The organism is Exiguobacterium acetylicum (assembly GCF_022170825.1).
In the GTDB taxonomy this organism is placed as follows: Bacteria; Bacillota; Bacilli; order Exiguobacteriales; family Exiguobacteriaceae; genus Exiguobacterium_A; species Exiguobacterium_A acetylicum_B.
This window is the reverse complement of record NZ_CP081878.1, coordinates 553,701-784,386: the sequence shown is the minus strand read 5'-3', so window position 1 is coordinate 784,386 and position 230,686 is coordinate 553,701. Positions and strand designations below refer to the sequence as shown.

Annotated in this window: 221 protein-coding genes, 18 tRNA genes, 3 rRNA genes, 1 pseudogene, 1 riboswitch and 1 other annotated feature (2 of these 245 only partly in view); of the genes and pseudogenes, 88 read left to right on the top strand and 155 right to left on the bottom strand. The window is 45.6% G+C overall.

What is annotated here, in order from left to right:
* From K6T22_RS04060 to addB, 4 genes are all read right to left on the bottom strand, one after another.
* A protein-coding gene (locus K6T22_RS04060; RefSeq protein ID WP_238239030.1) for a HAMP domain-containing sensor histidine kinase crosses the window boundary here: on the bottom strand, positions 1 to 206 show its beginning. The gene continues 2,338 nt to the left of window position 1, outside the view; only the first 206 of its 2,544 coding nucleotides appear in the window; it begins with the start codon at positions 204 to 206; its stop codon lies off the left edge, out of view.
* Positions 187 to 564, bottom strand: coding sequence for a response regulator (locus K6T22_RS04055; protein WP_023467390.1), 378 nt, complete (start codon positions 562 to 564; stop codon positions 187 to 189). Before K6T22_RS04055 ends, K6T22_RS04060 begins: the two co-directional genes overlap by 20 nt.
* A gap of 206 nt (positions 565 to 770) precedes the next feature.
* On the bottom strand, positions 771 to 4,322 hold the full coding sequence (gene addA, locus K6T22_RS04050) for a helicase-exonuclease AddAB subunit AddA (protein WP_238239029.1): 3,552 nt from the start codon (positions 4,320 to 4,322) through the stop codon (positions 771 to 773).
* Positions 4,319 to 7,750, bottom strand: coding sequence for a helicase-exonuclease AddAB subunit AddB (gene addB, locus K6T22_RS04045; protein WP_238239028.1), 3,432 nt, complete (start codon positions 7,748 to 7,750; stop codon positions 4,319 to 4,321). Before addB ends, addA begins: the two co-directional genes overlap by 4 nt.
* A gap of 136 nt (positions 7,751 to 7,886) precedes the next feature.
* Between addB and K6T22_RS04040 the strand changes: the two genes are divergently transcribed.
* Positions 7,887 to 8,264: a truncated hemoglobin gene (locus K6T22_RS04040; RefSeq protein ID WP_238239027.1), complete on the top strand. Its 378-nt coding sequence runs from the start codon at positions 7,887 to 7,889 to the stop codon at positions 8,262 to 8,264.
* Between the two features lie 60 nt (positions 8,265 to 8,324).
* Positions 8,325 to 8,666, top strand: a complete 342-nt coding sequence (locus K6T22_RS04035) for a hypothetical protein (RefSeq protein ID WP_053452671.1) — start codon at positions 8,325 to 8,327, stop codon at positions 8,664 to 8,666.
* A 43-nt stretch (positions 8,667 to 8,709) separates the two neighbouring features.
* Here the strand turns inward: K6T22_RS04035 and K6T22_RS04030 are convergent, their stop codons facing one another.
* From K6T22_RS04030 to K6T22_RS03965, 14 genes are all read right to left on the bottom strand, one after another.
* Positions 8,710 to 9,117 (bottom strand): hypothetical protein, encoded by a 408-nt coding sequence (locus K6T22_RS04030; RefSeq protein WP_238239026.1) that lies wholly within the window; start codon positions 9,115 to 9,117, stop codon positions 8,710 to 8,712.
* Positions 9,118 to 9,214: 97 nt separating this feature from the next.
* Positions 9,215 to 9,688 (bottom strand): competence protein ComK, encoded by a 474-nt coding sequence (locus K6T22_RS04025; RefSeq protein ID WP_238239025.1) that lies wholly within the window; start codon positions 9,686 to 9,688, stop codon positions 9,215 to 9,217.
* A gap of 110 nt (positions 9,689 to 9,798) precedes the next feature.
* Positions 9,799 to 11,181 carry a HAMP domain-containing sensor histidine kinase gene (locus tag K6T22_RS04020; RefSeq protein WP_238239024.1) on the bottom strand — a complete coding sequence of 461 codons (1,383 nt, stop codon included), beginning with the start codon at positions 11,179 to 11,181 and terminating at the stop codon, positions 9,799 to 9,801.
* Entirely contained in the window at positions 11,178 to 11,840 is a 663-nt protein-coding gene (locus tag K6T22_RS04015; protein ID WP_023467381.1) for a response regulator transcription factor, read from the bottom strand. The genes K6T22_RS04020 and K6T22_RS04015 overlap by 4 nt, the downstream gene beginning before the upstream one ends.
* 135 nt (positions 11,841 to 11,975) lie before the next feature.
* Positions 11,976 to 12,131, bottom strand: a complete 156-nt coding sequence (locus K6T22_RS04010; protein ID WP_023467380.1) for a hypothetical protein — start codon at positions 12,129 to 12,131, stop codon at positions 11,976 to 11,978.
* Positions 12,132 to 12,227: 96 nt separating this feature from the next.
* Positions 12,228 to 12,662: a methylglyoxal synthase gene (gene mgsA, locus K6T22_RS04005; protein WP_053452667.1), complete on the bottom strand. Its 435-nt coding sequence runs from the start codon at positions 12,660 to 12,662 to the stop codon at positions 12,228 to 12,230.
* A 66-nt stretch (positions 12,663 to 12,728) separates the two neighbouring features.
* Positions 12,729 to 14,276: a fatty acid--CoA ligase family protein gene (locus K6T22_RS04000; protein ID WP_238239023.1), complete on the bottom strand. Its 1,548-nt coding sequence runs from the start codon at positions 14,274 to 14,276 to the stop codon at positions 12,729 to 12,731.
* 124 nt (positions 14,277 to 14,400) lie between these two features.
* Positions 14,401 to 15,288: an SDR family oxidoreductase gene (locus K6T22_RS03995; RefSeq protein ID WP_238239022.1), complete on the bottom strand. Its 888-nt coding sequence runs from the start codon at positions 15,286 to 15,288 to the stop codon at positions 14,401 to 14,403.
* A 50-nt stretch (positions 15,289 to 15,338) separates the two neighbouring features.
* A complete protein-coding gene (locus tag K6T22_RS03990) occupies positions 15,339 to 16,328 on the bottom strand; it encodes a lipoate--protein ligase (RefSeq protein WP_238239020.1) in 990 nt (329 codons plus the stop codon).
* A gap of 39 nt (positions 16,329 to 16,367) precedes the next feature.
* Positions 16,368 to 17,048 carry a DsbA family oxidoreductase gene (locus K6T22_RS03985; RefSeq protein WP_238239019.1) on the bottom strand — a complete coding sequence of 227 codons (681 nt, stop codon included), beginning with the start codon at positions 17,046 to 17,048 and terminating at the stop codon, positions 16,368 to 16,370.
* 145 nt (positions 17,049 to 17,193) lie between these two features.
* A complete protein-coding gene (locus K6T22_RS03980) occupies positions 17,194 to 18,849 on the bottom strand; it encodes a glycerol-3-phosphate dehydrogenase/oxidase (RefSeq protein WP_238239017.1) in 1,656 nt (551 codons plus the stop codon).
* Between the two features lie 133 nt (positions 18,850 to 18,982).
* A complete protein-coding gene (glpK, locus tag K6T22_RS03975) occupies positions 18,983 to 20,473 on the bottom strand; it encodes a glycerol kinase GlpK (protein ID WP_238239016.1) in 1,491 nt (496 codons plus the stop codon).
* A gap of 30 nt (positions 20,474 to 20,503) precedes the next feature.
* Positions 20,504 to 21,328 carry an MIP/aquaporin family protein gene (locus K6T22_RS03970; protein ID WP_238239014.1) on the bottom strand — a complete coding sequence of 275 codons (825 nt, stop codon included), beginning with the start codon at positions 21,326 to 21,328 and terminating at the stop codon, positions 20,504 to 20,506.
* A 196-nt stretch (positions 21,329 to 21,524) separates the two neighbouring features.
* Entirely contained in the window at positions 21,525 to 22,088 is a 564-nt protein-coding gene (locus K6T22_RS03965; RefSeq protein WP_023467370.1) for a glycerol-3-phosphate responsive antiterminator, read from the bottom strand.
* 239 nt (positions 22,089 to 22,327) lie between these two features.
* Here K6T22_RS03965 and K6T22_RS03960 point away from each other — a divergent pair, with 239 nt between their 5' ends.
* Positions 22,328 to 22,900, top strand: coding sequence for a YczE/YyaS/YitT family protein (locus tag K6T22_RS03960; RefSeq protein WP_238239012.1), 573 nt, complete (start codon positions 22,328 to 22,330; stop codon positions 22,898 to 22,900).
* A gap of 59 nt (positions 22,901 to 22,959) precedes the next feature.
* On the opposite strand, the gene K6T22_RS03955 is transcribed toward K6T22_RS03960, so the two are convergent.
* Positions 22,960 to 23,703: a DUF2705 family protein gene (locus K6T22_RS03955; protein ID WP_238239010.1), complete on the bottom strand. Its 744-nt coding sequence runs from the start codon at positions 23,701 to 23,703 to the stop codon at positions 22,960 to 22,962.
* Positions 23,681 to 24,598 carry an ABC transporter ATP-binding protein gene (locus K6T22_RS03950; RefSeq protein ID WP_238239008.1) on the bottom strand — a complete coding sequence of 306 codons (918 nt, stop codon included), beginning with the start codon at positions 24,596 to 24,598 and terminating at the stop codon, positions 23,681 to 23,683. Before K6T22_RS03950 ends, K6T22_RS03955 begins: the two co-directional genes overlap by 23 nt.
* A gap of 150 nt (positions 24,599 to 24,748) precedes the next feature.
* Here K6T22_RS03950 and K6T22_RS03945 point away from each other — a divergent pair, with 150 nt between their 5' ends.
* The 3 genes from K6T22_RS03945 (at position 24,749) to K6T22_RS03935 (ending at position 28,379) form a co-directional block, all read left to right on the top strand.
* A complete protein-coding gene (locus tag K6T22_RS03945; protein WP_238239006.1) occupies positions 24,749 to 25,213 on the top strand; it encodes a GNAT family N-acetyltransferase in 465 nt (154 codons plus the stop codon).
* A 29-nt stretch (positions 25,214 to 25,242) separates the two neighbouring features.
* Positions 25,243 to 26,826: a sensor domain-containing diguanylate cyclase gene (locus tag K6T22_RS03940; protein WP_238239005.1), complete on the top strand. Its 1,584-nt coding sequence runs from the start codon at positions 25,243 to 25,245 to the stop codon at positions 26,824 to 26,826.
* A gap of 86 nt (positions 26,827 to 26,912) precedes the next feature.
* Positions 26,913 to 28,379 carry a glycoside hydrolase family 32 protein gene (locus K6T22_RS03935; RefSeq protein WP_238239004.1) on the top strand — a complete coding sequence of 489 codons (1,467 nt, stop codon included), beginning with the start codon at positions 26,913 to 26,915 and terminating at the stop codon, positions 28,377 to 28,379.
* A 26-nt stretch (positions 28,380 to 28,405) separates the two neighbouring features.
* On the opposite strand, the gene K6T22_RS03930 is transcribed toward K6T22_RS03935, so the two are convergent.
* On the bottom strand, positions 28,406 to 28,894 hold the full coding sequence (locus K6T22_RS03930) for a GNAT family N-acetyltransferase (RefSeq protein ID WP_238239003.1): 489 nt from the start codon (positions 28,892 to 28,894) through the stop codon (positions 28,406 to 28,408).
* A 248-nt stretch (positions 28,895 to 29,142) separates the two neighbouring features.
* On the opposite strand from K6T22_RS03930, the gene K6T22_RS03925 reads away from it, so the two are divergent.
* Positions 29,143 to 31,305: an ATP-dependent helicase gene (locus K6T22_RS03925; protein WP_238239002.1), complete on the top strand. Its 2,163-nt coding sequence runs from the start codon at positions 29,143 to 29,145 to the stop codon at positions 31,303 to 31,305.
* Positions 31,306 to 31,360: 55 nt separating this feature from the next.
* On the opposite strand, the gene mscL is transcribed toward K6T22_RS03925, so the two are convergent.
* The 7 genes from mscL to K6T22_RS03890 all read right to left on the bottom strand — a co-directional run bounded on the left by mscL (position 31,361) and on the right by K6T22_RS03890 (position 38,132).
* Positions 31,361 to 31,753, bottom strand: coding sequence for a large-conductance mechanosensitive channel protein MscL (gene mscL, locus K6T22_RS03920; protein ID WP_238239001.1), 393 nt, complete (start codon positions 31,751 to 31,753; stop codon positions 31,361 to 31,363).
* 12 nt (positions 31,754 to 31,765) lie between these two features.
* A complete protein-coding gene (locus K6T22_RS03915) occupies positions 31,766 to 32,647 on the bottom strand; it encodes a Cof-type HAD-IIB family hydrolase (RefSeq protein ID WP_238239000.1) in 882 nt (293 codons plus the stop codon).
* Positions 32,648 to 32,722: 75 nt separating this feature from the next.
* The gene (gene cls, locus K6T22_RS03910) at positions 32,723 to 34,171 is read right to left on the bottom strand and encodes a cardiolipin synthase (protein ID WP_425293151.1); all 1,449 of its coding nucleotides are present in this window, start codon (positions 34,169 to 34,171) and stop codon (positions 32,723 to 32,725) included.
* Positions 34,172 to 34,311: 140 nt separating this feature from the next.
* Positions 34,312 to 35,721, bottom strand: coding sequence for a protoporphyrinogen oxidase (hemG, locus tag K6T22_RS03905; protein ID WP_238238998.1), 1,410 nt, complete (start codon positions 35,719 to 35,721; stop codon positions 34,312 to 34,314).
* Positions 35,711 to 36,643 (bottom strand): ferrochelatase, encoded by a 933-nt coding sequence (gene hemH / locus K6T22_RS03900; RefSeq protein ID WP_023467355.1) that lies wholly within the window; start codon positions 36,641 to 36,643, stop codon positions 35,711 to 35,713. The genes hemG and hemH overlap by 11 nt, the downstream gene beginning before the upstream one ends.
* Positions 36,640 to 37,686: a uroporphyrinogen decarboxylase gene (gene hemE / locus K6T22_RS03895; RefSeq protein ID WP_053452647.1), complete on the bottom strand. Its 1,047-nt coding sequence runs from the start codon at positions 37,684 to 37,686 to the stop codon at positions 36,640 to 36,642. Before hemE ends, hemH begins: the two co-directional genes overlap by 4 nt.
* A 143-nt stretch (positions 37,687 to 37,829) precedes the next feature.
* Positions 37,830 to 38,132, bottom strand: a complete 303-nt coding sequence (locus K6T22_RS03890) for a MerR family transcriptional regulator (RefSeq protein WP_023467353.1) — start codon at positions 38,130 to 38,132, stop codon at positions 37,830 to 37,832.
* Between the two features lie 117 nt (positions 38,133 to 38,249).
* Here K6T22_RS03890 and K6T22_RS03885 point away from each other — a divergent pair, with 117 nt between their 5' ends.
* The gene (locus tag K6T22_RS03885; protein ID WP_238238997.1) at positions 38,250 to 39,548 is read left to right on the top strand and encodes an ammonium transporter; all 1,299 of its coding nucleotides are present in this window, start codon (positions 38,250 to 38,252) and stop codon (positions 39,546 to 39,548) included.
* 65 nt (positions 39,549 to 39,613) lie between these two features.
* On the opposite strand, the gene K6T22_RS03880 is transcribed toward K6T22_RS03885, so the two are convergent.
* Both K6T22_RS03880 and K6T22_RS03875 read right to left on the bottom strand, forming a co-directional pair.
* On the bottom strand, positions 39,614 to 40,750 hold the full coding sequence (locus K6T22_RS03880) for an ABC transporter permease (RefSeq protein ID WP_238238996.1): 1,137 nt from the start codon (positions 40,748 to 40,750) through the stop codon (positions 39,614 to 39,616).
* Positions 40,747 to 41,481: an ABC transporter ATP-binding protein gene (locus K6T22_RS03875; RefSeq protein ID WP_238238995.1), complete on the bottom strand. Its 735-nt coding sequence runs from the start codon at positions 41,479 to 41,481 to the stop codon at positions 40,747 to 40,749. The genes K6T22_RS03880 and K6T22_RS03875 overlap by 4 nt, the downstream gene beginning before the upstream one ends.
* A 317-nt stretch (positions 41,482 to 41,798) precedes the next feature.
* Between K6T22_RS03875 and K6T22_RS03870 the strand changes: the two genes are divergently transcribed.
* Together K6T22_RS03870 and K6T22_RS03865 are read left to right on the top strand one after the other, a co-directional pair.
* A complete protein-coding gene (locus K6T22_RS03870; protein ID WP_023467349.1) occupies positions 41,799 to 42,047 on the top strand; it encodes a GlsB/YeaQ/YmgE family stress response membrane protein in 249 nt (82 codons plus the stop codon).
* 33 nt (positions 42,048 to 42,080) lie between these two features.
* Positions 42,081 to 42,332, top strand: coding sequence for a GlsB/YeaQ/YmgE family stress response membrane protein (locus K6T22_RS03865; RefSeq protein ID WP_029340936.1), 252 nt, complete (start codon positions 42,081 to 42,083; stop codon positions 42,330 to 42,332).
* Positions 42,333 to 42,373: 41 nt separating this feature from the next.
* On the opposite strand, the gene K6T22_RS03860 is transcribed toward K6T22_RS03865, so the two are convergent.
* Positions 42,374 to 43,426, bottom strand: a complete 1,053-nt coding sequence (locus tag K6T22_RS03860; RefSeq protein WP_238238994.1) for a hypothetical protein — start codon at positions 43,424 to 43,426, stop codon at positions 42,374 to 42,376.
* Between the two features lie 129 nt (positions 43,427 to 43,555).
* Between K6T22_RS03860 and K6T22_RS03855 the strand changes: the two genes are divergently transcribed.
* The 4 genes from K6T22_RS03855 (at position 43,556) to K6T22_RS03840 (ending at position 46,267) form a co-directional block, all read left to right on the top strand.
* Complete coding sequence (locus tag K6T22_RS03855) at positions 43,556 to 43,981, top strand: HIT family protein (protein ID WP_238238993.1); 426 nt, start codon at positions 43,556 to 43,558, stop codon at positions 43,979 to 43,981.
* Positions 43,982 to 44,095: 114 nt separating this feature from the next.
* On the top strand, positions 44,096 to 44,437 hold the full coding sequence (locus K6T22_RS03850; RefSeq protein ID WP_238238992.1) for a hypothetical protein: 342 nt from the start codon (positions 44,096 to 44,098) through the stop codon (positions 44,435 to 44,437).
* Between the two features lie 83 nt (positions 44,438 to 44,520).
* The gene (locus tag K6T22_RS03845) at positions 44,521 to 45,090 is read left to right on the top strand and encodes an HTH-type transcriptional regulator Hpr (protein ID WP_023467344.1); all 570 of its coding nucleotides are present in this window, start codon (positions 44,521 to 44,523) and stop codon (positions 45,088 to 45,090) included.
* 259 nt (positions 45,091 to 45,349) lie between these two features.
* The gene (locus tag K6T22_RS03840; protein WP_238238991.1) at positions 45,350 to 46,267 is read left to right on the top strand and encodes a peptidylprolyl isomerase; all 918 of its coding nucleotides are present in this window, start codon (positions 45,350 to 45,352) and stop codon (positions 46,265 to 46,267) included.
* A gap of 56 nt (positions 46,268 to 46,323) precedes the next feature.
* On the opposite strand, the gene namA is transcribed toward K6T22_RS03840, so the two are convergent.
* Positions 46,324 to 47,355, bottom strand: coding sequence for an NADPH dehydrogenase NamA (gene namA / locus K6T22_RS03835; protein WP_238238990.1), 1,032 nt, complete (start codon positions 47,353 to 47,355; stop codon positions 46,324 to 46,326).
* A 12-nt stretch (positions 47,356 to 47,367) separates the two neighbouring features.
* Positions 47,368 to 48,288 (bottom strand): HD domain-containing protein, encoded by a 921-nt coding sequence (locus K6T22_RS03830; protein ID WP_053452637.1) that lies wholly within the window; start codon positions 48,286 to 48,288, stop codon positions 47,368 to 47,370.
* A 104-nt stretch (positions 48,289 to 48,392) separates the two neighbouring features.
* Here K6T22_RS03830 and K6T22_RS03825 point away from each other — a divergent pair, with 104 nt between their 5' ends.
* The 3 genes from K6T22_RS03825 to K6T22_RS03815 all read left to right on the top strand — a co-directional run bounded on the left by K6T22_RS03825 (position 48,393) and on the right by K6T22_RS03815 (position 50,712).
* Positions 48,393 to 49,298: a magnesium transporter CorA family protein gene (locus tag K6T22_RS03825; RefSeq protein ID WP_238238989.1), complete on the top strand. Its 906-nt coding sequence runs from the start codon at positions 48,393 to 48,395 to the stop codon at positions 49,296 to 49,298.
* Positions 49,299 to 49,361: 63 nt separating this feature from the next.
* A complete protein-coding gene (gene dinB / locus K6T22_RS03820) occupies positions 49,362 to 50,441 on the top strand; it encodes a DNA polymerase IV (protein WP_238238988.1) in 1,080 nt (359 codons plus the stop codon).
* Positions 50,442 to 50,499: 58 nt separating this feature from the next.
* Positions 50,500 to 50,712 carry a YhzD family protein gene (locus K6T22_RS03815; protein ID WP_238238986.1) on the top strand — a complete coding sequence of 71 codons (213 nt, stop codon included), beginning with the start codon at positions 50,500 to 50,502 and terminating at the stop codon, positions 50,710 to 50,712.
* Positions 50,713 to 50,767: 55 nt separating this feature from the next.
* Here the strand turns inward: K6T22_RS03815 and K6T22_RS03810 are convergent, their stop codons facing one another.
* Both K6T22_RS03810 and K6T22_RS03805 read right to left on the bottom strand, forming a co-directional pair.
* Complete coding sequence (locus K6T22_RS03810; protein ID WP_023467337.1) at positions 50,768 to 51,142, bottom strand: YlbF/YmcA family competence regulator; 375 nt, start codon at positions 51,140 to 51,142, stop codon at positions 50,768 to 50,770.
* Between the two features lie 20 nt (positions 51,143 to 51,162).
* Positions 51,163 to 52,299, bottom strand: coding sequence for a DUF445 domain-containing protein (locus tag K6T22_RS03805; protein ID WP_238238984.1), 1,137 nt, complete (start codon positions 52,297 to 52,299; stop codon positions 51,163 to 51,165).
* Between the two features lie 74 nt (positions 52,300 to 52,373).
* Between K6T22_RS03805 and K6T22_RS03800 the strand changes: the two genes are divergently transcribed.
* From K6T22_RS03800 to K6T22_RS03780, 5 genes are all read left to right on the top strand, one after another.
* Positions 52,374 to 53,207, top strand: coding sequence for a PucR family transcriptional regulator (locus K6T22_RS03800; RefSeq protein ID WP_238238983.1), 834 nt, complete (start codon positions 52,374 to 52,376; stop codon positions 53,205 to 53,207).
* A 118-nt stretch (positions 53,208 to 53,325) separates the two neighbouring features.
* The gene (locus K6T22_RS03795) at positions 53,326 to 54,432 is read left to right on the top strand and encodes an ABC transporter ATP-binding protein (protein ID WP_023467334.1); all 1,107 of its coding nucleotides are present in this window, start codon (positions 53,326 to 53,328) and stop codon (positions 54,430 to 54,432) included.
* A 163-nt stretch (positions 54,433 to 54,595) separates the two neighbouring features.
* On the top strand, positions 54,596 to 55,363 hold the full coding sequence (locus K6T22_RS03790; RefSeq protein WP_238238982.1) for a transporter substrate-binding domain-containing protein: 768 nt from the start codon (positions 54,596 to 54,598) through the stop codon (positions 55,361 to 55,363).
* The gene (locus K6T22_RS03785) at positions 55,360 to 56,010 is read left to right on the top strand and encodes an amino acid ABC transporter permease (protein WP_238238981.1); all 651 of its coding nucleotides are present in this window, start codon (positions 55,360 to 55,362) and stop codon (positions 56,008 to 56,010) included. The genes K6T22_RS03790 and K6T22_RS03785 overlap by 4 nt, the downstream gene beginning before the upstream one ends.
* A 142-nt stretch (positions 56,011 to 56,152) precedes the next feature.
* On the top strand, positions 56,153 to 56,341 hold the full coding sequence (locus tag K6T22_RS03780) for a hypothetical protein (protein ID WP_053452628.1): 189 nt from the start codon (positions 56,153 to 56,155) through the stop codon (positions 56,339 to 56,341).
* A 187-nt stretch (positions 56,342 to 56,528) separates the two neighbouring features.
* On the opposite strand, the gene K6T22_RS03775 is transcribed toward K6T22_RS03780, so the two are convergent.
* Together K6T22_RS03775 and K6T22_RS03770 are read right to left on the bottom strand one after the other, a co-directional pair.
* Entirely contained in the window at positions 56,529 to 57,425 is an 897-nt protein-coding gene (locus K6T22_RS03775) for an aldo/keto reductase (protein WP_058703675.1), read from the bottom strand.
* 137 nt (positions 57,426 to 57,562) lie between these two features.
* Complete coding sequence (locus K6T22_RS03770; RefSeq protein ID WP_238238980.1) at positions 57,563 to 59,299, bottom strand: phospho-sugar mutase; 1,737 nt, start codon at positions 59,297 to 59,299, stop codon at positions 57,563 to 57,565.
* A 92-nt stretch (positions 59,300 to 59,391) separates the two neighbouring features.
* Here K6T22_RS03770 and K6T22_RS03765 point away from each other — a divergent pair, with 92 nt between their 5' ends.
* Positions 59,392 to 60,210, top strand: coding sequence for a sulfurtransferase (locus K6T22_RS03765; RefSeq protein ID WP_238238979.1), 819 nt, complete (start codon positions 59,392 to 59,394; stop codon positions 60,208 to 60,210).
* 42 nt (positions 60,211 to 60,252) lie between these two features.
* Here the strand turns inward: K6T22_RS03765 and K6T22_RS03760 are convergent, their stop codons facing one another.
* From K6T22_RS03760 to K6T22_RS03745, 4 genes are read right to left on the bottom strand one after another with little or no spacing between them, the layout of a single operon-like run.
* Positions 60,253 to 62,676 (bottom strand): glycogen/starch/alpha-glucan phosphorylase, encoded by a 2,424-nt coding sequence (locus tag K6T22_RS03760; RefSeq protein WP_238238978.1) that lies wholly within the window; start codon positions 62,674 to 62,676, stop codon positions 60,253 to 60,255.
* 28 nt (positions 62,677 to 62,704) lie between these two features.
* On the bottom strand, positions 62,705 to 64,156 hold the full coding sequence (gene glgA, locus K6T22_RS03755) for a glycogen synthase GlgA (protein WP_238238977.1): 1,452 nt from the start codon (positions 64,154 to 64,156) through the stop codon (positions 62,705 to 62,707).
* A gap of 14 nt (positions 64,157 to 64,170) precedes the next feature.
* Positions 64,171 to 65,271: a glucose-1-phosphate adenylyltransferase subunit GlgD gene (glgD, locus tag K6T22_RS03750; RefSeq protein ID WP_238238976.1), complete on the bottom strand. Its 1,101-nt coding sequence runs from the start codon at positions 65,269 to 65,271 to the stop codon at positions 64,171 to 64,173.
* 13 nt (positions 65,272 to 65,284) lie between these two features.
* Positions 65,285 to 66,445: a glucose-1-phosphate adenylyltransferase gene (locus K6T22_RS03745; RefSeq protein ID WP_238238975.1), complete on the bottom strand. Its 1,161-nt coding sequence runs from the start codon at positions 66,443 to 66,445 to the stop codon at positions 65,285 to 65,287.
* Positions 66,446 to 66,651: 206 nt separating this feature from the next.
* On the opposite strand from K6T22_RS03745, the gene K6T22_RS03740 reads away from it, so the two are divergent.
* The gene (locus K6T22_RS03740; protein ID WP_238238973.1) at positions 66,652 to 68,427 is read left to right on the top strand and encodes a transglycosylase domain-containing protein; all 1,776 of its coding nucleotides are present in this window, start codon (positions 66,652 to 66,654) and stop codon (positions 68,425 to 68,427) included.
* Position 68,428: 1 nt separating this feature from the next.
* On the opposite strand, the gene K6T22_RS03735 is transcribed toward K6T22_RS03740, so the two are convergent.
* The 24 genes from K6T22_RS03735 to K6T22_RS03620 all read right to left on the bottom strand — a co-directional run bounded on the left by K6T22_RS03735 (position 68,429) and on the right by K6T22_RS03620 (position 80,207).
* Positions 68,429 to 68,995: a DUF5366 family protein gene (locus tag K6T22_RS03735; RefSeq protein WP_238238972.1), complete on the bottom strand. Its 567-nt coding sequence runs from the start codon at positions 68,993 to 68,995 to the stop codon at positions 68,429 to 68,431.
* Between the two features lie 242 nt (positions 68,996 to 69,237).
* Complete coding sequence (trmL, locus tag K6T22_RS03730) at positions 69,238 to 69,711, bottom strand: tRNA (uridine(34)/cytosine(34)/5-carboxymethylaminomethyluridine(34)-2'-O)-methyltransferase TrmL (RefSeq protein WP_238238971.1); 474 nt, start codon at positions 69,709 to 69,711, stop codon at positions 69,238 to 69,240.
* 3 nt (positions 69,712 to 69,714) lie between these two features.
* Entirely contained in the window at positions 69,715 to 70,194 is a 480-nt protein-coding gene (locus tag K6T22_RS17295; protein WP_283205699.1) for a methylated-DNA--[protein]-cysteine S-methyltransferase, read from the bottom strand.
* Complete coding sequence (gene queG / locus K6T22_RS03720) at positions 70,169 to 71,329, bottom strand: tRNA epoxyqueuosine(34) reductase QueG (protein WP_238238970.1); 1,161 nt, start codon at positions 71,327 to 71,329, stop codon at positions 70,169 to 70,171. Before queG ends, K6T22_RS17295 begins: the two co-directional genes overlap by 26 nt.
* Positions 71,330 to 71,418: 89 nt before the next feature.
* A tRNA-Gly gene (locus K6T22_RS03715) sits at positions 71,419 to 71,489 on the bottom strand.
* Between the two features lie 38 nt (positions 71,490 to 71,527).
* Positions 71,528 to 71,598: transfer RNA gene (locus K6T22_RS03710), tRNA-Gly, on the bottom strand.
* Positions 71,599 to 71,602: 4 nt separating this feature from the next.
* Positions 71,603 to 71,683: transfer RNA gene (locus K6T22_RS03705), tRNA-Leu, on the bottom strand.
* A 36-nt stretch (positions 71,684 to 71,719) separates the two neighbouring features.
* Positions 71,720 to 71,793 (bottom strand) — tRNA-Cys (locus tag K6T22_RS03700).
* A 6-nt stretch (positions 71,794 to 71,799) separates the two neighbouring features.
* A tRNA-Gly gene (locus tag K6T22_RS03695) sits at positions 71,800 to 71,874 on the bottom strand.
* An 8-nt stretch (positions 71,875 to 71,882) separates the two neighbouring features.
* Positions 71,883 to 71,954 (bottom strand) — tRNA-Gln (locus tag K6T22_RS03690).
* 10 nt (positions 71,955 to 71,964) lie between these two features.
* Positions 71,965 to 72,037, bottom strand: a tRNA-His gene (locus tag K6T22_RS03685).
* A gap of 9 nt (positions 72,038 to 72,046) precedes the next feature.
* Positions 72,047 to 72,117 (bottom strand) — tRNA-Trp (locus K6T22_RS03680).
* Between the two features lie 4 nt (positions 72,118 to 72,121).
* A tRNA-Tyr gene (locus K6T22_RS03675) sits at positions 72,122 to 72,205 on the bottom strand.
* A 31-nt stretch (positions 72,206 to 72,236) separates the two neighbouring features.
* Positions 72,237 to 72,312 (bottom strand) — tRNA-Phe (locus K6T22_RS03670).
* A gap of 7 nt (positions 72,313 to 72,319) precedes the next feature.
* Positions 72,320 to 72,395, bottom strand: a tRNA-Asp gene (locus K6T22_RS03665).
* A gap of 8 nt (positions 72,396 to 72,403) precedes the next feature.
* Positions 72,404 to 72,477: transfer RNA gene (locus tag K6T22_RS03660), tRNA-Met, on the bottom strand.
* A 10-nt stretch (positions 72,478 to 72,487) separates the two neighbouring features.
* Positions 72,488 to 72,562 (bottom strand) — tRNA-Glu (locus K6T22_RS03655).
* Between the two features lie 21 nt (positions 72,563 to 72,583).
* A tRNA-Ser gene (locus K6T22_RS03650) sits at positions 72,584 to 72,674 on the bottom strand.
* 26 nt (positions 72,675 to 72,700) lie between these two features.
* Positions 72,701 to 72,775 (bottom strand) — tRNA-Asn (locus K6T22_RS03645).
* A gap of 6 nt (positions 72,776 to 72,781) precedes the next feature.
* Positions 72,782 to 72,897 (bottom strand): 5S ribosomal RNA (gene rrf / locus K6T22_RS03640).
* Between the two features lie 101 nt (positions 72,898 to 72,998).
* A 23S ribosomal RNA gene (locus tag K6T22_RS03635) occupies positions 72,999 to 75,912 on the bottom strand.
* 168 nt (positions 75,913 to 76,080) lie between these two features.
* Positions 76,081 to 77,642, bottom strand: a 16S ribosomal RNA gene (locus K6T22_RS03630).
* The 16S, 23S and 5S rRNA genes sit together here with 15 tRNA genes alongside, the layout of an rRNA operon.
* A gap of 383 nt (positions 77,643 to 78,025) precedes the next feature.
* Positions 78,026 to 79,198: an IS200/IS605 family element RNA-guided endonuclease TnpB gene (gene tnpB, locus K6T22_RS03625; protein ID WP_238238969.1), complete on the bottom strand. Its 1,173-nt coding sequence runs from the start codon at positions 79,196 to 79,198 to the stop codon at positions 78,026 to 78,028.
* A gap of 139 nt (positions 79,199 to 79,337) precedes the next feature.
* Positions 79,338 to 80,207 (bottom strand): nucleotidyltransferase-like protein, encoded by an 870-nt coding sequence (locus K6T22_RS03620; RefSeq protein ID WP_238238968.1) that lies wholly within the window; start codon positions 80,205 to 80,207, stop codon positions 79,338 to 79,340.
* Positions 80,208 to 80,321: 114 nt separating this feature from the next.
* On the opposite strand from K6T22_RS03620, the gene K6T22_RS03615 reads away from it, so the two are divergent.
* Positions 80,322 to 80,684 (top strand): DUF2614 family zinc ribbon-containing protein, encoded by a 363-nt coding sequence (locus K6T22_RS03615; protein ID WP_029340912.1) that lies wholly within the window; start codon positions 80,322 to 80,324, stop codon positions 80,682 to 80,684.
* A 14-nt stretch (positions 80,685 to 80,698) separates the two neighbouring features.
* Here the strand turns inward: K6T22_RS03615 and perR are convergent, their stop codons facing one another.
* Entirely contained in the window at positions 80,699 to 81,121 is a 423-nt protein-coding gene (perR, locus tag K6T22_RS03610; RefSeq protein WP_369792039.1) for a peroxide-responsive transcriptional repressor PerR, read from the bottom strand.
* Positions 81,122 to 81,296: 175 nt separating this feature from the next.
* On the opposite strand from perR, the gene K6T22_RS03605 reads away from it, so the two are divergent.
* Positions 81,297 to 82,595: a glutamate-1-semialdehyde 2,1-aminomutase gene (locus K6T22_RS03605; protein WP_238238967.1), complete on the top strand. Its 1,299-nt coding sequence runs from the start codon at positions 81,297 to 81,299 to the stop codon at positions 82,593 to 82,595.
* A 44-nt stretch (positions 82,596 to 82,639) separates the two neighbouring features.
* On the opposite strand, the gene K6T22_RS03600 is transcribed toward K6T22_RS03605, so the two are convergent.
* From K6T22_RS03600 to mutY, 4 genes are all read right to left on the bottom strand, one after another.
* A complete protein-coding gene (locus tag K6T22_RS03600) occupies positions 82,640 to 84,373 on the bottom strand; it encodes an ABC transporter ATP-binding protein (RefSeq protein WP_238240011.1) in 1,734 nt (577 codons plus the stop codon).
* A gap of 90 nt (positions 84,374 to 84,463) precedes the next feature.
* A complete protein-coding gene (gene ntdP / locus K6T22_RS03595) occupies positions 84,464 to 85,006 on the bottom strand; it encodes a nucleoside tri-diphosphate phosphatase (RefSeq protein WP_023467311.1) in 543 nt (180 codons plus the stop codon).
* Positions 85,007 to 85,122: 116 nt separating this feature from the next.
* Entirely contained in the window at positions 85,123 to 85,548 is a 426-nt protein-coding gene (locus K6T22_RS03590) for an SRPBCC family protein (protein WP_238238966.1), read from the bottom strand.
* A complete protein-coding gene (mutY, locus tag K6T22_RS03585) occupies positions 85,548 to 86,564 on the bottom strand; it encodes an A/G-specific adenine glycosylase (protein WP_238238965.1) in 1,017 nt (338 codons plus the stop codon). Before mutY ends, K6T22_RS03590 begins: the two co-directional genes overlap by 1 nt.
* Before the next feature lie 105 nt (positions 86,565 to 86,669).
* Between mutY and K6T22_RS03580 the strand changes: the two genes are divergently transcribed.
* On the top strand, positions 86,670 to 87,653 hold the full coding sequence (locus K6T22_RS03580; RefSeq protein ID WP_238238963.1) for a metal-dependent hydrolase: 984 nt from the start codon (positions 86,670 to 86,672) through the stop codon (positions 87,651 to 87,653).
* Positions 87,654 to 87,697: 44 nt separating this feature from the next.
* On the opposite strand, the gene K6T22_RS03575 is transcribed toward K6T22_RS03580, so the two are convergent.
* The 5 genes from K6T22_RS03575 to K6T22_RS03555 all read right to left on the bottom strand — a co-directional run bounded on the left by K6T22_RS03575 (position 87,698) and on the right by K6T22_RS03555 (position 93,286).
* Positions 87,698 to 87,970, bottom strand: coding sequence for a YfhJ family protein (locus tag K6T22_RS03575; RefSeq protein ID WP_238238962.1), 273 nt, complete (start codon positions 87,968 to 87,970; stop codon positions 87,698 to 87,700).
* Positions 87,967 to 88,287, bottom strand: coding sequence for a DUF1811 family protein (locus K6T22_RS03570; RefSeq protein WP_238238960.1), 321 nt, complete (start codon positions 88,285 to 88,287; stop codon positions 87,967 to 87,969). Before K6T22_RS03570 ends, K6T22_RS03575 begins: the two co-directional genes overlap by 4 nt.
* Positions 88,288 to 88,346: 59 nt before the next feature.
* The gene (locus tag K6T22_RS03565) at positions 88,347 to 90,407 is read right to left on the bottom strand and encodes an ABC transporter ATP-binding protein (protein ID WP_238238958.1); all 2,061 of its coding nucleotides are present in this window, start codon (positions 90,405 to 90,407) and stop codon (positions 88,347 to 88,349) included.
* A gap of 14 nt (positions 90,408 to 90,421) precedes the next feature.
* Positions 90,422 to 92,149 carry an ABC transporter ATP-binding protein gene (locus tag K6T22_RS03560; RefSeq protein WP_238238957.1) on the bottom strand — a complete coding sequence of 576 codons (1,728 nt, stop codon included), beginning with the start codon at positions 92,147 to 92,149 and terminating at the stop codon, positions 90,422 to 90,424.
* 321 nt (positions 92,150 to 92,470) lie between these two features.
* Positions 92,471 to 93,286 carry a RecX family transcriptional regulator gene (locus tag K6T22_RS03555; protein ID WP_238238955.1) on the bottom strand — a complete coding sequence of 272 codons (816 nt, stop codon included), beginning with the start codon at positions 93,284 to 93,286 and terminating at the stop codon, positions 92,471 to 92,473.
* Between the two features lie 134 nt (positions 93,287 to 93,420).
* Here K6T22_RS03555 and K6T22_RS03550 point away from each other — a divergent pair, with 134 nt between their 5' ends.
* The 7 genes from K6T22_RS03550 (at position 93,421) to K6T22_RS03520 (ending at position 99,954) form a co-directional block, all read left to right on the top strand.
* Positions 93,421 to 94,329, top strand: coding sequence for a TIGR01777 family oxidoreductase (locus tag K6T22_RS03550; RefSeq protein ID WP_238238954.1), 909 nt, complete (start codon positions 93,421 to 93,423; stop codon positions 94,327 to 94,329).
* A gap of 18 nt (positions 94,330 to 94,347) precedes the next feature.
* Complete coding sequence (locus tag K6T22_RS03545) at positions 94,348 to 95,487, top strand: amidohydrolase (RefSeq protein WP_238238953.1); 1,140 nt, start codon at positions 94,348 to 94,350, stop codon at positions 95,485 to 95,487.
* 231 nt (positions 95,488 to 95,718) lie between these two features.
* A complete protein-coding gene (locus K6T22_RS03540) occupies positions 95,719 to 96,279 on the top strand; it encodes a GNAT family N-acetyltransferase (protein WP_238238951.1) in 561 nt (186 codons plus the stop codon).
* 127 nt (positions 96,280 to 96,406) lie between these two features.
* Positions 96,407 to 97,090, top strand: coding sequence for a response regulator transcription factor (locus tag K6T22_RS03535; protein ID WP_023467299.1), 684 nt, complete (start codon positions 96,407 to 96,409; stop codon positions 97,088 to 97,090).
* On the top strand, positions 97,087 to 98,481 hold the full coding sequence (locus K6T22_RS03530) for a sensor histidine kinase (protein WP_023467298.1): 1,395 nt from the start codon (positions 97,087 to 97,089) through the stop codon (positions 98,479 to 98,481). The genes K6T22_RS03535 and K6T22_RS03530 overlap by 4 nt, the downstream gene beginning before the upstream one ends.
* The gene (locus K6T22_RS03525) at positions 98,478 to 99,044 is read left to right on the top strand and encodes a TVP38/TMEM64 family protein (RefSeq protein WP_238238950.1); all 567 of its coding nucleotides are present in this window, start codon (positions 98,478 to 98,480) and stop codon (positions 99,042 to 99,044) included. Before K6T22_RS03530 ends, K6T22_RS03525 begins: the two co-directional genes overlap by 4 nt.
* Positions 99,045 to 99,075: 31 nt before the next feature.
* Entirely contained in the window at positions 99,076 to 99,954 is an 879-nt protein-coding gene (locus K6T22_RS03520) for an aldo/keto reductase (RefSeq protein WP_238238949.1), read from the top strand.
* Positions 99,955 to 100,019: 65 nt separating this feature from the next.
* Here K6T22_RS03520 and rlmD read toward each other — a convergent pair whose 3' ends face one another.
* Together rlmD and K6T22_RS03510 are read right to left on the bottom strand one after the other, a co-directional pair.
* Complete coding sequence (rlmD, locus tag K6T22_RS03515) at positions 100,020 to 101,405, bottom strand: 23S rRNA (uracil(1939)-C(5))-methyltransferase RlmD (RefSeq protein WP_035398768.1); 1,386 nt, start codon at positions 101,403 to 101,405, stop codon at positions 100,020 to 100,022.
* 40 nt (positions 101,406 to 101,445) lie between these two features.
* Positions 101,446 to 101,658, bottom strand: a complete 213-nt coding sequence (locus K6T22_RS03510; RefSeq protein ID WP_023467294.1) for an SE1561 family protein — start codon at positions 101,656 to 101,658, stop codon at positions 101,446 to 101,448.
* Positions 101,659 to 101,742: 84 nt separating this feature from the next.
* On the opposite strand from K6T22_RS03510, the gene yfkAB reads away from it, so the two are divergent.
* From yfkAB to K6T22_RS03495, 3 genes and pseudogenes are all read left to right on the top strand, one after another.
* Complete coding sequence (gene yfkAB, locus K6T22_RS03505) at positions 101,743 to 102,855, top strand: radical SAM/CxCxxxxC motif protein YfkAB (protein WP_238238948.1); 1,113 nt, start codon at positions 101,743 to 101,745, stop codon at positions 102,853 to 102,855.
* An 87-nt stretch (positions 102,856 to 102,942) separates the two neighbouring features.
* The gene (locus K6T22_RS03500) at positions 102,943 to 103,125 is read left to right on the top strand and encodes a hypothetical protein (RefSeq protein ID WP_029340894.1); all 183 of its coding nucleotides are present in this window, start codon (positions 102,943 to 102,945) and stop codon (positions 103,123 to 103,125) included.
* A gap of 71 nt (positions 103,126 to 103,196) precedes the next feature.
* Positions 103,197 to 104,348 (top strand): annotated as a pseudogene (locus K6T22_RS03495) (MFS transporter); the annotation flags it as partial.
* 37 nt (positions 104,349 to 104,385) lie between these two features.
* Here K6T22_RS03495 and K6T22_RS03490 read toward each other — a convergent pair.
* Positions 104,386 to 104,673, bottom strand: coding sequence for a hypothetical protein (locus K6T22_RS03490; protein WP_023467290.1), 288 nt, complete (start codon positions 104,671 to 104,673; stop codon positions 104,386 to 104,388).
* A gap of 163 nt (positions 104,674 to 104,836) precedes the next feature.
* Positions 104,837 to 105,766, bottom strand: a complete 930-nt coding sequence (locus K6T22_RS03485) for a DMT family transporter (protein WP_238238946.1) — start codon at positions 105,764 to 105,766, stop codon at positions 104,837 to 104,839.
* 185 nt (positions 105,767 to 105,951) lie between these two features.
* Here K6T22_RS03485 and K6T22_RS03480 point away from each other — a divergent pair, with 185 nt between their 5' ends.
* A complete protein-coding gene (locus K6T22_RS03480) occupies positions 105,952 to 107,901 on the top strand; it encodes a heavy metal translocating P-type ATPase (RefSeq protein WP_238238945.1) in 1,950 nt (649 codons plus the stop codon).
* 51 nt (positions 107,902 to 107,952) lie between these two features.
* Here the strand turns inward: K6T22_RS03480 and K6T22_RS03475 are convergent, their stop codons facing one another.
* The 4 genes from K6T22_RS03475 to K6T22_RS03460 all read right to left on the bottom strand — a co-directional run bounded on the left by K6T22_RS03475 (position 107,953) and on the right by K6T22_RS03460 (position 111,383).
* The gene (locus tag K6T22_RS03475) at positions 107,953 to 108,861 is read right to left on the bottom strand and encodes a YihY/virulence factor BrkB family protein (protein WP_238238944.1); all 909 of its coding nucleotides are present in this window, start codon (positions 108,859 to 108,861) and stop codon (positions 107,953 to 107,955) included.
* Between the two features lie 86 nt (positions 108,862 to 108,947).
* Complete coding sequence (locus K6T22_RS03470) at positions 108,948 to 109,376, bottom strand: NUDIX hydrolase (RefSeq protein WP_238238943.1); 429 nt, start codon at positions 109,374 to 109,376, stop codon at positions 108,948 to 108,950.
* Positions 109,377 to 109,402: 26 nt separating this feature from the next.
* The gene (locus tag K6T22_RS03465) at positions 109,403 to 110,314 is read right to left on the bottom strand and encodes a guanosine-inosine kinase (RefSeq protein WP_238238942.1); all 912 of its coding nucleotides are present in this window, start codon (positions 110,312 to 110,314) and stop codon (positions 109,403 to 109,405) included.
* 175 nt (positions 110,315 to 110,489) lie between these two features.
* Positions 110,490 to 111,383 (bottom strand): 1,4-dihydroxy-2-naphthoate polyprenyltransferase, encoded by an 894-nt coding sequence (locus K6T22_RS03460; RefSeq protein ID WP_238238940.1) that lies wholly within the window; start codon positions 111,381 to 111,383, stop codon positions 110,490 to 110,492.
* Between the two features lie 159 nt (positions 111,384 to 111,542).
* Here K6T22_RS03460 and K6T22_RS03455 point away from each other — a divergent pair, with 159 nt between their 5' ends.
* The 6 genes from K6T22_RS03455 (at position 111,543) to menC (ending at position 118,689) form a co-directional block, all read left to right on the top strand.
* The gene (locus tag K6T22_RS03455) at positions 111,543 to 112,928 is read left to right on the top strand and encodes an isochorismate synthase (protein ID WP_238238939.1); all 1,386 of its coding nucleotides are present in this window, start codon (positions 111,543 to 111,545) and stop codon (positions 112,926 to 112,928) included.
* A complete protein-coding gene (gene menD, locus K6T22_RS03450) occupies positions 112,918 to 114,561 on the top strand; it encodes a 2-succinyl-5-enolpyruvyl-6-hydroxy-3-cyclohexene-1-carboxylic-acid synthase (protein WP_238238938.1) in 1,644 nt (547 codons plus the stop codon). The genes K6T22_RS03455 and menD overlap by 11 nt, the downstream gene beginning before the upstream one ends.
* A 23-nt stretch (positions 114,562 to 114,584) precedes the next feature.
* A complete protein-coding gene (menH, locus tag K6T22_RS03445) occupies positions 114,585 to 115,334 on the top strand; it encodes a 2-succinyl-6-hydroxy-2,4-cyclohexadiene-1-carboxylate synthase (RefSeq protein ID WP_238238937.1) in 750 nt (249 codons plus the stop codon).
* Positions 115,335 to 115,352: 18 nt separating this feature from the next.
* Positions 115,353 to 116,177 carry a 1,4-dihydroxy-2-naphthoyl-CoA synthase gene (gene menB / locus K6T22_RS03440; RefSeq protein WP_023469886.1) on the top strand — a complete coding sequence of 275 codons (825 nt, stop codon included), beginning with the start codon at positions 115,353 to 115,355 and terminating at the stop codon, positions 116,175 to 116,177.
* A 71-nt stretch (positions 116,178 to 116,248) separates the two neighbouring features.
* Positions 116,249 to 117,622, top strand: coding sequence for an o-succinylbenzoate--CoA ligase (menE, locus tag K6T22_RS03435; RefSeq protein ID WP_238238936.1), 1,374 nt, complete (start codon positions 116,249 to 116,251; stop codon positions 117,620 to 117,622).
* Positions 117,619 to 118,689, top strand: a complete 1,071-nt coding sequence (menC, locus tag K6T22_RS03430; protein WP_238238935.1) for an o-succinylbenzoate synthase — start codon at positions 117,619 to 117,621, stop codon at positions 118,687 to 118,689. Before menE ends, menC begins: the two co-directional genes overlap by 4 nt.
* A 75-nt stretch (positions 118,690 to 118,764) precedes the next feature.
* Here the strand turns inward: menC and map are convergent, their stop codons facing one another.
* From map to K6T22_RS03405, 5 genes are all read right to left on the bottom strand, one after another.
* Positions 118,765 to 119,526, bottom strand: a complete 762-nt coding sequence (gene map, locus K6T22_RS03425) for a type I methionyl aminopeptidase (RefSeq protein ID WP_425293145.1) — start codon at positions 119,524 to 119,526, stop codon at positions 118,765 to 118,767.
* A gap of 13 nt (positions 119,527 to 119,539) precedes the next feature.
* Positions 119,540 to 120,730 (bottom strand): EAL-associated domain-containing protein, encoded by a 1,191-nt coding sequence (locus K6T22_RS03420; RefSeq protein ID WP_238238934.1) that lies wholly within the window; start codon positions 120,728 to 120,730, stop codon positions 119,540 to 119,542.
* A gap of 72 nt (positions 120,731 to 120,802) precedes the next feature.
* A complete protein-coding gene (locus K6T22_RS03415) occupies positions 120,803 to 121,069 on the bottom strand; it encodes a hypothetical protein (protein ID WP_023467277.1) in 267 nt (88 codons plus the stop codon).
* A 106-nt stretch (positions 121,070 to 121,175) separates the two neighbouring features.
* Positions 121,176 to 122,738: a degradosome RNA helicase CshA gene (locus tag K6T22_RS03410; protein WP_238238933.1), complete on the bottom strand. Its 1,563-nt coding sequence runs from the start codon at positions 122,736 to 122,738 to the stop codon at positions 121,176 to 121,178.
* Positions 122,739 to 123,071: 333 nt separating this feature from the next.
* Positions 123,072 to 123,926, bottom strand: coding sequence for a CvfB family protein (locus K6T22_RS03405; protein WP_238238932.1), 855 nt, complete (start codon positions 123,924 to 123,926; stop codon positions 123,072 to 123,074).
* Between the two features lie 233 nt (positions 123,927 to 124,159).
* Here K6T22_RS03405 and K6T22_RS03400 point away from each other — a divergent pair, with 233 nt between their 5' ends.
* From K6T22_RS03400 to K6T22_RS03370, 7 genes are all read left to right on the top strand, one after another.
* Positions 124,160 to 124,327, top strand: a complete 168-nt coding sequence (locus K6T22_RS03400; RefSeq protein WP_023467274.1) for a hypothetical protein — start codon at positions 124,160 to 124,162, stop codon at positions 124,325 to 124,327.
* A 127-nt stretch (positions 124,328 to 124,454) separates the two neighbouring features.
* Positions 124,455 to 124,760, top strand: a complete 306-nt coding sequence (locus K6T22_RS03395; protein WP_238238930.1) for a hypothetical protein — start codon at positions 124,455 to 124,457, stop codon at positions 124,758 to 124,760.
* Between the two features lie 38 nt (positions 124,761 to 124,798).
* The gene (locus K6T22_RS03390; RefSeq protein ID WP_023467272.1) at positions 124,799 to 125,056 is read left to right on the top strand and encodes a hypothetical protein; all 258 of its coding nucleotides are present in this window, start codon (positions 124,799 to 124,801) and stop codon (positions 125,054 to 125,056) included.
* Positions 125,057 to 125,135: 79 nt separating this feature from the next.
* A complete protein-coding gene (locus K6T22_RS03385; RefSeq protein ID WP_238238929.1) occupies positions 125,136 to 125,834 on the top strand; it encodes a lysophospholipid acyltransferase family protein in 699 nt (232 codons plus the stop codon).
* Between the two features lies 1 nt (position 125,835).
* Positions 125,836 to 127,734 carry an ABC-F family ATP-binding cassette domain-containing protein gene (locus K6T22_RS03380; RefSeq protein WP_238238927.1) on the top strand — a complete coding sequence of 633 codons (1,899 nt, stop codon included), beginning with the start codon at positions 125,836 to 125,838 and terminating at the stop codon, positions 127,732 to 127,734.
* 205 nt (positions 127,735 to 127,939) lie between these two features.
* Positions 127,940 to 129,781, top strand: coding sequence for a GGDEF domain-containing protein (locus tag K6T22_RS03375; RefSeq protein WP_238238926.1), 1,842 nt, complete (start codon positions 127,940 to 127,942; stop codon positions 129,779 to 129,781).
* A gap of 10 nt (positions 129,782 to 129,791) precedes the next feature.
* A complete protein-coding gene (locus K6T22_RS03370) occupies positions 129,792 to 131,579 on the top strand; it encodes a GGDEF domain-containing protein (RefSeq protein ID WP_238238925.1) in 1,788 nt (595 codons plus the stop codon).
* Positions 131,580 to 131,636: 57 nt separating this feature from the next.
* Here the strand turns inward: K6T22_RS03370 and K6T22_RS03365 are convergent, their stop codons facing one another.
* From K6T22_RS03365 to K6T22_RS03355, 3 genes are read right to left on the bottom strand one after another with little or no spacing between them, the layout of a single operon-like run.
* Positions 131,637 to 132,281, bottom strand: coding sequence for a hypothetical protein (locus K6T22_RS03365; protein WP_238238924.1), 645 nt, complete (start codon positions 132,279 to 132,281; stop codon positions 131,637 to 131,639).
* Positions 132,278 to 133,450 (bottom strand): DEAD/DEAH box helicase, encoded by a 1,173-nt coding sequence (locus K6T22_RS03360; RefSeq protein ID WP_035412637.1) that lies wholly within the window; start codon positions 133,448 to 133,450, stop codon positions 132,278 to 132,280. The genes K6T22_RS03365 and K6T22_RS03360 overlap by 4 nt, the downstream gene beginning before the upstream one ends.
* A 28-nt stretch (positions 133,451 to 133,478) precedes the next feature.
* On the bottom strand, positions 133,479 to 133,907 hold the full coding sequence (locus K6T22_RS03355) for a hypothetical protein (RefSeq protein WP_238238923.1): 429 nt from the start codon (positions 133,905 to 133,907) through the stop codon (positions 133,479 to 133,481).
* A gap of 338 nt (positions 133,908 to 134,245) precedes the next feature.
* Between K6T22_RS03355 and pflB the strand changes: the two genes are divergently transcribed.
* The 3 genes from pflB (at position 134,246) to abc-f (ending at position 139,218) form a co-directional block, all read left to right on the top strand.
* Positions 134,246 to 136,495: a formate C-acetyltransferase gene (gene pflB / locus K6T22_RS03350; RefSeq protein ID WP_238238922.1), complete on the top strand. Its 2,250-nt coding sequence runs from the start codon at positions 134,246 to 134,248 to the stop codon at positions 136,493 to 136,495.
* Between the two features lie 31 nt (positions 136,496 to 136,526).
* Positions 136,527 to 137,246, top strand: coding sequence for a pyruvate formate-lyase-activating protein (gene pflA / locus K6T22_RS03345; protein WP_238238921.1), 720 nt, complete (start codon positions 136,527 to 136,529; stop codon positions 137,244 to 137,246).
* Positions 137,247 to 137,517: 271 nt separating this feature from the next.
* Positions 137,518 to 139,218, top strand: coding sequence for a ribosomal protection-like ABC-F family protein (abc-f, locus tag K6T22_RS03340; RefSeq protein ID WP_238238920.1), 1,701 nt, complete (start codon positions 137,518 to 137,520; stop codon positions 139,216 to 139,218).
* Between the two features lie 70 nt (positions 139,219 to 139,288).
* Here the strand turns inward: abc-f and rsgA are convergent, their stop codons facing one another.
* Complete coding sequence (gene rsgA, locus K6T22_RS03335; RefSeq protein ID WP_238238919.1) at positions 139,289 to 140,338, bottom strand: ribosome small subunit-dependent GTPase A; 1,050 nt, start codon at positions 140,336 to 140,338, stop codon at positions 139,289 to 139,291.
* Between the two features lie 273 nt (positions 140,339 to 140,611).
* Between rsgA and K6T22_RS03330 the strand changes: the two genes are divergently transcribed.
* From K6T22_RS03330 to K6T22_RS03310, 5 genes are read left to right on the top strand one after another with little or no spacing between them, the layout of a single operon-like run.
* Positions 140,612 to 140,989, top strand: a complete 378-nt coding sequence (locus K6T22_RS03330; protein ID WP_238238918.1) for a lmo0954 family membrane protein — start codon at positions 140,612 to 140,614, stop codon at positions 140,987 to 140,989.
* 49 nt (positions 140,990 to 141,038) lie between these two features.
* Positions 141,039 to 141,656, top strand: a complete 618-nt coding sequence (locus tag K6T22_RS03325) for a PspA/IM30 family protein (RefSeq protein WP_238238917.1) — start codon at positions 141,039 to 141,041, stop codon at positions 141,654 to 141,656.
* 59 nt (positions 141,657 to 141,715) lie between these two features.
* Entirely contained in the window at positions 141,716 to 142,435 is a 720-nt protein-coding gene (liaF, locus tag K6T22_RS03320) for a cell wall-active antibiotics response protein LiaF (RefSeq protein WP_029340864.1), read from the top strand.
* Positions 142,432 to 143,457, top strand: coding sequence for a sensor histidine kinase (locus K6T22_RS03315; protein WP_238238916.1), 1,026 nt, complete (start codon positions 142,432 to 142,434; stop codon positions 143,455 to 143,457). Before liaF ends, K6T22_RS03315 begins: the two co-directional genes overlap by 4 nt.
* Positions 143,454 to 144,083, top strand: coding sequence for a response regulator (locus K6T22_RS03310; RefSeq protein ID WP_023467256.1), 630 nt, complete (start codon positions 143,454 to 143,456; stop codon positions 144,081 to 144,083). The genes K6T22_RS03315 and K6T22_RS03310 overlap by 4 nt, the downstream gene beginning before the upstream one ends.
* Before the next feature lie 101 nt (positions 144,084 to 144,184).
* On the opposite strand, the gene K6T22_RS03305 is transcribed toward K6T22_RS03310, so the two are convergent.
* From K6T22_RS03305 to K6T22_RS03255, 11 genes are all read right to left on the bottom strand, one after another.
* On the bottom strand, positions 144,185 to 145,876 hold the full coding sequence (locus tag K6T22_RS03305; protein ID WP_238238915.1) for a b(o/a)3-type cytochrome-c oxidase subunit 1: 1,692 nt from the start codon (positions 145,874 to 145,876) through the stop codon (positions 144,185 to 144,187).
* A gap of 1 nt (position 145,877) precedes the next feature.
* Positions 145,878 to 146,348: a cytochrome c oxidase subunit II gene (locus tag K6T22_RS03300; protein ID WP_238238914.1), complete on the bottom strand. Its 471-nt coding sequence runs from the start codon at positions 146,346 to 146,348 to the stop codon at positions 145,878 to 145,880.
* Positions 146,349 to 146,360: 12 nt separating this feature from the next.
* The gene (locus K6T22_RS03295) at positions 146,361 to 146,474 is read right to left on the bottom strand and encodes a hypothetical protein (protein WP_023467253.1); all 114 of its coding nucleotides are present in this window, start codon (positions 146,472 to 146,474) and stop codon (positions 146,361 to 146,363) included.
* 222 nt (positions 146,475 to 146,696) lie between these two features.
* On the bottom strand, positions 146,697 to 147,410 hold the full coding sequence (locus tag K6T22_RS03290; protein ID WP_238238913.1) for a Crp/Fnr family transcriptional regulator: 714 nt from the start codon (positions 147,408 to 147,410) through the stop codon (positions 146,697 to 146,699).
* A 161-nt stretch (positions 147,411 to 147,571) separates the two neighbouring features.
* Positions 147,572 to 148,723: a CDP-glycerol glycerophosphotransferase family protein gene (locus K6T22_RS03285; protein WP_238238912.1), complete on the bottom strand. Its 1,152-nt coding sequence runs from the start codon at positions 148,721 to 148,723 to the stop codon at positions 147,572 to 147,574.
* A gap of 53 nt (positions 148,724 to 148,776) precedes the next feature.
* Complete coding sequence (gene tagD / locus K6T22_RS03280; RefSeq protein WP_050678243.1) at positions 148,777 to 149,166, bottom strand: glycerol-3-phosphate cytidylyltransferase; 390 nt, start codon at positions 149,164 to 149,166, stop codon at positions 148,777 to 148,779.
* A gap of 16 nt (positions 149,167 to 149,182) precedes the next feature.
* Complete coding sequence (locus K6T22_RS03275) at positions 149,183 to 150,376, bottom strand: CDP-glycerol glycerophosphotransferase family protein (protein ID WP_425293144.1); 1,194 nt, start codon at positions 150,374 to 150,376, stop codon at positions 149,183 to 149,185.
* 38 nt (positions 150,377 to 150,414) lie between these two features.
* Positions 150,415 to 151,797, bottom strand: coding sequence for an aldehyde dehydrogenase (locus tag K6T22_RS03270; RefSeq protein WP_238238911.1), 1,383 nt, complete (start codon positions 151,795 to 151,797; stop codon positions 150,415 to 150,417).
* 100 nt (positions 151,798 to 151,897) lie between these two features.
* Positions 151,898 to 152,605, bottom strand: coding sequence for a purine-nucleoside phosphorylase (gene deoD / locus K6T22_RS03265; RefSeq protein WP_023467244.1), 708 nt, complete (start codon positions 152,603 to 152,605; stop codon positions 151,898 to 151,900).
* Between the two features lie 24 nt (positions 152,606 to 152,629).
* Entirely contained in the window at positions 152,630 to 153,334 is a 705-nt protein-coding gene (locus K6T22_RS03260) for a response regulator transcription factor (RefSeq protein WP_238238910.1), read from the bottom strand.
* Positions 153,331 to 155,094 (bottom strand): sensor histidine kinase, encoded by a 1,764-nt coding sequence (locus tag K6T22_RS03255; RefSeq protein WP_238238909.1) that lies wholly within the window; start codon positions 155,092 to 155,094, stop codon positions 153,331 to 153,333. Before K6T22_RS03255 ends, K6T22_RS03260 begins: the two co-directional genes overlap by 4 nt.
* A gap of 197 nt (positions 155,095 to 155,291) precedes the next feature.
* Here K6T22_RS03255 and K6T22_RS03250 point away from each other — a divergent pair, with 197 nt between their 5' ends.
* A complete protein-coding gene (locus tag K6T22_RS03250; RefSeq protein WP_238238907.1) occupies positions 155,292 to 156,581 on the top strand; it encodes an NCS2 family permease in 1,290 nt (429 codons plus the stop codon).
* A gap of 59 nt (positions 156,582 to 156,640) precedes the next feature.
* Here K6T22_RS03250 and K6T22_RS03245 read toward each other — a convergent pair whose 3' ends face one another.
* On the bottom strand, positions 156,641 to 157,921 hold the full coding sequence (locus K6T22_RS03245; protein WP_238238906.1) for an ABC transporter substrate-binding protein: 1,281 nt from the start codon (positions 157,919 to 157,921) through the stop codon (positions 156,641 to 156,643).
* Between the two features lie 189 nt (positions 157,922 to 158,110).
* Here K6T22_RS03245 and K6T22_RS03240 point away from each other — a divergent pair, with 189 nt between their 5' ends.
* Positions 158,111 to 159,571, top strand: coding sequence for a potassium/proton antiporter (locus tag K6T22_RS03240; RefSeq protein WP_238238904.1), 1,461 nt, complete (start codon positions 158,111 to 158,113; stop codon positions 159,569 to 159,571).
* Between the two features lie 62 nt (positions 159,572 to 159,633).
* On the opposite strand, the gene K6T22_RS03235 is transcribed toward K6T22_RS03240, so the two are convergent.
* The 5 genes from K6T22_RS03235 to K6T22_RS03215 form a co-directional block, all read right to left on the bottom strand.
* Entirely contained in the window at positions 159,634 to 160,266 is a 633-nt protein-coding gene (locus K6T22_RS03235; protein WP_238238903.1) for a DedA family protein, read from the bottom strand.
* Between the two features lie 16 nt (positions 160,267 to 160,282).
* A complete protein-coding gene (locus tag K6T22_RS03230; RefSeq protein ID WP_238238902.1) occupies positions 160,283 to 160,420 on the bottom strand; it encodes a hypothetical protein in 138 nt (45 codons plus the stop codon).
* Positions 160,421 to 160,674: 254 nt separating this feature from the next.
* Positions 160,675 to 161,649, bottom strand: coding sequence for an aspartate--ammonia ligase (gene asnA / locus K6T22_RS03225; protein WP_238238900.1), 975 nt, complete (start codon positions 161,647 to 161,649; stop codon positions 160,675 to 160,677).
* Positions 161,650 to 161,715: 66 nt separating this feature from the next.
* Positions 161,716 to 161,963: a binding site (T-box leader), on the bottom strand.
* A 143-nt stretch (positions 161,964 to 162,106) separates the two neighbouring features.
* Positions 162,107 to 162,994, bottom strand: coding sequence for a carbohydrate ABC transporter permease (locus tag K6T22_RS03220; protein ID WP_023467233.1), 888 nt, complete (start codon positions 162,992 to 162,994; stop codon positions 162,107 to 162,109).
* On the bottom strand, positions 162,991 to 163,878 hold the full coding sequence (locus K6T22_RS03215; protein WP_023467232.1) for a carbohydrate ABC transporter permease: 888 nt from the start codon (positions 163,876 to 163,878) through the stop codon (positions 162,991 to 162,993). Before K6T22_RS03215 ends, K6T22_RS03220 begins: the two co-directional genes overlap by 4 nt.
* A 166-nt stretch (positions 163,879 to 164,044) precedes the next feature.
* Here K6T22_RS03215 and K6T22_RS03210 point away from each other — a divergent pair, with 166 nt between their 5' ends.
* Positions 164,045 to 165,724, top strand: a complete 1,680-nt coding sequence (locus K6T22_RS03210; protein WP_238238898.1) for a formate--tetrahydrofolate ligase — start codon at positions 164,045 to 164,047, stop codon at positions 165,722 to 165,724.
* A gap of 16 nt (positions 165,725 to 165,740) precedes the next feature.
* On the top strand, positions 165,741 to 166,697 hold the full coding sequence (locus tag K6T22_RS03205; RefSeq protein ID WP_238238896.1) for an alpha/beta fold hydrolase: 957 nt from the start codon (positions 165,741 to 165,743) through the stop codon (positions 166,695 to 166,697).
* 74 nt (positions 166,698 to 166,771) lie between these two features.
* Here K6T22_RS03205 and K6T22_RS03200 read toward each other — a convergent pair whose 3' ends face one another.
* Together K6T22_RS03200 and K6T22_RS03195 are read right to left on the bottom strand one after the other, a co-directional pair.
* Positions 166,772 to 167,191, bottom strand: a complete 420-nt coding sequence (locus K6T22_RS03200; RefSeq protein WP_023467229.1) for a hypothetical protein — start codon at positions 167,189 to 167,191, stop codon at positions 166,772 to 166,774.
* Positions 167,188 to 167,733 (bottom strand): imm11 family protein, encoded by a 546-nt coding sequence (locus K6T22_RS03195; RefSeq protein WP_238238894.1) that lies wholly within the window; start codon positions 167,731 to 167,733, stop codon positions 167,188 to 167,190. The genes K6T22_RS03200 and K6T22_RS03195 overlap by 4 nt, the downstream gene beginning before the upstream one ends.
* A 169-nt stretch (positions 167,734 to 167,902) precedes the next feature.
* On the opposite strand from K6T22_RS03195, the gene K6T22_RS03190 reads away from it, so the two are divergent.
* A tRNA-Gly gene (locus K6T22_RS03190) sits at positions 167,903 to 167,976 on the top strand.
* A gap of 152 nt (positions 167,977 to 168,128) precedes the next feature.
* A complete protein-coding gene (locus K6T22_RS03185) occupies positions 168,129 to 168,938 on the top strand; it encodes an MBL fold metallo-hydrolase (RefSeq protein ID WP_238238892.1) in 810 nt (269 codons plus the stop codon).
* Positions 168,939 to 169,007: 69 nt separating this feature from the next.
* On the opposite strand, the gene argF is transcribed toward K6T22_RS03185, so the two are convergent.
* The 7 genes from argF to argC are packed head-to-tail and all read right to left on the bottom strand — an operon-like array spanning position 169,008 to position 178,171.
* On the bottom strand, positions 169,008 to 169,937 hold the full coding sequence (gene argF / locus K6T22_RS03180; RefSeq protein WP_238238890.1) for an ornithine carbamoyltransferase: 930 nt from the start codon (positions 169,935 to 169,937) through the stop codon (positions 169,008 to 169,010).
* Positions 169,934 to 172,966 (bottom strand): carbamoyl-phosphate synthase (glutamine-hydrolyzing) large subunit, encoded by a 3,033-nt coding sequence (gene carB, locus K6T22_RS03175; RefSeq protein WP_238238889.1) that lies wholly within the window; start codon positions 172,964 to 172,966, stop codon positions 169,934 to 169,936. The genes argF and carB overlap by 4 nt, the downstream gene beginning before the upstream one ends.
* Positions 172,956 to 174,014, bottom strand: a complete 1,059-nt coding sequence (locus tag K6T22_RS03170; RefSeq protein WP_238238887.1) for a carbamoyl phosphate synthase small subunit — start codon at positions 174,012 to 174,014, stop codon at positions 172,956 to 172,958. Before K6T22_RS03170 ends, carB begins: the two co-directional genes overlap by 11 nt.
* Positions 174,011 to 175,156 (bottom strand): acetylornithine transaminase, encoded by a 1,146-nt coding sequence (locus K6T22_RS03165; protein ID WP_238238886.1) that lies wholly within the window; start codon positions 175,154 to 175,156, stop codon positions 174,011 to 174,013. Before K6T22_RS03165 ends, K6T22_RS03170 begins: the two co-directional genes overlap by 4 nt.
* Entirely contained in the window at positions 175,122 to 175,895 is a 774-nt protein-coding gene (gene argB, locus K6T22_RS03160) for an acetylglutamate kinase (protein ID WP_238238884.1), read from the bottom strand. Before argB ends, K6T22_RS03165 begins: the two co-directional genes overlap by 35 nt.
* Positions 175,892 to 177,109: a bifunctional glutamate N-acetyltransferase/amino-acid acetyltransferase ArgJ gene (argJ, locus tag K6T22_RS03155; protein ID WP_238238882.1), complete on the bottom strand. Its 1,218-nt coding sequence runs from the start codon at positions 177,107 to 177,109 to the stop codon at positions 175,892 to 175,894. Before argJ ends, argB begins: the two co-directional genes overlap by 4 nt.
* Positions 177,110 to 177,139: 30 nt before the next feature.
* Complete coding sequence (gene argC, locus K6T22_RS03150; protein ID WP_238238880.1) at positions 177,140 to 178,171, bottom strand: N-acetyl-gamma-glutamyl-phosphate reductase; 1,032 nt, start codon at positions 178,169 to 178,171, stop codon at positions 177,140 to 177,142.
* 513 nt (positions 178,172 to 178,684) lie between these two features.
* On the opposite strand from argC, the gene nhaC reads away from it, so the two are divergent.
* Entirely contained in the window at positions 178,685 to 180,061 is a 1,377-nt protein-coding gene (gene nhaC / locus K6T22_RS03145; RefSeq protein WP_238238878.1) for a Na+/H+ antiporter NhaC, read from the top strand.
* Positions 180,062 to 180,320: 259 nt separating this feature from the next.
* Positions 180,321 to 180,530, top strand: coding sequence for a DUF3006 domain-containing protein (locus K6T22_RS03140; protein WP_023467214.1), 210 nt, complete (start codon positions 180,321 to 180,323; stop codon positions 180,528 to 180,530).
* Between the two features lie 91 nt (positions 180,531 to 180,621).
* Here the strand turns inward: K6T22_RS03140 and K6T22_RS03135 are convergent, their stop codons facing one another.
* From K6T22_RS03135 to nfsA, 5 genes are all read right to left on the bottom strand, one after another.
* On the bottom strand, positions 180,622 to 181,074 hold the full coding sequence (locus K6T22_RS03135) for a hypothetical protein (RefSeq protein WP_238238877.1): 453 nt from the start codon (positions 181,072 to 181,074) through the stop codon (positions 180,622 to 180,624).
* Positions 181,075 to 181,076: 2 nt separating this feature from the next.
* Entirely contained in the window at positions 181,077 to 181,622 is a 546-nt protein-coding gene (locus K6T22_RS03130) for a TlpA family protein disulfide reductase (RefSeq protein WP_238238876.1), read from the bottom strand.
* A gap of 146 nt (positions 181,623 to 181,768) precedes the next feature.
* On the bottom strand, positions 181,769 to 182,479 hold the full coding sequence (locus K6T22_RS03125) for an NAD(P)H-binding protein (protein ID WP_023467211.1): 711 nt from the start codon (positions 182,477 to 182,479) through the stop codon (positions 181,769 to 181,771).
* A 155-nt stretch (positions 182,480 to 182,634) separates the two neighbouring features.
* Positions 182,635 to 183,876: an LCP family protein gene (locus K6T22_RS03120; RefSeq protein ID WP_238238874.1), complete on the bottom strand. Its 1,242-nt coding sequence runs from the start codon at positions 183,874 to 183,876 to the stop codon at positions 182,635 to 182,637.
* 15 nt (positions 183,877 to 183,891) lie between these two features.
* Positions 183,892 to 184,638 (bottom strand): oxygen-insensitive NADPH nitroreductase, encoded by a 747-nt coding sequence (nfsA, locus tag K6T22_RS03115; protein ID WP_238238873.1) that lies wholly within the window; start codon positions 184,636 to 184,638, stop codon positions 183,892 to 183,894.
* Positions 184,639 to 184,782: 144 nt separating this feature from the next.
* On the opposite strand from nfsA, the gene K6T22_RS03110 reads away from it, so the two are divergent.
* A complete protein-coding gene (locus K6T22_RS03110; RefSeq protein ID WP_238238871.1) occupies positions 184,783 to 185,694 on the top strand; it encodes a hypothetical protein in 912 nt (303 codons plus the stop codon).
* Between the two features lie 103 nt (positions 185,695 to 185,797).
* Here K6T22_RS03110 and K6T22_RS03105 read toward each other — a convergent pair whose 3' ends face one another.
* Positions 185,798 to 186,061: a hypothetical protein gene (locus tag K6T22_RS03105; RefSeq protein WP_238238869.1), complete on the bottom strand. Its 264-nt coding sequence runs from the start codon at positions 186,059 to 186,061 to the stop codon at positions 185,798 to 185,800.
* 140 nt (positions 186,062 to 186,201) lie between these two features.
* Here K6T22_RS03105 and K6T22_RS03100 point away from each other — a divergent pair, with 140 nt between their 5' ends.
* Positions 186,202 to 187,041: a GNAT family N-acetyltransferase gene (locus K6T22_RS03100; protein WP_238238868.1), complete on the top strand. Its 840-nt coding sequence runs from the start codon at positions 186,202 to 186,204 to the stop codon at positions 187,039 to 187,041.
* On the opposite strand, the gene K6T22_RS03095 is transcribed toward K6T22_RS03100, so the two are convergent.
* The 4 genes from K6T22_RS03095 to K6T22_RS03080 form a co-directional block, all read right to left on the bottom strand.
* Entirely contained in the window at positions 187,030 to 187,965 is a 936-nt protein-coding gene (locus K6T22_RS03095; protein ID WP_238238866.1) for a hypothetical protein, read from the bottom strand. The two genes, K6T22_RS03100 and K6T22_RS03095, sit on opposite strands and share 12 nt — an antisense overlap.
* 112 nt (positions 187,966 to 188,077) lie before the next feature.
* Positions 188,078 to 188,437 (bottom strand): hypothetical protein, encoded by a 360-nt coding sequence (locus K6T22_RS03090; protein WP_238238865.1) that lies wholly within the window; start codon positions 188,435 to 188,437, stop codon positions 188,078 to 188,080.
* A gap of 29 nt (positions 188,438 to 188,466) precedes the next feature.
* Positions 188,467 to 188,952: a GNAT family N-acetyltransferase gene (locus tag K6T22_RS03085; protein ID WP_238238863.1), complete on the bottom strand. Its 486-nt coding sequence runs from the start codon at positions 188,950 to 188,952 to the stop codon at positions 188,467 to 188,469.
* A gap of 14 nt (positions 188,953 to 188,966) precedes the next feature.
* On the bottom strand, positions 188,967 to 189,482 hold the full coding sequence (locus K6T22_RS03080; protein WP_238238861.1) for a GNAT family N-acetyltransferase: 516 nt from the start codon (positions 189,480 to 189,482) through the stop codon (positions 188,967 to 188,969).
* 248 nt (positions 189,483 to 189,730) lie between these two features.
* Between K6T22_RS03080 and murB the strand changes: the two genes are divergently transcribed.
* Positions 189,731 to 190,642 carry a UDP-N-acetylmuramate dehydrogenase gene (murB, locus tag K6T22_RS03075; protein ID WP_238238859.1) on the top strand — a complete coding sequence of 304 codons (912 nt, stop codon included), beginning with the start codon at positions 189,731 to 189,733 and terminating at the stop codon, positions 190,640 to 190,642.
* Positions 190,643 to 190,697: 55 nt separating this feature from the next.
* Here the strand turns inward: murB and K6T22_RS03070 are convergent, their stop codons facing one another.
* Complete coding sequence (locus K6T22_RS03070) at positions 190,698 to 191,921, bottom strand: aminopeptidase (protein ID WP_238238858.1); 1,224 nt, start codon at positions 191,919 to 191,921, stop codon at positions 190,698 to 190,700.
* 98 nt (positions 191,922 to 192,019) lie between these two features.
* On the opposite strand from K6T22_RS03070, the gene K6T22_RS03065 reads away from it, so the two are divergent.
* Positions 192,020 to 192,439, top strand: coding sequence for a YkvA family protein (locus tag K6T22_RS03065; RefSeq protein WP_053452266.1), 420 nt, complete (start codon positions 192,020 to 192,022; stop codon positions 192,437 to 192,439).
* A gap of 35 nt (positions 192,440 to 192,474) precedes the next feature.
* Here the strand turns inward: K6T22_RS03065 and K6T22_RS03060 are convergent, their stop codons facing one another.
* Both K6T22_RS03060 and K6T22_RS03055 read right to left on the bottom strand, forming a co-directional pair.
* On the bottom strand, positions 192,475 to 193,311 hold the full coding sequence (locus K6T22_RS03060; RefSeq protein ID WP_238238857.1) for a formate/nitrite transporter family protein: 837 nt from the start codon (positions 193,309 to 193,311) through the stop codon (positions 192,475 to 192,477).
* 183 nt (positions 193,312 to 193,494) lie between these two features.
* Complete coding sequence (locus K6T22_RS03055) at positions 193,495 to 194,097, bottom strand: hypothetical protein (RefSeq protein ID WP_238238856.1); 603 nt, start codon at positions 194,095 to 194,097, stop codon at positions 193,495 to 193,497.
* A gap of 136 nt (positions 194,098 to 194,233) precedes the next feature.
* Between K6T22_RS03055 and K6T22_RS03050 the strand changes: the two genes are divergently transcribed.
* The gene (locus tag K6T22_RS03050; RefSeq protein ID WP_238238855.1) at positions 194,234 to 195,103 is read left to right on the top strand and encodes a YitT family protein; all 870 of its coding nucleotides are present in this window, start codon (positions 194,234 to 194,236) and stop codon (positions 195,101 to 195,103) included.
* Positions 195,104 to 195,301: 198 nt separating this feature from the next.
* The gene (locus K6T22_RS03045; protein ID WP_238238854.1) at positions 195,302 to 195,940 is read left to right on the top strand and encodes a CHASE3 domain-containing protein; all 639 of its coding nucleotides are present in this window, start codon (positions 195,302 to 195,304) and stop codon (positions 195,938 to 195,940) included.
* A gap of 43 nt (positions 195,941 to 195,983) precedes the next feature.
* Here the strand turns inward: K6T22_RS03045 and K6T22_RS03040 are convergent, their stop codons facing one another.
* From K6T22_RS03040 to K6T22_RS03010, 7 genes are all read right to left on the bottom strand, one after another.
* Positions 195,984 to 196,352, bottom strand: a complete 369-nt coding sequence (locus K6T22_RS03040) for an ArsR/SmtB family transcription factor (RefSeq protein ID WP_238238853.1) — start codon at positions 196,350 to 196,352, stop codon at positions 195,984 to 195,986.
* Positions 196,353 to 196,407: 55 nt separating this feature from the next.
* Complete coding sequence (locus K6T22_RS03035) at positions 196,408 to 196,842, bottom strand: hypothetical protein (RefSeq protein ID WP_238238852.1); 435 nt, start codon at positions 196,840 to 196,842, stop codon at positions 196,408 to 196,410.
* Positions 196,843 to 196,862: 20 nt separating this feature from the next.
* Entirely contained in the window at positions 196,863 to 197,501 is a 639-nt protein-coding gene (gene thiE, locus K6T22_RS03030) for a thiamine phosphate synthase (RefSeq protein WP_238238851.1), read from the bottom strand.
* The gene (gene thiM, locus K6T22_RS03025) at positions 197,491 to 198,258 is read right to left on the bottom strand and encodes a hydroxyethylthiazole kinase (protein ID WP_238238850.1); all 768 of its coding nucleotides are present in this window, start codon (positions 198,256 to 198,258) and stop codon (positions 197,491 to 197,493) included. The genes thiE and thiM overlap by 11 nt, the downstream gene beginning before the upstream one ends.
* Positions 198,239 to 199,042, bottom strand: a complete 804-nt coding sequence (thiD, locus tag K6T22_RS03020; protein WP_238238848.1) for a bifunctional hydroxymethylpyrimidine kinase/phosphomethylpyrimidine kinase — start codon at positions 199,040 to 199,042, stop codon at positions 198,239 to 198,241. The genes thiM and thiD overlap by 20 nt, the downstream gene beginning before the upstream one ends.
* A gap of 114 nt (positions 199,043 to 199,156) precedes the next feature.
* Positions 199,157 to 199,267, bottom strand: a riboswitch (TPP riboswitch).
* A 64-nt stretch (positions 199,268 to 199,331) separates the two neighbouring features.
* Positions 199,332 to 200,609, bottom strand: coding sequence for a murein hydrolase activator EnvC family protein (locus K6T22_RS03015; RefSeq protein WP_238238847.1), 1,278 nt, complete (start codon positions 200,607 to 200,609; stop codon positions 199,332 to 199,334).
* Between the two features lie 202 nt (positions 200,610 to 200,811).
* Positions 200,812 to 202,257, bottom strand: coding sequence for a murein hydrolase activator EnvC family protein (locus tag K6T22_RS03010; RefSeq protein WP_238238845.1), 1,446 nt, complete (start codon positions 202,255 to 202,257; stop codon positions 200,812 to 200,814).
* Between the two features lie 264 nt (positions 202,258 to 202,521).
* Between K6T22_RS03010 and K6T22_RS03005 the strand changes: the two genes are divergently transcribed.
* Entirely contained in the window at positions 202,522 to 202,932 is a 411-nt protein-coding gene (locus tag K6T22_RS03005) for a VOC family protein (protein ID WP_238238843.1), read from the top strand.
* Positions 202,933 to 202,979: 47 nt separating this feature from the next.
* Here the strand turns inward: K6T22_RS03005 and K6T22_RS03000 are convergent, their stop codons facing one another.
* From K6T22_RS03000 to K6T22_RS02975, 6 genes are all read right to left on the bottom strand, one after another.
* Positions 202,980 to 203,492, bottom strand: a complete 513-nt coding sequence (locus tag K6T22_RS03000; protein WP_238238842.1) for a type 1 glutamine amidotransferase domain-containing protein — start codon at positions 203,490 to 203,492, stop codon at positions 202,980 to 202,982.
* A 26-nt stretch (positions 203,493 to 203,518) separates the two neighbouring features.
* Positions 203,519 to 203,692, bottom strand: coding sequence for a hypothetical protein (locus tag K6T22_RS02995; protein WP_238238840.1), 174 nt, complete (start codon positions 203,690 to 203,692; stop codon positions 203,519 to 203,521).
* Positions 203,693 to 203,718: 26 nt separating this feature from the next.
* A complete protein-coding gene (locus K6T22_RS02990; protein ID WP_023467178.1) occupies positions 203,719 to 204,153 on the bottom strand; it encodes an organic hydroperoxide resistance protein in 435 nt (144 codons plus the stop codon).
* A gap of 167 nt (positions 204,154 to 204,320) precedes the next feature.
* A complete protein-coding gene (locus K6T22_RS02985) occupies positions 204,321 to 205,658 on the bottom strand; it encodes a hemolysin family protein (protein WP_238238839.1) in 1,338 nt (445 codons plus the stop codon).
* Between the two features lie 192 nt (positions 205,659 to 205,850).
* A complete protein-coding gene (locus tag K6T22_RS02980) occupies positions 205,851 to 206,333 on the bottom strand; it encodes a DUF456 domain-containing protein (protein WP_238238838.1) in 483 nt (160 codons plus the stop codon).
* Between the two features lie 39 nt (positions 206,334 to 206,372).
* Positions 206,373 to 207,602, bottom strand: coding sequence for a DUF2254 domain-containing protein (locus tag K6T22_RS02975; protein ID WP_238238837.1), 1,230 nt, complete (start codon positions 207,600 to 207,602; stop codon positions 206,373 to 206,375).
* Positions 207,603 to 207,783: 181 nt separating this feature from the next.
* On the opposite strand from K6T22_RS02975, the gene K6T22_RS02970 reads away from it, so the two are divergent.
* Both K6T22_RS02970 and K6T22_RS02965 read left to right on the top strand, forming a co-directional pair.
* Complete coding sequence (locus tag K6T22_RS02970; RefSeq protein WP_082318485.1) at positions 207,784 to 209,268, top strand: aldehyde dehydrogenase family protein; 1,485 nt, start codon at positions 207,784 to 207,786, stop codon at positions 209,266 to 209,268.
* 55 nt (positions 209,269 to 209,323) lie between these two features.
* Positions 209,324 to 209,713, top strand: a complete 390-nt coding sequence (locus K6T22_RS02965) for a tautomerase family protein (RefSeq protein ID WP_238238836.1) — start codon at positions 209,324 to 209,326, stop codon at positions 209,711 to 209,713.
* A 100-nt stretch (positions 209,714 to 209,813) separates the two neighbouring features.
* Here K6T22_RS02965 and yidD read toward each other — a convergent pair whose 3' ends face one another.
* Positions 209,814 to 210,098: a membrane protein insertion efficiency factor YidD gene (gene yidD, locus K6T22_RS02960; RefSeq protein ID WP_238238835.1), complete on the bottom strand. Its 285-nt coding sequence runs from the start codon at positions 210,096 to 210,098 to the stop codon at positions 209,814 to 209,816.
* A gap of 104 nt (positions 210,099 to 210,202) precedes the next feature.
* On the opposite strand from yidD, the gene K6T22_RS02955 reads away from it, so the two are divergent.
* The 3 genes from K6T22_RS02955 to K6T22_RS02945 all read left to right on the top strand — a co-directional run bounded on the left by K6T22_RS02955 (position 210,203) and on the right by K6T22_RS02945 (position 214,181).
* Positions 210,203 to 211,168, top strand: a complete 966-nt coding sequence (locus K6T22_RS02955; protein WP_238238834.1) for a quinone oxidoreductase family protein — start codon at positions 210,203 to 210,205, stop codon at positions 211,166 to 211,168.
* Between the two features lie 153 nt (positions 211,169 to 211,321).
* Positions 211,322 to 213,640 carry a YhgE/Pip domain-containing protein gene (locus K6T22_RS02950; protein ID WP_238238833.1) on the top strand — a complete coding sequence of 773 codons (2,319 nt, stop codon included), beginning with the start codon at positions 211,322 to 211,324 and terminating at the stop codon, positions 213,638 to 213,640.
* A complete protein-coding gene (locus K6T22_RS02945; RefSeq protein ID WP_029340803.1) occupies positions 213,627 to 214,181 on the top strand; it encodes a TetR/AcrR family transcriptional regulator in 555 nt (184 codons plus the stop codon). The genes K6T22_RS02950 and K6T22_RS02945 overlap by 14 nt, the downstream gene beginning before the upstream one ends.
* A gap of 17 nt (positions 214,182 to 214,198) precedes the next feature.
* On the opposite strand, the gene K6T22_RS02940 is transcribed toward K6T22_RS02945, so the two are convergent.
* Positions 214,199 to 214,834 carry a sterol desaturase family protein gene (locus K6T22_RS02940; protein ID WP_238238832.1) on the bottom strand — a complete coding sequence of 212 codons (636 nt, stop codon included), beginning with the start codon at positions 214,832 to 214,834 and terminating at the stop codon, positions 214,199 to 214,201.
* Between the two features lie 124 nt (positions 214,835 to 214,958).
* Between K6T22_RS02940 and K6T22_RS02935 the strand changes: the two genes are divergently transcribed.
* Entirely contained in the window at positions 214,959 to 215,237 is a 279-nt protein-coding gene (locus K6T22_RS02935; RefSeq protein WP_238238831.1) for a hypothetical protein, read from the top strand.
* Between the two features lie 35 nt (positions 215,238 to 215,272).
* Here the strand turns inward: K6T22_RS02935 and K6T22_RS02930 are convergent, their stop codons facing one another.
* Complete coding sequence (locus K6T22_RS02930; RefSeq protein WP_238238829.1) at positions 215,273 to 216,007, bottom strand: metallophosphoesterase family protein; 735 nt, start codon at positions 216,005 to 216,007, stop codon at positions 215,273 to 215,275.
* Between the two features lie 359 nt (positions 216,008 to 216,366).
* Here K6T22_RS02930 and K6T22_RS02925 point away from each other — a divergent pair, with 359 nt between their 5' ends.
* Positions 216,367 to 217,389, top strand: coding sequence for a PTS sugar transporter subunit IIC (locus K6T22_RS02925; RefSeq protein WP_238238827.1), 1,023 nt, complete (start codon positions 216,367 to 216,369; stop codon positions 217,387 to 217,389).
* Positions 217,390 to 217,485: 96 nt separating this feature from the next.
* Here the strand turns inward: K6T22_RS02925 and K6T22_RS02920 are convergent.
* Positions 217,486 to 217,558, bottom strand: a tRNA-Val gene (locus K6T22_RS02920).
* Positions 217,559 to 217,743: 185 nt separating this feature from the next.
* Here K6T22_RS02920 and K6T22_RS02915 point away from each other — a divergent pair.
* Positions 217,744 to 220,884 carry an efflux RND transporter permease subunit gene (locus K6T22_RS02915; RefSeq protein WP_238238826.1) on the top strand — a complete coding sequence of 1,047 codons (3,141 nt, stop codon included), beginning with the start codon at positions 217,744 to 217,746 and terminating at the stop codon, positions 220,882 to 220,884.
* 60 nt (positions 220,885 to 220,944) lie between these two features.
* Here K6T22_RS02915 and K6T22_RS02910 read toward each other — a convergent pair whose 3' ends face one another.
* Both K6T22_RS02910 and K6T22_RS02905 read right to left on the bottom strand, forming a co-directional pair.
* On the bottom strand, positions 220,945 to 221,421 hold the full coding sequence (locus K6T22_RS02910; protein ID WP_053452290.1) for a hypothetical protein: 477 nt from the start codon (positions 221,419 to 221,421) through the stop codon (positions 220,945 to 220,947).
* 65 nt (positions 221,422 to 221,486) lie between these two features.
* Positions 221,487 to 222,314: a M15 family metallopeptidase gene (locus K6T22_RS02905; protein ID WP_238238824.1), complete on the bottom strand. Its 828-nt coding sequence runs from the start codon at positions 222,312 to 222,314 to the stop codon at positions 221,487 to 221,489.
* Between the two features lie 216 nt (positions 222,315 to 222,530).
* Between K6T22_RS02905 and K6T22_RS02900 the strand changes: the two genes are divergently transcribed.
* Both K6T22_RS02900 and K6T22_RS02895 read left to right on the top strand, forming a co-directional pair.
* Positions 222,531 to 223,076 carry a methyltransferase family protein gene (locus K6T22_RS02900; RefSeq protein ID WP_238238823.1) on the top strand — a complete coding sequence of 182 codons (546 nt, stop codon included), beginning with the start codon at positions 222,531 to 222,533 and terminating at the stop codon, positions 223,074 to 223,076.
* A 16-nt stretch (positions 223,077 to 223,092) separates the two neighbouring features.
* Positions 223,093 to 224,580, top strand: coding sequence for a phytoene desaturase family protein (locus K6T22_RS02895; RefSeq protein WP_238238822.1), 1,488 nt, complete (start codon positions 223,093 to 223,095; stop codon positions 224,578 to 224,580).
* A 58-nt stretch (positions 224,581 to 224,638) separates the two neighbouring features.
* Here K6T22_RS02895 and K6T22_RS02890 read toward each other — a convergent pair whose 3' ends face one another.
* From K6T22_RS02890 to K6T22_RS02880, 3 genes are read right to left on the bottom strand one after another with little or no spacing between them, the layout of a single operon-like run.
* Complete coding sequence (locus K6T22_RS02890; RefSeq protein ID WP_238238821.1) at positions 224,639 to 225,205, bottom strand: histidine phosphatase family protein; 567 nt, start codon at positions 225,203 to 225,205, stop codon at positions 224,639 to 224,641.
* A gap of 16 nt (positions 225,206 to 225,221) precedes the next feature.
* Positions 225,222 to 225,872, bottom strand: coding sequence for a response regulator transcription factor (locus K6T22_RS02885; RefSeq protein ID WP_238238820.1), 651 nt, complete (start codon positions 225,870 to 225,872; stop codon positions 225,222 to 225,224).
* Position 225,873: 1 nt separating this feature from the next.
* Positions 225,874 to 227,223, bottom strand: a complete 1,350-nt coding sequence (locus tag K6T22_RS02880) for a HAMP domain-containing sensor histidine kinase (protein ID WP_238238819.1) — start codon at positions 227,221 to 227,223, stop codon at positions 225,874 to 225,876.
* A 147-nt stretch (positions 227,224 to 227,370) separates the two neighbouring features.
* Here K6T22_RS02880 and K6T22_RS02875 point away from each other — a divergent pair, with 147 nt between their 5' ends.
* The gene (locus tag K6T22_RS02875; protein ID WP_238238818.1) at positions 227,371 to 227,922 is read left to right on the top strand and encodes a YdhK family protein; all 552 of its coding nucleotides are present in this window, start codon (positions 227,371 to 227,373) and stop codon (positions 227,920 to 227,922) included.
* A 45-nt stretch (positions 227,923 to 227,967) separates the two neighbouring features.
* Here the strand turns inward: K6T22_RS02875 and K6T22_RS02870 are convergent.
* Positions 227,968 to 228,040 (bottom strand) — tRNA-Val (locus tag K6T22_RS02870).
* 140 nt (positions 228,041 to 228,180) lie between these two features.
* Complete coding sequence (locus K6T22_RS02865; RefSeq protein WP_238238817.1) at positions 228,181 to 228,807, bottom strand: nitroreductase family protein; 627 nt, start codon at positions 228,805 to 228,807, stop codon at positions 228,181 to 228,183.
* A 184-nt stretch (positions 228,808 to 228,991) separates the two neighbouring features.
* Between K6T22_RS02865 and yhfH the strand changes: the two genes are divergently transcribed.
* The 3 genes from yhfH to K6T22_RS02850 all read left to right on the top strand — a co-directional run.
* Entirely contained in the window at positions 228,992 to 229,138 is a 147-nt protein-coding gene (gene yhfH, locus K6T22_RS02860) for a protein YhfH (protein ID WP_238238816.1), read from the top strand.
* 192 nt (positions 229,139 to 229,330) lie between these two features.
* Positions 229,331 to 230,176, top strand: coding sequence for a polysaccharide deacetylase family protein (locus K6T22_RS02855; RefSeq protein ID WP_238238815.1), 846 nt, complete (start codon positions 229,331 to 229,333; stop codon positions 230,174 to 230,176).
* Between the two features lie 15 nt (positions 230,177 to 230,191).
* Positions 230,192 to 230,686, top strand: the 5' portion of a protein-coding gene (locus K6T22_RS02850; RefSeq protein ID WP_238238814.1) for a YkyA family protein. The gene runs 147 nt beyond the window's last position; only the first 495 of its 642 coding nucleotides appear in the window; it begins with the start codon at positions 230,192 to 230,194; the stop codon falls past the right edge of the window.

Sequence of the window (230,686 nt, the reverse complement as noted above, 5' to 3'; positions counted from 1 at the left end):
AACTGGACATCCTGCCATTCTTCCCATAAAGCACCGGCACGTGCACTTCGATCACGAATATCTTCTAATTTCGCTCGTGTCGCCTGCAATTTCGTATCGGTATAGTTGTAGACGATCAATGATGAAATCATCAATGTAGCTAATACGACATAAAAGGATGCCATGAGTTGGCGTCCGATTTTTCGATTAATCCACTTGGTGATCACTCAGTATTCCTCCCACGACATCAATCAGTTCTAGAGGACTAAATGGCTTTGAGAAGAAATAGTTCGCACCAATTTCTTCTGCCCGTTCTCGATCTGATTGTTGGCTCTTAGCCGTCAGCATCATGATTTTCAAATGTTGCTTATCCGGATGTTGTCGCACTTTCTCGATGACTTCAATTCCTGTCATCCCAGGCATCATATAATCGAGCAAAACGAGGTCGTACTCTGCGTTCATGATCTTTTGATACGCCTCGTCTCCGTCAGTCGCTTCATCAATCGTATATCCTTCATCTTCTAGTGTATCGAGTACCAACATTCGTAAGACATCTTCGTCTTCCGCTAATAAAATGCGTGCCATCTATTAAAACCTCCCAAAATTATCCACCATCAAAGTGACATATCTTCTTTATTTTACACAGTTCCTTCACAATAAGAAACGGAAATCACTCTATAAACTGATTTTACCTCCTTATTCCTCATCCCTCTTTCGACCTATACTAAAACCTCCTTCGTCTCTACCTTAAGTAGGAAGACGAAGGAGGTCTCGATAGTAGCAATGATAAATCAAAATAAATCGATCGTTTCGTTTAAAGCAAACGCATAGATGACTTTACGTGAAATTTGAATATGCAGAATCGCTTCTAATGCTTCTTGATACAGATTCAACTGAGTCGCATACCGTTCCCGTAACATGTCAGCAGGTGTCTGTCCAATTTCCGTCGTAACGATTTGATCTGATTTATAGTCTAGTAGAATATACGATTCTCCATCCTGAATCAAACAATCGACGATCCCCTGCATGACGGCATCATCCGACGGTCCCGTCCAGTCTTTCCGAAAACGTGACGCTTCGATTTTATACGTAAACGGCAACTCTCGATAGACTTGGTTCGTCCGCAATCGTTCACAGAACAGTTGCCCGATTTCTGAATCGAGGAATCCTTGTAATTGCGCTGTTGCTTCCCGCATCGTCGTCGCTTCGATTGGTGTAATCCGCTCAGTCGCTTCCCATTGATCAATTTGTTGCGCAATCGCTTCGTCCGGTTCATACAATTGCATCGCTAAGTGTAAGACCGTTCCTCGTTCCGCCCCACTGAGAACAGGTCCGAGGAATTGTGGCGTTCGATAATACGTCGTCTGGCGATATGTCGTTTCAAACGCTGCACGCTCGAGCTGTTCCGCACGCTTGAGTTCCGTAACAGTCTGCTTCGCTGCCGTTTCCGTCGCAAGTAGGTGTGGATACTGATACGCAAATGCCGATTCGACAAATTCCTTCACTTGAGAATTGACTGGTACATCAATTTTTTCAAGCTGTTGGACATGCTCAAGCTGCTCCACAAGTGTTGAAATTTCTTGATACGGTGCTAATTCTTCTAACGACATCACACGAATGGACCAATCCGTCTCATCCGGGCGCAATAAGCTACTGCGTAAAACTGCCGGAACAACCCATTCCGCATAACTTTTCGCTTGGCGTCGGTCATTTTCAGGTAGCAAAACTTCATCCGGCGGCGTCATCTGCCAATTAGCCATTTGATCTTCTAGATCCTTGACAGTCCCGACAAGAATTAATTTTTCCTTCGCTCGCGTCATCGCCACATACAAGACGCGCATCTCTTCAGCCTTCATCTCTCGATCCATTTCCCGGCGAATGACTTCTTTTAGGAGTGTCCCAGATCGCAAACGACGAATCGGATCAATCGCATCCAGCGCAATACCATACGTCTTATGCAACTGAATCGCCTGTAGTTGATCCTGTTTGTTAAATTGCTTCGTCAATTGGCTGACGATCGTCACTGGGAACTCGAGTCCTTTTGATTGGTGGATTGTCATGATTCGAACGACGTCCTCATCTTCTCCGAGTGAGCGTGCCTCTGCAAAATCTTCTCCTCGTTCAATCAATCGATTGATCAAACGAAGAAAACGATACAGTCCACGATAACCGGACGTCTCATACTGCTTTGCTCGCTCGTACAGGGCACTTAAGTTCGCTTGTCGACTTCTCCCTCCGGCAAGGCAACCGACGTATTCAAAATATCCAGTTTGATCAAAGAGCGACCGAATGAAGGCAGGAAGTGCACTTCCCCGTGCTTCTGTTCGCCATGCTTGGATTTGACGGATGATTTCATCCATCCGGATACCGAGCGCTGACTCTTCTGTCGCCATTGCTAACGCAGCCTCGTAAAAGCTGCCTTCTTTTTGTTTAGCTCGAATCCGACCTAGATCGCGATCTGCCACACCGAAAATCGGAGATCGGAGCAGACTCGCGAACGGGATGTCTTGGAGTGGATTATCGATTGTTTTGAGTAATGCCATCATGATTTGAATTTCCGTCGCTTGGAAATATCCACCCGTCGTATCCGCATAGACAGGAATCTCATACTGTTCGAGTACTTCAACGAGTGCCTGAACGCGCTTGCCGCGAGAACGTGCCAAGACGACGATGTCACGATATTCACAGGTCCGGAATCGGTTTGCTTTCGCATCATAGATGAGATGTGGGTGCTTTGAATCAACGAGTTCTAGAATTCGCGTCGCAATCGCTCGTGCTTCCACCTCTTCCTTTTCACTATCAAGCGGATCAATCAATAACAACTCCGGCGCCACTTGCTCCGATTCTAGATAACTCAGATTCCCGAGTCGAAGGTGTGCCGCTTCATCGTAATCAATTTCGCCAACCGTCTCATCCATGACTTGGCGGAAGATTTGATTCGTTCCATCCAGCACCTCAAGACGACTTCGGAAGTTTTTGGTTAGATCAATGCGTGTTCCAACGTCGGTCTGCTGGAATCGTTTGAACTTCTCAAGGAACAATCCCGGTTCGGCATGACGAAATTTATAAATCGATTGTTTGACATCACCAACCATGAATAAATTCCCTGTCGCCTCATCTGTTTTCGAGACCAATTGAATGATCCGTTCCTGGACTTCGTTCGTATCTTGATATTCATCGACGAGAACCTCAACGAATCGTTCTTTGAGAAGCTTAGCCACATCGGACGGTTGATCTTCTTCCGTCAAAATCTCTAGTGCAAAATGTTCCAAATCCGAAAAATCGACGATCCCACGTTGTTGTTTCGCTTCGAGATAATCGCTTGCGAATTGACGGACAAGTGTGACGATCGTTTCCACATGTCGGAGCTGAGACCGTAAGTCCTCCAAATAATCGACGCCTGTTTTTTGAACGAATAGTTCTTTCATTTTCTTAAACTCTGCTACAAGTCGTGTCCGCTCGGTTTGAAACGGTTTAATTCCTTCATCTCCGCGCGGACTCTTCCAGCGACCAAATTCTAATGCTTGAAAAGCAAACGCCACCATTGACCATTGACGTGCTGACGTCTCAAGTAAAGTAAAGGGAGCGATGTCCTGTCGCATCATGTTTCCCATTTCCGCGTAGCCAGATTGCTCCAGCTCAAACGCCAGTTCTCGGTAACGCCCTAATAAATTCGAGAGGCTTTCCCATTCTAATTCGACCAGTCGCTGCATCAGTGGAGAATCATCCGGGTCAATCGGCTGATCGTACTGACTGATTAAATGTGCATAAAAGGCTTCCGGGTCCGGTAAGGAACGAGAAAAGCGATAGAGATTCGAAATCAGTGACAGCATCGCTTGATCATCCCGATCCGACGTATAACTATCGATCAAATCATAGAACCCTGGATCCTCAGAGGCATAAAAGGACTCGAAGACTGCTTCTAAGACATCGTCTTGTAATAATAGTAGTTCGGATTCATCAGCAATTCGAAACGCCGGATCCAGACCAATTCGATAATAGTTCTCGCGTAGAATCGATAAACAGAACGAATGAATCGTCGTGATTTGTGCCCGGTTCATCAATTGACGTTGCTTTTTTAAATACAAATCGTCCGGTGCCTCTTTGATACGTTGGTCCATGACCTCGATGACCCGCGTCTTCATCTCACGTGCTGCTGCATTCGTAAAGGTAGCAACAAGAATCCGGTCTGCCGATAACTCATCTTCAGGATCAATCAATCGTTGCGTCAGTCGCTCGACCAGGACGGCTGTCTTCCCTGACCCTGCTGCCGCTGAGACTAAGATATGTCCACCTCTTGCTGAAATGGCTTGTTGTTGTTCTTCCGTCCAACGTACACTCATTCTTCTTCCTCCTTCAGCCGTTCCAGTACTTCTTTTTCAGACATCGGTTTTAATGGGCGATAGTGATTACCGAGTGATTCATCGAATTGACACACTGAGCGATACTCACAAAAACTACATGGTGTCCGCTCCTGATAATCAAATGGATTGATCGCAATATCTCCGTCATAAATATCCTGACTGCTCTCTTTTAGCGCTTCCCACGCATGATTCATCAATGCCGATAAATCTTCCTCTTGGACGACACCTTTCGTTTGTGTCTTATGGAGTCCATTTTTCGTAAACGTCACTTTGACGAGCGGTGATTTTTTTCGTTCGTCGTACGCAATGTGATCCATCGCTCGTAGTACTTCGTCATTCTCTAGGATGACGCCTTGCATTTGATAGGACTCGAGTAACAGTCGATTGCGCTCTTCTTCGTCAGCAGATAAATCGCCCCGTAACATCGGATTCTTGACGTGGAAATACAATGCACCAGCTGGTTTTGCCTGCTGTTGATAAAGTAATTCTGACTGTTCTACGACTGTCTTCAAATAAAGCAACATTTGAATGGCGAGTCCATAATAGATTTCCGCGAAGTCCAGGCCTCGGGCACTTGACTTGTAGTCGATGATTCGAACGTATAACTGATCACCGATCGTTGCCTGATCAATCCGGTCGATCCGACCTGTGAATTCAATTTCCGTTCCGTCCGGTAACGTAAAGCGTAATGGTGGGAACGTTGCATTACCAAAACTGATTTCGAATAAGTCAGGTTCAAAATCGGTTCGTTTTGCTTGTTCAACGAGCATTTTCGCTGTTTGCTCCACAACATCCGTCAATTTTTTCTTGATATATCCGAACCGACTCGAACTCATTAAAATCGCGTTCTGAATTTCCGGTGTCACCTTCTCGACAGCTTCCTTTGCAAGTGTTCCACACGTCTCACCGTCGAGCTCTCGCCATTGTCGTCCAGAAGCCTTAATGCTGAGTGAAAGATCATTTAGTGCACCATGGAACAAATTCCCGATGTCCGGTGCTTCGAATTTATACAGCTTCCGCTCGCGTAAACGAAGACCATACCGCGCAAAATGCTTATACGAGCAGGCATTATACGTTTCAAAACGTGAAACACTCGCTTGTAGCGAATCACCGTATAAACGATGCGCTAACCCTTCTGGTAAGGCTTCTGCTTGATTTTGATAGAACAATGCACTCGAGAATAGTCCCATCCGTTCACGACCCTGACCGTTCTCAAGAAGCGTATTGTATACTTCGAACCAAATCGGCTGAATCGGATAACGGCGTTGAAGACGGCGGAGTTCGATTGCTGTCGCTGCAGCCGCGCGATCTGGACTCGTCACGAAATCGAGTTGTTCTTGCGGTGCATGTTCGCCTGCCTCTGCAAAATGTGTCTTAATCGGACGATCAAGCAACAGTTGTCGCTTTAATTGTTTCGTGATGGCTGCAGGCTGAAGCGCCTTTCCTTCTTCGTCGACAAGTGCATAACTGACATACAATGCTTCGCTTGGAGCCATCATCCCTTGATAAAGATAAAACAGCTCATCATCAAACACGTCGAGGGACGCTTTTCCAACCGGAATGCCATGTTCGTGTAAAAAGTCATGATCATTTTCAGACAGTAACTTCGATTGATCTTGAACAAATGGAATCAATCCATCGTTTGCGCCAAGTAAAAAGACGACTTTCACCCGTTGGAGCCGTCCGCGGACATAGTCTGTCGCGATGACTTGATCGAGCGATGGAGGAACAAGCGCAAAACGAAGGCTTTCAAGTCCTGTCTCGACCATTTGAACGAACAGATCTGTCGGTAGCGTATGCTCTGGTGCAGCAGCTTCCAACTGTTCAAATAGGTGAAGCATCGCTTCATATACTTGATCATGCTCTCGAGCAGCAAGAAGCAGATCTTGCTCTAGTGCTTGCTTACGCCACTCCATCAAACGTTCTGCAATTTTTTGTTCTTCAAGGAATTGATAGAGACCTTTCGTATAGGCGCTCATCGTCTTCGCCTGCTTTAATCGACGGTGCAATGGTTCAATCACATCGACTACGAACGTTCGTAACCGGTTCAACTCTTCTTCTTGTGCGAGTTCCTCTTCCGTCAAGCGAACTTCTTCTGCTAAGCGCCGCTTTAATTGCCATGGTTGTTGCCACATCGATCCTTTAATTCCTCGTTCAAGCACGAACGTCTCGAAACGATCGAGCGCTAGACGAGCATCTTCTGCTGGAATTGATAATAGCTCCGTTTTAAGCAAACGAAATACCGTCTCCTCTCGGTATCCTGACGTTACGATGTCTAACGCAGATTGAATCAGATCAACGAGCGGATGGTGTACCATCGACTCACGTTGATCTAAGAAATACGGGATATCATACATTTGAAAAGCTCGTTCCAAATGATCCGCATAAGGCTCGAGATGCCGCACGACAAATGCCATTTCATGGAATCGATATCCTTTTTTCCGAACGAGTTGAATGGCCTTTCGAACAGCTGCCTCTGCTTCGACTTGACGATTGACCGCAGCTGTCATTTGAAAGCCATCGACGTCGTGATCGACAGATGGATATCCTGGCTTTAACAATGCCTGCTCCAAATGCCGTAGACCGTCAGAGCGGAACTTGACCGGCTGATCATACAATACTTCTTCGTATGGAATCGATTGTTCTTGCATTTGACCAACCAATTGCATGTAGCACCGCTGAGAAACGCCAAAAGAGGTTTGCTTCGCATACGGATCCGTTGCGTCCATCGTAAAACTGATGTGCATCTCACTTACTTGTTGCATTAAGGCAAGCAATACTTGCTGTTCCTGAAGCGAAAACTCGTAAAATCCATCAACGATGATCGTCGCTTGATGCAGTCGTGCTTTAGGAAGTAGCGTCAGTAACGTCGTGTAGTAGTCGTCTGCATGGAGTGCTTTATTCATAATTCGATCCGTGAAACGTTCATAAATCAAAGCGAGATCGTTCAATTTTGGTGATCGTTCGAGAGAGCGATCACTTACTTGACGCAACATATCTGGTTCAATTAACGAACGTTTAAATGATGCGATCAGTTCATCGAGTCCTTGGAAAAATCCCGGCATATTTTTTGTTCGTTTAAAGATTTTCAGTTCGTCTTCTGATTCCTCGACGACCTGTCGGAGTAACAACTGCGTTCCCGTCTCATCAAGAAAGGGAATGGCTTGATTTCCGTAATCGCGTAAAATATGAAACGCAAACCGACGTAAACTCATGACCTCAAGACGAACAAGACCGGCAATCCGTTCGTCCGTCGCAATCCGACGCTCCATTTCAAATGACATCTGATCGGGAACGATAAAATACATCTTCTCACCGAGTGGTCGTTGCTCGAGTTCTTGTACGACGCGCTCGATCAACTGTGTCGTTTTTCCGCTACCGGCACGCCCAATGTGCATATGGTTCATCAAGAAAACCTCCTCTTCGTTTTATCTACATCTAGTATCGCACAAACAGGAACAAATGTACTGTTTTCGATGAATGTCTTTTCCATCTACATTTGCTATAATCAGGACAAATCTTATGTAAAGTTGGCGATGATTCATGTCACTCTATGAAACGCTTGGAGGCGAGCAAGTCCTCGCATCCTTGATTCATTCGTTCTATCATCAAGTCTACCACGATTCATTGTTGCGTCCGTTGTTCCCTGATGATCGACACCGTGTCGAACAAGCACAACTCTCTTTTTTGACCCAGTTGACGGGTGGTCCCCGCAATCCGAATCAAGAACCAACGAGTTTAGCAATGATTCATCGTCTATTACCGATTCATGAAGAGCACGCCATTCGCTGGTTAGAACTGATGGAAGTCGCTTCCGTCGAGGCGATTCCAAATGAAGAGGCACGAGGACAACTCATGGAGCGACTACGGATTGGCGCGATGAATGTGTTGCGCGTTTGTGAAGCACACCAGATGGATTGAGGGATTTTCCTTTCTCATCTGTCCAATTCCATGTAAAATAATAAATGGAGGCGATAAAACATGACGGAAGAACAAGAACAACGACCGGAACTCGTAAAGAATGCGATCGAGCAAGCAGAAGCATCGACGAACCAGGACGATACACTCGAAGAAGAACAAACGGAGGAACAAAAAAAGTTAGACCATATCAAAGGTCTCGTCACACTTGAACGTGGATCTGATTACTATCGTGTCGTTTTTTATGACGATCACAAACATCTGATCTTCAAGGAACTTGATTACGATCGTGTAGACTTCGTAGGTCGTTTCTATAATGATAGCTTTGATCCGACGAACTTGACGGAACTAGAAGAAATCGCAGAAAAAGCACTCTCGACTTCTTTACGAAAACGATTCCTTTAATGCATAGAAGAAGCCGCACTCCTAAGGGAGAACGGCTTCTTTTTTATTGCTCGGATTGCTTTTTCTTGCGACGAAGGACGTAAGCCAACACACCACCAGCAACAGCGATCCCTGTTGCTGCCAAGATTGGGAATAAGACTTTTTTATTCGATGCGAGTTTTTGTTTGACTTGTTCGAGACGCGACTTATTCGTCTCTTTCAAAGCGATTGATGTCCGACGATTCATCGTGACGTGTTTCGCAGCATCTGTCACGACGATCCGTTTCGTGACCCAACGACGATTGCCAGCATCATCAACGACCAGTTGTCGCGCTCGCTTAATTCCTTTAATTCGTTTACCCGGTGTATTTTCCGGACGCACGATGCGGGAACTGATAAAGCGTCTGCCTCCAGTCGCACCAAATCCAGGCTGTAATTTCCGGCGATTTAACCATTCGTATGATTCATTCATCGTGTCGCGGTAAAAGTTACCGCTTCACCTCCCTATGATTTCTCTCTCTACTGTTTCTCCTTACGTAAGTAAGATTCCTGTTATGTGTTTCCACTTTTCATCGATTCTTAAACTCAGGTACCTGAAAACGACGTTGCATTTCATACGCCAACTCGAGTGTTTTAATGCGTTGTCGTTCGATGCTGTACGCAGAGGCATCCGTGTCAATGCATTGACCAGTCTGGAATTCCACCTGTACTTTACCGGATTTCTTCTGAACAGTCTTCATCTGTTTAAAATTAATCCAAATGCACTCCGCTTTTTCTTTTGCCGTCGTCGGAAAGAAAATCGTTTGCGCCTGCCAATCTACTAAAACAGGTGTTTTTCGATTCGGACCAAGAATATGCCGTGCTGCTTCGATTCTTCCACGCATCGACGACCCAAAATACAAGCAGGACTCTTCGATCAACTTAATTGGATGTCCCTCTAAAATACTTTCAGAATGCTCCTTGATGACAAGTGTCTGTGGCTCACCGTACTGACCATATTGCGGGATCAAGGCTAACGTTTCTTCCGTGATCGGGTAAGACATATCCTTCACTCCCTTCCTGAATTATATTCGTTATATCAAATTGAAGTTTATTCTGCATGGTGCTCTCCATTATTTCCTAATGAAAAAAACGAGATCCTAAGATCCCGTTTTTAAAATTCTTCCGTCTTTTTTTCCTCTTGATCAATGAAATGACGCGGGAAATTAAAAATCACACAAACTTTCCCGACTCCATTTCCCGCAGACCGATTCTCAATCGCTACCGTTCCGTCATGACGTTCGACGATCCGTTTGACGATATAGAGACCGAGCCCAAACTTCCCTTCCTTGCCCCGTGAAAATTGATGGAACAGTGGTGAAGAGGCATCAAGCGGCGGACCATCATTTTCAATTTCGATGTGAACGTGATCTGCTGTTCCAGACAATCGGATATCAATCCGTGTTTCGGCATAACGAATCGCATTATCCATGACATTTTCAAGCGCAACACGTAATTGTTCGCCTTCCCCAAGAACGATCCCAGCTTCTCCACTGACATGCCATTCGAGTGACCTCGTTCCAGAAAATCGATTTTGCAACAGATGGATCATTCGATCAATATCGACGTTGTCCCACGTCGAACGATCGAGTTCAAAATAGTCGAGCTTCGTGACGTAAAGAAGTGCCGCGACTTTTTTCTCTAATCGTTCCGCCTCCTCATCGATGACTGATACGGATCCGGTTAAATCACCGTCAGGATAAATACCGTCTGAGATGGACTGAGCATAACTTCGGATGACCATGATTGGTGTCTTTAAATCGTGCGAAATGTTTTGAAGTAATGATTTTTGGGCCTTATCTTGTTTTTCAAGATCCATCCGCATCGCATCGACGGATCGTGCCAGTCGACCAATCTCATCCCCACGATCGAGCGGTAGTGGTGTATCCCACTTTTGAGCCGCGATTTTTCCGACTGCTCTCTCGATTTCGACGAGCGGATGCGTCAGACGACGCGCTAACCAGAAGGCAATGAATAACGTAAAAATACTACCAATGATGACGACGAAGCCGATTTTTGAAAACAGTTGTGTAATCAGTTCTTGTCGATACGCGTCCCAGACGTAAGAGACACGATAGTAGGTTTCGCCGCTTTCTTCCATTTTACGAATACTATAATAGACATCTTCTTTATCAAGACGTGTCGTATATTTCGCCGTGATCGTTTTTTGATCAATCGCGTCACGATACATCTGATTGATCAGTTGTTGTGGTGCCCCACCGTAATACAGTTTTCCGTTTTTTGAAAGGAGAAGAATATTAACGGAACGGGATTCTTGTTTCCGACGATCGAATTCAATCGGGTTATCTTGTAGCATCTCGATGACAGAGGCATCCTTCGAGAAGAAGACCTCACTATTCTCGAGCGTCGCATAGACTTGTTCATCGATGAAATTTCCGATCGATGAGCGGATGACAAGGAGAATGACTGCAGATAATGTGACGATGACGAGCAGAAACATCGCCCAAATCTGAAATCCGAGACTGCGATTTTTCATGCAGACACCAGGCGATAGCCGATGCCGTAAATCGTTTCGAGTTCCAGTTTCGATAATTTTTTGCGGACACGACGGACAAGATCATCGACGACGCGGTCCGAACCAAAATAATCGTCACCCCAGACACTGACGAGAATCTGCTCGCGAGACATCGGCGTTCCGATCTGTGTCGCAAATAAAATCAACAAATCGTACTCTTTCGATGTTAGATCGATTTCTTGACCATTTTCCTCGATGATGCGTTTCTCAGGGTAAATCATATAATCCCCGTATTGAATGACACCACTTTTCGGTGTCGCATACGTACGTGCCAAGATTTTTTTGACACGAATGACGAGTTCACGGGGAAGAAAAGGCTTCGCGATATAATCGTCTGAACCCATTTCGAGACCGATAATCTTATCGATATCTTCATCACGAGCCGAGATGAAAATGACAGGTGTCGTTTCATCATGCGCTTTGATTCGTTTAATCAATTGAAAACCATCCATATCCGGTAGCATGATATCTAAAATCCATAAATCCGGCTTCTCTACGATGGCAGAGGCTGCTGCCTCACCAGACGTAAACGATTTAACTTGCCATCCTTCTTGCTCCAAGTACTTCACGAGTACACGATTCAAGTTCACTTCATCATCAACCAAATAGATTGTATGCATGGCTCTCACTCCTCGACTAATGTGCTTTGTTTCAGTGTATCAAAGGAATTCCGCAAAATTATGGGAGAGTGGATAATAATTTAAAAAAAACCTTTCTTTTCAAAAGAAAAGAAAGGCGAAGTCATAAATTTTCTATTATTTGACGAGACGGAGCGCTGGATACGCTACTTGCTCGTTCTTTGAAGTCACAGGTGTTGCCTGTTGACGCCGTTCCATTTTTACGACGTGCGTCAAAAATCCAACGCCGCCTCCTAACAATACCGTTACACCCGTCATTAATAGAATCTCCATTTTCTTCGCCACCTTTTCCATCGCAATTGATAATCAGTATCATCCTCAAACTGACTATAGCATGCTCAAACGAAAATGAGAAGCGTTCTCACAAAATTAATCGTCTAAAAACTTTTTTTGTTCCAGTTCATGACGTTTTCGAATAATTTCCTTCCAATCGAATTGTCCTTGTTCGAGCCCATTAATTAAAATTTCAGCTGTCCCGACATTCGTTGCGAGCGGTAGGTCATACACATCGCATAACCGAATCAACGCCGAGACATCCGGTTCATGGGGTTGCGCTGTCAGCGGATCACGTAAAAAAATCACGATATCGATCTTTCCTTGTGCTACAAGTGCTCCGATTTCCTGATCGCCGCCAAGTGGACCTGATTTACAGCGATGGACATGCAGATCTGTTGCTTCCATGATTCGTTGTCCGGTCGTTCCCGTCGCATACAATGTATTTTTCTTGAAAAACTCTGCATAAGCTCGAGTAAAGCCCATCATCTCATCTTTTTTTTCATCATGCGCAATCAAAGCGATGTTCATCTGCATCTCCTCCTTCTTGTCTATGCACAGAAAAAGAACTTCAGAAACCTGAAGTTCTTTAGACACTTATGAATTCGTCGGTTGCTTTTTCAACACGGTGCGTAAAATCTTACCCGTCGTATTACGAGGTAATTGTTCGATGAACTCAATCTGTGTCGGACATTTATACTTGGCAAGTGATGTGGCACAGAACGTCTGTGCCTCCTCTTCCGTCATCGTCTCACGAGCGACGACGAACGCTTTGACGGCCTCTCCCATCTCTTCGTCCGGTATGCCGATGACCGCTGCTTCGATGACGTTCGGATGCTGATAGAGCACTTCTTCGACTTCACGTGGGTAGACGTTATAACCACCAACGATGATCATATCTTTTTTCCGATCTACGATATAAAAATAGCCATCCTCATCTCGACGTGCTAAATCACCCGTATACAACCAGCCATCGCGTAGCGTCGCTTGCGATTCTTCAGGCATCTTGTAATAACCCGTCATGACGTTCGGACCACGAACGATCAATTCTCCGACCTGACCATCCGGTAATTCTTGTCCGAGTTCGTCGACGACTTTATTTTCGACATCAACGATCGACGTTCCGATCGAGCCTGGCTTCTGGACACCATTGACCGGGTTAAAGCAAGTAACAGGTGACGCTTCCGACAGACCGTATCCTTCAAGGATATGACACTGGAATGTCCGGTCGAATGCTTCAAGAAGCGGAACCGGAAGACTTGCTCCCCCTGAGACGAACAAACGCGTCGACTCAAAGTAAGTCGCATATTCCGGATGAGCTTTTACGGTTTGCAGCAAGAAATTATACATCGTCGGCACGCCTGCAAAAATTGTGACATGTTCTTTTTTCGCTAACTCGAACGTCTCTTGTGGTGAGAAACGAGACGCAATGATGATCGATGCCCCATGTGCAAGTGAAGCATTAACGACGACCGTCAAACAAAAGACATGGAACATCGGTAACACAGCAAGTGTTCGATCGCTACTCGATACATGTAGATAATCTCCGATTGAACGCGCATTTGATGTCAGGTTTCGATGCGACAACATCGCGCCTTTTGGTTTCCCCGTCGTTCCACTCGTATAGAGAATGACGGCGATGTCGTCCAGTTCATTTGTTACTTCTGTCAATGGATGCTCGATTTCGAGCCAACGATCAAGTGTAATGAACGTCACTTGTTGATGCGTCTCATTTGGTCCTTCCTGACCTGCGTAAGGAACTGATACGACGATCTTAAGGTTTGGTAAATGAACAAGACGATCTTTTGCTGCTTCGACGAGTGGCGCAATTCCTAAAATCCCTTTTACATCACCATTCATCAGGATATACCCGATTTCATCTGGCGTGTATGTAGGGTTGATTGGAATCGCAATAGCTCCTTGTTTCATGATCGCGTAATATGCCACTAGGAATGCTGGGCTATTCCCTAAAATTAGCGCGACATGATCGCCTTTTCGAATTCCGTTCGCTTCGAGCGCGCCGGCTGCCCGGTGAAACTTCTCGACGAACTCACGATAGCTGACTTGCGTGTCCTCAAACACATACGCCGTTGAGTCCGGATGTGTTCGAGCTGTTTCCTCAACGGATTGAATCAATCCAAGCATGAGCAAAATTCCCCTTTCGAATGAATGACTATTCATTTTTTACGTAAAAAAAATCCATACGTAGTCAAAAGCGACCGTATGGATAGTGTAACACTTTTTGGAAACGTTTTCACCGAGTTTCTTTTTAACCGTTGACGATGACGCCACCGTTTAAGTGAAGAACTTGCCCTGTCATATAACTCGAATCATTACATGCGAGGAAAACATAAGCAGATGCCATCTCAGCCGGCTGACCTGGACGATCCATCGGTGTGTTTTTTCCGAATGTCTTGACTGATTCATCCGGGAACGTCTCTGTGATGAGTGGTGTCCAGATCGGACCTGGCGCGACGGCGTTGACACGAATGCCCTCTTTTGCCAGATTCATTGAAAGACTCCGCGTGAAGCTAACGATGGCTCCTTTAGTAGCAGAGTAATCGATTAGTAATGCGTTCCCCTCGTATGCCGTCGAAGATGTCGTATTGATGATGGCAGAGCCTAGTGAAAGGTGCGGTAAAGCAGCACGTGCAAGACGCATCATGCCAAAGATGTTCGTCTTAAATGTCTTCTCCATCGATTCATCCGTGATGTCCTTCAGACTATCTTCTGGTTTTTGCATACTTGCATTGTTGACGATGATATCTAAGCGACCAAAACGGTCGATCGTTTTTTGGACGAGTGTTTCACAATAATCCGCATCTCCGATATCCCCTTTAGAAAGTAGGACTTCGCCTCCTAATTCTTCAAGGCGTGCTTTTGTTTCTTCCGCCCCCTCTTGATCGCCATAAAAAGCAATCACGACCTTTGCCCCTTCTCGGACATAAGCAATTGAGACAGCGCGTCCAATCCCAGAATTACCTCCTGTGACGATCGCGACCTTACCTTCTAATTTTCCTGCCGCCTTATAATCATCACGTTCATAATATGGTAGTGGCTGTTCGTCCTCTGTCTTCGGTAATCCTTCAGAAATGCGTTCAAAATCAATAAAGTCCGTTAACGAACCTTCTAAAAAGTTATCTTTATTGTAGCCCATGAAAAAAACTCCCCCTATGCAGTTGATAGAAGGAGTTTTCCCATAAAGACTTATGCTAAAACGTCTAGCACTTCATCTAGTTCGACAGCGCCGAAATATTTTTTCAATTCATAACGACCAAGAACTTCACGTAGTGAAGCGCGATCATAACGCGAACCTTCTAGCGCCCGTGCAATTTCTTCCGCATCCTCGACCCCGAAGAAGTCGCCATAAATCTTCGCATCTTCGATGATGCCTTTTTTGACATTCAATCGGAAGTCTATCGTCCCGATCGGGAAACGTTTCTTATGGATGACGTCGAATTTCGGTGATTTCCCGAAGTTCCATTCCCAGTTGCCATAACGTTCTGCTGAGATGGCGCGTACTTTATCCCAGTCTTCTTCCGTTAAGATATACCGTTCAATTTCTTTGCCTTCGTAGATTGAGGCAAGGAGATGGTCGACGAATTGTTCCATCGTCAACGGTTCTGTTAGAAATTCCGAGATATTCGCAACGCGGCTCCGAACTGATTTTATACCTTTTGAACGCATTTTCTCTTCGCTAACGACAAGCGCATTGACGACTTCTTCGATGTTCGAATCGAGCATCAATGTGCCATGGCTAAACATCCGTCCTTTTGTCGTGAACTGAGCGTTACCACTGATTTTACGGCTTCCGACATGGATATCATTGCGACCAGAAAGCTCTGCTTCGACACCGAGCTTATGCAATGCTTGTACGACCGGTTCCGTGAATTTTTTATAGTTGTTGAAAGAATCGCCATCATCTTTCGTCAGGAAACTGAAGTTCAAGTTTCCTTCGTCATGGTAAACAGCGCCACCGCCGGAAAGGCGACGAACGACGTGGATGCCGTTTTCTTCGACATACTTCAAATTGACTTCTTCATTCGTGTTTTGATTTTTTCCAACAATGATTGACGGACCATTGATATAAAACAAGAAATAGTCTTCTTCATTGACGTTCAAGTTGTTCAAGATGAATTCTTCGACAGCGAGATTGATTCGCGCATCGCGAATCTCAGGGTGGAAGATAAATTTCATAAGGGTTTCGTGCTCCTTTGTGATGGAATCAAAATACGATCAGTTACAGCCGTCAACACCACAAGCATCGCCTTCCGCGATGACCTCAAGTGTTTGTTCTTGACGCATCTTCGCGAAAACTTGTTCAAATGCTTCCACTGGTTGGGCACCAGAAATGGCATATTTCCGGTCAAAGACGAAGAATGGAACACCGCGGACACCCAGTTGTTGCGCCATTGCTTCTTCTTCCCGAACATCTGCCGCTAGTTCTTCTGACGCGAGGAATGCTTTGACGTCTGCTTCAGCGAGTCCTGCCTCTACTGCGATCCGTGTCAGAATGGATGGGTCATTCAAATCTTCTCCATTCATGAAATAAGCAGTGAACAGTGCTTCTGATACTTCATTCATTTTACCATGTTTCTTAGCGAATTGAGTCAGGCGATGAGCCTCAAATGTATTGGCTGGAATGACACGATCCATCTCGTAGTGCAATCCTTCTTCGCGTGCCGTATCAACGACACCTTGCGACATATTCCGTGCTTGTTCGAGAGTCGTTCCATATTTTGAAGCTAGAATTTCGTATAACCCTTGCGTCGGCACTGCCGGTGCATTTGGATCAAGTTCAAAACTTTTAAATTCGACCTCGACATCTAAGTTTTCATTCGCAATCGCTTGTTCTAAACGACGCTTTCCAATATAACAAAACGGACACGCGTAATCCGACCATACTTCTACTTTCATCTGTGTTCTCTCCTTTTTGTGCAGTATCATACATTAAGCATAGTCGCCTCTAGGCAGAGTTGCAATCTTTCCGCCCAAAGCACTCTTAATCCGTACAAAAAGAGCCAAGATCGTTTTGATCTTGGCTCTTTAACTACTTATCGTTTTATTCTGTCACGATTGCATGTGCTGCATCTTCGATTTCGATATCGAGTTCTTTCGTGTAAGCAGCTGTTTGATCTGCTGTCCAGTTCAGAACAGATTTCATCTCTTCAATGACCGCGTCTTTATGAGCACGAGCCCATGCGATATCAAAGAAGACGGCACCTGTACGACGAATGAAGAAGTCGATCGGACGAGCGACCATTTCCTGTTCGATACCGTAGTGTAATTGTGCGTAGACCGAACGTGGAAGAGCTGTCGTAGCTGCATCATATGCTGCTGCATATTCGAGTACTTTCGGAAGGTTCGAACCGTAGCGTTTCGCTAGGAATTGAACTTCCTCAGTTGAGAGACCATTCGTAGCTGTTTGAGCTTTTAGGAATTCAGCAAATCCTTTTGCTCCACCGACATGTCCACCAGACATTGGCATATTTTTCGTCGAGCAACGTGCATACGCAACGTTCTCTTCTTTTTTCAAGAGTTTAGCGACGAGATCAACGACGTGCTCGCCCATTTTACGGTATCCAGTCAATTTCCCACCAGCGATCGTGATGAGACCTGACTCAGATTGCCATACTTCATCTTTACGCGAAATTTCAGAAGGATCTTTTCCTTGTTCATAGATCAACGGACGTACACCAGCCCAGCTTGATTCCACGTCTTCCGCTGTTACTTTGACGTCTGGGAACATATAGTGAATCGCATCTAAGACATAGTCTTGGTCTTCGACTGTGAACTTCGGATGTGCTGTATCTTTATCGAAGAACGTATCTGTTGTACCGACGTATGCTTTTCCATCACGTGGAATCGCAAAGATCATCCGACCGTCCGGTGTATCAAAGTAGACTGCTTGTTTGAGCGGGAATTTCGATTGGTCGATAACAACGTGGACACCTTTTGTCAGGCGAAGTTGTTTTCCGACTTTCGAGCCATCTTTTTCGCGTAATTCATCGACCCATGGACCTGTTGCGTTGACGACTTTTTTCGCACGGATCTCATGTACATCACCAGTCAAGAGATCTGTCACACGCATCCCGACGACTTTTCCAGCATCGTAAATGAGTTCTTCTGCTTTTGTATAGTTGACGACGCGTGCGCCGTGTTCGACCGCTTCTTTCATGACTTCAATCGTAAGACGAGCGTCATCTGTACGGTACTCGACGTAGTAGCCGCCACCTTTAAGACCTTGTTGTTTGACGAGTGGTTCTTTTGCTAATGTTTCTTTCGCAGATAACATCGAACGCCATTCAGAACGTTTAACACCTGCTAAGAAGTCATAGACACGAAGACCGATTGATGTACTGAACGGTCCGAACGTACCGCCTTTATGCATCGGAAGCAACATCCACTCTGGTGTCGTGACGTGTGGTCCGTTTTCGTAAACGATCGCACGTTCTTTACCAACTTCAGCGACCATTTGAATTTCGAATTGTTTTAAATAACGTAGACCACCATGGACTAATTTCGTTGAACGACTAGACGTACCGGACGCGAAATCCTGCATTTCGACGAGGCCAATCTTCATACCGCGTGACGCTGCATCGAGGGCGATCCCCGCACCTGTGATCCCGCCACCTACGACGAGTAGATCGAGTTCTTCACGTGTTAATCGATTGTAGACATCTGCGCGGTTTTTGCTTGAAAATGGTTGGTTAGCCATGAATAGTTCCTCCTGTTTAGGTTCGAAAAAAAAGAGACCACAACAAACACGCTGACTATGTCAACTGCTGCTGTGGTCTCTCCATATTCTCCGACCGATTTATTAACTTGACCTTACTATAACATAGATCACATCATTTGAACAACATCGTAGCTTGAACAGCTTTTTGCCATCCACCGTAAAGGGCATCCGTCTCTTCTTTTGCCATGTTTGGCTCAAAACGACGTTCTTTTTTCCATTGCGTCGCAATCTGTTCGCGGTTCTCAAAGAACCCGACAGCTAGTCCTGCTAGATATGCTGCACCTAACGCTGTCGTCTCATTGATTTCCGGACGTTCGACTGGTGCTTGAATGATGTCACCTTGGAACTGCATCAAGAAGTTATTCTTAACCGCTCCACCGTCAACACGAAGTGTCTTCATCTCGATTCCTGAATCCTGCTCCATTGCAGATAGGACATCACGCGTTTGATAAGCTAGTGATTCAAGTGTTGCACGGATGAAGTGTTCTTTTTCCGTTCCACGCGTTAAACCAAAGACCGCTCCACGGACGTCAGAATCCCAGTAAGGTGTCCCAAGACCAACGAATGCCGGCACGACATAGACGCCGTCTGAAGACGTGACACGTGTCGCATACCCTTCTGATTCTTTAGCATCATCAATGAGACGTAATCCGTCACGTAACCATTGAATCGCAGAACCTGCGACGAAGATACTTCCTTCTAAAGCATATTCGACTTTTCCATCGACACCCCACGCAATCGTCGTGAGCAATCCATGGTCTGATTTCACGGCTTCTTCACCTGTATTCATCAACATGAAGCAACCTGTCCCGTACGTGTTCTTCGCCATTCCTGTATCGAAACACGCCTGACCAAATAATGCTGCTTGCTGATCGCCCGCTGCTCCTGCAATCGGAACCGCCTCACCAAAGAAGTGGTATCCTGCTGTTTCAGCATAGATTTCTGAAGAAGGACGAACCTCTGGAAGCATCGCTTTAGGGACGTCTAAGATTTCAAGTAATTCATCATCCCATTTTAATTCGTGGATGTTATACATTAACGTACGACTTGCATTCGAATAGTCGGTCACATGTGCTTTTCCGCCGGATAATTTCCAGATGAGCCACGTATCAATCGTACCGAACAAGAGTTCACCACGTTCAGCACGTTCCCGTGCTCCTTCGACATGATCTAAAATCCATTTGACTTTCGTACCAGAGAAATAAGCGTCAATCAATAGACCTGTCTTCTCACGGAAGAGCTCGGCATGACCGGCTGCTCGAAGGGCTTCACAAATTTCTGCCGTTTGTCTCGATTGCCACACGACTGCGTTGTGAATCGGTTTCCCTGTTTCTTTTTCCCAGACGACAGCTGTTTCACGTTGGTTCGTGATCCCAATACCAGCAATCTGCGATGGCTTTACGTTCGCCTCCGTCAGACAAGTCGCCACGACAGCAAGGACACTTCCCCAAATCTCGTTTGCGTTGTGTTCGACCCAACCTGGTTTCGGAAAATACTGCGTGAATTCCTGTTGCGCTGAATGTACGATCTCACCGGCACGGTTAAACAGGATCGCACGTGTACTCGTCGTACCTTGATCCAATGACAAAATGTAGTTCTCCATCTCTTCCCCATCCTTTTGTATCTAAATAAGTTAAGCTGACTTTGACTCCACTGACGTTGTTTTGTTCGGACGAACACCGAATCTATAGCATAAGCCTAATATGATGATTGTCACAAGTCCTACAATCCAAAAAGCTGGTGTGTCTTTTCCTGTGAAGACTGAACGATAAAACAATCCGCCAAGACTTCCACCAAGAACTGGTCCGAGAACCGGAATCCAAGAGTAAGCCCAATTTGAAGATCCTTTCCCATGAATCGGCAAGATGAAATGGGCGATACGTGGACCAAGGTCCCGCGCCGGATTCATCGCATATCCTGTTGTTCCTCCGAATGACATACCGAGACTGACGATCAAGAATCCGACAATCAAAGGATTCAGACCATCTGAGAATTTATTCGCTCCGATTGATAACAACCCAATGACGAGTAAGAACGTCGCAATCATTTCACTCATTAGATTAGCAAATGTATGTGGAATTGCTGGTGACGTCGCAAAAACACCAAGCTTCGTTGCTGGATCCTTCGTCTCTGCCCAGTGTGGTAAGTAATGCACGAAAACGAGACTCGCACCAAGTATCCCACCAGCGATTTGAGCGACGATATAGCCTGGTACATCCGCCCATGCAAATGAACCATCAAAGGCTAAACCAAGCGTCACTGCTGGGTTAAGATGAGCGCCACTGAACTGACCAACGGCATATGCTGCAATCGCTACGGCAAAGCCCCAGGCAAACGTAATGACAATCCAACCTGCATCCTTCGCAAACGATTTCGTTAAACTTACGCCTGCACCAACACCATTTCCAAGTGCGACAAGTAGGGCTGTGCCTAAAAATTCAGCTAAAATGGGTGACATATGTGTTCCTCCTTTTGGTTTATGTGAAAAAAGCAACATAAAAAGGAGATCCACGTCAGCTCATACTTGAAGTTTCTTCAAGTAGAACTCACACGTGAATCTCCCTTTTCTCCGTCACTTTGTATCAACTTGATATTACTATAACAATCAGTGAAAACGCTGTCAAACATTCCGAATGATTTTTCTCACACTCCGATTAGGAGCGTGGTTCAAAATGACGCCACAAGTCCTTATTCGATGTTGTGATACTTGAGGCACCTGCTTCAATCGCTTGTTCAACTTCCTCGACCGTATCGATGAGTCCACCGGCGAATACGAGACGTCCGGTCTTTTCTTTCACTTCTTGAATGTACTTTGGCATCAATCCCGGAAGCACTTCAATGTAATCAGGTTGTGTTCGTTCCATGAGTTGATAACTTTTTTCGAGTGAACTCGAATCGAGTAGAAACATGCGTTGCATCGTCTTGACCTTTTTCTGACGTGCCTTCAAGATGACGCTCGCTTTCGTCGAAATGACGCCGTAAGGTTTCAGCTCTTGGCAGACGTACTCCGTCGCATACTCATCATTTTTTAAGCCTTGAACGAGATCCATATGCAAAAACATTTTTTTGTCGTAACGATGCGCCATTTCATAGACCGCTTTCAAGCGCGAGACGTGCATCTCTAACAAGACGCCATATTCATACGGGCTCTTGAGCATTTTTTCGAAGTCTTCTAATTTTCTAACGGAAGGTAGGATCTTCTGTCCAAAATATGTCATACATTCTCCCCCTGACTCGTAATGTGTCCTAAGTATGTCGTGAAACCTAAGGATTAGGCAATGCTCTTTTCATGAAAATAAGTGAAAAGAGCGCTACGATTAGGGTATAGCTTAACGAAACGATTTCTTTTCAGGAGGTGAACGCGCAGTCCTACCGTCTGTGCACGTCAATGAGTCAGCAAAAACGAATCATCATTTATTTATTTTCGATTCTTATCAATGCCTTAGGAAACAGCTTCATGGTAACCGCCTCAATCGGCAGTGCACCTTGGACTTCCGCGAGTGAAGCCGTTGCGGCCATCTCACCGTTAACCGTCGGACTAGCAATTATTGTCTTACATGTGCTTGCTTTGATTGCAGCACTTTCTCTTGGGAGCCGCTTCAGTTGGTGGACGATCGTCCTTAGTTTTGCACTCGTCGTCCTCTTCGGCGCCGCGATTGATTTCTTCTTATCGATTCATCAATTGATTTATACACCACAAGGACTATGGATGCGTGCCGTGTACATGTTGATCGGTATGCCATTAATTTCACTCGGACTCGCCCTCTATCTCCAAATCGGATTCGTGTTAATGCCACCGGATTACTTGATGAAGTCACTGATCAGTCGCTTTAAAAGCACATCGCTCGGAGCAACGATCAGCCTCGGTATTCCTTTTGTAATTGCTTGCCTTTTTTCACTGATCGAACGCGAACTGATCGGTATCGGAGTCGGAACTTTCATTTTCCTATTATTGAACGGTCCACTGATCGAATGGTTTCAACGACTCTTTCCCATCACGGCACGTCCGCCAAAACGAACAAGTTCTTAAATACTGCAAAAGAGCTGCTACTGATAGATGAATTCTTCTGTCAGTAGCAGCTCTTTCATTTACGTATATGATTTTCTTTGGAAGACAAGAATCGACGCACCTAATAAGACGATGATATGAGCCAGTACGAACAAGACGGAGAATGTCAAAGATGTTCCCATCGCTTCACTCGTACCATAGGTCATAGAATCCTTGAAATACATTGACCAGTCTAAATGCATGAATATGATCCACTTAGCGATTGCTGGTTTGAAACCAATCAGTAAGTTACCCGCAATGCTCGTAAAGAACTGCGCTAGAACGGTGAAGCCGATGATCATTCCAACAGAACGGAATAACAATGAGAAGAATAACGTCATAAATATTGTAAAAATCGGACTGACAACTTCGACGATCGTATCACGGAACAGAATTGGATCTCCTGCCTCGGAAAACGCAAATGAGCCTGCGTAGACGACCGCAGCGATGAACACGAATTGGAGTAACATAATCAAAATCGAGAAAATCAGCTTCGAGAAGTAAATCGTCATTCGTGAATACGGACTCATTAATAAGTGTTTCATCGTGTCGTAACGTACTTCATTCCCGATGGCTTCTGCCGTGAAGACAATCGTTATGATTCCTAATAGAGATGTCAGTAAAAGGAACGTTAATGAATAATAATCATAACGTGTGAACTCAAAATCATTCGTCTTTGCAATGATTATAATACCAACTGCAATAACGACATATAGCGCTAAGACGATCTTCGCTTTTTTAGTCGTCCACCATTTCATCCATTCATTTTGTATGAGCGAAAGCATGTGAATCCCCCTCTTTCTTTGTTACTTGTAAGAATTGTTCTTCGAGCGTCAATCGTTTGACCGTCAGTTCATGTAGATCAGCAATCGGCACGACGAGTCGCGCAATCGCTGGACATTCGCTTTCTGGTGCCGTGATGATGATTTGCTCATCTAACACTTCTGACGGATAGTTTGCGACGCGAAGGGCATCGAGGACATCTGTCGTTGCTTCCTTGTTGACGCGAAGTGCAATTTTAGCACCTGTCTCGTTTCGAACGGACTCGACTGACTTGATGACACCTTGATCGATGATCGCGTAACGGTCGCTGATTTGTTCCATCTCACTTAACATATGACTCGAAATTAAAATCGCGATATCTTGCTCACGCGCCATTTGTCGTAAATATTCACGGAGCTCCGCAATCCCTGACGGATCCAGACCATTCGTCGGTTCATCTAGAATCAAGACGCGTGGGTTATGTAACAAGGCACGAGCAATTCCGAGTCGTTGCTTCATCCCGAGCGAGTACTCTCCAACTTTTTTTGAAAGTTTTCCTTCAAGACCAACAAGACGCGCTAATGCATCATAATCCACTTGATCGAGTCCTGGGATTAAGTTTTTCGCATGAATCAAGTTTTGTTTTCCTGTCAGATAAGGATAAAACGCTGGATTTTCGACGATTGCTCCGATTTGCGTCAACGCTTTCGAACGCTCTTCGACGACATCAAATCCATTAACCGTGACTTTCCCTGCATCCTGCTCGAGTAGACCCGTGATGATACGAATCGTCGTCGTTTTCCCTGCCCCGTTTGGTCCAAGGAAACCGAATACTTCGCCTGGGGATACCTCAAAACTGACGTCTTTTAAAATTTGCTCTTTTCCAAGACGCTTTGAGATATTTTCAATCTTTAACATCTGCTCTTCCTCCTCATTCATATTTTGTCTATGCTATTAGTGTACGTGATTTTAACAAGAAAAGTTCCATTCCTTACAAATATGTAATCCGATTCCAAATGAAATACTGTAAAAACAGAAACTTTATATCAGAAGGAAAGGAATGTTCAGATGATTCTTTTTAAAGAAGTGACACGCGAACACTTTCCGGTCATTCAATCCTTGTATCGAAGTGTTCCCGAATATGCACTTATGGAAGAACGTACGCTTCCGCTCTCTGATTCGACCTTACAGGAAGAGTTCTTAAATCCCGATACGGTATCGCTGATCGGATATCTCGACGGAGAACCCGTCTTACTGATTGACTACCTACCGAAGCATCCGAAAGATGGAACACCTTGGATTGGTTTATTCTTACTCGATGCTTCTCAGCACGGTACAGGAACGAGTAGTCGATTATTTTCCGCGTTTTGTGATCAATTCCTGAGTCAGGAACCTCACATTCATCTCGCGGTTTTACCTGATAATTTAAGAGCTCGTCGTTTTTGGGAAAAACACGGATTCTGCTACGTGCGAACGAGCATCTCGAACCGAAAACAACAAGTAGACGTGTATCTGTATGATTCGAAAAAATAAATGAAAACGTATGAATGGAGTATCCTACAATGTCCAGACCCTCACTTCGCTTTGATATCCTGTTAGCAGGATTGATTTCCTTATTATTTTTCAGCATGACGCTCGGATTAACTTTCTTCATTAGTCAACACGCGACAAATCGACTCCAATCGGAAGTCGGGATGAATCTATCAACGACGGCTCACCAACTATCCGACAAGCTCGATCATTATATGTGGTCACGTTACGCAGAAGTGAAGTTGCTTGGTTCCTTACCGACGATTCAACAAACAGATCAAAAAGTAGAAACACGTCAGACACTCGAAGAATTACAACGGCAGATCCCTGACTTTTCTTGGATTGGTCGCTTAGATGCTAAAGGAACAGTCATTGCGTCAACGAATCAGGTTCTTGAAGGGACGTCAATCAAAGAACGACCTGTCTTTCAACAAGCCTTATCACAGCCCTTCATTGGTGATGTCCATGAGGCCGTTCTACTCGCAAAACTACTGCCAAACCCAAGTGGTGAACCACTCCAATTCGTCGATATCAGTACACCTTTATATGAAAAGGGACGATTTTCCGGTGTCCTCGCAACTCATCTTAGCTTCGAATGGGCAAAAGCAATCGAACAAAGTTTCCAGAGTGCCACGTCTTCTCTTCAGCAAGTGGATGTCTTCATCGTTAGTCAAGATCGAAAAACGATTTTACTTGGACCGAACGGATGGAGCGGTCAGACATTACCCAGTAATGTCACACTGTCTGCGAACGCTTCTATGACCGCTTCCTGGAAAGGAACAGAATTTGTCTCTGGTCAAAGCACAAGCCGTGGTTATAAGGACTATGATGGACTCGGTTGGACGGTTCTCGTGCGTCAGCCAACTTCAGTTGCATTCGCTGATGCTGATGCCTTACGTCAAACAATTTTCATCGCTGGATTGATTGCTTCTCTCATCACAGCGGTACTCGGCTGGATGTTAGCAAAACTGTTGACACGACCGTTATTAAAAATCACACATGCTGCACAACAAATGCAGGATGATCCATCAAAATCACTTCCGAATCATCGCGGAATTAGAGAAATCGAAACGCTAACAGATGCCTTACAACAACTGATTCATCGGTTACTGCATACCGAACAAGAAAAATTGACATTCGAACGACTGTCACAACGCGATAGCCTGACTGGACTTGCGAACCGAAATGGTCTTGCGCAATACATCGAGCAATTGCCTACAGAAACGCATTCTATCTACCTCTGTCTTGATTTAGATGGTTTTAAATCCGTCAACGATACATATGGTCACGCACTTGGTGATCTCCTCCTGATCGAAGTCGGTCAACGGCTAGAACAGTTGCTTCCCCCTGGTGGCTTCGTGGCTCGTCTTGGTGGTGATGAGTTCATCATCGTCTTAACGACACAATCGTTAGTAGAAGCCCAATACTTAGGAGAGCAATGGATTGCTCATGTCTCGATGCCCTATCATTTAGAAGAACAGACCGTCCACATCGGGATGAGCATCGGACTCGCTGAACAAGTAACAGGAGAATCACTCGAACAGGTCATGCATCGGGCAGATTTAGCACTCTATCGTTCGAAGCAAAACGGTAGAGGATGTATGTCGGTTCATTGACCATTCGGAACGGAGGATTGACAAGTGTTGCTCTCCTCCGTAAGGTGAACGAGAAGCGTATAAATTTTCAACAAGGAGCTGTCAGCATGAATCAATGGACACGTGAAGCACGATATCGTCCCCTCTCGGATGTCGATCCGAGCGTTTACCAAGCGATGAAGGAAGAAGTTCGAACGTCTCCTTGGCGATTTTCCTATCATATTCAACCACCAACCGGGCTCTTAAATGACCCGAATGGTTTCGTCTATCATGACGGTCTCTATCATTTATTCTATCAATGGTTCCCGCTCGGACCTGTTCATGGGCTGAAGTACTGGTATCATATGACATCAAAAGATCTAGTACATTGGTTTGATGAAGGAGCTGCCTTGATCCCAAATGACGATCCCGATTCGCATGGTGCTTATTCCGGCAGTGGATTCATTAAAGATGACCAAGTCCACATCATGTATACCGGTAACAAGCGGGATGCCGATTGGAATCGTCATACGAGTCAAATCGTCGGACATCTTCGCTCGGATGGGCGAATCGAAAAACACTTACCACCCGCTATTCCAACCGTTCCTGAAGGATATACAGAACATTTTCGTGACCCTAAAGTCTTCCAAGATGCATCAGGAATTTGGTACTGCATCATTGGTGCACAGCGGAGTAATTTAACGGGTTGTACTGTCATTTATCAATCACAAGATGCCGAGCACTGGACATTCCTCGGTGAACTACAGACGAACTATCCGACGTTCGGCTATATGTGGGAATGCCCTGATTATTTCGAACTCGATGGAAACGGTGTCCTTTTATTTAGTCCACAAGGGATCGAGCCAGATGGTGCAAACTATCAAAATATTTTCCAATCTGGTTATTTCATCGGTGAACCGTTAACTTTACCCGACTTAACATTCACACATGAGCCGTTCCAAGAACTCGATTTTGGATTTGACTTCTATGCGCCACAAACAACAGAGGCAGCAGACGGTCGACGAATTCTCGTCGGTTGGATGGGCTTACCAGACATTAGCTATCCTTCTGATATCTACAACTGGGCTCATGCTTTGACATTACCTCGTGAACTATCGATTGAACACGGACAACTTCGTCAACGCCCCGTCCGCGAACTAACTCAACTACGAAAAGAGACGCTGTTTGACGAAACAATTCTTTTCGAACAGGATGTGACGATTGCGGAAGCGGAGATTTTCGAACTCGTCCTTTCAGATCTGAAACTGACGTCTGATTCATTCCGCTTCTCTGTTCGTCAAGAGGCAACAGAAGAGACGGTATTCCACTACGATGCTACGTCTCGTCAATTTACGATTGATCGAAGCCGTTCAGGCGCTGAAGTGCCTGCTGAATCATTTGGTACTTTGCGTTCGACTGTTCTTGCGAAGGACTTGCATACGTTACGCTTGTTCGTAGATCGTTCTTCATTCGAACTTTTCCTTAATGATGGAGAAGCCGTTGCAAGTGGACGGATTTTCCCGAAAGGATCGAGCCGTGGTATTGAATTCTCAGGTGAGGCCGCTGCTCATCTCTCACTCTATGATTTATCATGAACAAAAAAGCATTTTCCTGAATATGTTCAGGAAAATGCTTTTTCTAAATCAAACGCAAGAATGTGTTGCTCTCCAATCGGCCCCATGACGGACTGTAGCGTATCGACATACCCCGTCTTGAAATAGAGCGATTTTGCAGCGATATTCTTTTTATTGACCGCAAGTGTAATCGCTGTAACTTCCGGGAAATGATGATGAACGAACTCCGGTAACTGCATCATCGCTTCTTTTGCATATCCTTGGTGTTGATGGCGCGCATCAATGGAAAAGGCACGTAACAAGACACTTTGTTCATGTGTCCGATGTGTTTTAGGGGGATTGAGATGGAGGATAAAAAATCCGACGACCAGTTCTTCTTTTTTTATGACAACCGGGAATTTATCTGGATGGGCAACCGCATCTGTGACGACATCCGTCGGAAAAGAAGTAAATTGGACTTGTTCTTCTGGAAGAATGAACGCATCACATTGTTCATAATGTTCATTCGTATACATGTGTAATTTTACTACAGACATTCTCATTCCGCCTTCCCTCTTTGTACAAGACAAGAGAGTGATCTCTTACATCTATTCCCATTTTAATGTGTTTACATCCATTTGCCTAGTCTTTTAGAGGCACTCCTTTTACATTACATACAGTAGTCTCTTGTCTCTTTATTCCACGGTTCGTCTTTCCGTAATCCATTACCGCCATTAAAAATGATACACTAGGGAGAGTTCGTTTTAATGAACGCGAAATAAACACGCTTGAGGTGAACTGTATCATGCATGAAGATTTTTTCGGACAGATGGAGCAATTGACTGGTATTCAACTGAATCCTGTCCAACAACAGGCAATTGAACATGACCATGGTCCGTTGCTGTTACTCGCCTCACCCGGCTCAGGAAAAACAACGACCCTTAATTTTAAGATTGCCTATTTGATTTTACAAAAAAAAATTGAACCACATCGTATTCTAGGACTGACCTTCAGTAAGGCAGCAGCGCGTGAGATGGCGGATCGGTTTTATCATCTATTTCACGAATTAATTGGAACAACAGCAGCTTTTTCAACGATTCATAGTTTTGCTTTTCAAGTCGTTCGGGATCATACGTCACAGCAACGTCTCTCGTATACGATCATTGAGGGACCGATGGATCAACAACATCCGAATGCACCACATAAAAGGATGCTACTCCGACGTATTTTCCAAGAAATCAATCGAAGTGTCGTCACTGATGATCAAATGGATGAGTTATTACGAATGATTTCCTTCGTCAAAAACCGCCTCCTTTCTTTAAAAGAAATCAAGGCAGTTCCGACGACAATCAAACATTTCCCTGACATCTATGTCGCATATGAACAATTCAAATCGCGTGATCCATTACATCCCTTACTCGACTTTGATGATATGTTGACATATGCGAATACGATTCTTGAGCAAGACCGTCGTTTATTGCAACATTATCAACGTCGCTTTGACTATATCTTGACGGATGAGAGTCAGGATACGTCACTTGTCCAGCACCAATTAGTCGAAAAATTAGCCTTACCACACAACCGCCTTTGTGTTGTTGCAGATGATGATCAGACGCTATACAGTTGGCGCGGCGCAGACGCTTCTAAAATTTTGCACTTCAAGGACACGTATCCAAATGCGACAGTCCTATACATGGAACAAAATTATCGATCGTCTCAAGACATTGTCTCGGTCGCTAACCAATTCATTCAGCGTAATAAAGCACGCTATCCAAAACAGATGTTTACGGAAAACGCCTCTGTTCGTCCGATTATCTTAGAAACGCTATCGACTTACGAGGACCAGACCCGCTATCTGTTGAATCAGTTACGGACAGAGACGAATTACCGTGAAGTAGCCATCTTATACCGCAACAACGCTTCATCGATCAATGTGATGAATGCTTTGGATCAAGCAAACATTCCGTTCTATATTAAGGATGTCGACCATAAATTCTTCAGTCATTGGATTTTGAAGGATATTTTAAATTTCATGACATTCGCACAAGATCCGACAAATATCGAGGTTTTAGCAACTATCCATACGAAGTTCGCAGGATACATCTCGAAAGCTCAACTTGCCCAACTACAACAGTTCGGTACGAGTGAGTCTTTGTTTGATCTACTCATCAATAAAATCGATATGAAATTTTACCAAAAGAAACAACTTCAACAAATGAAGCGCACGTTCGCCTCGATTCAGACTGTTCGACCGTCTGCCGCACTCTCCCTCATTCGTCATGAACTAGGCTATGAAAAGAATTTGCGGAAAATGAGTGAGAGTCTCGGTTTTAGCCTCGATCATCTGCTCGAGACACTGAATACGATTGATAATATCGCGAGCGATGTACCAACGTTACTCGCCTTTCGCGAACGAATTACGCATCTTGAACAACTAATGCGTAACGCCAAACAAAATAAAAACCAAAATGCAGTCACTCTCTCGACGTTCCACAGCGCAAAGGGACTCGAATTTGATCGTGTCTTCATGATTGATTTAGTCGCTGGTATTCTTCCATCCGCCGATACGATCAAGGCTTATAAAAATGGACAACTCGATGATATGGAAGAAGCAGCACGACTGTTTTATGTTGGGATGACACGAGCCCGACACGAGCTACATCTCCTGTCCTATCGATTTAAATCGAAATCGTTCGATGTCTCACCATTCGTCGAAGATGTTCATCGCCTCGTCACACCGGATGATGCCAAGCGAAAAGAAGAACGCCAGCGTCCTGCTGTTGCAGCAAGAGCTAGTGTTCCTCCATTACCGATTATCGAGAACATGCGTGTTTCCCATACAGCATTCGGACCAGGAACAGTCTTGCACCTGGTCGATGACGTCTTAGAAATTTCGTTTGACCAAGGAATGAAAAAACAGCTCTCGCTACAAGTCTGTTCCGAAAATGGTTTACTTGAAATTCTATGATTTACAAAGAGCCTGTCCCCACACGAAGATGTGAGACAGGCTCTTTTCTAAAGCATCAGTATTTCGTTGACGACTCGTTTTGACGAACTAAGGCATCCCGAATTTCTGTCAGTAATTTTTCTTCTGTCGTTGGCACTGCCTCTTCTTCGACGACTTCTTCCTTCTTCCGGAACGAAGTGATACCTTTGACGAAGATGAACAAAGCAAAGGCGATCAATAAGAATTCAATACTCGCTTGAAGAAATTGACCGTACTGTAACTCCGCATTTCCGACCATGACCGATAATCCTTTGACATCAACACCACCGATAATGATCCCGATCAACGGCATGAAGACACTATCGACGAGCGACTTGATGATCCCGCTAAAAGCGGCACCAAGTATGACCCCGACCGCTAAGTCGATCACGTTCCCGCGAAATGCGAACTCCTTAAATGCCTTAAACATGAAACGTCCCCCTTACCAAGCGCGGGACGCCAACTGCTGAATCGCATATCCGACGCCGTGCTCATCGTTTGTTTTCGTCACGTAATGGGCGATCTCTTTTGCTTCATCGTGACCATTCCCCATCGCAATCGCCTTGCCAGCAACTTTGAACATCGGAAGATCGTTCAAGTTGTCTCCGATGACAGCGACCTGTTCGATTGGTACACCGAGATGGTCGGCAAGAATTTTGACCGCTGTTCCTTTATCAGCACCGACTGCCATGACTTCGATGTTATCATGTCCTGACGACGTAACATACACACCGTCGACCTTCTGTTCAATTTCCTGCCAGATTTTTTTCATTAGTTCTTGATCAAACGAGAACGAGATGAACTTGAACACTTGCCCCGCTTGATTGCGGATATACGAACGGAAGCCATCGATCATCTTGACATCTTCATGGACATAATAGCGATCGTGGAAGAAATCGAGCACTTGTTTTGCCCGATCACTCTCTTCACTGAGCTCTTTCAGTGAATCGTAGGCTGCATCGATTGTCGCTCCTTGCGCTGTCACGAGTCCTTGATCACAGAACATCTCGAAGAAGACTTCATATTGGCTGATGATGCCGTAAATTTGTTGCGCTTGCTCCGTCGTTAACGTCGTCGCACTCAATTCTTCTCCATCGACCGTCATGACGCGCGCTCCGTTTGACGCGATGATTGGACAATGAATACCTGCTGCATCCGTTAATTCCTTTGCATTTAAGTAGTTACGTCCTGTTGCAATTGCAAATTCGACACCTTGCTCGCGTGCTGCTTCAATTGCCTGAATCGTCTCTGGTTCAATTCGTTGCTTACCCGAAAGAACGGTACCATCCATGTCTGATACGAGTAGTTTGATTGGATTTGTCATCGTCTTCACTCTCCTCTTTTTCTCTTTCCATACCACTATACCATCTTTCACATTTTGGCTGGTCCTAAACACCGTTTACAAGATTGGTGACAACAAACGTGAAATACTTTCCTTGAATTTAATCATTCTTGAGCGATCCGCATAGGACTCGACCGTCATGAGCTTCGAGACGTCACAATCAGCTAGGAAAAGCCGTTCCAGTTCAGTCGCGATATCTTGATCATAAACAATCGTATTCATCTCAAAATTCAAACGAAAACTTCGTGCATCAATATTCGTCGTTCCGACTGAAGCGATTTCGCCATCGACGACGATTGTTTTCGCATGCAAAAAGCCAGGTTCATACGTATAGACTTTAGCCCCGTAAGACAGTAGCTCTCCTACAGCGGCAGTCGTTGCCCAATAAACAAATGGATGATCCGGCTTGTTCGGGATCATGATGCGTACTTCGACCCCAGATAATAAGGCAGCCTTACACGCATCTAAATAACTCGTATCTGGAATGAAATAAGGTGATTGGATATAAATCGTTCGTTTCGCTTCGTTGATCATTTTAATCAAAGCAAGCTTCAGATATTCTGACCGAGAGTCCGGTCCTGATGTGACGATTTGCATCGGTAATATATCATGAATCGTGTGTGTTCCGTAGTAAAACAATGATTTTTCCGTATAGATGTCACTTGCTTGGTTCCAGTCGAGAATAAAGCGGTCGAGTTGATCGTGAACGACGTCACCTTCCAAGCGAAAATGCGTATCCCGCCAGTAACCGAACTTTTCATCGATTCCAAGATATTCCGTACCGACGTTAAATCCACCGATATAGCCAATACGACCATCGATGATGCAGGATTTACGATGATTACGGTTATTTAATCGAAAATTGACGAACCCAATCGTTGACGGGAAGAAGGCAAACACTTCCCCACCATGTGCCAGTAACTCCTTAAAATCCGTTCGTTTGAGGCTACGTGAACCGACAGCATCGTATAACAGTCGAATTTTGATCCCGCGACGGGCGCAGTCGATTAATGTATCAATCAACGCTAATCCGAGGCGGTCCTTTTGAATGATGTAGTACTGAATATTCACTTCATGCTCCGCCTGTCGAATATCTTGAATCATCCGATTGAATTTCTGTTCCCCATCCGAAAGAATCTGCAGTTGATTCGAGAGACTAAGCAAAGAACCGTTCGACATCAAATTCATTCGAATCATATCGCGATGCTTTTGAATCATCGGGTGCCTTCCCATCGTGGTCAATTCTTTCTTCTGTAAAGTAATTCGTCTCTCTTGTTCTAGCTGTTCTTCATCCGTGACACGGTAAAAATTCGTTTTTTTCAATAGTCTACCGAAAAAGAGATAGACGAGAAATCCGACGAGCGGAACAAAATACAAGATGAATACCCATGCCCACGTCGCCCCAATATCACGCCGTTCAAGAAAAATAACCGTCAAAACAGCCAAGATATTCATGATGAGCAATCCGTAAACGATGATGATCGTAAATGTACTCCATACTTCCATCATACAATTCCCTCCCGTTTCGACGGTATCGTTTGATTTTTGATTCCTCTGTCTCTTATTCCCGTTTCCTGCCTCATCATTCTTCTGAAGACAAAAAAACCTTTTTGAAGCACTCGTGGCTTCAAAAAGGTTTCAATCCATCATGACTCTCGGCACGGTTCCGGTTGTTGTAACGCCATTTGTTCAAGTGTCGTCTTGACACCCGCAACACAGTCTGGCAGTCCAACACCATCATATGCAAGTCCTGCTAAATGAATGTGTGGATAATGAGACGAAACGGCATCCCGTACTGCTTGAATCCGCTCCGCATGTCCAACCGTATAGGCAGGTAATCCGTCTAGTAATCGACTGATGACAACGCGTTCCGGTTGTAGTGCACGTCCACAAATTTTTTCTAGATCTTCTAAGACGACGCGCTCAATCACTTCGTCTGATTCCCGAACAAGAGCGTCTTTTCCTGGCCGTCCAATGAAAGCACGAAGTACCGTATGGTTCGGTGCTGCATGATTCCATTTTTGATCAATCGCCGTGCACGCTGTAATCGAATACGGTGCTCGCCGGTTGACGATGAATCCTGTTCCATCAATCGGTAATGCTGTTTCCTTGTCGAAAATTAACGTGACGGTCGCAGTCGAGTGTGTCGAAAGGTTCGCGAGTCCCGGTAGTGTTACTTCTGGTAACAAGGACACGACTTGGCGATGTGGAATCGTCAATAAAATATCATCAGCGAACTCCGGTCCATGATCTGTTTCAAGACGATACCGTCCGTCGTCTTCCCGTTCGATTGATCGAAGCGGTGTTTCAAGGCGAATTTCTGTCCGTTCGAGCACCTCTTCTAATCGTTCGACGAGCGATTCGAGTCCGGTCGCAAGCGACAAGAATTGACCTGTCGCTTTGAGCGTCGGACCTTGTTGCTGATCAAGCGGACGCATGAGGCGCATCCCCTCAAACAAGCTTCCTGCTTTTTGCTCATTCGCAACGAATTGCGGATAGGTCGCAAACGTACTCATCCGATCAATATCCCCCGCATAGATGCCTGAAAGAAGCGGTTCGATCAACTTCTCAACGAGTGCATCCCCTAGGCGTGGACGTAGGTATTCTCCTAGTGGAATGTCACGTTCTGGTATCGTTAAATCAGCAGGAGGGTGAAGCAAACGCTCCGTCACTTCTGCTTTTTCTTCTTCCGTCAATAGAGAGGTCTGTGCAAACAACTCTAAATCTGTCGGAATTCCCATGACGGCACCTTTTGGAATCGGATGAAGACCACGTGCATCCAAGATATAGGCTTGCGACGTATTATTCCGGACGAGCTGATCGCCTAACCCAATCTCTTCGATGAGATCCGTCAGCACGTGTTTTCGTGCAACATACGAATCCGGACCACGTTCGATCGTTAATCCTTCATCTCGAAATGTCGCCACCTTCCCACCGAGACGACCTTCTGCTTCGAGTAAGGTGATGTTCATTTCCGGAAACTGTTTCTCTGCATAATAGGCAGCTGCAAGTCCTGAAATACCGCCGCCTACGATGACGAGACGTTTACTGGACATAACTACCCACCTGTTTCGCAACGGCTTCCGTGACAGCTTTCATGAAAGCTGGATCCGCGTTTGGCATGACAGGTCGAGCATAATGGATTCCGAGTTCGTCGCAAACGACTTTACATTCGTAATCATTATCGAATAATACTTCTAAATGATCGGCAACGAAACCAACTGGTACGTAAACGAATGCTTCGTACCCTTTTTCTTCGTAGACGTCACGCGTAAGATCCTGAACATCTGGTCCAAGCCAAGGTTCTGGCGTTTGTCCAGCTGATTGCCAACCTGTGATCATATGCGGTACACCAGCACGTTGGGCGATTAATTCTGCTGTTTCTTTCAATTGCTCTGGGTACGGATCACCGTTTGCAATGATTTTCTCAGGCAGACTGTGTGCTGAAACGACGAGGACGGCTTTTTCTTCAGGTACTGGTAAAGCGTCGAACGTCTTACGGATTTCTTTTCCCCACCAATCAAGGAACGCTTCTTCTTTATACCAGGATTCAACAGATGCGAGGCGAATACCATGTTGATCCGCGACTTCCTTCGCACGACCATTATACGAACGAATACTGAACGTCGAATAGTGTGGCGCTAGAACGACCGTGACCGCTTCCGTGATGCCGTCTTTTGCCATTTGCTCGACAGCATCTTCAACGAACGGTTCGATGTGTTTGAGACCAAGGTAGAGTTTGAACTCGATCTCGCCCGCATATTTCTCAGACAATTGACGGTGTAACTCTTCTGCCTGATCAATCGTAACTTGCGCGAGTGGCGATACGCCACCGATGGCTTCGTAGCGCTCCGTCAACTCTGCCAATGCTTCTGGAGACGGTTTGCGCCCACGTCGAATGTGCGTGTAATAACGCTCGATATCTTCAGGTTTATACGGCGTACCATACGCCATGACAAGTAATCCTAACGTTTTCATTTTCCTACCTCCATTTTTTCTTTCGAATAATCATGGATAAATGCAGTCAAACGTTTCAAGACTTCTGGATCGACTTCCGGGAAAATACCGTGACCAAGATTAAAAATGAACCCTGGTTGTTTCATTCCCATGTCAAGAATCTCTTTCGCTTTCGCTTCAAGGATATCCCATGGTGCCAACAGATATGAAGGGTCAAGGTTTCCTTGGACAGGTTTCGTCAGCCCACGCTCACGTGCTTCATCAATCGACAAACGCCAATCGAGTCCAACGACGTCTAGTGGTAAGCTGTGCCATTCTTCTGCCAAGTGACTCGCTCCTACACCGAACATGATCATTGGTACACCTGTGTCTTTTAATTCCGTGAAAATGCGTTCCATCGTTGGTTTGATGTAACGGACATAATCTTTCCGGCTTGTCGTGCCGACCCACGAATCAAAGATTTGGAACGCTTGGATCCCTGCATCTACTTGTGATTTGATGTAATCGATGACCATGTCACCTAGTTTCTCCATTAAGGCATGCCATACCTCAGGTTGTCCATACATCAATGCTTTCGTTTTATGGTATCCCTTTGAAGGGCCGCCTTCAATCATATAGCTCGCAAGCGTAAATGGTGCCCCGGAAAAACCGATCAACGGTACTTCGAGCCGTTCACGCAACAAGCGAATCGTCTCATAGATGTACGGGATATCTTCGCGATTGAATGGTTGCAGTGCTTCGACATCCTCCATCGTGCGAATCGGGTTCGCAATGACTGGACCGATCCCACTCTTGATTTCGACATCGACGCCCATCGATGGAAGTGGTGTCATGATATCTTTATACAGAATTGCTGCATCGACCCCTAATTGTTTTACAGGTAGTTCTGTCACATATGCGCCTAGTTCCGAGTCATGTGTGATCTCGAAAAGCGTCCGTGTCTTCTTGATTTCACGATATTCCGCTTGATAACGACCTGCTTGTCGCATGTACCAGACGGGAACGTGATCAATCTGCTCGCCACGGATCGCCCGCAAAAACGTATCATTGAATTTCTTCATCATAACTACCCCTTTATACTCGTTCTAACGCCCCAAAAAAACGTACGATAAGTTTGTGAACACAGAAACATTATATCTGAAATTAAGAAGTCTGTGCCAATAAATCGTTTACAAAATGACAGTTCTGTTACCAGTTCATGAAATGTTCACTGTTTCTTGTAAAGACCGAATGCAGCGTTTAATTGACCACGGATTAAGTCAGAACGTTGCTGTTCCGTTACCTTCCGTTCTTTTTCACGTATTTCATGTGTCCGCCAGCCATCTTCAATTTTTTCCGCGACTTCGACGAGTCGCTCGACATCCGTAAATGAATATTTTCGTGTCTTTCCGTTCGTCCGTTCTGGAAAGATTAGTTTTCGTTCTTCATAGTAACGAATCTGACGTTCCGATAATCCGGTCAATTCACAGACGATTCCAATCGACATCACCTTTTTCTCACGGTAGTTCATATTCGTCACTCCTTTCCACAAAAATACCATGTCAGATTTTCTGACACAACACGTTTCTTTGAAAGTATTTCCGTCTAAAGTAAACACATACTTTAAATGGATAAAGGAGGAACGACAATGAAACTGGAACAACTCGCTATCTCAGTCGATACGTTTTATGTCTTATTCGCAGCACTGCTCGTCTTTACGATGCAAATCGGATTCTTACTTTTAGAAACAGGAATGTTACGGGCAAAGAACGCAGGGCACGTCGCTGTCAAACAGATCATCAGCTTCTCAGTTGCCGCCCTCGCCTTTTGGGCCATCGGATTCGGATTGACGTTCGGTGATGGTAATTCCATTATCGGAACAGAAGGGTTTTTCTTAAATGGAGGATTCAGTAGTCTCGATTGGTCGAACATCACGATTGATGTGAAATTCCTCTTCCAACTCTCATTCGTCGCTGTCTCCCTTGCAATTGCTTGGGGCGGATTCGCAGAGCGTGCTAAATTATCAGTCTATCTATTATTCGGAACGTTTTTCGTTGCTATCATCTATCCGATCATTGCACGTTCCGTTTGGGCAGGTGGATTCCTCGGTTCGCTCGGAATGCAAGACTTCGCCGGATCAACAGTCGTTCACTTACAGGGCGGGATCGCCGCACTCGTTGCTGCTTTACTGCTCAAAAAACGAATCGGTGCTGAAAAAACACCGTTGCTTGGACATAATGTTATCTACTCTGTCGTTGGTGCTTTCATTCTTTGGTTATGTTGGTTCGGATTCAACGCTGGTTCGACATTAACGATTGCCGACGGATTCTTTAGTTATGTTGCCTTGACGACATTACTTGCTACTGCAGCAGGTGCACTCGGCGCACTCGCCATCTCATTCTGGCACCGCCGTGTTGCAGATATCCCGTCGATCATCAACGGTGTCTTAGCTGCACTCGTTGCGATCACAGCAGCCTGTGCTTTCGTTGAACCATGGGCAGCCGTCGTTATCGGATTCCTTGCTGGTGTAATCACGTATGGTACGAGCATTCTTCTCGCAAGTCGCGTTGATGATCCTCTTTGTGCCTTCTCCGTCCACGGTGTCGCTGGTATCTGGGGTACACTCGCAACTGGATTCTTCGCCTCACCACGTCTCGTTGAAATCACAGGTATCGGACAAGCCGGTCTCTTCTACGGTGGAGGTTTTACGCAACTCGGTGTTCAAGCACTCGGTGTCGTTTTCGCCGTCGTCATCGTTAGCGTCTTGAGTTACGCCTTCTTAAAGGCTCTCGATCTTACGATTGGTCTTCGAATCACACGGGAAGATGAACTCCGTGGACTCGATGTCGCTGAACATGGTCAAGCTTCTTACGATCTCCCTGCCCCGGTCAGCAAGGAATTACGGATGGTCGAAGAAGAAGATCTATCAAACGAACGCGTCAATTAATAAGGGATAACGAACAAGAGCCTACACGATTAACTCTCATCGTGTAGGCTCTTTCTAATTGTCTATCATTTGCGTGCGTAGTATTCACCGATCATAAGTGCCAAGACCGCTCCACCAACGACATAAATGGACCCGCTTAAAAAGAATCCAATCAGTGTCAGTACGATGCACTGACTGATTGCTGCAAAGCGAATGATTTTCCGTTTAGCATGAACGGAATTCCCATACGGTAATAGACGGGTCAACAGGTGCTGATCGACTGCTTTTGTAAATGGTGCCAACTGGAAACTCGTTAATCCGCCGAACGCTGGAATCGCAAGAGCGACGAACCACTCGTTGCCGCTTGCCAACCACATGAAGACAACTCCAATTAACGTCAAACGAACAATCAATCCGATACCGTCTCCACTTCGAATGAACTGTTTGACGTACAGGTAATCAAATGTCGTTTGCGCTCGATACGGAATTCGCTCGACCATGTTGCTTAGCAGACGACGTCGTTTGTACGTTGCTGACAAATGTGGAACATCGACGAACCAATTCGCTAATCGATAAAATCGATCGCGCGATTCCTGCTCAAGCGCAATCCATTCGCGAAGCGGAAGGTGGTCTTGACGCTTCAAATGGAGTACGACCATTAAGAGAAGCGCGACGACGATCGCCATCCACGCCATATCGATGATGACGAGAAGTGCCGCTCCGAACGCATATAACAGCACCGTCCGATGTGCAATTCCTTCAAGTTTTGATAAGTTCGCTGCCGCTCCGAACAAAGCAAGTGCTACTCCAATTAAAACAAGTTCAAGTGGTGTCGTCTGTTCCGTTCGAACATAGAGAACAACGACAGCTAAAAACGGAATCACGGCACGGATGATACCAAAGACTGCATTGTACGCTCGTACTTGTTGCATAAACCCTGATAACTTCGCTAATACCGGTAACAAAAACACTTGATCCGCCTCAACGAGAAACGTCCGACTCGTCCGGTAGAGCGGTAAAATCAGAAACAAGGCTGCCATGACGAACCGACCAGGAAACGACGGATCGAGTTGGTCGAGGAAACGACCGTATACGACTAAACCGTACAAAATAACGAAGTACACGGTAAATAATAGTCCACCATTCGCCATATACCTTGTGTATTTCACCGTCTCGGTCATCGCCGCCTGATACCGTTCCTTCCATAAGGACTGGCTGTTCATCGTTCCGCCTCCTCGATCGCAGCGACGTACAGATCATCGAGTGTTCCATCTTGTAGTCCATATCGTGCACGTAAAGCAGCTGTCGTTCCTTCCGCTGCAATGTGACCCTCATGTAAGAGTACGAAGCGATTACAATGCCGTTCTGCTGTCTCAAGGATATGCGTCGACATTAAAATACCTTTACCGTCCTGCTTGAGTTCACTAAAAATTTGTAGTAACTCGCGAATCGCGAGCGGGTCTAGTCCAACGAACGGTTCATCGACGATCAACAGCTCGCTGCCTGTGACGAGTGCACACAAGATCATCGCTTTTTGTTTCATCCCTTTTGAGAAGACACTTGGAAACCATTCGAGTTGCTTCGTCATTCGAAGTCGTTCAGCGTAATGTTGCGCGCGTTCTGTCGCGATTGCTTCTTCGACGTCATATCCTTGCGCCATCAGACGAAGGTGCTCCCGTAACGTCAGTTGTTCATATAACATCGGTTGTTCTGGAATGTATGCGACCTGACGACGATACTCGGTTTCGTTAGTTTCTAAATCCATTCCGTTGATTCGAACTGATCCCGTCTTGACTGGTAAAAGACCAAGGATGTGCTTGATCGTCGTCGATTTCCCCGCACCATTTAAACCGATCAAACCGACGAGTTCACCCTGATCGACTTCGATATTGATGTCATGCAGAACGGTTTTTGACCCGTATCCTCCTGACAAACCTTTGATATCTAACAACATATTTGCCACTCCTTTTAGGCTCATCGTAAAGTAGATCCTATTAAATTTTCTAGCTTAACGCCTAGTTTTTTAAAATATAATGTTTTAATACTTGTTTTTTCGGCAATTACTCTAAGTGTAATCGTTACATCAATATATGAAAACGATTTACATGTAAATTGAAAGTGAAATCAATGAATCGTTCATTCATTCTTTATTAAGTGGTCTAATCATCTAGTCCTTTTATCGAACGAACGATTTCAGATTTTTTCATTTTCGCACGTGTTTATATTTGCCTGAAAACAGGTAAAACTAATATGTAGAGGGGATGTTTAAAAATGGGATTCTTATGGGCGTTAATTATTGGTGGTCTGATCGGTTGGATCGCAAGCCTTATCATCGGGAAAGACGTACCAGGTGGCATCATCGGTAACATCATTGCTGGTTTCATCGGTTCAATGATCGGTCAAGCTATCTTCGGTTCAATGGGTCCAAAAATCGCTGGTTTTGCAGTCATTCCGGCTATTCTCGGAGCAGTCATCTTAATCTTTATCGTTTCACTTATTCTCCGGGCAGTACGCAAGTAATCATATATTTTAAATTGAAAAGGAGTGTTTTAAATGGGATTCTTATGGGCATTAATCGTTGGTGGTATTATTGGATGGTTAGCAAGTCTTATTCTAGGTAAAGATGTGCCAGGCGGTATTATCGGTAACATCATCGCTGGTTTCGTCGGTGCATTGATCGGTCAAGCATTATTCGGAGATTGGGGTCCAATGGTTGCCGGATTCGCAATCGTACCTGCTTTACTCGGAGCTATCATTCTTATCCTCATCGTATCGTTCATTCTCCGTGCGGTGAATAAACGATAAACAAAAAAAATCCCCCGGACATGATGTTCGGGGGATTTTTGTTAGTCTTTTAATTGTAACCACATGCCGTCTTCTCGCTCGACGACTCGTTTTTCTGCTCGTAAGTTCAACCATTCGAACACCCCTTCAAGAAAACTAGACGGATACTCCCAAATCGTACCGACTTGTTCTCGCTTCTTTCCTTCTGGTTTTCCAGCGATGGCTTCAAGTTCTTCCGGCGTCTTATTCAAGCGAATTAATAACTCATCGACTTGACCTGACTGATAGGTCACTTCATACCCATCGTATCGTGCTCGATTGGCGACCGTCGAATCAGGCGTTCCGAACATGTTCTCAAACGAGTCACGTGAACGTCCAAGGTATCCGGTCATCGTATCGATACTTTTCCCGGTCCGCGCTTTCACTTCTGTCTCTAGTAACGTTTTGATATCGACCGCATATTCATTCGACACCGTCGTGTTGAACTGATCGGCTAATTTAAAATCAACAGTCGCGTTCGGTTCATCTCCGAGTTGTACGGTCTTCGACTCCTGGACCGTCTGTCCTGGCTGCTCCGCACTCACCTGAACATCGTATTCACCCGGAGATCGCTTGATTTCAATTGATTTCTGATCAATCGTTCCGATCTCTTCTCCATCGAGTGAAACTTCTGTCTTAGGCACATCACTCGAAACAGTCATCCTTTGAAGATTCACATCAAGAGAATACTGTTCATACCAAAGCCATCCATCCTCTTCTTTTAATGTAAACACGTGTGTTTTTACCTGTTTACCTGCGTCTTGATCCTGTTTGACTTGTCCGATGACTCGTTGCGTTCGCTCTGAATCAGCCGTCAGCCAATTAACAAGTCGTGTCGCTTCACTCATCGGCAATGACTTACCATTCATGGTGACTAGCTTTTGGAATCCACGCTGATCCTTTTCCTTCAGTAAACTGGCAAGTCGCTCATCGGTTCGTTCAAGCTTCGATGCTTCTTGCATGTTACGTCCGAACCAAAAGGCAAATAATAAAAAAAGACTGACTATGATGATGCTGCCGATAAGCAGACGCTGTTTTCGTTTTTTTTGTGCCGTCGAGGCTACTCGTGATGCCATGCAGTTCGCTCCTTTTCTTCATTAGCTGTATGTTTCTAAGTGTATCGACTTCAAATTGACTGTCAATCGTGCGGAAGTCGGAAACTTTCCGTATACTAATATTATCTTACCTAAAGGAGTGAACGTCCCATGCAAAAAGAGTCATGCATCTTCTGTAAAATCGCTCGAAAAGAAGTCCCAGGTCATATCGTATTCGAGAACAAACAAGTTCTAGCTTTCCTCGACTTATCACAAGTGACGAAAGGACATACGCTCATCATTCCTAAACAGCATGCAGATAACATGTACGATCTCTCTCCTGAACAAGCACAAGACGTATTTGCGACGATTCCGCAAATCAGCCGTGCGCTGCAACAAGAAACTAGTGCAGCCGGAATGAATCTTTTATCGAATACAGGAAAAGTAGCCGGTCAATCGGTATCCCACTTCCATCTCCATCTCATTCCGCGTCATGATAAACAAGACGGCTTTGGTGCAAAGTGGGAAGTTCATAACGATGAATACACGACGGAAGAGTTAGCTGAACTCGCTAATTCGATCGCCTCGCGTATCTAAGTTTGTTCTTTTTCTTCTATTATTAGAAAAATATTGCCGAAATAGGTTTCTTCCATTCAATTTTCGGTAAAATAATATGAAACAAATATTTTAATATTAAAAAGGAGGTTCAATATGTCGAAGCGTCCCCCCCGTAATTGGGTCGCTTTTGGTGCTACGCTAACACTTGTGACTTTTTACGGTCTGAAGGCGCTTCGCCAAGGTACGAAAAGCGACTCTTCGAACGGTCATCAACGTCGAAATTCTTATTCTACAATCGTAACGAATGTGCAGGATTTGACCCTGGAGGGCAAGAACTTAGTAGAGACAGCAAAAGCGTCTGGTATGCACTTCAAAGATGAAGTCATGCAGAGCGTCTCGGAATACCAAACGGAAGTCCAAGCATCGCTCACGAAGATCCAGTCTCTCGCTGATGAAGCGAAACAGGAAGCAGACCAACTTTCTCCACAAAAGTAAGATCCGTTGCTTCGATTTGTTTTTGTATAGTTTGCATTTTGCGCGTTTGAGCCATTGTCACCTTTCGAAAGGATGAGTCAGATATGGAACACGAAAAGTTATATCCTGGACAAGAAGCATTGTTGTATAGCCACAAGATTGTCCAGTTAAGCAAAGCACTATGGAAAACGGTAGAAAAAGATTGGCAAAACTGGATCAAGCCTTTTGATCTGAACATTAACGAGCATCATATCTTATGGATTTCGCATGCACTAGGTGGTGCATCGATTTCTGAAATTGCAAAGTATGGTGTCATGCACGTCTCGACGGCATTTAACTTCTCGAAGAAGTTAGAGGACCGCGGACTGTTGACGTTCTCGAAAAAGGAAACCGATAAACGAAATACCTACGTCCAGTTGACTCCAGAGGGTGAATCGCTCTTGCTTGAGACGATTCAAGCATTCCGTCCTGAAGAAAACGGCGTCTTCCGTGCCTCACTTCCTCTTCAGGAACTGTACGGGAAATTCCCAGAATTAACGGACATCTCCGCGATTGTACGTCGCCTGTATGGCGATAGCTTCATGGACATATTCGCTGAAACATCAAAGATGATCACGGAAGAAGCAGATCGTCGTCCGCAAGATCCAGTCATGGACTCGATTAAAAAAGCATAACATCATCAAAAGCGTTTTAGCCTCTAGCTAGAATGCTTTTTTTAGGTCTTTTTTCCTCATGACAAGGACATTACTACTATGTCTCAAGAGCATTATTTCCCTCACAATTTCCCATAAAAATTATCCTCAACCGGCTACTTGGATGTGATAGCATGGAAAAGAGCAAGTATCTCTTGGCATGACAAGATACAGCTGTCAACCAGACGAGAATATGATATGATAAAACGGTTGAAATAAATGGTAAATTAGGGGTGTATGTATGAAAAAGAAATTGTTAGGCGCAGCAGCAGTCGCAAGTGTATTTACGTTAGCAGCATGTGGATCAAATGACGAAGCCGTCATCAATTACAAAGGTGGCGAAGTCAACAAGGCTGACGTCCAAGAAGAAGCATACGAAAAAGCTGGTGCTCAAATCGCCTTCCAGCAAACGATGAACAAATTGCTTGAGAAAAAGTACGGCAAGGAAGTCACGGATAAAGAAGTCGAAGCAGAAGTCAAGAAAACTAAAGACCAGTTCCCAGATAAAGAGCAGTTCAATACAACATTGAAATCTGCCGGAATCAAGAACGAAAAAGAATTCGAGACAGTTCTTCGCACACAAATGCTCTTAACGGAAGCAAAATCTGCGAAATCAAAAGTAACAGATAAAGAAATCCAAGAGCGTTTTGACCAAGAGAAAGTCGAAGTCAAAGCAAGCCATATCCTCGTTGCAAAAGAGTCTGAAGCAAAAGACATCAAAAAGCAATTGGATGACGGTGCGGACTTCGCGAAACTCGCAAAAGAGAAATCAACAGATACAGGTAGCGGTACAAAAGGTGGAGATCTTGGATACTTCACAAAAGGTAAAATGGTCAAGGAATTCGAAGATTATGCGTTCAAGGATGGCGTTGAAGGTAAAATCTCCGATCCGATCAAAACACAGTTCGGTTACCACATCATCAAAGTAGTCGATCGTAAAGAAAAGAAAGACTTTACGCTTGATAAAGAAAAATCACGCATCAAAAAAGCACTCGCTGAAGAAAAAGCAGCACAAGTTAACCCGAACGATATCTACCGTTCACTCATGAAAGAATACGATGTCAAAATCGAAAATAAAGACTTCAAAGATGCTTTCGATCTAGATAAACAAGAACAACAACAAATGCAACAACAAATGATGCAACAACAACAGCAGTAATCAAAAAGGAAGCCTTCGCGGCTTCCTTTTTTGTCGTCTTTCTCAAGACAAACTATTTAGCGAACGGTCCGAATCGGCGCCCGCTCATATTGTTTCGGCAAAACGACCGTATCCCCTAGTTCGGCTGCTGCATGATAGACCCAGTAAGGCTGGCGCAGCAACTCACGTGCGAGCAGGACGATATCGGCTCGACCGTTACGGACGATTTCTTCTGCATGGGCTGCGGTCGTGATCAATCCAACCGCTCCCGTTGCAATACCCGTCTCTCGTTTTAACTCTTCCGCGTAGGCTACTTGGTAACCCGGGTACACTTCCGGCACTGCATTCGCTACGACAGCACCCGAACTACAATCGAGTAGATCGATGTTACGTGTTGCTAGTTCTTTCGCAAGTGGAATATAATCCGTTGCCGTCATTCCCCCTGTTGCGTGATCTGCTGCTGAGATCCGGACCCAAATCGAGAGCTTTGAGACTGCCTGGATGCCATCAATGACCTCTAACAACAAGCGCATCCGATTTTCCGTCGATCCACCGTACTGGTCCTCACGCACATTCGATAACGGAGAGAGGAATGTGTTCAATAAGTAACCATGAGCACCATGAATTTCGATGAAATCAAATCCTGCTTTTTCCGCACGCAGTGCTGCATCGATGAACTGTTGCTTGATCGTTGCGATTTCCTCAAGCGTCAATGCTCGCGGATGTGTATACGTATCATCAAATGGTAAGTCACTTGGTGCAACTGGCGGTTCTGCCGTTGTGCTTTTACGCCCAGCGTGAGCCAGTTGAATACCTGCTTTAGCGCCCGCTGCTTTGACTTGCTCTGCGATCCGTTGTAAGCCTTCAATATGTGCATCTGACCAGATTCCGAGATCACCAGCTGAAATTCGACCGTCTGGCGTGACGGCACTTGCTTCTAAAATAACGCCACCGACTCCACCCATTGCACGGGTTGCATAGTGCGTGACATGCCAATCCGTAACGAGTCCATCTTCTTTTGCACTGTACATGCACATCGGTGCCATGATGACCCGATTGCGGAATGTCAGTGTTCCGAGTTGAACCGTATCAAACAACTTCGTCTTCATCTTTCTTCCCCCTTATAGCTTCGGACGGTAAAAAGCACGATTGTCCAAGGCAAATGATCGTTCCGAGAACTGTCCTGGTTCGACATATTCAAGGAGACGATCCATCATCGTCATCCGTGCATCGAGATTATCGATCAAGAATAAGACTTCTGCTTCACGCATTTGTGGTGCAACGGCAGAACCCCATTCTGGTCGTCCATGATGACTTAAGACGAGATGTTGCAAGACCGTCAGTACTTCTGCGTCGATTTGTAATTCTGCTCCGACTTTTTCAAGTTCCGCTACCATCATCGTAATATGGCCGACAAGCTTGCCAGGTAACGTATATTCCGGTGCAACCGGATCGGATAACTCCTTGATTTTCGCATAATCGTGCAGAATGATGCCACTGATTAGCACATCGCGGTTGAGCGTCGGGTAGAGTTGAGCGATTTGGTCCGCTAGACGTAACATTGAAAGGACGTGGTAAGACAGTCCAGAATAAAAGGCATGATGGTTCTTGACTGCTGCCGGATGTGTGAAGTAAGCGTCAAATCGTGAAGTAATCAAATGTTTGACGAGCTTTTTCATATCACTGTTTTGAATCGATTCTACGAACGCGAGTACTTCCGTCTCGATCTGTTCTCGTGGAATCGGTGCAGATTGGACATAATCCTCGACATTCGTCTCCTCAAGGACAGTGATTTGCTTGAGCTTGAGCTGCGTCCGTCCCCGATAGTCCATCACTTCTCCAGCGGCATGGACGATCGACTTCGGTGCATATTTCTCAAGATCACTCGTATCCCACATCTTCGTCTCGATTTCACCTGTCTTATCCGTCAAGATAATCGTCAAATACGGCTTGCCGTTTGCCGCAATTCCTTTGACCGCCTGCTTGATCATCGCTCGCTGATCGAGCGTTTCTCCAATCGCTAACTTACCGATTCCTTTCATACTTGAAACACGTCCTTTATCTGTAAAATAGGTGTCTTTTTTATACTCCATTAACTACACTTAAGGCATATACTATTTCATTCTACTATATGGGAGTCATGAACATGGAACTGGAACCTCAATTTAATTGGTCCCGCTATCTCGATTTAGCTGACTATGAACAAACACTTCCGACAACTGCTGTCGACCAATCTGAAATGGATTGGGTCACGCAACTACGATCGAAAGATATGAACTTCACTCGCTCGGAAAAAGGAGTCCTTTACGGAGCTGTCGTGACGTGGCAAAATCCAGTCGACAAAAGCGATCGTCGCTCGATTTGTTTTTACGTGACAAAAGAAAAACTGATCACGATCGGACTGTCTGAATCAATCGTCACACTTGTCGCCCCTTACTCGCCCGCGCATCCGTTCGCTGCCTTTTATACGATTCTTGCTTTGCAGTTGAATACGTATTTTGCTGGGATTGACCTATTTGAAACAGAACTGTTTTCAAGGCAGGATGAACTGCGTGGTAGCATCAATGAAGATTCGCTCGATAGCATCTTCGCACTGCGCGATACGATCGAGAACTGGTCCGATTTGATCGTTCCATTTCAAGAACTCGTCATGGCCGGAGAGGAATCGTTTCTCGAGGAAGAGTCGTATCTTGAGGACCTTTCCTTGAAACTAGCTACGAAACGTGTCCGCCGTCTGTTGATGCTCATTGAACACTATCAAAAAGACATCGAGGTTCTCCTGGATTTATCAACGACCGTCTCGAATTTCCGTGGAAACGAGATCATGAAGGCATTAACGATTTTTACTGCCGTCGCAACACCGACGATGGCACTCGGCGCGATTTGGGGAATGAACTTTAAAATAATGCCCGAGCTAGAATGGAAATACGGCTATGCGTTATCCCTCAGTCTAATTTTTTTATCGACTGGTGGCATCTTTTACTGGATGCGCTGGCGTGGTTGGTTAGGTGCACTTGTCCGTATGCCAAAGAATAGTCGACCAAAAAAATAGATATCAGAACATAAGTTCGTTATACTAATTGTATCATATCTGTCGAAAGGAGACGCTTGTCCGATGGAACGAAAAATCATTCATATTGATATGGACGCCTTTTATGCTTCCGTCGAGCAACGCGACCGTCCTCGATTAAAGGGTGTCCCTGTCGTTGTTGGTGGACCACCTCATGCCCGTGGTGTCGTAGCGACCTGTTCCTATGAAGCACGTAAATACGGCATCTATAGCGCGATGCCTTCAAGACGCGCATTTCAGCTTTGCCCTCGTGCCGTCTTCATTCGGCCCCGCTTTGACGTCTATCGTGCCGTCAGTGCGCAAATCATGGAACTCTTTCGAGAAGTGACGCCGCTCGTCGAACCGCTCTCACTGGATGAGGCGTACTTAGACGTCACGGAAAATTATTTTGATCAAAAAAGTGCGACCTATATCGCACAGTACGTCTTACAGCAAATTAAAGAACGGACCGGTCTGACTGCTTCTGCTGGTGTCTCTAACTCAAAGCTCGTTGCGAAGGTCGCTTCCGGTTATGAGAAACCGAATGGGCTGACGGTCGTTCCACCAGAGGATGTCCTCAGTTTCTTATCGCCCTTAAAAATCGGTGACTTGCATGGCGTCGGAAAAGTTACGGAACAAACGTTACGGAAACAAGGGATTGAGACAGTTTCTGATGTCCAACAGATGCCCGTCGAACAATTACGGGCATTGCTCGGACGCGATCGTGGCACAGAACTGCATGCGATGGCACATGGGATCGATGAGCGACCGGTTCGACCGGAACGTGAGCGAAAATCGATTGGTTCTGAGACGACTTTCGAAGAGGACACAGAGGATATCGATACGATATTTGAGACGTTGATCCGAGAATCAAAATCGGTCATTGCGAGCTTGCAGAAAAAAGAACTCGTGTGTCGGACAATCACGATCAAGTGGAAGACTGACACATTCCAGTCACGTTCGAAACGTCATACCTTTTTAGAAGAAACAGCAAACGAAGAGCGTTTACTTGAGGAAACAACTAAACTATTTAATGGTATTACCTTTGACGGTCCGATTCGCTTGATTGGTATGACAGTCAGCCACCTCACTACGCCTCCCGCTGCGAGACAGTTGACATGGCAAGATCTAGACTTACGCTTGTAAAATGAATGGTAATTCATTATACTGAGGACAAGAACGAGCGAACAAGGGAGGAACAGGTATGCAATATACGATTACAGTGTTTTCAGATCGTGGGGAAACGTTGCTCGATGACGTCTTTGAAGCAGAGTCGGATGGACAGGCACGGGAAGAAGGCATTCGTCGCCTGAGCGCGAGTGAGTATGCTCATCATGCCGCTCGTGTCACGCGTTCCGGTCGGTTGATTCATTTCGAGCGGGCTTACCTGCCAAGGATTGTTCCTGCTTCATCTTGAGCGATACATGAAAAAAGGAAGACACGCCATATTGGCACGTCTTCCTTTTGCTTACTTATTGCACGTCGTCTTGTTGCTCCATCATTGGTGCATAGAGTTCTTCTAACGGCTTCATGATGATTTGTGTAACTTCCGTCAGCATCGTGTGCATCCGTTGCTCTTCTTGCATCAACTGGCTGATCAATGGGTTGTTTTGTACTTCAAGCATTTTCGTTTGTGCCGATGCCATATCGTCTGGTGTAATTTCTTCACCTTGCATCTGTTTTTGTTGTAATTCGAGTTGGATGTTGCGGAACGATGCGAACAATTCGTTTGATTCTGGATCTGCGTTGACTTGTGTATACAAATCTTTTAATGTCGTATACTCCGAAGTTTCGCGTAAAGCGCGCTCCAGTGTGTACGCGTGATCGTATAAGTTTGTTTCTGCCATGAATAAAACCTCCAATTTATTTAGACGAGATAAAGCCCCGCCTGTATCAATCCAATTAAACCACCTAACAACCCTCCAAGCCAAGTGATAGCCCGGAATTCTCGCTTAGAAATCGATAAGACGATTTCCTCTAAATATGCTGTATCCAGTAAATCAACTTCTTCTCGAACGATTGTTTCGAGATCGAGCGTCTGTAAGATTTGCCCGATTTGGTTCGTCGTCCGCTCGAATAGATGATCGATGACGACAGGAACATGCTGCTCGAGTACTTGTGACTCAAGTGGACTTAACCAGACACGTAATGGTGTAGCAAGCATTGATTCAATCGGCAAACGCGCCATGATTTGTTCTTTGACAGTCTGTCGAATGCGCGACTCTGACTCTTCCGTCAGATAAGACGAAAGCGGGCGATCCAGTCCCTTTTGCCATTCCTGACGTAATAAGGCAAGGATGAATTGAGACGTCGACTCTGATTGAAGTACCCGTTTCAGCTCCGGCTGAATCATATCAACGACATTGACGTTCGCGAGCAACATCCCGAACATTCCCCCACCGAGTCGTTGTTGAATGAAACGAGCAACGGTTTCTTCGAGTTGTACGCGTCCTTCAGGTCCGTCAAAATATTCTTCTGCTTGATGCAATACGGATGTGACAAGTCGCGGCATGACCTCTTCGATTTTTTGTTCCCCAGCTTCTCCAATCAGTTCGCGTACGGACTGCTCGCGCCACTTGCTCATTAAGTTCGAAAACTCCTGCTCCAAGTGATAACTGATTTTCCCTTGAATCCGTTGTTTCGGTTCATCAATGAAACGACTGATCCACGCTTCCGTCGTCTCTTCGGAACGTGTCCATTTCATGACTTCTTGTTCGACGAGACGTGTAACAGCCCCTCGGACAGCTGGTGATGCGAGACGCTTTCCGATTCCTTCTGGCGTCAAGAGATGCTTGACGACCGTCCGTCCGAGATTTGCTGCTAGTTCATCCCGTCGTTTAGGAATCAGACCCGGCGTAAATGGTACGCGAAACTTTCCGATATATTTCGGCTCAAGTGGTCGAAATAACATCCGAATCGCTAGATGATTCGTAATTGCACCAATCAGGGCACCAATGACGATGATTCCGACAAGCTTCAACACAAGTAAAAATGTATCTGACATAAGTTATCATTCCTTCCGATTTTCGACTTATGGTAAAGTCGAGATAGTTATGTACGATTTAGGAGTGATGCCGTGTGTTACGACAACTGATGACTTTATTCAATGACCAGCTTACGACCGACCCGAATCTGTATTGCCAGGAACAGTATAGCGTATATCGTCTTGCAGATGGGCTTTGTTTTGGAATCAAAACGACCGCCATCTCCGACCGCGAACAACAACTACTTGATGTATTTGCTGAACGCATCATCACGACAACTCGGTCAGATACCGATACGTGGCGAGAGCGTCTCCAATCTGCTCATGCGCAGGAAGACCAACCCTTTCGACTCGTCCATTTTTTGTTCAATCCGACGGATGAACGAACAAGCGAAGAAATTCAACAATTGCTCTCCTCTTTCTTTTCGCAGACGAGTACTCTTATTCCTTTTAGTACACACCGCTTTACGGTCGTCGAACGTGAAGAGTTTGTCATCGAATCAGAACTATCCGATTTATTTTTAGCATTACAATCTGATTTTGTACTCGACGGTAAGGTATTACTTGGTCAACAACGTGCTGCAGGCGATATCGCGGTTCAGTTTCAATTAGAACAAGCAGCGCTAGCATCCGTTCCTTCGATGCAAATCGAGCGCTTCTTACCTGCTATGACTCGTCTCGCAAGTCTAGATGATCGGTACCGCACAACACTTATCGATCAGTTCATCCTTTCACTCGAGCCAGAATCTCGTGAGACGATCCTCGCCTTTTGTCGCGCCAATTTAAACGTTTCTCTGACAGCAAAACATCTATTCTTACATCGTAACAGTCTCCAGTATCGACTCGATCGATTGACGGAACAGACCGAAATCGACGTCCGTTCATTTGAAGGGGCTACTTTTCTCTATACCTTACTTCTTGTAGCATGATGCCTAATTGAAAACGTTTGCATTTAGTCAGGTTGTCCATAGGCAGACTACCTGACTTCTTTTATACTAATCCTTGTAAGCGTTATTATTTCATCATTTACATTAGGGGGAACTACACATGGCTGAAATTCGTCTTGAACATATCGATAAAATTTACTCAGGTGATGCAAAAGCGGTTGATGATTTCAACCTTCATATTAAAGATAAAGAATTCATCGTCTTCGTCGGACCATCAGGTTGCGGTAAATCAACGACGCTCCGGATGATCGCCGGTCTTGAAGAAATTTCGGGTGGAGATTTCATCATCGACGGTAAACGCATGAACGATGTAGCACCAAAAGATCGCGATATCGCGATGGTCTTCCAAAACTATGCGTTGTATCCACACATGAACGTCTTCGATAACATGGCATTCGGATTGAAGCTTCGTAAGTTCCCGAAAGATGAAATCAAGCAACGCGTTGATAACGCAGCCCGTATCCTCGGTCTTGAAGAGTACCTCGAGCGGAAACCAAAAGCTCTTTCTGGTGGTCAGCGCCAACGGGTAGCAATCGGACGTGCCATCGTTCGTGATGCGAAAGTTTTCTTGATGGATGAGCCACTCTCAAACTTAGATGCTAAATTACGTGTGCAAATGCGTAAGGAGATCATTCAGTTACACAAACGTCTCGAGACGACGACGATTTACGTCACGCACGATCAGACGGAAGCAATGACGCTCGCGACACGAATCGTCATCATGAAAGCCGGTATCATTCAACAAGTCGGTACACCAAAAGAAGTCTATGATCACCCAGATAACATGTTCGTTGCTGGATTCATCGGTTCACCATCGATGAACTTCTTGACAGGTAAACTGGCGGAAGACGGTCTCTTCCATGTTTCCGGAACAGAAGAGAAGTTCGAAGTACCAGAAGGAAAAATGAAAGTTCTCCGTGATCGCGGTTACACGAACAAGGATCTCGTCCTCGGAATTCGTCCGGAAGACATCCATGCAGAATTGATCTACCAAGACACTAAAACAGCACACCGTTTCCCAGCGCATATCGAAGTATCCGAATTGATGGGTGCAGAGTCTTACCTCTACTCAAAAGTCGGACAACAAGCGTTCACAGCTCGTGTCGATTCACGTTCACATGTCGAAATGGGATCGCAGCTTGATCTCTTCTTCGATATGACAAAAGCACACTTCTTCGACTCTGCGACGGAAGCAACGATCCGTTAATCGCATCATCGATCAGTTACGATGTTTCAGACTGTCCTTTTAAGGGCAGTCTTTTTTATTGACAGACGTTCCTGTAACTTTGTATGATACTGCTTGTAGCTTAAAATTAATCCTATTCGAAAACTAGGAATTGAAATCATTCATTTATAAAGGAGAGAGCGCTATGAAACACGGTTTGAAATTAGCTGTAGCAGCATTATCGACAGCGGGGGTGCTTGCAGCATGCGGCGCTTCGAACGACAACGCAGGTTCTGATAAAGAGTCAAAAGTCATTACAGTCGGTACAGAAGCAACGTACCCACCTTTTACGTATAAAGAAAAAGGAAAATTAACAGGTTATGACGTCGACGTCATGAACGAAGTCGCAAAACGTGCTGGCTATAAAGTCGACTACAAAGCAATGGATTTCAAAGGACTCATCCCAGCACTCGATTCAAAACGAATCGATGTCATCGCGAACCAAATGGGAATCACGCCTGAGCGTCAAGAAAAGTACGCTTTCTCTGATGCGTATACGGTCTCTGGTTCAACGATCATCGTCAATAACAAAACGAACGACATTAAGACACTCGACGACTTAAAAGGTAAGACAGTCGGTTCGACACAAGGTTCACTCTATGCAAAGACAGCTGAAGAAGCTGGCGCAAAAGTGAAATACTATAAAGGTGCGAACCAAGTCTTGAAAGACCTTGAAGCAGGTCGTGTTGACGCAGCCATGAACGATCGTCTTTTCGTCTTGACGGAGCTCAAGAAAGCTGGCTACAAAGTCAAAGCGGTCGGTGAAACATTCGACAAGAACGAATCAGGTTTCATGATGGCAAAAAACAGTAAGTATACAGAAGACTTCAATAAAGCACTCGCTGACATGCAAGAAGACGGCACTCTTGCAGAAATCGGTAAGAAGTACTTCAACGAGGATATCAGTAAGTGAGTGACTTATTAACGATCGTCCAGGATAACTCGGACGTCTACGCAAAGGCGATTGGTACGACCCTTCTAGCAAGTGGTCTCGCCATCGTCTTTGCGCTTATTCTCGGGTTGATTCTTGCCGTCATGCGTGACAGCCGCCTTGCCGTCTTTAGCGGTTTTGCACGTTTATATGTCTCGTTCTTCCGAGGAACGCCGTTGCTATTACAAATTCTGATTTTATACAATGGTCTCGTTGTCCTTCAATTGACTGGATTCCAAGCTCTCGCTTTCGGTTTATCGCTTCACTTTTCTGCGTATATCTCTGAATCATTCCGAGCTGCCATCTCTTCCGTCGATCGTGGACAATGGGAAGCCGCTGACTCGCTCGGCATTCCGCGACGTAAGACATTCAAGGATGTCATCTTGCCGCAAGCATTATCTCGAGCGATTCCACCGCTTTCGAACTCAGTCATCGATATCATCAAGTCGACTTCACTCGGTACGATCGTTGCGGTTGAGGAATTGACGTATGTATCTGACCAGATTTCAGCAACAACGTATCTTGTCATGCCATTGCTCTTGTTCTCGGCTGCAATTTACTGGATTATGTCGACACTCATTCAAAGTGTTCAACATCGCTTAGAAGCACGCTTCAGTATTCCAGAATGATCTTTCCCACACTTGGAACCGTATGGATTTCAAGTGTGTTTTTTTAGATTTTTTTAGGTTTAGCACTAGGCAATCCGGGAATAATCAAGTATACTAATAAAAATCAGAATTATCTGACAACTTACAAAGGAGCGTGGCCGAGATGAAACAAGTAATTGAAGCTTTCCGTAGACAAGATGCAGAGCAGCGAATTCCAGTGCTACGTCTCGAAATCGATTATGAGCTCAGTACGCTCTTCGATGCGATTCAAGTCAATGACCAAGCTGCCGTTTCAGCAAGTAAAGATCGTCTAGATAAATACCGTCAGGAGATGCTTCGTTTAGAAGCTTAACCTCATAGATCCCCCATCTCTCCTCCCCCTTGAGATGGGGCTTTTTTTGTTTATTTTTAAATGAGAAGAACACTCTATTCGTAAACGAAAGAGAGGATCGCTTCCGGATGATATATCGGAAACGATCCTCACACTTTTTTTATTAATGGAACATGTACGAATCGATTCGTTTCTATCTTAAAACCAATTAATCGACGTCACGACCACGTGATGCTTTCAAAATCTCAAACCATTGCTCGCGTGTCAACGACAATTTCGTCGAACGCACAGCAGACTCGATACGTTCAATCTTACCAGAACCAACAATCGGCATGATTCGCGCTGGATGTTTGAGCAACCATGCGTACGCCACCTCATCGATTTCTTCTGCTCCGATCGTCTCTGCGATTTCAGCTAGTTTCTCGCGTAGTGGTGCATATTGCTCGTCCTTGAAAAGACGACCTCCCGCAAGTGGACTCCATGCCATCAACGGCATCTCATTTTCGTGACACAAATCAACCGATCCATCTTCGAAGTGTTTCAATTCTGAAACCGACAACTCGAGTTGGTTCGTCACAAGCATGAACGGTAAACGTGATTGAATCAGACTTTGTTGCGTAGGTGTATGGTTCGAGAGACCGAATGTCCGTACCTTACCTGCGTCCTTCAATTCAACGAACGCTTCTGCAATCTCATTTGGATCCATCAATGGATCAGGACGATGAATCAATAATGTATCGACGTACTCGACACCGAGTTCTTGCAGTGAACGGTTCACTTGTTTGATGATATGCTCTTTCGTCGTATCATAAAACGATAACGACTGATCCGAGAAATGATTGCCCTTCATCTTGATGCCTGTTTTCGTAACAATCTCCATCCGATCACGTAGCTCCGGTTTTAAAGCAAGCGCTTCTCCGAATAATCGTTCATTCGTATAGTCACCATAGATATCGGCGTGATCAAACGTCGTAATTCCTAAAGCAAGACATGCTTCGATCAATTCGAGACGTTCTTCCTTCGTCATCTCCCATTCATTCAATCGCCATAAACCATGAATGATTCGTGAGAATGATAAATCTTCTGTTAACTGAATCCGTTCCATGTGTCCTTCACTCCCCTATTGTATAAACTCTATCTCGTTTACTGTACCTCAAAATGGTATCGGTTGCACGAATTTCACTTTTGGATGATCCAAGACAAAAAACAGGACCCCGTCGATGACGGGATCCTGTATAAGACTTATTGAATTTGTTCGACTTCTTGCATGACTTCATCTTCGATTTGCTGACGTTTTCGTGTCGTCTCAGCAGCATCCGGTGATGTAACACTGAAGTAGAACTTGATCTTCGGTTCCGTACCAGATGGACGGAGGCAGAACCACGATCCATCGCTGAGCGTGAACTTCAGAACGTTTGATTTTGGGAGGTTGATTGGTGACGGTTGATGTGTCTTCAAATCATGCGCGATGCTCGCATCGTAATCTTCGAACAAGACAACTTGTTCCCCAGCTACTTGTTTTGGTGGATTCTCACGGAACGTATCCATGATCCGACCGATTTGTGCCACACCGTCTTTCCCTTTTAGCGTCAGAGAGCGAAGCGACTCTTCGAAGTAACCAAACTGCTCGTAAATCGCTTGTAACGCCTCATAGAGCGTCCGTCCCTCGTTTTTATGATACGCAGCCATCTCAGCAGCAAGCAAGCACGCTTGGACCGCATCCTTATCACGACAGAAGTCACCGATGAGGTAACCATAGCTCTCTTCATATCCGAAGAGATACTCATATTGACCGGATGCATTGTATTGTTTGATTTTCTCACCAATGAACTTAAATCCTGTCAACGTATTCTCGACGTGGAGATCATAGTGACGTGCAATCAACGCACCTAGTTCCGAAGTAACGATCGTTTTTGCGACGAAACCGTTCGCTGGTAGTGTGCCCTGCGCCGCTTTTTGTGAAAGGATGTAGTCGAGCAATAACGCGCCTGTCTGATTGCCTGTCAGGACTGTCCATTCGCCGTCTGCATCACGTGTCGCAACGCCGACACGGTCAGCATCTGGATCCGTCGCAATCAAGATGTCGGCATCCGCTCGGTCACCATATTCGATGGCAAGTTTAAAGGCAGCATGTTCTTCCGGATTCGGTGACGTTACAGTCGGGAATGCGCCGTCCGGCTCCGCTTGCTCCTGAACGACTGTTACATGTTCGAATCCGTAACGCTTCAAACCCTCTGTTACCGGAACAAGACCAGTTCCGTGAAGTGGTGTGAAGACAATTTTTAGTGGATCTGCTAATTCCGATTGAATCGAAGGTAAGACACGAATCGTTTGCAGCTTTTCTTGGTACGCTTCGTCGAGTTCTTCTCCAACGCGGACAATCAGTCCGTTCGCACGAAGGACTTCTTCTGACTCAAGTTCGATCGATAGCTCATCTTCAATCTGACTGACGTACGAAACGAGCTCATCTGCTTCTTTTGGTGGGAGTTGTCCACCGTCATCGCCGTAGACCTTATAGCCATTATATTCTGGTGGGTTGTGACTCGCCGTGATGACGATCCCTCCCGCTGCTTTTAAAGAACGAACAGCAAACGAAAGTTCTGGTGTCGGACGTAGACCGTCAAACAAATAAGCTTTAATCCCATTACTTGCAAGTGTCCGTGCTGCTTCAAGCGCAAACTCCGGTGAGAAGTGGCGTGAATCATGCGCGATGACGATTCCTTTTTCTGCTGCTTCTTCTCCCGATGCTTTGATGAACGCTGCAAACCCTTGTGATGCTTTTCGTACTGTATACACGTTCATCCGGTTCGTCCCGACGCCGATTTCTCCGCGCATACCACCTGTTCCGAATTCGAGCTCTTTGTAGAATGCTTCTTCGGCTGCTTTATCATCTGTTGCTAGCGTGACGAGTTCTTCTTTTAATGTACGATCTAAATCAGCGAACTGATCCCATTTTTGATAGGTTTCTTTCCATGACATGGTAAATCGACTCCTTTTTTTATGAGGGTAAGACTTGCGATGATGCGATACCTTTCATATGATTAACACTAGAAAGGGTAAGGTGATGAGGCATGTTTCCTACGATTCAAATGGCAGACCTTCAACAGCTCGTCCGAACGGATCAGATTCGCTGGTTTGACTGCCGATATGACTTACAACAACCTGAATATGGACGAAGTGCTTTCTTAGAACAACACGTCGAAGGAGCGCAGCACCTGGATTTAATGACTGACCTATCCGGTCCACTAGATAAGATCGGCGGTCGGCATCCGCTTCCTTCAAAAGAAGCGTGGCAACACACTCTTGAACAGCATGGTGTGACACCAGAAGACTTCGTCGTCTTGTATGATGACGGTTTTCCGTATGCGGCTCGTGCCTGGTGGTTATTCAAATGGATCGGACATGAGCGCGTCGTTGTCCTTGAAGGTGGATTCTCCTCTTACCTAGCGTTCGATCTTCCGGTCACGGATGACGTTCCTACTTATGCACCTTCTCATTACACTCCTCGTTTTCAAGATGAGATGCTCGTCTCATTCGAAGAGCTGAAGAATCAACTGACCGAGAGCGTAGTCATCGATTCTCGTGCGCCCGATCGATATCGCGGAGAGATTGAACCACTCGACCGCGTCGCTGGACATATTCCGGGTGCCGTGAATTGTTACTTTGAACAAGCACTCTCACCAGACGGTCGCTTGCGGGATGCAGAGGATTTAAAAGAACTATACGCCGATATCCTACCAGTCACAGCACCCATCCTCTATTGCGGAAGCGGTGTGACGGCGTGCGTCAATGTCATCGCTCTTCATTCGCTCGGAAAAACCGATGTCCGGCTTTACGCCGGCTCTTATAGTGATTGGGTGAGTCGTGGCGAAAACGTCTCCCGTTCGTAAACGTAAGACACTGACAAAAACATCTGTCGGTGTCTTTTTGGTTTACAGTTGAATCGGCTTAATGTTCCAGATCGCATTCGCATACTCTTTAATCGTTCGATCACTCGAGAATACACCTGATCGAGCAATATTGAGAATGACTCGTTTATACCACTCTTCTGGTTGCTGATACATCCGATCGATTCGTTCTTGTGCCTGTTGATAAGACAAGAAGTCTTTCAAGATCAGATACTCATCATTATACGTCAATAATGAATCATAAATCGCTTGGAATTCACCAGGAGCGAACAACGTTCCATCAACAAGACTATCAATGATCCGTCGTAACTCGGGTTGTGCACTGTATTGATCATAGGCACTATAACCGCCGTATTGTTTATAATTCATGACTTCTTGCGGTGTTAAACCGAAGATGAAAATATTCGCATCCCCGACTTCGTCTCGAATTTCAATGTTCGCTCCGTCGAGTGTTCCGATCGTCAAGGCGCCATTCATCATGAATTTCATGTTTCCAGTTCCAGAGGCTTCATAACTTGCCGTCGAAATCTGTTCACTGACGTCACTTGCCGGGAAGATTTTCTCTGCAAGCGATACACGATAGTTTTCTAAGAAGACGACTTTCAAGTACGGGCTGACTTCTGGATCATCGTTAATCAAGCGTGCCAATGCATTGATATAACGAATGACTTCTTTTGCATAATGGTAGCCAGGCGCTGCTTTTGCACCAAAGATGAACGTTCGTGGTGTCATCGTGAACGAACGATCTTCTTTCAAGCGATAGTAGAGCGAATGAATGTGTAACGCATTCAAGAGTTGTCGTTTATACGCATGTAATCGCTTGACTTGAACATCAAAAATCGAAGTCGGATCAACGACGATACCTGTTTCTTTTTCAATGAGCAACGCTAATTCTTCTTTTCGTTTGAGTTTAATCTCAGCGATGTCCTTCTGTAATGCTGAATCCTCTGCCCATTTCGTCAACTTTTGTAAATCGGATGGATGCTGAATCCAGCTATCTCCGATCGCTTCTGTGACGCGATTTGCCAGTGCCGGATTCGACGAAAGGAACCAGCGACGATGCGTAATCCCATTCGTCTTATTATTAAAACGAAGCGGGAACATCTCATAAAATAGTCGCATCTCACGTTGTTTTAGAATTTCAGTGTGAATCTGAGCGACACCATTCGTCGAATGCGTACCGACGACAGCAAGATTCGCCATGTTGATCCGGTCATCCGCAATGATGGCGATGTCTCGCATATGCGCTTCCATGTGCGGATAATTCGCGAGTACATCCTTACAGAAGCGTCGATTGATCTCCTCGATGATGAGGTAAATACGCGGCAACAAGCGACGGAATAAATCAATCGGCCAGCGTTCGAGTGCTTCTGACAACAACGTATGATTCGTAAACGACATGACACTCTTCGTGATTCGCCATGCTTCTTCCCATCCAAATCCTTCTTCATCAACAAGAATCCGCATCAACTCCGGAATTGCAACGACTGGGTGCGTATCATTGATATGAATGGCAATATGATTCCCGAGTTGCTTCAATGAATGATTTCGCTTTTTAAAGGATGTCAAAATACTTCGTAATCCGGCAGAGACGAAGAAATACTGTTGCTTCAGACGCAATTCTTTTCCTTCGTACGTCGTATCATCCGGATACAAAAATTCTGAAATCGTCTGAATCGATTGTTTATGTGCCAGTAAATCTTTATAATTCCCACGGTATTGGCTAAGTAGTTCATCATCATCAAGCGGAGATTCAGCACTCCAGAGTCGAAGATTATTCACGACCCCATTTTGATAGCCGACGATTGGCATATCATACGGAACAGCGCGAACGATTTCAGCTGGTTCATGATGGACACGATACCCATCACCGACTTCTTCAAGCCAGACATGTCCACCGAACGGAACGTCGACCGCTTTATCCGAACGTCTAATTTCCCACATGTTCCCGTTCTTCAACCAGTTATCCGGTAACTCGACTTGATAACCATCAATGATTTTTTGTTTGAACAGACCATACTGGTATCGGATACCGTTCCCATGTCCAGGAAGACTAAGAGCGGCCAAGGAATCAAGGAAACATGCCGCAAGACGACCGAGCCCTCCGTTTCCGAGGCCTGGTTCTGGCTCTTCTTCTGTCAACTCACTGAGCTGATATCCGAGTTCACCAAGTCCCCGCTCCACATCCTTTAAGACATCAAGACTTAACAAATTATTATGCAGGAAACGTCCAAGTAAAAACTCGAGTGAAAAGTAATAGACTTGCTTACTTTTTTTATGAGTATACGTTTCTTTCGTTCGCAACCAATCGGTCGTGACCGTCTCTCGTACCATATAGGCAAGCGTTTGATAAATATCGTTTTCTGTTGCTTCCGTTATGGCTTTACCATGCATCGAAACGAATCGTTCCGTAAACCTCTCCTTGAACTTCTCTTTATCTTTAAACATGATGTAACCCCTTTTCCCAGTGACACGATCAAGTGGCGGACGGTGCAATCAAACGATACAATGCCAAGTATTCATCCGCTGAGCGTAACCAACTAAAGTCTTCATTCATCGCTGTCTCAATCAGATGTTCGAAGACAGGCTGATCATGATAGACTTCGATCGTACGCTTAATCGCTTCTAAAAACTCATGTGCATTATAATTCGCGAACGAGAATCCATTTCCTTCTAACGTAAACTGATTGAACGGTTTGACCGTATCACGCAGTCCACCTGTTTCCCGGACAACCGGTAAACAGCCATACTTCATCGAAATCAACTGACTGAGTCCACACGGTTCAAAACGTGATGGCATCAAGAAAGCATCACTCCCCGCATAGATCCGTTGCGCAAGACCAACGTCAAACCCGATATAAGAAGCGATTTTGTCTGGACGAATCGACGTCGCATGATGGAATAACCCTTCGTACTCTGCTTCACCTGATCCGAGAATAATGAACTGGGCATCGAGTTCGAATAAATCAGGTAAGATATGTGCCAGTAAATCGATTCCCTTTTGATCGACAAGACGGGAGACGAAACCAAACAGCGGCACATCCGGATTAATCGGAAGACCAAGTTCTTCCTGTAAAGCAGCCTTATTCTTCGCTTTTCCTTCTTTCACTGTATCGACCGAGTAGGTTTCAACGAGATGTGTATCATGCGCTGGATCGAACTGACGATAATCAATTCCATTCAAGATTCCACGCACGTCAACGGCACGATGTTGCAAGACAGGTTCAAGCGTCTCACCGTAATACGGATCCATGATCTCATCACGATAGGATGGACTGACTGTCGTGATTTGATTCGAATGCACAAGCCCTGCTTTCATGTAATTGACGAGACCATTATGGGCGATACCGTCTGCTGTAAAGTGTTCTTGTCCGAGACCAAGTAAGTCACCGAGCACTTCCTCTGGGAAGACCCCTTGATACTGTAGATTATGGATCGTAAAGACCGTCTTAATGTCTTGATATCGCTCGAGATGCTGGTAATGGATGCGTAAGAAAGCTGGAATCACACCTGTTTGCCAGTCATGACAATGGATGACATCCGGTACTTCTTTTCGATCCAGATGTTGAATCATTTCAAGCACGGCACGCGAGAAATAAGCAAATCGTTCTGCGTCGTCATAATGTCCATAAATGACGCCATCCCGCTTAAAGTAATATTCATTATCGATGAAATAGAACGTCACCCCATCTTGTTTCAGACGGAGGACCGCACCGAATTGCTGGCGCCAACCGACTGGTACGATGAAGTCGAATAAAAACTCCATCTCTGATTTATACTGTTCCTTGATTTGACCATAATTAGGTAAAACGACCGAAACGTCTGCACCTTCCTCAGCAAGCGCTAAAGGGAGCGAGCCGACGACGTCAGCTAGCCCCCCTGTCTTGATGAAGGGTGTCGCTTCCGTGGCAGCAAACCATACCTTCATGAGTGACATCTCCTTTAAACGATTGTTTGTTTTTTGATGACAATTGGTTCTTCTGCCGTACCGCGGATGACTTGACCACGTTTGACGGTGACTTCTTTGTCGAGAATCGCATACTCAACGACTGCGCCCTCTTCAATGACCGATTTTTGCATGATGATCGAGTTTTTAACGCGAGCGTGTTTTCCGACTTTGACACCACGGAACAGGATGCTGTCCGTCGTTGTTCCTTCTAATTTACAGCCGTTTGCAACAAGTGAGTTCTTGATGTCAGAACCCGGAAGATAGCGTGTCGGTGGCTCATGTTTGATTTTCGTGTAGACGTGCTGGAAATCATTGATTGCTCCCCATTGCTCAAGCAACAGCATGCTTTCACGATAGTACGAACGAAGCGAGTGAATGACTTGTGATGTACCACTGTACTCATAACCATGCACATGTAGACGGTTCAACTGTGAACGAATGATACTCTGAAGTAAATCGTACTCACCACGAGCGATCGCCTCATCAACTAAACGAACGAAGAGATTTTTCGATAGAACGACCGTCTCCATGTAGAACGTCTCATCCGTCGGCTGGAATCCGCGTGATCCGATGGCTGTCACGCGATTTTGTTCACCAAAACGGATCGGACGGCAGTATTTACAAGGTAGTTCACGCTTAGTATAGACGACCGTGATATCCGCATTCGATTCTTTATGTTCACGTAGTACGTCACGATAATCTACCGCTGATAAAATGTTCGAACCAGAGACGACGACGTAATTTTCCTTACTACGAAGGAAAAAGTCACGGTGGAGATGGAAGTTCGATAAATCTCCGCGGAACTCGTTCGCATCTTGTGATAGTGCAGGTGGGAAAATGTACAGTCCACCGTTTGAACGGTCAAGATCCCACTCTTTTCCTGATCCAAGGTGATCCATCATTCCGCGATATTTCTCGAGCGTGAAAATCCCGATGTTCGCGATATCGTTTTGTACCATGTTCGTTAATGTAAAATCAATCAATCGATAACGACCGGCAAATGGAACTGCCGCTAAGTTACGATGCTCCGTCAATTCCTTGAAAAATCCTTCTTCGCCACTCAGATTGATGACACCTAATAAATCGACCTTCATTCGAATATCCCCCTTATTGAATCGCTTCTTTGATGACTTCGTTTTTCTTAACGATACTGTCTGCTTCAATGACGAAGACTTCTCCGTCCGGAGACCCAATCGTCGCACCATCTTCAACGATCACGCCATCTGCTAAGATCGCCCGGTGAATCGTGACGTCGCGTCCAATTTTGACGTTCGGGAAAATGACTGAGTCCTTGACGAGTGACCCTTCTGCTACATCGACACCATAGAAGAGAACTGAATGATTGATTTCTCCTTCGATATGGCATCCTTCGTTGATGATTGATGTATCAACTGTCGCAGCGTTTCCAATATATTGCGGTTGCTGATTCGGGTTGACCGAATGTACTTTCCACGACGGTTCATATAAATCGAATTCAGGCTCTGCCGTCAACAGGTCCATGTTCGCTTCCCAAAGGGATTGAATTGTCCCAACGTCTTTCCAGTATCCTTTGAATTTGTAAGCGCGAATATTGAGGTTTTCAAAGAGCATGTTTGGAATGATGTTCTTACCAAAGTCAAAGCTCGATTCCGCATCGCCGGCATCTTGAATCAAGTGACGTTTCAGTACATCCCAGTTAAAGACGTAGATTCCCATCGATGCAAGATTCGATTTCGGATTTTCCGGTTTTTCTTCGAATTCATTGATCCGTAAATCGTCGTCTGTATTGAGAATTCCGAATCGTGGTGCTTCTTCCCATGGTACTTCGCGAACAGAAATCGTGACGTCCGCACCTGTCACACGGTGTTCCTCGATCATTTTTTCATAGTCCATTTTATAGATGTGATCGCCTGATAAGACGAGTACATAGTCAGGATCAAATTGATTGATGTAACTCATATTACGGTAAATAGCATTCGCCGTTCCTTCATACCAGTTTTTCCCATTCTGTGCTTGGTATGGTGGAAGAATCGTCAATCCGCCATTACGACGATCCAGATCCCATGGGCTTCCGATGCCAAGGTATCGATTTAACTCTAATGGTTCGTATTGTGTTAACACGCCAACTGTATCGATTCCTGAGTTCGTACAGTTCGAAAGTGGGAAATCAATGATCCGGTACTTTCCTCCAAATGCAACAGCTGGTTTTGCAGTATGTTTCGTTAAAGCTCCTAGACGTTTCCCTTCTCCGCCTGCAAGTAACATCGCAACGACATTCTTCTTAGCCATTTCGTCCCCTCCATTTATGCTCTTTTTTTTCAGACAAATCGCGTTCTAAAATCCACAGATACTTCTATATACCCAATCTTTTCTCTTTTTAATATAACATTCCTGCAAAATAGGTTTATTAAAATACAAAAATCGAAAAAAAATCTATTGATTTCTCCATAAAAGACCGATAATAGGAATGAAATGGCTTTTTGAAAGGAGTTCTCATGCGAATTACGACAGGATATCTCGTCTTACTTGGTCTTGCGACGCTGCTTCTGTTTTCCTTATTTTCAATTAAAGATGAGTTAAAAACAGCACGCACATTCTTTTTCTGGGCCGATGAACAGACGACACGACATCCATTGACCTCCTACCAACCAATCACTGTAACCTATGAAAACAAACGGGTCGAGCTCTATGACGGACTGCGACGGGATGACTTAACCCCTCGAACATTACCGAAAAAAGTCGAGCAAGCGTTTGTTGCTATCGAAGATCAACGTTTTTATCAACATGACGGTTATGACATCACAGGAATCTTACGCGCGTTCACGAAAAATCAGTCTGATTCCAAATCTCAAGGTGGTAGTACGATCACCCAGCAATTAGCAAGAATGACGTATCTATCAAACGAAAAAACATATACTAGGAAAATAAAAGAGTTACTTATTGCTGTCTCTTTAGAACGAAAATACTCTAAAAAAGAACTCATGACGGCATATGTCAATCAAGCGTATTTTGCCAATAATATCTACGGAATTGAACTTGCCGCAAAATCATATTTTAATAAACCAGCACGCGAGTTGAATTGGTCTGAAATCAGTTTTCTGACAGCGATTCCGAACAATCCTTCTCTCTATGATCCGCTGCGCTTTCCTGAAAACACAAAAAAGCGCCAGCAACGAATCGTTCAAGCATTAGTGCGCGATCGTGTGCTGACGAAGGATTTTACTGTTTCTCGGGTGTCGCCTCGCTCCTATAAACCAAGTGTTCCTTATCCGGACTATATCGATGCAACCGTTCAAGCTGCTGTTCGGATGACGGCTCAAAAACACGGTTGGAGTAACAAATACGCTTTAGAATATTTGCATCAACAAGGCGCTGTCATCTCGACATACCTTGACTCAACAGAGCAACGACGTGCTAAAGAGTCCCTTCGTAATCTTCCAAACGCGATTGAGGGTGCTTATGTTGGCATTGACGGACAAACGCACGGTGTCACGGCTCTTGTCGGCTATAAATCCAATTTGACGGGGCAGTTCAATCGGGCTGTTCAGTCTTACCGACAACCCGGCTCAGCCATTAAACCGTTACTTGTTTATGGTCCGTATCTCGAGAAGACAAAAGCGCGTTTGTCGAGTACGTTAGACGGCAGTCCGGTTTGTATCGACGGGTATTGCCCATCGAATAGTGGGAATCGAATACTTGGACAGGTGACGATCGCTGATGCAATCGCCTATTCTTATAACACACCAGCGATTCGGGCATTCGCTGTCTCGTTTCGAGAAGGTTTGAAATCGATTCGTCCGTTCCAGTTCAGTCAATGGACACGTGAGGATGATGCCTTTACGAGTGCTCTAGGTGGTTTACAATATGGTATCAGTCCGTATGAACTGACAAATGCTTATACTGTATTCGTTAATGATGGAATTTACCGACCGGCATCGATGATTAAAAGTATTACGCTCAAGAATGGTAAGGTCGAACGACCAGAAGAAAAGGAACAACGGATTTGGTCAAGTCAGACGAACCGAGAACTACGTGCCGGTTTAAAGAATGTCATGACGTATGGAACGGGGCGCAAAGGATACGATCCCTCTGCTAACTACATCGGAGGAAAAACAGGAACAACGAATGATAATAAGGATATGTGGTTCGTCGGTATCAAGAATCAGCACATCGGCGGCATTTGGTTAGGCGCTGACCGCCCGCGTCCATTCCCTGTCGAAGCCAATGCAACATTACAGGTCAAAACGTGGGCGACGATTTTACGCCCTTGATTCAGCTTGGAAATAAAATCGCTTCCCCAAATGAATTGAATAAAGTCAGACCGACCCATGATAGACCAGCGAGTAGAACTCCCCATGCCAAGAAAGAAAAGATGATCAAGCCGACGGCTCCTGCTGCACTCGTCATTTTACTGATTTGGACCGTGTAAAAAATAAAATAGATGAAAAAGGATACAAGCAACACGATACCCACGTGTAAAAAGGACGTCATAAAGGCGAAGCTAACACATCCTCCAACAAGTAGAAGGATACTTCCCGGACGCAGCATGCTGAGTGTCGTTCCCTCTTGTTCCTTGATAAAAAAGGCGAAACCGAGTTGATTGATCGTGTCTGATAATAGCTTAAGCGAACTAAAGATCATGAAATAGACGATTAGGAAGCCCATCCAAACAACGAGTTTCGTATCGCGTGCCGTCAGGAGTTGAAGTAACTCATCATATACGCCGACTTGATCAAGCCAACGCAATGCGAGTTCGGTCGTTGCGATCGCAAGAGACGTACTAAATAATAAAATACTAATCAGCGGGGCATAACTTAATAGGTAAACATTCGTACGCATGTGGAGTCTCCATTCATAGAAAATTCATATGTAGCACACAATTTCACTTACAGGTATACTATAATAGATTATATCGGTTCAAGAGACTGAAGGGGGAAACAAAAATGGCATTTATCTTAATGGTCGGCGTAAGTCTTGCGTTTTTGACAGCAATCTTCACTGCAGGCTACAACAAAAAACCTGAAGGTAACGAATAACTCATAAAAGCTCCATCCTGAATCAGGATGGAGCTTTTGCTTATCTTACAGAAGTCCTGCGTAACCTTGCTGACGCAATGCTTCATAGACGATGATTGCTGCCGTGTTCGAGACGTTCAGTGAACGAACAAGATTTGATTGGGGTAGACGGATACAACGCTCTGCGTTCGCATCGATGACTTCAAGCGGTAACCCTTTCGTTTCCCGACCAAAGACGAAGAAGTAGTCTTGCTCAACGTCTGATAAATCAATCTGACTCGGATACTGTTCCCCATATTTCGTAATATAGTAGAAAATACCTTCCGGGTGCTTCTCCCACAACTCTTCCAAAGAATCATGATAACGGACGTCGACGAATTCCCAGTAATCAAGCCCTGCACGTTTTAAATGCTTATCGTCCGTTGAAAAACCGAGTGGTCGAATCAAATGAAGGACGGAATGTGTCGCCGCACATGTGCGTGAAATATTTCCTGTGTTTTGAGGAATCTCCGGTTGATACATAACGACATGAATAGCCATGGTTTAGTTCTCTCCTATCTCATGCGCTAAAAGCGCTTCTTTATGGGCAATTCCGCTTGCAAACCCGGTCATTTTACCGGTTGCCCCAATGACACGGTGACAAGGGTAAATCAATGCGATCGGATTCCGATTCAAGGCACCACCGACAGCTCGTGCTGCTTTTGGTTTCCCAATCATTCGAGCCAGTTCACCGTAACTGATCGTCTGACCAAACGGAACGTTGCGCAAAGCTTGCAGTACCGTCTCAGCAAATGGTGTAACACGTAACTGACAAGGAAGCGTATCAAGTGCTTGTACGTCTCCTTGTGCGTAACGATCAAATGCCGAGCGCCAAGCTTTCGGTAATTGCTCTTCATCTGTCTCTTCTGCTAGATACGTCCGAGCTCGCTCTACATTCAGTCCAAAGTCGAGGTAAACGATCTGTTCTCTCTCCCAAGCGACAAGCAATGTACCGAACTCATAAGTGAGCTGCTGAAATGGCATCTGCTTCCCCCCACTCTTCAAGTAATCGCTGACCTTCTGTTTGCACATCTACCGCAATGTCTGTTGCAAGACGTGATTCAATATATGACTTTTCTTCAATTCCACCAATTCGACCAACTGCCCAGAGTGCAAGGGCACGCATATCTTCACGGGCATCACTTTCTGTCATCAATCGTAGCGCGTCCATCGCACTCTTGTCTCGATAATGGACAAGCGCACAAATCGCATTACGCTGAATTGGCTTCTTACCACGCCATGCGCCAGACAACGTTCCAAAGCGACTCTTGAACTCACGGTTACTCATCGATAAAAGTGGGACTAAGAGCGGTTTGACTTGTTCCGGATTTGGTTGTAGCTCAGCATGATGTGTCGCGTTCTTCTTCCGGTTATACGGACATACTTGCTGACACGTATCACAACCGTACAGTCGGTTACCGAGCGCCATTCGGAATGGTTCTGGCAGTAACGTTTTGGTCTGTGTTAAAAACGAAATACAGCGTTTTGCGTCAATGACGCCTGGTTCAACAAGTGCATCGGTCGGGCAAGCATCGATACACTTATTGCACGTTCCACATAATTCTTCGACCGGTTGATCGGGCGGCAACACGAGATCCGTAATCAACTCACCGAGATAGAGATACGATCCGTGCTCCTCACTGATGATGGAACAGTTTTTCCCACTGAATCCGATACCAGCTCGTTCCGCTACTGCACGATCCACGAGTTCTCCTGTATCAACCATCGAACGTGTTCGTGCGCCTGGACTCAATTCTTGAATTTTTTCTTCAAGCAACATCAAACGTTGTCGTAGCGCCTGATGATAATCAAGTCCCCAAGACGATCGACAAAAGATACCGCGCCGCTCTCCTTCTTTACCGCGTGGAGCATTTTTGAGTGTACTTGGATAGGCGACTGCAATGGCAATGATTGAAGCAGCATCTTCTACAAGTAGAGACGGTGTCGTTCGAAGATCGAGATCTGGCTCTTCAAAACCAGAAGCGAATCCTTTTTCTTGTTGCGCTTGCAGACGACGCTTTAAGACAAGAAACGGATCAGCCGTTGTTATCTTCAGCTCATCGATTCCAATCTCTGCTGCGTACTCTTGTAAAGCCAATTTCAGTTGTAAACCATCCATCACAATCCACTCCTTTCCTCGTTAAGATTCCATTCCTAAACAAAAAGAGCAAGGTGTCAGCGAAAACGACACATTGCTCTTTTTTGGTAAGCGGGTGAAGGGAATCGAACCCTCGTCATCAGCTTGGAAGGCTGAGGTTTTACCATTAAACTACACCCGCATAATCAGGTGAAACATCAGATTGTGTAAAAAGTATAAAGCGGGTGAAGGGAATCGAACCCTCGTCATCAGCTTGGAAGGCTGAGGTTTTACCATTAAACTACACCCGCAAGATACCGGTGGTCGGAATCGAACCGACACTCCAAAGGAACACGATTTTGAGTCGTGCGCGTCTACCAGTTCCGCCACACCGGCACAATCTCTTGCAAAACTATTTAATTGAGAAATAGTTGGAGGCGCCAGTCAGAATCGAACTGACGATAAAGGAGTTGCAGTCCTCTGCCTTACCACTTGGCTATGGCGCCACTCATTGGAGCGGAAGACGGGATTCGAACCCGCGACCCCGACCTTGGCAAGGTCGTATTCTACCACTGAACTACTTCCGCTTGAAAAGCTGGGCTGGAAGGGATCGAACCTTCGCGTGCTGGAATCAAAATCCAGTGCCTTACCACTTGGCTACAGCCCAATAATAAGAGGGCGACTGATGGGAATTGAACCCACGAATGCCGGAATCACAATCCGGTGCGTTAACCACTTCGCCACAATCGCCATGGTAAACAGGGGCAGCAGGAATCGAACCCGCGCTGACGGTTTTGGAGACCGTAGTTCTACCGCTAAACTATGCCCCTATGGTGGTGGGGGGGGGCGGATTCGAACCGCCGAACCCGAGGGAGCGGATTTACAGTCCGCCGCGTTTAGCCACTTCGCTACCCCCCCACAATTGGGAAAATCATGTTGTTTTTAAAGATGGTGGCTTTGGACGGAATCGAACCGCCGACACAAGGATTTTCAGTCCTTTGCTCTACCAACTGAGCTACAAAGCCTTAACAATGGCGGTCCTGACGGGATTCGAACCCGCGATCTCCTGCGTGACAGGCAGGCATGTTAACCGCTACACCACAGGACCGTATGTAATTGCGGGGGCCGGATTTGAACCGACGACCTTTGGGTTATGAGCCCAACGAGCTACCAGACTGCTCCACCCCGCGACGCTATAAATGGTGACCCGTACGGGATTCGAACCCGTGTTACCGCCGTGAAAGGGCGGTGTCTTAACCGCTTGACCAACGGGCCATTATGAATTGAAAATGATGATGGCGGAGAGCAAGGGATTCGAACCCTTGAGACGCTTTTGACGCCTACACGATTTCCAATCGTGCTCCTTCGGCCACTCGGACAGCTCTCCATTGTACGTGGTGAAGAAGTAATAAATGGCTCCGCAAGTAGGATTTGAACCTACGACCTACCGGTTAACAGCCGGTTGCTCTACCACTGAGCTATTGCGGAACGATCGCCTGGCAGCGTCCTATCCTCACAGGGGGAAGCCCCCAACTACTTTCGGCGTTCAAGTGCTTAACTTCCGTGTTCGGCATGGGAACGGGTGTGACCACTTGGCTATCGCCACCAGACATTTATTATCTTAACATTATGTTCGCATAACGTCAAGACTTTTTTTCGTTTTTTTGAAAGGCTCGCGCCCTCAAAACTGAAGTCATCAACAAGCATCTGCTAGAACAAGGCCTCGACCGATTAGTATCACTCAGCTCCACATGTCGCCATGCTTCCACCCGTGACCTATCTACCTCATCGTCTCTGAGGGGTCTTTCTTGATTACTCAAAGGGAAATCTCATCTTGGAGGGGGCTTCATGCTTAGATGCTTTCAGCATTTATCCCGTCCGCACGTAGCTACCCAGCGATGCTCCTGGCGGAACAACTGGTACACCAGCGGTGCGTCCATCCCGGTCCTCTCGTACTAAGGACAGCTCTCCTCAAATTTCCTGCGCCCACGACGGATAGGGACCGAACTGTCTCACGACGTTCTGAACCCAGCTCGCGTACCGCTTTAATGGGCGAACAGCCCAACCCTTGGGACCTACTCCAGCCCCAGGATGCGATGAGCCGACATCGAGGTGCCAAACCTCCCCGTCGATGTGGACTCTTGGGGGAGATCAGCCTGTTATCCCCAGGGTAGCTTTTATCCGTTGAGCGATGGCCCTTCCATGCGGAACCACCGGATCACTAAGCCCGACTTTCGTCCCTGCTCGACTTGTAGGTCTCGCAGTCAAGCTCCCTTCTGCCTTTGCGCTCTACGAATGATTTCCAACCATTCTGAGGGAACCTTTGGGCGCCTCCGTTACTGTTTAGGAGGCGACCGCCCCAGTCAAACTACCCGCCTGACACGGTCCTCCAGCCGGATTACGGCTGCGAGTTAGAGACTCTATGCATGAAGGGCGGTATCCCAAGGGTGACTCCTCCGAAGCTGGCGCTCCGGGCTCGACGTCTCCCGCCTATCCTGTACATCATGCACAAAGCCTCAATATCAGGCTGTAGTAAAGCTCCATGGGGTCTTTCCGTCCTGTCGCGGGTAACCTGCATCTTCACAGGTACTATGATTTCACCGGGTCTCTCGTTGAGACAGTGCCCAAATCGTTACGCCTTTCGTGCGGGTCGGAACTTACCCGACAAGGAATTTCGCTACCTTAGGACCGTTATAGTTACGGCCGCCGTTTACTGGGGCTTCGGTTCAAAGCTTCGCTTGCGCTAACCCATCCCCTTAACCTTCCAGCACCGGGCAGGCGTCAGCCCCTATACGTCATCTTGCGATTTAGCAGAGACCTGTGTTTTTGCTAAACAGTCGTTTGGGCCTATTCACTGCGGCTCTACTCATGTAGAGCGTCCCTTCTCCCGAAGTTACGGGACCATTTTGCCGAGTTCCTTAACGAGAGTTATCCCGCGCGTCTTAGAATTCTCATCTCGCCTACCTGTGTCGGTTTACGGTACTGGCGCCTTCCCCCTCACTAGAGGCTTTTCTTGGCAGTGTGAAATCGTGACCTACGTCCCTACGGGACTCCGCATCGTTCCTTGACTTTGATGCCTGACGGATTTGCCAATCAGACGGTCTTGAAACTTGCACATGCACTTCCATCCGCATGCGTCACTATCCTCCTGCGTCCCCCCATTGTTCAAACGGTGGATCGGCGGTACAGGAATATCAACCTGTTATCCATCGCCTACGCCTTTCGGCCTCGGCTTAGGTCCAGACTAACCCTGAGCGGACGAGCCTTCCTCAGGAAACCTTGGGCTTTCGACGGAGGGGATTCTCACCCCTCTTTTCGCTACTCACACCGGCATTCTCACTTCCAAACGCTCCACTGCTCCTTCCGGTACAGCTTCACAGCGGTTTGGAACGCTCCCCTACCATTCCTTACGGAATCCGCAGCTTCGGTGGTATGTTTAGCCCCGTTACATTTTCGGCGCGGCGCCACTCGACTAGTGAGCTATTACGCACTCTTTGAATGGTGGCTGCTTCTAAGCCAACATCCTAGCTGTCTAGGCAGCGCCACATCCTTTTCCACTTAACATACACTTTGGGACCTTAGCTGGCGGTCTGGGCTGTTTCCCTCTTGACTACGGATCTTATCACTCGCAGTCTGACTCCCGAGTATAAGTTGCTGGCATTCGGAGTTTAACTGAATTCGGTAACCCTGTGGGGGCCCCTAGTCCAATCAGTGCTCTACCTCCAGAACTCTCAACCTCGAGGCTAGCCCTAAAGCTATTTCGGGGAGAACCAGCTATCTCCAGGTTCGATTGGCATTTCACCGCTACCCACACCTCATCCCCGCACTTTTCAACGTGCGTGGGTTCGGACCTCCAGTCAGTGTTACCTGACCTTCATCCTGGACATGGGTAGATCACCTGGTTTCGGGTCTACGACAACGCACTGAACGCCCTGTTCAGACTCGCTTTCGCTACGGCTCCGCCTCATCGGCTTAACCTCGCGCGTTATCGTAACTCGCCGGTTCATTCTACAAAAGGCACGCCATCACCCGTTAACGGGCTCTGACTACTTGTAGGCATACGGTTTCAGGATCTATTTCACTCCCCTTCCGGGGTGCTTTTCACCTTTCCCTCACGGTACTGGTTCACTATCGGTCACTAGGGAGTATTTAGCCTTGGGAGATGGTCCTCCCGGATTCCGACGGGGTTTCACGTGTCCCGCCGTACTCAGGATCCACTCTGGAGGGAAAACAGTTTCAGCTACAGGGCTGTCACCTTCTTCGGCCGACCTTTCCAGGTCCTTCACCTACTGTCTTCCTTTTTGACTCCGTATAGAGTGTCCTACAACCCCGAAGAGCATGCTCTCCGGTTTGGGCTGTTCCCGTTTCGCTCGCCGCTACTCAGGGAATCGCATTTGCTTTCTCTTCCTCCGGGTACTTAGATGTTTCAGTTCCCCGGGTCTGCCTCACGCTACGCTATGTATTCACGTAACATGTCCCATCCCATTACAGATGGTGGGTTCCCCCATTCGGAAATCTTCGGATCAAAGCATACTTACTGCTCCCCGAAGCATATCGCTGTTCGTCGCGTCCTTCATCGGCTCCTAGTGCCAAGGCATCCACCGTACGCCCTTCATACCTTGATCTAGCGTTGGTATTCTAAGAACACACGTCTTAAATGACATGGTTAATTAAAAGTTTGATGTCTTGTTGATGTCTTCAGTTTTCAAGGTGCGAGTGTCTCTTTCGAGACGTGAGAGACGAGCTCTCAAAACTGAACGATGGGCATGTCCCGTAAGGGACGTTTTCCTTAGAAAGGAGGTGATCCAGCCGCACCTTCCGATACGGCTACCTTGTTACGACTTCACCCCAATCATCTACCCCACCTTCGACGGCTGGCTCCTTGCGGTTACCTCACCGGCTTCGGGTGTTGCAAACTCTCGTGGTGTGACGGGCGGTGTGTACAAGACCCGGGAACGTATTCACCGCAGTATGCTGACCTGCGATTACTAGCGATTCCGACTTCATGCAGGCGAGTTGCAGCCTGCAATCCGAACTGGGAACGGCTTTATGGGATTGGCTCCACCTCGCGGTCTCGCTGCCCTTTGTACCGTCCATTGTAGCACGTGTGTAGCCCAACTCATAAGGGGCATGATGATTTGACGTCATCCCCACCTTCCTCCGGTTTGTCACCGGCAGTCTCCCTAGAGTGCCCAACTAAATGCTGGCAACTAAGGATAGGGGTTGCGCTCGTTGCGGGACTTAACCCAACATCTCACGACACGAGCTGACGACAACCATGCACCACCTGTCACCATTGTCCCCGAAGGGAAAACTTGATCTCTCAAGCGGTCAATGGGATGTCAAGAGTTGGTAAGGTTCTTCGCGTTGCTTCGAATTAAACCACATGCTCCACCGCTTGTGCGGGTCCCCGTCAATTCCTTTGAGTTTCAGCCTTGCGGCCGTACTCCCCAGGCGGAGTGCTTAATGCGTTAGCTTCAGCACTGAGGGGCGGAAACCCCCCAACACCTAGCACTCATCGTTTACGGCGTGGACTACCAGGGTATCTAATCCTGTTTGCTCCCCACGCTTTCGCGCCTCAGCGTCAGTTACAGACCAAAGAGTCGCCTTCGCCACTGGTGTTCCTCCACATCTCTACGCATTTCACCGCTACACGTGGAATTCCACTCTTCTCTTCTGTACTCAAGCCTTCCAGTTTCCAATGGCCCTCCCCGGTTGAGCCGGGGGCTTTCACATCAGACTTAAAAGGCCGCCTGCGCGCGCTTTACGCCCAATAATTCCGGACAACGCTTGCCACCTACGTATTACCGCGGCTGCTGGCACGTAGTTAGCCGTGGCTTTCTCGTAAGGTACCGTCAAGGTACGAGCATTACCTCTCGTACGTGTTCTTCCCTTACAACAGAGTTTTACGATCCGAAAACCTTCATCACTCACGCGGCGTTGCTCCATCAGACTTTCGTCCATTGTGGAAGATTCCCTACTGCTGCCTCCCGTAGGAGTCTGGGCCGTGTCTCAGTCCCAGTGTGGCCGATCACCCTCTCAGGTCGGCTATGCATCGTCGCCTTGGTGGGCCGTTACCCCACCAACTAGCTAATGCACCGCAAGGCCATCTCAAGGTGACGCCGGAGCGCCTTTCATCAGCGGACCATGCGGTCCGTTGAACTATCCGGTATTAGCTCCGATTTCTCGGAGTTATCCCAATCCTTGAGGCAGGTTCCTTACGTGTTACTCACCCGTCCGCCGCTCATTCCACTGCCTTCCCTCCGAAGAGTTCCGTCAGTTTCCTGCGCTCGACTTGCATGTATTAGGCACGCCGCCAGCGTTCGTCCTGAGCCAGGATCAAACTCTCCATGAAGTGTTTGACTTGCTCGTTGTTGTGACCGAAGTCACGATTGACGAAGCTTGCGCTTCATTCGTTTTTGTATTCCGTAGAATACGATTTTTGCCTCATCGTTCAGTTTTCAAAGTTCGTCGTGTCGTTTTCAGCGACTTTAATAAGATATCACGGAATAACTTAAGCGTCAATCCCTTTTTGAAATCTTTTTTCTTTCTCGTCGCCGTCCAGTGCGTGTTGCCCTGTCGACATGTATTAATATACTATCTCGATATAACACCGTCAATAGTTTTACTAAAAAAACTTTTAAAATCTTTTTCCTTCTATATTTGAACTACCTCCACCTACGTTCCGCTTAGATATGAAGGATTCCTGAGTGATCCGATCTAACGGTCGAAACCTGATCAGGCTAACCCCGTCGTCCTGCCGGTTAAAGAAGCTAAGATACGTTCTGCTTCTTGTTTGAGATTCAGTCCTGCATTCACATCACGGTCGTGATGGATTCCGCAATTCGGACATGTCCACTCACGCAAGCCAAGATGTTTCACGTCTTTGTGTTGATGACCGCAACCGGAGCATAGTTGGCTAGAAGCGAAAGTCTTCCCAACCTTTACGATGCTCTTCCCGTACCATCCTGCCTTGTACTCCAGCATGCGGAAGAACGATGACCAACTGACCTCGGAGATGGACTTACTCAGCTTGCGGTTCTTCTGCATGTTTTTCACCTGCAAGGTCTCGATGCCGATGACGTCGTGGTTTTTGACGATCTCGGTCGACACCTTGTGCAGGAAGTCGGTACGTTTGTTGGCAATCTTTTCTTGGATGCGGGCAACCTTCCGCTTTTGCTTCTGGTAGTTCCTCGCCTCGGACAGCTTGACTTTCTTATCCAAGGCCATGCACTGACGTCGAGAGAGCTTGCGTTGCTCACGTGCCAGCTTTTTCTCGAGCGTTCGGAAGTAACGGTCGTTTTGGTATACCGTGCCGTCCGACAGGACGGCAAAGTGCTTCAGCCCGACGTCGATGCCTACGGACATATCCGTCTTCGGCAGTTCGTGGATTTCGTGCTCGACAAGCAGGGAGACGAAGTATTTTCCTGAAGCGTTACGTCGGATTGTGGCGTTCAAGATTCGTCCTACTACCTGCCTGGAGTTGGCAAAACGCACCCACTTCAGCCTAGGTAGTTTAAGTCTGTTGCCGACGATTGATACTTCGGGAAGTTGGTTCTTCTTCTCGATATTGGTTTTGTAGGATTGGACGGGATTACGCTTCGATTTGAATCGAGGCCGTTGGTTCTGCTTCTTGAAGAAGCGAGCATATGCATCGGTCAGGTGCTTGACACTCGATTGAAGCGAATGGCTATCGACTTCTTTCAGCCAGTCAAACTCTTGCTTCAGCATCAGGATTTCTTTTGAACAAGTACCGTAAGACAGTCCTTTACCTGTTGCTTTATACGTCTCATCCCACTTCGCTAAGAAGTAGTTGAAGATGAAGCGCGAGCAACCAATGGTCTTCGCAATCAGGATTTCCTGCTCTTTTGTCGGGTATATCCTGAATTTGTATGCCTTATGCTTCCACATGATGTTCACCTCCTAGAAAGGTTTATACCCGAAAGGGAGGGGAACGATTCACCTCCCACTTTCACTTCGTTTAAAAGTGGGAGTACTCTCGCCTAATTTAGATAGCAAAAACAATCATTGAATAAAATAAAGCCGATCGTCATACGACCGGCTCATACGTTACGAGTTCGACACCTGCCCCTTTAGTCGTTTGATACGAAATCCGGATCAAACCTTTTCGCATGAAGAAATCAATCAGACTACTTAAGTCCACTTTGACTTCTTGTAGTCGCTCTTCTTCCATCAATTCGTACATCGTCCAAGGGACGGTACGTTCCCGCATGATTTCGAATAAATAGCGACCTCCCGATAAGACTTTCGACTGTAGTAGATGTTCAAGCCCAATCAAAGCGAGGTGAATACGCTGATCTAACGTCTCTTCACTCATCAATAATTGTTCATATAATTTATAGACATCCGGATCATCAAGTCGCGCCTGTTCCCAAACGACTGTCTCAGGATGTTTTCCTTTTTCGAGAACAGATAATCGTGCAAGATGATGCAACGCATGATGAACGTGTGTATAGGCATCATAGTGATGCCCGCGACTGAACAAGTTTCTTCCGTCTTGGAAACGACGTAAGAGTTTAGCAAACGAAATCGTCATCTGTAAATGTCGTTCCTCATCAGGAAAGTTTAACAGTTGTCGCTTCAAATCAACTAAGTAATCGTTCCGTTCGAAAACGATTGTTCCTTCTGCAATCCAATGAATTGCTCGTCGATTGGCATTCAACAAAATCCAGCGTGACAATACATCCTCATGCACGAGATGTAAGGATACTTTTATTGTATTTAATCGGTAATGTTTGATTGTCCACTCAACTTCCGGATCTCTCGTGATGACGACAAGAAGTGTATCAAATTGATCCGTTAAGGAATCTCGTGGTTGCCGTTTCTCTACAGCAATGATCCCTTGTGTTTCACGGTAAGCTGCGTATTCCGAATAAATCGTTCGTGTTGCTTGTTCCATGTACTTCTCACCCTTCTATACGAACTCGTCGTTACCATTTTCGACAAAAAAACAAGCTTTCCTTCTTCAGGCATTCACACTTCTTATGCTAGACTGACAACAGGGGGAATTCACTTGAAAAAACAACGTAAAAATAAAATAAACCGTGCGCGAAACCTTGCTATGTTTCTTGTATTCGGTGGTATGCTCGTCATGTACGGCGGTCTATTACTCAAACAATTTGAAATCATCATGGTCTTACTCATGCTTCTCGGCTTCGTCATGGTCCTCGCCAGTACGGCACTCTACTTCTTGATTGGTCTCACATCAACAAAAGCAGCTGTCGTCACTTGTCCGAACTGCGGAAAAGAAACAAAAGTACTCGGACGTGTCGATTTATGTATGCATTGTGACGAACCACTTACGATGGATCCGTCTCTCGAAGGAAAAGAATTCGATGAAAAATATAATAAACACAATAAACGAGCTCCCCGCTAAGGCAGCTCGTTTTTTTATTGGACATTCGATTGACAGTCCGGACAAGTACCGTACACTTCTAATCGGTGACGATCGACTTTGAAGCCCGTTAAGTGAGCCGCAACCGTTTCGACATCGTCAAGCACAGGATAGTTGAAATCAACGATCTTTCCGCAGTTTTCACAGATCATGTGGTAATGGCGCGTCGTAACGAAATCGAAGCGACTTGAAGCGTCTCCGTAATTCATTTCTTCAACAATTCCCTTTTCTCGAAAAACGCGTAAGTTATTATATACAGTCGCCACACTCATATTCGGAAATCGATGTTCAAGAGCACGATAAATCTCATCCGCTGTCGGATGCGTGTGTCCAGTCGTTAGATATTCCAAAATCGCGTGACGTTGTGGTGTCATTCGAACGCCTGATTCCCGAAGTGACTTCACGGCGTCATCCAGCATTTCGTTAGCCACGTCCATCCCCTCATTTCTATCTTTCATTGATTATCAGATTGTAATCTTTATAATTAGTCTACCTACAAATACCCATTCCGTCAACGGCTCTGCACCGGATTTGACGTCCATGATACAATCATATCGTGATATTTTTCACGAATCATCGATTGGAGGAATCCTCATGTCTACCCACACTACACGTCCTACTTCAGAGGCGTTATATGAAATCGCGCAAGAGTGTATCGTTGGTGGCGTTAACAGCCCATCCCGTTCATTCAAAGCCGTCGGCGGCGGCGCACCTGTCTATATGGAACGCGGAGAAGGTGCTTATTTTTATGATGTCGATGGCAATCGCTATATCGATTACTTAGCAGCTTACGGTCCAATTATCACAGGACACGGTCATCCCCATATTACGGAAGCAATCACGCATGCTGCCCAAAATGGTCTTCTCTACGGAACACCACACCGTTTAGAAATCGACTTTGCACATAAACTACAAAAAGCGATTCCATCGCTTGAAAAGGTTCGTTTTACGAACTCAGGAACAGAAGCCGTCATGACGACGATTCGTGTCGCTCGTGCTTATACAGGACGGGAACTTGTTGTTAAATTCAGTGGTTGCTACCACGGTCATTCGGATCTGATGCTGATCGCAGCAGGCAGTGGACCGGCGACACTTGGTTCTCCTGATTCAGCTGGTGTCACGAAAGCGACAGCAAAAGAAGTCATTACGACGCCTTTCAATGACATCGAGTCATACCGTCAAATCATGGAACAATGGGGCGACCAAATCGCTTGTGTACTCGTCGAACCAATCGTCGGAAACTTCGGTATCGTCGAACCACAACCTGGTTTCCTTGCTGCAGTCAACGAAATTACACACGCTCATGGCGCACTCGTCATCTATGATGAAGTCATCACGGCGTTCCGCTTCACGTACGGCAGTGCACAAGAATTACTCGATATCCGTCCCGATATGACGGCACTCGGAAAAATCATCGGTGGCGGTTTACCAATCGGTGCGTACGGTGGTCGAAAAGAAATCATGGAGCATGTCGCGCCACTCGGCCCTGCTTATCAAGCGGGAACAATGGCGGGTAACCCGGCATCGATGGCTGCAGGAATCGCCTGTCTTGAATTGCTCGAGCAGCCTGGCGTCTATGAACAACTCGATCATCTTGGCGCCTTACTCGAACAAGGTGTTCTTGAAGCAGCGAAACGTCATGACGTTACGATTACGATCAACCGTCTGAAAGGTGCCATGACCGTCTACTTCACGGATGAAACAGTCATTGATTATGATGGTGCAGAACGTGCTGACAGTGAAATGTTTGGTCGCTTCTTCAAATTAATGCTTGAAGAAGGCATTAACCTCGCACCGTCAAAATACGAAGCGTGGTTCTTGACGACAGAACATACGGAAGCCGACATCACGGAGACGATTGCAGCAGTCAATCGTGCCTTTGCTCGACTTTAATCAAATAAAAAGCAGCGACCCTCGCAAGGATCGCTGCTTTTTTGTCATTCAACAAGCTCCAAATTTTGAATCGCATACAATTCGAAATAAGCGCCCCGTTTTTGCATGAGGACTTCATGTGTTCCAATTTCCGTAATTTGACCATTTTCAATGACGACAATCTTATCGGCATCGGTAATCGTTGATAATCGGTGTGCGACAGTGAACGTCGTCCGTCCTTTCGCAAGACGTGCCAGCGAATCTTGAATCATCGCTTCGCTTTCTAAATCAAGCGCACTCGTTGCTTCATCCAAGATCAAAATCGGTGGATTCTTCAAGAAGACCCGTGCAATCGCAAGACGTTGCTTTTGACCACCGGATAATTTGACGCCTCGTTCCCCAACCGGCGTATGATAGCCGTTCGGTAACCGTTCGATGAATTCATGCGCATTCGCTGCTTTTGCTGCTGCGATGACTTCCTCGTCCGTCGCCTCCGGATTCCCCATCTTAATGTTCATCTGTACCGACTCACTGAAGAGAATCGACTCTTGCATGACCATCCCGATCTGATCACGAAGACCTCGTAACTTCAAGTCACGAATATCAACGCCGTCGAGCGTGATCCGTCCAGCTGAGACATCATAAAAGCGTGGAATCAAACTGACAAGCGTTGATTTCCCGCCACCCGACATCCCGACGAAGGCAATTCGTTCTCCTGCCTGGACGTCAAGCGTCAAACGATCAATCGCAAGCTCGCCACCTTCTTCATAAGCAAAGCTGATGTTTTCGAACTGAACATTCCCGCGAACATCTTTTGGATTGCGTGCATTCGATTTTTCCGTGATATCATACGGCTCATCTAAAAACTCAAACATCCGGTCCATCGAAGCAATCGATTGCGTCAATGTCGTTGACGAGTTGACGAGCCGACCGAGCGGAGCATACAGGCGATCGATGTAACCAATGAACGCGACCATCGTCCCAAGTGTCACTTGTCCGTTCAAGACGAAGAAGGCTGCTGTCCCGAAAATGAGAATCGGTGCGAAGTCTGTAATCGTTGAGACGACGACGTACGTCCGCGCATTCCAGTTCGTTTGGCGAAGTGCTGCTTTTAAGAAACCATCATTTTGATGTTTGAACGCTTTGTTTTCGTGCGGTTCTAGCGCAAAACTACGAATGACTGCCATTCCGTTCACTCGTTCCGTCAAATGACCTTGTAGTTCCGCAAGTGCTGCCGAGCGTTCCCGTGTCAATCCACGTAAGCGACCGTAAAAGAATTTGACCGCAAGTGCATAAAACGGCAATGGAATGATCGCGACGAGCGTCAATTTCGGATCAATCGTCCACATGATTGCAATGGCGATGAAAATCGTAATCATATCAAGCCACAGGTTCATTAATCCCGTGACGACGAAGTCTTTCGTCTGCTCAACATCATTGATGATTCGTGAGATGACCTCACCCGTTTTCGTATTCGAATAAAAACGAAGCGATAATTTCTGAACATGATCAAACAATCGATTTCGAACGTCAAATAGAATCTTCGACGCCGACCATTGCGCGAGATACTGGCGGACGTATTCAAGCGGTGGCTTGACGATCAAGAAGATGAAGACACCTCCTCCGATCAAATACGCTAATTGCTTACTTTTTTCTGCCATCGGCATCGTATTCCCAGTCAAGATGTTATCGATGATGTACTTATACAACAACGGAAGTCCGAGCGGGATCGAGAACTTGATGATTCCAACGAAGACCGTCAGGAGAATCTGTTTTTGATACGGCTTGACGAACGCCATATAACGGCGGATTGAGCCTTGTTTCTTACGTTTTGCTTGTGTTGCCACGTGTTTCACTTCCTTCAATTAAAAAAAGACGATGGCGAACCATCATCTCCGATATCTTGTTTCATATTCACGATACCACATATCCACGAAAGCCGGGTTAAACGGACCCTTCCGACTACGAATCCACTGAATCAGGATTTGGACATTGTCTTTCAATATACGATCGATCGCCTTCGGATAATTCATTTCTCGGCGATGTTTCTCGTATTCGTCCTCATCGAGGATCATGTAGGACATGTCTGGATACACCTTGATATCTAAATCATAATCAATGTACTTGACTGCTCGATCTTTCTCATCGAACGTAGAAGGCGATCCGAGGTTGCAATAATAATAAATGCCATCCTCCCGAATCATACAAATGACATTGAACCAGAGTTCTGTTGAAAAATAACAGATTGCAGGCTCTCGCGTTCGCCACTGACGACCATCCGATTCGCTGACCATGATGCGGTCATTGAACCCAATCAATTCTTCTTCCGTCGATTTCAGCACGAGCGTTTCTTCCCAAACTCTGTGTAAGCTCCCGTTATGTTTGAAACTTTGAATCTCAATCTTGCTACTTTCTTTTGGGAATCGACTCATGTGCTACTCCTTTCTAAAGCGTTTTTCTTCCATTCTGTTATACTCTCGTGCTTATTATACCCATTTTCAGAACGCATGAAAAACGAAAGGGTATTTTTTCAGAAAAATGACGGAATTCAACCTTGAAAGTGATTTAAAATCGCATTTTTTCGTTGAGTGAACATTGGTTTTAAGATGAACGCTTCAATGAACAAGGCTGGAAGGAATGACGCATAGGTCACTTCATCTACGAAATAGACACCAGATCCACGTTCTTCGACCCGGTGTACATGGCACCACGCTCGAAACGGATATGGAACTTTCGTGCCGACATCAACGAAGACATATTCTTCTACGAAAGGAATCCAGGATGTCCAGGAGACAAATAGTGGTGGAAACCCAACACGCAGACGAATCGTATTTCCTGCTCGTGTTCGTGTGTCGCCCGATGTTTTTACTTGCGGAAATACAGTCAATCGACTTAATGCTTTGGCATCACTTAAAAAGTCCCACGCTTGCTCCTTTGATGTATCGACACGTGTCTCAAAACGAAAAGTATGCATTAAATTTCCCCCTTCAATAATCGATCGATCTTCATTTGTGCGACGGATATCGGATGCGTCGCATAGGTTTCCTGATCGACGAGCACTGTCTCGTCCGGCTGTTCCGTTACGCGATAGACAGCAATTTCCCAAATCCGGTGCGAAAAGATATGTCGGACGTGTCCGACAAGCGTTCCGTTTCGATCTTCTTCCGCTTCCCGTAGTGGATATTGCCACATGCCAGCGAGTAACCCGGTCTCAGCTCGTTGTTCGATTGCGATTTTTCCGTCTGCTTCATAGACAAGAGCATCATAAGGAATAATTTGCGTCTTCCCTTTCTTCGTCTTCACAGGCAATTCTTCCTGTGCATTTCGATCATATGCGAAACAAACGTCTTGAACAGGACAAAGTCCACACATCGGTGACTTCGGGGTACAGACCATTGCCCCGAGTTCCATCAGCCCTTGATTAAAACTCGATGGGTCAGCCGGATCAATCAATTGGTGAACTGCCGCCTCAAACAACTTCCGTGTCTTCGGAGCTGCAATATCCTCATAAATTCCAAGGACACGCGAAAGAACGCGCATCACGTTCCCATCTACTGCAGGTTCTGCTTGTCCATAAGCAATCGACAGAACTGCTCCGGTCGTGTACGGACCGACTCCTTTCAACTGACTGAATAACTCTTTCTCATCCGGAACGATCCCATCATATTTTTCAACAACTTCCTGAACTGCGATTTGAAGATTCTTGACACGGGAATAGTACCCTAAGCCTTCCCAATGCTTCAGAACCTCACTTTGTTCCGCTTGCGCTAAATCATGCGGTGTCGGAAAACGTTTCGTGAAGCGCTCATAATACGGAATCACAGTATCGACGCGCGTTTGTTGAAGCATGATTTCGCTGATCCAGATATGGTACGGATTTTTAGTTCTCCGCCAAGGCAGATCTCGCTGTTCACGCAAGAACCAAGCAATCAGTTCTGTGGTAAATTGTGTTTTATTAAAGTTTGTGAAATATTCTTGAACGACAGTCAAAAGGTTACCTCTTTTCTCTTAGATACGATATATTAAATAAAAATTGCACGAACGACCACAATGGCACTTAGCCATTATGATTTTTATAGAAGGAGCGAATTCGCATTGGATACTGGGACGCATATCGGCATGGGACTTTGTCTCGCCGCCATCTCAACGCTACACCCTGACGTCGCAGCGAGCACGACGATGTTTGCTGCCGTGACGACGACGGCGCTCGTTGGCTCACATGCACCGGACTTCGACACCGTCTTCAAATTTAAAGGAAACAGCGCCTACTTGCGCCAACACCGCGGAAAATCGCACGGCTTGATCGCTTTGATTGCCTGGCCCTTACTGCTTTCGATCGTCATCGGTACGTTATTCGGCGTACCTCCGACTTCATTATGGCTGATGGCACAGATTGCTGTCGCCCTTCATGTCTTCGTCGATCTGTTTAACGCATACGGGACACAAGCCTTACACCCATTCAAACAATCCTGGATTGGTTGGGGTGTCATTAACACATTTGATCCGTATCTATTCACGATGTATTATGCTGCGTTCGGGATTTGGTTATTAACGAGAGCGACAATCGTCATCTTCCCGATACTGATCGCTATCGTCATCATCTACTACGCCGTTCAGTTCAAGTTGCGAAATGATGCCCTGGCAACCGCAGCCCGTTATTATCGCGGAGCGCATAAGCTCTTCATCTCGCCCGGCATGAAATGGGACGAGTGGCATGTCGCGGCACGTTTACGTGACGAGTACTCTGTCGTCAAGATCAACAGTGGAACTGTCGTTGAATGTGGCAACTTCCGCATCAAGGACGAACCACATGGGGACGCTTTATATGAAATCGTCAAACAAAATGCTGACTTGCAAGCGTTTCTTGAATTCTCGAAGATCCATACGTATACGGTCTCACGTAAGGACGGTATTGTCGAATACCGCTTTACGAACTTGCGTTACTTCACGAAGGAAGTTTATCCGTTCGTTGCCGTCGTAAGAATCGACGCAGCGACGAAGGAAATCGTCAGTTCCTACACCGGTTGGGTATTCAGCGAACGGACCTTGCAGAAAAAGCTGTTCATCCCTGCATTATAAAGACAAAGCTCCGCGCAACGGTAATCCCGATGTGCGGAGCTTTTTCATTCGACGTTTCGACCTGTCATCAAATGTTTGAACTTTTCATTCGTCGTATTAAACCGGTGCAACATCGCCCCGTGCTGCTTAATCTGCTGTTCGACGAAATGAATAGCGACGGCTTCACCTTGATATTTTTCACCAGCACGCGCGAGTGTCGCTTCAAAATCTTCCCATAAAACTTCGACCCATGTCAGAGCCTCGTCGGGCGTCAGTACGTCGTTCACCTGTAATAATTCTTCAGCCAGTTGCTGAAGTGCTTGTTCTCGATTCGTCATATCTGTTCTCCCTCTCCTGTAAATAATGCGAGTGGAATCGCGACTTCTTGAGCCGTTCCTTCAAAATGTCCCCAACCCATGACCCCATTGACGAAGTGTAATTCAAATCGTGCCTCTTCTCCTTCGATCCGGTAATAAGCACCCCGTTCAAATCGTTCCGGGTCGACTAAATAACTTTTCGCAATGGCGATCTTACGCGTCACGACCTCCACTTCACTGACGTTACCGTGTTGTTCGGCTTTTCGTTTCTGTTCACTTAATTTCGTGATCAGCATTTCAAGCTCGTATTTTGATAATTGACTCATCCGTGTCTCCATAAAAAAACTCCCCCTCTTCGTTTTTCAGTATAAACGAAAAGGAGGAGAAACTGGATCGATTAGCTTGATTTCAATTCAAGATTACGTTTGCTTTGCAATGCGTACATTTTCGCATAAATACCAGACGTTGCAAGGAGTTCATCATGCGGTCCACGCTCTACGATTCGACCATGATCGAGAACAAGAATCTCATCCGCGTCCTTGATCGTCGACAAGCGGTGCGCAATGATGAACGTCGTCCGTCCTTTCGTTAACGTCAGCAAGGCATCTTGAATGACTGCTTCCGTTTCCGAGTCGACACTTGCTGTCGCTTCATCAAGAACAAGAATCGCTGGATCAAATGCCAACGCACGGGCAAAGCTGATTAACTGGCGTTCCCCAGCTGATAACGTAGCGCCTTTTTCAATGACTGGTTCGTCGAGTCCATTCGGTAAGCGATCGATGAATCGATCGGCACCGACGGCTTCGATTGCTTGACGAACGCGCGCTTCCGATATATCAGGATTGCCGAGCGTGATATTCGACCGAATCGTTCCCGTGAAGAGGAACGGATCCTGTAAGACGATCCCCATATGCTCACGGACTGCTTGTTTCGGTAAGTTTGTCACGTCTTGTCCGTCAATCAACAATTGTCCTTTTGATGGATCATAAAACCGCATCAGCAAGTTCATGATCGAGCTCTTCCCACTGCCGGTATGACCAACGAGGGCAATCGTTGCACCAGGGCGAGCGTCAATTTGAATCTCACGCAATACGGGATTGCCTGCCTCATAACTGAATTCGACGTCTTTGAAGGACACCGCACCTTTAAAACGCGGAACACGTCCTTGTTCGACCGGCTCGCCTTCTTCATCGAGCAACTGGAACATCCGGTCCGCTGAGACGAGTGCTTGTTGTAGTGGTGATAGCTGATTCATGATTTGAGTGACCGGTTCGAACAAACGGGACACATAATCGATATACGCGTATAAAATACCGAGCGATAAAAACGACCCGTTTGTCAGACTTTTTCCACCGACGACCCAAATCAACAGGGCAAGCGTCAGGTTTTTCAAAAAGTAAGATAAGTTATGCGACATCAAAGCATCGAGTCGCAACAGCTTTGCCCGTGTCTGGTAATTCTCTTCGTTTTTTTGCTCAAATTCGGCAAGGACTTCCTTCTCGCGCGCATAGGCTTGGATGATCGGCATCGTCTGAATGTTTTCATTCAGTTGACCATTCATGTCAGCAACGAGCGAGCGAACCTTGAAGTTATTCTTCGTCGCAAGTTTCTGGAACAGTTGAATCCAGAAATAGACGATCGGAATGATGATCAACGAGACAAGACCTAATCGATAATCGAGGAAGAACATCGCGACGAGAATTCCTGCCATCGTGATGATTCCCGAAAAGACCCGTGCGAGCACACCGAGATAAAGATCACGAATCGTCTCCGTATCGTTCGTGACCCGACTGACGATTTTCCCGATTGGCGTCTGATCAAAGTAGCGAACCGGTAACCGTTGCAGGTGCGTAAAGACATCGAGTCGCATCCGTTTGATGATTTTATGGGCAGACCGCTGGAGTAAAATTTGCTGCACCCAGTTCAATCCAGCTGCTACTAGTAACAAGATGACGTAGATCAACGATAGCCAGCCGATCGCTTTTAAGTCGTTCGAATAAAAATCATAGACCTGTCCTTGTGTCAGTTTTTGAATATTGTCATACGTGTAGACGTCGTCACCACGCGTAACGGTCATCGTATTTCCACTGATGTTCCGTTCCCCACCACTGACGACTTGTTTGGGTACGAAATAGTAGCCTTTTGCTGTTTGAACGATCGAGACGGATCGAATGATTTCATTTTTAGAGACATCTTGTGCTTTGGCGAATTGACGACCATCATACGTGACCGCCCCATCCGTTTTAACTTCAACCCAGTCCTTTTCAATCGCTACGATATGTTCATCGATGATGACTTTAGCGATATACGGGCCAGTCAGTTCTGCTCCGACTGCTAGTACGAGTAGAAACAGCCCTAAAAAGATTGCTTGTTTCTCGTGCATCGCATAGCGGATCAACGAACGGATCGTCGTCTTCCGCCGTGCCGGATCGAGTTGATATAATTCCAGTTCATTCATGTAGAGGCACCTCCTTACATCTCTTCACTTTGTCGCTCGAATTGTTGAGCGTACCAGCCATTTTGTGCCATTAGGCTGTCGTGTGTTCCCCGTTCTGAAATCACCCCGTCTTGCAAGACGATGATTTCGTCCGCATGCGCCACTGCCGATAAGCGATGGGCAACGATTAATGTCGTTGATTGATGACGATTCGAGCGAATCGAATCGATGATATGTGATTCAGTTTTCGCATCTACTGCCGACAGTGAATCATCCAGCAGTAGCAATTCTGGTTTTTTCAACATTGCACGTGCGATCGACAGACGTTGCTTTTGTCCACCTGATAATGTGACACCTCGTTCGCCGACCATCGTCTCAAGTCCTTGCTCGAGCGTCTCGATGTCTTTTTCAAAGGATGCGAGACGAATCGCTTCCTGTAATTCTTCTTCCGTCGCTTCACCTACACCGAACAAGATATTGTCGCGGACGGATTTCGAGAACAGTAAATGTTCTTGTGAGACGTAACCTGTCCATCCACGCACCGTTTCAAGCGCGATATCTTCATACGGCACACCGTTGATCGTCAGCATGTCTCGACCGATCGGATACTCACGCAGGAATTGACGCAAGAACGTTGTTTTCCCGGAACCGGTTGGTCCAACGATTCCAATCGTTGCTCCTTGTTCGATCGTCATGTTCAAATCTTGTAATACTGGATGCGCCGTTTCTGGGTACGTAAATGTCAAATTCGTCATCTCAATCCGCTCCGGACGCTCGACGTGCTCCCGCGGCGTCGAGGCAATCAACGGTTTCACACGCATCGTCGCTTCTAAGCGGTCAAGACTCGCTGTTCCCCGCTGAATGACGTTGATCAATTCACCAAAGGCATACATCGGCCAGATCAGCATTCCGAGATAGATATTAAAGGCGACCAATTGTCCAAGCGTGATATCGTTCGTAAAGACGAGATATGTCCCGAACGACAAGCCGATCAAATAACTGAATCCGACGAGTAGTTTAATGATCGGTTCAAACAAGACATCGATTTTTGCGACGTGCATATTTTTCTCAAAGACATCCGTCGTCACATCGTCGAACCGTTTGACATCGACTGGTTCTTGTACGAATGAACGGATGACACGCAGTCCAGAAATCGACTCGACGACCTGATCGTTCATCGTTCCGAACGAGTCCTGGGCAGTAATGAAACGACCATGAATTTGACTCCCCAGCTTATTCATCGCATAGGCGAGAAGTGGCATCGGTAATAATGCAGCGAGCGTCAACTTCCAGTCGATCGCGACACCCATAACGACGAGTGTGATGGCTGTCATATTCAGCGAATCAACGAGCGTCAAGACACCAAACCCAGCTGTCCGTTCGACGGCTTTTAAGTCGTTCGTTGCGAGTGCCATCAAATCACCCGTCCGATTCTTTTGATAGAACGTTGGTGTCAATTTCAATAAGTGCGTAAAGAACCGACTCCGCAGTGTCCGCTCTAGTAAAAATGCCGTTCCGAATAATTTCGCTAACCACTGATACGTCAAAATGAAGGAGATGATGGAAATGACCGTTAATCCACCGACATACTGTAAGAGTGTCGTTCGATCCATCGAACCTGAGCGTAAACCGTCGATCACTTTTCCAATCAACCACGGCGGCGTCAAATCGATGAAGCCCGTGATGATCAGTAAGACGACTGCTACGAGGTAAGATGATTTGTGTTCTTTTAGAAACCAACTCAATTGCCGAAATAAACGCATGAGGGTCCCCCCTTTACTGTGAAATGAAGTGTTTTTTCCGAGCACGCAAAAAGGCATACGGATTTCCGGATGCAGTCCGAGAATCCGTATGCCTTGAAATAGACATACTGTTTTCTTGTTCGTCTGCGCGCTCGGGAGACGAATCCCCTTGCTCGCACATGAAATGAATTACTTATACGTGCTCAAGAGTCTCCGTCGTATTCAGCTGTTGGATGTGTGTGAAACCAATTGGCTTTTTCATAGGACGGTTCCTCCTTTTCTTAGTCTGTGCGTAGAATAACACAATTGTCGGATAATTGTCAATTTTTCGTCTTGCTTTCGTTATTCTGCCTCTTCTTCTTTAACTTGTTCAAGAACTTGAGCCGCTAGTCCATACGGAAATCCCTTTCGGACAAGTGCCTGTTTTACCTTTTGTTCGCGTTCAAACGGTTCGAGTTGCCGGTACTTTGGATAATACTTGCGTGCTTGATAGAGTGCTGCTTGTTCTTCTTCGTCACCTTCTTCAGCTAAGAATACCTCTTCGATGCCCGCCTTAATTAAATCGGACGAAAATCCACGCTGCATCAACGTCATCTGTAGTTTTTGTGTCAATTCGCGTACGGAACGTCGTTGCAACTCTTTTTGTTTTTGTCGTAAAAACTTAAGTATTTTTTCGTATGCTTCTTCATCCGTAAACGTCATGATTGCCTCATCAATCGCTGTCTTCGGTATCTTCAACGCCTCAAGATCGCGGCGAATCTTGCCTGGTCCTTGCGGTGTCGTTGCTTTTTTCGTCGACGTATACGCAAGAGCGAACTGTTGATCATCAAGATAGCGTTGCTCGGTCAATCGTTCGATCGCATGTTTGATCGCATGTTCCGGTGTCTCTTTTTCCGTCAGATACGTGACGACCTCACTCGTTGCCCGCATCCGGTATGATAGGTGATTCAATGAGAGACGATATGCTTTCTGCTGTTCTTCAGCCGTTAGTACTTCCTTGACGAAGTCGTCATCGAGTTCCTTATCGCGTTGCAGATTGTATTTGATTAAGATATCGACGTCTACGGCAAATGCATATTCTTCTTTACCATCACGTTCGACATAGATATTGAATCGTTCGCTGTTCTTTTTCTGGGTCGAGATCCGTTTGATCTTCATTTCGTTCCCTCCTCTAACCTGATTTGATAGTTCTACGATAGCATGAACAGGCAGGTCTATGTTTGACTGAAACTAAGGAACGGGAACAAATGGTAAGAACCTTATTTTGATGGATTTCAGGGAGGATGGATTATATGAAGATTGCAATCACGGGTGGAACTGGAATGATTGGTCAAGCTTTAACGAAGCGTTTGCTTGAGCAAGGACATCATATTTTTATCTTAACGCGTCATCCGAAAGCGAATGATGCGCATGTCACATATATCAAGTGGATGACAGAAGATGCAAAACCGGAACAACATCTAGAAGGAGTCGATGCTTTTATTCATCTCGCCGGCGCTTCAATCAATGATGGTCGTTGGACGGATGAACGAAAACGCGTCATCCTCGATAGTCGTGTCAGTACGACAAAAGAACTGGTACGAATCGTCGAAGCACTTGATCAAAAACCAAACGTCGTCTTATCTGCTTCGGCAGTTGGAATTTACGGACAAGATCGGCATCAGACGTTCTCAGAAGACCAACCACTCCCACCAACCGCTGACTTTTTGAGTCATGTCTGTGTCGCATGGGAAGATCTCGCTCGTCCGATTGCTGACGCTGGCATTCGACTCGTTCATCCACGAATCGGTGTCGTCTTGACGAAAGCCGGCGGTGCTTATCCACTCATGCGTTTACCGTACGTCTTGTTTGGTGGCGGTACGATGGGCGACGGAAAACAATGGGTATCTTGGATCCATATCGATGATTTAGTCGATTTATTCATCTTCGCCCTTGAGACCCCGACAGTCGAGGGACCGCTGAACATTACCGCCCCTCATCCGGAGACGATGCGTCGCTTTGGTCAGACGATTGGGAAAGTCTTGCACCGTCCACACTGGCTCCCTGCTCCACGCTTCGCGTTAGAACTCGCACTGGGTGAAAAGAGTACGATCGTACTCGAAGGAGCGCGTGTCGTTCCGAAAAAAGCGCTCGAAAACGGATACAAGTTTCGGTATGCTGAACTAAAGGATGCGTTACGAGCAATCGAGCATTCAAACTAGTACAGGGGTGGACGATACTTGGATATCTTAATTCGAAATGCACATATCTATCCGATTACTTCGGACAGTTTTTACGGGGACATCCGCATTCGTGATGGGAAAATCATTGAAATCGGTGAATTACTGGATCACTTAGAAAACGATCAAGTCATTGAAGCAGAAGGTCACTTTTTATTACCCGGTTTCATCGATGCCCATACACATCTCGGATTATATGACGAAGGTACCGGAACCGTCGGAAATGATGCGAATGAGACGATTTTTGCGATGACCCCTCATCTGCGTGCCATTGATGGCGTGTACCCACTTGATGAAGGATTTAAGGAAGCCGTCGAACACGGGATCACGACCGTTCAAGTCATGCCCGGTAGCATGAACATCATCGGTGGTGTCACGAGTGTCATCAAGACGCACGGACGGTTCATCGATGATATGATTCTTCGAAAGTACGCGGGTCTGAAGGTTGCGCTCGGTGAAAACCCAAAGCGTGTCCATAGTGCTGGTCGCGCCGGTGAACTGACACGGATGGGCATCATGGGGATGTTGCGCGAAGCCTTTCTTGAAGTTCGGACACAACGAGTTTCCGAAACGTTCGCTCACCAGATGATCAAACGGGTCCTTGATCATAAAATGCCGCTTCGTGTACATGCGCACCGAGCAGATGATATTCTGTCCGCCATTCGTTTTGCGGAAGAGTTCGATCTTGATTTGCGTATCGAGCATTGTACGGAAGGTCATCTCGTCGCAAAAGAGATGGAGCAGTTGCCGATCGAAAAAGTGACCGTCGGACCGACCTTTACACGTAAGTCTAAAATCGAACTGAAGAACAAAACGTGGGAAACGTACCGGATACTACACGAGCATGGTCTTGAGATTTCGATTACGACCGATCATCCGTACACCCCTGTCCAGTATTTGAATCTCTGTGCTGGCCTCGCTGCACGAGAAGGTCTACCTGTCGACGTCGCCTTACGGGCGATCACGATTCATCCCGCTCGCTCGCTTGGTGTAGATGATCGTGTCGGATCGATTGAACCCGGAAAAGATGCCGATCTCGTTCTCTGGAGCCACTTCCCGCTTGACTATTTAGCGAAGCCACTCATGACGATGATCGACGGAAAAATCATTTTTGAACACGCTCAACTGAACCTGACTTAACCCCGCCCCCGCCAGGTGTTTATAACGCCTTTCGGGGGTTTTGAACGCTTCTGAAAAACATCTTGTTTTTGTATCTTTTTTCAAAAAAATTATTTTCTTGCAATTTTAAAAAAAGAAGGTAATATTATCTTATCCGACAACTGAAGAAGGCATACCATGCGCGGTTCAAACGAGTCAGACAGGTAGCTTTCGACAATCATTCTTGCGGTCCTAAAAAGGAGGAATGGAAGTATGCTCAAGCAACGGGAGCTGAGCGACTGCGCTGATTTGTTCGAACTGATGCAGCATCAAGACGTATATCCGTACGTCCGCCAAAAAACACGGTACTTTGATGAATTTCTGTTTACTACAAAGCAGGCAATCGAAGAGGAAGAACGTGGTGAAATCGTATCACGTACCATCCTAGATGAGTTCGATCAACCGATTGGTACGATTAGTTTACTCGATATCGAAGGACAATATGGGTTTCTCGGTACATGGTTAGGTAAACCGTATCATGGTAAAGGATACAATCATTTAGCGAAAGAAGCCTTTTTCTCTGAGCTGTTCTTCGAGCTCGGATACGAGAGCGTCTTCATGAAAATTCGTAAAAGCAACGTCCGTTCACAAAAAGCAGCTGAAAAATTGCCTTACGCATTCTGTGCTGATGAGTTGCGCCCAGCGCTCCTTGAGCAACTGAATACCGGCGAGACACAATTCACGCTGTATGAAGTCTCAAAGTCTAGTTTCCACATGTATATTCATGGTCGGGAGCTCGAAACACTATACGATCACCAACAACTCGAAGCATGAGAGCCTTGTCTCTCGTGCTTTTTTGTGTCCACGCATGCGTTTCTAAAGTTTGAAATGGTATGATAAATAAGAAAACTCATCTTTATGGAAGAAACACTTTCTTCTACAGGAAATGGAGCGAAGACTAATGCCAGAATCGTTTAACATTCTCGTAGTAGATGATGAAGCACAAATGCGTGACCTTCTCGTCTCGAATCTTGAAAAAGAACATTACACGACGATGACAGCTTCTAATGGACAAGAAGCGATCCATCTCATTCAACAAAATACATTCCACCTCGTCCTACTCGATGTCATGATGCCGGAAATGGACGGCTTGACGGCATGCATGCGGATTCGTGAATTCTCAAACGTTCCGATCATCATGCTGACGGCACGTTCGGACGAACTCGATCGCATCCACGGATTGAAAATCGGAGCTGATGACTATATTACAAAACCATTCAGCCCACGAGAACTGCTCGCTCGTATCGAAGCGACGCTTCGTCGTTCTCATCGCTTTACAGTTGATCAATCGGCTACTTTAACGCTCGGCATGCTTGAACTCGATACGGAAAGTCGGAGTGTCCACGTCAATGGCAAGCCGGTCAGCCTGACGCGTAAGGAATTTGATTTGTTGCACCTGTTCGCCCAAAACAATGATAAGGTCTTTTCCCGGGAACAGTTACTCGATCAAATCTGGGGTGCGGATTATATTGGTAACTTACGGACGGTCGATACACACATCAAAACACTTCGCTTAAAGCTAGGGGAAGCTGGTGGCTCGATTCAAACGGTCTGGGGCATCGGTTATAAATTCGAGGAAGTATGATTAAACGTTATACGATCCGACGTCGGATTTGGATCACGATTTGGTTTACGAGTGTTTTTTCTGCCATCTTATTCGTATTGTTGACATTCTATCTCTACGATCGGTTTTATCTTCAGACGCAGGAAGATATTTTATTGAACCGAGGCGAAAAGCTGATTAACATTTATGAATCCGAAGGGTTATCCGGTGCTTTTTACGATGGAATGACTTATACGAATGAACTGACGGAATCCAAAGTCTTCTTCATCGATTTTCTAAAGAAAAATCCAGCTGGACTGCGCTTTTTGACGAATGCGGATATCGAAGAACTTCGAAATGGTGAAACCGTCGTCTCGAGTCGAACCCATCCAATTGAAGGGACGGACATTTTGATGACCGGTTTTCCGATCATCGAAAACAATCGACTCGTTGGTACGTTAATCTTGTACTTGGAACTTGGTCAAATCAGTGAACCGTTCCGCCCGCTCCGGCTGATGATTTTCTTCATGATCGGACTGATCGTCCTGAATCTCGTCATCTTCGGACGACAAATCATCGATACGATCATCCGTCCGTTGATCGACATGAAGCGTGCCTCGACTGTTTATGCGCAAGGTGACTTTGATTACCGGATTCCGATTCAATCGGACGATGAGATCGGGGAACTCGCAGAAACGTTAAACAAGATGGCGGAATCGCTCGGTGAGGTCGATGAGCAGCGTAAAGAATTCCTCGCGAACGTCAGTCACGAACTACGGACACCGCTCTCCTACATCCGTGGTTATACGGAGATGATGCAGGATGATTCGCTTGAGGAAGAAAAACGTGCTCAGTACTATCAAATCATCGAACGGGAAACCGAACGTTTGCAACGTCTTGTCAATGATCTGCTCGATCTCGCTCAACTCGAGCGCGACTCTTATCCGATGTCGAAACAACCACTTGTCTTCAGTCAAGTGCTTGAAGATGTCATCTACCGGATGGAACCGATCGCTCAATCAAAAGGGGTTACATTCGTCATGAATCTCGACCCGGATCAAATCGTCTTAGGTGATACGGACCGTCTCGAGCAAGTCTTCGGTAATTTGCTCGATAATGCTTTACGGTACACACCGCCTGGCAAACAGATTTTCTTGTCGACCGAAACGATCGGCGACCGGACGCATTGTCTTATCCGAGATGAAGGAGAAGGCATTCCGGAAGAACATCTCGATCGACTGACGAAACGTTTTTATCGTGTCGATAAATCACGAACACGTAAAGATGGCGGAACTGGTCTTGGTCTTGCGATCACAAAACATATCATTGATCGGCATGATGGAACGATCCGGTTCGACTCCGTCCTTGGAGAAGGAACGACTGTCCACATCGAGTTGCCGCTTCTTCCGGATGAAGAGGATGGATTTGAATGATGGAACAGCAAGTCGTGCAAGTCTTCGAACTCTTCGGTCCGTTTGCACCATTCGTGAGTGCCTTGGTCGGCATCGTCGTCAGTGTAGTGGGTGTTCTACCGAGTACGTTCGTCACCGCTGCGAATCTCGTCTATTTCGGACTATGGATGGGCACGTTGCTCTCCTTCGTTGGTGAAGTCCTCGGTGCAGGGTGTGCCTTCCTTCTCTACCGGAAAGGACTGCGGTATGCCCTTCGTCGCCCACTTCCGGATCGATTCGCTCGTCTGCAGCAAAAGCTACAAGCGCAAAAAGGACGCGAAGCGTTTCTAACGATTCTCTTGTTACGGCTGTTACCGTTCGTGCCGTCTGGCATCGTCAATATCGTTAGTGCGGCGAGTGGTGTTTCTATCTTGCTTTTCCTAACTGCAAGTACGCTCGGAAAAATTCCAGCTATGTTACTCGAAGTACTCGCCGTCCATCAATTCATGCAATCCTCGACGATGATGCAATGGTCGATTGCAGGCATCGCACTTGCCGGTTATCTGATCTATCGCGTATATCAAAAACGAACATCATCGATTTAAATTACAAGCTAGCTGAAAGGAATTGTCGTTCATGGAATTAAGAAGTTTTGGAACATCCGACTTACTTGTTTCCCCGCTTGGTTTTGGAGCCGGTCATATTGGCTCAGAACAGATGACGGATCGCGAAGCGGTATATTTACTGGAACAAGCACGGGATCTTGGTATTAATCTGATCGATACAGCACGTGGCTATGGTTTATCGGAGCAACGTGTCGGACAATTTCTAAAGAGTCGTCGTCACGATATCATTCTGTCGACGAAAGTCGGATATGATGTTCCGGGTGCACAGGACTGGACGTTTGAAGCTGTCCGTGGTGGTATCGATCAAGCCTTACGGACGATGCAAACGGATCATCTTGATATCGTACACTTGCATTCCTGCAGCCGAGAAATTCTTGCTCAAGGCGACGTCATCGAGGCACTCGAACAAGCAAAACAAGCAGGAAAAGTCCGGGTCATCGCTTATTCTGGTGACCGGGAAGACTTGCAGTATGCGATCGAAACGAAACGCTTCGATAGTTTCCAGACATCCTTCAATCTGTTTGATCAACGCGTCGATCAAGTCTTACCTACACTTTTGAATCACGGGGTCATCGCCAAACGTCCAATTGGTAATGCACCATGGCGTTTCACGGAGCGTCCGGTCGGACAATATGTCGAACCTTACTGGGAACGAGCGCAACAACTCGCTTATCCACTCGAGGAATCGAGCTGGCTTGAGACGGCATTACGTTTTACAGTCTTCGAACCAGGGATTACGACAGCCATCATCGGCACGTCTCGACCAGAACACCTCGCTTTGAATCAGCAACTGATTGAACGTGGTCCACTCCCAACTGATCGTGTCGCTCAGTTGAAGGAACGGTTTACCGAATGTGACGCCACGTTCGATTATGTTTCGCAAACGTAAGTGAGCAGTCACAGAAAAAAAGCCCGTATGTTCACTCGCTCAAGGAGTGCATACGGGCTTGTTACTTAGAACTTTTTCTTTTTCTTCTTTTCGAGCACGACGATCGCTTCAACGTGCGCCGTTTGTGGGAACATATCATACGGTTGAATGTACGATACCTTATATCCCGCTTTCATTAAGTGATCGCAATCACGTGCAAGCGTCTGCGGGTTACACGAGACATAGATGATTTTTTTCGCCTTAGACGAAATCATTGCGTTCAATAACTGCGTATCGCAACCTGAACGGGGTGGATCGACGATGAAGACATCTGGAATCCAACCTTCCTTGACCCAACGTGGAATCCATGCTTCTGCCTTACCGACGACATAATGCGCATGATCAAAGCCATATTGCTTCATGTGCGCATTCGCATCTTCAACTGCTTCTTCAATGATTTCCATCCCGCGGACTTCTTTTGCCCCCTTAGCAATCCAGAGTCCAATTGAACCGACACCTGCATAAGCATCCACGACACGTTCTTCGCCTGTCAAAGCAGCAGCACGGGCAATTTCCTCATACATCCGTTCTGCCTGTTCCGGGTTCAACTGGAAGAAAGCGCGCGGCGACAGTTGATACGTGAACTCGCCCATTTCTTCTTCGATCCGCTCGACACCACGCAAGACTTCCGTCTCTTCCCCGAAGACACGTGACGTCAACTTATCATTGATGTTCAGTGCAACAGAGACGACACCTGGAATGTCCATGATATCGCGCGATAAGCCCTCTAGATCACGGAAGCCATCTTTAAAGGCAACGAGCACGACTTGAATTTCGCCCGTTTTGATTCCTGTCCGGACGACGATATGGCGCATGACACCGTCTTGTTTTGACGCATGGTAAACGGGTACTTTATAGTCATTGAGTAATTTCGTAACAGCTTGGTTGACGCGAAGCGTATCCTTATTTTGGACGACACAATCATCGATTGCGACCAGACGATTCGAATTCGCAGAATAGAGACCACTGACGATTTCATTGCCTTGTTTCCCGACAACGAATTGTGACTTGTTGCGGTATCCCCACTCCTTCGAACCAATCGTCGGACGGATATCGGCTTTCTCAACATTCAGTTTCGTTGATTTCAAGAAAGCGTTGCGAAGCATTTCTTCCTTATAACGCAATTGTCCATCGTAACTCATATGTTGTAATTGACAGCCGCCACAGACACTATAGACCGGGCAAAGTGGTGTCACGCGATCCGGTGAACGATCGTCACGCTTTAAGATCTTTGCATTCGCATAGTTCGCATGAATTTCTGTGATCTCGATTTGCGCCGTCTCACCTACAAGCAATCCTGGGATGAAGACGATCTGTCGCTCGAGCGTCGCGATCCCTTCACCGTTGATGCCCATCCGTAGACAAGTGACCGAACGAACCTCACCTGTCTGTAATTTGATTTTTGTTGCCATTGATTTCATCCTTTCCATTTGCACAAATGAAAAAGCGGTCTCAATCTACCGCTTTTTTCGTTTCTTCTTGTTCTTTCATATCCTTCGCATATCGAACGACTTTCGCCTTGAGTTGATCTAATGATACGATCAGTCGTTCCAAATCTTCGATATCTGATGATTCATCGAGTGAATCGATTGTATGACAGAGAAGCTGCATTCTTGATTTTAGCACATTCATTTGACCAAGTTTATCAGTTCTTGCTTTTCCCATTATTCAGACTTCCTTTCTTCCGCTGGATTCCGACGTTATTTTAGCATACGATACGAGGTGGAGCACTAAAAAGGAGGAGTATCTATGTCACATTCATCACCCATCACGATCGCGAACGATCCGTGGGAAGCTTATCGCGACATTGAACAATACGGCACGGTCCGTTTGACGAACATTGAAGTCACGACAACAAAACTGTGTAACATGCGCTGCGAACATTGCGCCGTCGGTTACATGTTATCTAGTAGCGAGTCACCCGAGATTCCAATCGAGCTACTTATTCAACGTCTGGATGAAATCGAGCATCTGCGTGCCTTCTCAATCACCGGCGGCGAACCGATGCTTTCAATGAAGTCCATCAAGGAGTACGTTGTCCCTTTACTTAAGTATGCCCACGAACGTGGTGCTAAAACCCAAATCAACTCAAATTTAACACTTCCGTTATCTCGCTACGAATTAATCATTCCTTATTTAGATGTCTTGCACATCTCACATAACTGGGGAACAGTCGACGATTTTATCGATGGTGGCTTTGCGATGATGGAACGAAAACCGTCACGCGAAGCACGGACGAAACTATTTGAAACGATGAAAGAGAATGCCCGCGTTCTAAATGCACGTGGTGTCATCGTTTCTGCAGAGACGATGATCAACAAACGGACATTACCACACCTTGAAGCGATCCATAAAGAAATCGTTGATATGGGCTGTGTCCGTCACGAAGTCCATCCAATGTACCCCGCTGACTTCGCGTCGATGATCGAAGCCGCTAGCTTACCCGAAATTCGCGACGGGATCCATCGTTTGCTTGACGTTCGGGATCCGAACGTCTGGATGTTGTTCGGAACGCTTCCCTTCTACGCTTGCTCGATGGAAGAGGCGGATTTAGAACTTCATCGTCGCTTGCGTCAAGAGAAAAACGTATCTGTCCGCAATGATCCTGATGGGCGTTCCCGTCTCAACGTCAACATCTTTGACGGCGAAATCATCGTAACGGATTTCGGTGACGAACTTGCTTCGCTTGGTACGATTCATGAGACATCCTTCAATGATGCTTATGCCGAGTGGCAAGAAACGGAACTGAATAAAAGCTTGTCGTGTCACTGCCCTGCGGTGCAATGCCTTGGACCGAACGCGCTTGTGAAGAACGCATACTACCCTGAGATTGATTTCACAAAACAGTCGAGCCGGCTTTAAAATCGAAAAAAAGGTTTTGAACGACGGCGTCCCGGGAAAAATGTCACAAAGTAGACACATTCTGTTTTTCTAAAAGGAGTGACCGGGATGGAATGGCTCGTAGGTATTGTCGCAATCATCGGTACGTTCAGCATGGTCTTGTTCGTAATGATGGTTGGTATTCGTACTTCACACAGCATCGAACATGATGAAGTGTTCGATCAGACAGATTGGGATGAACATCTTCTGCATATGCCGCGTCCGACACGTTTTGAACAAGAAAATAAATGAAGTACGCCCCGGTCTCCCATTTCAGAGACCGGGGCGTGTTATGCTAAAAAGAAAAAGAAAGGTCGTCGTTACTTGTGTCACGTCGTTTTGCTCTTATCTTATCGATCGTCTTCATTTCCGGATTCACGCAAGGTCTGTTGATTCCACTGTTATCCATTTTACTTGAACGTCAAGGAACACCGGCTTTCATCAACGGTCTCAGCGCCGCCGTTCTTTATGTTGGTGTCATCGTCGCTGCTCCTTTAATGGAAGGACCACTGCGACGACGTGGTTATATTCCCGTCATCTCGTTCGGTCTTGCTCTAGTTGCTGTCGCTGTATTCTTATTCCCACTCCTTCCAAGCGTCATTGCTTGGATGATTTTACGTTTCCTCGTTGGGTTTGGTGATCAAACGTTACATTATGGATCACAAGTGTGGGTCACGTCCATTACCCCAAATGAACGGTTAGGACGAACGATGTCACTATACGGGATGGCATTCGGTCTCGGTTTCGCTCTCGGACCTCTCGCTGCACCACTCGTTGACGTCATTGATTGGCTACCTTTTGTCTTAACTGGAACATTGGCTGTCATTGTCCTGATTTTGTTATCACGTATGCCGAATGAAAAACCATCGTCCGTCATGCCCGAGGAATTGCAAAGTGCAGCCTCACGCTATCGACTTGTCTTATCGACGGCTTGGTTCACGCTACTCCCTGGCTTTACATACGGTTTTCTCGAAGCTACACTCAATGCTAGTTTTCCTGTGTTTGCCACGCGTAATGGATATGGATTATCAGAGACGAGTACCTTGATTACGACGTTTGTCGTCAGCTCATTAATCATGCAGTTACCACTTGGACGGCTCGCTGACCACTTCGGGAAACGTCGGACATTAGTGACCGTACTCTCGATTGGATCCGTCGCTTTTCTCATTGCTTGCTTCGCCTTCGAACGATACGGTTGGCTGTTTGCAATCTTTGCAATTAGCGGGATGGCGCTCGGCTCGACGTATTCGCTTGGCGTCGCCTATATGACGGAACAATTACCACGTCATCTCCTACCGACCGGTAATTTACTTGCCGGAATCGCTTTTAGTCTCGGTTCGATTCTCGGACCGATTGCTGGCAGCCTGTTCGTGCTGCTACCAGCTATGCTGTATTTTAGTTTATTCGTTCTTGTCCTTACGACACTTGCGTTTCTCTTACGATATGCAAAACGTCACGAGACACCTCGAATCTAAAAAGGATCTTGCGCTACTGATGCGCAAGATCCTTTTTTTATTTCACGATTCCTTCTTGCCGAAAACTCCGCCAGAGCTTATCGTCGATCGCATATGGTTGTTCCTTTGCACGCTTTAACTCTTCTGTCTCAAGCAATACGACGACCTCTCGACCGTTGATTGACCACACTGAATCGTAACCTCTCTCCGCTTCAATGATTTCCACATCCACATCTCCATGGGTTTCCTTCAATTGCTGACTGACGCACGTCACGACGAACCGGGCAAACTCATCACGTGGACGACGAGTGGCAATGATCTTTCGAACGATCTCATTCCGTTCCATCCGTTTTCATCTCCTTCCGTTTTATAGTCGCACTAGCCTTTCAGACAAGGCCGAATCGGTCTTTAGATGACCGTACAGAAAAAAGCCGAACGGGTCGGCTTAAGCAACGAACGATTGGGAGTTACTTTAATTGAAACTATTTTTGCACGATTCTGAATCTTCGTCAACCTCGCTTTTGAAACCAGACAGGCAAGTACGTCGAAACTAGAATACCACCTACGACGAACAAGAGACCGAACAACGCTTGCGGTGGAATCGTCTCGCCAAGAATCAAGGCAGATAAACTGACTCCATAGATCGGTACGAAGAACATAAATAACGACACCTTACTGACAGGATTATATTTCATCAGTAAATTCCATAGCGTAAATCCAGTCGCCGATAAAAAGGCGAGATATACGAGCATCCACGCACTTGTCGTTGAAAATGCGAACGGTGCAACGCGACCGTCGAGTATGACGCCCGCAATGAAGAGACCAATTGATCCAATGACCATCGCCCATCCTGTCATCGGCGCAACCGGATAACGTGCCGAGTATTCTTTTGCGATCAAATTACCGAATGCTCCGGAAATCATTGCTGCAATCAACAATCCTTCTCCAAGACCAAACGAGACACCTTGTCCACCTTGCGGCCAGTTTGCCAAAATGACACCTGTAAATCCGAGGAATAGAGCGATTCCTTTAAATCGATTCAGTCGATCGTCTTCATATCGAAAATGAGCCAGTAACATCTGGAAGAACGAAGTCGATCCCGCAATGATTGATCCTTGCACGCCGGTTGATAAAGATAAACCGATATAAAAGAAGACATACTGCAAGAATGTCAAAAAGAAGCCGAGTCGGCTATAGGCATAGGTCCGCTCCTTCAGCGTAATCGTCTGCTTGAAGACGAAGACACTGACTAGAAGTAACAGCACTCCGGCTAAAAAGAAACGATAGCTCGCAAACAGTAGTTGCTCTCCGTATTCCGAAGACGTGATTTGTAATAATTCATAACTTTTTTTTATGAAGGGAAACGCACTTCCCCACAAAAAAGTCGTCAATAACGCAAAGACGACGAGTCCAATCCGATGGGTTAAAAATTTTTGCATCTTTCTGGTTCCTTTCCTGTTCCTTTTCACTGAAGCATGGTATAGTAATTCTACAGATAATAATAATTATAATCTAGAGACAATGAAACTCATTATCAATCAGTTAAACTCATTGATATATCACATTCTCATTCTCTTTCTATAATGATTTCATTTCTCATTTACATTTTGAAAGGAGTTTTAATATGACGACTTCCACTACTACCGATGTTCAACAGCGTTCCGTATTCCGTCATGCTTGGGATGAGCATCACGAATTGATTCTAGCATTGTTTAGCGGAATATTGATTTTAGTTGCTTACGGACTTGAAAAATTCAATGCGGCGTCTGCCGTTTATGTCACATTGTACTTATCTGCATATGTGATCGGAGGATATGCGAAAGCGAAGGAAGGCTTGACGGAGACGTATCAAGAAAAGACGTTGAATGTTGAACTGCTAATGATTTTAGCAGCCATCGGTGCTGCTGCCATCGGATACTGGATGGAAGGTGCGATCCTGATCTTCATCTTCGCATTATCCGGTGCCCTTGAAACATATACGATGAATAAAAACGAGCGTGCCCTACAAAGTTTGATGTCTTTACAACCAGAAGAAGCGACACGCCTGAACGCAAACGGACAACTCGAAGTCGTCGGAATCGAACAATTAGCAATCGGTAACCTCGTCTATGTCCGTCCCGGTGAACGAATCCCGGTTGATGGTGTCATCATTCGTGGTCAGGCGGCGATTGAAGAAGCGTCGATTACTGGTGAATCAATCCCCGTTGAAAAACAGACCGGTGATACTGTCTATAACTCGACCGTTAATATGAATGGTGTCTTGACGATCGAGATGACGAAAGCTGCAGATGAATCCTTGTTCCAAAAGATCATTCATATGGTTCAAAACGCACAAAGCGAGCAATCTCCATCTGCTCAGTTCATCGAACGGTTTGAAAGCCGGTATGTCAAAATCGTATTGCTTGTCGTCGCACTTATGATGGTCCTTCCTCCTTACATCGTTGGTTGGACGTTTGAGACAAGTATTTACCGCGCGATGATTCTACTTGTTGTCGCCTCTCCGTGTGCCCTGGTTGCATCGATTACACCTGCTGCTTTGTCTGCAATTGCCGCCTCTGCGAAAAATGGTGTTCTCTTTAAAGGAGGCGCACACATTGAAACGCTCGGACAAGTCGACACGATCGTCTTCGATAAAACAGGTACTCTGACGACAGGTAAACCAGTCGTTACAGAAAGTCGTTACGCGGACGGATTGGATGTTCAAGCTGTTCAACAAGCCGTCGCTTCGATTGAATCGCAGTCGAATCACCCACTCGCACAAGCGATCGTCGACCACTTAAAAGCTGATGTTCGTGAGCCGTCAACGTTTAAAGACGTGACAGGATACGGAATTGAGGCAACCGTCAATGGTGTCACGTATCGCATCGGTAAACGGGCATTCCATGATGGTCTAGACGATCCATTCGTCGCGATTGAACAATCACTTAAAGAACAAGGACATACAATCGTTTATGTCAGTAATGGATCGCAAATCGTAGCACTTTATGCACTACGTGATACGATTCGTCCGGAAGCCAAAACAGCGATTGCTGCTTTGAATGATCTCGGAATCGCAACGATCATGTTGACAGGCGATAATCCGGTCACAGCAGCCGCTATTTCGCGGGAAGCGGGATTAACGGATTTCGTCGCTGAATGTCTACCTGAAGATAAAGTCCGGTATATCAAGCAATACCAAACAGAAGGTCGGACCGTTGCGATGGTCGGTGACGGTATTAACGATGCCCCAGCGCTTGCACTAGCGCATGTCGGAATCGCTATGGGTGAAGGAACAGATGCAGCGCTTGAGACCGCTGACGTCGTTTTGATGAAAAACGATTTAGGTCGCCTTGCCTATGCCGTGCATAAAGCACGAAAGATGAACCGAATCGTCAAACAAAACATCACGCTTGCGATCGGTGTCATTCTCCTATTGATCGCATCGAACTTGTCACAGTTCTTGATTATGCCGTTCGCTGTCGTCGGACACGAAGGATCGACGATTCTTGTCATCTTAAATGGTTTACGCCTCCTCCAACAGGACGCTTTACCACGCCTTACACCACGTCCTTCTGAAAAACAATTAGCTGCTTAATCATCAAAAAACGTCTGACTGCCGCGTGGCAGTCAGACGTTTTTCGTATCTTCATCCGAACGTATTCGTCGGAATTGCATCGAGTTCCGCCTGTTCCTTCAAGCGCTTCTCTTCCATCTTCTTCGGATCCGCTTTTTTCATGAATCGTTCCCATGATGCGTTCAATTCAGAACCGAGTAAAATGATCAAACCAGTGAAGTAGAGCCAAAGTAACAAGATGACGACACTACCGAGCGAACCGTACGTTTGATTGTAATTGGAGAAGTTTGAGACGTAGAAACCAAATCCAACCGATAACAATTGCCAGACGATGACACCGAATACAGCTCCTGGAATCGCTTCTTTAAACGTAATCGGACGCTTTGGTGCGACGCGGTAAAAGATTGACAGAATACCAATTAATAGAACCGTCGACACGACGTACCGCAAGACCGTCAACAAGACTTTTTGCCCCATATCGATCGGGAGGACGAAATTCGCAAGGTAAGTAATAATCGGACCACCGAGAACATTCAAGACGATCAACAATAACATCCCGATTCCGAGCACGATCGTCAGTAACAAGGCAATCCCTCGTGCTGCGACAAAACCACGGGGTGAGAAGTCACCATACGCATGGTTTGCTGTCGTAATCAAACGATCGACCCCTTTTGAAGCCGACCAGACAGCAAGAATCGCACCGATTGATAACAGTCCACCTTGTGGTTCCTTGATGGCTTGGAAAATCGTATCTGTAAACGTATTGACGGCTCCGCCTGGCGCTAGGTCTCGAATTTGTGACTCGAGCGTCTGCCGATCGATATCAAAGAACGATAAGACGGAAATGACGAAAATGATACCTGGGAAAATGGATAAAAACCAGTAATAAGCGAGCGTCCCTGCATAATCCGTGATGTTATGATCGGACATTCGCTGCTTTAAGTTCAGGGCAAGCCCTTTTGGGTCGCGTGAATGCGCCATCGTCATCTCTCCTTCATGAAAAAGAGGCAGTCAACGACCACCTCATTGTTTTAATATACTTTTCCCATTTTATTTCAACTAAAACCTCATTCGTTCTCAGAAAGGATTAATTCATAGAACGGTTCTGTCATTTCTGCCAACTGTTTCGCAAGTGACGGCGGACGAATCGGCAATGAAGGTAACTCCGAACGTTTAATCCAAACTGGCGTATAACCCGATCCTTCTTCTTCGAATTCTTCACCTGTTCCCGTTCCAAAACGACCACCAATTGTTTTTGCCCAAAAATAAGGGTTATCGAATCCGTTAAAACGGACGATAGCGGCGACGCCGGTCAACTCCACGTCGATACCAAGTTCTTCATGTGCTTCACGAATCGCTGTCTCTTCTAACGATTCCCCATCATCTTTCCCACCGCCTGGAAAGACATAATACGTTTCGTTCGGTTTATCCCTACGGATTAACGCAATTTCATCCTGTTCGTTTCGTAAAATGATCGCACTTCGTTGAATCGGCATGACGCCACCCCCTCTTCAAATTCTACTTATTGAATCGCATCCAGCATTTCAGGAACAAGTCCATTCTCTGTCGAAGCGATGACTTCTGCTGCTACCCTCATGCCAAGCTTCAGTGCCTCTTCTGCCGACTTTTCTTGTGTCAGTTCAGACAAGACAGCGGAGAAGAAGGAATCGCCTGCTCCAGTCGAATCGACGACTTTTACTTTTTTCGTTCCGACGTGACCTGATGTCGCCGTGCGACGATCGACATAGACCGCACCGAGTTCGCTCATCGTGACGACCGTGAACGGAGCGCCTTTTTTTGCTAACTCGTTTGCTACATGAATCGCATCTTCTACCGTCACGATCGATAGATCAGACAAAATTTCTGCTTCTTCTCGACTACAAATGAATCCAGTGAATCCTTGTAACAGGTGACGATTTCGTTCGATGACGCTCAAGTGACCGCAAACACCAAACAATGGTAACTCCATTTTACGACATAAATGAATCAAGCGTTCGAGCACAGTAACAGACAAATCAAGATCGATTGCCACGGCATCGACTCCATCAAGTGCATAGATCGATTGACGTAAGATCGCTTCTTCGAGCAGTTTGGCATCTGGCTGTTTCGAGATTGAGGTTTGCAAATCACCTTCGTTATCCATGACAGCTAGCCACATACCCATTCCATGATCTTCTAACATTTCGACATGATCCACATTCGCACCGTAAGATTTCAACTCATCGAGCACTCCTACGCCAATCTGGTCATTCGTAACCGTCGAGATAAAGCGAACTTCATTCCCGAGGACGGCTAGGTTTTGTGCTACGTTGCGTCCTGTTCCTCCATTCGAAAACGTGATGTCTCCTACGTTTTTCGCATCCTTGTGTAAGGGAGCGAACGAAGTTCCTTTTATGTCGACGAATACTTTTCCGATTACCGCGATTTTATTCATTCCAGTTCCACCTCTAACCATATTTCCTGATTTCCGACCTTGAATTGATCTTTCAGGCACATTGCTTCAATTATAGTAAAATTTTAAATCAGTGACAACCGAAGCACTTTTTTTCTAACTGTTCTCTCTTCGCATGAAAAAGCAGCAAGCGAATCGCCTGCTGCTTTAGTTGAATTCAAATATTCGCGATGACGAGACTAATTGCGAGTAAGAGTCCAAAAATCGTGTTTACCTTACCAGTCTGTGCCATTCCAGGCATTAGCTTTTCCGGTGGTAGGTCTTCCCAGAAGAGACGAACGGCTTTAATCATGAGTGGAATACTTAACAATGCAAGTAGTGCAAACCACGAGACCTCGAATGCAAGTACAGCAATGACAAGAGAGAGAACTGCGGCTGCAAAAAATCCAATCAATACGTATACAGCACGGCGATGTCCAACGAGACAAGCAATTGTTTTACGTCCATTGACTTTATCGTTATCCAAGTCACGAATATTGTTCGCAAGCAGAATCGAGCCGATCAAGATAGCAACAGGTACTGAAATTGCAACGGCTTCTGTCGGTACATAGCCGATTTGCAAGTACGCAGAAATCGCAATGATAATGTAACCCATGAAAAAGCCGGCAACGACTTCTCCGAACGGCGTATAGGCAATCGGGAGTGGTCCCCCCGTATAGATATATCCGACGAACATCGAGATGAGTCCTACGACAAGCAACCACCACGATGTCTCGATACACAGATACACACCGAGCACTGCTGAGATGCCATATAACGTCAGTGCGAACGCTAAAATCGTACCCGGCTTGAATCCGTCACGAACGATCGATCCACCAATTCCGACCGATTCCTCCGTATCTAAACCACGTTTGTAATCGTAGTATTCATTGAACAGATTCGTTGCGATTTGAATCAGCATCGATGCGATCAACATCGCCACGAACAAATCCAAGCGTAACGATTCCACGCGTGGTGCGACAACTGCCGTACCGACGACGACCGGAACAAAACTTGCCGTTAAGGTATGCGGTCGTGTCATTCGCCAATAGACAGCGATTGATTTATTCATATAATAACCCCTTTCCTGTCTAAGTGTATCGGGTTTCGTTTTTTGCTGTCAATGTTCAATCCGAGATAGCTTATTCCTTCTTTTTTGTCCGTAAAAAGTTTACACTTATATTAAGTGAAACATATCACAGTATCTACAGACTAGGGGGCAATGAGCGGTATGGCTTACGCTCAACAAGAGCTAAAACAGTGTATCGAACAGGCCGTCAGTCAGGCAAACGCCTCACAACGACCTATACTCGCTTCGTATTCATGGGAAATCGAAGCAACTGACATGCGTTCCCTCGAACAGGGTATCGAGGAACGATTTTATTTCGCGACACCTGATCGCTCGATGCGGGCCATCGGGTTTGGCATCGTACAACAACTTCAGGCTTCAGGAACGGATCGTTTTTTACGAATTCAATCACAATGGGCAAACTTAAATCGCGATCACGTCGGTCATGATTTGTTTGCGTTTAGTGGATTTTCTTTTGCTGAACTCAAGCAACCAGACTATCGCTGGTCTTCATTCGGAGATGCCTCGATGACGATTCCGAAGTTTTTATTTTTAGAGCAGGACGGACAGACACGCGTGACGATTTTTGCTCGTGTCGAACCGATGGATCAAGTCGATTCAATATTAAATCAACTCGCACTCGATTTCGCCAAAGTGAATCAACCGCAAGCACTGACTTCGTCAGGCGTCACGCGTCTACGGCTGTCACGAGATGGAAATGAGGCGTTTGAAGCATCATTCCACCAAGCCATGCATTACTTGGAGACAACACTTGAAAAAATCGTTTTGGCACGGGAAGTCGTCTATGAACTGGATCGCCCACTCGACGTAGCCGCTGTCGTCGCTGAACTAGAAGACACGCAGCCTGGTAGTTACGTCTTCTGTTTCCAACCGAATCCAGAAGAAGCCTTCATCGGTGCGACACCGGAACGACTCGTTCAAAAACGCGGACGTCGCCTTGAGACGGCAGCAGTGGCTGGTTCCGCACCACGCCACGAGATCGATGAGATGGACGAAGCACTTGGTCAGTCACTCTTACAAGACCAAAAGAATCGGATGGAGCACGGTATCGTTGCAGATTCGATTGAACGGACGTTATCTGTATTTTCGGAGGAGCTAGATTGTCCGGACACACCGATTCTCTTAAAGAATCGCCATATCCAACATCTTTATACACCAATCACAGCACGTCTAAAAGCAGACGTGACGTTGTTTCAATTGATTGAAAAACTGCACCCGACACCTGCGCTTGGTGGTGAACCCAAACAGTTGGCGGTCGATGCCATCCAAGAAATCGAGACGTTCGAACGGGGTTGGTACGGTTCACCCGTCGGTTGGATGAATGGACAGGATGACGGGGAATTCATCGTTGCCATCCGCTCCGGACTGTTTACGGAACGGGCAGTCATTCTTTATGCTGGTTGCGGTCTTGTTGAAGGTTCTCATCTCGATAGTGAGCTGGCGGAGACGGAAACTAAACTATCACCGATGTTACAAGCACTGTCACATGTCGGTTCGATTGAAAAGGATGATATTTATGTTGACTAAGTGGATGCATACGTTAATCGATACGCTCGTCGCTTCTGGTGTCCGGGACTTCGTCATCAGTCCCGGTTCCCGGTCGACACCACTGGCTATTGCTGCATTCCTGCATCCGTCTAGCCGTACCCACGTCCTTGTTGACGAACGGTCGGCTAGTTTTTTTGCATTAGGTTTGACGCGGACGGAAGATCACGTTCGTCCTGTTGCCTTAATTTGTACAAGTGGTACCGCTGCGACAAACTATTATTCGGCAGTGACCGAAGCCAATATTTTCGAACTTCCACTAATCGTCTTGACGGCCGATCGACCACATGAGTTACGTAATGTCGGTGCCCCACAAGCGATTGATCAAGTCGGATTGTACGGAAAACAAGTCCGACATGCGTTTGATCTACCTTTAGCGGAAGAAGCGAGTCTTCCTTATGTCGCTCATGTCGCACAACGGGCAGCCTTACTCTCCCTGACGGAACCAGCAGGACCGGTTCAAATCAACGTCCCGTTACGAGAACCACTTGTTCCGGAACTCGATCTCTTACGAACAGGTCGTCCTGTCGGCGAATTACCTGCCCCGACACCGGGAGTAAATAACGCTTTAACGGTTGCGCTTCAAGAAGAGCGTCTTCTTTTTGTGCTTGGACCTCAACTCACTGCGACGGACAGTCAGGTTGTCATTTCATATGCGAAACAAGCAGGTATTCCGGTCTTAGCAGATCCACTCAGTCAAGGACGGCAATCGCAGGAAAATCATGTTTTTGCCTATTATGATACATGGCTAAAACATCCGGCTACTGCTCAGCACGTCCGACCGGATCGCATCATTCGTTTTGGTGCCATGCCAACGTCAAAACCTTACCTGCTCTGGTCTCGAGATATCCCGACGACGGTCGTTGGTCACCCAGGCAATTGGCGCGATCCACAGCTTCATTCGGATTTCGTGATTGGTCATGCGCGACAACTCGAGCATCAGGAACTCATTTTGCATGACCCTACGTATCTCAATCTGTTACAACAGGCCGAGCGACAAGTCGCGAATGCCTTTACGACGATTAATCAAGAAGAGATGACGGAATATAACGTCGTTCGTGCCTTGACGACGTTACAGGAAGGAAGTCTCTTCGTTTCAAACAGCATGCCGATTCGAGACGTCGACACGTTCCTGCCGACAGGAACACCCCTTCGCCTGCTCGCGAACCGTGGAGCAAATGGGATTGACGGGATTCTCTCGAGTGCTCTCGGAGCAACGTTTGATGCCAAACGCCGCTATTTACTCGTTGGCGACTTGGCATTCATTCACGATATCAACGGGCTAATGACAGCACGCACGCTTCCGTTAACGATTATTCTCGTCAACAATGCGGGTGGTGGCATCTTTAGCTTTTTACCGCAACAGCAACTCGAGCAAGAGGTGTTCGAGCCGCTCTTTGGTACACCACAACATCTTGACTTCGCTTCCCTCGCTTCTGGGTATGGCGTGACCTATCAGGCGATTGATTCAATTGCTGCGTTACGTCAAGCGCTTGCGGAAGAGACCAACGTGACACGGATTCTTGAAGTCAAGACGACACGAATCGAGAACGTACAGATGCATCGTGCGATTTGGGACGTGACGAATCCAACGTTGACCGAGGTGTTCCGATGATTTTACGGGGGCATCTCTATCATGTGAAAATTGAGGGTTCTGGTCCGCCACTCCTATTGCTCCATGGTTTTACAGGATCCCTCTCGACGTGGGATATACTAAGTGAGCATTTATCCACTCACTTCACTGTCTACCGTCTTGATTTAATGGGACACGGAAAGACGGCACCAGCGTCCGATCAACGAATGCGTTTGACGCAACAAGTCAAGGATCTCGAGACGCTGCTCGCTACGCGATCCGAGCAATGGGTCGTCCTCGGTTATTCGATGGGTGGACGAATTGCTTTAATGCTGAGTGTCGTCTCGGAGCGAGTCGCTCGAACGATCGGCGTCAGTACAACACCAGGAATTAAGACGGCATCTGAACGAAAAGCACGTCGGGCATCCGATCGAGTATTAGCTGATCGTCTTGAAAAAGATGGACTTGAAGCTTTTATCGATTACTGGGAGACACTTGGACTGTTTAAACCACAAGCCCTTCTCCCGGAACCTCAACGTCAGCTTCTGCGTCAGGAACGCATGTCACAAACGATTAAAGGTCTAAGCGCCTCGCTTCGTTCACAAGGTACGGGAAGTATGCCTTCGCTTTGGTCATGCCTTCCGCAAGAGATTGATTGGATTGTCGGGGAAGAGGATGAAAAATTCCGAACGATAGCTTCGCATGCCGCATCATCTGAAAAAATTCACGTGATTTCGCATGCTTCGCACGCCCCACATATCGACCAACCGCAAAAGTTTGTTACAATGGTAGAGAATCTACTTATTCATCACTAACATATTGGGGGAATTCAAATGAAATACGCTCCGGAATGGGTATCAGCCCGTAGCTATGAAGACATCAAATATGAACAATGGAACGGCATCGCGAAAATCACGATCAACCGTCCAGAAGTTCGCAACGCGTTCCGACCACACACGGTCCACGAACTCATCGACGCATTTTCACGCGCACGTGACGATCAAAACGTTGGCGTCATCATCTTAACAGGTGAAGGCGATCTCGCATTCTGTTCTGGTGGAGACCAAAAGGTACGTGGACATGGTGGATATGTCGGCGACGACGAAATTCCACGCTTGAACGTCCTTGATCTTCAACGTTTGATTCGTGTCATCCCGAAACCAGTCATCGCAATGGTTGCAGGTTATGCAATCGGCGGCGGACACGTCCTTCACCTCGTGTGTGACTTGACGATCGCTGCAGACAACGCCCGCTTCGGGCAAACAGGTCCAAAAGTCGGTTCATTCGATGCTGGATATGGCTCTGGTTACCTCGCACGCGTCGTTGGACACAAGAAAGCGCGTGAAATCTGGTACCTCTGCCGTCAATATGACGCGCAGCAAGCACTCGATATGGGACTCGTCAACACGGTCGTTCCACTTGCAGATCTCGAGCAAGAAACGATTCAATGGTGTGCTGAAATTCTTCAACATTCACCAACTGCTCTTCGTTTCCTCAAAGCGGCATTCAATGCTGATTCAGACGGTCTTGCAGGGATCCAGCAACTCGCAGGAGATGCAACATTGCTGTACTATACAACAGACGAAGCAAAAGAAGGACGCGATGCGTTCAAAGAAAAACGCAATCCTGACTTCGGACAGTTTCCACGTTTCCCATAATGAAAAGAAGGTTCAATCGTCTTATGACGTTGAACCTTTTTCGTATATTCATCACAAAGGAAGTGATTATTTTGTATCCTTGGATCTATACACGGGCAAAAGAACAACCAGATGATCTTGCGCTCATTACGGAGACCGAGCGCTGGTCGTGGTCCGAACTCTATGCCCGCGCGCATCGCTTAGCGAGTACTTGGGCGACAATCGTAACACGCGGAGATCGGATCGCCCTTTATGGTCCCTCGAGTGCGCGTTACATCGTCGCACTTCACGCGGCTCAATTGCTCGAATTGACCGTCGTCCCAATCAATACGCGTTTGACGCAGACAGAAGTTCTACGCCAATTCGAACAAGCAGATGTACGACTCGTCGTGACGGACCGGGCACTCGATACAGCGATTCCGTGTCGCTCTTTTTCCTATGAAAAGGAAGCCCCCGACCTATTAATACGCCATATGCCCAAGCAATACGTCCAATCCATGCTCTTTACGAGTGGTACGACCGGACATCCAAAAGCGGTCGAACAAACGATGTTGAATCATTTCTCGAGTGCGACGAATGCTGCGCGTCACATTGGATCACTTCCGGAAGATCGTTTTTTGATCGTCACACCGCTGTTCCATATGAGCGGGCTAGCCGTTGTCTATCGAGCAGTTATCTACGGGGTACCAATCATTCTTGAGCCACATTTTTCACCAGAACGTGCTTTACACTGGATTACGACGGAACGGGTCACACATGTCTCACTCGTCTCCATCATGCTTGACCGATTGCTCGAAGCTGGACTTCGTCGGCATTCACTCCGCGTCGTATTAACCGGAGGCGGACCTGTCCCTTTACCAATTCTGACGCGAGCCCTAGATCGAAATATCCCTGTCATGCAGACGTATGGTATGACGGAAACGGCTTCTCAAATCGCAACTCTCTTGCCTGAGGATGCCTTGCGAAAAATCGGATCGGCCGGACAAGCCATTCATCCGACACAAATTCGTATTACGCGTCATCAAGAAATCGAAGTCAAAGGACCAACGATCATGAAAGGCTATTTTCATGATGAAGAGAAAACGGTAAATGCCTTTACGGCAGACGGATTTTTCAAGACTGGTGACTTAGGTCGTCTCGACGCCGATGGATACCTCTATGTGCTCGATCGTCGCAGTGATCTCATCATCTCAGGTGGTGAGAATATCTATCCGGCTGAGGTCGAATCAGCGCTCCTCTCAATCAATGGTATTCAAGAAGCAGGTGTCGTCGGACGGTTTGACGCAACATGGGGACAGGTGCCGGTCGCCTTCATCGTCAGTAGTCTTGACGAGACAACCGTCCGAACCGAGATCAGTCAATTGCTCGCTAAATATAAATGTCCGGTCGATTACATTTATCACAGCGCTTTACCACGCAATGCGAACGGTAAGTTGCTTCGTAAGCAACTGAAAGAGTCGTTATGAGTATCACGCTACGTTCCGCTGAATTGTTTGATGTTCCACTCGTCTTTCGTCGTCCGATGCAAACCGCCCTCTCAACATTGACGGTTCGCCGCACGACGATTCTACGCCTAACCGATTCAGAAGGACGAATTGGTTACGGGGAAGGTGTCGCGTTCGATACACCATGGTATACATCTGAAACACAACATTCCCTCCAAGGAATCGCACAGTTACTTTATGAGTTGCTCGAACCACCACTCCATCATCCAGCTGACGTCACGGATCGCTTCCGTATCGTGCAAGGTAACCCGATGGCAAAGGCGATGTTCGAAGGGGCAGTCTATGAGTTATTTGCAGCAGCTGCCGGGCAATCGCTTGCTACGTACCTCGGAGGTGACGAGTCAGCCCTCGTTCCTTGTGGGAAAGCACTCGGACGGGCATCAGCAAAACAAACGATCGAGGCTGTCGGTCAAGCCGTTGCCTCCGGATATGGACGGATCAAGCTGAAGCTCGCCCCGACAGACACGGCAGTGCTCGAACAGGTTCGCTCTGCTTTTCCTGATGCGCCTTTAATGTTTGATGCAAATGGCAGCTTCACTGAGGCAGACTTCCCTCTCTTACAACACTGGGATTCATTCGGTTTAGTGATGATGGAACAACCGCTCGCAGCATCTGATTGGTCCGGACATCAACGTCTCGCAACACTTTTGAAGACACCGATTTGTCTTGATGAATCCATCGTTGCTCCAGCAGATGCTGATTTGATGAAGATGACGCAGGCTGGTCAGATTTTAAACATCAAACCGGCACGTGTCGGTGGACTAACGAATGCTTTATCGCTTCGAACGAAGGCTCCCTACTGGCTCGGTGGGATGTTTGAGAGCGGCATCGGACGTCGTCAAACACTTGCCTTCGCGACACTTCCCGGTCTCGCTTATCCGATTGATATGGCAAGTACTGCTGATTATTTTGAAGAAGATTTGCTCGAGATCCCTTACCATGTTGAACATGGACACATTCGCTATACAGCCTCGGCTGTATCTGAAACACAGTTAACCAAACTGGCAACGTCCCAGATTTTTTTGTAAAAAAGAATTCACAGCGAAGAAGAGGCAACGGATCGGTGTCCATTGCCTCTTCTCGTGTTTTACTAAGAGCTTCTCTTAGAAAGATTCTTTTCCTTCAACCTTCGTCAAAATCTCATAACCATCTTTTAAGACGACAACGGTATGTTCGAATTGTGAGACAAGACTCCGGTTTGGTGTGTATAACGTCCAACCATCCCGCTCATCTTCGATACAGAACTCGTCTCCTGTCGAAATGAATGTCTCGACAGCGATGACTTGTCCTTCCTTCAACAGATCGTTCTCTTCACGATTGAAGTAGTTTGAAATCGATTCCGGCTCACCATGAAGTGTCTTCCCAAGACCATGCCCTGCTAAGTTACGAATGACAGTAAAACCACTCTTACGTGTTTCAGCATAAATCGCTTTTCCGATTTGATTGACCTTCGTTCCGGCTTTGACTTTCTCGAGTCCTTTTTCGAGCGCCGTCAAAGATACTTCAACGAGTCGGACATCTTCCGGACGTTTTGCTTCTCCTGCAATGACCGTCTTTCCTGTATCTGAGTAATAGCCATTTTTCACAGCTGAGACATCAACATTGACGATATCTCCTTCTTGAATGACGTATTTACCAGGAATACCGTGTGCCGCGATATCATTGACACTGATACATGTCGCTCCTGGGAAATCGTACATGACGATCGGAGCAGACTCTGCACCCTGTTCTTTCAGGATACGTGCACCGATTTCGTCAAGTTCTTTTGTCGTGATTCCTGGTTTGACAGCGTCTGCCATCTCATCGCGCGCCATGGCGACGATTCGTCCAATTTCTCGTAATGCTTCATAATCATAATCTAACACTTTCATTTCCTCCTCATTCACTCAATCGTTCTTGATATAGATAATCTGCGGAAATATCCGCAAATAAGAACATTCCATTACTGAGCGGCATACTAAATGTCCGCGTTTGTTCACTCGAACTGAAGTCGACGTACCGTTCCGACAAATACCCGCTGTGACGTCGTTCCATCGCTACGGTCGTCCGAATGAAGTAAGGACGGAAACTCCAGTTGTATCCTTTGTAGAAGGAATACAGTCTCCATTCTCCACTCTTTTTACTGACGTTCGAGGATTGTTGGAATCCATTTGCATCCGTAATGTAAAAACGAATGAACTCTGGTTCCATCTTCCGCGCAAGCATCATCAACCATTCATCGAGATCCTGTTCTGATTTTAATGATTGGCAGTATTCGTTAAAACGAACTGTCCAGTCTTGCTCTAGTTGGAACAATCGATTCATTTGTTCACGATCGTATTTATAGAACATCGGAACTTCATGGATCAAAATCTCCATCCCTGGACAAGTCATGACCCAATCAGGTGATGCTTCCCCAAGTAAATTCCCCATATAGTAACGTCCTCCGTGTTGCCACGCATACCGAAGTTGTCCTAAATGACTAATGTTCTTATACAAAAGTGGTGCTCCAAGTTGGTCACAGAGATGCTCCATCGTTTGTAAGAGATGCGGATACGTCGCTGAGACGGTCTTCTTCTCAATCATTGAGGATAAATCGACGATCAACATATCCGGTGACATCGAAAAGACCCGTTCGAGACTCGTTGCTTCGGCACGGTCCAGCGCTACCTTCAGTCCAGAGTTCTGGTAGTAGGCAACGATCCGACCTAGGCGATCAAAGTCATCGACTTGGACATCCGTCAAAGTAACGTACATCCGCTCTTTTGGAAACGACGAGTCGACCGTCCGCAAGACATGCAAGAAATCCTCACCGCCGTTTTCAAACAGCCAGGCTGGACGACAACGGATCAGGATGAATGCTTGTGCATCGGAGGGTACTTTTTGGAATGCTTGACGGACGACATGTCCCATCACTTCGAGTTGATACTCGATCGGAACATCATCTTCCTGAAAAAATGGTTTTAACGGTTCTCCACGAAAATGGGACTGGATTTCATACCCTTCCACCTTAAAAGGGGCAGCGCCTACGATCGGTTGAAACCACGCCTCTATCTCTTCGGGATGAACGATGACATCTAATGCATCCATTCTATTCCCCCCTTGTACTCTTGTTCTATCTTAACAAAAAAAGGGTCTCTCTGTAACGAGAGAGCCCCTGTTTTACGATAACGTCGTATCTTTCCGCAATGCGATATACAAGTACACACCGAATGTCGCCGTCAAATAGATGATACTCAAGACACCATATTGAATTCCGACGGCTCCTCCCTTACCGATGGCGAGCACAAGAAAAATGATGCCGCCAAATAATAAGGTCGCTAACGGAATATAACGAAAATGTCCTTTTGTCGTCCGCTCACAAATCTTTTTCGTTGCGACGATCAGTGCAACGAGACAGACGGATGCTGCTACATAAATGGTATACACGAATGATTCAGCCCTCTCCCTATCGTTCATGGCTCATTTTATCATGACCGCTTAGATAAATCATAAAAAAGAACCGACTTGTCTGTGACAAATCGGTTCGAATCGTTTACTTTTCAAAACGTGGTTTGCGTCCGCCACGGTTACGATCGCTTTCGCTACGGTTGCTACGTCCAGCATAACCGCCTTCACGACGATCTGATGAAGAAGATGGACGACCACCTTCACGACGTTCGCCACCGCTACGTGGGTTGTTTCCACGGTATCCGCCACTGCGGTTGCCGCTTCCACTTCCACCTTTGTTTCCGTAAGGACGACGGTTTCCACCACCGTTGCTACCGAAACGTTTTACGCGGATTGGTTCGATCGAGGAGATTTGGACTGGTGTTGCATCCGGCTCTTTCGTCAATCCTTTAAGTGCTGCTGAAAGAAGTTCCACTGCTTCGTACTCTTCTAAGAGTTCTTGTGCAAGTGTCGTATATTCTTGTGAATTTTTTGCTTCAACGCGTTTGATGAGTTCTTGTGCAGCAAGCTTCAAGTTGCCTTCTAAGATTTCGTCAAGTGTTGGCGCATGACGACGTGACATTTTTTTGTTCGTGACACGTTCGATTGTCTTGATTTGACCGAATTCACGTGGTGTAACGAACGTGACAGCCGATCCTGTTTTACCAGCGCGTCCCGTACGACCGATACGGTGAACGTAGCTTTCTGGATCTTGTGGGACGTCGAAGTTGTAGACGTGCGTGACACCAGAGATGTCAAGACCACGTGCTGCAACGTCTGTTGCGACGAGGATATCGATCGTTCCTTTTTTGAAACGACGGATGACTTGGTCACGTTTTGCTTGTGTTAAGTCACCGTGTAAACCGTCAGCTGTGTATCCACGTTGGATCAAGCCTTCAGTCATCTCATCAACACGTTTTTTCGTACGACCGAAGATGATTGAGAGTTCCGGAGAATCCGTGTCGATCAAACGGCAAAGAACGTCGAATTTTTGGCTTTCTTTTAATTCGATGAATGACTGGTCGATGTTTTCAACTGTCATTTCTTTCGCTTTGACTTTGATGTGTGTCGGAGTCGTCATGAAACGATCTGCGATTTTACGAATTTGTGGTGGCATCGTTGCTGAGAATAAGAGTGTTTGACGCGTTTCAGGAAGTGCACCGAGGATTTTCTCGATATCTTCGACGAATCCCATGTTCAACATCTCATCTGCTTCATCAAGGATGACCGTTTGAACGTGATCGAGGTTCAACGTTTTACGGTTCATGTGGTCCATCAAACGCCCTGGTGTTGCAACGACGATTTGTGGATTTTTGCGAAGTGCGCGGATCTGACGATCGATTTGCTGACCACCGTAAACAGGAAGTGCATGAACACGTTTTACTTCACCGATCCGGTTCAATTCTTCTGCTACTTGGATTGCAAGTTCACGTGTTGGAGCAAGAATCAACGCTTGGATGTGGCGTGATTTCGCGTCAAGACGCTCGATTGTTGGGATACCGAATGCTGCTGTTTTACCTGTACCTGTTTGTGCTTGACCGATTAAGTCAACGCCGCTGAGTCCGACAGGAATAGTTTCCGCCTGGATTGGTGTTGCTTCTTCAAAGCCCATTTTTAGGACACCTTTGATAAGTGCCTCACTAAGATTTAATTCACGAAATGTTGTCAATGCTAAATACTCTCCTTTGTCATATGAAAAGCGTCTGCCACTAAACAGACGCTACCGTAACGAATACAATCGACTACCTATTATAACAGAATCTATCACATAAAGATAGAGTGGTTTCTTTTATAATAATGTTTAGGGAAGTCACCATCATAATCGTTGCCATAAGGGCGAGGGAAAGGCGAAAAGCCCGGACCGTGCGATGAAACGTCATCGCGTGCCCCCACTAGTGATGGGGTATATTCAGTAAATGGTCGCCGGTAATCAAACCAGCCGCAACCACCAAAATGATGAATTCCTTACTATCTATTCGAAACGCAGGCTTACTCGGCTTGATTATTTCGTCAACCGAATACCCGTTTCATTTTTTTCTATTTTTTTATCTTTCAACAGGCGACCGAGCGCTCGTTTGAATGCTGCCTTACTGAGACCGAATACTTCGTCTATCGTCTCGGGAGCTGTCTTATCACCATACGGCATCTGACCATCATGTTCAAGTAGATGGTTCAAAATCAACTCCGCGTCTGTATCAATGGCTTCAAAGGCACGTGGTCGTGCTGAAAGTAATACTGTACCATCTGGTTTTACATTTGTCACTCGTAATTTCAAGACTTCTCCAAGACGCGGCCAACGTTCCATCTCGCGTTCATGCAAGAATCCGATCGACTGATCGTTGACCCAGACATTAACGCCTGGTTCGCGTTGTGAGAAGACGAGACCTTCTACGTCCATGTTATTCCACTCTTCTGGTGCCGGCTTTGCACGTAAGTTGAAGTAAGCATATGGTGCAGGATCTCCGAGTAACCGAAGCTTCTGGTCATGTTTTAGACGAATGAAGAGTTGATCGCCTTCTTCTGGCCAGAACATCCGTCGTTGCGGTAAATCGTCAAGTGAGACGAGTACGTCTTTTTGAATGCCGATATTTGCGAATACTCCTGTGTTATAGCGTGTCCCATTGATCGTCGTCTTGACGTAATCTTCAAATGAAGCTTCTGGAATCGTCATCGATGATGCTAGACGCCCTTCATTGTCTTGATACAAGAAGACTTCTACTTCATCATCAAGAGTTACTTTCTGTGTTTGTTCATTGTTATGCAACAACACATCTTCGTTCCCATCTGTCAAAAACACTCCGAACTCTGCTTCGCGTTCTACTTTTAATGTGACAACCTGTCCTGCGCGTAATCCCATTTCGGGTCATCTCCTCTCTGTGTTTGAATCGATTCAAGTCACCTCGAATCGTTCTGCTGTTCTTTCCCTACCATACTATACTCTTTTTTCGTTCACCTCTGATATCGACCACATAGTGCCAGATGTGACATATTTGTGAACGGAACACATTTGCGTGATTTTTTTGAAAAAAAGATATATGATTAAATAACAGGAAAAAGAAGGTTTAGTTTAGGTAAATATGGGGGATAAAAATGTTTCATAACATTCAATCGCGTTCGTTCGCACGACGCTTCACGAAAACATTGGTTTTTGCATTTTTTGCGTTCCTTGCTACGATTGGAATCGTCTTTGCAGAAGGATCAAACAGTACGGATATGACACCGAAGACACCAGCGCTTCAGCAAATTGATCGCCCTTAAAATCTACACCTTCCGTGTGGATTTTTTTATTTTTTCCGAACATTTACAGGACGATAAAGGAAAATCATGACTTACCTCGAATTGTAATGAACATACCATTATTTTAATTTTCGAGGAGGAAACGGACGTGCTCTTCTACTTATTCACGACGATTGCGGGTCTCATCACTACATATTTAAGCTTTGTCACCGGCTATTACACAAGTTCGATTGGTGTGTTTGTCTTTACGTTAGCGATTTGCCTATCGTTATCATCGATCCGTCAGTTGATTCGCACTTCCTATCTCACTTATATTGAATATATCCAACACCGTCGTGTCAAAAAACAGTACGAACGGATGAAAAAACGCGAACTTTCTTATCAAGTCTCGTATCCTCATCAAGATTCCAGCACACCACTTGCATTCTCCGCGACAGACCAGCATGATAAGTAAAGAACACGATTTCATCATCTAGGAGGAACAGATTCATTATGAACGAAATCCCTTTATCAAACGGTTGGACACTTCGCTACTCACCTGTCATCGATTTATGGTTGAAGGAAGATGGCGTACTGCTCGTAGATCACGAAGATAAGGTCCGCTTGACTCTCATTTTGGATGAGGAGACGATGGAGATCAAACAGATCGACAATACGAACGCTACGTTCTCCGTTGATCCAACAACACGTCGCCTTACTTTCGAACTAGGAGAAAGCGAAGAGGAATCTGAGCCTCGTTACTGGGAATAATCACGCAGACTGGGTGCGACACCCGGTCTTTTTTTGTACAATAACATCAGCAACGAAAAAAAGGAGCTGTTACTTCACCATGATACGTACTGTCATTTGGTTCATTTATTTTGGACTTGTCTTACCCTGTACCTTACCGTTTTTACCTGGTGCAAAACGTCGAACTCACCTCGCACGCTATGCATTCGTCCAGCGCGTAGCAAGCGCATGGGCAAACTCTCTCCTCCGACTCGCTGGTGTCCGTGTCAATGTGACGGGTCGTGAACACATACCGGCAAATGAGCCTGTCGTTTTCATCTCGAATCACCAAGGGAACTTTGACGTCCCGATTCTACTTGGAAAAATCGACAAACCTAAAGCATTCATCTCAAAAATCGAAGTGAATAAAATCCCGATCGTCAATGTTTGGATGAATTTGATGGGGTGTGTCATGATTGACCGAAAAGACCGACGTCAATCCCTAAAAGCGATTCGTTCTGGTGTCGACACGATCAAGGATGGACAATCAATGATCATCTTCCCTGAAGGAACACGTTCAAAAGGTGGGCCGATGGCAGAATTCAAAGCGGGCAGTTTTACGCTCGCGACCTCAAGTGGTGCTCGTGTCGTACCAGTCGCAATCTCAGGTAGTTATCGTGTCATGGAAGAGACGGGTAAGATTCGTCCCGCTACAGTCGAAGTCACGATTTTACCGTCGATTGATCCAAGCACGATGACACAGAAAGAACTCGTCCAAACGGTCGAACATCAAATCAAACAGATTGTAGAAGGTGTCTAATATGTTAATGAAAGTAGAAAATTTAAAAAAAGAATTTGCTGATAAAGTCGTCTTCGAAGATGTCACATTTTCCGTCTCGCCTGGTGATCGAATCGGTATCATTGGTGTCAACGGTACTGGTAAGTCGACACTCCTGCATATATTGGCAGGTAAAGAGACATCTGACACCGGTACGATCCATCACCCGAATGATTATCGTATCCGTTTGCTGTCGCAAACGACGGATTATCCGGAAGATCAAACGGTCATGGAAGTCTTGCTATCAGGTGACACACCAACGATCAACGCATTACGACACTATGAAACGGCGCGGCTAGCACTCGAACAGGATCCAACGAGCGAGACGTTGCTTAACCGCTTCATCACCGCTCAAACTGAAGTCGATGCTGCGCAAGCTTGGGACACGGAATCGCGCTTAAAAATGATTTTAAACAAACTCGGTATTCTCGACTTGAACGCGTTGATTGGTTCTCTTTCCGGAGGACAACGGAAACGTGTCGGACTCGCGGAAGCGTTGCTCGACGAAGCCGATCTCCTGTTACTTGATGAGCCGACGAACGAACTCGATGCTGAGACGATCAGCTGGCTTGAGACACAAATCAAGGAATACCGTGGCGCTATCTTACTGATTACCCACGACCGCTATTTCTTGAATCGCGTGACGAACCATATGATGGAAATTGCAAACGGTACGGCATACTTCTACGTCGGAAACTATGAATCGTTTCTTGAAAAACGTGCCGAACGTCGCGAACGAACTGCTTCTATGGAAGAAAAGCGTCAAAATATCCTACGTCGTGAACTCGCTTGGTTACGCCGCGGAGCAAAAGCACGGACGACGAAACAAAAAGCTCGGATCCAGCGCGTTGATGCCTTGCAGGATCTCTCGTACGAGGAAGAAGAGTCGACACTTGAAGTACAAGTTGGGTCGACCCGCCTTGGTAAGAAAGTCATTGAAGCGCATGACGTCTCGCATCGATTTGGCGAACGAACGCTGTTTGAGTCGTTCAATGCTCTGATTGGACGGAAAGAACGATATGGCATCGTTGGACGGAACGGCAGCGGGAAATCAACGCTCCTTTCCATCCTCGCGAAACGTTTAGAGCCAACAACCGGCGAGATCATTCACGGCGAAACAGTGAAAATCGGTTTTTATGGTCAATTTGCTGAATTCGCGCATCCAGAACGACGCGTCATCGATGAAGTCGAACGCATCGCAAAAGTCATTACGACTCTTGCTGGCGAGGAGATTACAGCTAGTCAGATGCTCGAGCAATTCCTCTTTAAGCCAGAAGCACAGTACAAGCAAATCGGTAAGCTATCCGGTGGCGAAAAACGCCGTCTGAAATTGTTGACGATTTTGATGGAAGAACCAAACGTCCTCTTCCTCGATGAGCCGACGAACGACTTGGATACCGAGACGTTATCGGTACTCGAAGACTATTTAGAATCATTCCCTGGCACCGTCATCACGGTCAGCCACGATCGCTACTTCCTCGACCGGGTCGTCGATCGCTTGATTGCATTTGAAGACGGGAATATCGTCTTTTATTACGGACAATATACAGACTATCTCGAGCAAATCACGACACCTACTCCTTCAGTAGTTGTTGAAAAAACCGTTTCAGTTGCTCAACCAAAAGTAGAGGCACCGAAGAAATTAAGCTATCAAGAACAACAGGATTGGGAAATCATTGAACAACAAATCGAAGAGAGTGAAACCGAACTAGAGCAATTAGAAGCTGAACTTGCTTCGGCGGGAAGCGATCTTGGAAAGGTCAATGAATTGTATCAATCCATCGAGAAGACTAAAGCAACACTGGACGAACGAATGGAATATTGGACGTATCTATCTGAAAAAATCGAGGCATTCGAGACATATCGTCAATCTAATCAGTGATATGAATAAGCGGAGTTCTTCTTTCTAATCAGTGATATGAATAAGCGGAGTTCTTCTTAATGAAGAACTCCGCTTATTTCATAAAATGGGAACGATTTCTCCATTCCATTTTGAATATGAAAATAAATGTGAATTCATACTAGATATCGGGTAATGGTATAGCATATTTCATTTTTGAGAAAGGCTTGCGAAAGGAGGAGTTCCGGTGAAACGGATCGTTCAAAACATCTACCCTACCGTCGCATTCTACTTAGTCGTTACGTACATCTTGCTCTGGCTATTACCACAAGACCGCTCGTTACAACTTTCGGCAGTCGTTAGTTTGACCGGTTCTTTCGTGATTTTCTTACTTAGCCGATCTAGTGTTTTTAAACAAACTTCCCTACCATACAAATGGCTATCAATTGCCTTCTTTTCGTATTTTTTAGGTGATTTACTCAATATGTTCGGACGTCTCTTACAATGGGAATCGATTAATCTGAACGTCTTGCTCGATCTACCTTATACGATCCACTTGACGATGATGGTCATTTTCTTTTTTCGACAATTGGACTTGTCTTTATTTAAAAAACAAAAGTTATTGATTCTCGATTCTTTAACATTGTTCACCGTATCGATGATTGCTGGATACATCGCCATTTTCCGTTTCGTTCCTTCTTACACGCGAACGATGCTCGAACAGGTCAGTTGGACATTTTATGCTTTCTTGACGATTCTATTGACGCTGTTCTTTTTCTTGCTTTATGTTTCCGGACTCAAACGAAACGTATCACGAGCAGGATTCATCTTTCTCGTACTCGGAACGTTCATTCTAGGTATGACGAACTTCGTCTTTTATACATTGTTATTGAACGGCGAACCACAAATAGCGGGTCAATTGCTTCCGCTATATCCACTCAGCGGTCTGTTCATCCTCGCCTTCATGAACACGCGTGCTCTTCCCATCAGTCGTGAGCAACAAGCTAATCTCATTCGGGTCGAAACACTTATGCGTTCACTGATGGTTTATATCTTATTATCTGCGCTGATTCTTTATATCACGTTCTTCCCTGTCTCTCGAACCTTCTTCTTATTGTCTGTCGGTATTACGTTTTTATTATTTTTAACACGTCAGCTTTTCTCTTATCGGGAAAATCTTCGATTGTTACAGGAAACAACGGCACTGCAAACGAATCTAGAAGACATCGTCCATCAAAAAACAGCACTTTTACAGTTACGAGAAAAGGAACTGACATCGCTTTTCCTGTCTTATCCAGAAGTTGTTCTTGAAATCGATGCAACGTATCAAATCCGATCCGTTAATCCAGCTGCTACAGTGGCAGGATGGAATGATTTACCGCTTGGACCGACTCAACGCCTACAACTTGATCGGCTCATCCCATTGCTTCAACAAGAACAATTGGTCTATCCCGCTCATCTACTACATGTACCTGCTACGGAGGAACATCCAGAAACCTTTTTGAATACGACTATCATCGATATTCCACATCAGCAACGTTATTTCGTCATCTTAGCAGATGTCACGGAAGACTATCAGCAGGAAGTATGGCTAGAACGTATGGGGTATCATGATTCACTCACTCGCTTGCCAAACCGTCGTTACTTCGAGGAACAACTTTATCTGACTCTTCCGATGTTAGATCATGGATCCTTATTATTCATTGATTTGGACGGTTTCAAACAAATCAATGACACCTATGGACATGATGTCGGTGATTTACTGTTACAAGAAACGGCAACGCGTCTTCAATCGATGACGACGACAACTGATCTCGTCGCACGTCTGGGTGGAGATGAATTCTTGATCTTTATTCAGGCATCTGCTTCGGAAACACGACAGTTTGCCGAACACGTTCTCGAAGTGCTGAATCATCCATTCTATATCCAAACGTATACGCTTCGTGTCACACCATCCATTGGCATATCCTTATATCCTGAAGATGGTAAGAGCTCAGAACAGTTATTAATTCGGGCAGACGAAGCCATGTACCATATCAAAAAAACCGAAAAAAATAATTATATATTCGCTGCCCACATCAAACGATAGGAGGGATCCCGTGCTTAAATCGACCTATTTCATCCGTTGGTTCCCTGCCATGCTCGTCATCTCATTCGCCTTAATGATCCTTGCTACATGGACTCCCTCTATTTCTAACCGGATCGTCGAACAAGTACTTCAGTATATATCACTTGGATTGATTGCTTACTTCATTCTTACGGCTTATCGTAAGGAGCAAACATTGGTTGTACCAAGACGCAAGTTCTGGCTGATTGCTTTAGGCTCGTTAGTTTTATCCTGCATCGGTTCCGTTCTTGAGACATTACGTTTTTTTGATTCAAGCATTTCCGTTCCCGCTGTCTACAGTCTGGTTTTGTTTTCGATATCGCATTATGTATTTTTATACGCGATCTTTTACCGGATCATCACAAAACGAACGCTCGGACAACACGTGCTTGCTTTCGTCGATGCTGCGATCATCGTCGTATTTATTGGACTCGTTGCGTTTCACGTTCTCAATGAACTGACGAATCCGGGGCTGCAAACTGTCCCTTACGCCATCATCGTCATTACGAACACGTCACTCGGTTTATTTGTCTTCTTCTATTTTACATTCATTCAAGAAACACACTGGGTATCACGGATGACATTGTTTTTATTGTTTTTATCGATTTTCATTCGCGGCATCTATGAAGTCTCAAGTGTCTATTTCCCAGATTTCTCAGCGAATTATCTGTTGTTTTTCCCGATATTGATCCGGTTGGCGCAAAGTGCAGCGATTTTATGGCACGTTGATCATATTGAAGAAGGAACCATCCGAACGACGGTCATCCCCCGCTCATGGCTCCCTTTACTAGCGGTTCCTTTATTTATCCATTACATGGTCGAACAAGAAGGCGGGAAGCTCGATATCTTTATCATTTTATTTTTGCTAATCATTCGACAAATCTTGATTGCACGTCAGCATGGATTGATTGTCGCTCAATTACACGACCGGAACGAACAGCTTGCTTCACGCATCGAGCATCGAAAACAACAAATTCAAGAAAGCGAACAGCAAGTGATTCCACTCTTTCTCGGTCATCCTGATCCGATGATTCGGCTTGATCAATCCGGAACTGCTCTGTATGCGAATTTAGCTGCCCAACGTTTGTTTCATTTGCCCGATATGACGATTGAACAGGTCCCTCGTACGATGCGTCACTTATTAGAGACACTTGAAACAGATGTTGACGAGTATGAAGATGAACAACAAAAACAGTATGAAATCATTGATATTCCGATTCAAATCGCTTCGACTTCAATGGGACGATTTACGATTTTACATGATGTCACCGAGCGAAAGCTCAGACAGAAACGAATTGAATATCACGCTTATCATGATGCTTTGACAAGTATCGGTAACCGTCGTTCCTTAGAACGAGATTTTTCAGACCGTTTACCTGAGATGAATTATCTGGCAGTGGTCGATTTAGATGGTTTTAAGCAAGTCAATGATACGTATGGTCATGAGGCCGGTGATTATGTATTGATTGAGGTTGCGAAGCGATTACATGATCATACGAATGCTTTAGAACAGGTCTATCGACTAGGTGGAGATGAATTTGCGATTCTCCTGCAAGCTGATGACGAACTATCTTTACGTCGGAAATGTAAAGCCTTCTTACAATATTTAAGGCGCCCTTATGTCTATAAAGGACAATCCCTATTTGTTTCCGCCAGCATCGGTGTGACGGCACGTAATCAATCCGATCTTGAAACATGCTTAAAACAAGCCGATCTTGCCATGTATCGTGTAAAACATCGGGATAAAAACGACGTCTCTTTATATCGAGCGGATTCATGAAAAAAAAACCTAGAACGAGTTGACCGCGCTTGGGGTCAATTGTTCTAGGTTTTCGTTTTATTCTTCTGGTCTTGGTGCGATATTGCCCTCTTCGATATCAAGGAGTAAATCGATTAACTCTGCACAGAATTCAGGATACTGCCGAAGTAACGCATCTTCTCCTACTTCATCTACGAAATCGGTTAGCAAGGCAAGGACTTCCGGTACTAATGCGCGCGCTACCTTCATATAAGCAATCGCAAAACGCCATTTTCCCGAAATGTAGAGTAGTTTCCCAACTAATAAATCACCGACTTCGACTTCAATCTCAGTCAAATCGGTCTGATACGTTTGTTTTGACATTAAATCAACGACGCCCTCCGCCTCGACCTGAAACAATGAGGGCATTGGGTCTGCTAGTCCACGTAAGGCACGATAGAGACTAGGCGATAACTCTTCTTTTACTTGCTCAAGAAAACGACCGTGAGGCGTTTTCCCTTGATCATCTGTCTCATAGAAGATCGCCCAGTCAACGAACAAATCCCGGAACAATTCAGCATCTTTTAAATACCAACGTCCTTCCGTCGCAATCTCTTCAATGAAAGCGACCCAATCCGTACTACGCGCTGTTGCTGCCTCTTGATACATTTTCTTCAAGGCTGCATTCATTTCCGCTTCAGAAACCGTCGTCGGAAATGGAATTACTTTTCGATCGTTCTTCATTTCGATCGCCCTTTCCGGTGAGGAGTAGCCGGTCGCTTAATCGTCTGTGGTGCTGTGAATTCACGTTTTGGAATCACTTCTCCACGGTAAATTTCCATTGGTTCCATCTCGACGCCCATTTGTTTCGCAAGTGTTTTTAAGTGCTTTAAATCTTGATCCGTTACAAGAGCGAGCACCATCCCGTTTGCATTTCCGCGTCCCGTCCGTCCTGAGCGGTGAACGAAATCGTCAAGCGACTCCGGCAAATCATAATGAACGACGTGCGTGACCGCCTCGATATCAAGTCCACGTGCTGCAAGACCTGTCGTGACGAGTAAGGGGAACTCCCCTTTTTTATAAGAACGTAATGTCTCCATCCGCTCACGTTTCCCTTTTTCAGCGTCTAGAATCCGATACTTTAATGAGAATTTACTTAATTCGCCATTCAATGGTCCGAGGAATGAACGATTGTTGATGAATGTCAGCACTTTTGATCCTTGCATGTTCGCAAGACGACGTAACAACTCTGGTTTCTGACGACGTGATGTCTCTAGATAACCAAATGTCACTTGTGTGCTGACGGCACGTTCGACGCGAATCGTCTCAGGGTCGTTCGCAAGTGTCCGTCCCCATTCTGCTGTCCGTTCCGGCAATGTCGCTGATACAAATGCCAGTTGACGATCGCGTAATGCACTGTTTGCGATCCGTGTCGCCGAGTCACTCATACCACTCTCATAGATTTGATCCGCTTCATCTAAGACAATCAACTTCACTTTATGCATCTTCAGCTTCTTTGAGTCAATCAACTCGACGAGACGTCCTGGTGTTCCAACGATGATTTGTGGTTTTTTCTTCAATCGCTCATATTGTCGCTTCAATTCAACGCCACCAATGAATGCTCCAGATTTAATGCCACTTCCTTGGGCAAATAATTGGATGACTTGATGGATTTGCATGACGAGTTCTCGAGTGGGTGCTGTGATGACGACTTGTACGTGCGGTTCTTCTACTTCAATCTTTTCTAAAGCTGGAATGACATAGGCAAGCGTCTTCCCTGTTCCTGTCGGCGCTTCAGCAAGGACATCTTTTCCTTCGCGCAACAACGGAATCGCTTGTTCTTGAACAGGCATCAACTCCGTAAAACGTGCGCGTTCCCATGCTTCTTGTAAAAATGGTTTTGTAAAATTCATAACGATTTCTCCTACTCTCTTAATTCCATCATGCCGTTACGTATTCGACATGATCTCCTGATCCATCACGGTAACCCCGTAACGTTTGTGTATATTCATTTCCTGCATCGAGCAATCGAATGTGGAACCGGACTTCTTCTTCTCCTGCTTCTTCTTCTAGAATCTCAAATCCTTGGATGACACGATCCTGTAACTCAGCAGCGAGTGCCGGATACTCTGCAAGACTTGCATACGTCGCTTTTACGTCAACCGGACGGCGAACAAGCGCAATCCAATACGATTCATCATAGCCGATAAAGTCTTCATAATCAAAGTCATCCTCAAACCGAATCCAGAATCCATCACTTTCGAATTCCGTGATCATCCCAGTTCGTGTCGAACCGTCCGAACCGATTTTTAGCGAGACCCAGTCTCCTGACTGATAGTCTCCTTGTTGTGTTAATGACACATACTCCATTTGGCACACCTCCACGTTCTATATTCCCTTTTTCATTGTCAACGATACGTCCTAAAAACACAAGATACCGTCGCGTGACATTCCTCACAGTTTCAACTGTTCTAGTGATTCTTTTTCAATTCAACTCATACAGTCCTCAAAAAACCTTGATTTAGCAAGCTCCAACTGTTTTTTCTAATTCGTTCTTATATGAATACAGAATTGAAGAAAGCTTGTCATATCAACGCTTTTACATTTGTTAAAACATTCACATGAACGTAAAGGGAATTCACCTGTCCTTTTGTTACACTATTCACATAAGGAACTGATTTTAGCTCAATTTTAAAGGAGTGGTATCCATGTTATTAGAAAAAACGAGTGCCTGGGCGACCTTTACGTCTGGTGAATGGGTAAATGTAATCGATGTTGCAGACTTCATCCGACTTAATCGCACGGAATATACAGGAGATGATCACTTTTTAGTGGGTCCAACGAAAGCAACGGAACAACTCTGGCAACAAATTCTACAGCTGACGAATGAAGAACGACAACGCGGTGGAGTTTTCGCCGTCGATGCCAAAACACCTTCATCGATCCTATCGCATGCTGCGGGTTACCTTGATCAATCGCTCGAAAAAGTCGTCGGCTTACAAACGGACGAACCGTTCAAACGTTCGATCCATCCGAACGGCGGGATTCGCATGGTAAACGATGCTTTAGCTGCTTACGGATTTGAAGCAGATGAGACCGTGACGAAAGTTTTTAGCGAATACCGGAAGACACATAACCAAGGCGTCTTCGATGCCTATACGCCAGAAATGCGCGCAGCACGTAAAGCCGGTATCATTACCGGACTACCAGACGCCTATGGACGCGGTCGGATTATTGGCGACTATCGTCGCGTCGCCTTGTACGGTACAGCACGCTTGATTGAGGAGCGCAAACGGGATTTGAAGGCACGCGGTGGCTTCCTCTCTGAATCAATGATCCGTGACCGTGAAGAGATGAATGAGCAATTACGTGCATTGATGGAACTGACTGAACTTGGAACACGCTATGGTTTTGATCTCTCCCGTCCGGCAGAAACGGCACAAGAAGCGTTCCAGTGGGTCTACCTTGCTTATCTTGCTGCGATCAAAGAGCAAAATGGTGCCGCTATGTCCCTCGGTCGAGTCTCGACGTTCCTCGATATTTATGTCGAACGTGATCTTGCGACCGGCCGATTAACGGAAGAAACCGCACAAGAGCTCGTCGATCATTTCGTCATGAAGCTTCGGATCGTCAAATTCCTGCGGACACCGGACTATAACGATCTCTTCTCAGGTGATCCGACGTGGGTCACGGAATCAATCGGTGGTATGAGTGAAGATGGTCGATCAAACGTCACGAAAAGTTCATTCCGCTTCTTACACACGCTCTCGACACTCGGTCCGGCACCGGAACCGAACTTGACTGTCCTCTGGTCTACTCAGCTTCCACGCGGATTCAAGGAATTTTGTGCGAAGATGTCGATCGTATCGAGCTCGATTCAGTACGAAAACGATGATTTGATGTTACCGGTCTACGGGGATGATTACGGTATCGCTTGTTGCGTCTCCGCCATGCGGATCGGCAAACAGATGCAATTCTTCGGTGCACGGGCGAACCTTGCGAAAGCATTACTCTATACGATCAACGGTGGGATTGATGAGAAGCTCAAAATTCAAGTCGCTCCCGCTACACCATTGATGCTCGATGAGGTACTCGATTACGAAACCGTCATGGCGGCTTACGATCGTCAACTCGATTGGTTAGCAGAACTGTATGTCAACACACTCAATGTCATCCATTATATGCACGATAAATATAGTTACGAACGGATTGAAATGGCTTTGCATGCCCCAGAAATCCTACGGACAATGGCGTGTGGTATCGCTGGTTTATCAGTCGTCGCCGATAGTCTATCTGCTATCCGTTACGCGACAGTCCGTCCGATCCGAGATGCAGACGGGATTGCGATTGATTTCAAAATCGAAGGTGAATTTCCGAAGTTCGGGAATAACGATGAACGAGTCGATCAAATGGCTGTTGATCTCGTGACACTGTTCATGGAAAAAATCCGTAAACATCCAACGTACCGGAATGCACTTCCGACACAGTCTGTCCTGACGATCACTTCAAACGTCGTCTATGGTAAAAAAACAGGGAATACACCGGATGGTCGTCGCGCTGGCGAACCATTCGCACCGGGTGCTAACCCGATGCATGGACGTGATACTCGTGGTGCTGTCGCCGCACTGACATCTGTCGGAAAATTACCATATGAACATGCACTCGATGGTATCTCGTACACGTTCTCGATCGTTCCAAAAGCACTTGGTAAGGATGAGGCAACACGAATTCGCAATACGGTCGGTTTACTTGACGGATATATGGGCGGTACGACTTCAAAAGGTCATCACTTGAATGTTAACGTCTTTGACCGTGAGACGTTACTCGATGCCATGGAACATCCGGAGCAGTATCCACAATTGACAATTCGTGTATCCGGATATGCCGTCAACTTCATTAAATTGACGCGTGAACAACAGATTGACGTCATCAATCGAACGTTCCACGGTTCTCTCTAAACAGTTTAGTATGTGAAAGGAAGTGAGCAGGATGACGCACGGGATGATCCACTCTGTTGAATCATGTGGAACGGTCGATGGTCCAGGCATTCGATTCATCGTTTTCACGCAAGGATGCCCATTACGATGTCAATACTGTCATAACGTCGATACCTGGGAATTTGGTTGCGGACGCCGTGTTTCAGCAGACGAAGTCATAAAAGAAGCAATCAGCTATCGCTCCTTTTTCGAGGCAACGGGTGGCGGCATCACCTTCTCCGGAGGTGAACCGCTCGCTCAGCCAGAATTCCTGGAGGCTGCTTTAACAGAAGCAAAACGCCATGGGCTGCATACCGTCATCGACACAGCAGGATCCGTCGTTCCAAAAAACATCGATGCGATTCTCGATGCGACGGATTTGGTGTTGCTTGATATCAAACATATCGACGATGCCGCTTGTCGCGTCTTGACCGGACGGAGTAACGCCAATACACTCACTTTCGCAAAACGCCTGGCTGAGCGAAACATTCCTGTCTGGATCCGCCACGTCCTCGTCCCAGGCATTACGATGTCGGAGCAGTTCCTCCGTCAGACCGGTGAGTTCATCCGGACGCTCGGAAACGTCGAGCGCGTCGAAGTACTTCCGTATCATCAACTCGGAGTCTATAAGTGGGAAAACCTCGGTCTTGCTTATCCGTTGACGGATGTTCTTCCCCCTTCGCCGGAAGAAACAAATGCTGCGCAAACGCTCCTTGAATCGTACTTGTGTTAACGTTTCCATTTTGTTACAATGACTTCATAGATTATGAACAGGAGGTACAACACCGACATGAAGCAATCACTCGTACACGTCGCTTGATGAATGAAATCATCTCTTTCGCAATGCAGTTGCGGATGCTTGACGCTACGAGTCTGCTCTTTTTCGGTGTGACCAGTCTTTGGTCATTCCCTTCTTTGAGTTACTCCTGCACACCATCCGCGCGCTTCGGATGGTGTGTTTTCATTTCATCTTACTGGAAATGAACCCTAAAGGAGCTGCTTTTATGCCTACTGAAACACTTACGATTCAACACCTTTCGATGGATTACGACGAACGACGACTTTTCACGAACGTCTCTTTTCACATTCATGCTGGCGAACACGTCGCCTTGATTGGTCCGAACGGTATTGGAAAAACGACACTGTTACATTTAATCGCTGACCAACTTAAGCCGACGTCCGGTTCAATCAAGCGTCATTACAAACAGCTCGGTCTACTATCGCAACACTTCAGAGCGGATAATCAAACCGTTCTTGATGTCGTCGAACGAGCAGATTCAGTCCGTTATCAACTTCGCGCTGACGCCATGAACGGTGATTTGACGGTTTATCAACAAGCACTTGATCGGGATGCCTTCTCCCTTGAAGCAGATGCAGCACGCGTCTTAAAAGAAGTGAAATTAGATGAAGCACTTTGGACACACGAAGCATCCAGTTTAAGCGGTGGTGAACAGACACGCCTCCAACTGGCCTGTCTACTCCTGTCGCGACCTGATTTCATCATTCTCGATGAACCGACGAATCATTTAGATCAAGAGACACTCGAGTGGCTCACGGAATGGGTCAACACGTCACAGATCTCGATTCTTTATGTCTCACACGAACGATTTTTCATTGATGCGACGGCAGATGCCGTCATTGAACTGTCCGAATCAGGAGCAACGCGATACAGCGGAAACTACCAGTCCTATAAAGAACAAAAAGAACATCAAGCTCTGTCGCAACAACGAGCGTATGAAAAACAAGAACGTACACGTAAAGAGCTGACCCGCATGATCCAGGGCTATCGGCAGTGGCATCAAAAAGCTACGGATCAAGCCAGTGAACGTGATCCGTATGCGAAAAAGAAAGCCGCTAAACACGCAACAAAAGTCAAAGCAAAAGAGCAACAACTCGAGCGTCTCCTAGAGGACCGCATACAAAAACCAGAAACTGCACCGACTGTTCACGTCGCATTCCAACATGAAGCAATGCATGCGAAGCGACTTGTTTCGTTCGAAGGTGTCTCGTTTAGACATGAGACGAAAACCATTCTAAACGATATCTCATTTACGATAGAGCGCGGCGACCGGATTGCTGTCATTGGACCGAATGGGAGCGGAAAAACGACCTTACTACGTCTCATCGAAGGTGAATATGTTCCCGATCAAGGGAACGTGATCCGCCATCCTCGATTAAAAACCGGCTATTTTTCACAAGCCCTTTCCCACTTACCGACGTCAGGAACGTTGTTAGATGTGTTACTCGAGTACGGCACGATGAGTGAGACGGACGCCCGGACGTTGCTCGCCTGTTTTTTATTCCGGCGCGATGAGGTATACCGGTCGATTACTGACGCCAGCATGGGTGAAAAATGTCGGATTGCTTTCTTACGCCTGTATTTTTCTGGTGCTCACTTGCTTATTCTCGACGAACCGACAAACTACTTGGATCTCGCAACACGTGAACAAATCGAAGCCGCTCTCGATGTCTTCCCTGGCGAACTCCTCTTCGTCTCTCACGATCGCTATTTCACCGATCGGCTATCGAACCGGACGTTTGATTTAACGGATGGATTCAACGATCATCCGGTCGGAACAGCCACCGTACGAAATGCGCGTCAAAGTGATCCTGAAGCGATTCAATCCGACTTACATCGTCTTGACGCCTTAACGGGCATCGTGCCGTTCAATACAGAAACAAATGAATCACTTTCAAAAGAATAACGAGAAAAAGCATCTGCTTGGAAAAAGGGACTCCTTTTCCGCTGCAGATGCTTTTCGTATGTCAGTCACGTTATCGCTTTTGATACTTCACTTTCGTATGCGCTTGTGCTTGTTTGTGGATTTTTTTCCACTTGTCTTTCTCCGCTGCCTGCAACGCAGCATTTTGCTTACGTTCCGCATAAGCGATTTCTCGCTTTAACTTCACGAAGCTATTCCAACGTTCGGAGGATAGTGTTCCATCCTGTAAAGCTGTTCGTACAGCACATCCCGGTTCCTTGTCATGTTCACAGTCTCGGAAACGACAGTTCCCAGCAAGTTCTTCGATATCGGAAAAGGTCGACGATAAACCATCACTTCCGTCCCACAAGGCTAATTCCCGCATCCCTGGTGTATCAACGAGCAACAGACCATTCGCAAGTCGTTTCAGTTCGCGATGCGTCGTCGTGTGACGTCCTCGTTCATCGTCTTCCCGTACGCCCCCCGTCTCCATTAACTGCTCTCCAGCTAAGGCATTGACGAGCGTCGACTTCCCGACACCGGACGATCCGACTAACACGATCGTCTGCTTGATTTGTAACTGTTCACGCAACTCTTCTAATCCGTCACCGCTTAAAGAATCAACGGCAAGGATCGGTGTTCCGAAAGCGATCGCTTCGACAGCCTGCAGTTCTCCTGCGATTGACTGCATTAAACTCTTTTTCGTCAGGACGATGATTGGTGTCACCCCTGCATCCCAAGCAACTGTTAAATAACGTTCCAGTCGACGGACGTTGAAGTCATGTCCAAAAGCCATAACAAGCAAGGCAACGTCAACATTTGCGCAGATGATTTGTTCCTCGGTTTCCGTGCCGGCTGCTTTTCGAGAAAATTGAGACGATCGAGGTAAGACACGCTCAATCCGTCCCTTCCCCGGTTCTCGCTCCGTTTGGATGATCCAATCTCCGACTGCCGGCAATTCTGACTTCGTCGTAGTTTGGAAACGCAATTTACCAGATAGTTCGCTGAGTGACTCTCCTTCTTCCGTCATGACGCGATAATGTGTTTGATAGACGGCAATAATTCGTCCTAATCGTTCTGTTCCTGTCGTTTCGTAGACAGGTAGTGTACCCCATTCGTTCAAATGGTTTCCTCCTCTGATTTAAGGGAGGGAAACCCCTCCCTGGCTTCCGACACATGTTACTTTTTTAGCGTTGATAGTTGCACTCATCAACATCACTCCTCTCAATTCGATTCCTTTCTAGAATATCATATCAATCGTTCATTCTGATAGCGCTTCCCTCAAAGTCAGACCTTCTCTCCGCCTTAAGTCCGAGAGCAAATACGGTCCAAAGAGCGTCGTGTGAATCAAGGGACTCCCGTATCATAAAGGTATCAACACAAGGGAGGCTTCCTCATGAAGCAATCGAAAGGAAAACAAGTGGTGATGATTCTTGCGGGACTCGCATTACTCGCTGTCGTTATCGGAACATTACCGCACATGGTCGGACTTGGTTTAGGGGCGTTGCTCGCGTTCTATTCCATCAGCAAGTTCATGCAATCCAGTAAGTGGCCAGCGAAACTCGGCTTTGGATTACTTGCAGCTATCGGGATCGGGCTTGCCCTCTCGAACATCTGGGCTGTCATCGGAATCGCCGCAGCAATCGCATTATACGTCGGTTACATGCGTATGAAATTACAGCGTGTCGACGTTCAAAACTTATTTGCCCGCCGCCGTACATCAACGACGCACTTTGAAGCAGATTGGAAAGACCTAGACGAAAAACGATTTTAATTAAAAACATGCCCCTATACCATTTGCTACTTCCAAGGAGGAATTTTTCATGAAGAACGTATTTGATCAACTCAATGATTTTGCGACACAGATGATGACAGAAGTCAAAAAAGCAGCCGAACAGGGCGAAGTACCCGCTAAAAAACTGGTTCGTCATATCCGCTCAACAGAAGCTGACTTAAAAGAGATTGATCGACTCCTAGAGCGTCAACGGACGTTACTGCAAGAATTAACGCATAAACAAGAAGAAGCGAAAGATTTAGCCGATAAACGCTTTAAGCAAGTGGAGATTGCAAACGAAGCCGGTGAACAACAACTTGCTGAACGTGCAGCCATCGAATCGAAACATTATGGTGAGCAATACCGGTTCTTTGAAGAACTTGTCGCTGAAACAAAACGCGAGTTGAACGAGCTGGAACGCGAAGCTCTCGAGTTGAAGTTAAAGCTAGAGGATCTACAAAATAAACGGTACGAGTGGATGATGCGTGAAAACGTCTCGAACTTAAAAAACAAGATGAACCAGGTGCTAGATCGTGAACCAAATGCTACTATAAAGGAAGAAGCACATCCGTTCACGACGGAAGAACCAGAAGCAAAACAACCTGTCGTCGATGAAGATGATATCGATGCGCGTATCGCTGAGCTCGAGCGCCGCATTCACCAATAAGCAGTCAATGGCGAAGGAGGCGTATGCCTCCCTTTGTCATGTTAGAAAGGAGATTGATCGTGCGACGATTAAGTACGAAACAACTGGTCGGTTACGTATCGATCCTGTTCGCCCTCGGTCTGTTCTACGACCTATTATCCGGTGCAGGAAACGTATTATTTGGTGTTCTATTTCCTTTCCTGCTGTATTACGTCGGGATCCATTTCCGGCGCCGTAATCATGAAAAACTAGCGATTCTATTCTACATCGTCGGTACGATCATCCTTGCTGGCGTTGTCCTCAGTTCGGCTGCCATCGGTTTTGTCATTGCCGGGATTTTGCTCTATCTCGGGATCATTCTCGTGACACGGCATTCCGTCCGCGAATTTTTGTTTTCACGGATTGCCCCGCATCAATATGAAGAGGAAGGCATCAAGATTCAGCCAGCCTATTCCTTCTCGACCCAAGCCGATGCACCGTATGTCTTACAGGATTTAAGTGAACAGTTCATCGTCAAGGATTTAGAAATCGATTTGACGCATGCTTACGTCCCGGAAGGTGAGACTTTAATCGTCGTCAGCGGCGTCGTCGGGGACGTCCGGATTCTGTTACCGTCTGGATACGACTATACGCTCGATACTTCAATCGGCTTCGGAAGCGTCAAGACAGACATCCGACGGATTCCGACCTTCTTCAATCGACGTATTCAATTCCGAGCACCGGAATACGGTGAAGCAACGCGTAAAGTTCGTATTCATGTCATGCTCGGAATCGGCAACGTGGAGGTGTCTTCGATATGAAGCGTGATCAATTCCCGCTTGGTGTCATTGCGCTCCAAGTCATGACGGGCTTTTTGACAGCCGTCATGACGACGTTGTTGTTCTTAAGTACACGTCAAGTCGATTGGCATGTTCTCTTTGTCCGGCAACAAGATTTCCCTGTCCTGCTACTCGTCATCGGACTATCGTTACTACTGCCGCTTGCAATCGGTAGCATGCATTACTTTTTCTTGCGCCGTGACTTCAAACGTGTCACGACTGCGATCATTGAACTGGAACAAGGAAAAGATGTGACGATCGTTCCGGGTCCTTACTTTCATACGTTGACACGCTTGTCGCGGATCGGGAAACGCATCGATGAACAAGTCGAGACCGTCCAAAAGATCAGCACACGTCCGCAACATGTCGAGCAAGTCCGGGTTCAAGCTGTCACGGAAGAACGCAAGCGACTCGCACGTGATTTACACGACTCCGTGTCGCAACAGCTTTATGCCATCTCGATGATGACGACAGCAGCCAAACAGACGATTCTGTCTCAACCTGAAGCTGCCGCCAAACAAATCGAGATGGTCGAGACGATGGCACAAACGGCGCAGTCTGAAATGCGCTCGCTCTTACTTCAACTTCGCCCCGTCGAACTCGAAGGAATGACGTTACAACAAGGACTTTCGCAATTGCTCGAAGAATTATCTAGAAAGCAGTCTACACAATTGAGTTGGAAGTTAGAAGAGATGACACTCCCACGACAAATCGAAAACGAGTTGTTCCGAATCGTCCAAGAAGGATTGACGAATGCATTACGTCACGCGAAAGCTTCTCATATGGATATCGAACTCCGGCAATTCAACGAAACAGTCATCTTGAGCATGAATGATGATGGTGTTGGATTCGTCGTCGATGAAAAAAAGCTTGCCTCTTACGGCATTAATTCGATGCGGGAACGAACGGCTGAGATGGGCGGAACGATTCGTCTTGTCAGTGTTCCTGGACAAGGAACCCAAATCGAAGTCAAACTTAGAAAAGATCGGATGGTGCAAGTATGATACGCGTATTATTAGTAGATGATCACGAGATGGTCCGGGCCGGTGTGTCTGCTTTCCTTTCCACACAACCAGACATCGAGGTCGTCGCTGAAGCATCGGACGGTCAAGCAGGAGCCTTGCTTGCGCTTGAACACCGACCGGATGTCATCTTGATGGATTTAGTGATGGAACCAGTTGATGGCGTCGAAGGAACACGACTGATCCGCAAGGACTGGCCGGAAGCAAAAATTCTCGTCGTGACGAGTTTTCTTGATGATGAGAAAGTCTATCCTGTCATCGAAGCCGGTGCGATGAGTTATGTCTTAAAGACAGCTAGCGCTTTTGATATTGCAGAAGCGATTCGTAAGACCGCAAACGGTCAATCTGTCATGGCAGCACAAGTGACAGGTAAAATGATGGAACGTCTCCGTCGTCCTACGACACACTTACATGACGACTTAACAGAACGTGAGCAGGAAGTTCTTCAATTGATGGCTCGTGGTATGGCGAACCAAGAAATCGCAGACGAATTATTCATTTCCTTAAAAACCGTCAAGACACACGTCTCGAACATCTTATCGAAACTTGATGTCGTAGACCGCACACAAGCCGTCGTTTATGCTTTCAAGCATAATCTCGTCAAATAAGAGTTAGCACTTCATTACTTATTCCTTCAGCTCACACAAGGAACCCCGAATCGTCTCCTACTCGGAAACGATTCGGGGTTCTTCGCTTTTCGTTATATGATTTACCAGAGCTTCCATCCTGGTGCGCCTGGAGGGGCATTTTCGATCATATGCCAGATCGGCACCGTGTATGCAAAAGCAATTAAAGCGAACGTCACGAAAATCCATAACTTCCAGTTCTCAAAGAAGAGCGGTGTTGCCATCGCCTCTTCTTCTGTTTCAGCAATTGGAAACTCTTCTTTTCCCTTCGGTGTGCGGAATGCGAGTTGGAACATCGCATAGAGGAATAGTAGAATTGAAATAAATAAAATTGTTCCACCAATCGCCATTGCGACATGATACGGAATCCAGTCAGCGACGATGGAGTCCTTGAAATAGGTTGCTGGTCCAGTCCGTCTTGGGTTACCGAGTAGTCCTGAGATATGCATCGCTGTCGACATGAAGAGCATCCCAATCGTCCAAGCAGCCGTTTGGATGAGTCCTAGACGATTCATTGCTGCCGTTAACGTCCGACCACGTAAGAGCGGGACAAGCCAGTAAGCCGTTCCGAAGAACGTCAATGCCACAGCTGCACCGACCGTAATATGAAAGTGTCCTGTGACCCATAACGTGTTATGCACAATGATATTTAGTTGATGGGATGCATTGATGACACCACCAGCACCCGCTGGAATGAAGAACAACATCCCGATGAATGGTGCAAGGAAACGGACATCACGATATGGCATTTTTTTCACCCAACCAAATATACCAGTCGCCCCTTTCCGGCGACCCGCCAACTCAAAAGTCGCAAACATGGAGAAGGCCGTCATCAATGATGGAATGATGACAAGGAACGTCAAGACGACTTGGACATACTTCCAAAAAGCAGAGATCCCCGGTTCTAACAATTGATGGTGAAAACCGACCGGGAACGAAAAGAGTAGGAACAATAAAAATGACATTCGTGCTAACGCGTCAGAAAAAATCTTCCCTCCAACGATTTTTGGAATGACGGTATACCAGACGATGTATGCAGGTAACAACCAAAAATAGACGAGTGGATGACCAAAGTACCAAAATAGCGTCCGGGATAGTTCGATCCCGACCTTATCCGTCCAACCGAGGGATAAAGGAAGCAACTGAAAGAGAATCGTTGCTGCTACGCCGAGTGTTGCAACGACCCACAGTAAGGCAGTCATGATGCTCATATACGCTTGAAGTGGCGGATGGACACCCGGATGCTCCCGCTTGTAATCGGCGTACATCCGGAACATAGCAAAAGAAGCAATCCACGTTCCGACAACGAAGATGACGAGTCCGATATAAAATACAGGATGCGCCTTAAGTGGTGCATAGAATGTATAAAGGACGGAAGCCTCACCTGCAAGCACCATCCATGTGACGAGGACGACGCCAAGGATCATGAACCAGAATCCGACCCACCCGAGGCGACGAGGAAATTCTTCGAAACGTCCAAACGATTGACCTAAAAATGAGAACAATAATCCAAAAATAAATAACGTCGTAAAAACGATCGCAAGCATCAATCCGTGTGCAGTCAGAAGTTCATAGTATCCGACTCCGGCGATTTCTGGGATGGCACCTGTCCGGACCATCGTTTGTAGTAATCCACATAGACCGCCGATCAATAAAGCAACAAGTGAAAAACTGACATGGGCAAAAGCGAGTTTTGCTTCCTTGATTCCAATGACGGTAGCCGGTAGACCACGTTCCATCTCGAACTGTCGTAGTTTTTTTGAAATGGCATTCATCTTATTCCACCACCTTGATTTTAGTTGCCATCATATGATGAGCATTTCCACAGTATTCGTTACAGACGACGAGATACTCGCCAGCTTCCTTGAACGTATACTCGATCGAGTTGATATGTCCCGGAACGACCATCATGTTGACGTTCGTCTTGACGATTTCAAATCCATGGACGACGTCCTTTGATGTCACAAGAAAATCGACTGTCGCTCCTTTAGGTATGACCATATCTTTTGGCGTAAACTGAAAAGCTTGTGAAACGATGACCGCTTCGTAACGGTCATCATCAATCTTCTTTAGTCCTGGCTTATCGAACGGTTTTGTTTGATCGACTTTCGTCGGATCAATCAACGTTGCATCGGATGGTGGTTGATTCCCGGATGCAAAGGCTGATACACCGATGATAGTTAAGAAGACCGCTAGCATCGTTACTCCGAAGATCAACCAGATTTTTTCTAGACGATGAATGTGCATCGTGATTCCCCCTTAACGTGATATGAACAATAAAAAGATTGAGCTCCACATCCCAATGATGACACCTGCTACAATCAGGACGGCAACGAATGTTCCTTTGAGGTTTGATTCTGTTTTTTGGCTCACGGTGATTACTCCTCTCCTGCTTTGAACTTGTCTTTATTGTAAGAATTCAACAAGTCAGGAAACTGTGATAAATATCACGTCAAATATGAAATTCCGCACTTTTTATTTCGAAAACACACAAAAAGTTCACATCTAGATGAGAGTAAAAAAGGCTTCTACACACAAAAAAATGACGCGAGACAGGAAAGTCCTGTTTCGCGCCAAGATTGGTCGTACATCCTATTAAATTCGACAAACACCTGCCGGACACCCTTCACAATGACACAGATCCCGTAGGTATTGCGGATCGTGAATGATGATTTCTTTTGCTGTCATCGAAATGACCCCTTCTTTTTTCCACTGGGAAAACATCCGATTAACGGTCTCACGTGGTGCACCAATCAATTGACCGAATTCCCCGTCGGATGGTCGCTTCGCAAGACGGTAGGTTTCTCCCACTTGTTCCCCTTCCATCGCAATCAGACGAAGTAACGTCGACGCTAATGCACCTGGTTTTCCGAACAGTAGCAAGTCCCGTAGTTTCGTTTCTGTCTGTTTTCGCATCAATGCTTGCCATCGCATGATCTCAAGCGCAAAGGCACCGTCTTTTTTCATCAGCTCTTCTAATTGGTTTTTTGATAAGAACCCGATGATGCTATCTTCCATTGTTTCGATACTATAGGAACTCGGAAAGGCTTCTCCTACATCAAATTCGCCAAACAGATCTCCCTTGAAATATAAGAACATGAGTAATGGACTACCTTTTTTCGTCAACTTCGATAGTTTGACGCCTCCTTGTTTCACATAAAACAACTTATCGTTCATTTCCCCTTCCCAACAGACGATGGAATCCTTTTTGAACGTCGTTTCTGTCATGAAGCTCTCAAGCAACGTTCGTGTCTCGGATGATAAGACGAACGTATTAGCTTCAGTCGTTCCACAAGTTAGCATATCCATTTCTCCTCTCCTCTTCTTCTGCTTTTAGTATAGAACATCACAGTCGAAAAGAATGGATTTTCAAAAGATTGTCAAAATTTGTTCAACATTTCACATTATTATTTTAAATATTGCCTGACGACTGCTTTTGAAAGCACAAAAAATCGTCAGGACTGATGTCATTAATCTACACCATAGTAATGATGAACAATTCGACTGACTGCTTGACCCGGTGTCTGATCATACCAGTTCGTTTGGAAATCCTGCATGTGCTGACGACATTCTTCAAGTACCGTATCAGACATGATCCACTCCATCAGCTGCTCCATCCGTTCTGTCTGTCGGACAGGTAACGGCTTCGGATACTGATCGACGAGTCCTGGTAGTTGGCGGTATGTGTCGATGTCCGGTGTATATAAGAACGCTGGAATCTTGAGGAGACAGCTTTCGAATGGAATTGAAGAATAATCGGTTACGAGAACATCCGTGATCAGCAAGTAATCATTGATTTGATACGTATCGTCTAACAGATGAATATGCGTAGAACGATAGGTAGAAAGCGCTCGAATCGTCGGATGTAATTTGACGAGAATCGTCCACCCCGCTTTTGCGAGTTGTTCGAATTGTTGAATCGTATGATCTTCCATCCCTTTATATTCTCGGTATGTCGGTGCATACAATAAAATACGGCGGTCAGTCTTTCCGTATTGTTTTCTTAATTCCAGTATCTTCTGCTTTCGTTGCTCCTCATCAAACCAATAGTCCGTTCGTGGCATGCCGAACGACTTAAAATGGGAACGTTTTAAATCGTGTGGTGCCATGAACTGTGTCGCACAGCGCATCCCTGGTACGATGAAATCACCATATTCCTGATACACTCGTCGAAATCGATTGCGTATCCGTTCCGATACGAACAAACTTTTTGAGGAAGTCAGTCCAAACTGCTTTAATGTTCCGGCCGCGTGCCATAGTTGGATACGTCGTGTTCCTCGTCGCGTTTTTGCGACACTGAATTCTGCGACATAATTATCGACGAACACCGTCCGGGAAGTTGCAAGTAAATACGCAAGCCGGACGAACCGTAAACGACGAAAGCGAAGCATCCGATCTGCCCTCCACAAATCCGGTTGTTTCATGAACTGGTGATCATACACAAGATACCGCTTCTCATTTGGCAAAGTATGTGTCAAACGATCATTTACAGGTTTTGCATTATCACCATACGTCATCCAAAACAGAGTGACCGGTCGAAGCGGCAACCACCGAAAGACACCATAACAAATTCGAAATAACAACAGATAGATCCATACGATTCCTTCTCTAACCACTTTCATCCTGCCCTTCTACGAAGAAAGACCGCACGTCGATCGTGTGGTCTCCTCTTCAATCACTTCGAAGCTAATTCCGTTTTAATCTGACTTGTAGAGATACCCTCAGTCCGGCTAAGATAAACAACTTCGCAATGCTCTTTCAAGAAGTCGAACTCGCCTTTCCAATCGTCACCCATAACGAAGAGGTCGACGTCATGCTTCTTCACATCTTCTACTTTTTGATCCCAGCTGTTCTCTGGAATGACTTCATCGACATAACGGATAGCTTCTAAAATCATCTTCCGATTTTCGAAGTTATGGTAAGACTGTTTATGTTTCAAACGATTGAATTCGTCTGTTGAAATCGCGACGATGAGATAGTCGCCCATCTCTTTTGCGCGTTTTAAGATATTGATATGACCCCAATGCAATAAATCAAATGTTCCGTACGTAATTACCTTCTTCATGATTTTGCTCTCCCTTTTATCCGTAAATTCTCATTATAATCGTCTTCATCGCCCGTTCTGAAGCCTGCCCATCATCCCATTGACAATACGTCTCTTGGAACGCTCGGAATGCTGACGCATAACGTGTGTGCCAATCATCCAACTGATCGAGTTCTGCAAATAGTGCTGTCTCCGTCGATAGTAATGGTCCCGGTGCCTCCTGTTCAAAATCGAAGTAAAATCCGCGCAACTGATCACGATAATGTTCTAAATCATACGTATAGAATAAAATCGGACGCGATAAGTGCGCAAAGTCAAACATGACAGAAGAATAATCCGTGATCAAAGCGTCTGACGCCATATACAACTCTGCGATATCCGGGTAGTCCGATGTATTTCGAACGGATGGATAAGCAGTGACATCGAGACGACTTCCGACTAAATAATGCATTCGGACAAGCAGGACATATTCATCCCCAAATCGCTTTTCAAATTCCTCTAACGAAAAGGGCAGCTCAAATGAATATCTTCCTTGACCTTCGAACGCATTATCTCGCCAAGTGGGTGCATACAACAAGACTTTTTTCGAAGGATTAATCTCATAGTGGCGATAAACCGTTTCTTTGATTTTAGCATGCCGTGCCTCTTGATAAAATATATCATTTCGAGGATATCCAATTTCTAGCATCTCACCTTCGAATGCAAATGCCTGTCGAAAGATTGAACTAGAGTACGCATTAGGCGAAACTAAGCTAGACCACTTTGCCGCTTCTTGCTTGAATCCTTGCTTATATCGTTCTGTCGTCGTATTCGCCATTTGGACATCATCCATATCAAGCGCAAGTTTTTTAAGCGGTGTGCCGTGCCATGTTTGTAAATAATACGTTTTTTTCGGTTTGATCAACCAACCTGGTAATCGACTATTCGATACCCAGACTCGTGACGTCGCAAGCAAATAAATCCAACGGAATGTCAACCGATCTACCGTCTTGACGTCTGGTGGAAACGTAACGCCTCGTTGCTTACTAAAAATCAACTCACATTCTGGATGCATCGAGCGCATCAATTCGTAGATCGCTCGCGGACTGTCGCTATATTGTTTTCCGAGAAAACTCTCGAAAAGGACTCGTTTGCGTTTTTGTGGCAACCACGTAAAAACTTTCATGACGGTCCGTAGACCATATTCAATGAAACCTGTTCGTTTAATCCACTGTTTTACTTGATCTTTCAAGAGAAGAGCTCCTTCTTAAGTCAATTAATCACAGCTCATCATAACAAAAAGCGCATCCATTTGGAATTGGTATTTGTTCGCATGTAGCGGAACGGTAGATCGAACGCTGTCGTGTTTTTGACAATTCCTTTTCGATGGCTGAACGTCTCGAAGCTGTATTTCCCGTGATATCCACCCATCCCACTCGCTCCGACTCCACCAAATGGTAAGTGGTGTTGCGCGACGTGCATCAGTGTATCGTTGACACATCCACCCCCGAACGAAATCCGTTCAAGGATACGGTGTTCGACGGCTTTATTTTCTGTGAATAAATAGAGAGCAAGCGGCTTATCACGATCATTGACGAACGTGATGACTTCCTCGATTTCACGATATGTGAGTACCGGTAGAATCGGTCCAAAGATTTCGTCTTGCATCAATGGAGCATCCGTCGCTACATCCGTCATGACAGTCGGCGCCATCTTGCGGGATTCTGGATCTACTTGTCCTCCAAATTCAATCGTACCTTGCGTCAAATAACTACTTAGACGATTCAAATGGTCGTCTGATACGATTTTGACATACGAAGAAACACCAACACCGTTCCCGTACTGTTTGAAGGCTTCTTCTTCAATCAATTGTAAGAAGCGTTCTTTAACATCTTCGTGAATCAATACGTAATCCGGAGCAATACATGTCTGCCCGGCGTTCAACCATTTTCCCCATGCAATCCGCTTCGCAGCTAGACGAAGAACTGCATCCTTATGCACGATCGTCGGTGATTTTCCACCCAGTTCTAATGTGACCGGCGTCAAATGTTTCGCCGCTGCCTGATGCACGATTTTTCCGACACGTGTTGAGCCCGTAAAGAAGATATAGTCGAAACGTTCGTTTAATAAGGCGCTACTCACTTCAGCGTCTCCTTCAATGACGATGCCGAAACGTTCGTGAAAAGCTGTTTCAAAGACTTCTCGTAATACACGAGAAACGTTCGGTGTCAGCTCGGATGGTTTAAGGACAACCGTGTTCCCGGCAGCAATCGCACCAATGACGGGAGCAAGTGCTAATTGGAAAGGATAGTTCCACGGTGCGATGACGAGAACGTTACCGTATGGCTCGTACTGAATTTCACTTTTCGATCCGATGTGCAAGAGAGGGGTTGCCACACGCTTTGGACGTGCAAGTCGACGGAGTTGTCTCTCCATTCGCTGAATCTCTCCGTAAACGAATCCGATTTCAGTCGTGAACGCGTCATGCTGTCCTTTATTGAGATCCTGTTTTAATGCCTCATAAATTGCAGCTTCATGCGTTTCGATCGCTTGGCGTAAAAATGTCAGCATACTTAAGCGGAAGGCTAGACTGCGTGTCGCACCTGTTTTGAAAAAGTGGCGCTGCGTCTGAAGGCGTTCTGATAACACTGTCTCTGTAATCGTTGTTTCCATCCGAGAATCTCCCCTTTAACTGATCTACAATACTGCTTTCATCTTACCATATCTCTTTTTCGATATGAAAAAAGACGGAGATGCTTCTCCGTCTTCCTTCTTATAATTGAATCGCTGTCTCAAGCGCAACTTTCATCATGTCGTTGAATGTCGTCTGGCGCTCTTCTGATGTCGTTTCTTCTCCTGTCAACAGGTGATCTGAAATCGTCAAGATCGTCAATGCATTCACTTTATGTTTCGCTGCAAGCGTGTAAAGACCTGCCGCTTCCATCTCGATTGCAAGACATCCGAAATCCGCCCATTTTTTGAAATGGTGGAAATCATCTTGATAGAACTGATCCGTTGTGAAAATCTGACCGACTTTTGCATCGATGCCTTGTTCTTTTGCTGCTGTATATGCTTTATGCAACAGATCAAAAGAAGCTGTCGGTGCATAGTCTAAACCGTTAAAACGAACACGGTTTTGTGCCATATCATGAGAAGCACTCATCGCGATGACGACGTCACGGACTTTAACGTCTGGTGTGATACCGCCGGCAGTACCGACACGAATCAAGTTCTTCGCACCGTATGACTGAACGAGTTCGTTCGCATAGATCGACATCGATGGTACACCCATACCTGTTCCTTGGACTGAAACTTTTTTACCTTTATAAGTACCTGTGAAGCCATACATTCCTCGAACTTCATTGTAGAGAACGACATCCTCTAAAAACGTCTCAGCGATGTATTTGGCACGTAACGGATCTCCTGGAAGTAAGACCGTTTCGGCGATTTGTCCTTCAGCTGCATTAATGTGTACACTCATGTACGATTCCTCCTCGATAGTCATTTAAATCGACAACAATTCACGAAACTCATTCGGTGTCATACCGAATTGTTTTTTGAACACTTTCCGAAAATACTTATCGTCCTGATATCCAACTTCAAGTGCAATTTCGTAAATGCGCGCTTCCGTCTCACTTAATAACTCCTTCGCCCGATTCAAGCGAATCGTTTGAATGTAATCAGATAAGTTAACAGAAAAACGCTGTTTGAAGCGTCGTGATATATACTCTCGGCTCAAGTAAAACCGTTCGCTCATGAATTGTAGTGTCAATTCTTCCGCATAATGCGTTTCGATGTATTTGGCGATTTGATCAATCGCTTCCCTTGATTCCACCACCGGATGGATACATTCCATCGCGCGGGACAAGGCATCATTGAGTACATCTGGATCAACCGGCTTCAATAAATAATCAAAGGATTGATGCAAAATGGCACGCCGCATATACGTATAATCATCATACCCTGTCAGCACGATCGTGACGACCTTTGGATGATGATTTTTTGTCCATTCTAGTAACGTTAACCCGTCGAGTCCTGGCATTTCGACATCTGTCAGCATCAAATCAATCGTTCCGGTATCCAGTAAGCGTTTTGCTTCTTCCCCATGTTCTGCTTCGTAAATGTGTGAGACCTGCCAACTGTCCCATTCTCCGAGCAGTTTGACCGCTTCCCGTACATGTCGTTCATCGTCTACGATCAACACGTTCATGCCAAGTCCCCCTTCTCATATGGAATCCGAATCACGATTTTGAATCCGCCCTCTACAGATGAAGAAGAGAGCGTCATATTTGCTTCCTCCCCGTAAAAAATCAAGAGACGTTCGTAGATATTATGGAGACCGATCCCGCTCGTCTCGAGATCTTCCGGACTACGATGCATGCGCATTTTCCGATCGATTTCTTCAAGTCGTCCCGTTTCAAGGATGGCACCACTATTCTCGATTTGAATGATGAGACGTCCACCATCCGTCCGTACTTTGTAGGCAAGGTAGTTTTCTGTCGCTGCTAATTGTTGTTGGAAGCCGTGTTTAAAGTAATTTTCAGCGAATGGTTGCAAGATCATCTTCGGCACTTCAATGTCATTGAGATGCCACGGGACGTCAACGATGTAACGAAACCGTTCTGGAAAACGTTGCTGTTGCAAACGAATATACGCCTGAAGATGATCAACTTCTTGTTTTAACGTCACGATCGTCTGCTCATTATTCATCGAGTAACGCATCATTTGCGATAATCCGGTGATCGAGCGGTACGCGATCTTCCGGTCCCCCTGTAACGTCGTCGTTCCGATTGATTGCAGGGCGTTGAATAAGAAATGCGGATTGAGTTGGGATTGTAATGCCCTCAGCTCATTCGTCCGATTCTCGAGTGCCAGTCGATACTCCCGTTTAATTAAACGATCGATGCGTTGAATCATGCGTTGGAACTGGCGATTGAGTAATCCAATCTCGTCATTCGTCGTCGCGACGAATGGCGCGGATAAGTCCCCTTGTTCGACTCGCCAGACGTTTGCCGTCAACTGTTTGATTGGTTTCGTAATCTGCATAGCAACGAGACTTGCTGCAATGATCATGACGAAGAGTGAGACGAGACCAATTAAAACAAGAATCAATGCCGTTTCGTTCGCCCCTTGGATGACTGATGCATACGGAATTCGTTTGACTAGTGTTAGCGGAACACCGTTTGTCATCGTCTTCGAGTAGACGATGAACGATTTTCCGACACGTAAACTCCCACTCTGCCCAGTAAATTGATCTACGGGTAGTTCCATCTCTGCCCCGGTTTGTGCTAAGACGCGCTGTTCTGTCATCAACCACAACGATTCTTCTGGATCATTCTCAAACAGTTTCAACTGTTGTTCAAACACACGGACCGGTATATCCACCGAGAGAAAACCGAGCGGCTCATCTGTCTCGACACGATCGATGCGATAACGAAAACTAACGACTTGTTTCTCATCGAGAATCATCGTGTGCACATTATATGGTTCAATGGTGTGTGCCTCGTCAATCAACCAGCCACTTTTTTGTTTCATCAATCGAAAATAATCCGTCTCTTGCATCCAATCAAACGTTCCCCGACTCGTTGTTTTCATATTGTAGACCGAATACTCCGAATAACCATTTAAGATGACGAAATGTAACTGTTCAATATCCTGACGTGATAAAAACAGACCTAACATCGCCCGCGAAACGACTCCATCGGATTCGTCTAGTTCCTGATCTGCTCCGACGCGCATAATGTTCATTAACGAACGATTCGCATACAGACTCGTCGATAGACGGCGGATATCCTCTATGTAATGGGTCACCTGTGTATTTCCCCGTGTCAACACGTTCAGGCTAGAACGTTCTGCCTGTTCAATGTTTTGGTGCCGCACATACAAATAGGAAATCGATGTCGCGAGGGCTGTCGGAATCAAGATCGCCAGGACGACGAGACGAATCAAACGCGTCCGGATACTTTTCATAAAAGGCGCCCCCATCCTTTTTCTTGTAATCAATCGTATCATAACCTTGAATCCGCTTACATCATTTCCTGATATTCTCTTTCTTGATTCGCCTAAAAAATTCTTTTCTGTTTCGACTTGATTCCGAATGAATTTTACTATAATATCATCAATGTTCGTTTTTTAATCAATTTGTTATGAAGGTGGTCCTTTTATCCATGTTTAAACTTGCCGCACATCAAACAACCGTAAAACGTGAAATCCAAGCTGGATTCGTGACGTTCATTACGATGGCATATATTCTGCTCGTCAACCCGACGATTTTAGCAGATGCCGGTATCCCTCAAGCCCAAGCATTTTCTGCGACGATCATCGCGACATTGATCGGTACGCTTCTGATGGGACTTTATGCGAATTTACCCATCGCAGTCGCACCCGGAATGGGACTTAATGCGTATTTCACTTACACACTTGTCGTTGGTGAAAAAATTCCATATCAGACAGCACTATCGGTTGTCTTCGTTGCCGGTGTCATTTTCTTATTGTTATCACTCTCACCGATTCGTACGAAGCTAATTGAAATCATTCCGATGACATTAAAGCTTGCGATCACAGGAGGAATCGGTCTCTTCATCGCCTCACTCGGTCTCAAGATGTCAGGAATTCTCGTCGCGAGTGAAGATACACTCGTTACGATTGGCGCATTGACGTCACCAGAAGCATTGATTACGCTCATCGGACTGTTAGTTGCAGCTATCTTGACGATCAAACGTGTACCGGGTGCTATTTTGTACGCCATGGTTCTTTCTGGATTGATCGCATTCTTGACAGGTGAATTGAAGTTTTCCGATTCCTTCGTTGCGTTACCGACGTTACCAGAAGGGTTGATCATCACTAATCCGTTCAACGCCATTCAAGACGTGTTCCAATACGGTCTGTTCAGTGGTGTTCTCTCCTTCGTTCTCGTGACGATGTTTGATACGACAGGAACGATGGTCGCTGTCGGCGAACAAGCTGGACTAATTGAAGAAGATGGATCGTTGAAAAACAGTGAACGCGCCCTATTATCTGATTCGACGGCAATGGTTGCTGGTTCATTGTTCGGAACAAGCCCGACGACTGCTTACGTAGAATCTGCAGCAGGTGTCGCTGCGGGTGGACGAACTGGACTCACGTCCGTGACAGTCGGAATTTTATTCGCATTATCTGCCGTCTTTGGACCGTTCGTTCAATCAATCTCGAGTGTTCCAGCAATCACTGCGCCAGCATTGATTTTAGTCGGTGTCTTCATGATTCAAAACATTAAACAGATTCCATGGGATGATTTCAGTGAAGCCTTCACGGCCTTTCTTGTCATCTTGATCATGCCATTATCCGGTAGCATCGCAACGGGTATCGCATTCGGTTTCATCGTTTATCCAATCATGAAAGCCATTCAAAAAGAGCGCGTCCATCCACTCATCTATGTCTTCGCGCTTCTCTTCTTCATTCAATTGTTCTTCCTGTAATACAAAAAACATGCCTGTTCCGATCAGCTGACGGAACAGGCATGTTTTTTACATTATTCTTATTTCTTCATTTTATCCCATGTCTTCGTGAAATCTTGCAGCATCTCGTCAGCCGTTTTTTGCTTACCGACGTATGCCTGCATGATGGCGCCGAACTCGTTTACTGCTCCGTCCGGATACTTGAACCAGTTCCATGAGATTGTTTTTCCGTCTTTTGAGTACGCTTGAATATCATCTGCAAGTGGTCCTAAATCCTTTGCTTCGATTGATTTGAAAGCAGGGATGAACTTGAATTTATTGACCATATAGTCTTTTCCTGTATCAGACATCGCCATCCATTCGAGGAATTTTTTCGCTTCTGCTTTATTCTTCGAGTTCTTGTTGACGACCCAGTTGTTTGGAACACCGACAGGGAGACGATCCATTTTTTCTTTATCATCATTGATCGGCATTGGGATGAAGCCCATGTTGATATCTGGATTTACATCCGTGATCAATTGTTGCGCCCAGTTTCCTTGTTGAAGCATCGCTGTCTTACCTTCAGCAAACTGAGAGACTTGTGTGTTGTAATCCGTCGTTAACGGATTTTTATTTCCATACTCAATCGTCAAATCAAACAGGTTCATGAAATCCTTAAACTGTTTGTTATCTTCGAACTTTCCTTTTCCTGAATTCAAGTCCGCGATGAACTGATCTGGATCATCCTGCTGAGCGACAGGAATGTTCAAAAGGTGATTTCCGAGAATCCACCACTCCCCGTATCCGATCGAGAACGGTGTTACTCCGTCTGCTTTCAGCTTCTTTGAAGCTTCCGTCAATTCTGTTAACGTTTTTGGAAGTTCCGTAATGCCAGCTTTTTTGAAGATATCCTTATTATAAATAAAGCCATATCCTTCAAGGTTCATCGGCATTCCGTATAACTTGCCATCAATCGTCATCGGCTCTTTCGAGAGGTCCGTCAAATCACTGACCCATTTTTCATCCGATAGGTCTTCTAGTTTATCCTGCCATGTTTTCGCTTCTGTGAATCCACCGTTGTTGAAAACATCCGGTTCATTGCCTGAAGCGAATTGTGATTTCAGAGCCGCACCATAGTCCGATCCACCACCAACAGTTTGCACGACGACCTTTGTACCTGTTTCCTTCTCATATGCTTTTGCCATCTTTTCCATGTCTTTTGCGATTTCAGCCTTGAATTGGAATACGTTGAGCGTCTTACCGTCTTTTGAACCACTATCTTTCGAGTCATCGCTATTCAATGTACCGCCACCACATGCTGCCAAAGCGACGACCATCGCCGTCGTGACGACAGGTAATGCTGCCCATCTTCTTTTACGCATTCGGATTCCCTCCCTGATTTCGTTTCATATTCGTGCTACATCTTCACAATAAATGAAAACGCTTGCAATGAAGAGAGAGAAAGTTGTCCGGTGTGGTGGAAAATATTGAACAATCATTATCCGAGTCTTTTCATCGGAATTGTTGTATCATGAAAATAGAGATTCTTTCATGAATAGGAGTTTGATGCCATGCCCTTGCAACTAACGATTTTATTGATTGGTATATTGCTGTTTGCTGCCGTCTGGACGACGAAGTTATCGAGTCGTCTTAATATTCCGGCACTATTGATTTTTATCGCCCTTGGAATGATTGCCGGAAGCGACATTACAGGCTTTATTCGTTTTGACGACGCTGAACTGGCGCAACTTCTCGGAACAGTCGCTCTGATCATCATTTTATTTGAAGGTGGACTGCAAACTGCCTGGAAGGAAGTACGTCATGAATTAGCGCCCTCCCTCTCGCTTGCGACATTCGGGGTCTTTATTGCTACATCCATCGTTGCCGTCGCTTCCCATTATATTCTTGGCTTCAGTTGGGCAAATGCTTTCTTACTTGGAGCAATCGTTGGTTCGACCGATGCCGCTGCCATTTTTTCTGTCCTAAGCGGTCAGCCGATTCGACGCAAAGTCGGATCAACACTCGAGGTCGAATCTGGAACGAACGACCCGATGGCCGTCTTTTTGACCGTCTTATTCCTTGAGTTTGTGACAAACCCTGAAGAAGCATCGCTCTTATCAGGACTTGGTTCACTCGTGTGGGAAATGACGATGGGACTTCTGATTGGTTTATTCATCGGCTGGGCAGCCTCGACATTGATTAATCGCATCGATTTGTCCTCGTCGAGTTTTTACCCGATTCTGCTCATGTCGTTTGCTTTCTTGTCTTTCGGATTAGCCGATACGTTCCATGCCAGCGGATTTTTAGCTGTTTATGTCACGGCAATCTATATTAGCAATCACGAACTCGTCTACCGCCAGACGCTTGTCCGCTTTACGATGAGTATGGCTCACCTTGCCCAAATCGGGATGTTCATCGTGCTCGGTCTGCTCGTCTTTCCGAAACAATTGCTCGATGTCCAGGTCATCCTGTCTTCTATTGCGCTGGCGCTGATCCTAATTTTCATCGCTCGTCCTTTGTCAGTCTGGGTGAGTCTCCTTCCGTTTCGTTATTCGTGGCAAGAGAAGGTCTTTATTTCCTTTGCTGGTCTAAAAGGAGCCGTACCGATCATTCTCGCGACATATCCACTTGTTGCGGATATTGAGAATGCATCGATGATCTTCAATATCGTGTTTTTCACAGTCTTATTATCAACACTAATTCAAGGGAGTATGTTGACGTTCCTTGCTGAGCGATTACGACTGAACGAAACACAGACTTCTGCCATCCATACCGTCATCGAGTTCATGTCGATTGGTAAACCAAATGCAGAAATCATCGAATTGACGTTGCCAATGTCCCACCCATTCATTGGAACGACGATCTCAGAGATTGATTTGCCTCAGGAATTTTTAATCACAGCCATCATTCGTGATGATCAAATCATTACACCACGTGGCGACACTGCCCTAGAAGGCAATGATCAGTTACTATTGCTTACCCCAAAACATCGGATCAAGACATTAAAGCGATTCTTGTTTCCTCCCGCTTGATCTGTTCATGAAACAACGCAGTGGATCCTGAAGATCCACTGCGTTGTTTTTTTACATATTCATCAATCTTGTTGTTTCGTTTGTGCGTCTTGCTTCTGTTCTTTACGCTTCGCTTTGGCACGACGGTAGAGAACGTATCCACCAAGAATCACGACGATTCCACCTAAAATCCACCATAACTCCTGTTCTAATCCTTTTAGCATCGATTCAGCACGTTCTACTCCGAATCGTTCACCGACCCAGATGTAAAAGAAGGAAACCGGAAAAAGTCCAATACTTGAAGCAAGTAGATAACGCTTGAACGATAAGCCGAACAAACCACAAGGGATCGAGACGACCGAGCGCACGACGGGAAAGAAGCGTCCAAATAATGCAGACCATGTTCCGTATTTCGCAACGATGCGCTCCCCTTGCTCAATTTCTTTTTCTTTAATCAGTAACCATTTGCCGTACCGGATAAGTATCGGACGACCTGCATACCGACCAAGCAGATAAAAGACCGTCGCCCCCATCAGACTTCCTAAAAAACCGACCAGAACAGCAGCTGTCCAACTGACCGTTCCGTTCGACACATATAGACCGAGTAGCGGTAATCCGACTTCTGCTGGAATCAATTCCGTTCCCAGACCAATGATCATAATTCCTAAAAACAGCCAGAGATTGGATTCTCCGGCTGAGAACAACCACTCCAACATACAAGTAACCCTCCGTTCATCCTCTCGCAGGACGGAGGAGATAATAGATGATGACGACTAGTGTCGTCCAGACACCTGTGAAAATTCCGATGATCCCGACAATGAAAAAGCCAAGTGCAACGATTGAGCCTGTCCGTTTATAATCCCGCCACATGGTCCGTAATCCTTTAATGTTGAACCATAAAAACACAAGAAACAAAATAGGGATGAGTATCCCAACAATCAATAGAGAAGACATGCTTTCACCTCTTTCTTATTTATTGTTATCCCCATTCTATCAGGAATCGACACGTCTTTCCTCCGCCTAAGGTCTTATGAACTTTAAAAAAAGAGCACACTTCCGAATGGAAATGTGCTCTTCGTTACATCAAAACGTCATTCCTTTGACGCTTTCTTACTATATATATGTCAGAGCAAGTGAATGCCTTCCGCTTGAAGACTTTTACGTGTCTCTTCCGACCAGACAGAAGCTTGAACTTCACCGATATGACGCTTCTTCAATAAGAACATCGCCATACGGGATTGACCGATCCCTCCACCCATCGTTAACGGGAGACGCTCTTCGAGCACACCTTGATGGAACGGGAACGCCAATTTATCCTCTTCTTGAGCGATTGACGTCTGTTTTAATAGTGCTTCACGGTCAACTCGGATTCCCATTGAAGATAACTCGAATGCTCCGATTTCTGGGTGGTGTACTAAAATGTCACCGTTGAGTGTCCAGTCATCGTAGTCAGCCGCTCGACCGTCATGCTTCTCACCTGAAGCCAGTGCGCCACCGATCTGCATCAAGAAAACAGCACCGTACATCTTCGTGACTTCTGTTTCACGTTCTTTTGTCGAGAGTGTCGGATACGCATCTTCAAGTTCTTGCGTCGTCATGAAATGAATCGTTTCCGGTAAGATGGCTGAAATGCCGTACTCTGCTTCCACTTCTTGTTCGACTTGGCGAATCGTTGCATAGATTGCTTGTACTGTTTCTTGTAGATAAGCACTCGTCCGTTGTTCTTTCGTAATGATCCGTTCCCAGTCCCACTGATCGACATGGATAGAATGTGTCGCATCGAGCATTTCATCACGACGAATTGCATGCATCAACGTGTATAACCCTTCTCCTGCTTCAAATCCGTACGTATGAAGCGCTTGACGCTTCCACTTCGCAAGAGATTGAACGATTTCAAGGTCTGCTGTGTGATCTAATGCATCAAAACGAATGATGCGCTCTACGCCGTTGAGATGATCGTTGACACCGAGTGTGCTTTCTACGAACAATGGTGCTTCGACACGTGTCAATCCGAGTGTTGTCGAAAAGCGTTCCTCAAAGCGTTTCTTTACGAGTGTGATTGCTTCCTGTGTGTGTTTCATCGATACGAGTGTTGTCATGGTGGTGTTCCTCCTCAATTGTGTTTTGAAAAAGAAGCCATAAAAAAGAGCCCTTCTTTCCCAAGAATATGGGACGAAAGACTCGGTTCCGCGGTACCACCCATGTTAGCAACGATGTTGCTCACTCAAAAGACGAATCACTTCATCTTCGGCCATATGATAACGGACAGGCAACTCCGGCTACGCCTACTGACATTCGGGTTCGGGTAGCGACTCCGGGAGGTTCTTCGCATCTTGCTTCCGACTGGGCTCTCACCATCCCCAGCTCGCTATACGGTCGTACAAGGTGTTACTCTTCCCTTCAACGTCGTTGTTACAATTGAATTGAGAACATCGTACAACAGGTCGCAAGCATTTGAAAAGACTTTTTTTCAAAAAAAATAAAAGTTGTCAGATTAATCTGACGTGTAAAACATGAAAAAGCGTTCTCGCAGAAGCGAGAACGCGCTTACAAAAATTATTTGATTGATCCACTCGTAATTCCTTGAATAATCTGTTTTTGCAGGGCAAAGAAGAACAACAATAACGGAATGATCCCAAGTACGAGTCCGGCAAGTGCTAAGTCCCACTGCTTCGTATACTGACCAAAGAAATAGAACGTCGCGAGTGGAATCGTCCGTAAATCGACGTCTCGTAACATGAGCGATGGTAATAGGAAATCGTTCCAAATCCAAAGCGTGTTCAAGATGATAATCGTCACCGTAATGGGCTTGAGTAGTGGGAAAACGATGCGCCAGAACACACCCCATTGCGAACAACCGTCAATGATGGCCGCTTCCTCAATTTCTTCAGGAATCGACTTCATGAATCCATGGTATAAGAAAATCGATAATCCAGACCCAAAACCAAGATACATCAGAATCAATCCCCAATAACTGTTCTGCAATCCGAGATCACCAGACAGTTTCGATAAGGGAATCATGATTGATTGGAATGGAATAATCATCGCCGCAACGAATAAGAAGAAGATGATCGTCGACAAGCGTGTTTTCGTCCGGACGAGTTTCCAGGCTGCCATCGAACAAAAGATGATGATGACCGCGTTAGCGCCGACTGTAATGATGACTGAGTTTAAGAAAACTTTTCCGAAGTTCATGGCTTCCCATGCTTCTGAATAGTTGGACGTCATCCATTCTTTCGGTAGACCCGTTGTGTTCGTAAAAATATCGCCCTGCGTCTTAAATGAATTCGAGACGACGTAATAAAACGGAATCATATACAGAAGACCCATCAGTAAGGCCGCCAGTTCGACTGTCCCCAGACGGAGAGAATAACGACCTCTCGTCTTTTTAGAGCGCTTCGGTTTCTCCTCTTGCGGAGTGGGTAACGGTTGTGCCGTACTCATGCTTCCACCTCCCGTTTTTTCGTCAGATAGACTTGAGTGACTGTAATCGCCGCTACAACGACGAAGAAGATGATTGCTTTCGCTGATCCGAGTCCGAGATTATTGTTCGTAAACGATTCTTTGTAAATATTTAGGGCAAGCATCTCGGTCGATTTGAATGGTCCGCCATTCGTTAGGGATAAGTTCGTATCGAATAACTTGAAGGACCATGAAATCGTCAAGAACAAACAGATCGTGACCGACGGCATGATCAACGGCAACGTAATGTTTCGTAACGTCGACAGACGATTTGCACCGTCGATTTTTGCTGCTTCAATCAGCTCTTGCGGAACATTTTGTAGAGCCGCGATGTAGATGACCATAATGTAACCGCCACCTTGCCAAATCGAAACGATGACGATCCCCCAGAATCCGGTCCGTGCATCTCCTAACCATGGAAGTTCAAATATACTCCACCCTGTCAATTCACCAATCGATGCGAATCCTTTAACGTAGATGAACTGCCAAACGAATCCGAGAATCAACCCACCGATTAAGTTTGGCATAAAGAAAATCGTTCGTAAGAAATTACGTGTGCGAATATTTTGTGTTAATAAGAATGCCAAGATGAAACCGACGACATTCGTTAAGATGACGGCAACGACCGTATATTTCGTCGTCAGCCAAAATGACTGCTGGAACTGCTCGTCACTCGTAAAGAGACGGACATAGTTATCAAAGCCGATCCAATTTAATTCTCCGGTAACACCGTTCCAGTCCGTGAACGAATACATGACGCCATTGAAAAACGGTACAAGCACGATCACTGCGAATACAAGAAAGACCGGTCCGACGAAGAGCCAAAAATCAAGACCGCGTTTCCACTTCTTTTGTCCAGATGTCATTGTTTCATCCCTCCTCCACTCTACAGTACGTCTTTCTCACACACTTGAACACGTCACCATTTGACCCATTGGGTGGAAAATATTGAACGTTTTCCTTTGGCGCGTTCGCACTAGATACGCTACTATTAGAAAAAAGAGAGATCCAATCAAAAAGGGAGTCGATACCATGGAAAAGACCATTCGTTCGGACTTAGAAATCGCACAACAAACCGTCTTACGCCCGATTCGAGAAATTGCGGACCGGATTGGTTTGCAAGAAGAGGATTTTGATACGTATGGAAAATATAAAGCGAAGTTGACAGACGGTCTGTTGAACCGATTGGCAACAAAATCGGATGGCAAACTGATTCTTGTCACTGCCATCAATCCGACGGCTGCCGGTGAAGGGAAATCAACCGTAACTGTCGGACTCGGGCAGGCGTTACACCGGGCGAAACATAAGACGATGATCTGTTTGCGCGAACCCTCACTCGGTCCGACGATGGGCTTAAAAGGTGGCGCGTGTGGTGGTGGCTATAGCCAAGTTCTGCCGATGGAAGAGATCAATCTGCATTTCACAGGTGATATGCATGCGATCACGTCCGCTCATAATACGATCAGTGCCTTGCTCGATAATCACCTGCATCAAGGGAACATTCTTGGTATTGATCCACGCCGTATCGTCTGGAAACGCGTTCTTGATTTGAACGACCGTGCTTTGCGCCAAGTCATGATTGGTCTCGGCGGTCCTGCGCATGGCGTGCCGCGTCAAGATGGCTTCGATATCACGGTCGCTTCTGAGATCATGGCCGTCCTGTGCCTTGCTGACTCCATCACGGATCTCGAACAACGGCTGAGCCGCATCGTCGTCGCCTATACGTACGATCAACAACCGGTAACAGTCAAAGACATTCAGGCGGCAGGAGCTGCGACATTACTCCTAAAAGATGCGTTTCGACCAAACCTCGTCCAAACCGTCGAAGGAACACCAGCGCTCATTCATGGTGGTCCGTTCGCAAATATCGCTCATGGTTGTAACTCTTTGATTGCAACACAAACTGCGCTGAAACTGAGTGATTACGTCGTCACAGAAGCTGGATTCGGAGCTGATTTAGGCGCCGAAAAATTCTTCAATATCAAGTCACGGATCGGTGGTCTCCACCCGGATGCCGTTGTGATCGTCGCTACGGTTCGCGCTTTAAAAATGCATGGTGGAGTAGACAAAACGCAACTCAGTGAAGAAAATCTGTCTGCCTTAACGGATGGCCTTGCGTTACTTGAAAAACACGTCGAGACGATGAACTTGTTCGGCGTCCCTGCCGTCGTTGCTTTGAACCGTTTCTTCACCGATACGGAAGCCGAACGGAGCATGATCTTGACATGGTGTCAGGAACGCAACATTCGTGTAGCAGAAAGTGAAGTCTTTAGTAAAGGTGGTGCGGGTGGTGAAGCGCTCGTCACCGAAGTCATGCAAGCACTTGAGGAACCGAGCCAGTTCCAACCACTCTATCCTGATGCTTTACCACTCCGTCAAAAAATTGAACGGATTGCGAAACGGGTCTATGGAGCAGCCGATGTTCACTTTGAAGCTAAAGCGCTACGTGAACTCGAACGGTGTACAGAGATGGGATTGAATGCTTTACCGATTTGTATGGCAAAAACGCCATTTTCGTTAACCGATGATCCTGCTCGGTACGGTCGAGTCGAAGACTTTACGATTACGGTTCGTGAAATTCGACCATCGATTGGTGCAGGATTCATCGTTGCACTGACTGGGAATGTATTAACGATGCCCGGATTACCTGCAGTACCTGCTGCCTTCCACATGGGCGTCTCAGAAGACGGACAGGTATTCGGACTTTCTTGATGAGAGGATGAGTTACATGACGATTGATCATTCACATTGGATAGCTTCAGACGGCTATACTACGACATTGCATAGTCTAGAAGCCCATGAACCGAAAGGCGTCGTGATCGTCTTTCATGGCATGATGGAACACGGGGCACGCTATGAGGAATTCGCCGAATTCCTTTATGCTCATCATTACCACACAATCATCGCAGATCTGCGTTGCTTCGGCGCTCGAGCAGCACAGCTCGGAACACTTGGACACCTTGAGCCGAAACAAGGCTTTAAACAATTGATGCAGGACGCTGAAGAGCTCGTTTATGACATCAAAGAACGTTACCCTGAATTACCTGTATTCATTTTCGGTCATAGTTTTGGTTCGTTGATCGCTCGCCGGATTGGTCAAACACTCGGTCATACGGTAGCCGGAGTCATCGCGAGTGGTCCTCCGACCAGTACTGGATTACTCGGTAATATCAGTGAAAAACTCGTCGAGCGTCAAATCAATCAGCTATCAGCGACACATCCTGCGGAGCGGTTTGGAAAACTCGTTTTCGGGCGCTATAACCTGCGCTTCTTCCCGGCACTTTCTAAAAATGCCTGGTTGTCTTCGGATCCGCAATCCGTCATGCGTTACGATGCTGATCCTTTGTCTGGTCAAACGGTCACACTAGGGTTCTTCCATGAACTCTTGCATGCAACGAAGCTTGTCAACGCACTTGCCTCCATCTATCAGCATCCACGTCACTTACCACTCTTATTGCTTGCGGGTGGCGATGATGCGGTGGCGTTCGACGGTAAAGGCATCCATCACCTGTTTGATATGTATAATCGTGTCCGCGTCGATGCTGTACAGCTGACGATTTACCGCGGGTTACGCCACGAACTCTTTCATGAGTTTGAACGAATCCGCGTTTTTGCCGATATCGCGAGCTGGTTGAATAAACAAGTCAATCCGGCAACTGCACGATCGTCTTCCCACTCTTCTTAACGTTTATATCGATTGATACAAAAAAGGCAGTGGATCATCGTGATCCGCTGCCTTTTCCATCTCTATTATTTACTTCACTGAATCCAAGTCAATGAAGAAATCATTGCTTCGATTTCCTCGATCTCAAGCGTCTCGCGTTCTGCAGAATACGTCAACAGGACCAATCGTTCCCCGTCCGAGTAAGCATAGATGCGTAAGAAAATATCTTCTTCTTTTCCATCTACTGCGAGTAACGCTTCTTTTGTTGAATTGCGACGGACTTCAAGTGCTCCTGTCAGTTCAATCCCGAACTCTTCAACCAACAGATTGATTTCTTGCTCTGCTGCTTCATACGGTGTCAGTTCTTCCGAATCTGATTCGTAGATGGATAACTGTAGCGTACCCATTGCGTTTTCATCCGTCGAATAAAAACTGACGTACGTTTCTTCTTCTTGATATTCGAATACCTTTGGATATTCTAACGTGATCCAATGATCGACTGTGTACTGTTTCATTTAAATTCCTCCATTCGTTGTATCTTTTCAAAGTGGATACCCGTCACAGCCATACGCTCGAATTGTCGAGCGAGCTGAGCGGAGACGAACATGCGCTGTGTGCGTTCATCTCGCATCAGGTGGTGCGGACATATCGAATCGTTGATCCGTCGCTCTGTCAAAAAATAGACACGTCGTCTCGGGATCGGACGGAAGACATCCGTCGTATGTAGATATTCGATTCGACTGACAGATAAGAGATTGAGAAGATAGTACGGAACCACTCCGTCCTTCGTCTCAAGATGTACCTTGAGACATTGTACAGAAAAAGGCGCGTATGCTTCAATGACACGTTGCATACGTTCCGAGACGAGCGGCAGATCGAATGTGTTTGGAAGGACATCCGGTAACAAATCCGCATCTTGATTGATGGAAAAAGCAAGTACACCTACGTTATGGAACCACTCTCCTATCAATAAGCGATGACGATCGAATTGATGGTGGCAGACCGCCTTCCATCCTTTTCCCATCGCCTGTTCGCTCCAAACTCGAACTTCATTCACCAGACACTCTCTCCTCTACCCAACATTACCCATATTGCAAATCAAGATTACCAGTGGAAACGATTAACTAGTATTATTGTACACTGAATATCAAAAGAAATTGCTTTTTTTCATAAAAGTTATGGAAATGACCTCTTTGCTATGCTACTATATTTCATGTAGCAGATACGCGGGTGTAGTTTAATGGTAAAACCTCAGCCTTCCAAGCTGATGACGAGAGTTCGATTCTCTTCACCCGCTCCAATTATGACATAACATAGGTCTAGGACCATTTCCCTCTAGAGGGCAGGCGACTCGCGACGTGCGAGTCGTCTTTTTTATTTTTTCTGTTGATGAATCCAAAGGAATTGAGGGTATACAACGATATAGCATGACATTTGTAAAGGAGGATTCGTATGATTCAGATGAAAATGCCAGGTGTGACGATTTATCAAAGTACACTCATGAAAACGACATCAACATTGATCGAGACGCCGGATTGTCTAATTGTCGTTGATCCGGGTTGGCTACCGGATGAGATCGCGACGATTCGTCGTGACGTTGAGATCGTGCGTCGTGATCGACCATTATACGTCGTCTATACACATGCTCATTTTGATCATATCCTTGGTGCTTATGCCTTTACGGATGCCATCGTCATCGCTTCTAAACCATTTATCGATGTCAATCAACAGGAGGCACTCCAAGCCGTTCAAGACTTCAACGATGAATTTTACATCGACTCCCCCGTTCTATTTCCGGACGTGACGCATGTCATCCATGAATCGGAGACGACGCTAACAATCGGTCAAACAAAACTGATTTTCTTCTTGACGCCCGGTCATGAAGCGACGCATCTTTCCTTCATCGTCATGCCTCTCCACTTGCTCGTCTGTGGTGACTATGCTTCTGATATCGAAATCCCGTTGATCGAACATGATTCCGCTGAATATTTGACGACACTCGAATTACTCGAGTCATTCATCTATGAGTATGAGGTTAAACTTCTCATTCCAGGACATGGTCACATTTGCGATGTCCGAACGGAGATGATTGAACGACTCCATCAAAGTTATGATTACATCCTTGCACTTCGTGCCGGAAAAGAATCGGACTGGTCTCCGTCTTGGCAAACGACCCCATTCATGAAGCGTCTGCACGAAAAAAATAAGCGTCAAGTCAAGAAAGAACAAGAAGAACGGTTAGCACGACGTCATTATGACTAAATGTAGCAACGCACTCCAGATCATAACAAAAAGATTCGAACGCTTATGTAGCGATCGAATCTTTTTTAATTATCCTAGTAATGTAACGAGTAATGCTTTTTGCGCATGAAGACGATTCTCGGCTTGATCAAAGATGACGGATTGCTTACCATCGATGACGTCTGCCGTGACTTCTTCTCCCCGATGTGCCGGTAGACAATGCAGGAAAATAGCTTCATCACTTGCTTGATCCATGATTTGCGCGTTGACCTGATATCCTTCAAATGCTTGCAAACGCATCGTCGCTTCTTCCTCTTGTCCCATACTCGCGAAGACATCCGTATATAGGACGTCTGCCCCACTCGCTGCTTCCTTAGGATCCGTCATGACGATGATGTTCCCACCTGTTTCCTTGGCGATGACTTGTGCCTCATGAACGACTTGTGGATCGGGAGCATAGGCAGCCGGTGTACAGATTCGAATTTCCATGCCACTAAGCGCTCCACCAATCATCAACGAATGCGCCATGTTATTTCCATCTCCGATATACGTCAAAATCTTTCCAGCCCGTGTTCCAAACGTCTCTTCAATCGTTAGCAAATCAGCGAGCACTTGGCACGGATGGTGCAAATCGGTCAGTCCATTAATGATTGGAATCGTGCCATGCGCGGCAAGCGTCTCAACGATATCATGACCGAACGTCCGGATCATTAGTGCATCAACGTAACGGCTCATGACTTGAATCGTATCCGAGAGCGGCTCGCCCCGTCCGATTTGCATATCCGCTCCACTTAGGACGATTGGATGTCCTCCTAGTTCGACGACCCCTACCTCAAACGATAGACGTGTCCGTGTCGATGCCTTTTCAAACAAGAGTGCTACTTTTTTATTTTTCAACACCTCTTCATACTTACTCGGGTGTTGCTTGATGTCTTTCGCAAGGACCAATAAATCAGTAAGTGCTTCCGGTGTCAGTTCCGCTATCGTCAAAAAATGTTGCAGTTGTTGCATCGTCTTCATTTCACTTCCTCCTTGATTGGTTGTGTCCATGTATGAAGTGGCTTCACAGCATAAGGTGTCTGTTCCGTCGCTTGTAAGTGATAGTGCGCTAATTCCGGCTCTGTTAAGACTTGTACCCCAGCAGCCAGCGCCGCTGCACGACTCGCTTTTTCTTCTGTTACGTGTGAATAGAAGATGGCACAACTTGCCCAATCAATCGTTTCGTCTAACGGCACCCCTGCTCCGAATGCCTTTGTATCCGCTCCCGCAACGATCATATCTCTTGTCGTCAAATGACGCTTTGTCGTCTCGTCGAAAATAAAACGCTCTAGTGCGAGTCCATCTGTCGTCCATTGAAGTGTTTCGCCTGTCGAACGCATGACGGGACCTGTTTTAGGATCGACTCCTTGTAGTTTCAGTGTTGAAAAAACGGGTGTCTTGACGGCATGGAAATTAAGTTTCGTCTGTCCCTTCGGTAGTTCGATCGCTTGTCCGGCTGCCGCTTGGACTGCCCATTGCAAAATCGGTTGACCCGTTACTTTTGCGACGATTGGCAATGTTCGAGAGGCACGTGGATTGATTTCAAGAACGTAGACCTGTTCTTGATGCAGGACGAATTGAATATTGAACGCTCCTTTGTACGCCATCTGTTGACCAATCATCTGCGCAATCCGTGCTACTTCGTCTTGAACAGTAGCGCTGAGCGATACGGGTGGTAGAATCATCGTCGAGTCTCCAGAGTGAACCCCTGCCCGTTCCAATTGTTCCATCAAAATCGGGATATACGTCGTTGTTCCATCCGTGATGCAGTCGACTTCGATTTCTTTTCCTTGAAGATAAGCATCCACGAGAACAGGGAATGACAATTCCGGTACGATTTCCTCTAACTGTTGCTGATTGCGGATGATATGCATTCCTTTTCCACCGATGACATAAGAAGGACGAATCATGACCGGATAGCCAATCGTTGTTGCAACTTCTATTATTTGCTCGTGTGTCGAGACTTCTTGCCCCGGAATTCTCTCGACGCCGATGTCGTCTAAAAATTGATAGAACCGCTCACGGTCTTCCATTTGATCAATGACATCTGCCGTCGTTCCAAGAAGGTGATAACCTGCTTGCTCAAGACCAGCCGCAAGAGCAATCCCCGTTTGTCCTCCGAACTGAACTAACACGTCCTGGCAATCTTCTGCTTCTAGCACATGAATGACGTCTTCTAGTGTCAACGGTTCGACATACAGGCGATCCGCAACTTCAAAGTCAGTTGAGACCGTCTCCGGATTATTGTTGATCATGATCGTTTCATAACCGGATGTTTGTAGCGCACGCACGGCGTGAACAGAACAATAATCAAATTCGATGCCTTGACCGATTCGAATCGGTCCAGCTCCGATGACGGCGACTTTCTTTTTCGTCGATGCCATGACTTCCGTCTGTCCGCTCCAGTTTCCGTAGAAATAAGGGGTTGCGCTATTGAACTCTCCCGCGCACGTATCAATCATGTGATAGACAGGAGTGATGCCTTGCTCTTTCCGTAAGTGCTCGATGTCTACAGCACTGACGCCCGTCAAAAATGCAATCTGCTCGTCCGTGAAGCCCATCATCTTCGCAATTTTGATAGAAGAGATGTCTGTCGTTTTGATTTTTAATTGTTGATCGACGAGTCGTTTGAGCACTTTGACGAATAAGGCTTGTATCTTTGTCTGTTCGACAAGTTCTTCGACGGTCGTCTCCTCACGATCCAGTAGCGCGAGCATCGCAAGTAAACGACGATCCGTCGGTGCCATCACTTCTTCCCATAACGCATCGGTATCAGCTGTTTTCATCCATGCTGGATAAAGAGGAGCTTGTTCGATTCCTGCACCACGCCAGGCTTTTTGTAATGCTTCCTCTAACGTTTTCCCCATCGCCATGCTTTCACCGGTCGCCTTCATTTGTGTTCCAAGCGTCCGGTTGCTACCAACAAATAGATCGAATGGGAAGCATGGTACTTTTGCCGTGATGTAATCCATCGTCGGCTCAAAGCTTGCCATCGTCTCCTTCGTGACAGGATTGATGCAATCATCGAGTCGTTCGCCAAGCGCAAGACGCGTCGCTAATTTTGCAATCGGATAGCCGGTCGCTTTTGAAGCAAGTGCGGAAGAACGACTGACACGCGGATTGACTTCAATGACGAAATAACGTTCTTCCGTCGGGTGGATCGCAAATTGGATGTTACATCCACCGATCACACCGAGATGCGACACGATTTTACGCGCTTCCGTCCGCAATTGTTGATTCATCCGATCCGAAATCGATTGAATCGGAGCAAAAACGACCGAGTCTCCGGTATGGACGCCAACAGGGTCAATGTTTTCCATGTTACAGACGATGATTGTCGTATCTGCGCTGTCACGCATGACTTCGTACTCAACTTCTTTATAACCCGCGATACTTACTTCAACGAGACACTGTGAAATCGGACTCGCTTGTAGACCGTTCTGTGCTAACAGACGGGCTTCATCTTTCGTTAAGGCAATGCCACCGCCCGTTCCTCCGAGCGTAAAGGCGGGTCGGATGACGAGTGGTACACCATGTACTGCCATGAAATCCTCGAGTTCCGCTAGCGACTCGATTGTTTGGCTTTCCGGAAGCGGTTGCGCCAGTTCAATCATTTTTTGCTTGAACCGTTCGCGATCTTCCCCGTCTCGGATCGTCTCAAGTGACGTTCCGAGAAGTTCGACACCATATTGTTCTAGTACGCCTGCTTCTTCGAGTGACATCGCAAGATTGAGTGCCGTTTGTCCACCTACCGTCGCTAGAAGGTGTGATGGTCGATCTTGTTCGATGATAGCCGTCGCTTTTTCAAGAGTCATCGCCTCAATGTAGACATGATCTGCCGTGCTCGGATCCGTCATGATAGTAGCCGGATTCGAATTCATTAAGATGACCTCGCATCCCGCTTCTCGAAGCGCCTGACAGGCTTGTGTGCCGGAATAATCAAATTCTGCTGCTTGCCCGATGACGATCGGACCTGAACCGATGACGAGTACTTTCTGTTTATCCCACATATGCTACCTCCTGATGTAATACGGTATTTACGAATTGATCGAAGACGACCATCGCCTCTGTCGGTCCCGGACTCGCTTCTGGATGAAACTGGACTGTCATGATCGGTAAAGTAGGATGATTCAATCCTTCGACGGATCCATCATTGATATGTTCGTACGCAAGTTCCATTTCGGATGTTGTAATACTTTTGGCATCAACGGCATACCCATGATTCTGAGACGTCATGAACACTTGTCCAGACGCTAAGTGACGAACGGGATGATTCGCCCCACGATGCCCATGATGTTGTTTTAATAAGGTACAGCCGAACGCATGAGCGAGGACTTGATGCCCCATACAAATTCCGAGCGTCGGATAGCTCGTCGCTAGTTCACGGATTCCTGAAAGAAATGGATCGAGTTGTGTCGGATTACCGGGTCCGTTGGAAAACAGAAGACCATCCGGCGCCAGCGCTTGAATCCGTTCTGGTGTCGTATCATACGGTACGACTGTTACCCGCATATGACGTTCAAGCAATGCGTCGATCATCGATTGCTTCACACCATAATCGATACAGACGACATGTCCTTGTTCCACTTCCGGTACGTATTCGATATCTGACGTCGTTGAGACTGAGGCGATGTACGCTGTGTCTATAGTCTCAAAGGATGTCATGTCTTCTTGTATCATGTCACCGAATTGATCACCTTCCGTCCGTAACAGATGCACAAGGGAACGTGTATCCACTTCCGACAGGATGGGAACGTTCGCTTCGCTTAACCAACTCGCAAGCGATGTCCCTTCCCCGTCCTCTGCTAAGGTTTGGACGACGACTCCAGCGACTTGAATCTGCTTGCTTTCTGAAGCCTCTACTTGTATGCCGTACTGTCCGATCAACGGATATGTGAAGACGAGAATCTGTCCCTGATAGGACGGATCCGTCAAGACTTCCTGATACCCTGTCATCCCTGTGAAAAAGACGACTTCTCCTTTGACGGGTGCTGTTCCTTGCCACGAACCGGTAAATGTCGTTCCGTTCGCAAGCGTTAGTTTTCCGGATTGTTTCATACGATGACCTCCTGTTGACAAACGAGTTGTATTTTTTCGACCGCTTGCATGAGTTCCTGTTCTGTTACGAACAGCGATGGCAACAAACGAATGACATGAGGACCAGCCGAGACGACGAGAAGACCCTTTTCGCGTAACGCGTCAATGAGCGGTGCAACGGGAATCGTACACTCGATGCCGATCATCAAACCACGTCCACGAATAGAACTGACGATTGACTGGGGTAATTTATCTTCTAATTGTTGACGTAAATATTCGCCCTTTCCTTGAACGTCTGCCATGACAACATCATTCAATAAAAGATCAAGTGTTGCCTCTGCAGCTGTCATCGCAAGCGGATTCCCACCAAATGTTGAGCCATGAGATCCAGGTGTAAACACTTCAGCTGCTTCTGCCGTTGCGAGTAATGCCCCTACTGCAAGTCCACTTCCAAGACCTTTCGCAAGCGTGATGATATCTGGTACGAGCGGTGTCTGCTCAAACGCAAAACGAGAGCCCGTCCGACCGATGCCGGTCTGCACTTCGTCGACGATGATTTTGACGTCGTAGCGCCGCGCCTGATTCATTAAAGCTTCGAGCCACGCATTGTCAGCGACAACGACACCACCCTCTCCTTGAATGATTTCAAGCCATACGGCAGCTGTTTGTTCCGTGATTGCCGACAGGCTCTCCATCTCGTTAAACGGAAGATGTTTGAATCCATTCACCATCTCTCCGTATCCCGCTTTGATTTTCTCCTGTCCTGTCGCGCCCATCATCGCGAAGGTCCGCCCGTGGAACGATTGTTTGAACGTGACGACTTCCGTTTTGCCTGTCCATTTCCGAACAAGTTTGTACGCCGCCTCGTTCGCTTCTGCACCACTATTACAAAAGAAGGCATGACTGAGATGACTGTCTTCTGTTAATCGCTGCGCTACTCGCTCTTGTTGCGCAATTTGAAACAAGTTTGATGTATGCCAAATCTGATTCAGTTGTTCTTCTAGCCGTTGCTGAATATATGGATGTCGGTGTCCTGTATTACAAACGGCAATCCCCATGATGAAATCGAGATACGTCTTTCCTGTCGCATCCTTGACGATTGACCCTTGTCCATTGACCAATTCCACATCAGTACGTTGATAAGTGGGCAGTAGTGCGCTCATGTAATTCCTCCTTGATTCGTGTCCCTGTAGCCGCTACATTTTTTCCCGATCGGATGATGACTTCTGGTATGCCATGTTGCGCTGCCTGCATCATCGCTTCGACTTTTGGAATCATTCCGCCGTAAATCTCCCCGGATGCTATCGCAACTTCAATCGCTCTAGAGGTGATTTCTGATTGATAGTCACCGTTCACTTTTACACCCTCGACGTCCGTCAACAATTCAAATCGGTCAACGGACCAAGCTTTTGCGACGGCAATGGCACACGCATCCCCGTTACTGTTCAAGGCACCTTGTTCTCCTGTAACGAGAGACGTGACGACGGGTACATAGCCGTTCGTACTCAGTACCGTGAATAATCGCGGATGAATGTGCGTGATCTGACCGACTGCCCCGAGTCCTTTGATCGTTTTACCATGAACGCTTGCTCCGTCTAACCCGCTCACCCCGACGGCAGGAATCCCCGCCTGATTCAACTGCTGGACGATACCAGATTGGACTTCCCCTGCTAAGATCCGTCGCGCCCCGAGTAAGACACCATCCGTTGTTACACGTATGCCGTTCCGAAATACGGGTTGGATCCCCTCTTGTTCGCAGTAGCTAGATAGAAGCGGACCACCACCGTGTACGATCAATAGCTCGTTCCCGGTTTCGACCCATGCTTTCCATTCTTCAAAGTATCGTGTATCAAGTTGTTCCCAGACACTGCCTCCAAGTTTGATCACTTTTCGTTTTGTCATGTCCGGTAGCTCGCATTGATTTTGACGTAGTCGTACGTCAGATCACAGCCATAGGCGTGCCCTTGTCCTGTCCCATCATGTAGATCGATATGAATCTGGACGTCTTGCTGCGCTAAATCATGTGACGCAACCGTTTCATCGAATAAGACAGGCATACTCTGTTGCAATACCCACTGCGAACCAATTTTGATATCGACGTTTGAGACATCGAGCGGCTCCTCGATACTTCCGACAGCGGCGATGATTCGTCCCCAGTTCGCATCTTCCCCGAAGATTGCTGTCTTGACGAGCGACGAGCCGACGACTTGTTTTGCGACCATTCGCGCTACTTCATCCGTCTGTGTTCCTGACACTGTTACTTCAATCAGTTTCGTCGCACCTTCCCCGTCCCGCGCAATCTGTTTTGCTAAGTCCTGACAAACCGTTTCAATCGCCTGTTCGAATGCTAGTGCCTCGTCCGTACCTTCAACAATCGTTGCTCCCCCTGCAGCTCCGCTCGCTAAAATCATGACCATGTCGTTCGTCGAACTATCACCGTCTACCGTAATGCAGTTGAACGTCCGATGAATCGTCCGGCGCAATATCGTTTGAAGGGTATCCGGTTCAATCGTTGCATCTGTCGTCAAAAAACCAAGCATCGTTGCCATATTCGGATGGATCATCCCTGACCCTTTCGCCACACCACATACTGAAATTTGGACATCCCCTTGCATGTATTGTTGACCGGCTGATTTCGTACCAGTATCGGTCGTCAGAATTGCGTGGGCAAAATCATTCGCAGCATCACTATCATTTGAAGGCATCAACTGAGGAATACCTGCTAGTAACGTATCAATCGCCAGTGGTTGCCCGATGATTCCTGTCGAAGCAATCACTACTTGTTCTGGAGCAACATTCAAGCTTTTTGCCATCGCTTGTTGCGACATATACGCATGAGATAAGCCTAGTTCTCCTGTACAGGCATTCGCATTTCCACTGTTGACGAGGACGGCATGTATACGTCCTTGTGATGTCTGTAGTGCTTGCTTCGTCACAGTGATTGGGGCCGCCTGAACTTGATTCGTCGTGTAAACAGCTGCAGCACTCGCTCCTGCCTCACACCAAATCAGACCAAGATCCTTTCGCTTTCGTTTTAATCCCACATGTATTCCTGATGCTTGAAATCCCTTCGGTGTCGTAATCGTCAACGGGGTCTCTACTTGTACTTGCCACACAGGCGTTCCTCCTCTTTCGTTTTCTATTGATTAAATGTAGATCGGCTGTTGGGTCAAACCAGACATCTCATCAAATCCTGCTAGAATGTTGGCGTTTTGAACAGCCTGTCCGGCCGCTCCTTTTTGCATGTTGTCAATAACCGAAACGATCGTGACGCGTCCCGTTCGTTCATCCTTATACACCGTTAAATCACAGTGATTACTACCAACGACGGATTTCACTTCTGGATCAGTCTGTTGGATACGAACGAAAGATTCGGTCGCATACTGGTCGGTTAACCAAGATCGCCACTCCGTTTCCGATAAATCGATCAATGGCTGCACCGTCATAATCGCCATGATCCCTCGATTAATGGGTAACAGTTGGGTTGAGAACGTGATTGGATGCGATGATCCCGTCCATTCAAATAGTGCTTGCTCAATTTCCGGTATATGCTGATGCTGATTCACTTTATACAAACGAACGTTTTCACTCGAGTGCACATGATGAGTCTGTGCCGTCAACGTTTTGCCTGCTCCCGTCAGACCAGAAGAGGCTTGAATGATGATTTGAGATGGATCGATTTTTTTCTCTTTTAAGAATGGTGTCAGACCCAGCAAGACTGCTGTTGCGTAGCATCCTGGATTCGCGATCCATTTACTTGCCGCAACAGCTTGACGATTCCATTCCGGTAATCCGTAAGCTGCTTTTTTTTGTATGTCCACAGCTACTGGTTCCTTGTTGTACCACGTTGCATATATGTCAGACGGAAGTCGTAAATCACCACTTAAATCAATGACGTAGCCGGACCAGTTTTGAAGGTGTTCTAGGTACTGTTTCGATATTCCACTCGGTGTTGCTAAGAAGACCATATCTGTCTCGGTTTCCATCAAATGCTCTACCGAAAAAGAAGATAACGATGAGTATGTTTTTTTATTCATGAACGGGAATACGTCATTCATAGATTCTCCTGCCATCGAATCACTCATTAAGCAGACGATTTCAAAAGAAGGATGTGCTTCTAACAACCGAATCAGCTCAATTCCGGTATATCCTGTTGCTCCAATGATGGTGCATTTCATATCTGTTCGCTCCCCTTCGAAGAATGTTATACCGATTTAAACATATGAATATTTATACTGTCAATTGAATTTTTATTAGTTTTTATGCAAAAAAGAAGCGTTGAAGCGATTGTCTTCTATAAGACAGTCCCTTCAACGCTTCTTTTACTTCTATCCGCTTAACGCTTTTCAGCACGTTGCGCTACGAGATGATCAATTCCAAATACACCTGCACCCATGATCGCAACGACCACCACAAAAATCAGTGTAAACATATGTATCCTCCTCATCGTTCACAAAAATGTCATTTGATACTTCTTATTGTGCAAGATTTGAACTAAAAAAGAAAGCGTTTACGACAAAAAATCGTCACATTTATATTTTTTTATATTTTTCATTGAAACTCTTATGGTTGACGCCATCCAAAATATTCGTTAGTATTACGTTTGTTCAATGCTTTTGTGCATAAAAGCGTGTTAGTAACAGAGAGTCATCATACTTTATACTTTCATATTCATTTAAGGAGGTGGAAGCATGCGCATGTCATTCCGTGAATCCGCAGCTATCCTAGGAATCAGCATCATCATCTTATTGTCCGCGTTATTCGGTGCCAAAGCCGAACCGCATCTTGCCATCTTGTCCAGTCTTATTTTCGTCTCAGGATATGCCGTTTACCGTGGGTTTAAGTTCGTAGACGTCGAACACCACATGATTCAAGGTATTCGTGAAGCAATCAAACCAATCCTGATCATGCTGCTCGTCGGTATGACGATTGCGGTCTGGATGATGAGTGGCGCAGTGCCGACCCTTCTTCATTTTGGTTTATCTACACTTTCAGCAACTTGGTTCGCTCCAAGTGCGCTTTTGATTGCGATGGTCGTGTCGACCTTTACAGGTAGCTCATTTACGACGATCGGTACGGTCGGTGTTGCCTTGATGGGAATCGCGATTGCACTAGGCGTCAATCCAGCACTTGCAGCAGGCGCTATTATCAGTGGTGCGTGTTTCGGAGATAAGATGTCACCTTTGTCAGATACGACCAATTTCGCGCCAGGAATCGTCAACGTGTCCGTATTCGATCATATTCGTTTCATGATGGGAACGACGATTCCCGCCATCACGATTACATTCATCTTATTCTTCATCTTCGGACGTAGTGGTGGAAATGTCGATTCGTCTGCTGTTCAAACGACGCAACAAGAGTTAGCTCGTTTGTTTGACCTGTCACCTTGGACATTGCTTTCACCATTGCTCGTCATGGTGTTAGCATTACGTAAGATGCCCGTCATCCCAACACTCGTTGCTGGTGTGTTGAGTGGATTATTACTAACAGGTCTCGTACAAGGAAACTGGAACATCTCGAACTGGATGGCAGTCATTCAGAACGGCTTAAAATTAGAATCGTCTAGTGAGACTGTCACGGCAATCATTACTAAAGGCGGATTGCAGTCCATGATGTGGTCGGTTTCGCTCGTCATGCTCGCGCTTGCTTTCGGTGGCGTCTTGCGTGGTATCGGTGTCATCGATGTCGTCATTGAACGGACGGTTTCCCGACTGAAGCGCGATGGCAGTATCATCTCATCGGTTGCCTTGTCGTCGATTGGTGTGAACCTGATGGCTGGAGAACAATACTTGTCCATCTTGCTTCCGGGTCAAGCATTCAAGAAAATTTTTGAAGAGCGTCAGATTGATCCGCGTTTCCTTTCGCGCTCACTCGAGGATGGTGGAACACTCGTCAATCCACTCATTCCGTGGGGAGTTTCTGGAGCATTCTTCGCTTCTACTCTTGGTGTACCGGTAACCGAATACATCCCGTTCGCATTCTTTTTACTTCTTTCACCATTGTTTACGTTCTTGCTTGCTTTTCTTCGTCCAACGAAAGTCGAAACGAAACAGTCCCTCGCTTCTTAAGTCTATTCTCATGTTAGAGATCCGATATGATATATCGGGTCTTTTTTTTCCGACTGCTCCCTACCTTATTCCTATTAAATACGTCAGATTTAAGACGAAAACGGCTTGGAATCGCGTTTTTTTTAATAATTATGTGTAAAGATGAAACGAACTGGGAATATACCAAACATAAGAATAAAAATTACAGAGAATGATAGAGAGAGAGTACATTCCTGTTCGACCTAGGAATGACTTCGATGTAATTGTGGGAGGAGTTAATATGATTAAACGTGGTACGCTGGAGCGACTTGATGGCAAATATGCTGTCCTACTGTGGGAAAATGGTTCAAGTTTCATTCCACGACGTTATTTACCACCTGAAGCACGGTTAGGCGATACGATTATCTTTGATGGTACAACTTATACGTTAGATGTCAGCAATTCATCACCCTCTTCCTTTCAAACATTTTCGTTTCGGCAAATGGGTTGATGATCGATAAAAAGCCATTCCATATCATGCATTGACTATAGAGAAGAATTTTCTCTCATCAGTCTCTCATGAAATGAATGGCTTTTTTGCTTTATCTACGAACATATAAGGAGTGAACGCAACAAGATGGACAAGGAAAGTGGTGGATATCGGATATTTCGATTCGTTCCAATACCGTCTGATCATGTGAACATTCATAATGTGGCTCGACAACATCTAGCTGCAAGAACAATGCGCACCAGAATCGATTCGAAAACCGAGAGCATGTCGGACAATGATATAGATCCAATTGATGTGGTACCCACCCGTCCGCTAATTCATCTTGGTGAAGCTGATAGTGCTGAATTAAGCGAAAACGATTCCAGTCATCCAAATACGTCCGCTGGAGGATAGGTTCATGCATCGACGGGACGAACCAAAGAGGCAGACCTGTCATGAACGCTTCGACCCCTTGCGTCAAGAGAGCAGGAAACGTTGGCCACCCATCCAGTTGCCCGAGTTGGAATGTTTGTTGAAAGGAGCAATTGCGGCATCGGAGTTCCATCGTCATCCTCCTGTTCGTTTCACCATCTCTTTTAACATCTGTTCCGTCACAGGACCGACGTGTTTCGCGAGAATCGTTCCTTTGCGGTCTAATACATAGGTTGCCGGCATTGCTACAAGACGATACGCATCCTCAGACGTTCCTTCGCGATCATATAACACAGGATATTCCACAGGTGTTTTCTTCAGAAAATCCGCAACATCCGAAACACGTCGTTCTGATGTCGTGACATTGATCCCGTAAACGGGTACATCTGTATGTCGTGCAAAGGCATTTAGTTCTGGAATCTCCTGTTTACAAGGTGGACACCACGTCGCCCAAAAATTAATGACAAAGACATCATGATTGATTTCGTCTAGATCAATGGTTTTTCCTTCTTGACGTAAGGATAGATTCGGAGCTTTCATCCCTACTTCGAGACCACCTTGTGATGCTTGTTTTTGTTGTTGCTCCACTCTCGACTGCTTCGCTTCATATGTACGATAACCTTGGTAGGCAATACTAATGACAGCAGTCGCTAGGATCAGATAGATCAGTGTTTTTTTCACATCTAATCCCCTCCTTCTTTGTTTAGTGTAGCAGACTTCCTCTTTTCGTCCTTCTTCTTTTATCAACAAAAAAGCGAACTCTTCAGCATTATATGCCAAAAGAGTTCGCTACGTTTATAGGATTAACTTCTTAAACGATTCGACCGTTAGTTAAAGCGCGGTAGTTGTTTTTTGACTTGACGATTATCCTTCACGCTACCGACCGCTTCTGCTCCACCTAAAGCTTCATTCAAGGATGTCTTTCCTTCCTTGACTTCTAGACGTCGATTGAAGACTGATCGATTATCGACAGAGGCAACGAGAATCGATGCGACATCCGTTTCGGAAATCGTCGCGTCCTTCGTATCCTTTAAATCTTCATCCGCTTCAATCAAACCACGTCCTTCACCTGTTGTGATGGCTACGGGACAAATGATCGTATACGTCAAACCACTATGTTCAATCTGCTCTTCTGCAGCATTTTTAGCAGCATAGAACGGATAGACATCTTTCTTAAATTGCTCAGGTCGATCTGCACCATAAGCGCTCAACAATACAAAGTGGCGGACACGCGCCTTTTTCGCTGCATCGATTGTTTTTAAGGCAACCGTCCGATCCAGCAGTTCAATTTCTGTCGCTTCACCATCTACTCCTGCGGTTGCCGCACAAATGACTGCATCCTGTCCTGCGACTCCGTGCTCAATGACTTTTTCGAGTTCTGTTTCGATGTCGACATAATGAGCCTTAACACCGAGTTTTTCGAATCGTTCCACCAAATGTTCGTGACGAACGATAACCGTGACCTGATGACCCTTGGCAAGCGATTTGACGACGCGCGCTCCAATCGTACCGGATGCACCTACGACTAGTACTTTCATATGGGGGGTCCCTCCTCGATAAGTTAGTCACCTTCGTGGAATGTCAGGGTGTCGTGTCCGAAAATCATCGATTTCGGATATCACTTAAACGATCCACTAAAGGAGCAACGTACATCAATTTATACCCGCAATGACCGATAGGAAACCCCTCCCCTTCAGTTCTTCAATGTGCCATAGAACGTCGTATCGAGACGGTCTCGTAGTTTTTGCAACGCCTTTTCATCTGGTATGTCATAAAAAATTCCGTTCAATCGTTGGCTAACCGCTTCGATTTCATAATGCTTTCGTTCGGACATCAAAGCAAGAGATAATCCTGCCGTCGCCATCTCACGTACACTCAAATCGAGATTCATCTCTTCTTTCATGTACGTATGCGCTGCCGGAATTTTTGACCAGCCAGTCGGTTTTAATAAATGTGTTGCCACAGCTTGAATGACTTCGGACTGACGATTCGCACGTGCTCCATCATTATCCGTTTTTCGATGTCTCGAATAGGCAAGTGCCATCGCACCATCCATATGGTATTCCTTTCCTTTCTGGAATGAATACTGATTTGCTTTCCCACTCGCATCCTGCTCGGAGAACGTCCCTGTCGAGACAAGGTCGATTCCGCCGATTTGGTCCACTAATCCGATGAAACTATCGAAAGAGATGACGATCTTTCCATCGATTTCTTCATCGAGTAGACCCGAAACGGCATCTTGCGTACACTCTTCGCCGCCGAAGGCAAAGGCATGCGTAATTTTATCCTTCTTTCCATTCTCACAAGAGATCGGTGTATACGTATCTCGAGGAATCGATGTCAATTGAATCGTTCTAGAAAGTGGGATGAATTGCATGACCGACAGTGAATCCGAACGTGACCCCCGCAATGATTCTCCTGGTCGTGCATCACTACCGATCAGTAAGAACGTAAACGGTTGGGATGCAAAAAGAACGAACGCGATCAGTAACAGCAAGAATAGTCCAATAATCTTTCGTTTAATACGACGTTTTTTCTTGATTTTTTTTGGCTTTGCTTCTCGCGAAGATACATCAGGACTCGCCTGCGCGGATCGCTCTGACCGGTTAGCCGTCCTCGAACGTCTCGAGCGTTCCTGATTAGCGAACAATCGTGAACCGGCACTCCCGATCATCTGTGCGACCTGTTTAAGCATACCGCTCCCGGAACGACCCGATGTACTTTTTCGATCTCTCGATTGCTCTTCGACATATCGATGATACGTAACCGGCTCTTGCTGCTTCCCGAATGATTCTTGAGAAAATGGTTCGTTCGGCGTGTACTCTTTTGAAAAAGCCTCTTCCTGTCTAGCCTGTTCTTCTTCTTGTCTAGCCTGTTCTTCTAACTGCATACGTCGTCGCTCCAAGCGGGAGCGCTGTGGTTGATGTTCTGCCATCCAGATACCTCCGTATCAATCTTTTGCGATTTGTTTCTCTTTCAAGAATTCGCGAAGATACGTCCGTTTCGGTTCATGCATCGAGGTTGCCATCTGCTTGACCCACCCTTCAGTCCGTTGACCGCCGGTCCGTTCTCCGTAATACGATGACGTCGACTCTTCGTATTGTGTCAGTAGCTCACGCATCGTATCGTCATCAGTATACGTATTCCGGTGGAAGACCGCATCCATCGGAAGGCGGGGTTTTTTACCGGGTTGTTGATCCGGAAGACCAACGGCGACTCCAAAAAATGGTACGACATGGTCCGGAAGATGTAGCAATTCGCTGACACGTCGGGCATCATTTCGCAGAGAGCCGATATAGACTGTTCCGTATCCGAGCGACTCAGCAGCTACGACTAAATTTTGAGCAGCGAGTCCCGCATCGACAGCCCCTACGACAAGTGCTTCCGTCGTCTCAATCGTACGGCTTACATCGCCTCCTGCTAGTTCTGCTGCTAACGTATGTTTATGGTAATCCATGCAAAATACGAAGAAGTAACTGTTTTCTGCCACGTATTGTTGACCACTTGCGACATCGACTAATTGTCGTTTCAATCCTTCGTCTTCGACACCGATGATCGCATAGGCTTGCTGATAAGATGAGGTCGAGGCAGCCTGCGCGGCTTTTATGAGTGTTTCAATCGTCTCTTCGTCCAATTGATGTTGTTTGAATTTCCGGATTGACCGGTGATTGAGTAAATGTTGAATCGTTTCGTTCATGTGTAATCGTCCCCTTCTGTAATGAGTCTTCTTATTTAAGATAGTCGTCTCTGACTAAAAAGCGCAAATGAAGAGGTTCGGTTTATGAAAAAAGCGGGAAATGAATAGTGTTGTACTGTGCTTTTTTTGCGAAGGAGGGCGATCATGAGAATACGGAAACTGCGGCTCTTACTGGAACAGTATGGCGATACGACCCTTCGCGATATCATCGTCGAAATCTATCGTCAACTCCCGAGACAAGTCATCGAAGAAAAAGAGTTTGACGCCATGTTGACACAGTTCATGAAGTACAAGGATTTGCAAAAAGAACAAGAACAACCAACTGTCGAACAGACGATTGCTCAGACGGAACGGTTCGTTCAATTAGCATACGACTTACAGTACCTTGAGCCAAATCCAATCGTACCACTTCGCGAACAAAAGAATTGGTATATCACCGCAAAGCGTCTGCTCAAGCATTTGCGCCACTATGCCCATCGAAAAAATGGAACTCGGATTGCCTTTGAAGAATTTTTCTTTCTTCTTTCGTCAGCTGCTGGGGAAGAACCTTTATTTTTAAGTAATGACCCCTTTCGATTATTAAAAGTCTCTCAAGTTGACTTTTTTCAAGAATTGGTCGGCTATTACAAAAATGATAGTCACGGTGTCGAATGGATGGAACGTGCTCTCTACACCGCATTAAAAGTCCCGATGGATGTTGACACCGAGCGTAGTGATCTTCTACTTGCTGTACTTGCCCACTGCGAGAAAGCAGAGCATCAAGAAGCGTACATCAATTGCCTGAACACACATGCGAAAAAACTACAAGCACATGTTCGAATTGATGCAGATGCTTTGTCCACCTATCAAGAAATTCGCTTTGCGGAATTGCATGCCCTCATCTCGCTACGAGCGTTAGAACGAGCAGAGACGATGCTTTTTACAGAGTACATTCCATACTTTTCGCATCGTTCGACTCCTTTCCGCTATTATCTTGATCTCCTCGAGCGTGCCGGACTTGAACAAGAGCATGAACGAATGGCACGCGTCGGTCGAAAAAAACGAATTCATTTTTAAGGAACATTCGCTTCCTAGCCATTCGTGACAAACAAAAAAGTAAGTAGCGATATACTCGCCACTTACTTTTTTGTTTGTTTCTAATTACTTAGAGAGATTCATCTCAATCGGAAGCATTGACGATTCCAAGCCCAACCGTTGCTAGCAAAGCAATACAAGCAAATAAGAATGCCATGTCGTTCGGTGAATCAAATCCTTCATAAATCGGTTCTTTCCGATCAACGATGATATGATCTTCCGTTCCATAACTGCCATATGTCGTCGAACTACTCACGCCCGGTTCATCGTAATCGCGTGCTTCTACTACTAACGTATCTACGCTGAGTAGCCATCCCGATAAGCCAATGACGATCCAGAGATACTTCATGATATTTTTGCCTCGATTCTTTCTTATCTTCAGGAATCCATCTACTTTTTATTTGAAACAGAATATATAAATACCTTTTATTTCCTGTAATATAAAAGCAAGATGCTTTCATCTTCACTTTGCTAAAGGAGGAACTTAATTTGCCTGCTGTCTATTATAATCAATTGTCTCATGTTCAAAGGCGACACGTCCATCAACTTCTGCAGTACCACCAAAAGGCATATGATTTTTCATTTTTTCAGCCTCTTGAAGATTGTCAATGGATTTACCTAGAATCCGGTCAGGTACAAGCCACGCTTGGGTATCATGTCATACATGACGTCGCTCACTTTACGAACGGTGCCTTTCATGATATCAAAGCCTTTCGTCGTCTGGCTATTTCTTTACATACACATGTCATTCGACAAGGATGTCAACGGATTCATGTACAAGTTTCCCCGCCGCATGATCTTTCTTTAACCTCGATTTGGAAAGAGCTTGGTTATCGTTTATATGCCGAACAATTTCGTTTAATCGGACTCTCAGACGGACAACCTGCCACCCTACGTCTGAAAGCTGTTCATGCAAAGAATCAAGATACTTATCTTGCGCTTCGTAACGATGCCATTCAAGGAGCACAGCACTTCTTCCCTCACACGGTTTCTGATTTAGAAAAGTTAATTCAACAAAAAGCCATTCCTTATTTAGTCTATGATAAACAACTGATCGTCGGTACACTTTTGTTTCAAAAGCAAGGTCAGAACATCCGTCTTCTTGAAATCACTTGTCTACCTGAACTGCGACGTCAAGGATATGGTAGCCGCATACTTCACACGTTTCAAGAAAAATTAAGACGTACAAACATTCAAACATTTGAAGTCTTTTTTCTTTCGACACAGCAAGATGTACTGCGACTGTATCACCCCACGATGTTTTGCGATATCCAGTTAACCTCTCATTGGCATACGTTCAGTACGGATCAACCTCCGTTAATCATTTAATCGGTCGACGATCGCTCTGTATTCAGGTAACACATACTCCGCATCCATTCTCCCAAAGTCAACATGACCCATTTCACGAAGTACTAGACCCATCTCGTATAACTGTTCGACGTAGGCGTCTCCCCATGTTAGAGCGAGTCCAGGTTGATGGTTATGAAAAGCGAGCAAGGCATCCTCGCAGACTTTAGCGGAGTCAGCCTCTTCCATTACACGATCTAATAAAGAGGGGAACAGGCTCGTTTGCCGTCCAATTAACGCATAGAATGGAAAGTAATGTTTAGCGTAAACAAATGTCGGAAGATAGGCATCTACCTCGATGGTCTTCAACAACAACGGTGAAGACGGACGCTGCAATCGTTCTGCAAGTCCAACGGTTGCCTTGCATTCGCTGAGCTGATCAAGCACGTCAGTCGTCAACTCTTCTTCGATATCGAGTAATAAGACGAGGTCGAGTAGATTTAATTCATGTGTTTCCATGAATTGATCACTGCGTTGAAGATGCATCGTGTAGGTGAAATCCAATGTTTCAGCGACAAGTGCCCAGAGCTCCGGATGACGCGCCGCATATAGACCTACCGGAAAGCGAAGGGGTTGCCTGACGATGGAACGATGACCTTCAAGTGTATGGACTTGATTGGCGTCAAGACCGTATGCTAGTAGCATTTCAAGTAATTGGTGACGATTTTGACAAGTAACGAGCACTTGAAACAGACGGTCGATCTCGACGAGTGGTTGTTTCATCTCAAGCGCTAATTTTAAATGAGCAAGTGAATCCTCCTCTAGTGATCGCTTAATAAACTGTAAAGCTTTTTGTTCTACATCATTTAGTTGAGCAACATGTATCCGAAATGCTTCGACGTCAAGCTCTCGGAAGGCTTGTAGTGCCGGTGCAATTGATTGATTTTTCGTAAAGGGTTTCCACATGATTCCCTCAACCTCCTCATTCCAGTATCTCTTCGTAGTGTACGCAATATCCTACCGTCTTGAAAGCAAAAAGTGGAGAATCTTCCGTTGTTTCAGGAAGATTCTCCACTTTTTATTTTTCACCGACTTTTAGATGAGCGTTTCGAAAGACGGCATCTTGTTTCCCTGTCTTTTCAACACTTGTCCCGACAGACCCATGATATTCGATTTCATCCTTCGGTTGAATGAATTCGTACGTGATAGCAGGCTCGCCACGAAGACGAACGTGTATGATTTGTCGATGTTGTAAAGAAAAGGATGCGCGCACTTCAAGAAAGGAGGAAGCCGATAAATCATGTTGCCGCTCTAAAATCGCCATCAATTCTTTTTCAGAATCGCGGTAGTTCCCTTGCAATTGAGCATACGAAATACCGACTCCTAAAGATAAGATAGCGATTAAACTAAGAGCGAAAATGACCAGCACTTTCTTCATGACTGATCCACCTCCGAGAAAAGTTCATTCTACTTATTCATCGGTTCATCCAGCGACGACGTGAAGTCTTTTTTCAAATCATTTACGTGAAACTGCATGTCCACATGAGGAATATCATCTTCTAAATAAGGTTCGGATACGGTCTGGAAACCGAACGATCCGTAAAACCCTTCTAAGTGTGCTTGTGCTTGTAAGTAGATCGCAGATTCCGCTTGTAGATGAGTCATGGCTCTTTGCATCATTTGTCTTGCTAACCCAACAGAACGATGAGAACGGTGAACGGCTACCCGTCCAATCGCTGTTCCTTTTTCCGGATGATCATACATCCGAAGACACCCAACAATCCGGTCACTGTCATCACGTACAATCAGATGCGTCGCTTGTTGATCTTGATCATCTAGTTCCGGGTAAGCGCAGTTCTGCTCGACGACGAAGATATCTGTTCGTAGTTTTAAGAGTGCATAGAGTGTATCTGGTGTCATGTGATGAAAAGCTTCGAATGTAAATTCGTACATAAAATTTCTCCTCTTTAGTTACGACAAAGTCGCGATAATTGTCCTGAATAGATGGTGACGGATATATCTCTAAAAATCGTATCTTTTTCCCAATTCAGTCCATTTGCTCGTGCAACATTCTGAGAAGCATGATTGTCGGGATGAATGATTGAGATAATCCGGTCATGCCCTCGATTAAATGCTTCGATCATCAAGCATCTTGCTGCTTCGCGACCATAACCGACTTTCCAATGCTTCGGTTCGAGCCAATAACCGACTTCTAGTTCTTCAATTCCATCGACTTCTTGGATGAGTAAACCTGCGAAACCAATCGGTTCATCCGTTTCCTTTTTAAATAACAATAAAAATCCAGTTTGTCGTTCGTCCGCATAGCGTTCCAATTGCCGTTCAAACCATTCTCTCGCTTCTTCTTCGCCTAAGGCAACACCACCGTTGATATAGCGCATGACACGTTCATTTTGGACAAGCGACTTATAAAAACTGAAATCCTCTTCTTCGAACGGCCGCATCCACAAACGTTCACTTTCCATCGTGATCGCCTCCTTTTATACTTCCCTTTTCCCGAGTTCTTTTCGCTTCATTCCTCTTCATGACTATGCTTTCCGTGTGACATTTTTCATTACTAATCGATGACATTCCTTCCCTAGTGCTTGCAATTCCCGGCATAAGTCGGTATTTTGGGAACAGTATGTTGAACAACGACTGCACGATTAATGTTAAAATATATTTTGAGCGCATGAGCGCTGGGTAGGAATTCATGAAAAGGACTGAGACCATAATGACTGAACAAGTAATGACAGGACTGTATGAAGGCATTTCAAAAGAGTCCGTACTAATCAATGAGCCTTTAAAATATCATACGTATACAAAAATGGGTGGAATCGCGGATTTATTTATCATTCCAACTTCTTATGAGGAAACGGCTTTTGTCGTCCGATATGCTTACGAACAAGGTATTCCTTTGACGTTGCTTGGAAATGGATCGAATCTCGTCGTCCGCGACGGCGGTATTCGCGGCATCGTCCTTTCCTTCGAGAAGTTAACCGACATCTCGGTCGAGGGACACGAACTTGTCGCTCAAAGTGGCGCAGCGATCATCGAAGCTTCTCGTGTAGCTTACGCGCATCAGCTCAGCGGTCTTGAATTCGCTTGCGGGATTCCAGGAACGATTGGCGGTGCTTTGATCATGAATGCAGGTGCATATGGTGGCGAAGTCAAAGACTGCTTGCATAGCGCGACCGTTTTGACACGACAAGGCGAACTGTTGAATATTTCGCATGATGAACTCGAACTGGGATACCGGACGAGCTGTTTTTCAAAGAAAGAATACATCATCCTTGAAGGTCGATTTGCCTTAACAGAAGGTGATCCGGCATTAATCAAGGAAGTCATGGATGATTTAACGCATAAGCGGGAAACAAAACAACCACTCGAATACCCTTCTTGTGGTAGTGTCTTTAAACGTCCCGAAGGCTATTTTGCGGGTAAGTTGATTCAAGATAGTGACTTACAAGGAACACGCATCGGTGGTGCTGAAGTCTCAAAGAAACACGCTGGTTTCATCGTCAACGTCGAGAATGCATCAGCATCCGACTATATCGCGCTCATTCGCCATGTACAAGAAACCGTTCAAGAAAAATTCGGTATTTTACTTGAGACTGAAGTGAAAATCATTGGTGAAGAAGCGTAACCAATAATTTTATACAAAAGGTGAGTTCCGTATTCGGACTCACCTTTTTGTTCGTTTAAATTGACCAGTTTCCGTCACGCATGACTGATTCACGTGTTCCGTCTGCAAGTTCTCCTTCGATCGATAGATCTGCTGACCCAATCATGAAGTCGACATGAGTCATCGAGTCGTTCGCACCTTGTGCTTCTAATTCTTCCGCAGAGAGGCTTGGACCATTTTCGAGACACGTCGAGTACGCTCGTCCAATCGCTAAGTGGCATGAAGCATTTTCATCAAACAGTGTATTGTAGAATAAAATACCCGAGTCTGAAATCGGTGAACGGTGTGGTACGAGCGCGACTTCTCCAAGGTAACGCGCACCTTCATCAAGTGAAATCAAATCGTCAAGTGCTTCTTGGCCTTGTTTTGCTTCTGCTTTGACGATTTTTCCATCTTCGAACCAGAGCGTGAACTCATCAATCAAGTTTCCGCTGTAGCTGAGTGGTTTTGTACTCGAAACATGACCGTTGACGCCTGTCTTTTTCGGTAACGTGAATACTTCTTCGGTCGGCAGATTCGCGATGAAATCAACACCATCTGCATTTGGACCACCGCCACCTAACCAGACGTGACGTTCTGGTAATTCGATTGACAACTCTGTCCCTGGAGCTGTGTAATGCAATGTTTTGTATTTCTTCTCTGTCAGGAATTTTGCTTTTGAACGTAGGTTATGATCATGATCTGCCCAGGCAGCAACTGGATCTGCTTGATCAGCGCGTGTTGCCTTTAAAATAGCCGTCCATAGTTCATCTACCGGTTTGTCTGAATCAGGGAACACTTTTTTTGCCCAGCTTTCAGAAGGAGCTGCTACGACGCACCAGCTTACGTTGTCACTCATGACGAACTTACGCCAATTGGCGAGCGCAACGCCGGCCGCTTTGTTCGCACGTGCGATTCGACTCGAATCAACGCCATTCAATAAATCTGGATCTTCACTGACGACCGATAAGAACGCTGTCTTTTCTTCTGCCAATTGATCATAACGTGCTTTTAACCAATCAGGGAACGTATCAAACGACTCTTCCGGTGCATCGAAATAGCGGATTTTCGTCATCTCATCATCAGACCATTGTACATATACTTGCGTAGCTCCTACTTCGTAGGCGACACGTGTGATTTCACGGACAAGCGGTAAGTTCTCGATTCCTGCTCGTATCTCGAGTTGTTGTCCTGGCTGTAGATTAATCCCTGTATGTACTGCTAAAGACGCGTACTGTTGTAATTCTGCTTGTGTCGGCATTATGTAATCCCCTTTCTTGTATCTTTATTTTCACGAAATAGTTGCAATTTTGCAAGAAATAAGGCGAAACTAGAAGAAGAATAGAAGGAGGCATCACCATGGAATTCACACCCGGAGATTTTAAATCGGCTTATACGTATTTTCACCGACAGGCACTCGACCTCGTTGGTGATGAAAAAGCACAACAAGAACTGTTAGTTCGAGCAGAGATTGGACTTGCACACCTGACACAAGATATCGCGTCTACAGAAAGCTCGGATATCGAACGCGAGGCAGAGCTCGTTCTCTATTTCCAATTAAAACAATTGCTTGAAATGCTTCGTGCTCTGTACCAGAAAAAATTCGAAATGCATACGGAGCAGGAACAATTGTTATTAACGGCTGTTCTCTACTTCACGTCTCCTGTTGACGCCTTACCGGACGATAACGTCCTCGGGCTCTTCGATGATGCTCAAATCGTCGAAACGATCTATGAAGAATTGGCTGCAGATGTCGATCGCTTTCAACATATGGAATGAACGAAAAAGCAGCTGTCGCGACAGCTGCTTTTTGATTATGCATTTTGCTTCGAAGCAATATGAACCGGTGTCGTGGATTGACGCGATTCATCTACCTCTAGTTTTTCTTTATTCAGCCATGTATAGATCATTCCCATAAAGACTGCTCCACCGATAATGTTCCCAGCCAAAGCTGGCAACAGGTTATGCATCGCTCCCGCAAACGTAATCGTATCCGGATGTGGCACGACTAAAGCAATTGAGAACAATGCCATATTAGCGATGACGTGATCAAATCCAGAAGCAAAGAATACTGCAACAAGTACCATCATCATCATGATCTGCGCTAATTCATTCTTCATGTTTTTTGGAATGAATATCGCTAAACAAACCATCCAGTTACAGAAGATTGCCCGCGTGAAGATTTCCCACGTCGTATGGTGGATTTTCGTCTCTGACACAGAAAATAACCAGTTGTTCATACCAAGCTCTTGTATGATGCCTGTTTGAGAAAAGAGTAGCGCGAACGCTAGCCCTCCGAGTCCGTTCCCGATCAGACAAATTAACCAAACTTTCATCGTATCCATCTTTGTTGTATAGCCACGCATCGTTGCCGTTGTGAAATACATCGTATTCCCTGTAAATAGTTCTGCCCCACCGTAAACGATCAGGACAAGTGCTACTCCGAATGTCAATCCGCCGACAAGTGTCGCAACAGGTGACTCCGCCATATATAGACCGTTAATTGCCTTTAAGGTAAAAATGATTGCAAACCCAATGAAAATACCTGCTAGCATAGCACGAACTAAATACTCGAGAGGACGCACTTGTAACATACGCGTCGACTTGACTGCTTTATTCCGTAATCCTTCTAATGCTTCTACCTCGTTCATCGTAGAAACCTCTCTTTCTTTTGTTCAACACTTCACAATGTCTGTTCATTTATTATCATACTTCCATCTTAAAAGATGTTCAAGTATTGAATAGACCTGTTTTATCGTTTTCATAAAAGAACGAGATGTAAACGATATCATTGTGTCGAGATTGTGAAAAATGCCTTTTCTTGTTTTATACAACTAATTATTTTGAATCGAAAGTCCAGAGGCGAAACGTTCGAAAAAGGTTTGTCGTCTTGATTCATCTAGTACATATCCATCAATGACAACACGGTTAAAACGTCTCGAAGATGAAGTAGACCGTTCGATATCAGTTGGCGTATACGCATCGAATGCTTTCCGGTCTATCTTAAAATCAGCACGTGAATAAGGATCGATGTAATGAATTTCGAGATTGTTCAAGTCGGGAATCGTTGAAAATAATACAAGCGTATGATGCATAAGTACTTTGGATAACTGCGCGTTTAAAAAATCCTGATTCACTTGTAACGTACCGGTATCGGTTCCAATCCAAGCACGCCGCTCTTTCCCTGTGACGTCATAGGCGAGCCGCAACGACTCTCCTTCGACATCTACCTGTTTTAATTCAGATGAGAATGGTAGTTGTTCGGCTAATTGACGCACCGCTACCGTATTCATCATCGAAGCACCGACTTGTCTCGCTACGAGATCACCATCATGCCAAATAGACGTTCGACTTTCTTCATCTGGCTGTTGAAAAATACGAATACCAACCAGTATTCCTAAACAGATACACCCAATAATCAAGAACGTTTTTTTCATTTTCATCACCTTCCTAAAAAAACTTACCCTTTTTCATCTTTTTTCATAAGAAGGGTTGAAATTTTATGCATATGGGCGTACTCTTGCATGCAGATACTCACAGAAGGAGGAGCATGAGGTCACTCATCATATTGCCATGACTACTACGACACACCCACAGAAAAAGAGAGTTGAAAAAATCAGTTTTTTAATCATCGGTACATTGCTTTATTCCCTTTACATCAGTTTACTACTATCTCCAAATGATATCGGATCAGGTGGTATCATGGGGATCACGCTCGTTGTGCAAGAGCTCTTCCACACTCCGATCGGTTTAACGCAATTACTTTTAAACATCCCACTCTTCATTTTAGGTTTCCGTTTTCTACGTAAGCGATTCATGTTCTTATCCGGCATCATCGTTATTGCTTCTTCTTTTTTAATCGACTGGATTCCGACTCAAATCGTTCCAGAATCTTTAAATGATCCGCTTGTTGCTTCCATCTTTGCCGGTCTAGTCTCTGGTCTTGCAATGGCATTGATTTTCTTTGGTGGCGCCTCTACCGGCGGACTCGATATTCTTGGAAAGTTTTTCTTCGCTCGTTTTCATAACTGGCCTCTTCCTCGTATATTTCTGATGCAAGATCTTGTCATCTACATTCTTGTCTGGTGGGTCTTCGATCTGAAACACGTTATGTACGCTCTCATCATGAGCTTCGTTCGTGCTAAAGCCCTTCAAACGGTCTATAGTTTCTATTCTGCTTCTAAGCAATGTATCATTATTTGCGAGAAAGCAGATGAGATCAATGAAGTCATTACAAAAGAACTCGGACGTGGTGTTACGATTCTTGATGCACGAGGCGGGTACTCCAACCGAACGAAAAAAATGGTCTATGTCGTTGTTCAAAATAACGAAATTGTACGCTTGCAAGAAATCGTCTCCTCTGTCGAGCCCAATGCATTCGTTACATTCTCAGAAATTCATACGGTTTTCGGAAATTACAAGGAACATTCCTATTCGTTCTAATATCAAGCGCAGCTTAGCTGTGCTTTTTCTTTTCATCTACTTTAAGATTGCTTCTCGTATTGCACCAGCTTTCCTGCTTTTTATTTGGAATATTGACTATTCAATTTCCCTATCCCTATTCAAAAAATAGACAGGCTTCACTTTTTTGGCGATAGTAGTTAAGCTTATGACATGTCTATTTTTTAAAGGAATGATTGCATGCACTCACTTTGGCGTCAGCGTATTCTGCTGATTTTCTTGATCAGTTTATTCGCTTCTATCCCGATCATTTATGCTCTATCCGGTTATCGGACGATTGCAGCGATGACAGAGCAAATGAAAGATCATGACATACCATTAATCAATCAAGTGGACCAGTTGGTTGAACACAATCGGGATCGTGCCAATGCGGTCCGTGGTCTCTTATTGTATGAAGATAATCGTTACATCGAACAATATTACTTTTCAACTTCTAAAATTCATGATTTGCGCAACAGTCTGAATCAATCACCGACTACTCCAGGGACAATCAAAGATCTCCTTCGCCGTAACAATGTCTGGGAGTCCGAGATTGAACGGGTCTTTGTCGTCTATGAGCGTCAGAGTCCGACGGCTGCAAAACGTCTTGCTCGACAGTCGACTCAGACGACTCAAACGATTCTCGAAGACTTATCCCGTGTGAAAGATGATTTGTACAAAACGCTCCAATCTCAATTGCAACAATCAGATTCCTTGATTGCTACATATAAGTGGATGTGTCTTGGTCTCTCCATTCTGTCCTTTTTATTGATTAGTGCCACGATTTTTTTCTTCCATCGATTCGCTCCCGTCGAGCCAAACGAATCGACTCTAGAATAAACAAAAGCGCAGCTTCTGCTGCGCTTTTGTTTATTCTAGGAAGTCATTCTGATACTGCTTTTCCCTCTTGTACATGCTCCATCGCCATATGAACAAGCGATGATACATGATGGTCATCCAAGGAATAATAGACGACTTTTCCCTCTTTGCGAAACTTTACAAGCCCTTGTTTCAGTAGAGATCGAAGATGATGCGACGCTGTCGCAATGGAACAATCAACAGATGCTGAGACATCACAAACACATAATTCTTCCTCGATCGTCAAGGCATAAACGATTCGTAATCGTGTCGCATCCGATAAAATTTTAAATAATTTTCCGATTTCAAGCGTCGGAATCGTATCAACGACATGTCCGATTTCGGACGCACGCTGTTCGTCAATCGCAATCGTTTCACAACGGGGAATATCCATGTCCATCACCTCGTTTCTACATATATTGCACCACGAGAAACAGGACATTGCAAGTTCAGCGCATTCGTCTACGAATGAGCCAAAACAGAAACCATCCCCCGACGAAATCTCCGATATCCCAGACGATTCGATTTTGATCGACAGCACGTACGCCGATATCGATGATTTTTGTACTTTCTAATCGATTCGTATAATGCTGGCGCAATGAGGCTGGAATCGGTAACCGAAGAAGCATCCGATAATAGATATCTAAATGCGTATGCCCCCAGATTTCTGTCGCAATCGAACTCGTTTTAATATACAACGGACGCTTGTAGCGTCGCTCATACTTTTTCTTCAATAAAAGAGCCATTTCATAGGATATACGATTTGGACGCGGAAACAAGACTTTTCCTAAGTGATAAATCCCCTGATTATCGACCCGAATGATTTGTGGTTCTAACCGATACCGGATCCAATAGCCTCGAAAACGGATCGTTTGCCATTTCAATACAATCACCTCTGAACGAATTATACCCTGTTCTGAAGAGATTGATGCCATTCTCGCACGGCATTTGTCATTTGCTCCGCAGCGAGTTGCCGATCTTCCTTAGCAAAAATATCAGAAATGACCGCGTATCCTTCTAGTGGAATCGGAAGAGACGAGACATTTGTTGCAGTAATTCCCCCAATACCAATTAAAGGTAAGTCAACAGCTTCCCGAATCGCCTGAAGTGTCGTATGCGACATCGCGTCAGCGTCCGCTTTTGATGACGTTGCAAACAGAGAACCTACCCCTAAATAAGATGCACCATTTTGTTCTGCTTCCATCGCTTGCTCAACAGTTGCAACCGACACACCGATTACGGCGTTCGGTAAAAGACGACGCGCTGCAGTTAGAGGAATATCTTCTTGTCCGATATGCAAACCAGCTCCGACGAGTAGCGCGATATCGATTCGGTCATTGATGATCAACGGAATGTCGTGACGATCCGTGAGTGCTTTTAATCGAACTGCCTGATCAAAAAATTCCTTTCCTTGTGCTGTTTTTTCCCGTAGTTGTACGATCGTTGCACCACCTAAAATCGCTTCTTCAACGACCGTTTCGATAGTAACTCCCGGATGATATCGACGATCTGTGACAGCGTAGATCGAATAATCAATTGACACGCTCTGTCACCTCCATCAGATCTTGTTCCATCATCAGACTGATGGCGTTGAACAACTCTCGTTTAAAATCGCCTATCCCTTGTGCGGATGTTGCCCGCTCTCCTGCTTTTCCCATGACAAATGTTCCATGGACTGCCGCCTCAAACGCCGTATATCCTGCACCAAGAAAACTAGCAATTATCGATGCCGTCATACAACCTGTTCCTGTCATGTTGCCAAGACGAGGAGTACCCACGTTCAATTCTATTTCGCGTGTGCCATCTGTGATGTAATCGATTGGACCGGTGACGACGACGACGGATTGCTGTTTGCGTGCGAATGCACGGATGTTTTCTCGATCCATGATTTCGTCTCCCGCAGCATCGACTCCTTTCGTTCGCCCATTCTCTCCAAGTAATGTCTTGATTTCAGAAGCATTTCCTTTAATGACTGTACATCCGAGATCAATCAATTCTTTTGAGAACTCGGTTCTCAATGTCGTAGCTCCTGCTCCTACTGGGTCGAGGATGATCGGAACGTTCAATCGTCCTGCTTCACGTGCTGCTAGGCGTTGTGCTTCCTGCATATCTGCATCCAGCGTACCAATGTTCAAGACAAGTGCTTGGGCGAGTCTCACCATCTCTTCTACTTCGCGAATGTCTTCCGCCATGACGGGTGATGCTCCAACAGCTAGTGTGACGTTTGCGCAATCGTTGATCGTAACCGTATTCGTCAGATGGTGAATGAGTGGTTTCTGTTCAAGAATGGTCGTAAACATGTGTATCCCTCCAAAGTGAATGAAAATGATGTGTCGGTCCAATACCTTGTCCGAGGGCAAATCCATGACGGATTGCTTCCGTGACATAGCTTTTTGCTTGTCGTACACTATCTGGTAAATCCTCTCCAAGCGCCATCCGTGCGGCAATCGCGGCAGATAAGGTACAACCAGTTCCGTGAGTATGTTGATTATCTAAACGTTCTGATGTGAACCGATATTCTTTCGTCCCGTCAAATAACAAATCCGTCGCATCTCCCGGTAAGTGTCCACCCTTTAGTAAGACTGCACCTGTCTGCATAGCCAATTGATGCATCGCAGATTGCATGTCCTCTAGACTGGTTACTGACTGTCCTGTTAAACGCTCAGCTTCTGGTAAATTCGGTGTAATGAGTGTCGCAAGTGGCAGTAACTCCTCAATCAGTGCTTGTTCTGCCTCTGTCCGCAATAAGGCATGACCTCCTTTTGCGACCATGACTGGATCTAATATGATTGGAACTGTCTGTTTACGAAGATGTGTCGCGATGACACGAATCGTTTGCGCATTCGAGACCATCCCGATTTTGATTGCATCGACACGAATATCTGAAAAAATCGATGTTAATTGAGCGTCAACGATTTCTGGAGATAACTCTTCTACCGCTTGAACACCCAATGTATTTTGCGCCGTGACGGCAGTCAGGACACTCATTCCATAAACGCCTAAAGCCGAAAATGTTTTTAAATCTGCTTGAATCCCAGCTCCACCACCAGAGTCGGATCCCGCAATCGTCAATACATGTTTCATGTTTCTCTCACCTTCCCATCGAGCAATGCAAGGGAGTCGTTACCGACAAAAAAGCGCCGACCGCTGTAAAAAAGCAGTCGACGCTATACGAAAGCGTTATATACGCATTCCGGTATCCGTTCGGCTCAACTTTCCTACGCTGGTATTATCCAGTTCAGGTAATAGGGTCGAAAACAGATTGGTTTTCCTCTCAGCCAGATTCCTCCAGCTCCCCTAGTTGCTCAAGTATTCGTTTCGCCTTAACTGTAGCACAAGGTATAAAAAAAAACGAGCCGAAGCCCGTTTTTGATTACAGATATGCTAATGGATTCACTGCATTCAAAGGAGAAGAGGCACTATACTGATAGCCTCCGACATGTAGCTCGAAATGTAGGTGTGGTCCTGTTGAATTCCCCGTACTACCAAGTGTTCCGATTTGCTGACCTTGAGAAACTGTTTGTCCTGCATGAACAGATAATGAACTCATGTGAGCATAGACTGTCGTATACACTTGTCCATCAAGGAAATGAGAAATCATGACGTGATTTCCGTAAGGTCCACCACCTGAAGCTGTAATGACCGTTCCAGCTGCTGCTGCGACGATTGGAGATCCGACCGAACCGCTGAAATCAACACCGTTATGGAACGTATAACCGTTCGCGCCACTTGCTGGACCGAACCCTTGTGATACGCCACCAGAAGATGGTCGCACGAATTTTCCGCCACTTGAAACAACGGGTGTGGCAACTGAAGTCGTCGATTCTGAAGCCTTACCTGTTTGTTTTGCTGCTTGAGCACTCGCTTTAGCAGCTTTCTCAGCTGCCGCTTTCTCGGCTGCTGCTTTTTCAGCTGCTGCTTTCGCTGCTGCCTTTGCTGCCGCAATTGCACGTTCTTGAGCTTCGAGAGTCGCTTGCAGTTCTTTTGCGTCTAACAATTCTGTCGTAAACTTCGTCTTACCTTTTCGTAATTTTTTTAACGTAGCACTACGCTCTTTCATTTGAACCTTTAACGCTTTCTTTTGTTCAAGCAATACTTTCTTTTCTTGCATTTGCTCCGCTTTTTTCTCAACGAGCGCTTGTTTTGCTTCTGCTAATTTTTGTTGCGTTGCGATATAATCCGAAATCATTTTATCATCTTGTTCAGCGATTTTTTTCCCCGCCATGACACGGCTGAATAAATCACCTAAATCCTTCGATCCAAAAATGACTTCTTCCCATTTAATCGAGTTTCCATCGTTCTCTTGGAAAACACGCAAACGATCACCGAGTAGTTCTTCCTGTTTCTGTAACATTTCTTCGTAACGGACGATGTCTGCCTTTAGCTCATCAATTCGAACGTTCAACTGTTCAATTTGTTTATTTTTTTCGGAGACTTGGAAAATCTTTTCGTTGATTGCTGCGTCAATTTGATTGATTTGACGTTGCTCTTTTGAGATTTTAGCTTCTTGTTTTTTGATCGCTTTTTCAAGTTTACGTTGTTCAGCGGCATTTTCAGCCTTTTTTTCTTTAATTGTCGCTGCTGCGATCGGTTGCGTTCCTGTTATAAGTAATGCTCCTAAAACAATGGTAGAAATTAGTTTTTTTAGCATATATCGTTTTCCTCACTTATGTTTTTTTCATATTTTATTATAGTATTCAAGTTTCTCTCATATCTGAAATAGATTATAGCACCGTAATCGTTTCAAAAAAATTTCATTTACATTTCAAATGAAAACGATTTTTTGTAATATACGATTTGTTTTTTGAAAATGACAAAAAAAGAATCGTTGCATACGCAACGATTCTTTACGATTAAAGCATCGACAATGGATTGACTGAGTTAGCTGGACCAGTTGCACTATAGCTATACCCACCGACGTGGATTTCGAAGTGTAGGTGCGGTCCTGTTGAATTTCCTGTACTACCTAACGCGCCAATTTGTTGACCTTGGCTGACACGTTGACCAGCACGGGCATTGAGTGAACTCATGTGAGCATATACTGTCGTATATGTCTTCCCGTTCAATTGGTGAGCGATCATGACATGATTTCCATAAGGTCCGCCACCTGATGCTGTAATGACTGTACCTGTTGCAGCCGCTACGATTGGCGTGCCAACTGGACCACCGAAGTCAATCCCGTTATGGAACGTATAACCGTTCTCTCCGCCTGCAGAGCCATATCCTTGTGTCACAGTCCCAGCAGTTGGATGAATGAAGAGTCCACCTGATGATGGTGCTGGTTTAGGTGTTGCGGGAGCTGACGGCGCTGGAGCAGGTGCAGATGGAGCCGGCGTAGATGCTTTTGGTGTCGACTGTTTCGTTGAACCAGAAGATTTTGCCGACTGTGCTGCCTTCTCTTGCGCTGCTTGCTGAGCCGCTGCTTCTTTAGCCGCTTGTTGTTCCGCCTCTTTTTGAGCTGCTGCTTGAGCTGCTTCAGCTTCTGCCCGTGCTTTCGCTTCACGTGCTGCTTGTGCTTGACGCTCTTTTTCGATACGTGCTTCACGTTCACGCGCTGCTTTTTCAGCTGCAATCGCTTTTTCTTGAGCGATCAGAATTTGCTGGACTTCTTTAGCATCCATCAACTGTGTTTCGAATTTTTCTTTTTTCTTACGTAATTCTTTTAAGCGTTTGTTCCGCTCTTTTAATTGTGATTCAAGATCTGCTTGCTGACGTTTTAATTCCTGCTTCTCAACGACTAACTGTGCTTTCTTTTCTTTCACTTCTTGTTGCGCATCCGCTAATTGCTTTTGCGTATTTTGGTAATCTGTGATCATTTTATCATCTTGTTTTGAAATGGATTTCCCTGCCATGACACGGCTTACGAGGTCACCTACGTTTTTAGCACCAAAGATGACTTCTTCCCATTTGATCGAGTTCCCGTCATTTTCTTGCATGACACGAAGACGATCACCTAGAAGTTTTTCTTGGCGTTTTAATTTCGCTTTATACTTCTCAATTTCTTTTCCAAGTTCAACGATTTCTCGTTCTGTCGCTTTGATTTGACGATCTTTTGTTTCGACAGCAAAGATTTTTTCATTCAAAGCTTCATCTAGTCGATTGACTTCTTGTTGTGTTTTAGAAATTTTTTGACCTTCCTGATTAACAGAAGACTCTAAGTTTTTTTGCTTTTTTGCATTGTCTTGTTGCTGTTGTTCGTTTTTGGCTTTCTGTTCACTTAAATCGTCAGCTGCTGCAAAATGAGGAGCTGATGAAAGAACCAGTGCGGAAACGATGAGCGACGCAAACGTTTTTTTCATGTAGTATTCCCTCTTTTTCTATAATGGTATGTTTTATGATTTATCGTAGAGTATTTTCGTTAAATTTAAATTCTATCATAGTTTTTCTTTTTTATAAGAACGTTTTTGATTATAGCATTCATTCCTCTTCCATAATATTTCAGTGATATTTCATTTTAAATAAATCTTTTTTCGACTATGTAATAGAAACATTTGGAAGATATCTCATCATTGCAACTTTGATTCATTTTTGGGAAACTGAAGCGAATAGAAGGAGGGTATCATATGAAATTAGATCATACTGGAATTGCTGTCCGTGACATGCAAGAAGCGATTTCATTCTATACAAAAGTGCTAGGTGGCACGTTGACTCGTGAATATTCAAATCCTGCTCCTGGTGTAGCTTCTAATATTGCTGTCATTGAGTTCGATGATGCGCATATCGAGCTGTTGACACCAACGAGTCAAGATAGTCCAATTGCACGGTTTTTGAAACAACGCGGAAAAGGTGTCCATCACATTGCCTATCGTGTAGAGAATTTGGATCAGGCCATCCTAGAAGCGAAACAACAAGGTTTAACATTTTTAGAGGATACGTATCGAACAACTCCGTTCGGACGACGGTTGATTTACATGAATCCTCGTCATTCACACGGCGTCATTACGGAACTTTGTGATTATCCGGATCACGTATAAAAAATCAGCACTGCAACGTCGCAGTGCTGATTTTTTATATCATAAGATTAGCCTAGTTTTGCTACAATTTCCCGATTAAATGCGGGAATGTCATCTGGTTGACGACTTGAGATGAAGTTGTCGTCGACAACGACTTCTTCATCCGTGAAGTCTACTCCAGCATTTTCTAAATCGATTCGAATCGATTTGTAACCTGTCATTTTTCTTCCTTTGACGATTTTTGCATTAATCATCAACTGAGGTCCATGACAGATCGAGAAGATTGGTTTTTTCGACATATCGAATTCTTCGACGAATGAGACGAACCGATCATCTTCCCGTAGTAAATCCGGTGAAAATCCGCCTGGAATCAAGAGCGCATCGTAGTCTGTCGCTGAAGTCTCATCAATCGAGAGATCGACGTTAACTTTTGCCTCTTCCTGCTTCCCAACGAGTTCTGCCCCTTTTTTGGCGCCAATAACCGTAATTTCGTGTCCTGCTTCTTTTAATGCATCAACCGGTCCTGTGAATTCTACATCTTCAAAATGATCGGCGAGTACAACAGCTACTTTTTTAGACATGTGATTCATCCCCCAAGTTGTTTAGTTTAAATCGGATCTTCTCCACGATCTCGTGGAGAAACCGTATCATCTGGCATTTCATCTTTTCCTTTTAGGATTTCCTTTTGTTGTTCCTCTGTCAGTTTCCGTTCTTTATCAGACAGACGATCCCGTTCATCTTCGAATTCCTCATTTGGACGATCGGTTTCTTTTGGTGTCATCGAAAACCCTCCTCAAGACTCATCGCTTATAATGAATCGACGACTTTAACAGAAAGATCGACATCGATGTTGCCGCGTGTCGCTTTTGAATACGGGCAGAAGTTGTGCGTTTTTTCTAGTAAGTCCTCTGCTTCTTCTTGCGATACACCAACGACTTCGACGACGAGTTTCGCTGCAATTTTCACACCGTTATCCGCTTCATCCTGTAAGAGGCTGACTTCTGAATTCGTCCGCGTCTCGACTCGTTTTTTTGCTTGGCGCGCCATCAAGTTATAGGCACCATCAAAACAAGCGGCATATCCTGCTGCGAATAACTGTTCCGGGTTTGATGTCGGAATGTCTTCTTTGCCTTTTGTTCCTGGCATGACTAAATCGAGATTAATGACGTTATCGTCTGAAGCGACTTTTCCGTCGCGACCACCGACTGCAGATGCACGTGAAGTAAGAATGACGTTTGACATAATAAAAAACCCCTTTTCCTGTTGAATTGAAAAATGCTTTTTTTGCCACATAAACAGTAATACCCGTCACTGAAGGAGATAAACACAAGGAGTGTTCATGCCTTCTTCTTTTGATAGACAAAAAAAGATGATGAACTTCAAGTCCATCATCTTTTTAGTGCTATTTCTTATCCGATATCTTCTGTTTCGATTACTTCTTGGTCAGGCAATTGAAGATAGATCGATTTGACTTGATGATTATCGACTTCCATCACTTTAATCGTGTATTCTTGATAGCGGAATTCTTGACCACTCGATACTTCCGTATCCTGTGCCATGACCCAGCCACCAATCGTATCGATATCTTCCTCTTCAATTCCTAGGTTAAAGCGTTCATTTAGATCATCAATCAAGACACGTCCTGAAATGCGGTATAACCGCTCATGAATTTGTTCGATATCTGCTTTCTCATCCTTATCGAATTCATCACGAATTTCTCCAACGATTTCTTCCAAGATGTCTTCCATCGTAATTACACCTGCCGTACCACCATACTCATCAATGACGAGTGCCATTGGCGTCCGTTCCACCTGCATTTTCAACATTGCGTCTTGAAGCGGTGAATATTCAGATATAATCGGCAAGTTGTGGATGTAATAGCTTAATGATTTTCCTTTGTTCGCCATATGATCCGTAAATAATTGTTTTGCATTGATGAAGCCAAGGATTTTATCCTTATCTCCCTCTTCCGCTATCGGATAACGTGTGAACTGATACTCTTCAACAAGGCGAATGATGTCCTCCATCGATGCATCGTTTGAAATCGTAATCAAGTCCGTGCGCGGTAACATGATGTCTTTTGCGATCCGTTCATCGAACGAGAAGATGTTCTGCATGTATGAAAGTTCGGTCTGGTTGATTTCTCCACTCTTATAGCTCTGGGTCATGATGATTTTAATCTCTTCTTCAGAATGGACTTCTTCGTGCCCTGCTGGCTCAACACCAAACAAACGAAGAATGATCCGTGCTGAACCGTTCAATGTCCAGATGAAAGGTTTCATGATTTTACCGAACCAATAAAGCGGCGGTGCGAGTAACATCGTGATCGCTTCCGTTTTTTGAATGGCGAGAGATTTCGGAGCAAGTTCTCCAAGCACGACATGAAGAAACGTTACAATCGAGAATGCGAGAACGAACGAAATGATTGTCGAAACGGAATTCGGTATGTCAATCTCTTCGAACAACATACCGAGAATTGCACCTACCGTTGATTCTCCTAACCACCCGAGACCAAGCGCTGTCACGGTAATTCCAAGTTGACAGGCTGACAAATAATAATCCAAATTCTCAAGTAGCCGCTTCGCCACTTTCGCAGTTTTGCTTCCTTCTGTAATCAACTGATCGATTCGAGACATTCGCATTTTGACGACCGAAAATTCGGCGGCAACAAAAAAAGCCGTCAAGACGATAAGTAGTGCAATGATAAGTAGTCGAATAATGATCGTCGTCGTGTCGAATGTCTCCATTGAGTGTGTACTGTCCAATCGTTTCCCCGAAGAAAGGGGATTCACCTCCATTAATATAAAGCCAGATGCCGAGGCATCTGGTGGTTTACAGCAAAAAGAAGCTTCAAACTTTCAAAGCTTCCTTACTTTTTCATATTCATACTATAACGGAACTTTCATAAAATGTGTACTTGAAGACATCATGTCAATCCGTCACACAACGTAGAGAATGAAGATCACGATCATGAGCAACATCGCGATTCCCTTTAATAATGCACTTGATAAAATCCCGAGGACCGTTCCAATTCCGACTGAAACTGAAGTGTGCCATGTCTTTTTACTAATGATTTTCTCCGTTAAGATGGCAAACACGAACGGGAAGATCAATAATCCAATACCCGGCAATATAAATGGTCCCGCAATCAATCCAACTGTCGTCGCAATCTTAGCTGCTTGTGAGCCTCCACGTCGATCGACGGTATAGGCACTGACGAGGTAGTCTAGTGTAAATAAGAGAATGATGAAAATCGCTTGAATCACCCAAAAACTAATCGATAATTCAGAGAATCCGAATCCGAACCCATATATCAAAAAGCCTACTACTAAAATCGGCGCACTTGGGATGATCGGATAAACGAGACCTGCAAAAGCGACTAGAAAACAAACGACGATCAGACTCCATAACAAGATTGTCACTTTTCTATCCCCTCCTTCCTTTGAATCTCTTGTCCATTATTACGTCGAAGGTGAGACAAAGGTTTCATTCAACGCCCGATGTATTTGATTTTGTAGAAAATCACGATCCCAGTCGTTCATTTTTTCAAAGCGTACTTCCGAACAGATATATGGAATGAATCGTTGAATCGTCTCGCAGTGGCTTGGTAACCCGTTCCTCTTCATTATCCCAAGTGACTCGAGCATCGTTGCAAGAACTGAAATATCCTCTGCTCCATAATGACGCAGTTGGTAAAACGTCGTGTATAACAATTGTTGGTAAGTTTCTCGTACGATGATGTGCTGCTGGTCCTCTCCAACAACTAGTACACCATCCGGTATTACAGCATGCTGGCGCATTAAGTCACCAATGATCCGAATGGCATGTCTCGCTGTATTCGGGTCATTAATTCCTGGAGAGATAGCACGTAACGCAACCTCACTTAACTTTTCAAGGACAAATGCAAAATCTTGTTCTGAAGATTTCGTCGGACCAACCAAGATGTTTCCATCGATATCTCTGCATGTTGCGCGTCCGATGACTTCTCCCTCCGTTACGAATGATCCGACCGGTCGATGAATATACACGCGTTCTTTCTGATCAAAGGCATCATAATCGACTGCTTGAATATATCCAGTTCGTGTTGCCTGAACAAGATGAGGATGATTTATCGTCATCTTCTTTTCAGTAATTCTCTGTTCTCCCGATTCCAGATGCTCGAGTTGGCGTTTTAACAATTCATTTCCTTCGTTTTGTAATCGATCGAGTAATGTCGTCACGCGAATCGACTGGCTGACGATATGAATGAATGCGACGAATGCCACGATCGATATCAGCACAACGAGAACGGCTACAGCCGAAGCGACAACACTCGTCTTTAAAGCCGGACGAAGGAAAAACAACATCGTCATGGAATAACTGACTGCTCCGATGAAGATACCGAAAATGTGTTGCACCTGTCGATTTTCAATGAAGTTAGGTAACGTGCGTGGTGAGAATTGTGATGAATAGGTCGTCAAGACGACAAGAATGGTCGAGAATGTAAATGTCATCATGGCGAGCAGTCCGGTAAAAACCGAACTGTGGATCGTCTGTGCTAAGCCAAGTGTCGTTTGCCACTCTTTTGGAAACCAGCCTGATACATACACATCTAACCACGTCACGACACCCGTCAGTCCTATACCGATAAGTCCGTAAAGTAACGGCCACCACCAATTAATTTCTCGTGATAGGACTTTCAGCTTCTTCAAAATAAAATTCCTCCTCTTTATAGTACTATATTGAATGAATTCCTGATTTAGAGCGCTTTAAAACCCTATTCCTTTCCTGAGTTTGAGCAATATATTTGGTCGAAGTGCACGGATGTGTTTTACTTCTTTTCATAACGTGAATAACTTAATTGTTATAAAAACGAATGGGAGATGAAATGATATGGCTCAACAAAATGAAGCAACATTGCATACGGATTTTACAAAGATTTATATTGATGGTCAGTGGCGCACAGGCGCAAGTGACAGCAACATGACGAATACGAATCCATTCACTGGTGAAGAGCTCTTCACGATTTCTGCCGCGAACCAACAAGATTTAGATGATGCGTACGAAGCAGCTCAAGTCGCGCAAAAAGAGTGGGCAAAAGTTCCAGCCTTAAAACGACAAGGTCTGATTGAAAACTTCTTGAAAGTCTTATACGAAGAAAAAGAAACAATCATCGAATGGTTGATCAAGGAATCTGGAAGTACACGTATCAAAGCAGAAGGTGAGTTCCTCGCTTCAGTCTTGATCGTTAAAGAAGCTGCTACATTCCCACTACGGATGCACGGTGAAATTCGTCCATCGGTCGTACCAGGCAAAGAAAATCGGATTTACCGCAAAGCACTTGGTGTCATCGGCGTCATTAGTCCATGGAACTTCCCGTTCCATTTAGCTGTTCGTTCGATTGCTACTGCCATCGCAATCGGTAATGCAGTCGTCGTCAAACCAGCTACAGATACTCCTGTCTCAGGCGGATTGATTTTTGCTAGCCTGTTCGAAAAAGCTGGATTACCAAAAGGTGTCTTGAACGTTATCGTCGGTCGCGGTTCAGAAATTGGTGACGCGATCGTTGAACACCCTGTACCACGCTTGATTTCATTCACAGGATCAACTGAAGTAGGTCGCCATATCGGTGAACTTGCCGGGAAACATCTGAAAAAAACAGCGCTTGAACTTGGCGGAAACAACGTCTTCGTCGTACTTGACGATGCAGACCTTGATCGTGCGGTCGAATCTGCTGTCTACAGCAAGTTCTATCACCAAGGTCAAATCTGTATGTCAACGAACCGGATTCTCGTTGCCTCTTCGATTCATGATGAGTTCGTCGAGAAGTATGTCGCTCGTGTCAAAGAATTACAATACGGCGATCCATCACACGACCGGACACAAGTCGGACCGCTCATCAACCAATCACAAGTTGAACGGATTCTCGAAGACCTCGAAAAAACAAAAGCTGCTGGCGCAACCGTTCGTGTTGGGGGCGAAGCAAAAGATAACGTCATCGCACCAACTGTCGTCACAGGCGTTACGAATGATATGCCGCTTGCTAAAAATGAAATCTTTGGACCAGTTGCTGTCATCATCCCGTTCGATACGGATGAAGAAGCACTCGAAATCGCGAACTCACTCCCATACGGATTGAGTGGTGCTGTTCACGGTTCTTCTATTGAACGTGCGACTGCCTTTGCGCTAGAAGTTGAAACAGGTATGATCCACATCAATGACCAATCAGTTAATGATGAGCCGCATATGCCATTTGGTGGTGAAAAAGATTCAGGACTTGGTCGCTTCAACGGTGAGTGGGTACTTGAAGAATTCTCGACTGTACAATGGTTGTCTGTCATGCACGATCGTCGTCAATACAAACCATTCTTCGAATAATATAAGAGTAGGGTTCTCCCCTACTCTACATACTTTTGTTAAGGAGTGATTTCATATGCCGTTATTACGATTCGACGTCATTGAAGGACGTTCAGAAGAAGAGTTAAAAACTTTACTCGACACCGCACACGATGCGATGGTCGAAGCATTTGATGTGCCAGAACGCGATCGGTACCAAATCGTGCATACGCATAAAGCACATGAGATGGTCATTCAAGACACAGGACTTGGTTTTGAACGGACTAAAGATATCGTCCTCATTAGTGTGACGAGCAAAACGCGGACGGAAGAGAAAAAACAACGCCTTTACCAATTGCTCGCAGAACGATTGCAAGCAAATTGCGGACTCGCACCGACTGATTTGATGGTTTCGATCGTCGAAAATGATGCTGCGGACTGGAGCTTTGGGCTCGGTGAAGCACAGTTTTTGACAGGCAAACTATGATTTCTCGTAAATAGAACGAAAAAAAGGAAGTGTGTTACCGGTAATTTTCGGTAGCACACTTCCTTTTTTTACTCTCATTTCGTTAAACCATTAACATGATTTATTCCTCAGCCTCTTCCACCTTCTCACGCGGGTTTTCCCGTTGTAGCGGTGCTTTCCAGCTGAATTGATCCGGTTCTGGAACGAAATCAAGTCCTCCTGGATGAAAGGGTTGGCAACGAAGCAGGCGACGTGTCGTCAAATAACTGCCTTTTACTGCACCATGTCGTTCGATCGCCTCCATCCCGTAATGGGAACACGTTGGATAAAATCGACAGGTAGCTGGTTTCATGGGAGAAATGACTTTTTGATAAAAGCGAATCCCACCCATCAAGACACGTTTCATACTGTCCCTTCTTTCGTCTTTTTTTCTAGTGTAACGCATCTTTCCATCATTTTCAGATGTTCTGCCTTATACTAAAAGCAAAATGAGAAGAAGGATGTGTTGAAATGAAGGCATTAACATTCCATGAATTCGGAACGTCTGATGTACTACGATTCGAAGACCTGCCAACACCAATAATCACTGAACATGAAGTTCTGATTGAAATGAAAGCGATTGGTCTAAATTTCGCAGATATCTATCGTCGCAAAGGAAACTACCATTTAGAAGGACAGCCTCCCTATATTCTAGGATATGAAGGAGCAGGAGTCGTCACCGCAATCGGTGCTGCTGTTTCAACGTTCCACGTAGGTCAACGAGTTGCCTTTGCGGACGTTCCGCTTGCGAATGCTGAGTACGTCGCAGCCCCCGTCGATAAATTGATTCCGCTTCCTGAAGGTATCTCATACGAAACAGCCGCTTCTGTCTTATTACAAGGATTAACAGCGCATTACTTAACTCGCGATAGCTACCATGTCCAACCGGGAGATATCGTCTTAGTACATGCAGCTGCCGGTGGCGTTGGTCAGTTGTTGACACAGCTCATTCGGTTGCTTGGGGCAACTCCGATTGGATTGACGTCTTCTCCTGAGAAAGCACAGATCGCTAAAACTGCTGGTTGTGAATCTGTCTATTTATATTCAGAGAACTGGGTCGAGCACGTTCTCACACATACCTCAGGTAAAGGTGTTGATGTTGTCTACGAATCGATCGGTTCGACCTTAATGGATAGTTTTCATGTAACAAAAGTCCATGGTACTGTTGTCTTCTATGGTATGGCAGGCGGCGATCCTACTCCTGTCGATCCGCGTCTTTTGATGGATACATCCAAAACATTAACGGGTGGTGACCTTTGGAACGTATTAACATCTTCTAAAGAGCGAATCCGTAGATCCGGTGAATTGTTTGACTGGATTCTATCCGGTCACCTCACCCTATCTTCTCCTACAACATTTGCTTTATCTGATGGAAAAGCAGCGCATGACTTTTTAGAAAGTCGACGTAGCACAGGAAAACTACTTTTGCTTCCTTAACTCGTTTTTGTTCGAGACGACTCCCTGCGAGTCGTCTTTTTTATGTGAAATTGGAATTATTGATTGATTTTTTATAATGAAGAGAGTAAAGTAAATCTCATCAAAACCTAAAACTCAAATAAGTTTTGAGTTTTAGAAAGGGGATTTGTATTTATGTTTCGCTCAGAATGGAAGAAATTGAAGAGTCCGATGATGATTGTCGTCATTCTCGCCCTCATCCTCGTACCGTTTCTCTACAACTCCATCTTCTTATCTGCATTCTGGGACCCATACGGTCAAACAGAAGATATCAAGGTCGCTATCGTGAATGAAGACAAGGCGACGAAGTTTAAAGGAGAAAAAGTCGACATCGGGGATCAATTCGTCGACAAACTCAAAAAAAATGATGATTTTGATTGGCAGTTCTTATCTAAGGACAAAGCCGAAAAAGAATTACGTGACGGCAAAATCTATATGACGGTCGTCATTCCGAAGAATTTCTCTAAAAATGCAACGACACTACTCGACGATCATCCGAAGAAAATTGAGTTGGAATACTACTTGAATCCAGCCAAAAACTACTCCGGAACACAAATTTCGAGTACGGCTGCAAAACAGTTAAACGAAAAGATTCGAAAATCCGTTACGAAACAATATAGTAGCGCAATCTTTGGTGCCTTAAAGAAAATCGCCAACGGCATGGAAAAGGCATCGGACGGTTCTTCTAAACTAGAAGATGGCAACCACAAAACAGCAGATGGTGCCAAAACACTGGCAACGAATCTTGGAAAACTCGCGGATGGCAGTCTGACACTGTCTGAAAAACTCGGGGAAGCAAACCAAGGCTCTAAAAAACTCAGTGACGGGGCAACGACACTCGACGAAAAAACTTCCCTCTTTGCTCAAAAAACAGGTGAGTTATCTTCAGGGTTGAACACACTCGATGAAAACGGCGGCAAGTTACAGGCAGGTGCCGCGCAACTCGAAGACGGCGCAACAAAACTCAGCGGTGGTTCGACACAAGTCCGCCAAGGGGCAGAACAACTGGCTGCAGGTACGGCTCAACTTAACGAAAAAATTCCACAGTTGACGGATGGATTAAATCAACTGGATGAAAAAGCCCAAGCCGCCAACGCCTTTTTAACACAACTTAATCAAGATGCTGAAAAAGCGAAACAAGATTTACGAGCACGTCGTGAAGCCCTTGAAGCAAACGTCGCTCAACTAAAAGAAGTCATTTCTGCTTCTGAACAGTTGTCGGATGAAGAAAAACAAACGTTACTCGGCACTATTGGTTCACTAGAAGAAAATATCCAAAATCTTGCCGCTCAAGAAGGCGCGATTGATCAGAGTCTTGCTCAAGCAACGGATGCGACGAAGAAGATTGGTCAACTGGCTGCAGGTGGTCAACAAGTCGAATCAGCTGTATCACAACTAAACGCAGGTCAAATGAAACTCGTCGACGGTGCGAAACAAGTCGAGTCTGGTGCACAACAACTAGCAAGTGGTCAACAAACATTTAATGAAAAACTCGGTCAATATACTGCCGGTGTTCATAAAGCCGCAACCGGTGGTACACAACTTGCTGACGGGGCAAATCAGCTTTCAGACGGAACACATCAACTTCAAACAGGGGCTAGCGCGTTAAATAGCGGGTTAGGACAATTGGCATCTGGTTCAACTACGATTACGGACGGAATCGGCAAAACGACCGATGGGGCTTCTAAAATCGCGGATGCCAATACAAAACTTGAAGATGGTGCTAAAACATTGAAGGATGAGCTCAGCAAAGGAGCTAAAGATGCAACCGTTAAGCCGACAAAAGAGCGGGACAACATGCTGGCAGAACCCGTCGTCTTAAAAGAACATGACTATTCGACGGTCAACAACTATGGTTCTGGTTTATCCGCTTATATCCTCAGTATTGCTTTATTCGCAGGCGCTCTAATGTTCTCGTCTGTCTATCAGATTCGTCCAGAGCATGGTGAGAGTCTGACATGGCGCTTCCTTGTCGGTAAATTATCACTCATCTTACCGATCGGAGCATTGCAAGGTGTCGCTGCGGCCACAGCCATCGTCTATGTCCTTGATGCTGATGTTGCGAGTGTCCCTGCGCTCTATGGATTCGCTGCTTTAACAGGTATGACGTTCATTACGATTCTGTTCACGCTCGCGATGCTGCTCGGTCGCGTCGGACAATTTCTTGCCTTCTTACTACTCCTGCTACAAATCGGTGGTAGTGGTGGTACGTTCCCAGTCGAAATGACACCAAGCTTCTTCCAAGCGATTCATACGTTCTTACCAATGACGTATTCAGTCGGTGGATTCCGTGAAGCTCTTGGGCTTGGTGTAACGGACGCCCTCGTATCCAACAGCCAAGTCCTCGCGACCATCCTAGTCGTCGCGTTGATTATCAGCTTCGTTGGAGGGCTTGGAGCCAAGCGGATTCTACTCTCAACGAAAGTGAGACGAAAACAACATGACACAGTCTGATAAAGAAACACTGATACTCGACTCAGCGATGGCTTGTTTTTCTGAACTCGGTTATAAAGGAACGACAATTGAGCGTGTCGCCCGACGCGCTCATGTCGGGAAACCGACCGTTTATCAACTGTTTGAAAGCAAACTCAACTTATTTGAATCTCTCGTGACACGTGTGCTACAAGAGATGAAAGAAGAAGCGGAACGCGCTTATGTCGAACATGCGACGGTGGAAGAAAATAAACAAGCCATGATCGATGCCATCGTTTATCATCAGCAACAACATTTGTTCATTCTTCAAATCATCGAAGAAACACGCAACTTAAAATTACAAGAGATGCAGGAATTACGGACACGAATCGAACGACATGTCGTCGAATATCTTAAAACGCTACTTGAGACGCGCCTTGGACAAGATGATCGCGATGTACCAGTCGACGTCACAGCCTTTTTGATTTTCCGGACGTACATTGCGTTGATTGCCGAATGGCCATTGATTGCTCGTCCGCTCGAACTTGATACGATTCGTCGTGCCATGTTGCGTATCCTATGAATCAAAAAAACCGCCAATTAGCTGATTGGCGGTTTTTCATATTCTCGATTCTTTTCTAAATTTCGTGCCGTTTGACTAGAAGCAACTGTTTTTTCATCCTTCAGCGTTCCAAACAACCAATCTCCTACCGGATTCGAGACACCGAACCAGTAGTGTTCATTTTTGAAGTGATGCAACAGATGCGTCTTTTTCATCCATTTTCCAAAACGCGTTCTCGGCTTCAGCGGAACATGCGCCACATAATGCTTCCATTCGTAAACAAGTAACATGACGATCAATCCACTTGCAGCTGCCGCTGTCGAAACGACAGACTGTGTCAAAAGATACGTCAGAGCTGCAAAAAATCCGAGATTCGGTAACGAATACCAAATCGGTAAAAATAACAGGTGCAGTTCATTCGGATGCGCATGATGATCATAGTGAAGTCGTTTCAACAACTTTCGTCCGAATGCATTCTTCGGTGGTGGTAAATGGAACAAAAACCGATGGGTCAGGTATTCACTAAAGCTAAAGACAATAAGTCCAAGGCAAAAAAACAGTAGGATCGACCAATGAAACGGCTGTGCAATGGTATAACTGCTTATTCCAATCAGTAGTACGAGCATGATTAAAATATCAGGAAATAGAAAAAAACGGCGATAGATGTCCAACATGAATGCCTTCTCCTCTCTCTTCATTACAGCTACCGTACGTACGTTCATGGATTCGTCACGTTTTTTACTTCAAGTCGTGTAATCATTCTCGCTCCTTCCCTTATACTGAAAAGGGAATGGAGTGATGATCACTTTGAGTTTATCGACCGGAATCATCTTCGTGTTACTCGCTTATACAGTCATGTCGCTTTACGACATGTGGCAGGTATACCGAACAACTAGCAAGCTTTGGATGTTTGTGTTATTTCTCGCGACATTAATCAGTCTCGTCGTTGCTTTTTTTGTGGCCCCTGTCCTTGCGCTATTCTTCTACTGGTCACGCCATCCATTGAAACGAAACATCGGCATTTTGTTACTGATCATCGTCTGTCTCATCTCGATCATGACGAAACTATCGGCTTGATCGACTTCCTTCATGAACATTTCATGAAGGTTTTTTCATGTTCTACTGCCGAAGAAGAGACGCCGCATCAACTCACGTTCTGGCATCTCCGTCTTATTGAGTACATCTAAAAATCGTCGATCATCATATGAAATCTCCAGGATTTCCGAACGGACGTGGTCCTTCTGCCAATCGATAATTGCTATCGGGGCGATGGCTGTTTCCTGACATCCAAGTGCACCAGGATTAATAAAGAGCGTTTGCTCTGTATCGACTTGTTGCGCTGGATGATGATGACCGAAGCCAATGATCCGCGCCTTACTTCCAGCAAACAGAACGGATAAGTTTTCTTTCGTTCCATCTACTGCTTGCTTTAATGGCTCTTCACCAATCTTCTTCGTCTGGTCGGCATAAGCATAGTGTGTCAGGTGCATCGTTTGTTCCTGATGCATGATGTTTAAGGCACGCGGTAAACGTTCCAAATACTTTTGATTTTCTTGCGTCAACGTATCCGCGATCCATTGATGGTGCTCTTTAGCATGTCGATAGCTACCTGGATAGGTCTCCCCATGGATTAAAGCAAGGACACATTCATCATGATTCCCAGAAATCGTTTGAATATCAGGTCGTTGCTTCAATAGATCAATGACCTCATTATGTTCTGGTCCAATGCCGACAAGATCACCGAGACAATAGACGGCATCGATATCTGATTGTTGATCAAGATAAGACAATACCGCACGTAATGCTGATGCATTGCCATGAATATCTGTAAAAAGCATGACTTTCATGTAAACGCCTCCATTGTTGTTAAATTAGGAATTCCCGGTAGTACCGTGAATTCCTGTCGCATTTCAGGAAAAAATAAATTGTCAGAAAATATTGATTATTAAACAAGAGCATGTTAGGCTTAGAAAAATTCACAGAGAGGGGCACGATCAAATGATTCCGACGCAACAGCCATTTAATCAAGCTGGACGACTGATTATTCTATGCATGAGGGACTGAAAACTTTTCCGCTGATGAAACGGAAATGATTTTTGGGCCCTTCTTTCGATGCATCGAATGAGGCGCCCGCACAGAATGAGTGGCGCCTATCCCAAAAACGGATAGGCTTTTTTCATGGCAAAAATAGAGATAGATAGAGAGGATGACAACGTTGAAAGAATATGCGATGGATCGAATGGTAAAAGTATCAGCTGGAATGGCAAATGCCGTTCTTGTAACACTTGGTGTCGGACTCCTGATTGAGACGCTCGGAAATCTTCTACATATCCAAATGCTACTGACGATTGGCGGCGTCGCAAAAGTACTACTCGCCCCAGCACTTGGTGCCGGTATCGCCTTTCAGCTCGGAGGAAACACACTCGTCTTGTTCAGCGCGATGATCGCAGCGACGATTGGTGGTGCTGCCCTTCAATCAACTGCTTCCGGACTCGTTCTTGTTCCTGGGCAACCCATCAGCGCATTACTCGCTGCTGCTGTCGCTGTATACGTCGGAAAACGCATGACTGGAAAAACGAAATTTGACATGATGGTCATCCCGATGAGTGCTGTTCTTGCTGGTGGTGTGACTGGAATCGGTGCTGCTGCCGTCACGACACCACTCCTTACAAAATTCAGTGCCATGATTACAGCGTCAGTCGAGTCTTCTCCTATTGCTACATCTCTTGTCATCGCACTCATTTTTAGTATCTTGTTAATGTCTCCTGCTTCGTCTGCAGCACTTGCTATTGCTTTACAACTTGATCCTGTGGCAAGCGCCGCTGCACTCATTGGCTGTTCCGCTCAGTTCGTCGGCTTTACGTTAATGGCATACCGTCAGACGGATCCAGGTGGTTTGATTGCTTCGTTCTTCGTCACACCTAAAGTACAATTCCCGAATATCGTTAAAAATCCACGCCTTGTCGTTGCACCGTTTCTCGCAGCGATGATTTCAGCGCCTGTCGCAACGTTACTTCTATCATTGAAAGTGCCTTACGAACTTGCTGGACTCGGACTCAACTCGATGATTGCTCCACTCAATATCTTCGTCAACCAAGGTCCTCAGGCGTTCCTCGTCTTCTTCTTGACTGGTGTTGTTCTACCTGGCGTCTTAACGCTCGTCTTCTATCGATTGACGACCGTCGCCGGTTGGACGAAACGTGGCGATCTTCATCTCGAAATTCAATAAAACAATTTACCTCCCTTCCAACTATTCCTGATTGATTTCGGGAATAGTTTTTTTAACGCAAAAAAATCGCCCCTTCGAAAAGGAACGATTTCGGTATGATTCTGACTGGGCTCGAACCAGCGACCTCTACCCTGTCAAGGTAGCGCTCTCCCAGCTGAGCTACAGAATCATGCTGTGTTGTTACTGGGTATGTTTTTATTATAGCAACATATCGAAAAGTGTAAAGCCTTTTTAATAAAAAAGTTTTATCTTTTTTCAAAAGATCTTTTTGAGTAAAAACAGTTTTAAAGTTGCGGCTTCTATGAGTGTCCTCTACTATGTAAATAAGCACATATAAATGAAAGGAGCGTTCACATGAACTTTTTAACCCGATTTAGTTTGAAGAACTCGGTTGCTGTTTTCATCATTGCAATCCTATTAATTTTAGGGGGCGTCTATTCTTTCTCACAATTAAAAGTCGATCAGTTCCCGGAAATCGAGTTCCCTCAGATTTCAATCGAAGCGGTTTACCCTGGTGCATCACCTGACGATGTCGATAAACAAGTCGTCTCAAAGCTCGAAACTTCTCTTAAAGGTATTGAAGGGGCTACCAAGCTGACGAGCTCTTCTTATGAAAGTATCGGTATCTTAAACATCGAATTCCCGTTTGATACCGATATGGATAAGGTTGAACAACAAATCGATGCTGCTATTCAGGATGCAAATCTCCCAGAGGAAGCAACGACGAAATTGAATCGTTTGTCATTCGGCTCATTCCCGATCTATAACATCTCCTTCTTTAGTAAAGATGGTAAAGACATCGAGAAAATTTTGAAGGAGGAGATTGAGCCTGAACTAAACAAGATCCCAGGTATCAACAGCGTCTCCGTTGGTGGTTATAAAGACGATCTTGTTCAAATCACCGTTGATAAAGAGAAAGCAACGGAAGCAGGATTATCACTTTCGAGCATCAAGGAACAAATCAATGGAAAATATGTCTCGTTCCCATCTGGACAATTATCGGAAAACGACTCGAAGATTCCGATTCGCGTCGAGGAAAAACTAGAAAATCTAGATAAACTAAAAAATCTTCAATTAACACCAGCTGCTGGTGCAACTGGCTCAACTAGTAACGGTCAAACAGGTGGTTCATCTGCTGGCGGTCCGCCACAAGGTGCAACGCAAGGACCACCAAGTACAACAAGTGGAGCGACTGCAGATCAGGCGTCTCAACCTGCAGAACCGATTCGCCTCGAAGATATCGCTAAGATTGAAGCGGTCTCGCAACAAAGCGAAAAAACACGTTACGACTTAAAAGACTCTTTATCGATGGCGATTACGAAAAAACAAGATGCTAATACGGTCGAAATCGCAGATGAAGTCACGAAGATCCTCAACAAATATGACGATCAAGTCGACTATACGATTGGAATCGATTCCGCGAAAGATATCGAGGAATCCGTCGCGACACTCGTTAAAGAAGGATTACTTGGTGCCCTATTCGCATCGCTAGCTGTTCTCTTATTCTTACGGAACATCCGTGCAACGATCATTGCCATCGTCTCGATTCCATTATCGTTGCTCATTGCAGCTATCTTCTTGAACTGGCAAGATATCTCACTGAATATCATGACGCTTGGTGGGATGGCTGTTGCAGTCGGTCGTGTCGTTGATGATAGTATCGTCGTCATCGAGAACATCTTCCGGCGCGTTCGAAAATCAGAAGCCGGTATGACGGATGAAATCATCGAACAATCAACGAAGGAAATTCTAAAAGCGATTACGTCATCGACGTTGACGACTGTCGTCGTCTTCTTGCCAATCGGATTTGTCGGTGGAATTACTGGTAAGTTCTTCTTACCGTTTGCTTTGACGATCATTTTCTCGTTACTTGCTTCACTACTCGTTGCCATCACGATCGTACCGATTCTTGCGAAGTTTGCTTTCAAGAAGGTACCCGCTGAAGAAAAAGAAGGCGCTCTTCAACGTTGGTATGGCAAGTTGATTGAAAAATCACTCTCGCACAAGGCAATCATCTTGATTGTATCGTTCCTCCTTCTCGGTGGTTCCCTTGCGATCGTACCGCGTCTCGGCTTTACGTTCATTCCGAACGAGGCGTCGAAGACGTTAACAGCATCGCTTGAACTCCCAGCTGCCACATCACTTGAAAAAACAAGTGACGTCTCATTTGAGATGGAAAAGATGTTCGATAAAGAACAAGCAATTGCTGACGTGACGACTTCTGTCGGAGCACGTGACTTTACGACAGGCTTACGTCTCGATAATAAAGCAAGCTACTTCCTGAACTTGAAGGACGGTGCAAACGTCGAAAAGATAATCAAGTCACTTGAAACACAGATGGAAGACATCGCTCAAGATGAAAATGTTGATGTTAAAATCAGCGTTGCTGAACTATCGACAGGTGGTCCTCCATCGAATAACAACGTCGATGTCGACTTGTTCTCAAACGACCTTGAAGCCCTTCAAGAGGCCGCAAAACTCGTCGAAGATAATATGTCGAAAAACAATGATTTGAAATATATCACAAATAACTTCAGTGAAAAACAAAAGCAATTCCTCGTTGAAATCGATCCAGAAAAAGCGAGTGATCGCGGACTATCTGGCTTCCAGATTCTTGGTACCGTCAACGACCAAACGAAGCCAGTTACAGTTGGTACGCTAAATCTCGATAATAAGGATCAAGATGTACAATTGTCTTACGAAGAAGGACTCGTCTCGAAAGAAGATCTCGAAGACGTCCAACTCTTCTCAGCAAACGGTCCTGTCGCTTTGAAAGATGTCGCGAACGTCAATGAAGTCGAGACGTTCACATCGATTCAAAAGCTCGACGGAAAAGTATATGCTCGCGTTTCTGGACAAGTTAAAGGAGACGACGTTCAAAACGTATCGAATGCAGTGAAAGCTGACGTCGAAAAAATTGACTTACCAGACGGTGTTTCACTGACGAGTGGTGGCGGAAACGATGATACAGTCGAAATCTTCCAATCACTCGGAATCGCAATCGTCGTTGCGATCGGACTCGTGTACCTGACAATGTTGATCACGTTCGGAAAAGCTCGGATTCCGTTCATCATCTTGTCATCTCTGATCTTTGTTCCAATTGGTTCGCTCGTCACGCTCTTCTTGGCAAAAGAACCGCTATCGGTCAGTGTCATGATCGGTTTCCTCATGTTGATCGGAATCGTTACCACGAACGCAATCGTTCTCGTCGACCGGATTGGTCAAAACGTCGGACGTGGTATGCCAATTCGTGAATCATTGATTGAAGCGGGTAAAACACGATTACGCCCAATCCTGATGACTGCATTTGCAACAATCATGGCTTTGGTACCACTCGCATTAACGACTTCTTCAGGAACGTTGATCTCAAAAGGTCTTGCCTTGACGGTTATCGGCGGATTAACAACATCTACGTTGTTGACGCTCATCATCGTTCCAGTCGTCTATGAGTTGTTCTTCTTTAAAAAAGCAAAAAAAGAACGCACAACTAAGTAAATCCACATCAAAAGGAGCCGATCGCAATTAAAGCGATCGGCTCCTTTCATTCAATAACGCTTACGATTCTAACTGTTCATCGGTTCGTTCTAATGTACCTTCATGTTGCGCCACTAATCCATCGAGAACGGATGGTTCAAACTCTTCCCCAATGGCAATGATTCCTGTTTGTCCAGGTGGAATGACACCGAGTGTTCGTTTGAATGTCTCTTGGATTTCTTGATTTTCCTTCATGTCCTTTGAACCACCAATCAGCATGCCGGTCATTGAACCAAGCAAGATACCGAACGGTCCTCCTAGGATACCAACTGCCATTCCGATCAACGAACCCTTGACGGCGCGATTCGAGCCGCTTAAGTCTGCTGCATCTTCAAATGAAAAAGCACCATTTTCATTCCGTTTAATAACAGCAATCTGTTCAAAATCGACTTGTCCTCGAGCATGATACTTCTTCAACTCACTGAATACTTGATAGGATGTCGCTTCTTCTTTGAACGTAAACGTCATAATGTGATGTTTTGCATCTTTTTTTGCCATTCGTTCCACCTCTTTCACCTGAGACGAATAACCGACTAAGTCAACATCCTCTATTTACCATGTTTTTAAGGAGTCGAAACCTTTATTGGTTTCCAAGGTGCAAGGTGGAAGTACTCCTCCATCGTTAGTCCACTGACTTTCAGGCGAGCAGCAAGCGTTGCTCCGACATAGCGATAGTGCCAGCTTTCATACGTATAACCCGTCCAAGACTCTTTGCCTGATGGATAGCGAAGATGGAAGCCATACCGGTGAGCATTTGCAAACAACCACTTCGCTTCTTTTGTTTTTGCAAAGCTAAACATTGCATATTTCGAAGAATCTGCTCCACCGATATCAAAAGCAAGTCCAGTCTGATGTTCGCTTTTACCCGGTTCTGCACTATACGTACTTGCTTTTTCGTATCCATCTCGAGCGACATATTTATCAAATAGCGCCTTTTGATAGGCATAAGAACGATATGTACTAAACGCAACAAGCGTGATTCCCTCTTTTTTTGCTGCAAGACGCATCTTTTCAAATGCCGCTCTTGCTTGTTGATTCTCTCCAGGCGCATACGTCGAGCGGAGCGCTAAATTCTTATTCGCAATAAGGGTCTTGCTGATCCGTTTTCCACCGATTTGTTCATCCGTCAGTAGATACTTCGTGCTCGCATAACCAATCTTCGTTCCATATTGTACTTTTGACCACGTACCGATTTTCGACAGTTCCGTCACGTAAACACCTGTTGGAATGACGGCAATACTCGGTTGTTCAATCGATGCTCCTTTACGTAAATGAAGAGCTGTCTTCGCTTGTCGATAAGAAGAAGTCGATGCATCGGCTGTTGGTATGTACGCTGTTGTACAGACCGCTGTTAATGTCAACGTCGTGATGAGTGTCTTGATGTATTTCATGAATCATATATCTCCTTTGTGCATAATCTAATCTGCATCCATATTTTAGATTAGAATACCATTCTTTTTTTCAGACAGGGTTCTTTCGGAATGCTTGTCATGAAAATGAAGTATTTCTGAAGTTTTCTAAATGTAGCTTAAGGACGAATTACAATGGGTAAATAACGATGTATGCGTTTGCGAAACATGATTCTGATGTAGAAAGGAGTAGCGCACGTGTCACTTTGGGAATGGATCTTCAGTATTGGTAGTATCTGCTGGATCGGTGAGATGATCCGTTTCCGGAATCGCTCTGAGTCCAAGTCAGGGGCAGCAGAACAGGTTAGTTTTTATTTGATTTTCCTCGTCCTAAGCGGAACGATCGTCTGCGCTTTCCTCTTTGCGAATGAAACCGTTTCTTTATTCATGCGCATCTCTTCATGCATTTTGTTATGGTGTGGCGTTTCCCTAAGACTATGGGGAATCCTGCATTTAAAACAGCAGTTCACGCGTCATGTCGTCGTGGCATCTGGTGATCAGCTCGTCAGTAGCGGTCCTTATCGTTTTTTACGTCACCCGTTATACAGTGGATTGTTGTTGATTACGATGAGCTTCCCCTTGTTCACCGGTCAGTCCGGACTTTTCATTCTTTCTGGACTTTTGATGTTCTTTTTCTTACTCTACCGGATTCGAATCGAGGAAGCGATGTTAACGAAAGGTTTTGGACCCGCGTATACGGTATGGGCCGCAAAACGAAAACGATTGATTCCATTCATCTATTAAAGGAGAAGTGATTCATTTGAAGAAACGCGCAATCGTCATTGGAGCCGGTCTTGCCGGTATGTCTGCTGCCATTCGTTTAGCTGGAGATGGTTATGCGGTCACGATGCTTGAAAAGAATGCGAACGTTGGAGGGAAACTGAATCAACGTAGTGGAAAAGGGTTTACTTTCGATACTGGTCCTTCCATCTTAACGATGCCTTGGGTACTGGAACAACTCTTCTCAAGCGTACATCGGAACTTAGATGATTACTTAGAAATCGAACGCATTGAGCCACAATGGCGAACGTTCTTTGAGGACGGCACAAAAATCGATGTCAAAGGTGACTTACCTGGAATGCTTGAAGAAGTCGAGCAGGTTTCGTCACGTGCTGATTTCGTCGAATTGTTCCGCTACTCAAAGCAAATGTATGATTTATGTCTCGACAGTTTCTATAAATATAGTCTTGAAGATTTAAAGGATTTAAAAAAATATCATACGATGTCTGATTTGTTGAAGATGGATCCGATGAATACCGTTGCAACCGGTACGAAAAAACATCTCAATGATCCGTATCTTGAACAACTGTTCAACTACATGGTCATGTACGTTGGTTCCAATCCATATCAAGCACCTGCAGTCTTCAATCAGATGATTTACGTTCAAATGGGGCTTGGTATCTATTATGTCAAAGGTGGTATGTATCAAATTGCGCGTGCGATGAAACGTTTGCTCGATGAACTCCGTGTTACGGTTCATCTCAACTCACCAGTCGAACAAATTGTCCTTGAGAATAAAAAAGCCGTCGGTGTTCTATCGAACGGAACCTTCCATGCAGCAGACATCGTCGTTTCAAACCTTGAGGTCATTCCGACTTACGAACGGATCGTACCTGAGAAAAAAGCCCGGAAGCAAGCTAAAAAATTACAGGCGTCGTTCGCACCATCCGTCTCCGGACTCGTATTACTACTCGGTGTGAATCGTGAGTATAGTGGGTTAGCTCATCATAATTTCTTTTTCTCAGAAAATCCAGAGCGTGAATTCGCCCAAATGTTCAAAGAAGGTACCCCTCCTGAGGATCCGACGATTTACGTTGGTGTCTCGTCAAAATCCGACGCTTCCCAAGCTCCTGAAGGGAAGGATAACTTATTCGTCTTGACGCATGTTCCACCACTAACACTTCAAAAAGGAGAGGTCGACTGGGATGCGTACCGCGAAGTCGTTCTCGATAAACTGGAACGAATGGGCCTTCACGGACTTCGTGAATCGATCGAGTTCGAATATCGTTTTACACCGGAAGATTTGAAGGAACTATATGGTCCAAACGGTGGATCGATTTATGGAGTCGCAGCAGATCGGAAGAAAAACGGTGGATTCAAGATCCCATCAAAGAGTGACTTATACGAAGGGCTTTATTTCGTCGGCGGTTCTACTCATCCAGGTGGTGGTGTTCCGATGGTCACCTTGTCCGGTCAATTGACAGCGGACTTGATTCGAAAACATGAAGGTGCTGTTCCTACGCCTTAAGATTTCTCCAATTAAAAAAGAGACGGAAACTGATTCACTCATCAGTTCCGTCTCTTTTTTACTTTGTATTCGTCAAAAGTGGTACGACATGAATGTCCGCCTTTTCTCCTAATCTCACATCCATTCGACACACGGCTGGCATCGGTAAGGACTTCCAAAACGTGTAATCGAACGCTGAATCAAATGTTTCTAAGAGTAACACCATGATGTTTCCGTGTGTTCCAAGAACGACTGTTTCGTCAGGATGCTTCTCTACTAGTTCGTCGATGAATTGCCTAATTCGTTGCGATGCTTCTTTGTTCGTTTCGCCACCGTACGGATTCTCGTTCGGATGTTGCCATACATACGTGACGGCGACCTGAAAATCGTCAAGCTCTCCCGGTGCTAACAATCGCTCTCGTAGTTCCACTACCTCAATGATTGGTTGTTGACGTACCTCCGCGAGCGGTGCAACCGTCTCAATCGCCCGTCGATACGGACTGCTGTAAAATCTGTCGATTGGAATTCCTTGGAACGTTTCCAGTAAACGTATCGCATCTGCCTGTCCTGTATCGGAAAGTGGACGTGCTCGCTCATCTGGTGAGTATGTCGAGTGTGCATGCCGTACAAAATAGAGTGTTGTCATGTTTTGAATTTCCCCTTTACTGGTGTGTCCAGCGGTATCCGATTCCGCGAACTGTTTCCAGATGCTGTTCAATCGGAAAACCACAAACACGTAGTTTTTCTCTTAAATGTCTAATATGCGAGTCGATCGTCCGCTCGTCTACAGACGCTTCCACTCCCCATAACATCGTCGTTAGCTGATCCCGCGTCAAAACACGTCGTGGAGAATCTAAAAATACACCTAATAACTCAAACTCTGTCTTCGTTAACGAAATCTTTTGTTGGAGGTAACTACAACGATATCCTTTCCGATCATAGGATAGACCATCATATCGTTGCTGCAATAAAACTTCCATCCGTCCAATCAGTTCCCCTTCTTGAATCGGTTTTGATACGTAATCATTCGCCCCGACTTCTCGCGTCCGGATGATGTCCTCTCGCTGATTCCGAGCCGTTACCATTAAAATCGGAACGTTAGAATGTTCTCGAATGAGACGGCAACATGTCCAACCGTCCATCTCTGGCATCATGACATCGAGTAAAATCAGATCAAATATGTTTTGACGACAGAGGTCAAGCGCTTGCTGCGCAGAATCCACAAGCTGACACGTATACCCATACGGCTGAATGTATAATTTCAGTAGTTCAAGCATTCTTGGTTCATCATCTACGATCAATACATGCGGCATTTTATTTCTCCTTCCATTGCAGTGTCACTTGTGTTCCATGTCCAAGTTGACTCTTGATGATCAACTCTGCTCCATGAGCCTGCGCAATGGCTTCAACGATGGATAGTCCAATACCTGTTCCTCCATGCTTTCGAGAACGAGACGCTTCCGTTCGATAGAGTCGTTTCGTTACATGAGGCAAGGATTCTGTAGCTATCCCTTCTCCTGTATCTTCGATTTGAATGAAAGCACCTGCTTCATTGACACCATAACGAACAATGATTTTCCCAGACGAAGTATGTCGACGCGCATTTTCAATGATATTCATGATCATCTGACGTAACTGTTGCGCATCCCCCATCACTTGTAATCGCTCACCTTCTATCTCTAGCGAAACATTTTCTTGTTCGATGTCCTTACGCACTAACCGTATCACTTGATGAATCAACTCTTCGATATCGATAGGTTTTCGTTCCATCGTAAAAGCATTGGCATCAATCCGTGCTAGCCAAAATAATTGTTCAATCCACTCATTCATTTGCTGACTTTCTTCTCGAATGATTGTGATGTAGCGTTGTTGTTCATCCGGCGACAACGTTTGGCGTTCGAGAATATCCGCGTATCCCTTTATATATGTCAATGGTGTACGAAGTTCATGAGATACGCTTGCTAAAAATTCGGAGCGTTCCCGATTCAAAAAATCAAGATCCTGTTTTAATTGCTGAATCGAACGCGCCAATTGTCCCAGTTCATCTTGCCGATCAATCGGCAACTCTCCACCTTCTCCATCTAATAGACGTGCCGTCGCTTTTTCCATTTGAATTAACGGACGAGAGATGAGTCGGGTCGTCCAAATGCTTGCCGCACCTGCTAATAAAAGTGCTAACAAACTAACTTGGAAAAATTGTTGTTTCAAGGGATCAAGTACGTGATCCACGATTGTTTTAGAAGCAAACATGAATACATGACCACGATGTATTCCGTCAATAGTGATGGGACTATCCGTCATTAAAAAGTCACGCATCGTAACGATTTTTCCTTGTTGACGGTAATCAAAATCCGTATGCTTTAGCACACTTTTCATCTCATTCGACAAAGGTCGCGACGCTTCGAGTTGTTTCCCCTCTGCATCAGTGATCACCACAGTAAACGATGAATCTGCTTCCATCATGCTTACATGGCGCATCGTCGTTTGGTCATAGGAATCGACAAGGACATCACGATGTGTATTTCCTCGGTTCAGTAAACCATCTACTACTTCCTGCGTTCGCGTTTGAGATAGCTGATAATACAATGTCCCGAACAGCACGCTACCGCAAATTAAAAATGCCGCAAGTACGATGCCTCCGACCGAGTATGAAATACGATGCATGACGTCTCCTCCTTTTTCTTTCCACTTTAGTATAGCGAAAAAAAGCCTTATCGGCGCAGACAGACAAAACTGTCACCTCATCTGCACACGATTTGCATATACGCTGGGTATAGTAAAGAAGACTAGTGACTTCAGGAGGGGTTTAATATGAAAAAATCATTGACGTTAACCGCACTTGCTTTTAGTTCTATGCTTTGGCTCGGTGCATGTGGATCCGCAAATAACGATGAAAGTAATAGTGACTCACACGACATGTCACATGGAGATATGATGCATTCGAGTGACGGAAAACTACCATCTGGTTTAAAAGAAGCGAGTAATCCGACTTATTCAAAAGGAAGTGACGTCACGTTGACGACGGATCATATGGACGGTATGAACGGAGCAAAAGCAACCATTGCCGGAGCTTATGATACAGTCGTCTATGCGATCAGTTATAAACCAACTGATGGTGGAGAGATGGTGAAAAATCATAAATGGGTCATTCAGGAAGAACTTGATCCAGTACCAACTAAGCCACTACAAGTAGGTGACGAAGCAACCGTTAAAGCAAATCATATGAAAGGCATGGACGGTGCAAAAGCAACGATTGATGAAGTAAAAGAGACAACCGTCTACATGGTAGACTATACACCGACTGATGGTAGTGATCCGGTCAAGAATCATAAATGGGTCACAGAAGATGAGTTGAAGAAGTAATAAAAAAGCCCGCTTTTCCTTTAAAGGAGAAGCGGGCTTTTGGTATGATTCTGACTGGGCTCGAACCAGCGACCTCTACCCTGTCAAGGTAGCGCTCTCCCAGCTGAGCTACAGAATCATGTTTGCAGTACGTTATGTACTTGCTAGGACATGTATTAATATATCAAGAAACTAAAAGGCTGACAAGTCTTTTTCCAAAAAAAAATAAAAAAAGTTAAAATGGAGGAATTCAACCCCGTTTCCTCCATTTTGAACGACTTATAAGAATGTTGAGACTTGATCGATTGGTAAACGTAATGCCGGACGTTTTTTTGCATCTTCGACCGCTTTTCCGACAGCAATCAACATGACCGGTACGTACCGTGATTCCGTGATGAACGTTTCCGTAAAACGTTGATGATCAAATCCACCCATTGCAAGTGTTGATAATCCACGTGCTTCTGCGGCAAGCATCAATTGCATCGCAGCGAGGCTCGCATTCGACATCGCTGCATCGCGTCCGTACGCTTCGCTTTGATAAGCCCCTTCTACTTGCGCCTTGATTGAATCAAATAAATCCTCTGTCATACCACCTGCTTCTACTGCTGGACCGTAGACTGGATTATAGTTTCGATTCGCTTGAACGTCACCTAAAATCGCGATGACGGCTGAAGCTGAAGTGATCGCTGGCTGATTGTATGCGATCGGTGCAAGTTGTTGTTTTGCTTCTTCTGAATGGAAAACGGTAAAGTGCCAGTGTTGTAAATTCCAAGCACTTGGCGCCGCTGTCGTCCATTCCAGTAATTCTTCTACTTCCTGTTTTGAAAGTTTGAACGTTTCGTCGTAATGACGAACAGAACGTCGTTCCGTTAAGACACGCATTGTTTCAAGTGTTGCTTGTGTCATGTGTGAATCCCCCTTATCATTATCAGATTACTTAGGTATCGTAGCATGTCTCTTTTTTATTGTCCTGTATCAATACTCGATATTTATAAACTGTTATAAAACAATGGTTGACATTAATCTTCTGTACTAATACAATAAAAACAAGAAAATATCATTGTGTTTTATTTTGAAGGAGGAAAAACACATGGATCAGCCCCTTTATCAAGAAGCATCTGCTGAGTTTTACCGTGAACTTCCCGTAAAGACGTGTGCCCATTGCGGAAAAGAAATGGATGAGCAATGTGAATCCTATCAAACGGAATGCAGTGAGTGCGCTGTAACAGAACACTAAGAACACTTGAGACAATCACTTATTAAAGTGGTTGTTTTTTTATTTTCAATAATCTATTTCTAATTAATGATATATTTTTTAGAAAAATCGATTTTCGTAATCTTTTTGTCATCTGTTTGTTACAAATGAAACAGTTAAAATGTTACATTATCTGTATATGATATTTTTTTGACAAAGGAGCGACAGACAACGATGGATCCATTTACCTCAAGCCACGCTAGCGAACTCGGTCCACGACCGCGTACAAAAAAAAGAAAGTTTCTGCCACGGTTTTTCTTACTTCTTACACTCATCTTTCTTGGAGTTGGAGGTTATGTTGCGTATCGATACGTTTTTTCACCTGAGCAACAATCGACTACTGCGAGTCAATCCATCACTGAAGTTCCTGTCGTCAACATGGAAAAAGCACGTGTCGAAAAATGGAACGGTGTGACGAAAAAAGTTGCCTATTTAACGTTCGAAGATGGTCCATCCGCATTAACGCCGGATTTACTTCGAACATTGGATCAACTGGATACTCGAGCTACTTTCTTTTATCTCGGAACACAGGTAGATGCTTTCCCGAAAGAAGTCAAAACTGCTGCTAAAGCTGGTCATTATATCGGATTACATGGGGAAACACATGATTACGATACATTGTACGAAAAAGGAAAGTATGTCTCAGAGATGCAAAGTGTCCAGAAAAAAATTCATACGTTGACACAATTAACACCTCATTTGACACGACCACCCTACGGTTCAACACCTGGTATTACGAAAAAGATGGCATCTGCCATTCATGCAGCAGACTTCCGTGTTTGGGACTGGTCCATCGATTCAATGGATTGGTATTACAAAGATAGTGCAAAAGAAGTAGCGAATACGGTCATTCGACGAGCAGAGCGTCCGTTTGAAATCATCCTCTTGCATGAACAACCACAAGCTATCAAAGCACTTCCGGCCATTGTTGCAGGACTTCAGAAAAAAGGCTATCAGTTTGCGATTTACGATGAAGATTTCCACATTCCATACAACTTCGCGCAATACTCGAATTTATAAGGAGTTACTATTCAGATGAAAAAATCATTCTTAGCGTTGCTGTTCCTATCGAGTTTCGGACTTGTTGCCTGCTCTAACGATTCACCAGCTTCTCTCCATGAAAAGCTAGAACAACAAGTGAAAGATGAGGAAAAGGCATTTACGCTAGCCGACCAACGTGCTCGTAAGGACGAAATTTCAGTTAATACGTACCAAGCCGTTCTTGATGCAGGCACCGAAGAAATCAAACGCTCCCAAAATGAACGGGAGGAACTAGAAGCCTTAAATGATGAACGTCTTGCTTTGTTAAAACAAGAAGAAGCGTTACGTAAGGAAGCATACACTGAACTCGACCTTGAAGAACTTAAGGATATGGTAAGCAAACTTGATGGTAAAGCAAAAACAGAAGGAACTGCGTTAGTATCTCTCATCAAGGAGCGCGAGCAGACATTTCAAACGTTCTCAAAAACGTATCGCCAAGCGATGGATGCTGAAAAGAAAGTGCTTTCACGCTTGACGAAAAAACCGGAT

Excerpts from the sequence above, each read along its gene's own strand:
- K6T22_RS03775 (WP_058703675.1), bottom strand. The coding sequence starts at position 57,425 with ATGGAACGGATTCAGTTAACAGAAGATTTATCATTCTCACGAATCATT.
- K6T22_RS03530 (WP_023467298.1), top strand. The coding sequence starts at position 97,087 with ATGATTAAACGTTATACGATCCGACGTCGGATTTGGATCACGATTTGG.
- K6T22_RS03250 (WP_238238907.1), top strand. The coding sequence starts at position 155,292 with ATGTTTAAACTTGCCGCACATCAAACAACCGTAAAACGTGAAATCCAA.
- K6T22_RS03620 (WP_238238968.1), bottom strand. The coding sequence starts at position 80,207 with ATGGAACAAGCAACACGAACGATTTATTCGGAATACGCAGCTTACCGT.
- K6T22_RS02880 (WP_238238819.1), bottom strand. The coding sequence starts at position 227,223 with ATGCATCGTATTTCATACTCGGTCGGAGGCATCGTACTTGCGGCATTT.
- dinB (WP_238238988.1), top strand. The coding sequence starts at position 49,362 with ATGGAACGAAAAATCATTCATATTGATATGGACGCCTTTTATGCTTCC.
- K6T22_RS03005 (WP_238238843.1), top strand. The coding sequence starts at position 202,522 with ATGAAATTAGATCATACTGGAATTGCTGTCCGTGACATGCAAGAAGCG.
- K6T22_RS03050 (WP_238238855.1), top strand. The coding sequence starts at position 194,234 with ATGACTACTACGACACACCCACAGAAAAAGAGAGTTGAAAAAATCAGT.
- namA (WP_238238990.1), bottom strand. The coding sequence starts at position 47,355 with ATGAAGACGAAGTTGTTTGATACGGTTCAACTCGGAACACTGACATTC.
- K6T22_RS03960 (WP_238239012.1), top strand. The coding sequence starts at position 22,328 with ATGGTAACCGCCTCAATCGGCAGTGCACCTTGGACTTCCGCGAGTGAA.
- K6T22_RS02995 (WP_238238840.1), bottom strand. The coding sequence starts at position 203,692 with ATGACACCAAAAGAAACCGATCGTCCAAATGAGGAATTCGAAGATGAA.
- K6T22_RS03950 (WP_238239008.1), bottom strand. The coding sequence starts at position 24,598 with ATGTTAAAGATTGAAAATATCTCAAAGCGTCTTGGAAAAGAGCAAATT.
- carB (WP_238238889.1), bottom strand. The coding sequence starts at position 172,966 with ATGTGGGATAAACAGAAAGTACTCGTCATCGGTTCAGGTCCGATCGTC.
- K6T22_RS03855 (WP_238238993.1), top strand. The coding sequence starts at position 43,556 with ATGCAAAAAGAGTCATGCATCTTCTGTAAAATCGCTCGAAAAGAAGTC.
- K6T22_RS02955 (WP_238238834.1), top strand. The coding sequence starts at position 210,203 with ATGAAGGCATTAACATTCCATGAATTCGGAACGTCTGATGTACTACGA.
- K6T22_RS03125 (WP_023467211.1), bottom strand. The coding sequence starts at position 182,479 with ATGAAAGTACTAGTCGTAGGTGCATCCGGTACGATTGGAGCGCGCGTC.
- K6T22_RS03095 (WP_238238866.1), bottom strand. The coding sequence starts at position 187,965 with ATGTGGAAACCCTTTACGAAAAATCAATCAATTGCACCGGCACTACAA.
- K6T22_RS03935 (WP_238239004.1), top strand. The coding sequence starts at position 26,913 with ATGAATCAATGGACACGTGAAGCACGATATCGTCCCCTCTCGGATGTC.
- K6T22_RS03575 (WP_238238962.1), bottom strand. The coding sequence starts at position 87,970 with ATGACGAATCGAGAACAAGCACTTCAGCAACTGGCTGAAGAATTATTA.
- K6T22_RS03605 (WP_238238967.1), top strand. The coding sequence starts at position 81,297 with ATGTCTACCCACACTACACGTCCTACTTCAGAGGCGTTATATGAAATC.
- cls (WP_425293151.1), bottom strand. The coding sequence starts at position 34,171 with ATGGAAGTATGGAGTACATTTACGATCATCATCGTTTACGGATTGCTC.
- K6T22_RS03000 (WP_238238842.1), bottom strand. The coding sequence starts at position 203,492 with ATGTCTAAAAAAGTAGCTGTTGTACTCGCCGATCATTTTGAAGATGTA.
- abc-f (WP_238238920.1), top strand. The coding sequence starts at position 137,518 with ATGCCTACTGAAACACTTACGATTCAACACCTTTCGATGGATTACGAC.
- K6T22_RS03860 (WP_238238994.1), bottom strand. The coding sequence starts at position 43,426 with ATGGCATCACGAGTAGCCTCGACGGCACAAAAAAAACGAAAACAGCGT.
- K6T22_RS03060 (WP_238238857.1), bottom strand. The coding sequence starts at position 193,311 with ATGAACGAGGTAGAAGCATTAGAAGGATTACGGAATAAAGCAGTCAAG.
- K6T22_RS03745 (WP_238238975.1), bottom strand. The coding sequence starts at position 66,445 with ATGGCTAAGAAGAATGTCGTTGCGATGTTACTTGCAGGCGGAGAAGGG.
- K6T22_RS03170 (WP_238238887.1), bottom strand. The coding sequence starts at position 174,014 with ATGAAACAATCCGGAAAACTAACGCTTGCGAACGGAACGACATTTACC.
- K6T22_RS03525 (WP_238238950.1), top strand. The coding sequence starts at position 98,478 with ATGATGGAACAGCAAGTCGTGCAAGTCTTCGAACTCTTCGGTCCGTTT.
- K6T22_RS03815 (WP_238238986.1), top strand. The coding sequence starts at position 50,500 with ATGCAATATACGATTACAGTGTTTTCAGATCGTGGGGAAACGTTGCTC.
- K6T22_RS03085 (WP_238238863.1), bottom strand. The coding sequence starts at position 188,952 with ATGTACGAATTTACATTCGAAGCTTTTCATCACATGACACCAGATACA.
- K6T22_RS03325 (WP_238238917.1), top strand. The coding sequence starts at position 141,039 with ATGAAGAACGTATTTGATCAACTCAATGATTTTGCGACACAGATGATG.
- K6T22_RS03390 (WP_023467272.1), top strand. The coding sequence starts at position 124,799 with ATGAACGAAATCCCTTTATCAAACGGTTGGACACTTCGCTACTCACCT.
- K6T22_RS03310 (WP_023467256.1), top strand. The coding sequence starts at position 143,454 with ATGATACGCGTATTATTAGTAGATGATCACGAGATGGTCCGGGCCGGT.
- deoD (WP_023467244.1), bottom strand. The coding sequence starts at position 152,605 with ATGAGTGTACACATTAATGCAGCTGAAGGACAAATCGCCGAAACGGTC.
- K6T22_RS03490 (WP_023467290.1), bottom strand. The coding sequence starts at position 104,673 with ATGGAACGGAATGAGATCGTTCGAAAGATCATTGCCACTCGTCGTCCA.
- K6T22_RS03955 (WP_238239010.1), bottom strand. The coding sequence starts at position 23,703 with ATGCTTTCGCTCATACAAAATGAATGGATGAAATGGTGGACGACTAAA.
- menC (WP_238238935.1), top strand. The coding sequence starts at position 117,619 with ATGAGTATCACGCTACGTTCCGCTGAATTGTTTGATGTTCCACTCGTC.
- K6T22_RS03770 (WP_238238980.1), bottom strand. The coding sequence starts at position 59,299 with ATGTCATGGAAAGAAACCTATCAAAAATGGGATCAGTTCGCTGATTTA.
- perR (WP_369792039.1), bottom strand. The coding sequence starts at position 81,121 with ATGCTGGATGACGCCGTGAAGTCACTTCGGGAATCAGGCGTTCGAATG.
- K6T22_RS02885 (WP_238238820.1), bottom strand. The coding sequence starts at position 225,872 with ATGCCGCATGTATTGATCGTAGATGATGAACCAAGAATGCTTGAACTA.
- K6T22_RS02990 (WP_023467178.1), bottom strand. The coding sequence starts at position 204,153 with ATGTCAAACGTCATTCTTACTTCACGTGCATCTGCAGTCGGTGGTCGC.
- yhfH (WP_238238816.1), top strand. The coding sequence starts at position 228,992 with ATGGATCAGCCCCTTTATCAAGAAGCATCTGCTGAGTTTTACCGTGAA.
- K6T22_RS03765 (WP_238238979.1), top strand. The coding sequence starts at position 59,392 with ATGTTTCCTACGATTCAAATGGCAGACCTTCAACAGCTCGTCCGAACG.
- K6T22_RS03795 (WP_023467334.1), top strand. The coding sequence starts at position 53,326 with ATGGCTGAAATTCGTCTTGAACATATCGATAAAATTTACTCAGGTGAT.
- K6T22_RS03865 (WP_029340936.1), top strand. The coding sequence starts at position 42,081 with ATGGGATTCTTATGGGCATTAATCGTTGGTGGTATTATTGGATGGTTA.
- K6T22_RS04015 (WP_023467381.1), bottom strand. The coding sequence starts at position 11,840 with ATGCATACAATCTATTTGGTTGATGATGAAGTGAACTTGAATCGTGTA.
- K6T22_RS03165 (WP_238238886.1), bottom strand. The coding sequence starts at position 175,156 with ATGAGCGCACTACTGCCCACTTATCAACGTACTGATGTGGAATTGGTC.
- mgsA (WP_053452667.1), bottom strand. The coding sequence starts at position 12,662 with ATGAACATCGCTTTGATTGCGCATGATGAAAAAAAAGATGAGATGATG.
- K6T22_RS03290 (WP_238238913.1), bottom strand. The coding sequence starts at position 147,410 with ATGGATATGCTAACTTGTGGAACGACTGAAGCTAATACGTTCGTCTTA.
- K6T22_RS03740 (WP_238238973.1), top strand. The coding sequence starts at position 66,652 with ATGCGAATTACGACAGGATATCTCGTCTTACTTGGTCTTGCGACGCTG.
- K6T22_RS03825 (WP_238238989.1), top strand. The coding sequence starts at position 48,393 with ATGGAACTGGAACCTCAATTTAATTGGTCCCGCTATCTCGATTTAGCT.
- K6T22_RS03285 (WP_238238912.1), bottom strand. The coding sequence starts at position 148,723 with ATGAAAGTGGTTAGAGAAGGAATCGTATGGATCTATCTGTTGTTATTT.
- glgA (WP_238238977.1), bottom strand. The coding sequence starts at position 64,156 with ATGAAGGTATGGTTTGCTGCCACGGAAGCGACACCCTTCATCAAGACA.
- K6T22_RS03555 (WP_238238955.1), bottom strand. The coding sequence starts at position 93,286 with ATGAAGATCAAACGGATCTCGACCCAGAAAAAGAACAGCGAACGATTC.
- nhaC (WP_238238878.1), top strand. The coding sequence starts at position 178,685 with ATGCGCATGTCATTCCGTGAATCCGCAGCTATCCTAGGAATCAGCATC.
- addA (WP_238239029.1), bottom strand. The coding sequence starts at position 4,322 with ATGAGTGTACGTTGGACGGAAGAACAACAACAAGCCATTTCAGCAAGA.
- murB (WP_238238859.1), top strand. The coding sequence starts at position 189,731 with ATGACTGAACAAGTAATGACAGGACTGTATGAAGGCATTTCAAAAGAG.
- K6T22_RS17295 (WP_283205699.1), bottom strand. The coding sequence starts at position 70,194 with ATGCCATTTCAGCAGCTCACTTATGAGTTCGGTACATTGCTTGTCGCT.
- K6T22_RS03885 (WP_238238997.1), top strand. The coding sequence starts at position 38,250 with ATGAAACTGGAACAACTCGCTATCTCAGTCGATACGTTTTATGTCTTA.
- K6T22_RS04025 (WP_238239025.1), bottom strand. The coding sequence starts at position 9,688 with ATGTCTTACCCGATCACGGAAGAAACGTTAGCCTTGATCCCGCAATAT.
- K6T22_RS03385 (WP_238238929.1), top strand. The coding sequence starts at position 125,136 with ATGATACGTACTGTCATTTGGTTCATTTATTTTGGACTTGTCTTACCC.
- K6T22_RS03055 (WP_238238856.1), bottom strand. The coding sequence starts at position 194,097 with ATGAAAAAAACGTTCTTGATTATTGGGTGTATCTGTTTAGGAATACTG.
- K6T22_RS03305 (WP_238238915.1), bottom strand. The coding sequence starts at position 145,876 with ATGAATGCCATTTCAAAAAAACTACGACAGTTCGAGATGGAACGTGGT.
- K6T22_RS03010 (WP_238238845.1), bottom strand. The coding sequence starts at position 202,257 with ATGAAAAAAACGTTTGCGTCGCTCATCGTTTCCGCACTGGTTCTTTCA.
- K6T22_RS04000 (WP_238239023.1), bottom strand. The coding sequence starts at position 14,276 with ATGCTTGGATTGATTCAATCCGTTGAGGAAACAGCTCGAACACATCCG.
- K6T22_RS03240 (WP_238238904.1), top strand. The coding sequence starts at position 158,111 with ATGCCCTTGCAACTAACGATTTTATTGATTGGTATATTGCTGTTTGCT.
- K6T22_RS02935 (WP_238238831.1), top strand. The coding sequence starts at position 214,959 with ATGATCACTTTGAGTTTATCGACCGGAATCATCTTCGTGTTACTCGCT.
- K6T22_RS03500 (WP_029340894.1), top strand. The coding sequence starts at position 102,943 with ATGGAATGGCTCGTAGGTATTGTCGCAATCATCGGTACGTTCAGCATG.
- K6T22_RS03215 (WP_023467232.1), bottom strand. The coding sequence starts at position 163,878 with ATGACATCTGGACAAAAGAAGTGGAAACGCGGTCTTGATTTTTGGCTC.
- K6T22_RS02985 (WP_238238839.1), bottom strand. The coding sequence starts at position 205,658 with ATGGAGACATTCGACACGACGACGATCATTATTCGACTACTTATCATT.
- K6T22_RS02940 (WP_238238832.1), bottom strand. The coding sequence starts at position 214,834 with ATGTTGGACATCTATCGCCGTTTTTTTCTATTTCCTGATATTTTAATC.
- K6T22_RS02925 (WP_238238827.1), top strand. The coding sequence starts at position 216,367 with ATGACAACGTTGAAAGAATATGCGATGGATCGAATGGTAAAAGTATCA.
- K6T22_RS03570 (WP_238238960.1), bottom strand. The coding sequence starts at position 88,287 with ATGGAGACACGGATGAGTCAATTATCAAAATACGAGCTTGAAATGCTG.
- trmL (WP_238238971.1), bottom strand. The coding sequence starts at position 69,711 with ATGGCTATTCATGTCGTTATGTATCAACCGGAGATTCCTCAAAACACA.
- glgD (WP_238238976.1), bottom strand. The coding sequence starts at position 65,271 with ATGAAGGTCGATTTATTAGGTGTCATCAATCTGAGTGGCGAAGAAGGA.
- K6T22_RS03090 (WP_238238865.1), bottom strand. The coding sequence starts at position 188,437 with ATGAAGAAAGTGCTGGTCATTTTCGCTCTTAGTTTAATCGCTATCTTA.
- K6T22_RS02910 (WP_053452290.1), bottom strand. The coding sequence starts at position 221,421 with ATGGCAAAAAAAGATGCAAAACATCACATTATGACGTTTACGTTCAAA.
- K6T22_RS03135 (WP_238238877.1), bottom strand. The coding sequence starts at position 181,074 with ATGGAACTCCGATGCCGCAATTGCTCCTTTCAACAAACATTCCAACTC.
- nfsA (WP_238238873.1), bottom strand. The coding sequence starts at position 184,638 with ATGAACGAAACGATTCAACATTTACTCAATCACCGGTCAATCCGGAAA.
- K6T22_RS03260 (WP_238238910.1), bottom strand. The coding sequence starts at position 153,334 with ATGAACGTGTTGATCGTAGACGATGAACGACATGTACGGGAAGCGGTC.
- K6T22_RS03875 (WP_238238995.1), bottom strand. The coding sequence starts at position 41,481 with ATGTTGTTAGATATCAAAGGTTTGTCAGGAGGATACGGGTCAAAAACC.
- K6T22_RS03930 (WP_238239003.1), bottom strand. The coding sequence starts at position 28,894 with ATGTCTGTAGTAAAATTACACATGTATACGAATGAACATTATGAACAA.
- K6T22_RS02970 (WP_082318485.1), top strand. The coding sequence starts at position 207,784 with ATGGCTCAACAAAATGAAGCAACATTGCATACGGATTTTACAAAGATT.
- K6T22_RS03880 (WP_238238996.1), bottom strand. The coding sequence starts at position 40,750 with ATGAACAGCCAGTCCTTATGGAAGGAACGGTATCAGGCGGCGATGACC.
- K6T22_RS02965 (WP_238238836.1), top strand. The coding sequence starts at position 209,324 with ATGCCGTTATTACGATTCGACGTCATTGAAGGACGTTCAGAAGAAGAG.
- K6T22_RS03945 (WP_238239006.1), top strand. The coding sequence starts at position 24,749 with ATGATTCTTTTTAAAGAAGTGACACGCGAACACTTTCCGGTCATTCAA.
- K6T22_RS03400 (WP_023467274.1), top strand. The coding sequence starts at position 124,160 with ATGTTTCATAACATTCAATCGCGTTCGTTCGCACGACGCTTCACGAAA.
- K6T22_RS03925 (WP_238239002.1), top strand. The coding sequence starts at position 29,143 with ATGCATGAAGATTTTTTCGGACAGATGGAGCAATTGACTGGTATTCAA.
- K6T22_RS03070 (WP_238238858.1), bottom strand. The coding sequence starts at position 191,921 with ATGCCGACACAAGCAGAATTACAACAGTACGCGTCTTTAGCAGTACAT.
- yidD (WP_238238835.1), bottom strand. The coding sequence starts at position 210,098 with ATGAAACGTGTCTTGATGGGTGGGATTCGCTTTTATCAAAAAGTCATT.
- K6T22_RS03255 (WP_238238909.1), bottom strand. The coding sequence starts at position 155,094 with ATGAAAAGTATCCGGACGCGTTTGATTCGTCTCGTCGTCCTGGCGATC.
- K6T22_RS03990 (WP_238239020.1), bottom strand. The coding sequence starts at position 16,328 with ATGAAATTTATCTTCCACCCTGAGATTCGCGATGCGCGAATCAATCTC.
- K6T22_RS04040 (WP_238239027.1), top strand. The coding sequence starts at position 7,887 with ATGTCACTCTATGAAACGCTTGGAGGCGAGCAAGTCCTCGCATCCTTG.
- K6T22_RS02855 (WP_238238815.1), top strand. The coding sequence starts at position 229,331 with ATGGATCCATTTACCTCAAGCCACGCTAGCGAACTCGGTCCACGACCG.
- K6T22_RS03460 (WP_238238940.1), bottom strand. The coding sequence starts at position 111,383 with ATGAATAAATCAATCGCTGTCTATTGGCGAATGACACGACCGCATACC.
- K6T22_RS02905 (WP_238238824.1), bottom strand. The coding sequence starts at position 222,314 with ATGAAATACATCAAGACACTCATCACGACGTTGACATTAACAGCGGTC.
- K6T22_RS03540 (WP_238238951.1), top strand. The coding sequence starts at position 95,719 with ATGCTCAAGCAACGGGAGCTGAGCGACTGCGCTGATTTGTTCGAACTG.
- K6T22_RS03330 (WP_238238918.1), top strand. The coding sequence starts at position 140,612 with ATGAAGCAATCGAAAGGAAAACAAGTGGTGATGATTCTTGCGGGACTC.
- K6T22_RS02890 (WP_238238821.1), bottom strand. The coding sequence starts at position 225,205 with ATGACAACACTCTATTTTGTACGGCATGCACACTCGACATACTCACCA.
- K6T22_RS03355 (WP_238238923.1), bottom strand. The coding sequence starts at position 133,907 with ATGGAGTATGTGTCATTAACACAACAAGGAGACTATCAGTCAGGAGAC.
- thiM (WP_238238850.1), bottom strand. The coding sequence starts at position 198,258 with ATGTTTACGACCATTCTTGAACAGAAACCACTCATTCACCATCTGACG.
- K6T22_RS03140 (WP_023467214.1), top strand. The coding sequence starts at position 180,321 with ATGATTAAACGTGGTACGCTGGAGCGACTTGATGGCAAATATGCTGTC.
- pflB (WP_238238922.1), top strand. The coding sequence starts at position 134,246 with ATGTTATTAGAAAAAACGAGTGCCTGGGCGACCTTTACGTCTGGTGAA.
- ntdP (WP_023467311.1), bottom strand. The coding sequence starts at position 85,006 with ATGAGTCGATTCCCAAAAGAAAGTAGCAAGATTGAGATTCAAAGTTTC.
- K6T22_RS03405 (WP_238238932.1), bottom strand. The coding sequence starts at position 123,926 with ATGGGATTACGCGCAGGACAGGTTGTCACATTAAAAGTAGAACGCGAA.
- K6T22_RS03245 (WP_238238906.1), bottom strand. The coding sequence starts at position 157,921 with ATGCGTAAAAGAAGATGGGCAGCATTACCTGTCGTCACGACGGCGATG.
- K6T22_RS03360 (WP_035412637.1), bottom strand. The coding sequence starts at position 133,450 with ATGAATTTTACAAAACCATTTTTACAAGAAGCATGGGAACGCGCACGT.
- K6T22_RS03915 (WP_238239000.1), bottom strand. The coding sequence starts at position 32,647 with ATGACAAATCCAATCAAACTACTCGTATCAGACATGGATGGTACCGTT.
- K6T22_RS03510 (WP_023467294.1), bottom strand. The coding sequence starts at position 101,658 with ATGGGAAAAGCAAGAACTGATAAACTTGGTCAAATGAATGTGCTAAAA.
- K6T22_RS03210 (WP_238238898.1), top strand. The coding sequence starts at position 164,045 with ATGGAAAAGACCATTCGTTCGGACTTAGAAATCGCACAACAAACCGTC.
- K6T22_RS03830 (WP_053452637.1), bottom strand. The coding sequence starts at position 48,288 with ATGAAAGGAATCGGTAAGTTAGCGATTGGAGAAACGCTCGATCAGCGA.
- K6T22_RS02875 (WP_238238818.1), top strand. The coding sequence starts at position 227,371 with ATGAAAAAATCATTGACGTTAACCGCACTTGCTTTTAGTTCTATGCTT.
- K6T22_RS03230 (WP_238238902.1), bottom strand. The coding sequence starts at position 160,420 with ATGTGGCGGGATTATAAACGGACAGGCTCAATCGTTGCACTTGGCTTT.
- K6T22_RS03535 (WP_023467299.1), top strand. The coding sequence starts at position 96,407 with ATGCCAGAATCGTTTAACATTCTCGTAGTAGATGATGAAGCACAAATG.
- thiD (WP_238238848.1), bottom strand. The coding sequence starts at position 199,042 with ATGAAACATGTATTGACGATTGCGGGATCCGACTCTGGTGGTGGAGCT.
- K6T22_RS03940 (WP_238239005.1), top strand. The coding sequence starts at position 25,243 with ATGTCCAGACCCTCACTTCGCTTTGATATCCTGTTAGCAGGATTGATT.
- K6T22_RS03475 (WP_238238944.1), bottom strand. The coding sequence starts at position 108,861 with ATGGCGCATTCACGCGACCCAAAAGGGCTTGCCCTGAACTTAAAGCAG.
- K6T22_RS04010 (WP_023467380.1), bottom strand. The coding sequence starts at position 12,131 with ATGGAGATTCTATTAATGACGGGTGTAACGGTATTGTTAGGAGGCGGC.
- K6T22_RS03985 (WP_238239019.1), bottom strand. The coding sequence starts at position 17,048 with ATGAAAGTAGAAGTATGGTCGGATTACGCGTGTCCGTTTTGTTATATT.
- K6T22_RS03040 (WP_238238853.1), bottom strand. The coding sequence starts at position 196,352 with ATGGATATTCCCCGTTGTGAAACGATTGCGATTGACGAACAGCGTGCG.
- asnA (WP_238238900.1), bottom strand. The coding sequence starts at position 161,649 with ATGACAACACTCGTATCGATGAAACACACACAGGAAGCAATCACACTC.
- K6T22_RS03890 (WP_023467353.1), bottom strand. The coding sequence starts at position 38,132 with ATGAACTACCGTGAGAAAAAGGTGATGTCGATTGGAATCGTCTGTGAA.
- K6T22_RS03560 (WP_238238957.1), bottom strand. The coding sequence starts at position 92,149 with ATGCGTTTATTTCGGCAATTGAGTTGGTTTCTAAAAGAACACAAATCA.
- K6T22_RS03970 (WP_238239014.1), bottom strand. The coding sequence starts at position 21,328 with ATGTCACCCATTTTAGCTGAATTTTTAGGCACAGCCCTACTTGTCGCA.
- K6T22_RS03110 (WP_238238871.1), top strand. The coding sequence starts at position 184,783 with ATGAGAATACGGAAACTGCGGCTCTTACTGGAACAGTATGGCGATACG.
- K6T22_RS03065 (WP_053452266.1), top strand. The coding sequence starts at position 192,020 with ATGGAATTCACACCCGGAGATTTTAAATCGGCTTATACGTATTTTCAC.
- menB (WP_023469886.1), top strand. The coding sequence starts at position 115,353 with ATGAAATACGCTCCGGAATGGGTATCAGCCCGTAGCTATGAAGACATC.
- menD (WP_238238938.1), top strand. The coding sequence starts at position 112,918 with ATGTTGACTAAGTGGATGCATACGTTAATCGATACGCTCGTCGCTTCT.
- K6T22_RS03045 (WP_238238854.1), top strand. The coding sequence starts at position 195,302 with ATGCACTCACTTTGGCGTCAGCGTATTCTGCTGATTTTCTTGATCAGT.
- K6T22_RS03810 (WP_023467337.1), bottom strand. The coding sequence starts at position 51,142 with ATGGCAGAAACAAACTTATACGATCACGCGTACACACTGGAGCGCGCT.
- K6T22_RS03465 (WP_238238942.1), bottom strand. The coding sequence starts at position 110,314 with ATGAATAAAATCGCGGTAATCGGAAAAGTATTCGTCGACATAAAAGGA.
- K6T22_RS02865 (WP_238238817.1), bottom strand. The coding sequence starts at position 228,807 with ATGACACAAGCAACACTTGAAACAATGCGTGTCTTAACGGAACGACGT.
- K6T22_RS03120 (WP_238238874.1), bottom strand. The coding sequence starts at position 183,876 with ATGGCAGAACATCAACCACAGCGCTCCCGCTTGGAGCGACGACGTATG.
- argF (WP_238238890.1), bottom strand. The coding sequence starts at position 169,937 with ATGAAGACGATGCAACAACTGCAACATTTTTTGACGATAGCGGAACTG.
- K6T22_RS02930 (WP_238238829.1), bottom strand. The coding sequence starts at position 216,007 with ATGAAAGTCATGCTTTTTACAGATATTCATGGCAATGCATCAGCATTA.
- K6T22_RS03590 (WP_238238966.1), bottom strand. The coding sequence starts at position 85,548 with ATGCATACTTTTCGTTTTGAGACACGTGTCGATACATCAAAGGAGCAA.
- hemG (WP_238238998.1), bottom strand. The coding sequence starts at position 35,721 with ATGTCCAGTAAACGTCTCGTCATCGTAGGCGGCGGTATTTCAGGACTT.
- K6T22_RS03780 (WP_053452628.1), top strand. The coding sequence starts at position 56,153 with ATGAAACAAGTAATTGAAGCTTTCCGTAGACAAGATGCAGAGCAGCGA.
- K6T22_RS03980 (WP_238239017.1), bottom strand. The coding sequence starts at position 18,849 with ATGGCTAACCAACCATTTTCAAGCAAAAACCGCGCAGATGTCTACAAT.
- K6T22_RS03550 (WP_238238954.1), top strand. The coding sequence starts at position 93,421 with ATGAAGATTGCAATCACGGGTGGAACTGGAATGATTGGTCAAGCTTTA.
- K6T22_RS03565 (WP_238238958.1), bottom strand. The coding sequence starts at position 90,407 with ATGAATGAACTGGAATTATATCAACTCGATCCGGCACGGCGGAAGACG.
- K6T22_RS03080 (WP_238238861.1), bottom strand. The coding sequence starts at position 189,482 with ATGGAAAGTGAACGTTTGTGGATGCGGCCGTTCGAAGAAGAGGATTTC.
- K6T22_RS03840 (WP_238238991.1), top strand. The coding sequence starts at position 45,350 with ATGAAAAAGAAATTGTTAGGCGCAGCAGCAGTCGCAAGTGTATTTACG.
- hemE (WP_053452647.1), bottom strand. The coding sequence starts at position 37,686 with ATGATGAAGAAATTCAATGATACGTTTTTGCGGGCGATCCGTGGCGAG.
- argB (WP_238238884.1), bottom strand. The coding sequence starts at position 175,895 with ATGACAAAACGAAAAGTGATCAAACTTGGAGGCAGTGTCTGGGAACAA.
- K6T22_RS03845 (WP_023467344.1), top strand. The coding sequence starts at position 44,521 with ATGGAACACGAAAAGTTATATCCTGGACAAGAAGCATTGTTGTATAGC.
- tagD (WP_050678243.1), bottom strand. The coding sequence starts at position 149,166 with ATGAAGAAGGTAATTACGTACGGAACATTTGATTTATTGCATTGGGGT.
- K6T22_RS03995 (WP_238239022.1), bottom strand. The coding sequence starts at position 15,288 with ATGGGCTACAATAAAGATAACTTTTTAGAAGGTTCGTTAACGGACTTT.
- K6T22_RS03365 (WP_238238924.1), bottom strand. The coding sequence starts at position 132,281 with ATGAAGAACGATCGAAAAGTAATTCCATTTCCGACGACGGTTTCTGAA.
- K6T22_RS02950 (WP_238238833.1), top strand. The coding sequence starts at position 211,322 with ATGTTTCGCTCAGAATGGAAGAAATTGAAGAGTCCGATGATGATTGTC.
- K6T22_RS03220 (WP_023467233.1), bottom strand. The coding sequence starts at position 162,994 with ATGAGTACGGCACAACCGTTACCCACTCCGCAAGAGGAGAAACCGAAG.
- hemH (WP_023467355.1), bottom strand. The coding sequence starts at position 36,643 with ATGAAAACGTTAGGATTACTTGTCATGGCGTATGGTACGCCGTATAAA.
- tnpB (WP_238238969.1), bottom strand. The coding sequence starts at position 79,198 with ATGTGGAAGCATAAGGCATACAAATTCAGGATATACCCGACAAAAGAG.
- glpK (WP_238239016.1), bottom strand. The coding sequence starts at position 20,473 with ATGGAGAACTACATTTTGTCATTGGATCAAGGTACGACGAGTACACGT.
- K6T22_RS04035 (WP_053452671.1), top strand. The coding sequence starts at position 8,325 with ATGACGGAAGAACAAGAACAACGACCGGAACTCGTAAAGAATGCGATC.
- rlmD (WP_035398768.1), bottom strand. The coding sequence starts at position 101,405 with ATGGCAACAAAAATCAAATTACAGACAGGTGAGGTTCGTTCGGTCACT.
- K6T22_RS03235 (WP_238238903.1), bottom strand. The coding sequence starts at position 160,266 with ATGTTGGAGTGGTTGTTCTCAGCCGGAGAATCCAATCTCTGGCTGTTT.
- K6T22_RS03805 (WP_238238984.1), bottom strand. The coding sequence starts at position 52,299 with ATGTCAGATACATTTTTACTTGTGTTGAAGCTTGTCGGAATCATCGTC.
- K6T22_RS03105 (WP_238238869.1), bottom strand. The coding sequence starts at position 186,061 with ATGAAGTATCTCTGGATCGTCATTGGCTTATCGGGATGGCTACTCAGC.
- K6T22_RS03455 (WP_238238939.1), top strand. The coding sequence starts at position 111,543 with ATGGCTTACGCTCAACAAGAGCTAAAACAGTGTATCGAACAGGCCGTC.
- K6T22_RS03205 (WP_238238896.1), top strand. The coding sequence starts at position 165,741 with ATGACGATTGATCATTCACATTGGATAGCTTCAGACGGCTATACTACG.
- K6T22_RS04055 (WP_023467390.1), bottom strand. The coding sequence starts at position 564 with ATGGCACGCATTTTATTAGCGGAAGACGAAGATGTCTTACGAATGTTG.
- K6T22_RS03380 (WP_238238927.1), top strand. The coding sequence starts at position 125,836 with ATGTTAATGAAAGTAGAAAATTTAAAAAAAGAATTTGCTGATAAAGTC.
- K6T22_RS04030 (WP_238239026.1), bottom strand. The coding sequence starts at position 9,117 with ATGAATGAATCATACGAATGGTTAAATCGCCGGAAATTACAGCCTGGA.
- K6T22_RS03015 (WP_238238847.1), bottom strand. The coding sequence starts at position 200,609 with ATGCTAAAAAAACTAATTTCTACCATTGTTTTAGGAGCATTACTTATA.
- K6T22_RS03520 (WP_238238949.1), top strand. The coding sequence starts at position 99,076 with ATGGAATTAAGAAGTTTTGGAACATCCGACTTACTTGTTTCCCCGCTT.
- K6T22_RS03185 (WP_238238892.1), top strand. The coding sequence starts at position 168,129 with ATGATTCAGATGAAAATGCCAGGTGTGACGATTTATCAAAGTACACTC.
- K6T22_RS03200 (WP_023467229.1), bottom strand. The coding sequence starts at position 167,191 with ATGAAACAGTACACAGTCGATCATTGGATCACGTTAGAATATCCAAAG.
- K6T22_RS03480 (WP_238238945.1), top strand. The coding sequence starts at position 105,952 with ATGACGACTTCCACTACTACCGATGTTCAACAGCGTTCCGTATTCCGT.
- K6T22_RS02945 (WP_029340803.1), top strand. The coding sequence starts at position 213,627 with ATGACACAGTCTGATAAAGAAACACTGATACTCGACTCAGCGATGGCT.
- K6T22_RS03965 (WP_023467370.1), bottom strand. The coding sequence starts at position 22,088 with ATGACATATTTTGGACAGAAGATCCTACCTTCCGTTAGAAAATTAGAA.
- K6T22_RS03735 (WP_238238972.1), bottom strand. The coding sequence starts at position 68,995 with ATGCGTACGAATGTTTACCTATTAAGTTATGCCCCGCTGATTAGTATT.
- K6T22_RS03790 (WP_238238982.1), top strand. The coding sequence starts at position 54,596 with ATGAAACACGGTTTGAAATTAGCTGTAGCAGCATTATCGACAGCGGGG.
- K6T22_RS03760 (WP_238238978.1), bottom strand. The coding sequence starts at position 62,676 with ATGTTTAAAGATAAAGAGAAGTTCAAGGAGAGGTTTACGGAACGATTC.
- K6T22_RS03600 (WP_238240011.1), bottom strand. The coding sequence starts at position 84,373 with ATGGCGTTCGTCAAGCCGTATCAAAAACAGATTCTCCTGACGGTCTTC.
- K6T22_RS02915 (WP_238238826.1), top strand. The coding sequence starts at position 217,744 with ATGAACTTTTTAACCCGATTTAGTTTGAAGAACTCGGTTGCTGTTTTC.
- K6T22_RS03850 (WP_238238992.1), top strand. The coding sequence starts at position 44,096 with ATGTCGAAGCGTCCCCCCCGTAATTGGGTCGCTTTTGGTGCTACGCTA.
- K6T22_RS03300 (WP_238238914.1), bottom strand. The coding sequence starts at position 146,348 with ATGCACATTCATCGTCTAGAAAAAATCTGGTTGATCTTCGGAGTAACG.
- addB (WP_238239028.1), bottom strand. The coding sequence starts at position 7,750 with ATGAACCATATGCACATTGGGCGTGCCGGTAGCGGAAAAACGACACAG.
- yfkAB (WP_238238948.1), top strand. The coding sequence starts at position 101,743 with ATGTCACATTCATCACCCATCACGATCGCGAACGATCCGTGGGAAGCT.
- pflA (WP_238238921.1), top strand. The coding sequence starts at position 136,527 with ATGACGCACGGGATGATCCACTCTGTTGAATCATGTGGAACGGTCGAT.
- K6T22_RS03870 (WP_023467349.1), top strand. The coding sequence starts at position 41,799 with ATGGGATTCTTATGGGCGTTAATTATTGGTGGTCTGATCGGTTGGATC.
- K6T22_RS04020 (WP_238239024.1), bottom strand. The coding sequence starts at position 11,181 with ATGAAAAATCGCAGTCTCGGATTTCAGATTTGGGCGATGTTTCTGCTC.
- K6T22_RS03420 (WP_238238934.1), bottom strand. The coding sequence starts at position 120,730 with ATGGATGCATTAGATGTCATCGTTCATCCCGAAGAGATAGAGGCGTGG.
- K6T22_RS03315 (WP_238238916.1), top strand. The coding sequence starts at position 142,432 with ATGAAGCGTGATCAATTCCCGCTTGGTGTCATTGCGCTCCAAGTCATG.
- K6T22_RS03485 (WP_238238946.1), bottom strand. The coding sequence starts at position 105,766 with ATGCAAAAATTTTTAACCCATCGGATTGGACTCGTCGTCTTTGCGTTA.
- queG (WP_238238970.1), bottom strand. The coding sequence starts at position 71,329 with ATGGATGGTTTACAACTGAAATTGGCTTTACAAGAGTACGCAGCAGAG.
- K6T22_RS03270 (WP_238238911.1), bottom strand. The coding sequence starts at position 151,797 with ATGGAAACAACGATTACAGAGACAGTGTTATCAGAACGCCTTCAGACG.
- K6T22_RS03470 (WP_238238943.1), bottom strand. The coding sequence starts at position 109,376 with ATGCCGATTCAACGAAGTGCGATCATTTTACGAAACGAACAGGATGAA.
- argC (WP_238238880.1), bottom strand. The coding sequence starts at position 178,171 with ATGAAATGCACCATCATTGGAGCAACAGGATATACCGGAATTGAGCTG.
- mscL (WP_238239001.1), bottom strand. The coding sequence starts at position 31,753 with ATGTTTAAGGCATTTAAGGAGTTCGCATTTCGCGGGAACGTGATCGAC.